This window comes from Thalassobaculum salexigens DSM 19539 (assembly GCF_000423805.1).
GTDB lineage: Bacteria > Pseudomonadota > Alphaproteobacteria > Thalassobaculales > Thalassobaculaceae > Thalassobaculum > Thalassobaculum litoreum.
In genome coordinates this window covers 225,243-455,928 of the sequence record NZ_AUIR01000012.1, presented here as the reverse complement: position 1 = coordinate 455,928, position 230,686 = coordinate 225,243, and the positions used below count along the sequence as shown (strand labels likewise).

General features: G+C 66.9%; 203 protein-coding genes, 1 tRNA gene and 1 pseudogene (2 of these 205 only partly in view). 124 read left to right on the top strand and 81 right to left on the bottom strand.

The window, feature by feature from the left end:
* The 4 genes from glmS to G578_RS0102085 all read left to right on the top strand — a co-directional run.
* A protein-coding gene (gene glmS, locus G578_RS0102100) for a glutamine--fructose-6-phosphate transaminase (isomerizing) (RefSeq protein ID WP_028792842.1) crosses the window boundary here: on the top strand, positions 1-780 show its final stretch. It extends 1,044 nt beyond the left edge of the window; 780 of the gene's 1,824 nt are visible here — the last part of the coding sequence; its start codon lies off the left edge, out of view; it ends in the stop codon at positions 778-780.
* Entirely contained in the window at positions 777-1,634 is an 858-nt protein-coding gene (locus G578_RS0102095; protein ID WP_028792841.1) for an alpha/beta hydrolase, read from the top strand. Before glmS ends, G578_RS0102095 begins: the two co-directional genes overlap by 4 nt.
* 60 nt (positions 1,635-1,694) lie before the next feature.
* Positions 1,695-2,027, top strand: a complete 333-nt coding sequence (locus G578_RS0102090; protein WP_028792840.1) for a hypothetical protein — start codon at positions 1,695-1,697, stop codon at positions 2,025-2,027.
* Positions 2,028-2,192: 165 nt separating this feature from the next.
* On the top strand, positions 2,193-3,671 hold the full coding sequence (locus tag G578_RS0102085) for an NAD-dependent succinate-semialdehyde dehydrogenase (RefSeq protein WP_028792839.1): 1,479 nt from the start codon (positions 2,193-2,195) through the stop codon (positions 3,669-3,671).
* 41 nt (positions 3,672-3,712) lie between these two features.
* Here the strand turns inward: G578_RS0102085 and G578_RS0102080 are convergent, their stop codons facing one another.
* Complete coding sequence (locus G578_RS0102080) at positions 3,713-4,771, bottom strand: hypothetical protein (RefSeq protein ID WP_038013062.1); 1,059 nt, start codon at positions 4,769-4,771, stop codon at positions 3,713-3,715.
* A gap of 229 nt (positions 4,772-5,000) precedes the next feature.
* Between G578_RS0102080 and gor the strand changes: the two genes are divergently transcribed.
* Positions 5,001-6,380, top strand: a complete 1,380-nt coding sequence (gor, locus tag G578_RS0102075; protein ID WP_028792837.1) for a glutathione-disulfide reductase — start codon at positions 5,001-5,003, stop codon at positions 6,378-6,380.
* A gap of 14 nt (positions 6,381-6,394) precedes the next feature.
* On the opposite strand, the gene G578_RS30275 is transcribed toward gor, so the two are convergent.
* From G578_RS30275 to G578_RS0102060, 3 genes are read right to left on the bottom strand one after another with little or no spacing between them, the layout of a single operon-like run.
* Positions 6,395-9,706 carry a chemotaxis protein CheA gene (locus G578_RS30275; RefSeq protein WP_038013059.1) on the bottom strand — a complete coding sequence of 1,104 codons (3,312 nt, stop codon included), beginning with the start codon at positions 9,704-9,706 and terminating at the stop codon, positions 6,395-6,397.
* Entirely contained in the window at positions 9,703-10,644 is a 942-nt protein-coding gene (locus G578_RS0102065) for a chemotaxis protein CheW (protein WP_028792836.1), read from the bottom strand. Before G578_RS0102065 ends, G578_RS30275 begins: the two co-directional genes overlap by 4 nt.
* On the bottom strand, positions 10,641-11,060 hold the full coding sequence (locus tag G578_RS0102060) for a response regulator (protein ID WP_028792835.1): 420 nt from the start codon (positions 11,058-11,060) through the stop codon (positions 10,641-10,643). Before G578_RS0102060 ends, G578_RS0102065 begins: the two co-directional genes overlap by 4 nt.
* Positions 11,061-11,253: 193 nt before the next feature.
* On the opposite strand from G578_RS0102060, the gene G578_RS0102055 reads away from it, so the two are divergent.
* On the top strand, positions 11,254-11,916 hold the full coding sequence (locus G578_RS0102055; RefSeq protein ID WP_028792834.1) for a DUF7666 domain-containing protein: 663 nt from the start codon (positions 11,254-11,256) through the stop codon (positions 11,914-11,916).
* 102 nt (positions 11,917-12,018) lie between these two features.
* On the opposite strand, the gene G578_RS0102050 is transcribed toward G578_RS0102055, so the two are convergent.
* Positions 12,019-13,761, bottom strand: coding sequence for a hypothetical protein (locus G578_RS0102050; RefSeq protein ID WP_028792833.1), 1,743 nt, complete (start codon positions 13,759-13,761; stop codon positions 12,019-12,021).
* 200 nt (positions 13,762-13,961) lie between these two features.
* On the opposite strand from G578_RS0102050, the gene G578_RS0102045 reads away from it, so the two are divergent.
* Together G578_RS0102045 and G578_RS0102040 are read left to right on the top strand one after the other, a co-directional pair.
* Positions 13,962-14,732 (top strand): SDR family oxidoreductase, encoded by a 771-nt coding sequence (locus G578_RS0102045; protein WP_028792832.1) that lies wholly within the window; start codon positions 13,962-13,964, stop codon positions 14,730-14,732.
* 70 nt (positions 14,733-14,802) lie between these two features.
* Positions 14,803-15,765 carry an NAD(P)-dependent oxidoreductase gene (locus G578_RS0102040; protein WP_281169150.1) on the top strand — a complete coding sequence of 321 codons (963 nt, stop codon included), beginning with the start codon at positions 14,803-14,805 and terminating at the stop codon, positions 15,763-15,765.
* Between the two features lie 107 nt (positions 15,766-15,872).
* On the opposite strand, the gene G578_RS0102035 is transcribed toward G578_RS0102040, so the two are convergent.
* Both G578_RS0102035 and G578_RS0102030 read right to left on the bottom strand, forming a co-directional pair.
* On the bottom strand, positions 15,873-16,064 hold the full coding sequence (locus G578_RS0102035) for a hypothetical protein (protein WP_028792830.1): 192 nt from the start codon (positions 16,062-16,064) through the stop codon (positions 15,873-15,875).
* A gap of 45 nt (positions 16,065-16,109) precedes the next feature.
* The gene (locus tag G578_RS0102030) at positions 16,110-17,057 is read right to left on the bottom strand and encodes a DMT family transporter (protein ID WP_038013055.1); all 948 of its coding nucleotides are present in this window, start codon (positions 17,055-17,057) and stop codon (positions 16,110-16,112) included.
* Between the two features lie 185 nt (positions 17,058-17,242).
* On the opposite strand from G578_RS0102030, the gene ald reads away from it, so the two are divergent.
* Positions 17,243-18,361, top strand: coding sequence for an alanine dehydrogenase (gene ald, locus G578_RS0102025; protein WP_028792828.1), 1,119 nt, complete (start codon positions 17,243-17,245; stop codon positions 18,359-18,361).
* A gap of 46 nt (positions 18,362-18,407) precedes the next feature.
* Here ald and G578_RS0102020 read toward each other — a convergent pair whose 3' ends face one another.
* Positions 18,408-19,667, bottom strand: coding sequence for an NAD(P)/FAD-dependent oxidoreductase (locus G578_RS0102020; RefSeq protein ID WP_038013053.1), 1,260 nt, complete (start codon positions 19,665-19,667; stop codon positions 18,408-18,410).
* Positions 19,668-19,683: 16 nt separating this feature from the next.
* Positions 19,684-21,051 carry a glutamine synthetase family protein gene (locus G578_RS0102015; RefSeq protein ID WP_028792826.1) on the bottom strand — a complete coding sequence of 456 codons (1,368 nt, stop codon included), beginning with the start codon at positions 21,049-21,051 and terminating at the stop codon, positions 19,684-19,686.
* Positions 21,052-21,200: 149 nt separating this feature from the next.
* Here G578_RS0102015 and G578_RS0102010 point away from each other — a divergent pair, with 149 nt between their 5' ends.
* The 3 genes from G578_RS0102010 (at position 21,201) to G578_RS0102000 (ending at position 24,818) form a co-directional block, all read left to right on the top strand.
* Positions 21,201-22,076 carry an MBL fold metallo-hydrolase gene (locus tag G578_RS0102010; protein ID WP_028792825.1) on the top strand — a complete coding sequence of 292 codons (876 nt, stop codon included), beginning with the start codon at positions 21,201-21,203 and terminating at the stop codon, positions 22,074-22,076.
* Positions 22,077-22,248: 172 nt separating this feature from the next.
* The gene (locus G578_RS28070; protein ID WP_028792824.1) at positions 22,249-23,406 is read left to right on the top strand and encodes a hypothetical protein; all 1,158 of its coding nucleotides are present in this window, start codon (positions 22,249-22,251) and stop codon (positions 23,404-23,406) included.
* Positions 23,407-23,474: 68 nt separating this feature from the next.
* Positions 23,475-24,818 (top strand): glutamine synthetase family protein, encoded by a 1,344-nt coding sequence (locus tag G578_RS0102000; RefSeq protein ID WP_028792823.1) that lies wholly within the window; start codon positions 23,475-23,477, stop codon positions 24,816-24,818.
* Between the two features lie 66 nt (positions 24,819-24,884).
* Here G578_RS0102000 and G578_RS0101995 read toward each other — a convergent pair whose 3' ends face one another.
* Positions 24,885-25,079: a hypothetical protein gene (locus G578_RS0101995; protein ID WP_028792822.1), complete on the bottom strand. Its 195-nt coding sequence runs from the start codon at positions 25,077-25,079 to the stop codon at positions 24,885-24,887.
* 156 nt (positions 25,080-25,235) lie between these two features.
* On the opposite strand from G578_RS0101995, the gene G578_RS0101990 reads away from it, so the two are divergent.
* Positions 25,236-26,606 (top strand): aspartate aminotransferase family protein, encoded by a 1,371-nt coding sequence (locus G578_RS0101990; RefSeq protein WP_051243620.1) that lies wholly within the window; start codon positions 25,236-25,238, stop codon positions 26,604-26,606.
* A 119-nt stretch (positions 26,607-26,725) separates the two neighbouring features.
* Positions 26,726-27,127, top strand: coding sequence for a hypothetical protein (locus G578_RS0101985; RefSeq protein WP_156907168.1), 402 nt, complete (start codon positions 26,726-26,728; stop codon positions 27,125-27,127).
* A gap of 33 nt (positions 27,128-27,160) precedes the next feature.
* Here G578_RS0101985 and G578_RS0101980 read toward each other — a convergent pair whose 3' ends face one another.
* Positions 27,161-27,646, bottom strand: a complete 486-nt coding sequence (locus tag G578_RS0101980; RefSeq protein WP_028792819.1) for a response regulator — start codon at positions 27,644-27,646, stop codon at positions 27,161-27,163.
* Between the two features lie 5 nt (positions 27,647-27,651).
* Positions 27,652-29,796 (bottom strand): response regulator, encoded by a 2,145-nt coding sequence (locus G578_RS0101975; RefSeq protein WP_028792818.1) that lies wholly within the window; start codon positions 29,794-29,796, stop codon positions 27,652-27,654.
* A 201-nt stretch (positions 29,797-29,997) separates the two neighbouring features.
* On the opposite strand from G578_RS0101975, the gene G578_RS0101970 reads away from it, so the two are divergent.
* The 5 genes from G578_RS0101970 (at position 29,998) to G578_RS24285 (ending at position 34,940) form a co-directional block, all read left to right on the top strand.
* Positions 29,998-31,086, top strand: a complete 1,089-nt coding sequence (locus tag G578_RS0101970; RefSeq protein ID WP_038013044.1) for an ABC transporter substrate-binding protein — start codon at positions 29,998-30,000, stop codon at positions 31,084-31,086.
* A gap of 29 nt (positions 31,087-31,115) precedes the next feature.
* A complete protein-coding gene (locus G578_RS0101965) occupies positions 31,116-32,027 on the top strand; it encodes an ABC transporter permease (protein WP_028792816.1) in 912 nt (303 codons plus the stop codon).
* Positions 32,028-32,029: 2 nt separating this feature from the next.
* On the top strand, positions 32,030-32,860 hold the full coding sequence (locus G578_RS0101960) for an ABC transporter permease (RefSeq protein ID WP_038013042.1): 831 nt from the start codon (positions 32,030-32,032) through the stop codon (positions 32,858-32,860).
* Complete coding sequence (locus G578_RS0101955) at positions 32,857-33,987, top strand: ABC transporter ATP-binding protein (protein WP_051243617.1); 1,131 nt, start codon at positions 32,857-32,859, stop codon at positions 33,985-33,987. Before G578_RS0101960 ends, G578_RS0101955 begins: the two co-directional genes overlap by 4 nt.
* A gap of 62 nt (positions 33,988-34,049) precedes the next feature.
* Complete coding sequence (locus G578_RS24285) at positions 34,050-34,940, top strand: alpha/beta fold hydrolase (protein ID WP_051243614.1); 891 nt, start codon at positions 34,050-34,052, stop codon at positions 34,938-34,940.
* A gap of 8 nt (positions 34,941-34,948) precedes the next feature.
* Here G578_RS24285 and G578_RS24280 read toward each other — a convergent pair whose 3' ends face one another.
* On the bottom strand, positions 34,949-35,314 hold the full coding sequence (locus G578_RS24280; RefSeq protein WP_051243611.1) for a GNAT family N-acetyltransferase: 366 nt from the start codon (positions 35,312-35,314) through the stop codon (positions 34,949-34,951).
* A gap of 215 nt (positions 35,315-35,529) precedes the next feature.
* Here G578_RS24280 and G578_RS0101940 point away from each other — a divergent pair, with 215 nt between their 5' ends.
* From G578_RS0101940 to G578_RS0101930, 3 genes are all read left to right on the top strand, one after another.
* The gene (locus tag G578_RS0101940) at positions 35,530-35,709 is read left to right on the top strand and encodes a hypothetical protein (protein WP_028792813.1); all 180 of its coding nucleotides are present in this window, start codon (positions 35,530-35,532) and stop codon (positions 35,707-35,709) included.
* Between the two features lies 1 nt (position 35,710).
* Entirely contained in the window at positions 35,711-36,586 is an 876-nt protein-coding gene (aguB, locus tag G578_RS0101935; protein WP_028792812.1) for an N-carbamoylputrescine amidase, read from the top strand.
* 69 nt (positions 36,587-36,655) lie between these two features.
* On the top strand, positions 36,656-37,615 hold the full coding sequence (locus tag G578_RS0101930; protein WP_028792811.1) for a phosphoribosylaminoimidazolesuccinocarboxamide synthase: 960 nt from the start codon (positions 36,656-36,658) through the stop codon (positions 37,613-37,615).
* Here the strand turns inward: G578_RS0101930 and phnX are convergent.
* The 6 genes from phnX to G578_RS0101900 all read right to left on the bottom strand — a co-directional run bounded on the left by phnX (position 37,600) and on the right by G578_RS0101900 (position 43,014).
* The gene (phnX, locus tag G578_RS0101925) at positions 37,600-38,391 is read right to left on the bottom strand and encodes a phosphonoacetaldehyde hydrolase (RefSeq protein WP_028792810.1); all 792 of its coding nucleotides are present in this window, start codon (positions 38,389-38,391) and stop codon (positions 37,600-37,602) included. The two genes, G578_RS0101930 and phnX, sit on opposite strands and share 16 nt — an antisense overlap.
* On the bottom strand, positions 38,388-39,518 hold the full coding sequence (locus tag G578_RS0101920; protein ID WP_028792809.1) for a TIGR03364 family FAD-dependent oxidoreductase: 1,131 nt from the start codon (positions 39,516-39,518) through the stop codon (positions 38,388-38,390). The genes phnX and G578_RS0101920 overlap by 4 nt, the downstream gene beginning before the upstream one ends.
* Before the next feature lie 89 nt (positions 39,519-39,607).
* Positions 39,608-40,777, bottom strand: coding sequence for an NAD(P)/FAD-dependent oxidoreductase (locus G578_RS24275; RefSeq protein ID WP_051243608.1), 1,170 nt, complete (start codon positions 40,775-40,777; stop codon positions 39,608-39,610).
* An 11-nt stretch (positions 40,778-40,788) separates the two neighbouring features.
* Positions 40,789-41,625, bottom strand: a complete 837-nt coding sequence (locus G578_RS24270; RefSeq protein WP_051243605.1) for a GNAT family N-acetyltransferase — start codon at positions 41,623-41,625, stop codon at positions 40,789-40,791.
* Entirely contained in the window at positions 41,622-42,341 is a 720-nt protein-coding gene (locus G578_RS0101905; protein ID WP_028792808.1) for a GntR family transcriptional regulator, read from the bottom strand. The genes G578_RS24270 and G578_RS0101905 overlap by 4 nt, the downstream gene beginning before the upstream one ends.
* Positions 42,342-42,345: 4 nt before the next feature.
* Complete coding sequence (locus G578_RS0101900) at positions 42,346-43,014, bottom strand: haloacid dehalogenase type II (RefSeq protein WP_028792807.1); 669 nt, start codon at positions 43,012-43,014, stop codon at positions 42,346-42,348.
* A gap of 181 nt (positions 43,015-43,195) precedes the next feature.
* Here G578_RS0101900 and G578_RS0101895 point away from each other — a divergent pair, with 181 nt between their 5' ends.
* The 9 genes from G578_RS0101895 (at position 43,196) to G578_RS24255 (ending at position 50,996) form a co-directional block, all read left to right on the top strand.
* Positions 43,196-44,593: an L-serine ammonia-lyase gene (locus G578_RS0101895; RefSeq protein ID WP_028792806.1), complete on the top strand. Its 1,398-nt coding sequence runs from the start codon at positions 43,196-43,198 to the stop codon at positions 44,591-44,593.
* A 217-nt stretch (positions 44,594-44,810) separates the two neighbouring features.
* Positions 44,811-45,092, top strand: coding sequence for a DUF3185 family protein (locus tag G578_RS24265; protein WP_038013037.1), 282 nt, complete (start codon positions 44,811-44,813; stop codon positions 45,090-45,092).
* A 60-nt stretch (positions 45,093-45,152) separates the two neighbouring features.
* The gene (locus G578_RS0101885; protein WP_038013034.1) at positions 45,153-46,097 is read left to right on the top strand and encodes an OmpA family protein; all 945 of its coding nucleotides are present in this window, start codon (positions 45,153-45,155) and stop codon (positions 46,095-46,097) included.
* 180 nt (positions 46,098-46,277) lie between these two features.
* On the top strand, positions 46,278-46,526 hold the full coding sequence (locus tag G578_RS0101880; RefSeq protein ID WP_038013032.1) for a hypothetical protein: 249 nt from the start codon (positions 46,278-46,280) through the stop codon (positions 46,524-46,526).
* A 129-nt stretch (positions 46,527-46,655) separates the two neighbouring features.
* The gene (locus G578_RS0101875) at positions 46,656-47,195 is read left to right on the top strand and encodes a hypothetical protein (protein ID WP_028792802.1); all 540 of its coding nucleotides are present in this window, start codon (positions 46,656-46,658) and stop codon (positions 47,193-47,195) included.
* Positions 47,156-47,950 carry a response regulator transcription factor gene (locus G578_RS0101870; protein ID WP_245565537.1) on the top strand — a complete coding sequence of 265 codons (795 nt, stop codon included), beginning with the start codon at positions 47,156-47,158 and terminating at the stop codon, positions 47,948-47,950. Before G578_RS0101875 ends, G578_RS0101870 begins: the two co-directional genes overlap by 40 nt.
* Before the next feature lie 7 nt (positions 47,951-47,957).
* Positions 47,958-49,472, top strand: a complete 1,515-nt coding sequence (locus tag G578_RS28065) for a sensor histidine kinase (RefSeq protein ID WP_051243595.1) — start codon at positions 47,958-47,960, stop codon at positions 49,470-49,472.
* A 427-nt stretch (positions 49,473-49,899) separates the two neighbouring features.
* A complete protein-coding gene (locus G578_RS0101860; protein WP_028792800.1) occupies positions 49,900-50,412 on the top strand; it encodes an RNA polymerase sigma factor in 513 nt (170 codons plus the stop codon).
* A 206-nt stretch (positions 50,413-50,618) separates the two neighbouring features.
* Complete coding sequence (locus tag G578_RS24255; protein ID WP_038013027.1) at positions 50,619-50,996, top strand: PRC-barrel domain-containing protein; 378 nt, start codon at positions 50,619-50,621, stop codon at positions 50,994-50,996.
* Between the two features lie 116 nt (positions 50,997-51,112).
* Here G578_RS24255 and G578_RS0101850 read toward each other — a convergent pair whose 3' ends face one another.
* The gene (locus G578_RS0101850; protein ID WP_028792799.1) at positions 51,113-54,688 is read right to left on the bottom strand and encodes an ABC transporter ATP-binding protein; all 3,576 of its coding nucleotides are present in this window, start codon (positions 54,686-54,688) and stop codon (positions 51,113-51,115) included.
* Positions 54,689-54,865: 177 nt separating this feature from the next.
* On the opposite strand from G578_RS0101850, the gene G578_RS24250 reads away from it, so the two are divergent.
* Positions 54,866-55,798, top strand: coding sequence for a LysR family transcriptional regulator (locus G578_RS24250; protein WP_051243592.1), 933 nt, complete (start codon positions 54,866-54,868; stop codon positions 55,796-55,798).
* On the opposite strand, the gene G578_RS0101840 is transcribed toward G578_RS24250, so the two are convergent.
* Positions 55,795-56,550: an aspartate/glutamate racemase family protein gene (locus G578_RS0101840; protein ID WP_051243589.1), complete on the bottom strand. Its 756-nt coding sequence runs from the start codon at positions 56,548-56,550 to the stop codon at positions 55,795-55,797. The two genes, G578_RS24250 and G578_RS0101840, sit on opposite strands and share 4 nt — an antisense overlap.
* A 74-nt stretch (positions 56,551-56,624) precedes the next feature.
* On the opposite strand from G578_RS0101840, the gene G578_RS0101835 reads away from it, so the two are divergent.
* Entirely contained in the window at positions 56,625-57,194 is a 570-nt protein-coding gene (locus G578_RS0101835) for a helix-turn-helix domain-containing protein (protein WP_051243586.1), read from the top strand.
* Positions 57,195-57,209: 15 nt separating this feature from the next.
* Here G578_RS0101835 and G578_RS0101830 read toward each other — a convergent pair whose 3' ends face one another.
* Positions 57,210-57,638 carry a PAS domain-containing protein gene (locus G578_RS0101830; protein WP_028792796.1) on the bottom strand — a complete coding sequence of 143 codons (429 nt, stop codon included), beginning with the start codon at positions 57,636-57,638 and terminating at the stop codon, positions 57,210-57,212.
* Positions 57,639-57,821: 183 nt separating this feature from the next.
* On the opposite strand from G578_RS0101830, the gene G578_RS0101825 reads away from it, so the two are divergent.
* Positions 57,822-58,055, top strand: a complete 234-nt coding sequence (locus G578_RS0101825; RefSeq protein WP_028792795.1) for a hypothetical protein — start codon at positions 57,822-57,824, stop codon at positions 58,053-58,055.
* Here G578_RS0101825 and G578_RS24245 read toward each other — a convergent pair.
* On the bottom strand, positions 58,052-60,694 hold the full coding sequence (locus tag G578_RS24245; RefSeq protein WP_051243583.1) for a cation-translocating P-type ATPase: 2,643 nt from the start codon (positions 60,692-60,694) through the stop codon (positions 58,052-58,054). The two genes, G578_RS0101825 and G578_RS24245, sit on opposite strands and share 4 nt — an antisense overlap.
* A gap of 210 nt (positions 60,695-60,904) precedes the next feature.
* Between G578_RS24245 and G578_RS0101815 the strand changes: the two genes are divergently transcribed.
* On the top strand, positions 60,905-61,399 hold the full coding sequence (locus tag G578_RS0101815) for a hemerythrin domain-containing protein (RefSeq protein ID WP_028792794.1): 495 nt from the start codon (positions 60,905-60,907) through the stop codon (positions 61,397-61,399).
* A 97-nt stretch (positions 61,400-61,496) separates the two neighbouring features.
* Here the strand turns inward: G578_RS0101815 and G578_RS0101810 are convergent, their stop codons facing one another.
* Both G578_RS0101810 and G578_RS0101805 read right to left on the bottom strand, forming a co-directional pair.
* The gene (locus G578_RS0101810; protein ID WP_028792793.1) at positions 61,497-62,915 is read right to left on the bottom strand and encodes an amidase; all 1,419 of its coding nucleotides are present in this window, start codon (positions 62,913-62,915) and stop codon (positions 61,497-61,499) included.
* Positions 62,912-63,130, bottom strand: a complete 219-nt coding sequence (locus tag G578_RS0101805; protein WP_028792792.1) for a hypothetical protein — start codon at positions 63,128-63,130, stop codon at positions 62,912-62,914. Before G578_RS0101805 ends, G578_RS0101810 begins: the two co-directional genes overlap by 4 nt.
* Positions 63,131-63,734: 604 nt before the next feature.
* Here G578_RS0101805 and G578_RS0101800 point away from each other — a divergent pair.
* The 8 genes from G578_RS0101800 (at position 63,735) to G578_RS24235 (ending at position 72,156) form a co-directional block, all read left to right on the top strand.
* The gene (locus G578_RS0101800) at positions 63,735-65,321 is read left to right on the top strand and encodes an ABC transporter substrate-binding protein (protein ID WP_028792791.1); all 1,587 of its coding nucleotides are present in this window, start codon (positions 63,735-63,737) and stop codon (positions 65,319-65,321) included.
* Between the two features lie 92 nt (positions 65,322-65,413).
* The gene (locus G578_RS0101795) at positions 65,414-66,370 is read left to right on the top strand and encodes an ABC transporter permease (protein ID WP_028792790.1); all 957 of its coding nucleotides are present in this window, start codon (positions 65,414-65,416) and stop codon (positions 66,368-66,370) included.
* Between the two features lie 20 nt (positions 66,371-66,390).
* Positions 66,391-67,293: an ABC transporter permease gene (locus tag G578_RS0101790; RefSeq protein ID WP_028792789.1), complete on the top strand. Its 903-nt coding sequence runs from the start codon at positions 66,391-66,393 to the stop codon at positions 67,291-67,293.
* An 11-nt stretch (positions 67,294-67,304) separates the two neighbouring features.
* Positions 67,305-68,441: an ABC transporter ATP-binding protein gene (locus tag G578_RS24240; RefSeq protein ID WP_051243580.1), complete on the top strand. Its 1,137-nt coding sequence runs from the start codon at positions 67,305-67,307 to the stop codon at positions 68,439-68,441.
* Between the two features lie 16 nt (positions 68,442-68,457).
* Positions 68,458-69,474, top strand: coding sequence for an ABC transporter ATP-binding protein (locus tag G578_RS0101780; RefSeq protein WP_028792788.1), 1,017 nt, complete (start codon positions 68,458-68,460; stop codon positions 69,472-69,474).
* A gap of 36 nt (positions 69,475-69,510) precedes the next feature.
* A complete protein-coding gene (locus G578_RS0101775; RefSeq protein ID WP_051243578.1) occupies positions 69,511-70,224 on the top strand; it encodes an isochorismatase family protein in 714 nt (237 codons plus the stop codon).
* Positions 70,221-71,219, top strand: coding sequence for an asparaginase (locus G578_RS0101770; RefSeq protein ID WP_028792786.1), 999 nt, complete (start codon positions 70,221-70,223; stop codon positions 71,217-71,219). The genes G578_RS0101775 and G578_RS0101770 overlap by 4 nt, the downstream gene beginning before the upstream one ends.
* Before the next feature lie 13 nt (positions 71,220-71,232).
* Positions 71,233-72,156, top strand: a complete 924-nt coding sequence (locus tag G578_RS24235; RefSeq protein ID WP_051243575.1) for a DMT family transporter — start codon at positions 71,233-71,235, stop codon at positions 72,154-72,156.
* Positions 72,157-72,160: 4 nt separating this feature from the next.
* Here the strand turns inward: G578_RS24235 and G578_RS0101760 are convergent, their stop codons facing one another.
* The 3 genes from G578_RS0101760 to G578_RS24230 all read right to left on the bottom strand — a co-directional run bounded on the left by G578_RS0101760 (position 72,161) and on the right by G578_RS24230 (position 74,957).
* Complete coding sequence (locus G578_RS0101760; protein ID WP_028792785.1) at positions 72,161-73,582, bottom strand: Asp-tRNA(Asn)/Glu-tRNA(Gln) amidotransferase GatCAB subunit A; 1,422 nt, start codon at positions 73,580-73,582, stop codon at positions 72,161-72,163.
* Entirely contained in the window at positions 73,579-73,803 is a 225-nt protein-coding gene (locus G578_RS0101755; RefSeq protein ID WP_028792784.1) for a hypothetical protein, read from the bottom strand. Before G578_RS0101755 ends, G578_RS0101760 begins: the two co-directional genes overlap by 4 nt.
* A gap of 143 nt (positions 73,804-73,946) precedes the next feature.
* Positions 73,947-74,957, bottom strand: coding sequence for a DMT family transporter (locus tag G578_RS24230; protein ID WP_169400804.1), 1,011 nt, complete (start codon positions 74,955-74,957; stop codon positions 73,947-73,949).
* Positions 74,958-75,220: 263 nt separating this feature from the next.
* On the opposite strand from G578_RS24230, the gene G578_RS24225 reads away from it, so the two are divergent.
* Positions 75,221-75,931 carry a GntR family transcriptional regulator gene (locus tag G578_RS24225; protein ID WP_051243570.1) on the top strand — a complete coding sequence of 237 codons (711 nt, stop codon included), beginning with the start codon at positions 75,221-75,223 and terminating at the stop codon, positions 75,929-75,931.
* A 15-nt stretch (positions 75,932-75,946) separates the two neighbouring features.
* Here the strand turns inward: G578_RS24225 and G578_RS0101740 are convergent, their stop codons facing one another.
* Complete coding sequence (locus G578_RS0101740) at positions 75,947-76,912, bottom strand: N-carbamoyl-D-amino-acid hydrolase (RefSeq protein ID WP_028792783.1); 966 nt, start codon at positions 76,910-76,912, stop codon at positions 75,947-75,949.
* 82 nt (positions 76,913-76,994) lie between these two features.
* Positions 76,995-77,843 carry an amidohydrolase family protein gene (locus tag G578_RS24220; RefSeq protein WP_051243567.1) on the bottom strand — a complete coding sequence of 283 codons (849 nt, stop codon included), beginning with the start codon at positions 77,841-77,843 and terminating at the stop codon, positions 76,995-76,997.
* Between the two features lie 238 nt (positions 77,844-78,081).
* Here G578_RS24220 and G578_RS0101730 point away from each other — a divergent pair, with 238 nt between their 5' ends.
* Positions 78,082-78,999, top strand: a complete 918-nt coding sequence (locus tag G578_RS0101730) for a polysaccharide deacetylase family protein (RefSeq protein ID WP_028792782.1) — start codon at positions 78,082-78,084, stop codon at positions 78,997-78,999.
* Positions 79,000-79,017: 18 nt separating this feature from the next.
* Here G578_RS0101730 and G578_RS24215 read toward each other — a convergent pair whose 3' ends face one another.
* The 7 genes from G578_RS24215 to G578_RS0101695 form a co-directional block, all read right to left on the bottom strand.
* Complete coding sequence (locus G578_RS24215) at positions 79,018-79,782, bottom strand: SDR family NAD(P)-dependent oxidoreductase (protein ID WP_038013023.1); 765 nt, start codon at positions 79,780-79,782, stop codon at positions 79,018-79,020.
* Positions 79,779-80,789: an ABC transporter ATP-binding protein gene (locus G578_RS24210; RefSeq protein WP_051243565.1), complete on the bottom strand. Its 1,011-nt coding sequence runs from the start codon at positions 80,787-80,789 to the stop codon at positions 79,779-79,781. The genes G578_RS24215 and G578_RS24210 overlap by 4 nt, the downstream gene beginning before the upstream one ends.
* Positions 80,786-81,832, bottom strand: a complete 1,047-nt coding sequence (locus G578_RS24205; protein ID WP_038013020.1) for an ABC transporter ATP-binding protein — start codon at positions 81,830-81,832, stop codon at positions 80,786-80,788. The genes G578_RS24210 and G578_RS24205 overlap by 4 nt, the downstream gene beginning before the upstream one ends.
* Positions 81,822-82,685: an ABC transporter permease gene (locus G578_RS0101710; protein ID WP_028792781.1), complete on the bottom strand. Its 864-nt coding sequence runs from the start codon at positions 82,683-82,685 to the stop codon at positions 81,822-81,824. Before G578_RS0101710 ends, G578_RS24205 begins: the two co-directional genes overlap by 11 nt.
* Positions 82,686-82,692: 7 nt before the next feature.
* Complete coding sequence (locus G578_RS0101705; protein WP_028792780.1) at positions 82,693-83,697, bottom strand: ABC transporter permease; 1,005 nt, start codon at positions 83,695-83,697, stop codon at positions 82,693-82,695.
* Between the two features lie 87 nt (positions 83,698-83,784).
* Positions 83,785-85,383, bottom strand: coding sequence for an ABC transporter substrate-binding protein (locus G578_RS0101700; protein WP_028792779.1), 1,599 nt, complete (start codon positions 85,381-85,383; stop codon positions 83,785-83,787).
* Positions 85,384-85,588: 205 nt separating this feature from the next.
* Complete coding sequence (locus G578_RS0101695; protein ID WP_245565536.1) at positions 85,589-86,344, bottom strand: SDR family NAD(P)-dependent oxidoreductase; 756 nt, start codon at positions 86,342-86,344, stop codon at positions 85,589-85,591.
* Positions 86,345-86,483: 139 nt separating this feature from the next.
* Here G578_RS0101695 and G578_RS0101690 point away from each other — a divergent pair, with 139 nt between their 5' ends.
* From G578_RS0101690 to G578_RS28055, 8 genes are all read left to right on the top strand, one after another.
* A complete protein-coding gene (locus tag G578_RS0101690; protein ID WP_028792777.1) occupies positions 86,484-87,254 on the top strand; it encodes an IclR family transcriptional regulator in 771 nt (256 codons plus the stop codon).
* Between the two features lie 20 nt (positions 87,255-87,274).
* Positions 87,275-89,317 (top strand): hydantoinase/oxoprolinase family protein, encoded by a 2,043-nt coding sequence (locus G578_RS0101685; RefSeq protein WP_028792776.1) that lies wholly within the window; start codon positions 87,275-87,277, stop codon positions 89,315-89,317.
* Between the two features lie 3 nt (positions 89,318-89,320).
* Positions 89,321-91,324 carry a hydantoinase B/oxoprolinase family protein gene (locus tag G578_RS0101680; RefSeq protein WP_028792775.1) on the top strand — a complete coding sequence of 668 codons (2,004 nt, stop codon included), beginning with the start codon at positions 89,321-89,323 and terminating at the stop codon, positions 91,322-91,324.
* Positions 91,325-91,327: 3 nt separating this feature from the next.
* Positions 91,328-92,104, top strand: a complete 777-nt coding sequence (locus tag G578_RS0101675) for an SDR family NAD(P)-dependent oxidoreductase (protein ID WP_028792774.1) — start codon at positions 91,328-91,330, stop codon at positions 92,102-92,104.
* Positions 92,105-92,178: 74 nt separating this feature from the next.
* Positions 92,179-92,772 (top strand): LysE family translocator, encoded by a 594-nt coding sequence (locus tag G578_RS0101670; RefSeq protein WP_028792773.1) that lies wholly within the window; start codon positions 92,179-92,181, stop codon positions 92,770-92,772.
* Positions 92,773-92,920: 148 nt separating this feature from the next.
* Entirely contained in the window at positions 92,921-94,624 is a 1,704-nt protein-coding gene (locus G578_RS28060; RefSeq protein ID WP_051243561.1) for a methyl-accepting chemotaxis protein, read from the top strand.
* Positions 94,625-94,634: 10 nt separating this feature from the next.
* Complete coding sequence (locus G578_RS0101660) at positions 94,635-95,450, top strand: CheR family methyltransferase (RefSeq protein WP_028792772.1); 816 nt, start codon at positions 94,635-94,637, stop codon at positions 95,448-95,450.
* Positions 95,447-96,502 carry a CheB methylesterase domain-containing protein gene (locus G578_RS28055; protein WP_156907167.1) on the top strand — a complete coding sequence of 352 codons (1,056 nt, stop codon included), beginning with the start codon at positions 95,447-95,449 and terminating at the stop codon, positions 96,500-96,502. Before G578_RS0101660 ends, G578_RS28055 begins: the two co-directional genes overlap by 4 nt.
* A gap of 35 nt (positions 96,503-96,537) precedes the next feature.
* On the opposite strand, the gene G578_RS0101650 is transcribed toward G578_RS28055, so the two are convergent.
* From G578_RS0101650 to G578_RS0101640, 3 genes are read right to left on the bottom strand one after another with little or no spacing between them, the layout of a single operon-like run.
* Positions 96,538-98,622, bottom strand: a complete 2,085-nt coding sequence (locus tag G578_RS0101650; RefSeq protein ID WP_028792771.1) for a tetratricopeptide repeat protein — start codon at positions 98,620-98,622, stop codon at positions 96,538-96,540.
* The gene (locus G578_RS0101645; RefSeq protein WP_028792770.1) at positions 98,591-99,925 is read right to left on the bottom strand and encodes a glycosyltransferase family protein; all 1,335 of its coding nucleotides are present in this window, start codon (positions 99,923-99,925) and stop codon (positions 98,591-98,593) included. The genes G578_RS0101650 and G578_RS0101645 overlap by 32 nt, the downstream gene beginning before the upstream one ends.
* Positions 99,926-99,941: 16 nt before the next feature.
* Positions 99,942-100,247, bottom strand: coding sequence for a cupin domain-containing protein (locus G578_RS0101640; protein WP_028792769.1), 306 nt, complete (start codon positions 100,245-100,247; stop codon positions 99,942-99,944).
* 182 nt (positions 100,248-100,429) lie between these two features.
* Between G578_RS0101640 and G578_RS0101635 the strand changes: the two genes are divergently transcribed.
* The 5 genes from G578_RS0101635 to G578_RS0101615 all read left to right on the top strand — a co-directional run bounded on the left by G578_RS0101635 (position 100,430) and on the right by G578_RS0101615 (position 105,255).
* Complete coding sequence (locus tag G578_RS0101635; protein ID WP_028792768.1) at positions 100,430-101,821, top strand: class II 3-deoxy-7-phosphoheptulonate synthase; 1,392 nt, start codon at positions 100,430-100,432, stop codon at positions 101,819-101,821.
* Between the two features lie 100 nt (positions 101,822-101,921).
* Positions 101,922-103,118 carry a beta/alpha barrel domain-containing protein gene (locus tag G578_RS24190; RefSeq protein WP_038013016.1) on the top strand — a complete coding sequence of 399 codons (1,197 nt, stop codon included), beginning with the start codon at positions 101,922-101,924 and terminating at the stop codon, positions 103,116-103,118.
* A complete protein-coding gene (locus G578_RS0101625; protein WP_028792767.1) occupies positions 103,115-103,849 on the top strand; it encodes a glutamine amidotransferase-related protein in 735 nt (244 codons plus the stop codon). Before G578_RS24190 ends, G578_RS0101625 begins: the two co-directional genes overlap by 4 nt.
* Before the next feature lie 50 nt (positions 103,850-103,899).
* Positions 103,900-104,856 carry a glycosyltransferase family 9 protein gene (locus G578_RS0101620; RefSeq protein WP_028792766.1) on the top strand — a complete coding sequence of 319 codons (957 nt, stop codon included), beginning with the start codon at positions 103,900-103,902 and terminating at the stop codon, positions 104,854-104,856.
* Positions 104,857-104,865: 9 nt separating this feature from the next.
* Complete coding sequence (locus G578_RS0101615; protein ID WP_028792765.1) at positions 104,866-105,255, top strand: RidA family protein; 390 nt, start codon at positions 104,866-104,868, stop codon at positions 105,253-105,255.
* Between the two features lie 260 nt (positions 105,256-105,515).
* Here G578_RS0101615 and G578_RS24185 read toward each other — a convergent pair whose 3' ends face one another.
* Positions 105,516-106,469, bottom strand: coding sequence for a glycosyltransferase family 9 protein (locus G578_RS24185; RefSeq protein WP_139189194.1), 954 nt, complete (start codon positions 106,467-106,469; stop codon positions 105,516-105,518).
* A 95-nt stretch (positions 106,470-106,564) separates the two neighbouring features.
* Here G578_RS24185 and G578_RS0101605 point away from each other — a divergent pair, with 95 nt between their 5' ends.
* From G578_RS0101605 to G578_RS0101500, 22 genes are all read left to right on the top strand, one after another.
* Positions 106,565-107,086 (top strand): dihydrofolate reductase family protein, encoded by a 522-nt coding sequence (locus G578_RS0101605; protein WP_028792764.1) that lies wholly within the window; start codon positions 106,565-106,567, stop codon positions 107,084-107,086.
* 49 nt (positions 107,087-107,135) lie between these two features.
* Entirely contained in the window at positions 107,136-108,467 is a 1,332-nt protein-coding gene (gene aptA / locus G578_RS0101600) for an omega-aminotransferase AptA (protein ID WP_028792763.1), read from the top strand.
* 118 nt (positions 108,468-108,585) lie between these two features.
* A complete protein-coding gene (locus tag G578_RS0101595) occupies positions 108,586-108,885 on the top strand; it encodes a hypothetical protein (protein WP_156907166.1) in 300 nt (99 codons plus the stop codon).
* A gap of 40 nt (positions 108,886-108,925) precedes the next feature.
* Positions 108,926-109,684, top strand: a complete 759-nt coding sequence (locus tag G578_RS24180) for a tetratricopeptide repeat protein (protein WP_051243551.1) — start codon at positions 108,926-108,928, stop codon at positions 109,682-109,684.
* A gap of 137 nt (positions 109,685-109,821) precedes the next feature.
* On the top strand, positions 109,822-111,246 hold the full coding sequence (locus G578_RS24175) for a UbiA family prenyltransferase (RefSeq protein ID WP_038013012.1): 1,425 nt from the start codon (positions 109,822-109,824) through the stop codon (positions 111,244-111,246).
* Positions 111,243-112,571, top strand: a complete 1,329-nt coding sequence (locus G578_RS0101580; protein ID WP_028792761.1) for an FAD-binding oxidoreductase — start codon at positions 111,243-111,245, stop codon at positions 112,569-112,571. Before G578_RS24175 ends, G578_RS0101580 begins: the two co-directional genes overlap by 4 nt.
* Before the next feature lie 6 nt (positions 112,572-112,577).
* The gene (locus G578_RS0101575) at positions 112,578-113,330 is read left to right on the top strand and encodes an SDR family oxidoreductase (RefSeq protein ID WP_028792760.1); all 753 of its coding nucleotides are present in this window, start codon (positions 112,578-112,580) and stop codon (positions 113,328-113,330) included.
* A gap of 4 nt (positions 113,331-113,334) precedes the next feature.
* On the top strand, positions 113,335-114,264 hold the full coding sequence (locus tag G578_RS0101570) for an NAD-dependent epimerase/dehydratase family protein (protein WP_028792759.1): 930 nt from the start codon (positions 113,335-113,337) through the stop codon (positions 114,262-114,264).
* Positions 114,265-114,274: 10 nt separating this feature from the next.
* Complete coding sequence (locus tag G578_RS0101565; RefSeq protein WP_028792758.1) at positions 114,275-115,570, top strand: NAD(P)/FAD-dependent oxidoreductase; 1,296 nt, start codon at positions 114,275-114,277, stop codon at positions 115,568-115,570.
* A gap of 10 nt (positions 115,571-115,580) precedes the next feature.
* Positions 115,581-116,030: a GtrA family protein gene (locus G578_RS24170; RefSeq protein ID WP_051243547.1), complete on the top strand. Its 450-nt coding sequence runs from the start codon at positions 115,581-115,583 to the stop codon at positions 116,028-116,030.
* Entirely contained in the window at positions 116,027-118,150 is a 2,124-nt protein-coding gene (locus tag G578_RS0101555; RefSeq protein WP_028792757.1) for a hypothetical protein, read from the top strand. Before G578_RS24170 ends, G578_RS0101555 begins: the two co-directional genes overlap by 4 nt.
* Positions 118,147-119,064, top strand: coding sequence for a heme-dependent oxidative N-demethylase family protein (locus G578_RS0101550; RefSeq protein WP_028792756.1), 918 nt, complete (start codon positions 118,147-118,149; stop codon positions 119,062-119,064). Before G578_RS0101555 ends, G578_RS0101550 begins: the two co-directional genes overlap by 4 nt.
* 353 nt (positions 119,065-119,417) lie before the next feature.
* The gene (locus G578_RS0101545) at positions 119,418-121,028 is read left to right on the top strand and encodes an ABC transporter substrate-binding protein (protein WP_028792755.1); all 1,611 of its coding nucleotides are present in this window, start codon (positions 119,418-119,420) and stop codon (positions 121,026-121,028) included.
* 217 nt (positions 121,029-121,245) lie between these two features.
* On the top strand, positions 121,246-122,205 hold the full coding sequence (locus G578_RS0101540) for an ABC transporter permease (protein WP_028792754.1): 960 nt from the start codon (positions 121,246-121,248) through the stop codon (positions 122,203-122,205).
* A gap of 10 nt (positions 122,206-122,215) precedes the next feature.
* Positions 122,216-123,277, top strand: a complete 1,062-nt coding sequence (locus tag G578_RS24165; protein WP_038013009.1) for an ABC transporter permease — start codon at positions 122,216-122,218, stop codon at positions 123,275-123,277.
* A 4-nt stretch (positions 123,278-123,281) separates the two neighbouring features.
* Positions 123,282-124,934 (top strand): ABC transporter ATP-binding protein, encoded by a 1,653-nt coding sequence (locus G578_RS0101530; RefSeq protein WP_028792752.1) that lies wholly within the window; start codon positions 123,282-123,284, stop codon positions 124,932-124,934.
* A gap of 76 nt (positions 124,935-125,010) precedes the next feature.
* On the top strand, positions 125,011-126,021 hold the full coding sequence (gene eutB, locus G578_RS0101525) for a hydroxyectoine utilization dehydratase EutB (protein WP_028792751.1): 1,011 nt from the start codon (positions 125,011-125,013) through the stop codon (positions 126,019-126,021).
* Positions 126,014-127,003, top strand: a complete 990-nt coding sequence (locus tag G578_RS0101520; protein WP_211228831.1) for a cyclodeaminase — start codon at positions 126,014-126,016, stop codon at positions 127,001-127,003. Before eutB ends, G578_RS0101520 begins: the two co-directional genes overlap by 8 nt.
* Before the next feature lie 95 nt (positions 127,004-127,098).
* Positions 127,099-128,475, top strand: a complete 1,377-nt coding sequence (locus G578_RS0101515) for an aspartate aminotransferase family protein (protein ID WP_028792749.1) — start codon at positions 127,099-127,101, stop codon at positions 128,473-128,475.
* A gap of 116 nt (positions 128,476-128,591) precedes the next feature.
* Positions 128,592-131,717, top strand: coding sequence for a hybrid sensor histidine kinase/response regulator (locus tag G578_RS28050; RefSeq protein WP_156907165.1), 3,126 nt, complete (start codon positions 128,592-128,594; stop codon positions 131,715-131,717).
* 70 nt (positions 131,718-131,787) lie between these two features.
* A complete protein-coding gene (locus G578_RS24155) occupies positions 131,788-132,204 on the top strand; it encodes a response regulator (protein WP_051243541.1) in 417 nt (138 codons plus the stop codon).
* Between the two features lie 84 nt (positions 132,205-132,288).
* Positions 132,289-132,699 (top strand): cupin domain-containing protein, encoded by a 411-nt coding sequence (locus G578_RS0101500; protein WP_028792748.1) that lies wholly within the window; start codon positions 132,289-132,291, stop codon positions 132,697-132,699.
* Between the two features lie 55 nt (positions 132,700-132,754).
* On the opposite strand, the gene G578_RS0101495 is transcribed toward G578_RS0101500, so the two are convergent.
* The 4 genes from G578_RS0101495 to G578_RS0101480 form a co-directional block, all read right to left on the bottom strand.
* Positions 132,755-133,789: a TRAP transporter substrate-binding protein gene (locus G578_RS0101495; RefSeq protein ID WP_028792747.1), complete on the bottom strand. Its 1,035-nt coding sequence runs from the start codon at positions 133,787-133,789 to the stop codon at positions 132,755-132,757.
* A gap of 63 nt (positions 133,790-133,852) precedes the next feature.
* Positions 133,853-135,178, bottom strand: coding sequence for a TRAP transporter large permease (locus G578_RS0101490; RefSeq protein ID WP_028792746.1), 1,326 nt, complete (start codon positions 135,176-135,178; stop codon positions 133,853-133,855).
* A complete protein-coding gene (locus G578_RS0101485) occupies positions 135,178-135,792 on the bottom strand; it encodes a TRAP transporter small permease subunit (protein WP_028792745.1) in 615 nt (204 codons plus the stop codon). Before G578_RS0101485 ends, G578_RS0101490 begins: the two co-directional genes overlap by 1 nt.
* 150 nt (positions 135,793-135,942) lie before the next feature.
* Complete coding sequence (locus tag G578_RS0101480) at positions 135,943-136,443, bottom strand: GNAT family N-acetyltransferase (RefSeq protein ID WP_028792744.1); 501 nt, start codon at positions 136,441-136,443, stop codon at positions 135,943-135,945.
* A 67-nt stretch (positions 136,444-136,510) separates the two neighbouring features.
* Between G578_RS0101480 and G578_RS0101475 the strand changes: the two genes are divergently transcribed.
* On the top strand, positions 136,511-136,951 hold the full coding sequence (locus tag G578_RS0101475; RefSeq protein ID WP_028792743.1) for a cupin domain-containing protein: 441 nt from the start codon (positions 136,511-136,513) through the stop codon (positions 136,949-136,951).
* A gap of 23 nt (positions 136,952-136,974) precedes the next feature.
* On the opposite strand, the gene G578_RS0101470 is transcribed toward G578_RS0101475, so the two are convergent.
* Complete coding sequence (locus G578_RS0101470; RefSeq protein WP_028792742.1) at positions 136,975-137,445, bottom strand: PAS domain-containing protein; 471 nt, start codon at positions 137,443-137,445, stop codon at positions 136,975-136,977.
* A gap of 319 nt (positions 137,446-137,764) precedes the next feature.
* Here G578_RS0101470 and G578_RS0101465 point away from each other — a divergent pair, with 319 nt between their 5' ends.
* Positions 137,765-138,280: a PAS domain-containing protein gene (locus G578_RS0101465; RefSeq protein WP_093149889.1), complete on the top strand. Its 516-nt coding sequence runs from the start codon at positions 137,765-137,767 to the stop codon at positions 138,278-138,280.
* A 14-nt stretch (positions 138,281-138,294) separates the two neighbouring features.
* On the opposite strand, the gene G578_RS0101460 is transcribed toward G578_RS0101465, so the two are convergent.
* Positions 138,295-139,551: a flavin-dependent oxidoreductase gene (locus tag G578_RS0101460; protein ID WP_028792740.1), complete on the bottom strand. Its 1,257-nt coding sequence runs from the start codon at positions 139,549-139,551 to the stop codon at positions 138,295-138,297.
* Between the two features lie 322 nt (positions 139,552-139,873).
* On the opposite strand from G578_RS0101460, the gene G578_RS24150 reads away from it, so the two are divergent.
* The 3 genes from G578_RS24150 to G578_RS0101445 all read left to right on the top strand — a co-directional run bounded on the left by G578_RS24150 (position 139,874) and on the right by G578_RS0101445 (position 142,095).
* Positions 139,874-140,485 carry an RNA polymerase sigma factor gene (locus G578_RS24150; RefSeq protein ID WP_051243538.1) on the top strand — a complete coding sequence of 204 codons (612 nt, stop codon included), beginning with the start codon at positions 139,874-139,876 and terminating at the stop codon, positions 140,483-140,485.
* Positions 140,482-140,808 (top strand): anti-sigma factor family protein, encoded by a 327-nt coding sequence (locus G578_RS0101450; RefSeq protein WP_028792739.1) that lies wholly within the window; start codon positions 140,482-140,484, stop codon positions 140,806-140,808. The genes G578_RS24150 and G578_RS0101450 overlap by 4 nt, the downstream gene beginning before the upstream one ends.
* A 117-nt stretch (positions 140,809-140,925) precedes the next feature.
* Positions 140,926-142,095, top strand: coding sequence for an MFS transporter (locus G578_RS0101445; protein ID WP_028792738.1), 1,170 nt, complete (start codon positions 140,926-140,928; stop codon positions 142,093-142,095).
* A 28-nt stretch (positions 142,096-142,123) separates the two neighbouring features.
* Here the strand turns inward: G578_RS0101445 and G578_RS0101440 are convergent, their stop codons facing one another.
* Positions 142,124-142,432, bottom strand: a complete 309-nt coding sequence (locus G578_RS0101440; protein WP_028792737.1) for a hypothetical protein — start codon at positions 142,430-142,432, stop codon at positions 142,124-142,126.
* Between the two features lie 333 nt (positions 142,433-142,765).
* Between G578_RS0101440 and G578_RS0101435 the strand changes: the two genes are divergently transcribed.
* The gene (locus G578_RS0101435; RefSeq protein WP_139189202.1) at positions 142,766-143,104 is read left to right on the top strand and encodes a hypothetical protein; all 339 of its coding nucleotides are present in this window, start codon (positions 142,766-142,768) and stop codon (positions 143,102-143,104) included.
* A 1-nt stretch (position 143,105) separates the two neighbouring features.
* Here the strand turns inward: G578_RS0101435 and gcvA are convergent, their stop codons facing one another.
* Positions 143,106-144,008, bottom strand: coding sequence for a transcriptional regulator GcvA (gcvA, locus tag G578_RS0101430; protein ID WP_028792735.1), 903 nt, complete (start codon positions 144,006-144,008; stop codon positions 143,106-143,108).
* A gap of 133 nt (positions 144,009-144,141) precedes the next feature.
* Between gcvA and G578_RS0101425 the strand changes: the two genes are divergently transcribed.
* The 5 genes from G578_RS0101425 (at position 144,142) to G578_RS28045 (ending at position 146,718) form a co-directional block, all read left to right on the top strand.
* A complete protein-coding gene (locus tag G578_RS0101425) occupies positions 144,142-144,984 on the top strand; it encodes a phytanoyl-CoA dioxygenase family protein (protein ID WP_028792734.1) in 843 nt (280 codons plus the stop codon).
* 136 nt (positions 144,985-145,120) lie between these two features.
* Positions 145,121-145,663 carry a cupin domain-containing protein gene (locus G578_RS0101420; RefSeq protein WP_028792733.1) on the top strand — a complete coding sequence of 181 codons (543 nt, stop codon included), beginning with the start codon at positions 145,121-145,123 and terminating at the stop codon, positions 145,661-145,663.
* A gap of 46 nt (positions 145,664-145,709) precedes the next feature.
* Positions 145,710-146,132, top strand: coding sequence for a Fur family transcriptional regulator (locus G578_RS0101415; protein WP_028792732.1), 423 nt, complete (start codon positions 145,710-145,712; stop codon positions 146,130-146,132).
* Between the two features lie 13 nt (positions 146,133-146,145).
* Positions 146,146-146,346 carry a hypothetical protein gene (locus tag G578_RS29320; RefSeq protein ID WP_139189204.1) on the top strand — a complete coding sequence of 67 codons (201 nt, stop codon included), beginning with the start codon at positions 146,146-146,148 and terminating at the stop codon, positions 146,344-146,346.
* 183 nt (positions 146,347-146,529) lie between these two features.
* On the top strand, positions 146,530-146,718 hold the full coding sequence (locus G578_RS28045; protein WP_051243535.1) for a hypothetical protein: 189 nt from the start codon (positions 146,530-146,532) through the stop codon (positions 146,716-146,718).
* A gap of 87 nt (positions 146,719-146,805) precedes the next feature.
* Here the strand turns inward: G578_RS28045 and G578_RS0101400 are convergent, their stop codons facing one another.
* The 3 genes from G578_RS0101400 to G578_RS24145 all read right to left on the bottom strand — a co-directional run bounded on the left by G578_RS0101400 (position 146,806) and on the right by G578_RS24145 (position 149,964).
* Positions 146,806-147,594, bottom strand: coding sequence for an SDR family NAD(P)-dependent oxidoreductase (locus G578_RS0101400; RefSeq protein ID WP_051243532.1), 789 nt, complete (start codon positions 147,592-147,594; stop codon positions 146,806-146,808).
* The gene (gene hisD / locus G578_RS0101395; protein ID WP_028792729.1) at positions 147,587-148,873 is read right to left on the bottom strand and encodes a histidinol dehydrogenase; all 1,287 of its coding nucleotides are present in this window, start codon (positions 148,871-148,873) and stop codon (positions 147,587-147,589) included. Before hisD ends, G578_RS0101400 begins: the two co-directional genes overlap by 8 nt.
* A gap of 173 nt (positions 148,874-149,046) precedes the next feature.
* Positions 149,047-149,964 carry a LysR family transcriptional regulator gene (locus tag G578_RS24145; RefSeq protein WP_245565535.1) on the bottom strand — a complete coding sequence of 306 codons (918 nt, stop codon included), beginning with the start codon at positions 149,962-149,964 and terminating at the stop codon, positions 149,047-149,049.
* Between the two features lie 172 nt (positions 149,965-150,136).
* On the opposite strand from G578_RS24145, the gene G578_RS0101385 reads away from it, so the two are divergent.
* Positions 150,137-150,409 (top strand): hypothetical protein, encoded by a 273-nt coding sequence (locus G578_RS0101385; protein WP_028792728.1) that lies wholly within the window; start codon positions 150,137-150,139, stop codon positions 150,407-150,409.
* A gap of 125 nt (positions 150,410-150,534) precedes the next feature.
* Here the strand turns inward: G578_RS0101385 and G578_RS0101380 are convergent, their stop codons facing one another.
* Entirely contained in the window at positions 150,535-151,113 is a 579-nt protein-coding gene (locus tag G578_RS0101380; protein ID WP_038012999.1) for a helix-turn-helix domain-containing protein, read from the bottom strand.
* A gap of 52 nt (positions 151,114-151,165) precedes the next feature.
* Here G578_RS0101380 and G578_RS28040 point away from each other — a divergent pair, with 52 nt between their 5' ends.
* The 4 genes from G578_RS28040 to dsr1 all read left to right on the top strand — a co-directional run bounded on the left by G578_RS28040 (position 151,166) and on the right by dsr1 (position 157,627).
* Positions 151,166-151,858 carry a hypothetical protein gene (locus G578_RS28040; RefSeq protein ID WP_051243529.1) on the top strand — a complete coding sequence of 231 codons (693 nt, stop codon included), beginning with the start codon at positions 151,166-151,168 and terminating at the stop codon, positions 151,856-151,858.
* Positions 151,859-151,868: 10 nt separating this feature from the next.
* Positions 151,869-153,014, top strand: a complete 1,146-nt coding sequence (locus G578_RS0101370; protein WP_028792726.1) for a trans-sulfuration enzyme family protein — start codon at positions 151,869-151,871, stop codon at positions 153,012-153,014.
* A 151-nt stretch (positions 153,015-153,165) separates the two neighbouring features.
* Positions 153,166-153,257: transfer RNA gene (locus G578_RS0101365), tRNA-Ser, on the top strand.
* A gap of 545 nt (positions 153,258-153,802) precedes the next feature.
* Positions 153,803-157,627, top strand: a complete 3,825-nt coding sequence (gene dsr1, locus G578_RS28895; RefSeq protein WP_084618644.1) for an anti-phage defense-associated sirtuin Dsr1 — start codon at positions 153,803-153,805, stop codon at positions 157,625-157,627.
* A 196-nt stretch (positions 157,628-157,823) separates the two neighbouring features.
* Here the strand turns inward: dsr1 and G578_RS24135 are convergent, their stop codons facing one another.
* The 5 genes from G578_RS24135 to G578_RS0101330 all read right to left on the bottom strand — a co-directional run bounded on the left by G578_RS24135 (position 157,824) and on the right by G578_RS0101330 (position 162,280).
* Positions 157,824-159,323 (bottom strand): YfjI family protein, encoded by a 1,500-nt coding sequence (locus G578_RS24135; protein ID WP_084618604.1) that lies wholly within the window; start codon positions 159,321-159,323, stop codon positions 157,824-157,826.
* On the bottom strand, positions 159,320-160,102 hold the full coding sequence (locus G578_RS0101340; RefSeq protein WP_211228830.1) for a DUF7146 domain-containing protein: 783 nt from the start codon (positions 160,100-160,102) through the stop codon (positions 159,320-159,322). The genes G578_RS24135 and G578_RS0101340 overlap by 4 nt, the downstream gene beginning before the upstream one ends.
* 95 nt (positions 160,103-160,197) lie before the next feature.
* Positions 160,198-160,497, bottom strand: a complete 300-nt coding sequence (locus G578_RS29315; protein ID WP_156907163.1) for a hypothetical protein — start codon at positions 160,495-160,497, stop codon at positions 160,198-160,200.
* A gap of 3 nt (positions 160,498-160,500) precedes the next feature.
* Positions 160,501-160,686, bottom strand: coding sequence for a helix-turn-helix transcriptional regulator (locus G578_RS0101335; protein ID WP_051243526.1), 186 nt, complete (start codon positions 160,684-160,686; stop codon positions 160,501-160,503).
* A gap of 340 nt (positions 160,687-161,026) precedes the next feature.
* Positions 161,027-162,280, bottom strand: a complete 1,254-nt coding sequence (locus G578_RS0101330) for a tyrosine-type recombinase/integrase (protein ID WP_156907162.1) — start codon at positions 162,278-162,280, stop codon at positions 161,027-161,029.
* Between the two features lie 299 nt (positions 162,281-162,579).
* Between G578_RS0101330 and G578_RS30090 the strand changes: the two are divergent.
* Positions 162,580-163,277: pseudogene (locus tag G578_RS30090) on the top strand (IS3 family transposase); the annotation flags it as partial.
* A gap of 187 nt (positions 163,278-163,464) precedes the next feature.
* Here G578_RS30090 and G578_RS0101315 read toward each other — a convergent pair.
* Positions 163,465-164,280, bottom strand: coding sequence for a class I SAM-dependent methyltransferase (locus G578_RS0101315; RefSeq protein ID WP_156907161.1), 816 nt, complete (start codon positions 164,278-164,280; stop codon positions 163,465-163,467).
* A 342-nt stretch (positions 164,281-164,622) separates the two neighbouring features.
* Between G578_RS0101315 and G578_RS0101310 the strand changes: the two genes are divergently transcribed.
* Both G578_RS0101310 and G578_RS0101305 read left to right on the top strand, forming a co-directional pair.
* Positions 164,623-165,606, top strand: coding sequence for a calcium/sodium antiporter (locus G578_RS0101310; RefSeq protein WP_028792719.1), 984 nt, complete (start codon positions 164,623-164,625; stop codon positions 165,604-165,606).
* 302 nt (positions 165,607-165,908) lie between these two features.
* Positions 165,909-167,231, top strand: a complete 1,323-nt coding sequence (locus G578_RS0101305) for an NAD(P)/FAD-dependent oxidoreductase (protein WP_028792718.1) — start codon at positions 165,909-165,911, stop codon at positions 167,229-167,231.
* Positions 167,232-167,252: 21 nt separating this feature from the next.
* On the opposite strand, the gene G578_RS0101300 is transcribed toward G578_RS0101305, so the two are convergent.
* Positions 167,253-167,903, bottom strand: a complete 651-nt coding sequence (locus G578_RS0101300; protein ID WP_028792717.1) for a polysaccharide deacetylase family protein — start codon at positions 167,901-167,903, stop codon at positions 167,253-167,255.
* Between the two features lie 268 nt (positions 167,904-168,171).
* Between G578_RS0101300 and G578_RS0101295 the strand changes: the two genes are divergently transcribed.
* On the top strand, positions 168,172-170,040 hold the full coding sequence (locus G578_RS0101295) for a dihydroxy-acid dehydratase domain-containing protein (protein WP_028792716.1): 1,869 nt from the start codon (positions 168,172-168,174) through the stop codon (positions 170,038-170,040).
* Positions 170,041-170,117: 77 nt separating this feature from the next.
* Here G578_RS0101295 and G578_RS24125 read toward each other — a convergent pair whose 3' ends face one another.
* The 3 genes from G578_RS24125 to G578_RS0101280 form a co-directional block, all read right to left on the bottom strand.
* On the bottom strand, positions 170,118-170,987 hold the full coding sequence (locus G578_RS24125) for a dioxygenase family protein (RefSeq protein WP_051243519.1): 870 nt from the start codon (positions 170,985-170,987) through the stop codon (positions 170,118-170,120).
* A gap of 124 nt (positions 170,988-171,111) precedes the next feature.
* On the bottom strand, positions 171,112-174,453 hold the full coding sequence (locus G578_RS28035) for an ATP-binding protein (RefSeq protein WP_156907160.1): 3,342 nt from the start codon (positions 174,451-174,453) through the stop codon (positions 171,112-171,114).
* Positions 174,454-174,609: 156 nt separating this feature from the next.
* A complete protein-coding gene (locus tag G578_RS0101280; RefSeq protein WP_051243513.1) occupies positions 174,610-175,542 on the bottom strand; it encodes an aminotransferase class IV in 933 nt (310 codons plus the stop codon).
* Positions 175,543-175,628: 86 nt separating this feature from the next.
* Between G578_RS0101280 and G578_RS24115 the strand changes: the two genes are divergently transcribed.
* Complete coding sequence (locus G578_RS24115; RefSeq protein WP_051243510.1) at positions 175,629-176,153, top strand: nuclear transport factor 2 family protein; 525 nt, start codon at positions 175,629-175,631, stop codon at positions 176,151-176,153.
* A gap of 15 nt (positions 176,154-176,168) precedes the next feature.
* On the opposite strand, the gene G578_RS28030 is transcribed toward G578_RS24115, so the two are convergent.
* The 6 genes from G578_RS28030 to G578_RS0101245 all read right to left on the bottom strand — a co-directional run bounded on the left by G578_RS28030 (position 176,169) and on the right by G578_RS0101245 (position 184,680).
* Complete coding sequence (locus G578_RS28030) at positions 176,169-177,782, bottom strand: sensor histidine kinase (protein ID WP_156907159.1); 1,614 nt, start codon at positions 177,780-177,782, stop codon at positions 176,169-176,171.
* 2 nt (positions 177,783-177,784) lie between these two features.
* The gene (locus tag G578_RS0101265) at positions 177,785-178,183 is read right to left on the bottom strand and encodes a hypothetical protein (RefSeq protein WP_028792714.1); all 399 of its coding nucleotides are present in this window, start codon (positions 178,181-178,183) and stop codon (positions 177,785-177,787) included.
* Between the two features lie 104 nt (positions 178,184-178,287).
* Positions 178,288-179,640, bottom strand: a complete 1,353-nt coding sequence (gene hisS / locus G578_RS24105; RefSeq protein ID WP_038012995.1) for a histidine--tRNA ligase — start codon at positions 179,638-179,640, stop codon at positions 178,288-178,290.
* Between the two features lie 395 nt (positions 179,641-180,035).
* Entirely contained in the window at positions 180,036-181,802 is a 1,767-nt protein-coding gene (locus G578_RS24100) for a hydantoinase B/oxoprolinase family protein (RefSeq protein WP_038012993.1), read from the bottom strand.
* Positions 181,802-183,877 (bottom strand): hydantoinase/oxoprolinase family protein, encoded by a 2,076-nt coding sequence (locus tag G578_RS0101250; protein ID WP_028792713.1) that lies wholly within the window; start codon positions 183,875-183,877, stop codon positions 181,802-181,804. The genes G578_RS24100 and G578_RS0101250 overlap by 1 nt, the downstream gene beginning before the upstream one ends.
* A gap of 47 nt (positions 183,878-183,924) precedes the next feature.
* Positions 183,925-184,680, bottom strand: coding sequence for an aspartate/glutamate racemase family protein (locus tag G578_RS0101245; protein WP_028792712.1), 756 nt, complete (start codon positions 184,678-184,680; stop codon positions 183,925-183,927).
* 459 nt (positions 184,681-185,139) lie between these two features.
* Here G578_RS0101245 and G578_RS0101240 point away from each other — a divergent pair, with 459 nt between their 5' ends.
* The 5 genes from G578_RS0101240 to G578_RS0101220 all read left to right on the top strand — a co-directional run bounded on the left by G578_RS0101240 (position 185,140) and on the right by G578_RS0101220 (position 190,103).
* A complete protein-coding gene (locus G578_RS0101240) occupies positions 185,140-185,961 on the top strand; it encodes an NAD-dependent epimerase/dehydratase family protein (RefSeq protein WP_028792711.1) in 822 nt (273 codons plus the stop codon).
* Positions 185,962-186,012: 51 nt separating this feature from the next.
* On the top strand, positions 186,013-186,942 hold the full coding sequence (gene kdgD, locus G578_RS0101235) for a 5-dehydro-4-deoxyglucarate dehydratase (protein WP_342664888.1): 930 nt from the start codon (positions 186,013-186,015) through the stop codon (positions 186,940-186,942).
* A gap of 182 nt (positions 186,943-187,124) precedes the next feature.
* Positions 187,125-188,111, top strand: coding sequence for a TRAP transporter substrate-binding protein (locus G578_RS0101230; RefSeq protein ID WP_028792709.1), 987 nt, complete (start codon positions 187,125-187,127; stop codon positions 188,109-188,111).
* Between the two features lie 108 nt (positions 188,112-188,219).
* Positions 188,220-188,807, top strand: a complete 588-nt coding sequence (locus G578_RS24095) for a TRAP transporter small permease (protein WP_084618600.1) — start codon at positions 188,220-188,222, stop codon at positions 188,805-188,807.
* A 12-nt stretch (positions 188,808-188,819) separates the two neighbouring features.
* Positions 188,820-190,103 (top strand): TRAP transporter large permease, encoded by a 1,284-nt coding sequence (locus tag G578_RS0101220; RefSeq protein WP_028792708.1) that lies wholly within the window; start codon positions 188,820-188,822, stop codon positions 190,101-190,103.
* Between the two features lies 1 nt (position 190,104).
* Here G578_RS0101220 and G578_RS0101215 read toward each other — a convergent pair whose 3' ends face one another.
* Together G578_RS0101215 and G578_RS0101210 are read right to left on the bottom strand one after the other, a co-directional pair.
* Entirely contained in the window at positions 190,105-191,010 is a 906-nt protein-coding gene (locus G578_RS0101215) for an SMP-30/gluconolactonase/LRE family protein (protein ID WP_028792707.1), read from the bottom strand.
* A 15-nt stretch (positions 191,011-191,025) separates the two neighbouring features.
* Positions 191,026-191,721 (bottom strand): FadR/GntR family transcriptional regulator, encoded by a 696-nt coding sequence (locus G578_RS0101210; RefSeq protein ID WP_028792706.1) that lies wholly within the window; start codon positions 191,719-191,721, stop codon positions 191,026-191,028.
* 264 nt (positions 191,722-191,985) lie between these two features.
* On the opposite strand from G578_RS0101210, the gene G578_RS28025 reads away from it, so the two are divergent.
* The 7 genes from G578_RS28025 (at position 191,986) to G578_RS0101175 (ending at position 202,862) form a co-directional block, all read left to right on the top strand.
* Positions 191,986-195,894 (top strand): response regulator, encoded by a 3,909-nt coding sequence (locus G578_RS28025; protein ID WP_051243504.1) that lies wholly within the window; start codon positions 191,986-191,988, stop codon positions 195,892-195,894.
* A 13-nt stretch (positions 195,895-195,907) separates the two neighbouring features.
* Entirely contained in the window at positions 195,908-196,837 is a 930-nt protein-coding gene (locus G578_RS30270) for a GGDEF domain-containing response regulator (RefSeq protein WP_028792705.1), read from the top strand.
* A 168-nt stretch (positions 196,838-197,005) separates the two neighbouring features.
* A complete protein-coding gene (locus G578_RS0101195; protein WP_156907158.1) occupies positions 197,006-198,037 on the top strand; it encodes a BMP family protein in 1,032 nt (343 codons plus the stop codon).
* Positions 198,037-199,584, top strand: a complete 1,548-nt coding sequence (locus G578_RS0101190) for an ABC transporter ATP-binding protein (RefSeq protein WP_028792703.1) — start codon at positions 198,037-198,039, stop codon at positions 199,582-199,584. Before G578_RS0101195 ends, G578_RS0101190 begins: the two co-directional genes overlap by 1 nt.
* The gene (locus G578_RS0101185; protein ID WP_028792702.1) at positions 199,574-200,623 is read left to right on the top strand and encodes an ABC transporter permease; all 1,050 of its coding nucleotides are present in this window, start codon (positions 199,574-199,576) and stop codon (positions 200,621-200,623) included. The genes G578_RS0101190 and G578_RS0101185 overlap by 11 nt, the downstream gene beginning before the upstream one ends.
* A gap of 3 nt (positions 200,624-200,626) precedes the next feature.
* Positions 200,627-201,571, top strand: coding sequence for an ABC transporter permease (locus tag G578_RS0101180; RefSeq protein WP_028792701.1), 945 nt, complete (start codon positions 200,627-200,629; stop codon positions 201,569-201,571).
* A gap of 1 nt (position 201,572) precedes the next feature.
* On the top strand, positions 201,573-202,862 hold the full coding sequence (locus G578_RS0101175; RefSeq protein ID WP_028792700.1) for an amidohydrolase family protein: 1,290 nt from the start codon (positions 201,573-201,575) through the stop codon (positions 202,860-202,862).
* Positions 202,863-202,987: 125 nt separating this feature from the next.
* Here the strand turns inward: G578_RS0101175 and G578_RS24085 are convergent, their stop codons facing one another.
* The 4 genes from G578_RS24085 to G578_RS0101155 are packed head-to-tail and all read right to left on the bottom strand — an operon-like array spanning position 202,988 to position 210,271.
* Positions 202,988-203,605, bottom strand: a complete 618-nt coding sequence (locus G578_RS24085; RefSeq protein WP_051243502.1) for a glutathione S-transferase family protein — start codon at positions 203,603-203,605, stop codon at positions 202,988-202,990.
* A gap of 20 nt (positions 203,606-203,625) precedes the next feature.
* The gene (locus G578_RS0101165; protein ID WP_028792699.1) at positions 203,626-204,507 is read right to left on the bottom strand and encodes a transglutaminase family protein; all 882 of its coding nucleotides are present in this window, start codon (positions 204,505-204,507) and stop codon (positions 203,626-203,628) included.
* Between the two features lie 8 nt (positions 204,508-204,515).
* A complete protein-coding gene (locus G578_RS0101160) occupies positions 204,516-206,918 on the bottom strand; it encodes a circularly permuted type 2 ATP-grasp protein (RefSeq protein ID WP_051243499.1) in 2,403 nt (800 codons plus the stop codon).
* Between the two features lie 2 nt (positions 206,919-206,920).
* Positions 206,921-210,271, bottom strand: a complete 3,351-nt coding sequence (locus G578_RS0101155) for a transglutaminase family protein (protein WP_028792697.1) — start codon at positions 210,269-210,271, stop codon at positions 206,921-206,923.
* A gap of 188 nt (positions 210,272-210,459) precedes the next feature.
* On the opposite strand from G578_RS0101155, the gene G578_RS0101150 reads away from it, so the two are divergent.
* From G578_RS0101150 to G578_RS0101130, 5 genes are all read left to right on the top strand, one after another.
* Entirely contained in the window at positions 210,460-211,644 is a 1,185-nt protein-coding gene (locus G578_RS0101150) for an ABC transporter substrate-binding protein (protein ID WP_028792696.1), read from the top strand.
* A gap of 74 nt (positions 211,645-211,718) precedes the next feature.
* A complete protein-coding gene (locus G578_RS0101145) occupies positions 211,719-212,501 on the top strand; it encodes an ABC transporter ATP-binding protein (RefSeq protein WP_028792695.1) in 783 nt (260 codons plus the stop codon).
* The gene (locus G578_RS0101140) at positions 212,498-213,202 is read left to right on the top strand and encodes an ABC transporter ATP-binding protein (protein WP_028792694.1); all 705 of its coding nucleotides are present in this window, start codon (positions 212,498-212,500) and stop codon (positions 213,200-213,202) included. Before G578_RS0101145 ends, G578_RS0101140 begins: the two co-directional genes overlap by 4 nt.
* Positions 213,203-213,205: 3 nt before the next feature.
* The gene (locus tag G578_RS0101135; protein WP_028792693.1) at positions 213,206-214,216 is read left to right on the top strand and encodes a branched-chain amino acid ABC transporter permease; all 1,011 of its coding nucleotides are present in this window, start codon (positions 213,206-213,208) and stop codon (positions 214,214-214,216) included.
* Positions 214,213-215,511, top strand: a complete 1,299-nt coding sequence (locus G578_RS0101130; RefSeq protein WP_028792692.1) for a branched-chain amino acid ABC transporter permease — start codon at positions 214,213-214,215, stop codon at positions 215,509-215,511. The genes G578_RS0101135 and G578_RS0101130 overlap by 4 nt, the downstream gene beginning before the upstream one ends.
* Here the strand turns inward: G578_RS0101130 and G578_RS24080 are convergent.
* Positions 215,495-216,151, bottom strand: coding sequence for a TetR/AcrR family transcriptional regulator (locus G578_RS24080; RefSeq protein ID WP_051243496.1), 657 nt, complete (start codon positions 216,149-216,151; stop codon positions 215,495-215,497). The genes G578_RS0101130 and G578_RS24080 overlap by 17 nt on opposite strands.
* A 154-nt stretch (positions 216,152-216,305) precedes the next feature.
* Here G578_RS24080 and G578_RS24075 point away from each other — a divergent pair, with 154 nt between their 5' ends.
* The 4 genes from G578_RS24075 to G578_RS24060 all read left to right on the top strand — a co-directional run bounded on the left by G578_RS24075 (position 216,306) and on the right by G578_RS24060 (position 223,273).
* Positions 216,306-217,487 (top strand): efflux RND transporter periplasmic adaptor subunit, encoded by a 1,182-nt coding sequence (locus G578_RS24075; RefSeq protein WP_245565534.1) that lies wholly within the window; start codon positions 216,306-216,308, stop codon positions 217,485-217,487.
* 22 nt (positions 217,488-217,509) lie between these two features.
* Positions 217,510-220,677 carry an efflux RND transporter permease subunit gene (locus G578_RS24070; RefSeq protein WP_084618597.1) on the top strand — a complete coding sequence of 1,056 codons (3,168 nt, stop codon included), beginning with the start codon at positions 217,510-217,512 and terminating at the stop codon, positions 220,675-220,677.
* Between the two features lie 139 nt (positions 220,678-220,816).
* Positions 220,817-221,860, top strand: a complete 1,044-nt coding sequence (locus tag G578_RS24065; RefSeq protein WP_051243493.1) for a siderophore-interacting protein — start codon at positions 220,817-220,819, stop codon at positions 221,858-221,860.
* Positions 221,861-221,944: 84 nt separating this feature from the next.
* Positions 221,945-223,273, top strand: coding sequence for a methyl-accepting chemotaxis protein (locus tag G578_RS24060; RefSeq protein ID WP_051243489.1), 1,329 nt, complete (start codon positions 221,945-221,947; stop codon positions 223,271-223,273).
* Positions 223,274-223,304: 31 nt separating this feature from the next.
* On the opposite strand, the gene G578_RS24055 is transcribed toward G578_RS24060, so the two are convergent.
* From G578_RS24055 to G578_RS0101080, 5 genes are all read right to left on the bottom strand, one after another.
* The gene (locus tag G578_RS24055) at positions 223,305-223,715 is read right to left on the bottom strand and encodes a PAS domain-containing protein (protein ID WP_051243486.1); all 411 of its coding nucleotides are present in this window, start codon (positions 223,713-223,715) and stop codon (positions 223,305-223,307) included.
* A gap of 297 nt (positions 223,716-224,012) precedes the next feature.
* Positions 224,013-226,274 (bottom strand): xanthine dehydrogenase family protein molybdopterin-binding subunit, encoded by a 2,262-nt coding sequence (locus tag G578_RS0101095; RefSeq protein WP_028792691.1) that lies wholly within the window; start codon positions 226,272-226,274, stop codon positions 224,013-224,015.
* Positions 226,271-226,753, bottom strand: a complete 483-nt coding sequence (locus G578_RS0101090) for a (2Fe-2S)-binding protein (protein WP_028792690.1) — start codon at positions 226,751-226,753, stop codon at positions 226,271-226,273. Before G578_RS0101090 ends, G578_RS0101095 begins: the two co-directional genes overlap by 4 nt.
* 5 nt (positions 226,754-226,758) lie before the next feature.
* Positions 226,759-227,628, bottom strand: coding sequence for an FAD binding domain-containing protein (locus tag G578_RS0101085; RefSeq protein WP_093149982.1), 870 nt, complete (start codon positions 227,626-227,628; stop codon positions 226,759-226,761).
* Positions 227,629-227,777: 149 nt separating this feature from the next.
* Positions 227,778-229,406, bottom strand: coding sequence for an amidohydrolase (locus G578_RS0101080; RefSeq protein ID WP_028792688.1), 1,629 nt, complete (start codon positions 229,404-229,406; stop codon positions 227,778-227,780).
* Between the two features lie 131 nt (positions 229,407-229,537).
* On the opposite strand from G578_RS0101080, the gene G578_RS0101075 reads away from it, so the two are divergent.
* Positions 229,538-230,338 carry an MBL fold metallo-hydrolase gene (locus G578_RS0101075; protein ID WP_051243483.1) on the top strand — a complete coding sequence of 267 codons (801 nt, stop codon included), beginning with the start codon at positions 229,538-229,540 and terminating at the stop codon, positions 230,336-230,338.
* Between the two features lie 84 nt (positions 230,339-230,422).
* Positions 230,423-230,686 carry the beginning of an ABC transporter ATP-binding protein gene (locus G578_RS0101070; RefSeq protein WP_038012989.1) on the top strand. Its footprint extends 843 nt past the window's final position, so only the first 264 of its 1,107 coding nucleotides appear in the window; it begins with the start codon at positions 230,423-230,425; its stop codon lies off the right edge, out of view.

Sequence of the window (230,686 nt, the reverse complement as noted above, 5' to 3'; positions counted from 1 at the left end):
GAGAGCCTGGACACGCTGATGGCGCTGCGCCACGGCAAGAGCCTGGGGCAGAAGGTGCTGGCCCTGGTCAACGTGCCGGAGAGCACCATCGCCCGGGAGTCCGACGGCGTGCTGCTGACCCGCGCCGGGCCGGAATTCGGCGTCGCCTCGACCAAGGCCTTTACCGCCCAGCTCACCGCCTTCCTCGGCCTCGCCATCGCGCTCGGCCAGGCGCGCGGCCATATCGACAAGGATGAGGTGCTGCGCCTTGTCACCGCCCTGGAGGGCGTGCCGGGCCGTGTCGCCGAGGCGCTGAAGGACACCAGCGCCTATCACGCCATCGCCCATGAGCTGTCGCGGGCGAAGGACGTGCTCTATCTCGGGCGCGGTCTGTCCTATCCGATCGCCCTGGAAGGCGCGTTGAAGCTCAAGGAGATCACCTACGTGCACGCCGAGGGCTATGCCGCCGGCGAGATGAAGCACGGCCCGATCGCCCTGATCGACGAGCATGTCCCGGTGGTCATCGTCGCCCCCAGCGACGGCTGGTTCGACAAGACCGCCTCCAACATGGCCGAGGTGCGGGCGCGCGGCGGCCGGGTGATTCTGCTGACCGATGCCCATGGCGCGAAGGAACTCGGCGGGTCGGCGGACCATCTGGTCGTGCTGCCCGACGTGGCGCCGGAGGTGGCGCCGATCCTGTACTCGATCCCGGTGCAGCTCCTGGCCTATCTGGCGGCGGTGGAGAAGGGAACCGACGCCGACCAGCCCCGCAACCTGGCGAAGAGCGTGACGGTCGAGTGACCCAGGCGGACGCAGAGGCGCTGTTCGAGCGCTGGTGCACCCCGGGAGTGCCGGACACCCGGCCGGGGGATACGGCACTCGGCGATAAGGCCACCCGCGGCTCGCTGGTCATCTCCGGCGTGCAGGACGGAATGGTCGACGATATCCGCACCTATCTCTGGGAGCCGGCCGAACCTGCGGCCGGCAACCCCTGCGTGGTGCTTGTCCATGGCTGGGGCTCGCGCTCGACCCATTTCGCAGCAATCATCCGCGCCCTGACCCAGGCCGGTGTCCGCTGTGCCGCCTTCGACGCGCCCGGCCATGGGGAGAGCGGCGGAACGACGGCAAGCCTGCCACGCATCGCCACCGGGCTCCGTCTGCTCTGCGCCGACTTGGCCGAGGCGGGGACACCCGTGACGGCGGTGGTCGGCTATTCCTTCGGTGGTCTGGCGGCTGGGCTTGCCTGCGTGCGCGATGTGATCGCAGGTATGGCGCTGGCGGTGCCCTCGCTCGCTCTGATCTCCACGCCCGTGCATCTCGCCTCGGCGACGCGGCGCTGGCTGGAGATGGCGGGCGAGCCGCAGTCGCGCAGCGTCGATCTGATGGCCGAGCTGACCCGTCGTGGCTTCGACGGAGCGCGGTTCGACCTGCTGAAAGTGGCAAACGACCTGCCGGAGCGGCTTCTGCTGCTGCACGACCGGAGCGACGACGAGGTGCCGGCGAGCGACGCGGAGGCTCTGGCGGCCCTGCGACCGGACGCGAAACTGCTGCTGACCGAGCGGTTCGGCCATGCCCGAATGCTGCTGGCCCGCCCGGTGGTCCAGGAGATCACGGATTTCGTGCGCGCCCGGCACGACGATCTCCCGCCTTCGTGACTTAATCCGACCGCACCGGCCGCCCATCTCTTGCCGAGCGTGTCAGCGACGGAGATGGAAATGCTCAAGTGTCTGGTTGGTTCTTCGGCGGCGGTTCTGATGCTGACCGCGGTCTTTACCGGTCCGGCGGAGGCCCGGCGGATCGACGAGGTGCGGGCCAAGGTTCAGGCGGTGATCGACGAACTCGGCATCGACCGGTCCCGGATCCGCGAGGTCTTCGTGGCGCCGGACGATCAGGGCGGCGAGGCGCCGGGCTCCCTGTCCTACAGCGCCTGGATCGCGTTCTCGGACTGTACCGGCAACCTGGCGATGCATCTGTCCGGCACGACCGCCGTGCGGACGATCTACACCACTGGCGACTGCGCCGTTCCGGGGGTGTCCAAGAGCGGCTGATCGGCCGGGGGATTTCGGTCGCCGCGTGTTTCGGTCCCTTCAAATCGCGGCGGCGCTGCCTATAGTACCGACAACGCGATAAACGTCATCCGCCATGACGGCATGGGCCTCTGGGCCCGTGCCAGCGGACCGACGCCACCAAGGCACATGAGGGAGCACACCAAAATGGATCTCGCCAGCCGTCTGAAGGATCCGGAGCTTTTCAAGCAGCAGGGCTATATCAACGGCCAGTGGGTCGGCGCCGATGGCGGTGGTACCGTGGATGTCGATGACCCGGCGACCGGGAAGAAGATCGGCACGATCCCCGACATGGGCGAGGCCGAGACCCGCCGCGCGATCGAGGCCGCCAACGCCGCCTGGAAAGGCTGGCGCGAGAAGACCGGCAAGGAGCGCGCCCAGATCCTGCGCAAGTGGTTCGAGCTGATGATGGCCGCCCAGGACGACCTGGGCGCGATCATGACCGCCGAGCAGGGCAAGCCGCTGGCCGAGGCCAAGGGCGAGATCGCCTACGGGGCGTCCTTCGTGGAGTGGTTCTCCGAGGAGGCCAAACGCAACTACGGCGACGTGATCCCGAACCACGCGCCGGGCAAGCGCATCGTGGTCATCAAGCAGCCGGTCGGTGTCGTCGGCGCCATCACGCCGTGGAATTTCCCCAACTCGATGATCACCCGCAAATGCGCGCCGGCCCTGGCGGTCGGCTGTCCGGTGGTGATCAAGCCGGCGAAGATGACGCCGTACTCGGCCCTCGCCCTGGCCGTGCTGGCCGAACGGGCGGGCATGCCGGCGGGCGTCTTCAACATCGTCGTCGGCAAGAGCGCGTCGGCCATCGGCAACGAGCTCGCCACCAACCCGATCGTACGCAAGATCGGCTTCACCGGCTCCACGCCGATCGGCAAGCAGATCATGGCCATGGCCGCCGGCACGGTGAAGAAGGTCAGCCTGGAGCTCGGCGGCAACGCGCCGATGATCATCTTCGACGACGCCGATATCGATGCGGCGGTGGAAGGCACGATCCTGTCCAAGTTCCGCAACACCGGCCAGACCTGCGTCTGCGCCAACCGGATCTTCGTGCAGGACGGCATCTACGACAAATTCTCCGAAGCGCTGGCCGCAGCGGTGAACAAGATGAAGCAGGGCAACGGCTTCGACGACGGCGTCGTGCTCGGCCCGCTGATCGAGGGCTCGGCCGTCGACAAGGTCGAAGAGCATGTGATGGACGCGGTCGGCAAGGGGGCCAAGGTCGCCACCGGCGGATCGCGGATGAAGGACATGGGCGCCAACTTCTTCGCGCCCACGGTGCTGACCGGGGCGACCCCGGACATGCAGATCTTCCGCGAGGAGACCTTCGGCCCGGTGGCACCGCTGTTCCGCTTCAAGACCGAGGAAGAGGTCATCCGGCAGGCCAACGACACCGAGTACGGCCTGGCGAGCTACTTCTACGCCCGCGACCTGGGTCGCGTGTGGCGGGTCGCCGAGGCGCTTGAATACGGCATGGTCGGTGTCAACGAGGGCGGTATCTCCACCGAGGTGGCACCGTTCGGCGGCATGAAGGAGAGCGGTCTCGGCCGCGAGGGCTCCAAGTACGGCACCGACGAGTTCACCGAGATCAAGTACATCCTGATGGGCGGCCTCGGCGCGCCGTAAGCCGCACCGTCAGATGGGGACGACCGCGGGCCGGGCAGGGATCACTGTCCGGCCCGTGCCTTGTTGTATTCGTCCATGCTGATCTCGCCGGAGAGGAATCGGCGCTGGAGTTCTGACTTGGGCAAGGCGCTCAGGCGGTTCCTGTCGAGCCCCGGTTCGGCGGCCACGGGTTCGGCGGCCACGGGTTCGGCGGCCACGGGTTCGGCGGTCCCCGGTTCAGCTGCCATGGGGAAGGGAGGGGGTACCTGGCCGCTCGGCTGCGGATTCATGGAGGGCGCGCGGGCCAGCTTCCGCCGGTTCTGATCCGCCGACGAGAAATCCTTCACCAGGAACCGGGCGTCATCGAAGGCCGCCAGGCGTTGACCGACGACCTGACCTGCTCCGAGCCCGCGGCGGCCCGCGTACCAAGCGATCCCCTCGGGATGAAACTGATAATCGAGGATCACGCGCATATCGGACACGGTGCGGGTCTCGTTGAGCTCGGGGTCATTGAAACTGCGCGACGTGGTCACCTGGGTGACCTGCTCTTCGCCCTGGAACGAGAAGTCGCCGATGTAGGTCGCCTGACCTCCCGTCACAGTGAATCGGGGCGCGTCAGGAGTGAGGTAGCCCTCGTTCGAAAAGGCGATCTGCTCGTGCGTGATTTCTGCGGCTGCGGCACTGGCGGCGGCGACGACCAGGGTGGCCGCCAGACCGATAATCGGATTGCCGCCGATGAACTGGACACTGTTGTAGGTCTTCGTGATCTCCACGCTTTCGATGGCGTAGTGCCCGGGCGGCACGACATAGGTCCAGTATCGATCGTTCCGGCCGAGCTGTGCCTGCGTCGCGTATTTGATCTCGATGACATTCGGGTCGTCCCCGTCGTCATCGCCCCCTGGCGACGCTTCCAGGAAAGCATTCGTCGCGGGGTCGTAGCGTCGGATCGTCATCGTCAGAGGCGTCTGCAACAGGAGCGGGTCCCGTTGCAGGACGAACAGGACCGCACCCTGGTTCCGGCCCAGGGTCAACGGCCCGTTCTCGACCATGGGAGCCGATTTGTTCGCGCATCCTGCCAGCGCGACGGCAGCGACGAGACCGGCAAATATGGTGGTGTGCATCGGGCGGTTCCCCTCGGTCTTTGCCTGGAATGTGCAGCCACGCCAGCCAGCCGACATGTTGTCGGCTGCTATGGATGATAGAAATTTTGGATATACGATTCTGGTAATCCTGCCAACCTGCCCATTCCAAGCTGGAAAATCTCCGTGCCGGAACGGCGGGGGTAACCTTCCGCGCTGCGGCGCACTATGTTGCGGTGAAGCGATTTCGGACTGAGGCGGGAGAACGGCGATGGCCGGCTACGATTACGACCTGATCACCATCGGCGGCGGCTCCGGCGGGGTGCGCGCCTCGCGCATGGCCGGGCGCTACGGCGCCAAGGTCGCCGTCGTCGAGGAACTGCGCGTCGGCGGTACCTGCGTGCTGCGCGGCTGCGTGCCCAAGAAGCTGCTGGTCTACGGCTCGCACCTGCCGCATGAGATCGAGGACATGCGCGGCTACGGCTGGTCCGTGGAGGGCGTGAGCCATGACTGGTCGGCGCTGATCGCCACCAAGGAGAAGGAGCTCGACCGGCTCCACGGCATCTACCTGAAGCTGCTCAGCGGTGCGGGCAACGACGTGCTCGACGGCAAGGGCAAGATCGTCGATCCCCACACGGTGGAGGTCGCCGGCAAGCGCTACACCGCCGAACGCATTCTCATCGCCACCGGCGGCTGGCCGAGCCTGCCGGACGTGCCGGGCATCGAGCACGCCATCACCTCCAACGAGGCGCTGGAGCTGCCGCAGCGGCCGGAGCGGATCGCCATCGTGGGCAGCGGTTTCATCGCCGTCGAGTTCGCCGGCATCTTCCACGGCTACGGCAGCGACACCCATCTGATCTACCGCGCGCCCAAGGTGCTGCGCGGCTTCGACGAGGATGTCCGCACCGCCCTGGACGAGGAGATGGCGAAGAAGGGCATCCACCTGCATTGCGAGACCCTGCCGTCGCGGATCGAGAAGGCCGGGGACAGCTATCTCGTTCATCTGACCGATGGCGAGACCCTGGAGGTCGACGCGGTGATGTACGCCACCGGCCGCCATCCGAACACCAAGGGCATCGGCCTGGAGGAGGTCGGTGTCGAGATGGACAGGAACGGCGCGGTGAAGGTGGACGAATACTCCCGCACCAACATCCCCTCCATCTGGGCGATCGGCGACGTGACCGACCGGATCAACCTGACCCCGGTGGCGCTGGCCGAGGGGACCTGTTTCGCGGAGACCGAGTTCAACGACAACCCGATGTCGCCGGACCACGAGAACGTGGCCAGCGCGGTGTTCAGCCAGCCGCCGATCGGCACCGTCGGCCTGACCGAGGAGGCGGCGCGCGAGAAGTACGGCGCGCTGGACATCTACGTGTCCGGTTTCCGGCCGATGAAATACACGCTGACCGAGAACACCGAACGCGGCCTGATGAAGCTGGTGGTCGACCGGGCCAGCCAGAAGGTGGTCGGCGCCCACATGGTCGGGCTCGACAGTCCGGAGATCATCCAGGGCGTGGCGATCGCGGTGAAGATGGGCGCGACCAAGAAGGACTTCGACCGCACCATCGGCATCCACCCGACCGCGGCCGAGGAATTCGTCACCATGCGCGAAAAGCGCCCGGACCCCGAGGAGCGTCAGGCGGCGGAGTAAAACGCCGCCTCTCTCTACCCCCCTGCGATGGCGATCAGCGTCTCCGGGTCGAGCACCAGCAGTGGCTGGCCTTCGCCCATCACCGTCGCCCCGGCCAGCACGTCGACCGAGTTCAGGGCCGGGTGCAGTTCCTTCATGAACACTTCCTGGCGCCGCTTCACCCGGTGCACCGCCACGCCGATGCGGCGCTGGGGCGTGCCGATGATGACGACCGGGAAGGCCTGCTGGTCGACCGCCACCTCCGGCGTTTCCCAGCCCAGCATGGTCTCGATCGCCCGCACGGTGAGGAAGCCGTCGCGGTGCTGGATGCCGGCGCGCTCGCCCACGGTCTGGATCTGCTTCCGGTCGACCTCGATGACCTCGATGATGGCGCGTTCCGGCAGGCCGAGGTCGCGGGTGCCGTCGCTGACCACGACGATGCGCTGCAGGGCGGCGGAGACCGGGAAGCTGAGGTAGAAGCGGGTGCCTTCGCCGTCCTCGCTGTCGATGTCGATGGCGCCGCCGAGCCGCCGCAGGGTGGTCAGCACCACGTCCATGCCCACACCCCGGCCCGAGGTCTCGGTCACCGCCGCGGCCGTGGAGAAGCCTGGAGCAAAAATCTGCCGGTGGATCTCCCGCTCGGTCATGCGGGCGGCGTCCTGCTCGGTGATCAGGCCTTTTTCCAGCGCCTTGTTGCGGATGCGGTTGGTGTTCAGCCCGCGCCCGTCCTCGGCGATCATGATCTGCGCCACATTGCCGTGCTGAGTGGCCCGAAGGGTCAGCGTCGCCTTCTCCGGCTTGCCGGCGTCCAGCCGCTCCTGCGGGCCCTCGATCCCATGATCCATGGCGTTGCGGATCATGTGGACCATGGGCTCCATCAGGGCGTCGACCATGGATTTGTCGATCTGGATGTCGCCGTCGTCGATCTCCAGCGTCACCTGCTTGCCGAGCGAACGGGCGAGGTCGCGCACCAGGCGCGGCATGCGGCCGAACACGATACTTATCGGCACCACCCGCAGGTCGAGGGTGACCGAATGCAGCATGCGCAGGGTGACTTCGGCCCGGGCGATCTGGTTGGCGAAGACCTTGCCGGCATCGTCGATCCGGGCGGCGGCGGCGTAGAGCCGCTCGGCCTTGCGGTCGTCGATCTGGCCCGCCAGCGAACGCAGCTCGGCCGCCGTGGCGCCGAACCCGGCCTCCGAGGCGCCCTGGTCCAGCCGGGACAGGCTGAGCCGCAACTCGGCCACCGTGTCGAGGTAGCTGTCGATCAGCGCGGAGGAGACCCGCAGGGAGCTGCCCCCGGCACTGCCGGGAACGCCGGCGCTCGTGCTGCGGGACGGCGAGGCCTCGCCGCGTTCGGCCGGCACGCTGCCATCGGCGGCAGTGGCCGGCGGTTCGGCAGGTCTTTCGGCGGGTCTCGCCGGTGGCGCTGCGGGGGCGGCGTCGGGGGTCCGAGACGAAGCGGATGGCGGCGGATCGGATTGTGGCGGGGTCGCGGCGCGGGGCTGCGCCGGGGCGGGCTTCGGGGCAGGCTGTGGCGGTGGGGCCGGGCTGTCGCCGAACGGCGCTGCGAAACCCTCCTGCTGCTCCGGCGACCAGCCGGACTGCAGGGCCGAGTCCCAGGAGCTGTCGTCGACGAACAGCACATGGCCGTCGGTCTCGGCGGCCGGCGGTGTCGGCGCTTCGGCGGCGGGCGGCGGTGCCGCAGGGGCCGTCGGCGCGGAGGCGGTGGCCGCCTTGTCGCCGATCACCAGCACCGTCCAGGCGCGCAGCACATCGCCGCTGGTGTCGAGGGTGCGCACCGAGGCTTCCACCGGCGCGTCGTCGCCGGTCACGCCGATCAGGAATTGGTAGAGGTCCGGGTCGATATCGACCAGCACGCGGTTGGAGATCACCTGCTGGCGATAGAGCAGACCGAGAATCTCGCCGCTGGCCGGGGCGCCGTCCGGGACCATGACCTGGACCTGCACGAGACGGGCGCCCGGCTGCTCCAGGAACTCCACCGCCTCGTTGCGGGCGGCGGGGGACATGCTGTCGAACAGGTCGTCGCCCAACACCTTGCGCAGCTCGGCGACGGCGGCACCCGCGCCGGTGAGCAGCAGGGCCAGCTCGTCGCGCAGCCGGTCATAGGTCTCGCGCGGCATGTCGAGGGAGGAGACGGTCAGTCCCTCGATGCCGATCACCTCGCTCTCTCGGCGGATCTCGTCGGCCACCTCCAGGGCGCCGGAACGCTCGGTCCAGGCCTCCATCAGCGTCAGTTCGCTGGCCAGGCGGGCCAGGGCGGAGATCCGGAACACGCCGAGCGCGCGGGCGAGGATGCCGACCAGTTCCCAGTCGGCAGACGCGCCTCCGCGGATCGACAGCCTGTCGACCACCGCGCGGGCCTCGCGCGAGATGTGCGGCGCCATGGAATCGTCCACGTCGTCCATGGCGATGCCGGCATCCGCCAGTTCCGACAGCACCCGCAGGCGGTGGATGAAGATGCACAGGGCGCGGATCAGGGCGGTGCGGTCGCCCGACTGGTCGCCCTCCAGAACGCCGAGGATGTCGCCCAGCACGCCGGCGATGCCGAGATACCCGACATCGTTCGCCGCCTCGCGGATCGCCAGCATGGAAGACACGATGGCCTGGCTGTCCAGGGAGTCCATCGCCGGGTTCTCCAGCGCCTCGGCCAACTGGCCGAGCTCGGCGGTGACCACCGCGTTGAACGGCTGCACGGTGCCGGGCTGGAACTCCGCCTCGTCGTCGTTCGCCGGCTTCTGCGAGACCTGGATCGCCATGCGGCTCTGCGTAGCGGCGGCGGTCTCTTCCTCCGGTTCCGGTTCGGGCTCCGGCGGGTCGTAGGCGGGCGGCGCTTCGGCGATGGGAGCCTGCGTCGGGACGGCGGGCGGCGGCGGTGCGGCGGCGACGGCCGGACCCGGCTGGGCCGCGGCGGTCACCTCGCCCCCGCTCTTCAGTTGCGCCTTGGCCTGTTTCAGGGCGGCGATCAGGCCGGCATTCCCGGCGACGTCGCTGCGGCTCTCCAGGCAGGCCTCGCGCAGATCGACCAGGGCGTCGGCCGACTGCAGCAGCAGCTCGCGCGACGCCTCGTTCGGCCGGGCCTCGCCGTTGCGGAACATGTCGAGCAGGTCTTCGGCCGCGTGGGCGACCGTCTCCATCCCGGTCAGGCCGAGCGACGCCGACACCCCCTTCAGCGAATGGATGGCGCGGAACAGCGCACCCATGATGTCCGGATTCTCCAGATCGGCGGTCGAGCCGGACAGGTTGGCCTCGAGCTGTGCGAGGTAATCCTCGCTCTCCTGCTCGAACAGCTCCCACATCTCCGAATTGTCGTCGAACCCGCTCATGTGAGGGCCACGCTGCGGTCGCCGCCCCGGTGGAACTCCGGCACATGGGAGGCGATCAGTCCGGTCAGGTCGACCACCTCGTGGAAGGTGCCCTTATGGGTGATCACCCGGGCCTGTCCTTCCTCGTCGGCGGGACCCGGCGGGCTCTCGTCGTCGACAATGCCGAGCACGCCCTCGGTGGCGATCGCCCATTTCTGGTCGAAATGGCTGACGATGATGTGGATCGACTGGTTCTCGAACCCGTCCTCGGTCAGGCGCAGCACCGGCAGGATGTTGCCGCTGACCTCGATGACGGAGTCGATCTTCACGCCCGGCCGCCGGGGCAGAGGGGCGGTGTCGATATCGTCGATGGCCCGCTCCACGATGCTGCTGTCGATGGCGAAGAGCTGGCCGCCGACCGTGATCGCCATGTATTTCGGCCGCTGGCGGACCCGGATCTCGTCCGGATCGGCGCGCTCGGCGACGGCACGCTGGTCGGCGAGCAGGGGCAGGGCGCTCTGGGCGTTGAACCAGCGATCCGCATCGACCGCCTGCACCAGCTCGCCCTTCTCGTCGAGGAAGGCGTGCTGCACCTCGTTGCCGGCGACCAGCCCGTGCATCGGCTTGGCCGGGCCGAAATCGCGGATGCCCAGGATGCGCTCGACCGCCAGCCCGATCACCGCGCTGCCGCGCTGCAGGACGATGCACATGGCGAGGTCGAGTTCCTCCTCGCGCGGATGCAGCCGCATCACCACCAGGGGAATCGGCTCGTCGCGCAGAACCATGACGCCGATGTAATCCTCGGAGTCGCCTTCGATCGGCTCCATCCGCTCGATCTCGACGACCTCGCGCACCCGGGCCAGCGGGATGCCGAAGCGACGGCCGTCGGACATGAAGAGCAGGACCGGGATGCGTTCCTGGCTGCCGCCCGGCTTGCCGCCGCCCACCACCGCGTTCATGGCGCCGCTCCCGCAGGGACGGGGGTCAGCAGCCGGTTGATGGTGTCGACCAGTAGGCCGCCGCCGGACGCGTCCACGTCCTTGCTGACCGAGCCGGACGGCTTGCCGATCACCGCGTCGGCGCCGACCAGCCGGGCCTCCACCGCTTTCGGCGAGGCCGGATGGGTGAGGGAGGACAGCACGATGACCTTGGCCGGCGACAGGATCTTCAGCCGCCGCAGGCACTCGATCCCGTCCATGACGGGCATCTCGATATCCAGGGTGACCACGTCCGGCGACAGCTCGCGGGCCATGTCCACGCCCTCGCGGCCGTTCTCCGCCTCGCCGACGACCTCGAACCCCTCGGCACGCGCCAGGATGTTCTTGATCGTGAGCCGAACAAGCTTCGAGTCATCGACGATCAGTACTTTGGGCATCCGCCGGCCGTCTTCCCGAGTTCAACCAAGGCCTTGAAATCTAAGTGCTCAATCGTTCCATATCGGCGATGGTTTGCCTACCCGTTTGTGGGCCCGTTTCGGACTCGCCCTGCGGAATCGGCTTCTGCGGAGGGCGCGGGCCATTGTACCATCGCGGGAACAGTCACTGGAGACCACGACGGGGGCCCGCGTGTTGGCTTGGCATTTTGTCGACGAGACCCTGAAGGACGGCCGTCCGGTGCCGGCCGACGGCGAGCGGCTGACCCATGACGGGCCGGTCAGCCTGTGCGAGGGCGGGCTGCATGCGTCGGAACGGGTGCTCGACGCGCTGAAATTCGCGCCGGGCAACACCATCTGCCGGGTCGAGTGCGACGACGTCGGCGAGCGGCAGTCGGACAAGTTCGTCTGCGGCGCGCGGACCATCGTGTGGCGCCTCGACGGCGATGAGGTGCTGCGCGCCTTCGCCCGCAAGGTGGCGCTCGACGTGGCCGGGTTCTGGGACATGCCCGACGAGGTCCGCCGTTTCCTGGAGACCGGCAACGACAACCTGCGGGTGGCCGCCCGCGGTGCCGCGCGGCAGGCATCGCGCGAGGCGGTTCTCTCGGACGAGCCGCAGGCGGCGGCCGCCGGCGAGGCGGCGCGCGCGGCGGCGGCCCGGACCCATGCGGCCCGATCCACCGGCCTCGCCGCCGCCTGGGCCGCGTCCAAGGCGACCCGCCGGGCGGAGGCCTGGGACGAGTTCGACCGGCTGCTGGAGGCGATGATCGAGGAAGCGCGTGCGACGGCCCCGACCCAGGTGGCCGACGAGGACGAATGGGGCGACTTCGCCGACGAGATCGAGGCGGAGTTCACGTAAGCCACGCGCACCGGGGTATCACGCACCGTCCCCGTCTTCCTGAAAGCGCGCCAGCGCTATTCAGGATGACGGGAGTTTGGCGACGACCGCCTCAGCCGACCCTCACCCGAAGAACCCGCAGCGGTGCAGCTGCTCGTGGAACTTCCGCAGGGTCTTGGCCTTCTCGCTCGGATCGGGGATGCCGGCGACCAGTTCGTCCTCAAAATTCGGCCGGCGCAGGTGCCCCACGATGATGTTGCGCGCCAGGTTCGACGCCTTGCCCTTCGGCAGCATCTCCGGCTGCACCATGCTGACCAGCATGAAGGCGCGCACGTGCAGCGGCTTTTCCGGATTGTCGAGCTTGTCGAGGATCTTGCCCTCGGTGATGTAGGACACCAGCAGCTCGTCCAGCCGATCGGTCAGCGCCGCCTTGCGCTGCTCCGGCAGGTTGGATTTCTGGATGTGGTGATAGATCGAGGTGACCTTCGCCATCTTCTTGTTCGGCGGCAGCTTGTCGCGGATCAGATGGTTGATGGTCTGGGAATGGACCAGCAGCTTGTCGAGCAGGGTCTCCAGGTCGTTGCGCAGCACGGTCTGGCCGATCTCGCTGTCCATCATCGCCAGCAGATAGCCGGTCGCCCGTCCCGGGTCGCCCAGCGCCGGCAGCATGGTCTCCGCCGCCTCGCGCATGCCCTTGTTGCCGCCCTTGTTGATGATGGTCGACTGGCGCGCGGTCATGGCCTGGGCCATGGAGGGGCCGCCGATGATGTCGATATCGGGGATCAGCTTGTCCAGCAGGCCGACGAACACCTCGCGCTCCTCCTCGCGGTCGCCGCGGGTCAGCGGGCTGAGACCCTCGAGCTGGCGGCGCACCCGGTCGACGAGCACCTGCTTGCTCTCCGGCAGCTTGCCGGCGGCGATCAGGCGGATGAAGGTGCTGTTCGAGAAGTCCTGATGCTCCGGCGTCAGCTCGACCGGCTCCTCGTCCTCCTCCTCCTCGACCAGCGGACGCCCTTCGGCGACGCAGAGCAGGGTGACCAGCGCGGTGCCGAGCTCGCGCGGATTGCCGATCATGTCGCGCAGCACGTCCGTATTATAGAGCGTGTCTGACACGAAGATGTCGATGGCCTCCATCGCCTGGGGCGTCTGCGCCTTCCAGCCCCATTCCATGAGCTGGCCGAACTTGCCGAGGAAGCTGCGGTTCTCGATCAGTTCCACCGACATGACGTAGCGGATCAGGTAGGAGACATGCTCCTTCGGGGCGTTGGCGATGATGCCGTCCAGCACCTCGTTGAACCCGTCCACCCGGATGCGCGGCAGGCGCTGCTCGGCGGCGTTGTTTGCCCGGGCCTGGATCTTGCTGATGAAATCGAACAGCACGTCCCGCCGCTGGTTGACGGTCGCGTCCTCCATCTTGCGGACCTGGAAGGTGGAGACCTTGCCGACCGCCGAGAACAGCAGCGTGCCCTCGTCGAGCAGACGCTTCAACTCGCGGGGTGCGTGCATCACCTCGGTGGCGGTGAGGTTGTTCTTGTCGAGGTAATTGCGGAACAGCCGGTTGATGGTCGCCCGGGCCTCGCCGACGAACAGGTCGCTCGGCGCGTGGCAGAGCGGGGCGTCGTCCACGTCCTGAATGAAGACCTTTTCCTCGGTCTTCGGCTTCATCTTTTCAAACAGGATGTCTTCCGGCTTAAGCCGGTCGATCGAGCCCTTGGCTTCCTTGATGACCCGGACACCCAGGATTCCGGCGCGGCTCAGTATCTTAGCCGCCTCCGCCTGAGCCACCTCCTGGTGCTTGGCCGTGGCCTCAATTATCCAACGGCCCTCGCGTAGTGCGAGGATCTCGAAGGTTGTTCCGCCGAACATTTCTATGCTCGCATCTGATGTTTCGGCGGAGCGATTCTTGCTCCCCCAACTCCCGAAGACGGATAGTAAACAAATCTTAGCCTTAAATCATGTCATGAATTGCATATGCCTGCATGAGATGACAGGAATTGCCCGCACCCGGAGAAAATTTTGCATTCAATAGTACCCTCGATCCGTTCGGGGGCGAGGGAGGACGGAGCATGGATCTCAAGCTGGCGGGCAAGGTTGCCCTCGTCACCGGAGCGAGTGCCGGCATCGGTGCCGGTATCGCGCGGGTGTTGGCGGCGGAAGGGGCGACCCTGGCCCTGACCGCCCGGCGGCGGGACCGGCTGGAGGACCTCGCGGCCGAACTCGCCGCTGTCGGCGCCGCATCTGGTGCGCCGGCGCCGACCGTGATCGAGGCCGACCTCATGGCGGATGACGGGCCGGCGGCGGTGCGCGCGGCGGTGCTGAAGGCGCATGGGCGCCTGGACATTCTGATCAACAACGCCGGCTCCTCGCGCACCGTGCCGGTGGACGCGCCGGACAGCGCCTGGGACGAGGCGATGATGCTCAAGTTCACCATGGGCCGGCGCCTGACCACCGCGTTCCTGCCCGAGCTGCGGGCCCATGGCTGGGGACGGATCATCCACGTCACCGGCATTCTGGAGCCGACCACCACCAATGCCGGGCTCGCCGGTTGTGCCGCGACCCATGCCTGGGCCAAGGGCATGTCGCGCGACCTCGCACCGGAGGGCATCACCGTGAACTGCCTGCCGCCGGGGCGGATCGTGAGCGAGCAGATCATGAACCGGCTGCACCCGACCGAGGAAAGCCGCAAGGCCTTCATCGACGCCAACATTCCGGCCGGCCGGTTCGGCGAGCCGGAGGAGTTCGGCAATCTGGTCGCCTTCCTGTGCTCGCCGCTGGCCGACTACATCACCGGCTGCGTCATTCCCGTCGATGGCGGCATGCACCGTTTCATCCAGTGAGGCAATGAGCGCACTCCGCGGCTCCCGCCCGGCTCCGCGCTGCTCTACGCTCCCCGTCGGCCAATAAAAAATCGAATCCCGAGGGAGCGAGGAAACAGAGATGAAAGTCGGATTTATCGGTCTCGGCCTGATGGGCGGACATTTCGCCACCAACCTGATCAAGGCGCAGTTCAAGGTGGTGGTCTGCGACATGCGGCGCGAGGCGGCGGAGAGCCAACTGGCGGCCGGCGCCGAATGGGCCGACACGCCCAAGGCGGTGGCCGAGGCGGCGGATGTGATCCTGACCTCGCTGCCGGGCCCGCCCGAGGTGGAGGCGGTGGCGCTCGATCCGGAGACGGGGATCGCGGCGGGCATGAAGCCAGGCGGCGTGGTCTTCGACCTGTCGACCAATGCGCCGACATCGGTGCGCAAGGTGCACGCCGCTCTGGCGGAGAAGGGGATCAGCTTCCTCGACGCCCCGGTCAGCGGCGGGCCCAAGGGGGCGGCCTCCGGCAAGCTGGCGATCTGGGTCGGCGGCGAGAAGGCGACGTTCGACGCCCACCGCCGGGTGCTCGACGCGCTGGGCGACCAGGTGGCCTATATCGGCGAGGTCGGTGCGGGGTCGACGGCGAAGCTGGTGCATAACAGCGTCGGCTATGCGGTCCAGGTGGCCCTGGTGGAGGCCTTCACCGCCGGGGTGAAGGCCGGCGTCGAGCCGCTGGCCCTGTGGAGCGCGATCCGCCAGGGCGCGCGGGGCCGTCAGCGGACTTTCGACAGTCTGGGCGAGCAGTTCCTGCTGAACACCTACGACCCGCCGTCCTTCGCCTTGAAGCTGGCGCATAAGGACGTGTCCCTGGCCTGTCAGATGGGCCGGGACAACGCGGTGCCGATGCGGCTGATCAATCTGGTGCTGGAGGAGATGACCGAGGCCCGCAACCGCGGCTGGGACGCGTTGGATTCCCGCGCCGTGCTGCAGCTTCAGACCGAGCGGGCCGGCGTGCATATCGAGGAGAGCCGCGAGGGCGTGCAGGCGGTTCTCGACGGCAAACGCTGACTCGGCAAACGCTGACTCGGCAAACGCTGACGCAGCCGCGGCTAAGTCAACCGAAGAACCCGGGAGCCCCGGTCAGGCTCCCGGGCAGAGGGACAGTCTGGCGGCCGTCAGACCCGCTCAGGCTGGGCGACCGCGCCCTGGCGAACCGTATCTTCGCCGTTCAACTGGGCGAGACGCCGTTTGAGATTCTCCGACCCCTTCACGACGGATATGAGCGCGCCGGTCCGGGTGTCGCTGATGCGCCACGTGTCCGCATCTCCAAACGGTGCGGCCTTGTAGCGGTCATGTAACTGGGCCATTGCGTCCTCCTTCTTTTGGTTGGTGGTCGCTGTTGCCAGTCCCTTTCACCTGGGCATGATCGGCCGGTCATCAACCCCGGACCGCCTGCCTGTCCGGCAGAATGCGAGCAGCCGTCCGTCGATGACCGCAAGGCCGAGGGCGATCATCGCCATGCCGCCGATCTGCCGCGCCTCGACGGTCTCGCCCAGCACCACCGCCCCCAGGGCGATGGCGCTGACCGGGATGAGCAGGGTGACCAGGGCGACATTGGTCGCCCCGGCGCTGGCGAGCACCCGGAAGAATAGGATATAGGCCAGGGCCGTGCTGATCAGGGCGATGCCCAGCATCGCGCCCAGCGCCGCCGGGCTCGGGGTCGGCAGCAGCCACGGCGTGTCGACGATCAGGGCCAGGGGCAGGACCAGCAGCGTGCTTGCCGAAAGCTGGCCGGTGGCCGTCACCAGCGGCGCCTGGCCGGCGAAGCGCCGACCGAAGACGCTGGCCGCGCCGTAGGAGATCGTCGCCCCGACCACGGCGATCTGGGCGATCAGCGGCGCGTCCAACCCGTCCAGCGCGGCAGGACCGACGGTGACGGCCAGTCCGGCGAAACCCAGGATCACGCCGACAGCCTTGCGCAGGGCCAGCCGCTCCACGCCCGACGCTCGAGCGATCAACGCCGACCAGAACGGGGTCATGCCGTTGATCACGGCGGCGAGACCGGCGCCGATCTCGAGCTGGCCGAAGAAGATCAGACCGAACGGCACCAGATTGTTCAGCAGACCCATCACCGCGTAGTCGCGCCAGCGCCCGGCCTCTGGCGCGAAGCGGATGCCGATGACGCGCAAAACAAGATGCAGCGCGATGGCGGCGACCCCGACACGGGCGAGGACCAGGGTGAGCGGCGGCACCTCCGCCACGGCGACCCGGCCGAACAGGAACGAGCAGCCCCAGAGCAGGGACAGGGCGATCAGCAGCAGCCAGTCGAGGCTGGTCATGCGGGTATCGGCGGGGGGCATACGGGGTCTCCGAAGGTCAGGCGGAGCGCACCCTAGGTCGGCACCGGCCGCAAGGCTTCCCGGTTCTTGCCGTCAGGATCGGGCGCCGGCGCGGCCAGCGGCCGCACGCACACACAGGGACGCCGACATTGAAGCGCCGGCGGTAGAGGCATACCGTCGCTGTCTCGCCAGTTCAGGAGGCACCCATGCGCATCGGCGTTCCGAAAGAAATCAAGAATCACGAATACCGGGTGGGCCTCGTGCCTTCCAGCGTCCGCGAACTCGTCGCCCATGGTCACGAGGTGGTCGTCGAGACCCATGCCGGTTACGGCATCGGCCTGGACGACGACCGTTACGAGGCGGCCGGCGCCACCATCCTGTCGACGCCGGAGGAGGTGTTCGCCACCGCCGACATGATCGTGAAGGTCAAGGAACCCCAGCCGGTGGAGATCGCCCGGCTGCGCCCCGGTCAGATTCTGTTCACCTATCTCCACCTTGCCCCGGATCTGGAGCAGACCAAGGGGCTGATCGACAGCGGTTGCATCGCCATCGCCTACGAGACGGTGACCGATGCCCATGGCCGCCTGCCGCTGCTGGCGCCGATGAGCGAGGTGGCGGGCCGGATGTCGATCCAGGCCGGCGCCCATTGCCTGGAGAAGGCGCAGGGCGGCAACGGCATGCTACTCGGCGGGGTGCCGGGCGTGGCGGCCGCCAACGTGGTCATCCTCGGCGGCGGCGTGGTCGGCACCAACGCGGCGCGCATGGCCATGGGGCTTGAGGCCAAGGTCACGATCTTCGACATGTCGCTGCACCGGCTCTACGAACTCGACATGCAGTTCGGCGCCACCCTGAACACCATCTTTTCGACCCGCGACGCGGTGGAAGAGTATGTGATGCAGGCCGATCTGGTGATCGGCGCGGTGCTGGTGCCGGGTGCGGCCGCGCCGAAGCTGATCTCCCGCGACATGGTCTCGCGGATGAAGCGCGGCTCGGTCCTCGTCGATGTGGCGATCGACCAGGGCGGCTGTTTCGAGACCTCGAAGCCGACCACCCATGCGGAGCCGACCTATATCGTCGACGAGGTGGTGCATTACTGCGTCGCCAACATGCCCGGCGGCGTGGCGCGCACCTCCACCTTCGCGCTGAACAACGCGACCCTGCCGTTCACCCTGTCGCTTGCCGACAAGGGCTGGCGCCAGGCGCTGTACGACAACGCGTATCTGAAGGAGGGGCTGAACGTCCACGAGGGCCGCGTGACCTACAAGGCGGTCGCCGACGCCCACGGCCTGCCGTTCACCCCGGCCGAAGAGGCACTGCGGCTGTAGCAACTCCCGGGCTTGATCCGGCGGCGTGTCGAAGGGCCGCGATCTGTTAGACCCCGATCCAATCCCGCAGCTTCGCCCATGTCATCCCGGCCACCAGGGCCGGCGTCTTCAGCGGGCCGCCGGGGAAGGGCAGGTGGCGGATCTTCTCGAACAGCTTAAGACGGCTGTCGTCGCCGGTGATCGCCTCGGCGATGATCTTGCCGGCGAGGCCGGTGAGCACCACGCCTTGTCCGGAAAAGCCCTGGGCATGGAATACGTCTGGAGCCGTCCGCCCGATATCGGGGACCCGGTTGAGGGTGATGCCGATCAACCCGCCCCACAGATGGTCGATCCGCACATCGGACAGGTCGGGAAACACGCGGCCGATCTTGCCTCGCATCCAGCGCTCCAACCCCGGTGGGGTGATCGCGGAATAGCTGGCCCCGGCGCCGAACAGCAGACGGCGATCGTCGGTCAGGCGGAAGTAGTCGAGCGCCACGTTGCAGTCGGCCACCGCCACGTCCTGCGGGAAGAGCTTAGTCGCCAGACCCTCGCTCAGCGGCTCGGTCACGGCGATGAAGGAGGCGACCGGCATGATCTTGGAGCGCAGCTTGGGCTGCAGCGGCCCGAGATAGGCATTCCCGCAATAGACGACATGCTTGGCGGTGACGGCACCGCCGGCCGTGCGGACCACCGTTCCTTCGACATCGCGCACGAGGCTGTGCTCGAACAGCGTGGCCCCGGCCGTCTCCGCCGCGCGGGCGAGGCCGTACAGGTAGCGCAGCGGATGGATCTGCCCGCTCTCCGGGTCGACCATCGCACCCGTGTAGCGGTCGCTACCGATCCATTCCCGAACGTCGGAGCCCTGGATGATCTTCGGACCGGTATAACCCCAGGCGTGCCACGCCTCGCAGACCCCGCGCATCTCCTCCAACTGCCGCTCGTTAAGGGTGGCGTGCAGGTAGCCGAAGCGCAGATCCGCGTCGGGCGCGTGGCGAGCGACCCGGTCCTTCATGTCGTCGACCGCTTCGCGCGCCATGTTGAAGAAGGTGCGGGCCCCGTCCTTGCCGACCTGGCGCTCGACCACCGAGACATCGGCGCTGAGGCTCTGGAGCACCTGTCCGCCGTTGCGGCCCGACGCGCCATAGCCGATGGTTTCGGCCTCCAGCAGTACCGTGTCGAGGCCCCGTTCCGCGCAGTGCAGGGCGGTGGACACGCCGGACAGCCCGCCGCCAATCACGCACACATCACACGACCGGTCGCCGATCAGGCGTGGCCGCTCAGGGGCGGCGGCGGTCGCGTGATACCAGGTGAGGGCCTCGGTCATCGCCACATAGCCAGCATCACACGGTCTTCAGGTACCAGGCCCATTCCAGCGGCGTGACCTCGGATTCGAAATCCCGGCGCTCACTCTCCTTCACCGCGTGGAAGACCCGCTGGAAGCCCTCGCCCAGCCACTCGGCGATGAAGTCGCTCTTCTCGAACAGTTCGAGCGATTCCGCCCAGGTTTTGGGCACCGACGGCTCCTGGGATTCGTAGGCGTTGCCATCGACCGGCGGCGGCGCTTCGGCCTCGGTCTCGATGCCGTGCAGGATGGCGGCCAGGATGGCGGCGCCGGCGAGGTAGGGGTTGGCGTCGGCCCCGGCCACCCGATGCTCGATCCGCACCCCGTCGGGCGAGGAGGCGGGCACCCGGAAGGCGCAGGTCCGGTTGTTGTAGCCCCAGCAGGCCGAGAGCGGCACATAGGCGTTCGGCCGGATGCGGCGGTAGGCGTTGGCGGTCGGCGCGAACAGGGCCATGCAGTCGTTCATCGTCTGGCACAGCCCACCGACCGCGTGGCGCAGCAGGGGAGAGCCGTGTTCCGGATCCTCCTCGCTGGCGAAGATGTTGTTGCCGTCCTTGTCCAGCACGCTGACATGCATGTGCAGGCCGTTGCCCGTCTCGTCGCCGAACGGCTTGGCCATGAAGGTCGCGTTCATGCCGTGGGCGCGGGCCACACCCTTGACCACCCGCTTCAGCATCACGGCGTGGTCGGCCGCCTGCACCGGGTCGTCCACATGGGTCAGGTTGATCTCGAACTGGCCCGGCGCGTATTCGGCCGAGGCCGCCATCGCCGGAATGCCCTGGAGCTGGCAGGCATTGGCCACGTCGTCCAGCACCGCCTCGAAATCGTCGAGTTCGTCCAGCCCGTAGACCTGGGTGGTGGACTGGCGCGAGCCGGTCACCGGGCTGATCGCCGGGCTCGGCGGCAGGTGCGCCTCGCGGGTCTTGTCGATCAGGTAGAATTCCAGCTCCAGAGCCACGACCGGCCGCCAGCCCTTGTCGGCATAACGCTGGGCGACCCGCTGCAGCACGACGCGCGGATCGGCGTAGAACGGCGTGCCGTCCGGCTCCGCCATGGTGAGCATGACCTGGGCCGAGGGGCGCGCGGTCCAGGGGACCTGAACCAGCGACCCCGCCACCGGCCAGCACGGATAGTCGGCGTCGCCGAGCTCCCAGACCAGGCCGCTGGAATCCACGCTGTCGCCGGTAACGTCGGTGCCGAAAACCGAAGCAGGGAAGGCCGCGCCCTCTTTGAACGTGCCCTCGAGCTGATCGCGGCCGATGCGCTTGCCGCGCACGACCCCGGACAGGTCGGGCAGCAGGACGTCGATTGTGGCCACTTCGGGATGGGCCTCGAGGAATTCGGTCGCGATCTTGGGCGAAGGCACGGAGGTCGGTCGGGAAGAGGACATGATTATGAGACACTCAAAAGGTTTACCGCTCATACCATGGCGCGAAGGTCCTGTGGAATGCGATCTTGCGCCATCCGCTCCGCCCGGCCGACACTGCCGCTGACCAACCGATGCGGGAGGACCCCATGACGCTCAGCTTCGCCGTCGGCGACCTTCGGGTCGACCGGATCCTCGAACAGGAACTGCCGGGCTTCGATCCCTTCACCTTCCTGCCGACCCTGACGCCAGAGATCCTGGAGGCCAACCGGTCGTGGCTTGAGCCGCTGAGCCTGGATCCGGCCACCGGTCTGTTCATCTTCCCGATGCAGTCCTACGTGATTCGCACCGGCAAGCACACTATTCTGGTCGATACCTGCGTCGGCAATCACAAGGACCGGCCGACCCGGCCGAACTGGCACCAGAAGACCGACACGACGTATGTCGACGCGTTGGCCAAAGCCGGGCTGAGCGTGGAGGATATCGACTACGTCATGTGCACCCACCTGCACCCCGATCACGTAGGCTGGAACACCCGGCTTCTCGACGGCCGCTGGGTTCCGACCTTCCCGAACGCGAAGTACGTGTTCTCGGCCAAAGAACTGGCGCACTGGACCGCGCGCAACGCCGAGACCCCGCTGCCGCATATCGTCGACAGCGTCCTGCCGGTGGTGGAAGCCGGGCGCGTGGTCGAGGTGACCAGCGACCATGCCTTCGACGACTTTCTGCACCTGGAGCCGACGCCCGGGCATTCGCCGGACCATTTCGCGGTCCATCTGACCTCCAACGGGGCCGACGCGCTGCTGATCGGCGACATGATCCATTCGCCGCTGCAATGCCGGCATCCCGATCTCGTGGCGGCTCCGGACTTCGACCGCGAGCAGGCCAAGGCAACGCGGGTGGCCACCATGGACAAGTATTGCGAGACCGACACGCTGATCTGTTCCGCGCATTTCCGCTCGCCCTCGATCGGCCATTTCGTGCGCCACGGCGACGCCTTCGACTTCTCATTTCGGGGCGCCTGAAAACCCGCTCTCCCGACGGCCGTTTGTGAGGAAACTCGCATTTCCCCGGTGGGGAGGGCGCTACCATCATGGCGCTAGCGGAGTGCGGGGGAGGGCGCGCCATGAGGGTTTTCAGAAGTCTTGGCCGGTCTGACGGTCCCATGGGTCTGCCCCGTTGCGGAGGGAGCCGGATATGACCTCCGCAGCCGTTGACGGCACCGTTCCGGCCGGACGCCCGCGCCATCTGGTCGGCGCCAGCCTGATTTCCGCCGCGGGGTCGCTGCCCACCCACCTGCTGCCGGTGACCATCACCGCGGTGGTCGCCGGTACCTCGGCCTCGCCGGAGACGGCGGGTCTGATCGCCTCGGCCATGCTGATCGGCCAGTTGGCGTCCTCCATCGGCCTTCCGCTGCTGAAGGTAACCGCCATATCGCGTCTGTGGGCCGGCGCGATCTCCCTGGCCCTGCTGGCGGGGCTCGTCCTGTCGGGCTCGGACGGGTTCTTCGCGCTTCTCGGCGGCTGGTTCGCCGTCGGCCTGTGCTGCGGCATGCTGCTGTTTCTGGGAACCGTTTCCGCCGCCCATTTCGCCACACCGTCGCTCGCCTTTACCCTGCGGCTCGGCGTGGTCCTGGTCCTCGCCGGCGCCAGTACCGGGCTGATCCAGATCAGCGGCGCGGCCGGATCCTACGACACCTATCTCGTCTGGTTCGGCATCTCCATCGCCGCCGTCCTGGCCGTCGGCAACCTCCTCTACGCCCCGATTCCGCCGGTCGAGCACACAACCGACGCCGCCGCCGCCGGCGGCTTCACCGCGAAGATGGCGGCCGGGCTGGTCGCCGCCTATGTGCTGTTCGTCGGCCAGACCGGGCTGGTCGCCTATGTCCTGTTCTCGGCGGTCGAGCGGGGGATGGATCTGTCCTCGGCCGCCTGGGCCTTCGCGGCCTGCAAGGTCGGCTCCGGTCTCTGGCTGGTCACTGCCTCCCGACTCTCCAAACCGGGCTCCTCGGTGTTCCGGATGACGGTGCTCGGCGTGCTGGTCGCGGTCGGCGGCTACGGCATGTCGAAGGCGGCGGAGATCCAGTACCTGTTCGGCTTCCTGATCCTGTTCCAGATCGCGTTCAACTCCCTGTCGGCGCAGATGCAGGGCAGCATCGCCGCGACCGGGGCGAAGGTCACCGGCCGCTGGATCGCCGGCACGCTGCTGCTCGGTGCCGCCTCCGGCCCGCCGCTGCATGGCTGGGCGATCGGGGTGGGGCTGGAGGCCGAATTCGTGATCTTCGCGGTGGCGACGGCGCTGCTGCCGGTGGTCTGGCGCGTGCTCTGCCGCATCGACCGGCCCGGCAAAGGGTAGACGGGCCGGCGTTGCCGCCGGTCGGACAGTGTTGTATTCACTGGGAAGTCCAATCCGCGAGGCTCCCCATGACAGTCGATCTCGAAGCCTGGATCCGCGAGCGTCGGATCACGGAGGTGGAGTGTCTCGTCTCCGACCTCTCCGGCATCGCCCGCGGCAAGATCCTGCCGGCCCAGAAGTTCCTGCGCGCCACCCGGGATCAGGGTCTGCGCCTGCCGGAATCGATCTTCGGCCAGACGGTGACCGGCGAGTATATCGACGAGATCGACCTCGACCCGCGGGCCAGCGACGTGTTCCTGCGCCCGGTCGCCGAGACCATCCGCATGGTGCCCTGGTACGCGGAGCCGACCGCCCAGGTGATCCATGACGCGTTCTACTTCGACGGCACCCCGGTGGACATCGCCGCCCGCCACGTCCTGCGCCGGGTACTGGACCTGTATGCCGAGAAGGGCTGGACGCCGATCGTCGCGCCGGAACTGGAATTCTTCCTGGTCAAGGTGAACGAGGATCCCGACTACCCGCTGGAGCCGCCAGTCGGCCGCTCCGGGCGGCCGGAGACCGCGCGCCAAGCCTACGGCATCGACGCGGTGAACGAGTTCGACCCGCTGTTCGAGGATATCTACGACTATTGCGAGGCGCAGGAGATCGACGTCGATACGCTGATCCATGAGAGCGGCGCGGCGCAGATGGAGATCAACTTCAACCACGGCGAGGCGATGTCGCTCGCCGACCAGACCTTCCTGTTCAAGCGCACGGTGCGCCAGGCGGCCCTGGACCATAAGATCTACGCGACCTTCATGGCCAAACCGATGCAGTACGAGCCCGGCAGCTCCATGCACATGCACATCTCGGTGGTGGACAGCGAGACGGGCGAGAACCTGTTCGCCGGCAAGGACGGGAAGAACTCGGACTTCTTCCTGAACTTCATCGGCGGCCTGCAGAAATACGTGCCGCCCTCGATGGCGCTGTTCGCGCCGTATGTGAACTCGTATCGCCGTCTGGTGCCGGATTCCGACGCGCCGGTGAACGTGCATTGGGGGGTCGACAACCGCACCACCGGGTTCCGGGTGCCCGTATCGCGGCCGGAAAGCCGGCGGGTGGAGAACCGGGTGCCGGGGGCCGACGCCAATCCGTATCTGGCCTTCGCCGCGTCGCTCGCCTGCGGCTATCTGGGCCTGGTGGAGCAGTTGGACCCGTCTAAGCCTGTGGAGGGCAGCGCCTATAATCTGGCGGCCAACCTGCCGCGGCATCTCGAGGACGCGCTGTTGCGCCTGAACCGCTCGAAGCCCCTGCGCGACATCCTCGGCCAGCGCTTCATCAACGTGCTGACCCAGGTCAAGGAGCAGGAATCGAAGGCTTATCTCCAGGTCATCAGCGCCTGGGAGCGGCAATACCTGCTGCTGAACGTGTAGGCAGAAAAAGAAAAGGGCACGACCGGTTCATTCTAAACCGATCGTGCCCCAGGAATATCTTCCGGATCAGGCGGCGTCGCGGATCTGCTCGGCTTCGATCTCGGCGACCATGCGGGCGGTTTCCGCCGCAACCTCGCGGACCATGGCGAGCGCCTCGCCGTACATCTGAGTCCGGCCGGAATCCAGAGCCGCGGCCCGCAGGGCCTCGATCGCCCGCGCGTTGGTCGTGTCCATCTGCTCCTGCCCGTCCTCATACGTCATCGCTGATCCCCTGCGCCCCACGTCATGCCCGAGACGCACCATGACGGGGGAACGTGAACAAACCGTTAAGCGCTTCATTTTCTTTTCAGAATGCTGCCGTTTTCCGCTGCGCGCCGGTATAGTCGTGGGATCGTTCTCCATGCCGGACCGCACAAGATGAGCACCGCCGCCCCTGCTATTGACACCGATCGCATCCGTAGCCTCGACGCCGCCCACCACTGGCACCCGTTCACCGACACCAAGGCGCTGAACGCCGAGGGGACCCGGGTGATCGTGAAGGCCGAAGGCAGCCTGCTCTGGGACTCCAAGGGCAACGAGATCCTAGACGGGATGGCCGGCCTGTGGTGCGTGAATGTCGGCTACGGCCGCAAGGAGTTGGCCGAGGCGGCGTCGCGGCAAATGATGGCGCTGCCGTATTACAACACCTTCTTCAAGACCACGAACGTGCCGGCGACCGAGCTGGCGGCCAAGCTGGCGGAGCTGACGCCCGACGGGCTGAACTATGCCTTCTTCGCCAATTCCGGCTCCGAGGCGAACGACACGATCGTGCGCATGGTCCGGCATTTCTGGCAGCTCCGCGGCAAGCCGAACAAGAAGACCCTCATCAGCCGGGAATTCGCCTATCACGGCTCGACCATGATCGCGACCAGCCTGGGCGGCATGACCGCGATGCATGCCCAGGTGGACATGCCGCTTCCCGGGTTCTCCCACATCCGCCCGCCCTATTTCGTGCGCGACGGCGGCAACATGACCGAGGAGGAGTTCGGCATCGCCGCCGCCCAGGCGCTGGAGGACCGCATCCAGGAACTGGGGGCCGACACCATCGCCGCGTTCATCGCCGAGCCGATCCAGGGGGCGGGCGGCGTGATCATCCCGCCGGCGAGCTATTTCCCGGAAATCCAGCGGATCTGCCGCAACCACGACATCCTGTTCATCGTCGACGAGGTCATCACCGGCTTCGGGCGCACCGGCAACTGGTTCGCCAGCCAGACCTTCGACCTGCAGCCCGATATGATGACCCTGGCCAAGGGCCTGTCCTCCGGCTACGCGCCGATCTCGGCCGTCATGGTCGGCGAGCGGGTGGCCAAGACCCTGATCGAGGAGGGCGGCGAGTTCTATCACGGCTTCACCTATTCGGGGCACCCGGTGGCCTGTGCGGTAGCGCTGGAGAACCTGCGGATCATCGAGGCGGAGGGCCTTGTCGAGCGCGCCCGCAGCGACACCGGACCGTATCTTCAGGACGGTTTGCGGTCGCTGGCCGATCATCCGCTGGTCGGCGAGGTGCGCGGCGTCGGTATGATCGGCGCCCTGGAACTGGTGAAGGACAAGGACGGGCCGGTCTTCTTCGACCCGATCGGCCGGGTCGGCACCATCTGCCGCGATCACTGTTTCGCCAACAATCTGGTGATGCGGGCGGTGCGCGACGCCATGGTCTGTTCGCCGCCGCTGGTGATCACCCGACCCGAGATCGACCGGCTGGTGTCGACGCTGAAGCTCTGTCTGGACAGAACGTACGCCGATATCTGATTTCCGGCGCCAGTATCTGAATTCTAGCGACGAAAAGTTGAATAGAATGCAGTTAAAACTGGCTTGATTAACGTTTCCTTAACCATCATCCTAAGGGTGGGAGAGGGAGTACGTTAATCATGATCCAATCTACATTTGCGTCGTTGACCCCGGTCGGGGCGGCGACACCGCAAAGGGCCGAGGGGCTTCCCTTCGGCGCGCGCGGATCGATTGCGCTCGGCAGCGGGTTGCGCTCCGGCGTTGCGCTGGTCGATGTCGCCGGTCGGGCGACGGAGGAACTTCACGAGGTCCGCAAGGCCCTGTCCGAAGCCCGGCGGGAAGAGATTCGCACCGAGGCGAGACGCCAGTTCGCCGACGAGGTCCGTGCCCGCTCCGAGCCGGAGCCCGAGCAAGCGGCGGGCGGCACGTCCGATGGCGGGGCGGTCGAGGACGAGGCGTCGCAGGCAATCGTTGCGGCACAGATCGCGGCGGTCACCGGCGATACCACCGGGCGCGGATCCTTCGTCAACCTGGCGGTGTGAGGTCGGGCGCGGTCGGCCGGTGACTCTCGCGGGTCATTCCGGCAGGTCGAGCTTGTTCTTCTGGGCATTCTCCAGGAACTTGAGGATTCGCGCGCGCTTTGCGTCGAGCTGGTGCTCCTGGATCGGCAGTTCGCTGATCCAGATCCGGATCCGATCTATCACCTTGTTGAGGCCTTCGTCCTTGAGGACGTAATCGTCCGCACCGGCGCGGAAGCTGGCGATCAGGCTCTCCGGCTTGCGGCCGCTGGTGGCGACGATGATCGGTGTGGTCCTGCTCACGTCTCTTCGCACCTGGGTTATGAACCGGTTGCCGCCTTCCTCATGAAACACGCCCGGATGGGTGAAGATCCCGAGATCGACCACGCAGAGGTCGATCCGGGATCGCTGCATGATCGTGAAGGCATCCGACACATCGGTGAAGTTCATCACGGCTCCCAGAACGCCGTCGACCGCCGCGCGGAACAGCATCGTCTGGATCAAGTCGTCTTCCAGAAGCAGGATCTGTCGTTCGATAGGCATGCGGATCAGACTGACTCCGGACCCTTTGACTGGAGTTCGGCGAGCTTCGCCAAGGACGGTTCGATGACCGTCGCGACCTCCCTGGCATTCTCCTCTACGAAGGGCGTCCCCGCGCGGATGGTTTCCTGGTACCGCCGGCTCAAACCGCTGAGGCGGAGCAGGCCGATATTGCCGGCGATCGAGACCAGCTTGTGCAGCGCCTGGCGTTTTTCCTCCTGGTCGGCGGACGGCTCGCCCACCTTCGCACCCAGAACGGTGATTTCTGACGCCGCCTGCTGCAGCACCATCGCCAGGGTTTCCCCGGGGATCAACTTCGTCAGGGAGTCAAAGCGTTCCTGGCTGAAGATCGGCTCGCCGCTCGGGCGGTTGTCCGCCGCCGGCGTTGCATCCTGTGCCGCCTGGACCTGCAGGACACCCACTCGGGCGAGGGCATCGTAGAGCGCCTCCTTATCGACCGGCTTGGCCAGATAGCCGTTCATGCCGGCATCCAGGCAGGCGCTCATATCGTCCCGCGACACATAGGCGGTCAGCGCGATGATCGGAATCGAGCGTGCGGGCTCGGGGGTGTCCGGAGCACGCAGGCGCCGCGTCGCCTCGATGCCGTCCATCACCGGCATCTCGATATCCATGAGCACGGCGTCGAAGCCGCCGGCGCGGACGGCCGCCATTGCGTCGGCCCCGTTGGCCGCCGTGGCCGTCTCGCAGCCGATCGTCTCCAGAAGCGCGCAGGCGACGTCGCTGTTGATCTCGATATCGTCGACAACAAGGATCCGCGGCGCTGTCTTTCTGAGCGTGTAGTCCTTCGGCGTCCCGACCGGGAGGGCGGGGCTCTCCGCGGGGCCGTGGGTCGTGGTCGGGATCTCCAGCGTCACGGTGGTGCCGGCACCCGGCGCGGATGTGATGTGCACCGTCCCGCCCATGACCTCCACGCCCGCATGGACGATCGCCATGCCCAAGCCATTGCCCGATATGGACGTGGTGCCGATCCGCTCGAAAGGCTCGAAGATCACGGCGAGGCGATCCTCGTCCATGCCGGTGCCGGTATCGGTCACCGTCAGCCGCAGCACCTCGCCCTGGGCGGCGGCGTCGATCACGGCCGCCACCGTCACATGTCCCTGCTCGGTGAACTTCACCGAGTTCGACAGGATATTGACCAGACATCGCTGCAGGCGCGGTCCGTCGACCGTGACGATCAAATTGGCAATGCCGTCGCCGGCAACCTTCAGATCGATACCCTTCAGCGCGGCCTCGGTCCGGAACTCGCCCATGGCGTCGTCGATGAGCTTGGGCAGAGAGCATGGCGCGACGACCGCTTCCTCCTTTACGCCCTGGATCTGGGAAGCGTGGAGAATGTCGTCGATCATGCGCAGCAGGGTCTTGGCGGCCACACTGAGCCGGTCCACCTGTTCGGCCCGGCTCTGGACGGATGCGTCGCTGCGCAGGAGCTGGGCGAAGCCGAGAATGGCGTTCAGCGGGGTGCGCACTTCATGGCTCATCATCGCGATGAAGCGGTTGCGCACTTGCAGGGCTTCCTGCGCGGCGGTCTCGCTCTCCTTCAGCGACGCGACGATCTCGCGACGGCGGTTTTCGACGGAGATCAGCAGGCCGAAGATGGCGACGCCCGCGGCATTCGCGAAGAGCAGGACCGGACCGAACGTGGTCATGATCGTCAGCGCCAGATCCAGGCTGGGGAGCAGCAGCATGGTCGGCAGACAGACCAGCGTGCTCACCACCGCGTAGGCCAGCAGCGCCAGCATTGGACGGTCGAACCGCCGGCGCTGCATCACATACCAGGCGATCGTGCTGCACAGGGCATAGACCACCATGGCGATGACCCCCGTGGGGGCGCCGACACCGCCGATCCAGGCGCGCAGCGCCATGGGCGGGATCGCCGCGACCAAAGCGGTCACGGGGCCGCCCAGAATGCCGGAAAGAAGGATGGGGCTGGCGCGCGCGTCGAAGATCATGCCCGGCGCGAATTCGATCGGGAACAGCATCACAAGGGCCGAGGCGGCGCCAAGGGCGATCCCGAGGATCAGCGAGCGGGTGAGGGGATTGATGCCGTCGCTCAGTCCCCGTGTGGCGGAGTAGACCAGGGCCGCAAGGGCCAGCAGCCCGATATTGGTAATCAGCGGCTGAAGAAGTTCCATGTAGACGACCCTGGCTCATCCCCAATTCGGCGCTCACTATTCAGACGATTGGTAAAAAGGAAACCGAAAATCGAGATTTTCCGCTGGTACGCAATCTCCAGCTTAGGCGTTCAGCGCCATTGACACTCCCCGGCAGGCGCCGTTGAATCCGATCTAATGTTGTGCACCGCACAAGGTGCCATATCAAAACAGGGGGCTTTGATGACCAAGCGCAACCTAACCCGGCAGATCCCGTCCGGCGTCTCCCGCCGCTCGTTTCTCGCGGGAACCGGCGCGGTGGCGGCCGGTCTGACATTCTCCGGCAAGGGCTTCGCCGCCGAGGAGAAGGTCCTCAACTTCTACAACTGGGACACCTATATCGGCGAGACGACGCTCGACGATTTCAGCGACGCGACGGGCGTGTCGGTGAACATGGATCTGTTCGCCGACAATGACGAGCTGTTCGCCAAGCTGAAGGCCGGCAATCCGGGCTACGACGTCATCGTGCCGACCAACGACTATGTCGAGCGCATGATCTCTGCCGACATGCTGGTCAAGCTGGACCATTCCAAGATCCCGAACATCAAGAACGTCGATCCGGCCTTCCTGAACCCGGCCTTCGATCCGGGCCGGACCTATTCGCTGCCCTACATGTGGGGCTCGATCGGCATCGGCTACCGCAAGAGCCGCGTGGACGCGGTGCCGGATAGCTGGAAGGTGCTGTACGACAGCGACAAATACGCCGGCAAGATCGCTCTGCTGGCGGCGCCGAGCACGGTGCTTCAGGTCGGCTGCAAGTATCTCGGCTACCCACTGAACGAGAGCGATCCGGCGGTGCTCGAGAAGGTCGCCGACATGCTCATCAAGCAGAAGCCGAACATCAAGGTCTTCGCCGAGGATAACGGGCAGGACCTGCTGCTGTCGGGCGAGGTCGACCTGACCATGGAGTGGAATGGCGACATCCTGCAGGTGATGGCCGAGGACGACGACATCTCCTACGTCGTGCCGAAGGAAGGCGGGCTGCTGTGGGAGGACACGCTGTGCATCCCCACCGGCGCGCCGCATCCGGAGAACGCTCACGCCTTCATCAACTTCCTGCTCGACGCCAAGGCGGGGGCGGCGATCGCCGACTTCATCCAGTACGCCACGCCGAACGCGGCGGCCAAGGCGCTGATGTCGGACGAATACAGGAACAATCCGGCGATCTTCCCGACCGACGAGGTCATCCGCAATTCGGAGACCGCGATCTACCAGGGGACGGACTACACCCAGCTCGTCGACCGTCTCTGGACCAAGATCGGCGCGGCCTGAGTCGACAGTAGGCAGGCGCGGGGGACGCGGTGGAGAACTGGCGGCGGGGTCGATCCGCATTCTGGCTGATCGGCCTCGGGCCGACCGTCTGGCTCGTCGTCTTCTTCCTGGTGCCTCTGGCGATCGTCTGGCTGTACAGCTTCGCCGAGCTGCGCGGCCTGGTCGACATGGAGGTCACGGGCACTCTCGACAACTATGCCCGCGCCCTCGACCCGCTCTATCTAGGGGTCTTCGGCAAGTCGGTGGTGTTCGCCGGATTGACGATGGTGGTGTCGCTCATCGTCGGCTTTCCAGTGGCGCTGGCGATCGTCTTCGCCCCGCCGCGCTGGCGGCCGGTTCTGCTGCTGCTGGTGATCCTGCCGTTCTGGACCAACCTGCTGATCCGCACCTACGCCCTGATCGCCGTGCTGCGGGTGCGGGGCTTCGCCAACTTCACCCTGGAATGGTTCTGGGACCAGTCGAACACCCTGCTGTCGCTGCTCGGGCTCGGGTCGTACCAGCTCCTGGGCGAGCGGTTCGAGCCGCTGGAGCTGCTGTACAACAACACCGCCGTGATCATCGGGCTGGTCTATGTCCACCTGCCCTTCATGGTGCTGCCGCTCTACGCCGCCCTTGAGAAACTCGACCGGTCGCTGATCGAGGCGGCGCTCGACCTGGGCGCCTCCCAGTGGCGGGCGTTCCTGACGGTGGTCGTGCCGCTGTCGATGCCGGGCATCGTCTCCGGCGCGATCCTGGTGTTCATTCCGGCGCTGGGCTCGTTCCTGACCCCGGACCTGCTGGGCGGCACCGACAGCCAGATGATCGCCAACGTGATCGAGCGCCAGTTCAAGAGTGCCAATGACTGGCCGTTCGGCGCGGCGCTGTCGTTCCTGCTGATGTACCTGACCTTCGCCGCCCTGGCCCTGAGGGCGGTGGTGTCGCGCGGCCGGGGAGGGATCTGACCATGGCGCGCACACCGGTCGGCCCGCTGGAATACACGCGACGCACCTGGATGCGTCTGACCCTGCTGGCGACCTTCATCTTCCTCTACGCGCCGATCGTCACCCTGGTGGCGTTCAGCTTCAACGACAGCCGCCGCAACATCGTGTGGCGCGGCTTCACCCTGAAATACTACGAGAAGGCCCTGGGCAATTCGGAGCTGATCGAGGCCTTCGTCAACTCGCTGGCGATCGCCCTGCTGTCGACGTTGATCGCGACGGTCCTGGGCGCGCTGACCGCGCTGCTGCTCTGGCGGTTCCGCTTCCCGTTCAAGGCGGGGTACGAGGGGGCGATGGCCCTGCCGATCGTCATCCCGGAGATCTGCATGGGCGTGGCGATGCTGGCGTTCTTCGCCAAGGTCGGCTGGCCGAGCGGGCTGCCCTGGCCGTTCTCCCTGTCGGCCATCATCATCGCCCATGTGTCGTTCAGCTTCCCCTTCGTCGCCGTGGTGGTGCGCGCCCGACTGGCCGGCTTCAACCAGGAGTTGGCCGAGGCGGCCCAGGATCTGGGGGCCAGTGAGTGGCGGGTGTTCTGGGACGTGATGGTGCCGTTCATGCGCCCGGGCCTGGTGGCCGGCGCGCTGCTGGCCTTCACCCTGTCGCTGGACGATTTCGTCATCACCTTCTTCACCTCCGGCCCGGACACGGTAACCTTCCCGGTCAAGGTCTACTCGATGGTGCGGTTCTCGGTGACGCCGGAGGTGAATGCCGCCTCGACCGTTCTGATCTTACTGACCGTGGTGTTGACGGGCATCGCCCTGTGGATGCAGTTCCGACAGGAGAAGGACAAGTCATGAGCACCAGCGGAGCCGCCCCTATCGCGGGGAACGATGCGCCGATCATCGAGATCTCCGGCCTGTGCAAGCGGTTCGGATCCTTCTCCGCCGTCGAGGATGTCGACCTGAAGATCGGCCGGGGCGAGTTCTTCGCGCTGCTGGGACCGTCCGGCTGCGGCAAGACCACGCTGCTGCGCATGCTGGCCGGGCTGGAGCTGCCGAGCGAAGGCACGATCCGGATCGACGGCCAGGACATGTCCCTGGTCCCGGCCAACAAGCGCCCGGTCAACATGGTGTTCCAGTCCTATGCCGTGTTCCCGCACATGTCGGTGCTGGACAATGTGGGCTACGGGCTGCGGATCGACGGGGTGCCCCGCGACGAGATCCGGCGGCGGGCCGAGGAGGCCCTGGCGCTGGTCAAGCTCGACGGATTCGCCGCGCGCCGGCCGGACCAGCTTTCCGGCGGCCAGCGCCAGCGCGTGGCCCTGGCCCGGGCGCTGGTGAAGCGGCCGAAGGTGCTGCTGCTGGACGAGCCGCTCTCCGCACTGGACGCCAAGCTGCGCGAGGCGATGCGTCTGGAGCTGGTCAACCTGCAGGAGACCGTCGGCATCACCTTTGTCATCGTTACCCACGACCAGTCCGAGGCGCTGTCCATGGCCGGCCGGATCGCGGTGATGAATCAGGGCCAGGTGCAGCAGATCGCCCCGCCGGCGGAGCTCTACGAATTCCCGTCCAGCCGCTTCGTCGCCGATTTCATCGGCTCGGTGAACATGATCGAGGGCCGGATCGAGAGCGCGTCGAACGGCCGGGTGCGGCTGGCCTGCCCCGGCATCGCCACGCCGATCGAGATGGAGCACGAAGTCGCACCGCCGGTCGGCAGCACCGCCTGGGTGGCGCTGCGGCCGGAAAAGATCGACATCACCAAGGAACCGACCGGCGAGGCAGACGCTAATACCGTGTCTGGAATGGTCGAAGAAGTTACCTATCTAGGCGAGACCTCGGTCTATCATGTCCGGATTTCCCCGGACCTGCCGCTGATGAAGGTTTCCAGCGCGAACCTGGACCGGGTCACGCGACGCGCCTTTACCTGGGAGGATCCTGTATATCTCTCCTGGACGGCAACATGTGGAGTGGTTCTGGAAAGGTGAGCATACCGGATACGATCGAAGAGGCAGGCGGCGAGACCAGATGGCTGGATAGACCCGACGGAATGCACCTCAGATACGCCGTGTTCGGCCCGGCCGGGCCGGCCGGCTGGTGCGTGTTCCTGCCCGGCTATACCGAATTCATCGAGAAGCACCTGGAAACGGCGGCCGACCTGCGGGCGCGCGGCTTCGGCGTGCTGTGCCTGGACTGGCGCGGCCAGGGCCTGTCGGCACGCTACCTGCCCGACCGCTCCAAGGGACATGTGGACAGTTTCGACACCCATCTGGCCGATCTCGACGCGGTGATCGCTGATGCGGGCCTCGACGATGTCGGTCCGCTGACGGTCGTCGGGCATTCCATGGGTGGCCATCTGGCCATCTGGTACTGCCGGCGTCATCCCGAGCGGGTGAAGCGGGGCGTGGCGATCGCACCGATGATCGGGGTGGCTGCGCTGAAGCCGTCCATCGGCAGCCTCCTGGCGGTGTTCTGCACGGTGGGCATGTCCGGACGCTACGTTTTCGGCGGCAGTCCCTACGGTCCCCGCCGCCGCCAGTTCGAAGGCAACAAGCTGACCACCGACCCGGTTCGCTTCGACCGGGCCCACCGGCTGATCGCGGAGAATCCGGATCTGGCGGTGGCCGATCCGACCTTCGGCTGGGCCCGGGCGGCATGGCGATCGATTCAGCTCACCCACCGGCCCGGCTGGTTCGAGTCGATCCGCGCGCCGATCCTCGTCGTCCTGGCCGGCCGCGACCGGATCGTCGACAACGTGGCGACCAAGCGGGCGATCCAACGCCTGCCGCATGGAGTCGGACTCCGAATCCCCGAGGCCGAGCATGAGATCCTGGGCGAGATCGACCCGATCCGCGACCAGCTCTGGGAGGCGTTCGACCGGTTCTGCGGGCTGAAGGAGACGCGCGCGAAAGTGAAGGAGCCGGAGACGGCCGAGCTCTGAGCGAAGTGTTACGGCGTCCAGAAATACTGGATGTCGATCGGGTCGCGTTCGGTCTCCACGAAGCCGAGGCGTTGATAGAACCGGTTGGCCGGGCTGCCGTTCAGCACGGTGAGCCGGATCGGCTTGCCCAATGCGCGGGCCTCGTCCATCAGCACGCCCATGATCCGGCTGCCGAGCCCGCTGCCGTGGCACGCCGGCATCAGGTACAGGTGCTCGATCTCCACATGCGCGCCGTGGTCGGTGACGGTCACGCATCCGGCGAAGCGACCGTCCAGGTCGATCAGCCGCGTGCGTTCGGGGCTGAACCGCGCGACGAACTTCTCGCGCGCCCGCTCCGGCGTGTAGCGGCCCAGACGCTCCAGCTGGCCGCGCATCACCGCCACCTTGAGGTCGACCAGACGGTCGATATCCTCGTCCCTAGCGGGAATGAAAACGATCGGGGGAAGGTCTGTGGATGGTAGGCCTGCGGGTTTGGACCGAACGGTTTCGAGCGTCATGGGACCAGAAATGTACAGGGGTTCAGCTTGGCGTTGTGCGGCGCACAGCTTACCATGCTGGCCGTTGCTGTCACTGGCCCAGGGAGGGTCGCGTGCTCCTTATCGAGAAGATCATGGCGGCCTTCGCCAGCCTCATCGCCATCGACCTGATGAAGCTCGACAGCGAGGATGTGGCCCGCGCGCGCCGCGCGCATCTCGGCCAGAAACCGGTTGTGAACGGCCCGGTCCCGCGTGGCGGCGACCGCCAGGTTGTCGTGCGCTACGGACGCTGAGATGACCCGGTCCGTTACCGTCGCGGCGACGCAGATGTCCTGTGGCGCCGATGCCGCGAGCAACCTCGACCGGGCCGAGGCGCTGGTGCGCCGCGCCGCCGGCGAGGGGGCGCAGGTCATTCTGCTGCAGGAACTGTTCGAGACCCCGTATTTCTGCAAGGACCAGGACGCGGCCTTCTTCGGCCTCGCCCGTCCGGTGGAGGGCAATCCGGTGATCGCCCGCTTCGCCGATCTGGCCCGCGAGCTGTCGGTGGTGCTGCCCTTCAGTTTCTTCGAGGCGGCGCACAACGCCCACTTCAACAGCCTGGTGATGATCGATGCCGACGGCGCGGTGCTGGACCTGTACCGCAAGGCGCATATCCCCGACGGGCCGGGCTATCAGGAGAAGTTCTACTTCACGCCCGGCGATACCGGCTTCCGGGTCTGGGACACCGCCTATGGCAGGCTCGGCTGCGCGATCTGCTGGGACCAGTGGTTCCCGGAATCCGCCCGGGCCATGGCGCTGCAGGGCGCCGAGCTCCTGTTCTATCCGACCGCCATCGGCAGCGAGCCGCCGCCGGCCCCGCCGCTCGACAGCTCGGCCCATTGGCGCCGGGTGATGCAGGGCCATGCCGGGGCCAACCTGACGCCGCTGATCGCCAGCAACCGGGTCGGCCGCGAGATCGGTCAGACCTCGGAGATCACCTTCTACGGCACCTCCTTCATCGCCGACGAGACCGGGGCGGTGGTTGCCGATGCGCAAGGGGCCGACGATGCGGTGATCACCGCCAGTTTCGACCTGGACGCGGTACGCGCCCGCCGGCTCGGCTGGGGCGTGTTCCGCGACCGAAGGCCGGAGCTCTACGGGGCGATCGCCACGGCGGACGGCAAGCGGTAGCGCGACATCCGGCTCCGACTGTGTTAGCCGGTCTGGCAAACACGTGCGTTCACCCTGGGACCTCCGTCGATGACCCTTCCTGATCGCGTGCTTGACCACGCCCGCATTCCCGAGCTCAGCAATCCGTATTTCGGCAAGGTCCGGGACTGCTACGACCTGCCCGACGGCCGGCGTATCCTGATCGCCTCGGACCGGATCTCTGCCTTCGACAGGATCCTCGCCGCGATTCCGTTCAAGGGGCAGGTGCTGACCCAGATGGCGCGCTACTGGTTCGAGCACACGGCGGATATCTGCCGCAACCATGTGCTTGAATACCCCGACCCCAATGTGGTGATCGCCCAGAAGGTTCGGATCCTGCCGGTGGAGATCGTCGTGCGCGGCTATCTGGCGGGCACGACCAGCACGTCCATCCTGACCCGCTACAAGAAGGGCGAGCGGGTGATCTACGGGCACAGCTTCCCCGACGGCCTGCGCGACAACGCCAGGCTGCCGACCCCGATCATCACCCCGACGACCAAGGCGTTCGACGGTGGCCATGACGCGCCGCTGACCGCCGACGAGATCCTGTCCCAGGGTCTTCTCACGGAAGCGCAGTGGGAGAGCGTGTCGTCCATCGCCCTGGCCCTGTTCGCGCGAGGACAGGAAATGGCCGCAGCCCGCGGGCTGATCCTGGCGGATACGAAGTACGAGTTCGGCACCGACGCGGACGGGGCGATCGTGCTGGCGGACGAGATCCACACGCCGGACAGCTCCCGCTTCTGGCTGGCCGAGGGATACGAGACGGCGTTCGCGGAAGGGAGCCGGCCGCCGTCTTTCGACAAGGATGTCATCCGCGCCTGGGTCGACGCCCGCTGCGATCCCTACAACGATGACATTCCGGAGATCCCGAAGGAGTTGGTCGACCGCACGGCCAACGTCTATGTGGAGGCCTTCGAGGCGATCACCGGGCAGAGCTTCGTGCCGGACGTCTCCGGCGTCACGCCGCTGGACCGCATCCGCGCCAACCTCGCGGGCTATTTCTCCGCCTGAGCCTCCAGCCGCTCGATCAGGGCGGGGAGGTCGGCGATGGTGTCGATGACATGGTCGGCGCCGGCCGCGGTGAGCAGCTCGGTCGCCTTGGCGCGTAGCGGGGCGATCTCCGCCTCAGACATCGCGGCCAGGTCCTCCGGCGTCTTGCCCACCGCGTTTCCGGACAGGGTCACGCCGACGGTCACGCAGCCGGCGGCGACGCCCTCGGCGATGCCCGGTTCGGTGTCGTCCACCTTGATGACCGCGCTGGGCGGGTAGACCACCAGGTCGACGAAGCATTTGTACATCATGAGAGGCCCCGGCCGGCCCTCCGGCAGGTCGTCGGCGCAGACCAGGCTGTCCGGCGCATAGCCCTGCTCGGCGGCGAGCGGCAGGACCCGTTCCATGATCGAGCGGGTATAGCCGGTGGTCGAACCGATCTTCATGCCCCGGCCGCGCAGCCAGTCCACGACATCTTTGGTGCCCGGCACCAGCGTGGCGTAGTCGGCCACCACCTCCTCGTTCATCGGCACGAAGACAGCGTAGACCTCGTCCACGTCGGTCTTCTGCGGGGCGCGACCGTATTTGGCGGTCCATTGGTCGGCCACGGAGGGCAGCTTCATCATGGCGTCGATATGGTGCCATTTCGGCGCGCCCATCGGGCCGCGGGCGTCCTCGATGCTGGTCTCGATGCCGAAGCGCTTAAAGGCCTCGACGAAGACGCCCATCGGCGCGAAGGAGCCGAAATCGATCGTCGTTCCGGCCCAGTCGAAGACCACCGCCTTGAACTTGCTCATTCCGTCACGCTCCCGAACAGGGTGTGGATGGTTTCCTCGCCGATGCCGAAGGCGGTGGACGCGCCGCAGCCGGCCGTGACCATCACCACCCGGGTGGCGTCGTCCGGCGCGTCGGTGAAGCGCCAGCGATCGCCGGCGCTGGCATAGGTGCCGATCCAGGTCTCGCTCACCCGCCGCGCGCCGAGGTCGAGCACGCTGTCCAACTCGTCCAGGACAAGGGCGTTGAGCTCGTCGGAGATGAAGGGGTCGAGCGTCTCGCCGTATTCGTGGGTGTCGCCGACGACCAGCGAGCCGTCCTCAGACTGCACGACAATTAGATGGATGCCGTGTTGCCGCTTGGCTGGCTGCTCGCGGTCCAGCCGCTCCTTCAGGGCGGCTGCTTCGGGCAGGTCGGCGTAGCCATGGTAGCGGGCGAGGCCGTGGTCCGACATCACCGCCGATCCCAGCGCCACCGGTCGTTCCGGCACCACCCGCATCATCTGCAGCTTGCACCGGGTCGGGGCATAGGCGGCGATGCGGTCGGCGAACAGGCCCTGGAAGTTGTCGCCCGGGCAGACGACCACGGTCTCCGCCTCGACCCGGCCCCGGCTGGTCTCGAGCATGGGCGTCTCGACCGAATGGACCAGCGTCGACCACAGGAAATCCACCCCATGTGCCTCGGCCAGCCAGCGGGCCAGGGCGGCGATGGCGGTGCGGGATTCGACCCGCAGCTCGTGCGGTGAGTACAGCGCGGCGGTGACCCCGTCGGGGCGCAGGGCGGGGCAGCGGGCGCGGGCCTCCTCTCGGGACAGGCGCCGGCACTCGGCCCCCATATCCGTTTCCAGAAAGGCGTCGATCACCGCCTCGGCCTCGGGATGGCGGGCGGTGACGATCAGGCCCTCGTGCAGCACCGGGATCCTGGCCGCCGCCGCGACCTCGGCCCAGACGTCGCGGGAGCGGCGGGCCAATGTCCAGCAGTCGCCGGCTTCCTGGCCGGTCACGGTGACGAAGCCGAAATTTCGGATGGAGGCGCCGGTGGCGAAGGCATCGCGCTCGATCACCACCACGCGCTTGCCGCGGCGGGCGGCGGCCAGCGCATGGGCGAGGCCGAGGATGCCGGCACCGACAATGGCGATATCATAACTCATTCCGCGGCCCCGCAGTCGCATAAGCCGCGCATGTAATCGCCTCGCGGGCGACGCGGCAAGGCCGGTTTCGTGAAGCTTCTGTGTCGCTCTCAGCCTTTGGCGGGCAGGCGGAGTTTGTCGCGGGAGACCGGGTGATCCCAATCCTCGCCGGCGACCAGGCGGGCGGCGAGCCAGCCCCAGTCGTCGGCGGATTTCGCGCCCTTGCCGTTGCCGCCCACGGCGACCGCGACGCGGCCGTCCTCGACCCAGTCGATATGCGGATAGCCGGTGGCGGTCCAGGCGACGGCGCAGGTATCCGTGTGCCAGTGGCTGGCGTGGGCGAGACCGGGGATCAGGGTGGTGAGAACGTCTTGGAAGTCCCGACGGTTGTCGGCCGACCCGCTGCTCTTGAACCAGCGGGCGAAGTCGTCGCGGTTGCGCAGGTCGGCGTCGTCGGTGCTGCCGATGCCGATCTTCAGGTACAGGTGCCCGTCGGGATAGCGGATCGGCGGCAGGATATAGGCGCCGCTCTCCGCGTGTCCCATGGTCGGCATGGCTGCCAGTTCCTCGATCAGATCGCCCTCGATCCGGGCCAGGGTGACGGTGCGGCCGAAGACCCGGAGCTTCAGGTCGACCGGGCTCAGGCCCCAGGCACCGGTGAAGGCGCCGGCGGCAACCAGCACCCGCTCGGCCCTGTGGACCGCGCCGGCAGCCGTCTCGACCTCGACCCCGCCGGGTACCGGGCGGATGGCGGCGGCCTCGTCTGCGATGATCGTGGCGCCGCGCTTCTGGGCGGCGGTGCATTGAGCGGCGACCATGGCACGCGGGCTCAGATGACCGGCCTTGCCGCCCTCATGCAGGCCGCGCGTGTCATCGGCGACGCTGAGGAACGGGAAGCGCCGGCGGATCGCGTCGGCGTCGAGCCATCCGGTCTGCGCGCCCAACGGCCGGCCGGCGGCCTCCGAGCGGTCGAGATAGTCGGAACCGGGACCGCTGATCCCGAGATAGCCCGACGGGGTGAAGAAGCGGATGCCGCTTTCCGCCTCGATCTCCTCGTAACGGTCGATGGAACGTTTGGCGGTCACCGCCCAGACCGGGTCCGGATCGACGGTCCGGGTCATCCGCCCCTCGTCGTAGTGGCTGGCGAAGACGCCGGTATGGGTGGCGCGGTCCTTGGGCTCGTCCGGGCCGAGCAGGGCGACGCCGTCGGTCAGACCGGCCAGATGCCGCCCCGCGGCGCTGCCGATCAATCCGCGGCCGACAACGATGACCTTATGCATGGGCGGGCTCCTCAACCGAGCGCGTGACTGGACAGGGCGAAGAGCCGGGCCTGGCCCGCCGGCTCGGGCCAGGAGCCGCGGACCATGACCGGCGAGTCGGCGCCGACGGCCGCGAGGCCCTGGTCTTCGATGAACCGGGCGAACCCGTCGCATCCGACGGGCGCATCGACCCGCACGAAGCCGGGCAGGGCGAGGGCGCGGAACAGCCGGATCGCGTCCGTCTCCGATCCGGCGACGATCGGGCCGACCACGGTGCCGCGCCCGAAGTTGCGTTCGATCGCATAACCGGCGATGCCCGAGCCTGGGTCGATCACCGCGACGCGCCCGATCTCGCTCAGCGCCTGCAGGGCGTCGGCGCGTCCGGCACCGAAGGCGGTCCGGTCGAGGGACAGGATGGCCGGCATGTCGTCCGGCGTCGCCGGGCGGATCTGCGGATCGGGGGCAGGACGTCCTTCGCAGGTCCCCTGATACTGACGACAGGCGCCGACCGTCTCGAAGCCCAGCTTGTCGTAGAGCGGCTTCCCCGCCTCGGTGGCGAGCAGCATCATCGAGCGGTCGGCCGCATCGTCCAGCACCTGCTGTACCAGCCGGCGGCCGATACCGCGACCCTGGCTGTCGGGATTGACCATCACCAGTCCCAATCGGGCGGCGGCGGGCTCGAACGCCCACCACAGGGCCACGCCCTGCAGGCTGCCGGCCTCGTCCTTGGCGGCATGCCCGGCGCCCAGGCGCATGAACAGGTCTATATCCTCGCGTCGATGCGGCCACCGCAGCAGCTTCACAAGCTCGGTGACGGCATCGAGGTCGTCCGGTTGAACGGTGCCGTAGTGAAGCGGGGAGGCGGTCATCGATCCTGTCTCTGCTCGGCGTCGGGGGCTGCGTCGGGGGCGTCCTGGCGCAGGCGACGCAGGATCGCGGCGGGGTCGCCGAAATGGCGATGAAGTTCCGGCAGGATGACCTCCACCGGCGCGGAGCCGATCAGCTCCGCCAGGCGGAAATGCTCCACGGCGAGATCGTCGCGGCTGCGATAGCCCCCCATCAGCCGGTGCAGGCACAGCCGGGTCTCGGCCTGCACCGTGGCGTAGGTGCGCGACAGCCGCAGGCTGCCGGCGGCATCAACCAGGGTGCGGTGATATTCCAGGTCGAGATCGCCGCCGCGGGCGTGGTCGCCGCCGCGCATCGCCCGGTCCATGCGCTCGGAAATGACGGTCAGCCGCCGGGCGGTGGCGGCCCGGTCGCCGCCGCCCCCGTCGCCGCCGCCGACCAGGCGCCGGATCGCGGCCTCCTCCAGGCTGGCGCGCACGAAGAAGACGTCGAGCATGTCGTCCTCGCTCAGGTCGACCACGAAGACGCCGCGATGGGGAATGCTCTTCAGCAGCCCCTCCTGCACCAGCCGCTGCATCGCCTCGCGCAGGGGGCCGCGGCTGATCCCGAGGCTCAGGGCCAGTTCCACCTCGTGGAGTTGCTCGCCCGGGCCATGGGTGCCGGCAAGGATGTCGCCGCGCAGACGTTCCGCCACCTGGACGGAGAGGGTGAGCTTCTCGATCGGTCTGGGTGCGCCCATGGACTCAGAGCCCCAGGAGGCCGGGCAGGCCGCCGATATCGCGGATCGCCTGGTAGCCATAGGCCGGATTGCCCGGTCCATGGCCGCGCTCCACGAACACCCGCCGGGCGATGTGCAGGTCATGGGCGGTCATCAGGTCGTAGCGCAGGCTGGAGGAGACATGCATCACATGCTCCGGCCCGCAGCCGAGCGTGTCGAACATATACTCAAAGGCCCGGAAGCGCGGCTTGTAGGCCTGCGCCTGTTCGGCGGTCAGGACTGCGTGGAACGGGGCGCCGAGCTTGTCCACGTTCGACTGGATCTGACTGTCGGAGGCGTTCGACAGCGCCACCAGCGGCAGCTTCTCCGCCGCGCGGGCGAGGCCGGCCGGAACATCCGCATGCGGTCCCCAGCTCGGGATCGCCTCGACGATGGCCTGGGCGTCCTCGGCCCGGAAGGCTACGCTCCAGCGTTTGCAGGTGCGCTCCAGCGAGCGGTGCAGCACCTCCGGATACGGCTTCCACGCCCCCAGCACCTCGTCGAACCGGTAGGCGCTGAAATCGGCCAGGAAGGCCTCTATGGTGACGGCATCGATCCGGTCGGCGAGCCGTTCCCGGGTAACGTCGCCGACCCGGAAGTTTGTCAGCGTGCCGTAGCAGTCGAAGGTGATGTAGCGGATCTGGGACAGGGACACGGCGCCGCCTCGATGTTGATCGGGGCCACCTTCCATTCAGATTGTAAGATTGTCAACAATCAGTCTCACGGCGAAAGCCGCGATGACGGAAACAGGCGGCGATCCGACGCAAACGCCCCAACGCGTCGGGCAAGTCGGCCTATGCTTGAGTGGCGCAACAGATGGTGCGGGCGGAGGGGTGATGTTCCTGTCGGTTTTCGACATCTTCAAGATCGGCGTCGGCCCGTCCTCCTCCCACACCATGGGGCCGATGCTGGCCGCCGCCCGGTTTCTCTCCGTCCTGAGGCAGGCCTGCGGATGCGCGCCGACTGGCCTGCGGGTGACCCTGCACGGCTCGCTGGCCTTCACCGGCAAGGGGCACGCGACCGACCGGGCGGTGATCCTGGGGCTGATCGGCATGCGGCCCGAGACCCTGAATCCCGACCTGGCCGACGCCCTGGTCGCCGAGGTGCACGCGCGTGGACGGATCGAGGTCGAGGGGATCGGACCGCTCGCCTTCGCGCCCGAGACCGATCTCGTCTTCGACTACGGCGACCCGTTGCCCGGTCACGCCAACGGACTGGTGATCGATGCCCTGAACGCGGCCGGCGAGCGCGTTCTGTCGGAGACGTACTATTCCGTCGGCGGCGGCTTCGTGGTGACCGCCGCGGAGTTGTCCGAACAGCAGGCCGGCGACCCGGAGGGTCTCGGGGCGGAGAAGGAGAACCTGGGTTATCCCTATCCCTTCGGCTCGGCGGCGGAGATGCTGGCCATGGGTGCGCTCGCGGGGCTCAGCATCGCCGAGATGAAGCGCGCCAACGAGGCCGTCGCGTACGGGGCCGGGCTGGACGCGGCGCTCGACCGGGTGCTGGACGCCATGGACGACTGCATCGATCGCGGCCTGTCCGGGACCGGCATCCTGCCCGGCGGGCTGAAGGTCCGGCGCCGGGCCAAGGCAATCCACGACGCGCTGCTGGCCGAGCGAGGCCTGAACCGGGTTCAGCCGCATGCGGTGAACGACTGGATGAGCGTCTACGCCATGGCGGTGAACGAGGAGAACGCCGCCGGCGGGCGGGTCGTCACCTCGCCCACCAACGGGGCGGCCGGCGTGGTTCCTGCCGTGCTGCGCTACTACCGCGACCATTGCATCGGAGCGAGCCGGGACGGGCAGCGCGACATTCTGCTGGTGGCGGCGGCCATCGGCGGGCTGATCAAGCACAACGCCTCCATTTCAGGGGCCGAGGTCGGCTGCCAGGGGGAGGTGGGGTCGGCCTCCGCCATGGCGGCGGGCGGCCTGTGCGCGGCGCTCGGCGGCACCAACGCCCAGGTGGAGAACGCCGCCGAGATCGCCCTCGAACATCATCTCGGCATGACCTGCGATCCGGCGGGCGGCCTGGTCCAGGTCCCCTGCATCGAGCGCAATGCCCTGGGCGCGATCAAGGCGGTGTCGTCCGCCAGCCTGGCGCTGCGCGGGGACGGTCAGCACTTCATGCCGCTCGACAACTGCGTCCGGGTGATGCTGGAGACCGGCCGCGACATGAGCCTGAAGTACAAGGAAACCTCCACCGGCGGCATCGCGGTGAACCTGCCGGAGTGCTGACCGACCCGCCGACGCGGACGTCGCCGGTCGGACAGTCGGCGGGGAAATCGCCGCGACCCCTGGATATCCGCCGATTTCGATCGGCGTCGAAGGTTTCCGCCGCGTACTACGCAAAAAATTGGAACCGTTCGCCTTGTCTTGCGTTTCATTGACGCGGCGGGGATCTGAATAACGCGATCCGACAGAACTAGAAAAACGTTCACGGAATAATCGGATCATGTTTTCCGTCCTGCCTATGTCGAAACCAAGTGGCGAGGGGTTGTCCGGTCGCCAGATCGATTGGGAGAAGTGGATGTTTTCGACACGTGTTGGTGGACTTGCCGTTGCCGTGGTCGGTGGCGTGTTTCTGGCTCTCGGCGTGAGCGCGGCTGATGCCCCGCTTGCCGAGCTGAGGCACGGGCTCACGGGGCAGTATTCGGACCGGACGATGCTGCAGATCGTCGGTGGCTCCGCCGCACTGGTCATTGGGTCCGTGGTGGCGCTTCGGGCGCGCTCGTGACCTGAGTACCCGCAATCGAAACTTCTACCCGTGATTCAGAAAGAACGAAGGAGAACCATAATGCGTAAATCCGTGATGTATGCCGTGCCGATCGCTCTGGTGACGCTGATGTCCGTCGGCTCCACTGCTGCCCAGGCCAATGACGGTGTTCTGTTCCCGAACGTCCATGCCATGCGCATGGCGCAGCCGACCGGCGGCAACTTCAACCAGGAGCTGGTCAAGGAGTACAAGGAGATCGCCCTCTTCGAGGCCGACGAGATGTACGACTGGTTCGATGCCGAGAACCACGCGACCAAGGGCGTGATGGCCCAGGGCGGCAAGACTCCGATGCCGTACGACCCGGAGAACTGGGGTATCGAGAACGGCGCGAAGATGGCCGAACTGAAGTCGGCCCGCACCGAGCTGGTCGGCCTGCTGGATGCCGGCGGCCGCGAGATGGCTCCGTCCGAGGCCGCCATCGCTCAGGCGAAGTACGACTGCTGGGTCGAGCAGCAGGAAGAGGGTCACCAGCCGACCCACATCGCGGCGTGCCGTGACACCTTCCTCGCCGCTCTGCAGAACCTGAAGTCCGCGATGGAGCCGAAGGTCGCGACCACCGATGTGACCCAGACCTACGCCGAGGTTGCCCGCGAGATCGTCTACTTCGATTTCGACAAGGACAACATCAACCCGGACGCGCAGGCCAAGATCGACGCCTTCGTGATGGAGATGCGGAAGCTGAAGGGCATCACGCTGTTCATCACCGGTCACACCGACACCTCCGGCTCGAATGCCTACAACAAGGACCTGTCCGCCCGCCGCGCCGCGAACGTGCGTGCCGAGCTGGACCGCCAGGGCATGGCCACCGGTGATATCGACGACCTTGAGATCGCCGCCGACGGTGAGGAGAACCTGGCCGTGCAGACCGGCGACGGTGTCCGCGAGCAGCTGAACCGCCGCGTCGAGATCATCGCCCAGGGCGCGGTGACCGAGACCTCCAGGGTCACGACCGTCACCACCAACTAAGACAGTCTTTCCAGACTGTCGACTTGGGACCCCAGCCTCGCGGCTGGGGTCCTTTTTTGCGTTCCAACAATCGTTCTTCGTGTCCTTTCTGTGGCAACCTGTGACAACGCTGTGCATCGCTTGAAAGCGCCTGTTTTCTGAAATAGATCAGCTACATCGTCGAAATTCGGAGTAGCTGAAATGTCCCCGAAGAACGTTGTCAAATCTATATCCGCAATCCTCGTCGCCGGTGTTCTTCTTGGCGGCTGTTCCAATCTCAATAATCGCGAACAGAGAACTCTTTCCGGCGGCGCGCTCGGCGCCGGCGTCGGTGTCGCCGCGGGCGCTCTGACCGGCGGCAGCTGGTTCGCCGGCGGCCTGATCGGCGGGGCCGCCGGTGCGGCGATCGGCGCCTTCACCAGCGAGGACGAGGTCAAGGTCAATCCGTGATCCTCACCCACCCCGGTCCGGGACCGTCGGTCCCCGACACCGGCCGGGCCCTCCCGCGAATCTCCGGATGATTGAGAGTGACATGCTGAGAGGATTGACAGAAACGGGCGGTGAGGCGATGTCTCATCGATGCGCCTGTTCATCGCTACCGCTTGTGTCCTATCGCTGGCTGCCTGCGCCGGAACGTCCGGCCGTCAGGAAGCGGCGATCGGCGTTCAGCCGAATGCCAAGCCGGCCGAGGGAACCGGCGTGCGGGCGCCCGTGCCCGAACCGCGCCCCCCTGTGCCCCGGCGATCGCCCGACTCCGGCAAAAGCCCCGGCTCCGGCAAGAACAGCGCCGCCGCGCCGAGCGGCCAGGACCAGTCCGGTTCCGGCATCCCGGCCGCATCGGTCACAACTCGTCCGCCCGTCGATATGGACACGCTCGCCGGCGCGGACCGGCCGCGGCTCCAGTCCCTTCTCGGGCCGGCCGATGAGGTCCGCGACCAGCCTCCGGGCGAGGTCTGGATCTACCGCGAAGGCGGATGCTCGGTTGAGCTCTATCTCTTCCCGCAGATCTCCGCGTCGCAATACGCCGTCCTCGGGCATAAGTTCCTGCCCTCTTCCCTCGGCGAAGAGGAGCGCACGGCATGCTTAACGAAGTTAGCTTCGAGGACACGTGCTTCGTAATGCCACCCGGTCCCCCCGCACGCGTCCTCATCGTCGATGACGACGCTCTTATTCTCGAGACCCTGGCGATCAATCTCGAGGATAACGGCATCGAGACCGAGACGGCGGAGTCCGGCGAGGCGGCCATGCGCCGGCTGTCGGAGGACGCGAATTTCGACCTGGTGATCCTGGACTGGAAGATGCCGGGCATGTCCGGGCTGGATACGCTGAAGGCGATGAACGCGGCCGGCCTCGACCTGCCGGCGATCATCCTGACCAGTTTGACCGACCAGATCTTCGAGGAGTCGGCACTGGCGACCGGGGCGGTGGACTTCGTGGACAAGTCCCGCAGCTTCTCCATCGTGCTGCGCCGGGTGCAGATCATCCTGTCCGGCGTGCGCGGCCGGAACAATTCGGGCGAGGACGAGGGATCCGCGGGCGTCGGCGAGGCGGGCCGCATCGTCGTCGGCGCGCTCACCCTGGACCGCAAGGCCGGACGGGCGTTCTGGAACGACGCGCAGGTACCGCTCACCCTGACCGAGTACCAGCTTGTCGACGAACTGGCCTCCAAGCCGGGACGCGATATCAAGTATCGCGACCTGTACAACCTGGTGCATGGCGAGAACTTTTTCGTCGGCACCGGCGGCGACGGCTACCGCGCGAATGTCCGCAGCTTCGTGAAGCGAATACGACAGAAGTTCAAGGACATGGACGAGAGCTTCGAGCAGATAGAGAACTATCCGGGTTTCGGCTATCGCTGGCGCGAGCCGGAATAGGCGATCGGTGAACCAGGGGCCCCCCGCATCGGTATTCTCACGATATAGCCGCTCGATCGCCGCCAAGCTGCTGATCGTCCTGATCCTGTTCCTTGTGGTGCCGGCGGTGCTCTACGGCCGGTTCCAGATGGCCGATCAGGAGCGTCGGGCCTTCATGCTGGAGAGCGTGCGCAGCCATGGTGCCGCCATCGCCCAGGCCTTGGCCGACGACGTGGGACGGCCCGAGGCCGACGTCTTCGCCGACGTGCCCGAGCGGCTGCACCTGTTCGAGACGCCGGGCATGCGCCTGCGCCTGCTGTTCAGCCCCGCCGGTGACGATAACGTCGCCGACTTCTTCTACGTCGCCACCACCCCGCCCTCCAGCGCCGAGCAGCTCGAGGTGGAGCGCCGGCTGTTCCGCGAGACCGGGCTGCTGAGCGATGTCTGGTCGTCCTGCTCCGGCATGCTGGAACTCAGTCGCGTCACCCCGGTACCCGATGGCGGACGCGAACTGTTGGTGTCCATCACCCCGATCCGCACCGCCCAGGGGTGCTGGGCGCTGATCGCCTCGCTGGCCCTGGAGGACGAGGTCGCCGCCTCGCTGATCGAACCGTACTGGCAGCGCCCGGAGGTGATCGCCGCCGTGGTGATCTATATGGCGATGGCCTCCATTCTCATCGTCGTCCTGCTGGACGTGCGCGGGGCCCTGCGGCGGTTCGAGCGGCACGCGCAGCGCATCGCCAGCGCGGGCGGTGCCGGGCGGTCGTTCCGCCGGCTGAACCGGGTGCCGGAGCTCGACGGTGTGGCCGGCGAGTTCGACGCCATGGTCCAGCGCCTGCACGACGTGGCGGTCGATATCCGCGCCTCGGCGGAGGAGCAGGTGCATGCCCTGAAGACCCCGATCGGCACCATCGCCCAGTCCATCGAGGCCCTGCGCCGCGCCGTGCCATCGGACAATGCGCGTGCCCATCGCATGCTCGGCATCATCGACCAGTCGCGCCAGCGGCTCAGCAGCCTGATCGTCGCCGGTCAGCGTACCACCGAGGCGGCGGCTCTGCTGGCCTCGCCGCCGCGCGACCCGGTTCGCATCGACGTTCTCCTGCGCGGCCTCTGCGCCGATTTCGAGGGACCGTGCGAGGCGCGGGGCATTCATCTCCATGCCGAGATCGCCGCCGAGGCGGTCGTCCTCGGCAGCGACGAGATGCTGGAGGCGGTCTTCGAGAACGTCATCGAGAACGCGGTCGGCTTCTCGCCGAAGGGGGCGACCGTTTCCGTCCGGCTCGGTCGGGTCGCGGGGGACGTGCGCATCGTGGTGCGCGATGTCGGACCCGGCGCCTCGAACGAGGTTCTCGGCCAGCTCTTCGACAAGGGCTTCACCAAGCGCCCGGCCGCGGCCGTGGACGAGGGGGGCGGCGGGCATTTCGGTCTCGGGATGTGGATCGTCAGCCGCAACGTCGAAGCCCTGAACGGATCGGTCTCCGCCCGCAACGCCGAGCCCGGCCTGGAAGTGACCATCTCCCTGCCCATCGCGGAAAAACCCTGACCCGCGGAATAACATCGCTCCGGCTAGGGTCATGATGTCAGCGGCCAACAAAATTGCCGCGTCATTGCCCCACTCCCCTGCAGGGCTCGCTTCGGCGGGCCCTGCACCTGGGGGCCCGATCCTCCGCTGCGCGGCGGGTCGCCAAGCCGGCGCCGTCACGACGTAACACCGAGAAGTCCCGGTTTTCCTAGGGTCTCGGCACCCGCCATGACGAGGGGCGGAAGATTGCTTCCCGTGGGATGGCAATAAAACGTAAGCGTGCCGCGTTCTTGCCGGAACCTCCCCGATCCCGCGACGTTCACAGCTTGGGGCCGGCATGGCACACACTTGTCACAGCTCTGGCCCAGCAACATCACAGCGGCCCCGCTAAGTCTTATTCAGACGACGGCGAACAGCCGAACACTTTGAAGGTTGTGGGAGCAGAGCAATGACCATCACCGAAATGCAGGCCAAAGAGCATTACAGCAGCGTGCAGCGCACGGCCCGGCGGCTTGTCGGCAACCGTGCCGACGCCGACGACATAGCTCAGGAGGCGCTGCTGCGGGCCATCGTCTATGTGCGCGACGGTCGCAAGGTGGAGAACTGGCGCGGCTATCTGAACCGCATCGTGCGCAACGTCATCGCCGACGACTATGCACGCAAAAAGCGTCAGGGTCCGGTCGTCGATCTCGACGACGTACAGGGCAGCCTCGGTGTGCTGCCGAACCAGTATCAGCGTCATCGGATTCACGAAATGCAGGACGCCATCAATGCGCTGCCGGAGCAGCAGCACGACGTCGTCCAGATGATCGCGGTGGACGGCATGTCCTACCGCGCCGCCGCCGAGCGCCTGGGGGTGCCGGTGGGGACCGTGATGTCCCGCCTGTTTCGCGGTCGCGAGACCCTGAAGGTTCGGATGGACGAGGGGCAGGCGCCCGAGGCCGCGGCCGTCGCCGCCTGATCAAGGGTCACGCGGAATTCGGATCGGCCGGGGGCTCTCCCCATCGTCCCCGCCGATCCGCCTTGGGCCCGCCGGCGCCGTTTCCCCCACCCCCACCCGCGGCGCCGGCGGGATCCCATGCAGACGGACCGGGTCCGTTTCAGTCGCGACCGAGGGAGGTAGCATTGAGAGCGAAGCTGACTACTACCGTCTTGAGTGCCGCATTCATGGCGGGAGCCGCCCAGATCGTCGCCGTTGCGGAGCCCGCGAATTCGCAGGTCACGGTGCCCGAGACCTCGAGGGTGCCCGCCGTGGAGGTGAACCCGGTGGGCCGGCCGCAGGTCGACGAGGCGACCTCCATCCGTGAAAAGCGGCTGGTCGGAGCCACGGTGATCTCGATCGACGAGAAGGAGGCCGGCGAGGTCCGGAAGATCGTTGACGACGGCGGGTCGCCCAAGGCGGTCGTCGAATACGAAGGGATCCTCGGCGTCGGCGACAAACGGGTCGCCATCCCGATCGCCGATTTCACCCTGATCTCCGAGGGTCGTGCCCGGGTCAGCCTCCGCGCGGCCGAGATCAAGGACCTGCCGAACTACGAGGGCTGATCGCCCGAACGTAACGCGTCGGGGCCTGGCGTTATTCCCCCGAGCTCCCCCCGAAGCGCCACAGCGCTCCGACGTCGGACCCCGCGGCTCAGGCCGCGGGGTCTTCTCGTACAGGCCTATTGAGCCGCCCAGGCCGAGGCAAGCTGGCGCGAGACAAGCTGGGCATACAGCCCGCCCTTGGCCAGCAGCACCTCGTGGCTGCCTTCCTCGACCAGCCGTCCTTCCTCCAGCACCACGATCTTGTCGGCGTCGCGGATCGTGGACAGGCGATGGGCGATCACGATGGTGGTGCGGTCGGCCTTCAGCTTGTCGAGCGCCCCGCGCACCGCCTGTTCGTTGACCGCGTCCAGGTGGGAGGTCGCCTCGTCCAGGATCAGGATCGGCGCGTCCTTCAGGAACGCGCGGGCGATCGCCACCCGCTGCCGCTGGCCGCCGGACAGCGACGTGCCGCGCTCGCCGACCGGCGTGTCGATGCCTTCGGGGAGGGTGTCCACCAGTTCCTGCAACGAGGCGTGGCGCACCGCCGCCTGAAGATCCTCCTCGGAGGCGTCGGGCCGGGCGACCAGGATGTTGGCCCGCAGGGTGTCGTTGAACAGGTAGGTGTCCTGGGCCACCAGGGCGATCCGGCCGCGCAGGTCGTCCAGCCCGTACTCCTTCAGGTCCACCCCGTTCATGGTGACCCGTCCGGCATCGGGGTCCCAGAACCGCATGAGCAGCTGCGCGGTCGTGGTCTTGCCGGCGCCCGAGGTGCCGACCATGGCGACCGTGGACCCCGCCGGGATCTCCAGGCTGACCGCGTTCAGGGCGTAGCGGTGCTGGCCGGGATAGGTGAAGGAGACGCCGTCCAACGCCATGGAGGCCGGACCCTCGGCGGCCGGTACACCGGGGCCGTCGGTCACCGGCACCGGCTCGTTCTCCAGCCCGTAGTAGCGCCGGGTCGCCCCCAGGGTGTCGGCGAGCTGCCGGCCGATCTGGGCGATCTCGGACACCGGCAGGAACGCCGCCATCGCCAGCAACGTGAGCAGCGGCAGGAGGCCCGGATCGATCACGCCGTTGGACGCCATCACCGCCCCGGTCACCACCACCGCCAGGCCGCCGAGACCGGTGAAGATCTCCAGCAGGCTCTGCTGCAGGGTCAGTTCCTCGAAGAACGGCAGGCGCAGGTCGATGTGACGCTGGGTCAGCTTCTCGATGAGCTGACCGCGCCGGTCCTCCTGCTGGAAGGCGACGATCTCGCCGAGGCCCTGGACCGAGTCCACGGCGACGGCGCCGAGCTCGCCTGCCGCCTCCCGCGCTTCGGAGCCGAGCTGGTCGACCTTGCCGCGCATCAGGAACGGCGCCAGCGCCACCGCCGCCAGGAACGGCACCAGGGCCACCGCCACCCAGACGCTCTGGCTCGCCAGCACCGCCACCACGGCGGCCGGTACCAGGACGGCGACGAAGGCCGGGGCGACCGTATGGGCGAAGAAATACTCGATCAGCTCGATGTCATGGGTGGCGAGCGACATCAGGTCGCCGGTGCGCCGGCGCACCAGATAGGCCGGCGACAGGGCGTCGAGCTTGCGAAAGGCGGCGATGCGCATTTCGGCCAGCAGGCGGAACGCCATGTCGTGGGCGAGCCAGGATTCCAGCCAGTGCAGCAGGCCCGACAGCGGCGCGATCACGGCCAGCGCGATCAGCCACTGGTCGTATGAGGTTCCGTTCTTCAGCGCCAGGATCGTCAGCGCGCTGAACACGCCGACACCGATGAAGGCGAGCACCCGCAGGACGCCGAAGGCGAAGGTCAGGGTCAGCCGGCCCCACCAGGGCAGGGCGGTGGCCATCAGCGCTTTCACCACCTGGAACCAGCCCAGGCCCTCGGCCTTGATGATGCCCTCGGTCGGTGCCTGCTTGGCCCCGCCCGGCACCGACGACAGGGTCTCCGCCGCCGGCTTGGGATCGATCACGGCATCGCCCTCGGCACGCTGGGATTCCCGCGCCTGCTCGGCCATCAGCCGGGCGTAGACGTCGCCCTTGGCCATCAGCGCGTCGTGGGCGCCTTCCTCAACCACCTGGCCCTTGTCGAGCACCAGGATACGGTCGCAGTCGATGACGCTGGACAGACGGTGGGCGAGCACAAGGGTGGTGCGGCCCTTCATCAGCCGGTTCAGGGCGTCCTGGATCACCGCCTCGTTCTCGGCATCGACCGCGCTCAACGCCTCGTCCAGCACCAGGATCGGGGTGTCGCGCAGCAAAGCGCGGGCGATCGCCACGCGCTGGCGCTGGCCGCCGGACAGCTTGATGCCCTTCTCGCCCACCACCGTCTGATAGCCTTCGGGCAAACCGGCGATGAAGCCGTGGATATTGGCGGCCTGGGCGGCGGCGATGACATCCTCGTCCGATGCCTCGGGCCAGCCCATGCGGATGTTGTCGCCGATGGTGCCGTGGAACAGGAACGTGTCCTGATTGACGACGGAGATGCGCGAGCGGATCTGCTCGAAGGACATCTCGCGCAGGTCGACACCGCCGATGCTCACGCGGCCCTGCTCGGGATCGAAGAAGCGCAGCAGCAGGCGCACCACCGAGGACTTGCCGCAGCCGCTGGGTCCGACCAGGCCGACCCGCTCGCCGGCGGCGACATGGAAGCCGAGCCCGTCATGCACCATGCGGCGGGCACCCGGATAGCGGAAACCGACGCCCTCGAACGAGACCGACGGGGTCAGGCTCTCTGCCGCCGGGTTGTGCGCACCGTCGACCACCGCCGGAACGCCGTCCAGCAGGTGATAGACGCCCTTGGCCGCCGACATGCCGACCATGCCCTGGTGCAGCACGTTGCGCAGTTCGCGCATGGGCCGGAAGATCTCCACGCCGAGCATCATGATGATCAGCAGCTCGGTCAGCTCCATCGCGCCGGAATCCACCCGCCAGGCGCCGACGGCCAGCGCCGCCGCCGCCCCGCAGGCGATGGCGGTGTCGGTGATGCCGCGGGCCAGCGAGTTGGTCGCCAGCACCCACATGGTGCGCTTGAACAGGTCCCGCGCCTTGGCGGCCAGCGTGTCGGCCCGCTGGGTGCCCTGGCCGAAGGCCTTCAGGGTCGGCAGGCCCTGGATGCTGTCCAGGAACTCGGCGGCGAAGGCGGAATAGGCCTTCTGCCGGCGCAGGGAATTGCGCTGGTCGAGGCTGTGCCAGATCGCCGGCGCGAACAGCGAGATCAGCGCGAAGACCAGCAGCACGCCCGCCACCGGCAGGTCGAGGAAGGCGGCGAAGGCGAAGATCAGGACCGGCGTCAGGAGCGAGACCAGCCCCTGGGGCAGATACTGGCCGAAATAGGTTTCCAACTGCTCCACCCCGTCGACCAGGGTGAGGGTGATCCCGCCGGAGCGCTCGCGCCCGACATAGGCCGGGCCGAGTTCGGCCAGCTTGTCGAACAGCTTGCGCCGCAGCTTCTTCTGCACGATGGCGGCGGTGCGGTGCGCGACCGTGTTGCGCCAGTGCTCGAAGGCGCCGCGCAGAACCATGACGGCGGCGATCGCCGCGATCGGCCACATGAGCTGCTCCACCGTGTCGCCGGCGAAGATGCGGCCGATCAGCCAGCCGAGCAGGGCGAGCCGGGCCACGCCCAGCGCCACCGCCGCCAATCCGACCACGACCGCCAGCGCGATACGCCAGCGAACGCCCTGCGTGAATGCCCAAAGCCGCGTCTCGAAATGCATGGGGGTCATCCCTCAGAATCGATGTCACGTTCATCCTAGTTGAGAATGACTCCGAACTAGATGGACGATTGCGAAGACCGCGTGTACGAATTTGAACATTGATGCGGCGCGGTATGAACGCTCAGTATCGAATGAAGAGATCAGGCTGGGCGGCTTCTGCCGTGATCGGAGGATGCGATGATCAGCGACTGGGACAATCTCCGGGTGTTTCTCGCCCTGGCCGAGGAAGGCAGCCTGACGGCCGCCGCCCGCAAGCTGAAGGTCAGCCATCCGACCGTCGCGCGCCGGGTTAAGGCGCTGGAGGACGAACTCGGCTCGCGGCTGTTCGAACGGCTGCCCGACCGCTTCGTGCCGACCCTGGCGGCGACCCATCTGCTGGACGAGGTCCGGGCGATGGAGCAGGCGGCCCAGGCGCTGGCCCGGCGCAGCGCCGGCCTGACCGATACCCATCTCGGCACCGTGCGGATCTCGGTCGACGAGACCATGGCGGAGTTCATCTCCCGCCACCTGATGCGCCTGCGCGAGAACCACCGCTGCATCGAGTTCGAGATCGCCGTCGCCCATACCTCGGCCAACCTGTCGCGGCGCGAGGCCGACCTGCTGATCCGCAACACCTTCCCCGACAGCGCCCATCTGGTGGGCCGCAAGCTCGGCCGCTTCGCCTATGCGGTCTATGGCGTCCGCGAGTTTGCGGCCGGGTCCGACGGCAGTCCGGCCGCCCTGCGCGCGCTGCCGTGGATCGGCTTCGACGACGACCATGTCTACATGCCGGGCCAGCAATGGCAGGTGGATCTGCTCCAGGGAACCGCGCCGGAGGTGCGCACCAATAACGGGGTGGTGCTGTACCACGCGATCCATAACGGCCACGGGGTGGGCGTGCTGCCCTGTTTCCTCGGCGACACGGATCCGGCCCTTGTCCGGCTGACCCCGATCCTCAGCGAGGTGGTGGTCGACGAATGGATGCTGGTGCACCGCGATATGCGGTCGCTGCCGCGCATCCGCGTGGTCATGGACGCTCTGGTTCGGCTGTTCCAAGACACCCGGGCGGAAATGGAAGGGCGGGTCGCCGTCCCCACTCCGGTCAACGATCTCGCGGCGGTGGGCAGCTAAGACTTCGTTGCCCCGCCGATCGCGTGCCGAAGGGCCGCATCGGCGAGCAGGCGGGTGGAATCCAGGGTCGGCAGGGCCGAGTTCCCGTCCGACAGGACCAGCGGCAGTTCGGTGCAGCCCAGGATGACGGCGTCGCAGCCGCGGTCCCGCATCCGCGCGATCAGCCCCTGCAGATAGGCGGTCGAGCTCTCGACCTGAATGTCGTTCACCAACTCGTCCATGATGATGCGGGCGACGGCGTCCTTCTCGTCCTCCTCCGGCCTCAGGAATCCGATGCCCTGGTCGGCCAGCGCGTCGGGATAGACCGAGCTGTCGACCAGCCAGCGGGTGCCGAGCAGGGCCGCCCGCCGCACGCCGCGGCGTCGGGCCTCGTCGGTCACGGCCTCGGCGATATGCAGCCATGGCAGGGGCGAGTGCGGCCGCACATGGTCCATGGCGGCGTGGATCGTGTTGTCCGGACAGATCAGGAACTCCGCTCCCGCTGCCGCCAGCTTCTGCGCCGATCTCAGCATGATCGCCCCAACTTCCGCCAGGTCGCCGGCATCGAGGGCCGCGACATACGCGGCCAGCGAGGTGCCGTGTAGCGCGATCTCCGGGTGGGCGTGCGGCCCCAGCAGGGCGGGTGCCCGGGCGCACAGCGTCCGGTAACACAGGGCGGCACCCTCCGACGAGCAGGCGACGATGCCGATGGTCTTCGGCGTCCGCGCGGCGGGTTTCTGGGTGACGGTGGGGTCGGGATCGGGATAAGTCATGGCGGTCTCTCATTCGATCGTTCGTTCAATATATGGAACGAACGTCGCTACCGTCAAACTCGGAGTGCCGCGCCATGACCAATGAGGACCGGGACGATGCCGCCCGCCGCCGCGCCTTCGCCCAGGTGCTGCAGGCCAGACGCAAACAGACAGGCATGTCCCTCAGCGAGGTGGCAAGGGCGGCGGGGATCGCCAAGTCGAACCTGTCGCGGCTGGAGTCCGGTGAGGGGAACCCGAGCCTGGAGACCCTCTGGGCCCTGAGCGGCGCCCTGAACGTCAGCGTGAGCGACCTGATCGACCAGCCGGGCGGCCAGGCCCGGCTGGTCCGGCGGGGCGAGGCGAGCGACCTGCGCGCGGATGCGGCCGATTACGGGGTGACGCTTCTGTCGCGCTGCCCCGCGGGTGCGACTCGCGATCTCTACCGGGTGGCCTTCCAGCCGGGCGCGCGCAAGGTGTCGGCCCCGCATGCCACGGCGCGAGTCGAGCATATCGTGCTGCTGTCGGGGCGGGCGCGGGTCGGGCCTGTCGGCGCCGAGGAGGATCTGCTGCCCGGCGACTACCTCACCTTCCCGGCGGCCCGGGAGCATGTCTACGAGGCGCTGGAACCGGATACCGAAGCGCTGGTCGTGATCGAGAGCGGCTGAACCGGCCCGCAACTTTCAGCGGCGCGAGTCCACCAGGTCGATGGTCACCAGCAGGTGCGAGACCTCGCCGTTCTCGCCGGTCAGCGGCATGATCAGGTGATCGCGCAGGGTGACTTCCTTGAAGGGCCCCGCATAGGGCACCGGCGCATGCACCGGCGCGCGGGTCGCCACCGCCTTGCGCAGGGCGGTCATCAGTGGCCCGTCGTCGGTGATATGGGGCAGTGAGCCCACCAACTGGCCGGTATAGTTGCCGCGGGAGGCCGAGCGCACGGCGTCACCGATCACCCGGAATCGGAAGTCGCCGCCGCGGTCCAGGACGTCGAGAAACACCACATTGGGCAGCAATCCCGGGATGTCCGCGGGATCGAAGTCGATCCGCTGCGGAGTCGGCCGATCGCCTCGGATCGACTGCCAGTAGTCCAGACTTTGCTCAATCTTCGACATTCTTGACCTGTCACGTCTTCGAGTTCGAGGGGCGCCTGACCGGAGACTGCGGAAACGAGATGACCTACCTCAAGCGGCCATGCCGCGAGAGTTTGTACGGGTATCCGGCGAACCCTCGAGCGGATGTCCAACTTCTGTCGCGTGTCATGATAGGCAGGAGGCCTTAAGCATTCGTATAATCAGATGCTTAATAAAACCTCCAGAGAGTGCCTCTCACAGATTGGTGAAAGCCGGCACCGTGGCGATCAGCCCGCGCTTGCGCAGCACGTCCTGGCCGACGGCGACGGGCTACGCCGGGTCTACCGCGAGCGGGCCGACGGCACCGAGGCGGCGCTGCCTGGCAAGACCAACCTGCGCATCGCCAGGGGCGACCGGATGATCGCCGACTCCTCCGGCGGCGGATACGGGGTGGCTTAGACCGTCCGCCGGTGCCAGGCCTTGTGCGCTTCCTCCAGGGCCAGCAGCACCAGGGCCACCGCCAGCATCGAGGCCCATTCGTGCCAGCCGATCGGCTGGATCGCCAGCACGTCGCTGAGCCCCGGCACGTACATCGAGCCGATATGGACGAGCTGGGCGATCGGGACCGCCAGCATCAGGAACGGGTTGGCCAGCAGCGGGATGCGGAAGATCGAGCGGGTCTCCGACCGGCTGCACAGGGCGTGGATATTGCCGAACAGCACCATCAGCATCAGCGTCAGGTTGCGCGCCATGTCGAGGTCGTAGCCCATCGCCAGCAGGGCCTCGAACGTGGCGTAGGCCAGCACGCCCATCGCGCCGCCGATGATCAGCACATGCTCGACGATGCGCCGCTCGAAGATCGGCTCGCCCGGCCGGCGCGGTCGCTTCGACAGCTCGCCGCCCTCCTTCGGCTCGAAAGCCAGGGCGACATCCTGCAGCCCGTTGGCGACCAGGTTCAGCCAGAGCAGTTGGACTGCGGTCAGCGGCATCGGCAGGCCGGTCAGCACGCACAGGAAGAACAGCAGGATGGCGGAGAAGCCGGTGGCGATCAGCAGGCCGACCACCTTGCGGATGTTGTTGTAGACCACCCGGCCCTGCTCGACCCCATCGACGATGGAGGAGAATTTGTCGTCGGTGATGATCAGGTCGGCCGCCTCCTTGGCGACATCGGTGCCGCGCTTGCCCATGGCGATGCCGACATTGGCCCGGTGCATGGCCGGGGCGTCGTTCACCCCATCGCCGGTGACCGCCACGAAATGCCCGGCCCGCATCAGGGATTCCACGATCTGCTGTTTCTGCAGCGGCTCGATCCGGGCGAAGACCCGGGCATCGCGGACCAGGGCGTCGATATGCTCCAGGCCCTTCGCCTCGGCCGCCTTCAGGTCGCTGCCGGTGACCACCGGATCGTCAGGTCCGGCGATGTCCAGATCCCGGGCGATGGCATGGGCGGTGGCCGGGTGGTCGCCGGTGATCATCGCGACCTCGATCCCGCCGGCGCGACAGCGGTCGACGGCCTCGCGCGCCTCCGGGCGGATCGGGTCGATCATCGCGACCATGCCCAGCAGGGTCATCTCCTCCATCGCCCGCAGCGCCGGCCCGCGCTCCGGCAGCTCGCGGCGGGCCAATGCGATCACCCGATAACCGTCGCTGGCCAGACCTTCGAACTGAGCGGTGACGGCGGCATGGTCGATCGGCACCCGACCGGCGGCGGTCTGCATATGCGTGGACATCGCCAGCAGCTTTTCCGGGCTGCCCTTCACATGCAGGAAATGCCGCTCCGACCAGCGGGTGAGACTGCCCGACAGCGCCCGTTCGGACTCGTAGGGCACCAGTTCCACCCGGTCCTGCTCGGCATGCAGACCGCTGATCGACAGGCCTAGCTTCTTGGCCAGCACCAGGAACGCCACGTCGACGATGTCGCCGTCGAAGTCCCAGGTCTCGCGGCCGGCATAGTCCAGGTGGCTCTCGTTCGCCAGGGTGCCGGTGGTGCACAGCGCCCGCAGGCGGTCCAGATGCGGGCCGACCGGCACGGAGGCGCCATTGCCGGTGTCGTGCTCCTCGACCGTGCCGGGACCGATGCCGGCGCCGGTGACCGCGAAGCTGATTCCGTCGGGCAGGACGATCCGGCTGGCCGTCATCTCGTTGACCGTCAGGGTGCCGGTCTTGTCGGAGCAGATGAAGGTGCAGGAACCCAGCGCCTCCACGGCGATCAGCTTGCGGATGATGACGTTGTGCCTGGCCATGCGGTCCATGCCGATGGCGAGCGCCACGGTCAGGGCGGCGGGAAGGCCCTCGGGGATGGTCGACACCGCGAGACCGATCGCCATCAGCGCCATTTCCGAGGTGCTGTAGCCGCCGACCGCCAGCATCAGGGCGACCAGGGCGGCGATGGCGACCGCGATGCCGGCGGCGACCTGATAGGTGAAGCGGCGCACCCGGATCATCAGCGGCGGCTCGGACACCCGACGGGCGGAGACCTCCCCGGCGATGGAGCCCAGCTCGGTGGCGAGGCCGGTGGCGATGACCTCGCCCTCCGCCCGACCATGGGTGACGACAGTGCCGGCGAAGCAGGTGTCCCGGCGCTCGGCGAGGGGGGCGTCGGCCGGAATGGCCACCGCCACGCTCTTGCTGACGGCAACGGACTCCCCGGTCAGCATGGACTCGTCGACCGCCAGATTCTGGGCGTCGCGCAGTTTCACATCTGACGGAACCTTGTCGCCCGAGGCGAGCAGCAGCAGGTCGCCGGGCACCACCGCCTCGCTGTCGATCGTGTGGGGCCGGCCGTCGCGGATCACCCGGGCGGAGCCGCGTACCATCTTGCGTAGGGCCGAGGCCGATTTCTGGGCGGCATGCTCCTGCACCGTGCCGATCAGCGCGTTGATCAGCAGCACGGCGACGATGAAGGCGCCGCTCGGCACCTGGCCGATGGCGAAGGAGACCGCCGCCGCGATCATCAGGATGTAGATGAACGGGCTGAGGAACTGGCGGATAAAAAGGACGGCGAGCCCGGGCGCCTTCGGTTCCGGCAGCCGGTTGGGGCCGTATTGCCGCAGGCGGTTCTCCGCTTCTTCCTGTGTCAGGCCGGTCGGGAAAGCCATGGGGTCGCATCCGCAGCGTATCTATGTCGCCCCGGTATGAAGCATTCGATGTTGCGGTGCAATGCGACCAGTCGCCGATGCCGCGGGACCGCAGGTCGACGGTTTGGAACCGTTCGACTTGTAGGTCGTTCCCTTCATCACATCAGCATCATGACGAGCGGACACGCCGACCGGCGGAACGTACGCTCACCACCATGTCAGGAGAGTGAAATGGCGACGAACACCATGGAGCGCCAATCCGCCAGCGGGAAGAAGTCGGACACCATCGTCGACGTGATCGCTGCCGAGCATAACCGGCTGCGCGCGCTGTTCGATCGCCTCCACGCCGAGAAGGACGCCGACAAGAAGGCCCGAAACGACCTGTGGGCCAAGGCCAAGCAGGAACTCCTGGCCCATCACGAGGCGGAGGAAGAGAGCCTGTTCAACGCTCTGGTCCAGACCTCCAAGGACGCCCGCCACGAGAGCCTGCATGCCATCTCCGAGCATGGCGAGCACAAGAAGGTGATAGAGCAGATGGAGGCCATGTCCCCGGACGACGAGGACTGGGACGAGAAATTCGAGGAACTCCGCCACGACGTCTTCCATCACCTGGAGGAGGAAGAGGAGGACGTGCTGCCGCTGGTCTCCGACGTGCTGTCCGACGACAAGGCGCGCGAGCTCGGTGCCAAGTACCGCGAGATCCATAAGGACGAGATGGGCGACTGATCGCTCATCTTTAGTGTAGAAGTCCGGCTCTATTGTAGAAGACCGGCCGGCCGCGCTTCCGAAAGGCGGCGCGGCCGGTTGCCGTTCGGTCTGGCGGTCAGGCGGCTTCCACCAGGGCCGGCTCCGGCCATTTCAGGTGCCATTGGGTCGCCGCCTCGTAGGCTTGGCCGACCCGGAACACCGTCGCCTCGTCGAAATAGCCGCCGACGATCTGCATCGACAGCGGCAGGCCGCTGTCGCTGAAGCCGATCGGGATCGACATCGCCGGGTTGCCGGTGACATTAAACGGCATGGTCTGCATCGGCCAGGCGAGGGGGAATCCCTTCTGCGGCGCATCGATCCGCGGGGCCGGGGTCATCGAAGACGGGGCCAGCAGGACGTCGTACTGCTTCAGGAAGATGCTGTTCACCTCCTGGCTCAGCTCGCGGCGCAGGCGCTGGGCCTGGACCAGATCGGCGGCCGAGATATAGGCGCCCAGCATGATCCGCTCCATGGTGAGCTGGCCGAAGTCGAGCGGCCGGGTCTTCAGATCCTCCTCATGAATCGCATAGGCCTCGGCCAGCAGGATCACCCGGCCGCAGGAATTGTACTGGGTGAAGGGCGAGGCGCCCTGGACGTCCTCGACCTCGGCGCCGAGGCTCCGAAGGGTCTCCGCCGCTGCGTCGATGGCCGAACTGCTCTCCGGCGCCATGCCCTCGGCGTCGGCGTAGAACGAGCGCAGCAGGCCGATCTTCATGCCCTTCACGCCGGCATTCAGCGACGCGCGGAAATCCGGCACCGGCATGTCGGCGCAGGCCGGGTCGATGGCGTCGTAGCCCGCCACCGCCTGCAAGGTGATCGCCGCGTCCTCCACCGTCTTCGACAGCGGGCCGCAATGGTCCATGGTGTAGGACAGCGGGAACACGCCGCGCCGGCTGACCAGGCCGTAGGTCGGCTTGATGCCGATGACGCCGCAATAGGCTGCCGGACCGCGGATCGAGCCGCCGGTGTCGGAGCCCATGGCCGTGCGCATCATGCCCATGGCGACCGCCGCCCCCGAGCCGCTGGACGAGCCGCCCGGGCCGTGGTCGCGATTCCAAGGATTGCGCGCCGGCGGGAAGGGCAGGTCGAAGGACGGGCCGCCGAAGGCGAACTCATGGGTCGACAGCTTGCCGAGCAGCACGCCGCCGGCCTGCGCCAGCTTCTCGGCGCAGACACTGTCGGTCGCCGGGATCACGTCCTCGCGCAGTTTGGAATGGCACGTCGTGCGGATGCCGGCGGTGTCGTAGATGTCCTTCAGGCCATAGGGGATGCCATGCATCGGGCCGCGGTCGGTGCCGTCGGCCAGTTCCCTGTCGGCCTTGGCGGCGTCCTGCATGGCGCGGTCGCCGGTCACCGTGATGAAGGCGTTCAGCGCCGGATCCAGCTCGGCGATGCGGCTGAGGCAGTGTTCGGTGATCTTGGCCGACGTGAGGGACCCGTTGCGCAGCCCGGTGCCGAGGTCGGCGATGGAGAGGGTTTCCAAAGGTTCGGTCATGGTGCGGCACTCCGGATGATGGTGTCGGGAACGAAGATGCCGGCCGGCTCGGCGGCCGCCGTGCGCGGACGGCGCAGATCGGCGGTCATCGCCTGCAGGCCGACGAAACCCTCGTAGATCGTCTCCACCCGCTCGGGCGGGAGGGTGAGACCGTTGAGGGCGGTCATGGCCTCGAAGGCATGGCGCATGGACGCGGTTCGATCGTCGGTGGACATCGCGGAACTCCTCGGGAAATGGCCGGTCGACACGCGGATGGCATCACGCGCGCAGATAAATTGTATCCAAAATTAGCCCCGTTTCGTCGAGTCTTTTTGCGTTGCACAATTAAGCGGCGGGATCAGATTCGCATATATCAGTGATTTCAGGTATTTATGTCGGATATACAGATTCTGTATTTCCGAAAATTACAACTGTGGTCATCAAACGCGCATAAACTGGATTCTAACTGTGCACAATATTGCGATGCAGCATGATGTTGAGGTGGGGTTTGTGAACCCGGAAAGCCGGAATTCGATCCTTCCTGCAGCCGCTTAAATTCAATGAGGCTCTGCTATAGCTTTGAATGCGTTCGATTATACGACGCAGGGTCCGGTCCAAAATCGATGCGTCAAAGTGTATTGGATACAATTTGGCCTATTTCGGCACGCCGATTGCAAAACCTTGAAGCCATGTCGCGGAACGTGCGCCCGGCCCCGCTCTCTTCGGAGTGCTGGGACGGGCAGCGCCGAAGGAAGTCCGGCGGATCTCCCAAACGGGGCGGTCCAAGCGGGTTCGGGGCGTTGCGAACAGTGCGGCGGGTACACGCAAGGAGGCTTCACAATGCGTAACTTCAAGACACTGGCATCGGCGATCGCCGTGTCTGCCGGACTGGCGATGGCGGCGCTTCCGGCGTCGGCCGAGTCCGTGCTTCGCGTTGCCATGACGGCAGGCGACATTCCGGTCACGATCGGTCAGCCCGACCAGGGGTTCGAGGGCTACCGGTTCGTCGGCTACAATCTGTACGACACCCTGACGCTCTGGGACCTGTCCCAGGGCGAAACCGCCGCCGACATCAAGCCGGGTCTGGCGACCTCTTGGGACATCGATCCCAACGACCACACCCGTTGGATCGTCAAGCTGCGCGAGGGCGTGAAGTGGCATGACGGCTGCGATTTCGTCGCCGAGGACGTGGCCTGGAACTTCGCCCGCGTCTCGGACGACAAGGCCCCGCAGTTCAACGCCAAGCAGTTCGCCGACATCCGGAACCGGACCGGCATCATCGACAAGGTCGAGGTGATCGACGACCACACGGTCGCCTTCATCACCAAGCAGCCGGACGCGCTGTTCCCCTACCAGCTCTCGTACTGGTTCATGATCAGCCGCTGCAAGCTCACCGAGCTCGGCAACGACTATGAGAAGTACGCCGTCGATCCGTCCGGCACCGGTCCGTACAAGTTCGCCAGCATGGTGGCGCAGGAGCGCCTGGAGCTGGTCAAGAACGCCGACTACTGGGACGAGAAGCGGATCCCGAAGCACGACCGGCTGGTGCTGATCCCGATGCCGGAGGCGACGACCCGGGCCGCCGCCCTGCTGTCGGGCCAGGTCGACTTCATCGAGGCGCCGTCGCCGGATACCATTCCACGGCTCGAATCCTCGGGCATGACCATCGTGACGGCCCCGTACCCGCACAACTGGTCCTACCAGCTCAACTTCGTCGACGGCGCCTTCAAGGACGTGAAGGTCCGCCGCGCCGCGAACTACGCGCTCAACCGGTCTGAGTTCAAGGCCCTGCTCGGCGGCTACATGATCGAGGGCTACGGCATCGTGCCGCCGTCGACGCCGTATTACGGCAAGCCGGAATACGTCTACGAGTACGACCCGGAGAAGGCGACCGCGCTGCTGAAGGAGGCCGGCTGCCACCCGTGCAAGATCACCCTGGCGATCTCCACCTCGGGGTCCGGTCAGATGCAGCCGCTGCCGATGAACGAACTGGTGAAGAGCCAGCTCGATGCGGTCGGTTTCGACACCACCCTGGACGTCATGGACTGGAACGCGCTGCTCGATGTCGGCCGCCCGGGCCGTGAGAAGAACCCGCAGATCGACGGCATCAACATCAGCCGCGCCCTGCAGGATCCGTTCAGCGCCCTGATCCGCCACGTTTATACCCTGCAACATGCGCCGAAGGGGTCGAACTGGGGGCACTACACCAACCCCGAGGTCGATACCGTGATCGACGAGATCTACGCCGCCTTCGACCCGCAGGTGCGCATGGAGAAGCTGACCAAGCTGCACGAGATGATGGTCGATGACGCGACGATGCTCATGGTCGCCCACGACGTAAACCCACGGGCCATCGCGCCGAACGTGAAGGGTTTCGTTCAGGCCCAGAGCTGGTTCCAGGACCTGACCCCCATCGTGGTCGAGTAAGCCCCGACCCACGACGGTCCGGCCGGCCCGCCCACCCGGGGTCGGCCGGACCTCCCTCGCCAGAGCCCTCTCCGAGCCGAAGGGACCTTTCGATGATCGCCTATATTCTGCGCCGCTTGCTGTTCGTGATTCCCATTGCCCTGGGCGTGAGCATCGTCTGCTTCGCTCTGGTGTATATCGCGCCGGGCGATCCGCTGAACACGCTGCTTCCCGAGGATGCAAGCGCCGAGACCATCGCCATGGTCAAGAAGGCCTACGGCTTCGACAAGCCGATCCCGGTTCAGTACTTCATCTGGCTCGGCAAGGTTCTGACCGGCGACTTCGGAAATTCCATCGCCTCCGGCCGCGCCGTCACCGACGATCTCTTCAAGGCGCTCGGCAACACGATCCTGCTCGCCGGGGGCGCCGTCGTCGTCGCCTTCTCTCTGGCCTTCGTCATGGGCCTCGTCGCCGGCTACCACTCCGGTGGTCCGGTGGACCGCGCGGTGACCGGTATCGCGGTGATCGGCGTCAGTATCCCGAACTACTGGCTCGGGATCGTTCTGGTCATCATTTTCGCCGTCGAGCTGAACGTGCTGCCGGCCACCGGTATGGGACCGCGCGGATCCGACACCTTCAATTTCTGGGAGTGGGATCACTTCCGCCATCTGCTGATGCCGATGCTCACCCTGTCGATGATCCCGATCGGCATCATCACCCGCACCACCCGCGCCGCGGTGGCCGAGGTTCTGAACCAGGACTTCGTCGAGACGCTGCGGGCAAAGGGGCTGGGCGAGCGGGAGATCCTGGTTCACGTCATCAAGAATGCCCTGCCGCAGGTGCTGGCCGTGATGGGGCTGCAGTTCGGCTATCTGATGGGCGGGTCGATCCTGGTGGAGACGATCTTCACCTGGCCCGGCACCGGCTTTCTGCTGAACAAGGCGATCCTGACCCGCGACCTTCCGGTCCTGCAGGGCACGATCCTCGTGCTGGCGATGATCTTCGTCGCCACCAACCTGGTCATCGATCTGCTGCAGACGATGGTCGATCCGCGGCTGAAGCGCAGCTGAGGCAGAGGAGGGTATCCCCCATGGCGAACATCACCATGTCCCCGGCCGATGCGGTGGCCGTCCAAGGCGCCCCGGCCGTCCGGGTTCGCAGCTACTGGCAGAATGTCGGTTATCGGCTGCGCTACGACTACCTGACGCTGTTCTTCGGCGCGATGGTGATGCTGATCCTGCTGTCGGCGGTCTTCGCGCCGCTTCTGGCGCCGATGGATCCTTACGAGAGCAGCCTGATCAACCGGCTGAAGCCGATCGGCTATAAGGACTTCATTCTCGGCACCGACGAGCTCGGCCGCGATATCCTGTCGCGCATGCTCTATGGCGGACGGATCTCGCTCACCATGGGCATCATGCCGGTGCTGGTGGCGACCCTGGTCGGCGGCACGCTCGGCATCGTCGCCGGCTTCGTCGGCGGCCGGACCAATATGCTGATCATGCGCGTGGTCGACGTGTTCTACGCCTTCCCCTCGATCCTGCTGGCGGTCGCCATCTCCGGCGCCATGGGGGGCGGCGTCGTCAACGGTATGCTGTCCCTCACCCTGGTGTTCATTCCGCCGCTCTGTCGGGTGGCGGAGACCGCGACATCCCAGGTCCGCAATCTCGACTTCGTCGAGGCGGCCCGGGCCACGGGTGCGAAGACGTTCAGCATCATCCGGGTCCATATCCTCGGCAATGTGCTGGGCCCGATCCTCGTCTACTCCTCGAGCATGGTGAGCGTCAGCATCCTGCTGGCCTCCGGTCTGTCCTTTCTCGGTCTCGGCGTGACCCCGCCGGAGCCGGATTGGGGGCTGATGCTGAACACCCTGCGCCAGGCCATCTACATCAACCCGGTGGTCTGCGCGATCCCGGGGGTGGCCATCCTGATCACCTCGATCTGCTTCAACCTGGTCAGCGACGGACTGCGCTCGGCCATGGATGTCCGATTGTAAGGAGCGAGCCGATGACCGTGACCGAGGATACCCGTAAGGCGCCGGCGTTGAGTGCCGTCGATCGCAAGGACCTCCGCGACCGAGGCGGCGAGCGCCAGCCGATGCTCATCGCCCGCGAGCTGAAGAAGCATTTCCCGATCACCGGCGGGGTGTTCAACCGGGCGGTCGGCCATGTCCGCGCGGTGGACGGCGTGAGCTTCACGGTGATGAAGGGCGAGACCCTGGGCGTGGTCGGCGAGTCCGGCTGCGGCAAGTCCACGCTCGCCCGGCTGCTGATGCATCTGATCGAGCCGGACAGCGGCGAGCTGATCTTCGACGGCGACGCGGTCGGCGAGAAGGACGGGCTGCTGGTGCGCGACATGCGCCGGCTGATGCAGATGGTGTTCCAGGACAGCTACTCGTCCCTGAACCCGCGCATGCCGGTCGAGGACTCGATCGCCTACGGCAAGAAGGTGCACGGGGCGAGCGAGGCGGAGGCCAAGGCGGCGGCGCGCGAGCTGCTGACCAAGGTCGGGCTCGATCCGAACCTGTTCGGCCCGCGCTATCCGCACGAGCTGTCCGGCGGCCAGAAGCAGCGGGTGAACATCGCCCGTGCTCTGGTGTTGGAGCCGCGCGTGGTGATCCTGGACGAGGCGGTCTCCGCCCTGGACAAGTCGGTCGAGGCCCAGGTGCTGAACCTGCTGCGCTACCTCAAGCAACATTTCAACCTGACCTATGTCTTCATCTCCCACGACCTGAACGTGGTCCAATACGTCAGCGACCGCGTGCTGGTGATGTATCTGGGCGAGGTGGTCGAGATCGGTCCGGTGGACGAGATCTACGAGAACCCCAAGCACCCCTATACCCAGGCCCTGCTGGCCTCGCGCCTGTCCATGGACCCGGACGACCGGATCGAGGAGCCGCCGCTGGTCGGCGATCCGCCGAACCCGATCAATCCGCCCTCTGGCTGCCGCTTCCGCACCCGCTGCAAGCACGCGGAGAAGATCTGCGAGATCGATCGGCCGATCCTCGGCGAGTGGCTGTCGGCGGAGGCCCATGTCACCGCCTGCCATATGTTCGTGCCGAATTCCGGCCACTCGGTCGCCGCCGGTGCGCCGGTACCGCCGACCCCGAAACGTACCGAGGCCGCCATGGCCGGCGGCGATTGAGAAGGAGGGCAGCGCGATGACTGATACCGGCACCCCCCCGCTGGTCCGCCTCCAGGACCTCAACGTCAAGTTCGTCACCCGCGAGAGCACGGTCAGCGCGGTGAACGACGTGAACCTCACCCTCAAGGCCGGCGAGGTGCTCTGCATCATCGGCGAGTCCGGCTCCGGCAAGAGCGTGAGCATGCGCGCCCTGATGCGCCTGCTGCCGGAGCGCCGGGCCCGGATCACCGGCACCGTCGAGGTCGATGGCAAGGACGTGCTGTCGCTCAAGGGGAAGGAGCTGTCCGACCTGCGCGGCGGCCTGGTCTCCATGATTTTCCAGGAGCCGATGACGGCCCTGGACCCGGTCTACACCGTCGGTCACCAGATCGCCGAAACCGTGCGCCGGCACGAGGGCTGCACCTACGATCAGGGCATGGAGCGGGCGCTGGAGCTGCTGGAACTGGTCAAGGTCCCGTCGGCCGAACGGCGGCTGAGGGCGTTCCCGCACGAACTGTCCGGCGGCCTGCGCCAGCGCGCGATGATCGCCATGGCGCTGTCCTGCCGACCGAAGCTGCTGCTGGCCGACGAGCCGACCACGGCGCTGGACGCCACGGTGCAGATCCAGGTGCTGATCCTGCTGCGCAAGATCCAGGCGGAGATGGGCATGGGGGTGATCTTCGTCACCCACGATCTGGGCGTGGCGGCGGAGATCGCCGACCGGGTTGCGGTCATGTATGCCGGGCGGATCGTCGAAACCGGGACTGTGCAGGAGGTGCTCGGCAACCCCAAGCACCCCTACACCCAGGGCATGCTGTCCTCCACCGTGCACGGCAACATGCGCGGCAAGGATATCGAGGCGATCCCCGGCAGCCCGCCCGACCTGCGCGCCATGCCGCCGGGCTGTGCCTTCGCCCCGCGCTGCAAGTATGCCGAGGCCGCCTGCACCACGGCCCTGCCGCCGGAGGTGATCTTCGATGCCGGGCGCATGGCCCGCTGCATCAAGGTGGCGCCGGATTCCGTGCGTCAGAAGGAACTCGTTCCCGCCGAATGATCCCCAACAGGAAACGCTGTCGCCAGGGAGGCTGACATGATGAACAAGACCGACATTTCCCAGCGCGTGATCGACTTCGTGACCGCCCGGCTGGGCACACCCCATCCCCATGCCGGCCTCGATCCCTCGAAGACCGCGCTGATCGTCATCGACCTGCAGAACGGCTTCATGATGGACGACGTGGCCCACGCGCTCTGCGTCCAGGCCCGAGACATCGTTCCCAATGTGAACCGGCTGGCGGAGGCGGTGCGCGCCACCGGCGGGCAGGTCTACTGGATCCAGAACACCCACGACGAGAACTGTCTGGAGAGCTGGTCGAACCTGCACGCCATGACCCCGCCCGCCAAGGTCGCCAAGCGCATCGAGTCCATGTCGCCGGGCGGCCTCGGCCACCAGCTCTGGGCCGAGCTCGACGTGAAGGACGGCGACCGCAAGGTTCTGAAGAACCGCTATTCCGCTTTCGTGGAGGGCTCCTCCGACCTGCACGAGATCCTGAAGGCCGAGGGCATCGACACGCTGCTGATCACCGGTACGCTGACCAATGTGTGCTGCGAGTCCTCGGCGCGCGACGCGATGATGCTGAACTACAAGGTCGTGATGGTGACCGACGGCAACGCCGCGATCACCGATATCGAGCACAACTCGGCCCTGACCAACTTCTACCTGACCTTCGGTGACATCTACAGCACCGACGAACTGGTCGAGATCCTGCACAAGAAAGCCGATAGCGCTCAGGTGGCCGCCGAATGAGCAAGCCCAAGGTCGCAGTGATCGGCACCGGCGGCACCATCGCGTCGATCGGCAAGGGTCCCCTCGATATCCTCGATTACGGGGCCAACAATTCCATGCTCGAGGTCGACAAGATCGTCGAGCTGTTCCCCGAAGTGCATGAGGTGGCCGACGTCCTCGTCGTGCCGTTCCGCGCCATCCCCAGCCCGTCCATGGGCTTCGCCGAATGGAAGGAGCTGGTGCTCAAGATCGACGAGGTGGCGGCGGCCAATCCGGACCTCGCCGGCTTCGTGGTCACCCACGGCACGGCCTCGCTGGAGGAGACCGCCTATGTGCTCCACCTGACGGTCAAGACCGAGCTCCCGGTGGTGGTCATCGGCTCCCAGCGGCCGTCCAGCGCGCTGTCGACCGATGCCGGGTTCAACCTGGTCAACGGCATCCGCACGGCGGCCAGCCCGCAGGCCTGGGGAATGGGGGTGATGACCCTGCTCAACGACGAGATCCAGTCGGCGCGCGAGGTGACCAAAACCTCCACCTATCGGATGCAGACCTTCCGCAGCCCGGATTTCGGCTGCCTCGGCCATGCCGACGGCGACGCGGTGGCGTTCTACCGCAAGCCGCTGCGCCGCCACGCCCCGGATACCGAGTTCGACATCCGCACCATGGACAGCCTGCCCCGGGTCGACATCGTCTATGCCTATTGCGGTTCCGACGGCACGGCCGCCCGCGCCTTCATCGAGGCCGGGGCCAAGGGCATCGTGTCGGCCGGCTTCGCGCCGGGCTTCTGCGGCCCGGGGGACGAGGGGCCGCTGAAGGAGGCGGTGGAGGCGGGGATCACCGTCGTCCAGTCCAGCCGGGCCGGCAGCGGGCGGACCTTCAAGAGCACCAAGCTCAAGGAGAACGGCTTCCTCATCGCCGACAACCTCAACCCGCAGAAGGCCCGCATCCTGCTGGCCTTCGCCCTGTCGGTGACCAGCGACCCGGCGGAGATCGAGCGGATCTTCGCCACCTACTGACGGAGATCACTCCATGGCGACCGCCGATCCCGCCAATGCGGCGGATCCGGTCCTGCCGGCTCCCACGCAGCCGGACGGCCGGCGCGGCATTCTCCTGATGCTGGTCGGCCTTCTGCTGTTCTCGATCCTGAACGGCGTGGTCAAGGCGCAGACCGAGCTGTTCCCGGTCGTACAGATCATGTTCTTCCGCAACGCCTTCGCCATGATCCCGCTGGCGATGGTGATCATGTGGTTCGGCGGCTGGCGGCGGCTGCGGACGCGTATGCCGGCGTGGCATCTGCTGCATGCCGCGCTCATGTCCGCCGCGATCGGGCTGATCTTCGCCGGCTACGAGCGCCTCCCGCTGGCCGATGCGACGGCGATCAATTTCGCGGCACCGCTGATCGTGACCGCCCTGTCGGCGCCGCTGCTGCGGGAGGCCGTGGGGTGGGTGAAATGGGTGGCTGTCGGCGTCGGCTTCGCCGGGGTGATGTTCATGGTCCAGCCGGGCGGGGACGTGATCCGTCCGGGGGCGCTCTACAGCCTCGCCGGCACGGTGCTGTCGGCCGGTGCGGTGCTGATCACCCGCCATCTCAGCAAGCACGATTCCACCATGACCATCGTGTTCGCGTTCATGGGGCTGTCCTCTGCCATGGTCATCCCGCTGCTGCCGGCGGTGTGGGTGACCCCGACGCCGTGGCAGCTCGCCGGGCTGATCGCCATGGGGCTGGCCTCGGGCGGGGCGCAGTACATGACCACGCGGGCGCTGTTCCACGCGCCGGCGGCGACCATCGCGCCGATGAACTACACCAAGATGATCTGGGCGCTGCTGATCGGCTTTTTCGCCTTCGGCGACTGGCCGGGGCCGGTGGTGCTGGCGGGCTCCGCGCTGGTGCTCGCCAGCACCTGGGTCGTCTACCGCAGCGAGGGGCGCGCGCGGCGGGCCCCCAGGCTGTGACCGGTCACTCCGCGGCGGCGGCCCGGGCGGCGAGCTTCGAGGGGCGGTGCTTGCGCCATTCCGTGGCGGCCTCGTAGGCGGCCCCGACCTGGAACACCGCCGCCTCGTCGAACGCCTTGCCGACGATCTGCATCGACAGCGGCAGGCCGTTGCTGTGATAGCCGGCGCAGACCGACATGGCCGGGTTGCCGGTGACGTTGAACGGCTGGGTCATCATGCCGGACAGCTTCATCGGGTCGTCGCCCAGGGCGTCGAACCGGCCGGCGGTCACCACCGAGCACGGCGCGATCAGGGCGTCGTATTGGCCCAGGATCACGTTGTTCACCTCGATCGCCAGCTCGCGCCGAACCCGCAGGGCCTCGACATAGTCGGAGCCGCGCACGAAGGCGCCGGCCATCAGCCGCTCCCGGGTCGGCCGGCCGTAGAGTTCCGGCCGCTCGATCAGGTCGTGCTCGTGGATCGCGTAGCATTCCGGCAGCACCAGCAGGCGGGCGCAGGCCTGATAGAGGTCGTAGGGCGAGAGCTGCACGGTCTCCACCGTCGCCCCTTCGGAGCGCAGCACGTCGAGGGCGGTGTGGATCGCCTTGACCGCTTCCGGGTCGGCGGTGCCTTCCTCCTCGATCCAGTGCTCGACAAAGGCGATCTTCATGCCGGCCACGCCCCTGCCGAGGGCGGCGGTGTAGTCCGGCACCGGGACATCGGCGCAGGCCGGGTCGAGCGGATCGAAGCCGGCCATCACCGACAGCGAGATCGCCGCGTCCTCAACGCTCCAGCTCAGCGGGCCGCAATGGTCCATGGTGTAGGACAGCGGAAACACGCCGCGCCGGCTCACCCGTCCGTAGGTCGGCTTCATGCCCACCGTGCCGCACAGGGCGGCCGGGCCGCGGATCGAGCCGCCGGTGTCGGAGCCGAGCGCCATGCGCGTGATGCCCACGGCGACCGCCGCTCCGGAGCCGGAGGAGGAGCCGCCCGGGATGTGGTCGAGGTTCCACGGATTGCGCGCCGGCGGGAAGAAGGTCTCGTCGTTCGGCGCGCCGGTGGCGAACTCGATGGTCGCGCACTTGCCGAGCATCACCGCGCCGCCGTCGAGCAGGAGCTGCACCGAATGGGCATTGGCGTCGGGCACGAACTCGGAGCGCAGGTGCGACTGGCAGGAGGTGAGCACGCCTTCGGTGTTGTAGATGTCCTTCACCCCGAACGGCACGCCATGCATCGGGCCGAGATCGGTGCCGCTCGCCAGTTCCTTTTCGGCCGCCGCCGCGCGGGCCAGCGCCAGATCGGCCGTCACGGTGTTGAAGCTGTGCAGCGTGTCGTTGGTGGCCTCGATCCGCTCCAGCGCGGCTTCGGTGACGGCGACCGGGGAGACCGAGCCGTCGCGGTAGCCGCGGCCGAGCTCGGCGATGGAGAGATCCAGCAGCTCGCTCATGGCGCACCTCCCTTGCCGCCCTCGGCGAGCCGGCTGACGGTCTCGTAGGCGAACACGTTGGCGGGCTCCAGCGCGGCCGATTTGCGGCTGCGCACCACGTCGGTCCAGGCCTGGACCTGCTTGAAGGCGTTGAACATGGTCTGCTCGCGGTCCTGCGGGATGCGCAGGCCCGCACGCTCGATCAGGCCGTCGTACTGACGGCGGAGGGCGTCGTCGTCCATGGTATGTCTCCCTGAAGGCCGACGCGGGCGTGTCCCGGGCCGGCGGTCCCTGTCAGAGGAAACCGTAGACTCGGCTCCGATTGGATACAATTCGGAAAATTAGCGGAAGTTTGTGTCCTGCATCCCGCTTTTTGTGGGAGAGGCTACTCCTTGTCGGCCGCCGCCCGCCGGATCCGCGCGGCCCGCTGTTCGGCCCGCACGGTGTAGAACGAGGTGGCGCAGATCAGGGCCGCGCCCACCAGCGTCGTAACATCGGGAAGTTCCAGGAAGATGACAAAGCCGATGATCGTGGCGAAGACCAGCCGGGAATAGTCCATCGGCGCCACGGCGGAGGCTTCGCCCTCCTTGAAGCCCTGGATGTTGCAGAGCTGGCCGACCACCGACAGCAGGCCGATGGCGAACATGATCCCCCATTCCTTCAGGGTCGGCGTTACCCAGTAATACGCCGTCGGCACGATCATGATGATGCCGACCATGATCGCCTGGTAGCTCAGGATCGTGACCGGCCTGTCGTACTGCGAAACCTTGCGGATGATGACCATGACCGTGGCGGCGGCCGCCGCACCGGCCACGGCGAGCAGGGAATACATGTTGAAGCCGTTGGCGTCGGGCTTGACCATCACCAGCACGCCGACGAAGCCGAGCAGCACCGCGAACCAGCGTCGCGGGCCGGCGACCTCATGCAGGAAGACCAGGGCGAGCAGGGTGACGAACAGGCTCTTGGCGAAGCTGAGCGCCGTCGCCTCCGCCAGCGGCAGGTGGACGAAGGCGGTGAAGCCGCAGGTCATGGCGATCACCGCCATGCACACCCGCGCGAGATGCAGCGTCACATGGTTGGTCTTCAGAATGCCCGGATATCCGGAGATCAACACCGGCAGGACGGTGCAGGTCATGGTGATCTGACGGAACATCAGGATCTGCACCACGGGGATTGTATCACCGATCTCCTTGATCAGCGCCGTCATGAGGGTGAAGAAGAACCCGGCGACGACCACCCAGACCGCGCCGCGCGCATTGGGGGTCAGGGCAGCGAATGCGGTTCTTCCGGGGGTGGAAATACGCTCGATACTGGTTCTGAAGACATTGAAAGAATGAAAGAAACGGGAGGACGAACTGGGGTCCAGCGGCGTGTTCGCCTGGGGGTCGCTTGACACGTAATCGGGCTTTCTGGCGAGTGGGCCGGACCTGCGGCCAAGTTCCCTATCCATGCACCCGATGGATATTGGATGCAATACGCCTTGACGGAATGAGTGTGAACGCTACCTAACGCGGATCGGGAGTGATATAAAGTTGGGTACCGGCACAAGAACCGGTGCGTGGGGCATGGACGGGTTTCCACCGGAACCGCCGCCACGGGTAAGTAGGAAAAATGGGGCCGCCGGTAGCGGACGGCCCATGGTTGGGGATGAGACAGTCAATGGCAACACGCGGACAATCCGTCGCCCGCACCCTGCGGGACGGCGTGCTCGACGGGACCTACAAGCCCGGCGCGCGGATGAACGAGGTCGACATCTCCAATGCGCTCGGCGTGTCGCGGACGCCGGTGCGCGGCGCCCTGGGCGTGCTGGCGGCCGAGGGCCTGCTGGATTACGTACCCAACAGCGGCTACGTGGTGCGGCGGTATACAGTTCAGGATGTGGAGGACGTCTACGCCGCCCGTTCGGTTCTGGAGGGGCTTGCGGCCCGGACCGTGGCCGAGCGCGGGCTGTCCGACCATCATCGCGGCATGTTGCACAAGGTACTGTCGGAGACCCAGGCGTTGTGCGACGCCCAGGAATGGAGCGAGGAGGTCCGCGACGCCTGGTCCCGGCTGAACGAGGCGTTTCACGAGGCGATCTTCGAGGCTGCGGAGAACCGTCACCTGCGCGAGCTGATCGGCAAGTCGCGTTCGATCCCGCAGCTTCAGGCGGTGAAGTTCCGCTGGCACGACCTGGACACCCTGGCGGAGTCGTATTCGGACCATCTTGAGATCTTCGAGGCGATCGCCGACCGGCAGGGTGCGCGGGCCGAATATCTGGCGCGCGAGCATGTCTATCGCTCGGGTCGGCGCCTGATCGCCAACTGGCGCCGCTTCGAGACGCCGGCCCCGGTGAGGCGTCCCACCCGTCGGGTGCCGCGCGCGGCCTGATCCGCAGGAGGCCGCTCAGTCGTCGGGGCGGGCGAGGGCCGGGTCGATCCGCCCGGCTTCGTCCGGGGCGACCGGTCCCTTGGTTCCGGTGATCAGGGCATAGGCCCCGGGCTCCCGGTGTCGTTCGAAGGCGAAGACGCTGTCCCGGTAGGATCTGCACAGGTCGAGGTCGCAGGTGGCGACGACCAGCTCATCCTCCTCGGTCACCGCCTGGGCGACGGTCTCGCCGGTGGGGGCGACGATCAGGCTGCCGCCCATCTGGTGCACGCCTTCCTCCACCCCGGCCTTGGCGACGCCGACCACGAAGGTGGCGTTCTGATACGCGCCGGCCTGCATCACCAACGCGTTGTGGTGCCAGGACAGCCGGTCGTGCTCGGGGGCGGGCGGGTTGTGGATCGGCGTGTTGTAGCCGATCAGCACCATCTCCGCGCCCTGCAGGCCGAGCACCCGATAGGTCTCCGACCAGCGGCGGTCGTTGCAGATCGCCATGCCGATGCGGCCGCCGAAGGCGTCGAACACACGGAACCCCAGATTGCCCGGCGTGAAATAGCGCTTCTCCAGGTGCTGGAACGCCCGCCAGGGCTCGTGCTCGCCATGGCCGGGCAGGTGGATCTTGCGGTACTTGCCGACGATGGACCCGGACCGGTCCACCAGGATGGCGGTGTTGAACCGGGTGCCGTCGGCCGTCAGTTCCGCATAGCCGAGATGGAAGCCGATCCCGAGATCGCGGGCGGCATCGAACAGGGGCCTGGTCTCCGGCCCGGGCATCTCGCGCTCGTAGAACCGGTCGAGCTCGGCCTCGTCCTCGAAATACCAGCGCGGGAAGAAGGTGGTCAGCGCCAGTTCGGGATAGACGATCAGGTCCGCCCCCCGGGCCTTGGCCGCCTCCATCAGGCCGACGAGCCTGCTCACGGTCGCGCTGCGCGACGTCTCCAGGGCGATGGGACCGAGCTGGGCGGCGGCGACGGTGAGGGGGCGCATGGGCGGTCATCCCGGGTCAGGAGCGGCGATCCGGAATGATGGAATGTTGCAGGTGCGAAGGGAAGATGCGAACCGCGTCCCATCAAGTCGACCAGCCGTAGAGCCGGGCGGGGTTGTCCTGCAGGATCTGCTGGCGGACGTCCGCGTCGGGGAACCAATCGGCCACCGCGTGATAGAGCCCGGCAGTGTCGAGCGGCTGGTATTGCAGCACCGTGTCGCGGTTCGTCGTGGCGCCGGAATGCTTGGGCGTGTGCGGCCAGTCGCTCGCCCAGACCATACGGTCCGGTGCCATGTCGCGGATCGTGCGGGCGAGGTCGGCCACGCCCGCGCCGTCGGGGCCGGTGGAGATCCGGTAGGAGCCCGACAGTTTCGCCCAGGCCCCGCCCTCCACCAGCCGGCGCATGTCGGCCACGTGCCGGTCGGGGCCGAGCGGGTCGATCGAGCCGAAATGGTCGAGCACCAGCGGCACGCGGAGTTTCGGCTGGATCGCGACGAGATCGGCCAGAACGCCGGGATCGCAGAACACCTGAATGTGCCAGTCGCTGCCGCAGAGCAGCCGGTCAAGCTTGGGCAGGACGGCGTCGACCGGGGCCGCCGCCGCCCGCACCGAGCGCAGGTTCACCCGAACCCCGCGCACCCGACGGGCATGCAGGGCGGCGAGTTCCGTATCGCCGATGCTGTCCGGATCGAGCACCGCCACGCCGCGCGCCGCGTCCCCGAAAGCGTCGAGCGCATCCAGCGTACAGCGGTTATCGGTGGCGTAGGCGCTGGGCTGAACCACCACCACCCGAGCTATGTCGGTACCGGCCACCGCCTTCCAGTAGGCGTCGACGCCGGCGGGCGGCACCGTGTAGCTGCGCGGCTCCGCGAAGGGATACGCCGTCCGATCGCCGAAAATATGCATGTGGCAGTCGATCGCCCGGAGCGTCATCGCATCGCCTCCCTCGTGGTTCTTGTTGGCGCCTGTTGGCGGCGTCAACCGTAGGACGACGCAGGTCGGAAGTGAAATGCAGGCGCCAGTCGGGTTTAAGGCGCTGATCGCAGGAGTAAAATTCCGCACCGCACCGGCCCGCGCGCTGGACAAGTCGTCACGATCCTCCCGATACTGCTGGGATAGCCGGGCGGGTGGTTTTCGCCCGCGTGATTCCGCTTCAATAGGGGAGACAGCGATGTCGCCGACGGCTAAGCCCGACACCAAGGAACTCGAGCCCTGGCAGTGGCCGGACGAACGCTGGCAGGCGATCGTCGACAAGGTCCGCGCCGGGCGCAGCCTGAAGCCGGAGAGCTGGAAGGGCGGGGCGAAATGCGCCGTCGCCATCTCCTTCGACAGCGACCACGAGACCAGCACCCTGCGCTGGGGTCATACCTCGCCGGGCAAGCTTTCCCAGGGTCAATATGGCGGCCGGGTGGCGATCCCGCGCATCCGCAAGCTGTTGGCCAAGTACGACGTGAAGGCCTCGTTCTTCGTGCCCGCCGTGGTCGCCAAGATCCACCCGGACGAACAGCGTGGTCTGGTGGATGAAGGTCACGAGATCGGCATCCACGGCTGGATCCACGAACTGAACAGCCAGCTGCCGCCGGCCGACGAGCGCGACCTGATGATGCGCGCCGCCGACGTGCTGGAGAAGATCAGCGGCAAGCGGCCGGTCGGCGTGCGCACCGCCTCCTGGGATTTCTCCGACCACACCCTGGCGATCGCCCGCGAGATGGGCCTGCTCTATGACAGTTCCCTGATGGCCGATGACGAGCCCTACGAGCTGCTGGAGGAGGGCAAGCCGACCGGCATGGTCGAGTTGCCGGTGGAGTGGATCCGCGACGACGCTGTCTACTTCAACATGGACCGGTTCTCCGCCCTGCGGCCCTACACCCCGCCATCCGGCGTGCTGGAGGTCTTCAAGGCCGAGTTCGACGGCGCCTATGTCGAGGGCGGGCTGTTCCTGCTGACCATGCACCCGCACATGATCGGCCACCGCTCGCGCATCGCCCTGCTCGAAAAGCTGATCGAATATATCCAGGGCCATGACGGGGTGTGGATCGCCACCCATGCCGAGGTGGCGCAGTACTGCAAGGACAGCGCCGGGCTTTAGCTTGTTCCGACGGCGGTCTCAGTAGCTGGGAATGCCCAGGGTGAGGCCGCCGTCGACGAACAGAATGCTGCCGGTCACGTAGCTCGCCCGCTCGGACAGCAGATAGGCGACGAGGTCGACCAGCTCCTCCGGCCGGCCCTCGCGGCCGAGCGGAATGCGCGCGACCTTGGCCGCGTGTTCGACCCGCCCGACGCCCTGGGCATGCTCCATCACCCGGTCGGTGCCGATCAGGCCGGGAGCGACCGCGTTGACCCGGATGCCATGCGGCGCCAGTTCGATCGCCAGATTGCGGGTGAGCTGGGAGAAGCCGGCCTTGGACGACCCGTAATGGGCGATACCGGGGCGCGCAAGGGTCGAGGCGCTGGAGCCGATATTGACCACCGCTCCGCCGATCCCGGCCGCCGTCATGCGTCGGCCCAGGGCCTGCACCATCAGGAACGGGGCCCGCAGGTTCAGGTTCAGCACCGCGTCCCATTCCGCCACGGCCATGTCGAACAGCGGGGTGACGGGGTAGATCCCGGCGGCGTTCACCAGCCCCGCGACCGGGCCGACCGCGTCCCAGGAAGCCCCAACCAGCCGCTCGGGAATCTCCGGATCGCACAGATCGCCGGCGAAGGGGTGAAAGCGCTCGCCCAATGCTTCCCGCGTTTCGGAGAGTCCGTCGGCATCGATGTCGATGCCGGCGACGGTCACGCCCTGGGCGAGCAGGTGACGGGCGATGGCGTGGCCGATGCCGGAGGCCGCACCGGTAACGATCACCGTGTCCGGCAGATCGCTGCTCATTGCGCGAAGTGGCAGGCGGCTTCCTGGCCGGGCCAGTCGGCGCGCAGTTCCGGCTCGACCTCCGCGCAGGTCTGCTGGGCCATGGGGCAGCGGTTGCGGAACCGGCAGCCGGACGGCAGGTTGCCCGGGTTCGGCGGCTCGCCCTCCAGCGAGAAGGTGTCGATCACCCGCGCGCCGCCGATGGTCGGGATCGCCGACAGCAGCGAGCGGGTATAGGGGTGGCGCGGCGTCTCGAACACCGCTTCGGTCTCGCCGAACTCGACCACCTTGCCGAGATACATCACCGCGATCCGATTGCAGATCATCCGCACCACCGACAGGTCGTGGGAGATGAACAGGTAGGTCAGGTCGAACTGTTTGCGCAGATCCATCAGCAGGTTGAGGATCGTCGCCTGCACCGACACGTCGAGGCCGGAGGTCGGCTCGTCCAGCACCACCAGGCTCGGCTGCAGGGTCAGGATGCGGGCCAGGCCGACGCGCCGCTGCTGGCCGCCGCTGATCTCGTGCGGATACAAATCCAGATGGCCGACAGGCAGACCGACCGCCTGGAGGATGGCACGCACCCGCTCCTCGCGTTCGTCGTAGTTCAGGCCGCTGTGATGGATCACCAGGGGCTCGTGCAGGGAGCGGCGGATCTTCCAGCGCGGATCGAGCGAGGCGCCCGGGTCCTGATAGGAATACTGCAGGTGCCGGCGCCGCTCGCGCGCGGCACTCGGTGCTGCGCCGGCGATGTCGTTGCCCTCGAAGATCAGGCTGCCGTCGGTGGGTTGGTGGATGCCCATGATGGTCTTGCCGAGTGTGGACTTGCCGCAGCCGCTCTCGCCGACGATGCCGAGGATCTCGCCCTTGTCGACGGTGAAGGACACGTCGTCCAGCGCACGCAGCACACCGGTCTGCCAACCGAAGGCGTTGCGGATCGGGAAATGCTTCGTCAGGCCGCGGGCGTCGAGGATCGTGCGCTCGTTGACCTGGGTGCGCCGGGTCGGGGCGGGTGCGTCCACGTTCATGCCAGTGCGTGCCTCTTTTCCTCGGCGACCGGATGGTAGCAGCGCACGTCGTGTCCGGGTCCGACCGACGTGACCTCGGGCCGGGTCTGCCGGCAGATATCGGTGGCGAACTCGCAGCGCGGGTTGAAGCGGCAACCGGTCGGCGGATCGACCAGCGCCGGGATGCTGCCGGGGATGCCGCTGAGACTCCCCCCTCGGCTCGGCAGGCTCTTCAGCAGGCGGTTGGTGTAGGGATGGCTCGGTCGCTTGAAGAAGCCCTCGCTGGAGGCGGCCTCCATCTCCTGGCCGGCATACATCACGGTGATGCTGTCGCAGATCTCCCACGCCGTGCCCAGGTCGTGGGTGGTGAACAGCACCGAGATGCCGTGGTCGGTCGCCAGATCGCGCAGCAGCTTCAGGATCTGCGCCTGGATGGTCACGTCGAGCGCGGTGGTCGGCTCGTCGGCGATGATCAGCTTCGGTTCCGGCAAAAGGGCCATGGCGATCATCAGCCGCTGGCGCTGGCCGCCGCTGACCTCGTGCGGGTACTTCTTCAGAACCCCCTCGGGGTCGGGAAGCTGGACCTGGCGCAGCAGGTCGAGCACCCGCTCCCGGTCCGCCTTGTAGCGCCGCGATCCGTGCAGGCGCGGCAGCCAACCGGAACGGCCGGCATCGGCGTCGTCCAGCTCCGGGGACTTCCATTTCATCAGGTCCATGATCTGGGCGCCGATGGTGAAGACCGGATTGAACGAGCTGAACGGATCCTGCGGGATGAACGAGATCCGCCGGCCGCGCACGGTGGCGGCCAGCCGGTTCGGGTCGACCCTCAGCAGGTCGACACCGTCGAACTCGATGGTGCCGGCCTCCAGCCGGGCCGAGTTCTTCGGCAGCACGCCGAGGATCGAGCGGGCGAGCGTGGTCTTTCCACACCCGCTTTCGCCGACCAGCCCGACGATCTGGCCGCGGCCGATGGTCAGGTTCACATGGTCGAGCACCTGGGCCGTCCCGCCGTCGGTGGCGAAGCTGACCTTCAGGTCGCGCACCCGCAGCAGGTCACTTGTCATGGCGGCTGCTCCGTCGGATACGGGGGTCGAGGATGTCGCGCAGCCCGTCGCCGAGCAGGTTGAACCCCATCACCACGAGGAAGATCGCGATGCCCGGCGCGGTGGCGTACCACCAGGCATCCGGCAGGAACTCGCGGGATTCCGAGATCATCCGGCCCCATTCCGGCGACGGGGCCGGGGCGCCGAGGCCGAGGAAGCCCAGGGCGGCGGCGGTCAGGATCGTACCGCCCATGCCGATGGTCGTGCGCACGATGATCGAGGACATGATGTTCGGCAGGATGTGCAGCACCATCACCCGGAACGGCGACGCGCCCAGCGCGATGCTGGCCTCGATGAACACTTCCTTCTGTACCGAGCGGGTCTCGGCATAGACCAGCCGCGCCCAGAACGGCCAATAGGTCACCGACAGCGCCAGGATCACGTTCTCGATCGACGGTCCCAGGGTCTGGGCGATGGCGATTGCCAGCACGATCTGCGGCACCGCGAGGAAGATGTCGGAGACCCGCATCAGCGCGTCGCTGACCCAGGAGTGGTAATAGCCGGCCAGCAGGCCGATCGGCACGCCGATCAGCACCGAGGCACCGATGGCGATGACCGCGATGGAGATGGTGATCCGGGCGCCGAACAGGATGCGGCTGTAGATGTCGCTCCCCATCCGGTCGGTGCCGAAGAAGTGGTCGGCGCCCGGTCCCTGCAGGCGCTCCGAGGGGTGGAACTCGAAGACGTCCTCGGGATGGGTGGCGAGGATCGGCGCGAAGACCGCCGTCAGGATCAGCAGCAGGATGATCACCGCGCCGATCAGGGCGACGCGGTCCTCCACCAGCTTGCGGAACACGAAGGAGAGGGTTTCCATCGGGCGCCTACCGGCTTTCGCGGGGATCGATGAAGCCGTGGACGACGTCCACGGTCAGGTTCACGACGATGAAGATCACGCCGGAGACGACGGTGAAGCCCATGATCGCGTTGTAGTCGGACTGCAGGATCGACTGCACCGCATAGGAGCCTAGGCCGGGCCAGTCGAACACCGCCTCCACCACCACCGCGCCGGCGATCAGGATGCCGAAGATCAGACCGATCTGGGTCACCGTGCCGATCAGCGCGTTGCGCAGCACGTATTTCCACACGATGACGCGGCGCGGCATGCCCATGGCCTCCTCGTACATCACGTAGTTCGAGTTGATCGCCTCCAGCACGCCGGCGCGGGTGAAGCGCACGATGGTGGCCAGTGCCGGGAAGGCCAGGGTCATGACCGGCAGGATCATGTGGCTGACCACGTCCCAGAAGGTCTCCAGGTCCCCCATGATGAGCGAGTCGATCAGGAAGAAACCGGTGATCACGTCCGGCCCCCAGCCGGCGACGCGGCCCTGCAACGGCGTCCAGCCGAGCTCCATGGCGAACAGGAGCTGAAACAGGATGGCGAGCCAGAAGCTGGCGATGGCGAGGCCGGAGACCGTGATGATCCGCAGCACGTGATCGAGCAGGGAGTTCCGCTTCAGGGCGGAGACCACACCGAGCGGAATGCCGATCAGGGCGGAGACGAAGACCGACACGAAGGTCAGCTCAAGGGTGGCGGGCAGGCGGGAGGCCAGGTCTTCGGAGATCGGGCGCAGGGTGTAGAGGCTGACGCCGAAATCGCCCTCCAGAACGGCGACGATGTACCGCCAGAGCTGGATGTGCATCGGCTGGTCGAGGCCGAGTTGCCGGCGAAGTTCCTCGATCTGTTCGGCGGTCGCGTTGTCGCCGGCGACGAAGGCGACCGGGTCGGCGGGGATGATATGGCTGATGGTGAAGGTGATCACGATCAGCCCGAGCACCGTCGGCACGAACCAGAACAGTCGGTTCAGGATGAGGACGAGAAGTTTCACCGGCGTATCCGTGGACCCAGAAGGCGTGACGGGCGGACGCCGGCCGTCCGCAGCGCTGTGCGGCCGGCGCCCGTCGACTGTCGGGGGTTACTTGAAGTGCACCCAGCGCATCTCCTGACCGTTGCCGATCGGGCAGAAGCGGAAGCCGGTGGCCTTCTTGTTGATCGGGCCGAACCACTTGGTGTTGTAGATGAACACGCCGGCGGCATCGTTCGCCACGATGGTGGCCGCCTTGGCGTAGTTCGCCTCGCGCACCGCCTGATCGGTGGTCGTCTGCGCCTCGTGCAGGAGCTTGTCGACCTCCGGGTTCTGGTACCAGCTGTTGTTGCGGGTACCGATCTTGGCGCCGTCATACATCTCGCCCACCCAGTTGTTCGGATCGGCGTAGTAGGTGCTCTTCCACAGGAACAGCATGTCGTACATCTGCTGCTCGTCGCGCATCTTGCCCGACACCACCGGCCACGGCTCGGAGACGATCTCGCTCTCGATGCCGGCCTTGGCCAGGCCGTTCTGCATCAGGGCGGCCGCCTGCTCGGTCTGGCCGTAACCGGCGAGCGCGCCGATGGTGATCTTGCGCAGCGGCTCCTTCACCTTGGCCAGGTATTCCTTCGCCTTGTCGATGTCGTAGGTGTAGCCCTCGAGATCCTGCGGCGCGCCCCAGATGTTGTTCGGCAGCGGCGCCGGATTGCGGGCGACGGAACCGCTGAGGATGTCGTTGATGAAGCCGTCATAGTCGAAGGAATGGGCCAGCGCCTTGCGGAAGTTGATGTCGTTCATCGGCGGCCGGCCGTTGTGGATGGCACCGTAGAAGATGCGCATCGACTCCGCTTCCATCACCTCGATGTTCTCGGCTTCCTTGAGGCGGATGATCTGGTCCTGCGGCATGTAGCCGTCGGAACCGTGGAAATCGCCCTTCATCAGGCCGAGCACGCGGCTGTTGATCTCGACCACCGTGCGGAACTCGATGGCGTCGAGATACTTCTCGCCCCAGCCCATGAAATGGTCGGGGAACCGGTCCGCCTGGAAGCCCTTGGCCGGATCGAAGCGCTTCAGCACGAAGGAACCGGACCCGGCGTCGTTGCTCGACAGCCAGGCCGAACCCCAGTCGCCGTCCTTCTCGTTCGCCTTCACAAGGTCGGCGTTCACGACATGGATCTCCGGCACGGTGGCCATGAAGATCGCCGAGGGGGCGTTCAGGTTGAACTCCACCGTGTGCTTGTCGACCGCCTTGGTGGACCCGGGAGCGATGCTGTCCTGAAACAGCGCCGACGCCCCCTTCTTCAGGGCCAGGATCCGCTCGATCGAGTAGACGACGTCGGACGCCTCGATCTCGCTGCCGTCGTGGAACTTCGCGCCCTCGCGCAGCTTGAAGGAGTACTTCAGGCCATCGTCGGAGATGTCGTAGCTCTCGGCGAGCCAGAGCTTCAGTTCCGGCGGATTGTCCTCCCAGCGCATCAGCCCGTCATACAGGTTGATGCGGTAGGCCACGCGGCCGACATCGAAGACCGCATGGGGGTCCATGGTGTCGTAGGCGCTGGAATTGGCGAAGATGAACGTGTTCTTCGCTTCGGCGACGCTCGGCAGGGCCGAGGACGCGGTGGCGAGGGCCAGACCGGTCAGGCCGATGACCGCCGCCCGGCGCAGGCTGCGCAGAGCGGCCCACGGGCCGTATCTCATGGTGGACATTTCAATCACCTCCTCTGTTCAAGGGTACGCCCCCTTGCCCGGAAGGCCGGGTTGGCGGCGCTGTCGTCCGGCGCACTTGTGGCGGGCACCGTGGCGGGATGCGGTGACAGAAGCTTCCAGGGAGTCTGGCGCCGGATTTCGCGCCCGCGCAATACCGCAACCGGCGTTCGCCGGGCTGCCGCACGCGGCGGGGGAAATCGGTCGCTCAGAGCTTCCATTGGAAACCGTCGATGATGAAATCCTGGCCGGTGATGAACATCGGCTCCGAGGTCGCCAGGAACTTCACCACCTGGGCGATGTCCTGCGGGGTGCCGCAGCGGTTCAGCACGATGCCGGTGACCAGCTCCTCCTCGCGGGCGCGGATCACCGCGTTCGGCGTCTCGGTCTTGATCAGGCCGGGGCAGAGCGCGTTGACGGTGATCTGCGGCCCCAGCTCCTTGGCCAGCGAGCGGGTGAGGCCGAGGATGCCGGCCTTGGCCGCGGCATAGGAGAATTTGCTGACCGCGCTGGTGACGCCGCCGGAATGGGCGTTGATCGACGACATGTTGATGATGCGGCCGGCCCCCTGGGCCTGCATGCTCGGGACCACGGCGCGGCACCAGTTGAAGCAGCTCTTCAGGTTGATGTCGATCGTCCGGTCGAACTCCTCCTCGGAGATGTCCAGCAGTCCCTTCGGGTTCGCCTTGCCGGCGTTGTTGAACAGGACGTCGATGCGGCCCCATTGGTTGGCGATGTCGGCGCCGATTTTTTGTGCGGCTGCGAAATCGGCCACATCGGCGTGGAAAGTCAGGCAGCGGCGGCCGAGCGCCTCGATCTCACTTTTGGTGCGGGCCAGCTCGTCGTCGAGCAGATCGACCAGGGCGATGTCCATGCCGCAGGCGGCCAGCTCGAGGGCACAGCCCCGGCCAATGCCTTTCGCGCCTCCGGTGACGATCGCCACCCGTGGTTGTGAGTCGTTCACGACTTTCATGTCCCCCGGTTTCCCTGGCTTACCGCCTTTTGATGAATGTTGACGGCGCTCGCATGGCGGGTCAACAATTCATTCACACATCTGAAGCGTGTTCACATATATGAATACAGTCGTAAAATCTGCGGAGAGGGTGCTCGACATCCTCGAAGTCTTCGCCATGTTCCGCGCCCCTCTCGCGTTGCGCGATATCGCGGGCCAGCTCGGCATTCCGAAAAGCAGCGCGCTCATGCTGCTGCGCACACTGGAGGGTCGCGGCTATCTGGTGCGCGACGGCGACCGCTATGTGCTGGACCCGGTCTGGCAGAGCGACGAGGAGGGCGGTGGCTGCTTCATCGGCGGCCATACCATGCGCCTGATCCGCATTGCCGAGCCGGTGATGCGCGACCTGGTCGACCGGCTGGAGGAGACCGTCGTGCTCGGCGTGCCGACGCTGGAGGGCGATGTCCGGGTGGTGGCCAACCGGCTGTCGCCGCTGACCGTGCGCTACGACCAGAGCCGTATCTCCGTCATTCCCGCCTATTGCACCGCGCTCGGGCAGGCCATGCTGGCGTTTCAGAGCCAGGAGGCGATCGACGCCTATATCGCGCGCTGCCCGTTCGAGCCGCTGACCGACCGCACCATCACCGACCCGCAGGCGTTCCGCGCCAGGCTGGCGGAGAACCGGCAGCGCGGCTGGGCGCTGAACCAGGAGGAGCGGTTCCTCGGCGCCGTCGGCCTCGCGGCCCCGATCCTGGGGCAGGGCGGCACCGTTCTGGGGGCGCTCAACATCGGCACCGTTCCGGTGCGCTACCGCCGCCGGCGCACCACGCTGGTGGCGGCCCTGCAGCGCGCGGTCGCCACCGTGGCCGAGCAACTCGACACGCGTATCCCGCAGCGTTCCGGCGCTGCGGTCCACCAGTAGGTCTGAAGGGGAAGACGGGCATGGGTTATCGCGTCGGCGTCGATATCGGCGGAACGTTCACTGATTTCTGCGCCTTCGACGAGGACAGCGGTGCGCTGCACACGCTCAAGGTCTTCTCCACGCCGCAGACCCCCGGTCAGGAAGTGATCGCCGGCATCACCGGCCTCGCCGAGCGCTACGGTGTGACGCCGCAGCAGGTCACCTACTTCACCCATGGCACCACCGTCGGCGTGAACACGGTGATCCAGCGCCGGGGCATCACCCTGTGCCTGTTCACCACCCGTGGCTTCGAGGACGTGCTGGAGGTCGCGCGCCTCAAGATGCCGGACCCCTACGACCTGTTCTCCGGCCGGCCGGAGCCGCTGGTGACCCGCGACCGGGTGTTCTCCATCGACGAACGCATGCTGTTCGACGGGTCGGTCGACACACCGCTGGACGAGGCCAGCGTCGACGCCGCCATCGAAGGGGTGAGGGCCGTCGGCGGCGAGGGCGTGGTGGTCGCCCTGCTGCACGCCTACCGCAACCCGACGCATGAACAGCGGGTTGCCGAGATCATCAAGGCTAAGGCGCCGGAGCTGACCGTGACCTGCGCCAGCGAGGTCTGGCCGGTGATCCGCGAATACGAGCGCACGGTGACCGCCGTGGTCGCCGGCTATGTCCAGGGCCGGGTCGCCCATTACCTGGACTCGCTCCAGAAGGCGCTGGCCTCGGCCGGCGTGCCGGCGGAACCGATGATCACCAAGTCCAACGGCGGGGTGATGACGGCGGAGATCGGTAAGCAGGAATGCGCCCAGATGCTGCTGTCCGGCACCGCGTCCGGCGTGATCGGCGCGGCCAGCGTCGCCATGGAGACCGGGGCCAGGGCGGCGATGAGCCTGGATATCGGCGGCACCAGCGCCGACGTGGCGATCATCCGCGACGGCACCCCGCAATACGGCATCGGCGAGGTGATCGGCGAGTTCCCGATCTACATCCCGACCGTCTCGGTCACGTCCATCGGCGAGGGCGGCGGGTCCATCGCCTGGGTCGATCCGCATGGGGTGCTGAAGGTCGGCCCGGAGAGTGCCGGCTCCACCCCGGGCCCGGCCTGCTACGACCGGGGCGGCGAGCGGCCGGCGATCACCGACGCCTTCGTGGTCTGCGGTTTCCTCGGCCAGGCGGCGCTCGGCTACAGCGCGGTGTCGATGCGCACCGACCTGTCGGAAACGGCCATGGCCACGGTCGCCGAGAAGATCGGTAAGAGCGTTCAGGACACGGCGGAAGCGGTGATCCGGGTCGCCACCTCCGGCATGTATCTGGAGGTGTCGAAGCTGGTGTCGCGCCACGGCATCGATCCGCGCGAGCTGTCGCTGATCGCCTTCGGCGGGGCCGGCCCGATGATGGCCTGCTTCCTCGCCCGCGAACTGGGGATGCGCGAGGTCGTCATCCCCCGGGTGCCGGGCGTGCTGAGCGCCTTCGGCGGCCTGATCGCCGACATCAAGAACGACTTCATCCGCACCGTGTATCTCGACCTGGAGACCGGCTCGCTGGAGGAGATGCGCGCCGTCTATGCCGACCTGCGCGAGGCCGCCATTGCCTGGATCCGCGACGAGCACGGCTATGAGGGCGCGGTGACGCTGTTGCACTCGGCCGACATGCGCTACCGCGGCCAGTCCTACGAGATCGAGACGCCGCTGGACGCGGAGTGGATCGACAGCGGCGACCTGGATGCCATGGCGGGCGCCTTCCATGCGGCCCACGAGCGGATCTACGAGCATGCCGACGCCGACGCGCCGGTGCAGATCATCAACCTGCGCCTGGTCGTCGTGGGTACCCCGCCGAAGCCGAAATTCGCCCCGGTCGAGACCTCCGACGCGGCGCCGGTGGCGACCGCCTCGGTGCCGGTCTTCTACGACGGTGCCACCCACACGGCGGCTGTCTACGCGCGCGGCGATCTCTACGCCGGCCAGAGTTTCCCGGGGCCCGCCATCGTGACCCAGGACGACTGCACCACCTGTGTGCTCGGCGGCTTCACCGCGACGGTGGACCCGAGCGGTAACCTGATTCTGAGCCGGGAGGGCTGAGCCATGGCGATCGACAAGGTCACGCTGGAGATCCTGAAGAATCACTGCCGGGCCGCCGCCGAGAGCATGGCCTTCACCCTCTACCGCACGGCGCACTCGACCTTCGTGAAGGAGACCGAGGACTTCACCACCGGCCTTACCACGCCGGAGGGTGAGACCTTCGCCACGCCGGTCGAGTTGGGCGCCACATGGTTCGTCGGCCTGAACTACGGCACCGTCATCCGGATGATCGACCATTACGACGAGGGCGACATCTGCATGACGAACGACCCCTATAGCGGTCACGTCTGCACCCACTCGCCGGACATGCATATCTGGAAGCCGGTGTTCCACGAGGGCGAGATCGTCTGCTTCGTGGTCGGCCATATCCACAACACCGATGTCGGCGGCGCCGTCCCGGCCAGCATCTCGCGCACCCTGTCCGAAGTGCATCAGGAAGGCATCCGCATCCCGCCGGCCAAGGTGGTGAAGAAGGGGGCGTTCAACCACGAGCTCATCGACGTGATGCTCGCCAATGTCCGCATGCCGGAGCAGAACTGGGGCGACCTGAAGGCCCAGATCGCCGCCATGAACACCGGCGAGCGCCGGGTCCACGAGATGATCGCCAAGTTCGGCGTTGAGACCTTCAAAGCCGGCGTCGCCGGGCTGCTGGACTATGCCGAACAGCAGGCCCGCTCGATCATGGCGACCCTGCCGGACGGGGATTATTTCTTCGACGACTACCTGGACGAAGATGCCGCGGGCGGCTTCCCCTGCCGCATCGCGCTCACCCTGAAGATCCGCGGCGAGACCTGCGTGCTCGACTTCACCGGCAGCGACCCGCAGATCGAGTCCTCGGTGAACATGCCGACGGGCGGCCAGCCCCGTCATGCGCTGCTGATGGTGGGCTTCGTCTATATCCTCTACTCGCTCGACCCGACCCTGTTCCTGAATTCCGGCGTGTGCCGGGTGGCGGAGTCGATCCTGCCCGAGGGCACCATCGTGAACCCGGTCTTCCCGGCCGCGGTCGGCCTGCGCACCCTGTCGGTGCAGCGTCTGCAAGGCGTGATCTTCGGCGCCTTCGCCCAGGCGGCGCCGGATCGTCTGCCGTCGAGCCCGGCCTCGGGCGGACCGATCATGAACGTGAACACCATCGACAACCGCACCGGCCGGCGCGTGATGGCGGCGATCGGCGCGATCTCCGGTGGGGCCGGCGGCAGTCCGCGCGGCGACGGTACGGAAGGCTCGGGCGCCAACGCCTCGTTCCTGAAGAACACGCCGGTGGAGATCAACGAGGCCGAGGTGCCGTTCAAGATCCTGCGCTACGGCCTGTGTCAGGATTCCGGCGGCGCTGGCAAGTATCGCGGCGGCAACGCGCTGGAGATGATCTTCCAGGCGCACGCGCCGAACACCCGCGTCACCGCCCGCAACCGCGACCGCACCCGGTTCTCCTCCTGGGGAATCCTCGGCGGCAAGGCGGGCAGCCATTCCAAGTTCGTGCTGAACCCGGGGAGCAACCGCGAGGAGAACCTGGGCAATGTGGACATCCTGACCATCGGCCCGGGGGACGTGGTGCATATCGCGTCCGGCGGCTCCGGCGGCTGGGGCGATCCGCTGGAGCGCGATCCGGCGGCCGTGCTGTGGGACGTGCGGCGCGGCTTCGTGTCGACCAAGGCGGCGAAGCAAAGCTACGGCGTGGTGCTGACGCCGGGCGGGGTGGACGAGGCGGCAACGGCCAGGCTGCGCGCCGACCTGGCCCGCGAACGGCCGAAGCAGGAGGGGTTCTTCGATTACGGGGCCAACCGGCTCGCCTACGAGAAGATCTGGACCCGGGCGAATTACGACGCCCTGACCGAGCTGCTGGCGGCCACGCCGGTGCATTGGCGGTTTTTCGTGAAGCATCGGGTCTTCGAGGCGATCGACGCGTTGGATCCGGCAACGCTGGCCGGCGACGGCTCCGACTTGCGCGCAGCCTTCGACGGGGTGGTGGAGCGCTTCCCGCAGCTCCGCGCCGCGCTGGCGGCCTGAGCCATGGAGATCGGCTTCGAGGGCAGGACCGTCGTCGTCACCGGCGCCGTGCGCGGCATCGGCCAGGGCATCGCCCATGCCTTCGCCGCGCTCGGAGCGACGGTGCATGCCTGGGACATTCTCGCCGACGGTCTGCAGGAGACCCGCAGGACGGCGTCGCCCGAGCGCGGGGGGACCATCCACCCCCACGTGGTCGACGTCACCGATTTCGACGCGGTGAAGGCGGCGGTCGAGGCGGCAGAGGCTGAGAGTGCGTCGGGCGCAGTGGACGTGGCGGTGCATGTGGCCGGCGGCGTGAAGGGCCAGTCGAAGCGCCCGATCGAGGAGGTGACTCTGGAGGATTGGCGGGCGATCCAGGCGGTCAATCTGGACGGCGCCTTCCACCTGGCCAAGGCGGTGGCGCCCGGCATGAAGCAGGCCGGCACCGGCCGCATCGTGGTGATCTCCAGCGGGGCGGCGTTCAATGTCAGCCTGACCGGCATCCACAGCTACGGCACGGCGAAGAGCGCCCAGGTCGGCTTCGTACGGCAGCTCTCCGCCGAACTCGGCCCGTTCGGCATCACCGTGAACTCGGTCGCCCCGGGCTTCATGCCGACCAGCCCCGATTATGTCCGGCAGTGGGAGTCCTACGGGGAGGAGGGGCAGACCGCCATGGTCAAGCGCATCCCCATGGGCCGGATCGGCACGCCGAAGGACATCGCCAACGCCGTGCTGTTCTTCGCCTCCGACCATGCCGAGTGGGTGACCGGCCAGACCCTGCGGGTGAGCGGGGGGATGTGATCCGCCCGTCTGGGGTGCTGTCGGCCGCGGCTGCCGTGCTAGGCTGATCGTCCTGCCCGCCCGCGGACCCGCCCATGCTCACCTTCGCCGTCGCCCTGTTCTTCCTGATCATCACGCCTGGGATCGGGGTGCTGACGACCGCCGGCATCGGCGCCGGCTTCGGCGCGGGATCGGGCATCCGGTTTCTGGTCGGCCTGTTCATCGGCACCAATCTGGCGGCGCTCCTGGTGGTGACCGGGATCGCGGCCGTGGTCCTGGCCCATCCGATCATCGGCCCGACCCTGCTCTACGCCTCGCTCGCCTATCTGCTGTATCTCGCGTTCCGCATCGGTTGGGCCGGATCGCGGGTCGCCTTCGTCGAGCGCAAGAGCGCGCCGGGCATCCCCGGCGGCATCGGGCTTCAGCTCATCAATCCGAAATCCTACGCGGTGAACACGACCCTGTTCTCCGGCTTTCACTTCATGGCCGAGAACCCGACGCTGGAGATCGCGATCAAGTTCGCGATCATCAACGTGATCTGGATCCCGGTGCACCTGACCTGGCTGTGGGCCGGGGTGTCGCTCAAGCGGCTCGACCTGTCGCCGCGCACCCAGTCGGTCATCAACAAGCTGATGGCGCTGTCGATGGTGATCGTCGTCGTGCTGGCCGCCCTGCCCGCCGCGCGGTGATTCGCCTGTCCGTCAGGCGACCGCGCCGCGGCGAGACGCGGGTGGCCCTCGCCAAGCCTCGGATTCAAACCACTAATTGCGCTTTTCCAGCCAACGGTCAGAATAGGGCCATGGAATCGGGCCTGGCCGGTCGATCGGGGGATGACAGATGCTGAGCAATATTTCCACAAAGCTCATCGCGCTTGTGGTGTTCATGACGGCGGCGCTGTTCGCGTTCGCCGGTTACACGGTCCTGTCATTGTCCCAGGTGGCAAAGCAGGTCGACCATATCGCGACGACCGAAACCCCGATCTCCCAGAGCGCCTTCAAGGTGGTTGAAGCCCAGCTCCAGCAGGAGTTGGCGCTGCATGTGGCGATCTCCGTTTCCGGCCAGGGGCGCAGCGATCTCGGCGAAGGCTACATCGCCAAATACGAGGAATACTCGGCACAGGTCGCGGCCGAGCTGAACACGATCGAAGCGGTGATCGACGCCGCCATGGAGATCCCGGATGAGCGCGAGGCGCTCTATCAGGATCTTAAGGGCAACCTGCGGGAAATCCGCCAGCTGCGCGATCAGGTCACGACGATCGCCGGCCGCGTGATCACCCAGTACCGGGCTCTGGTCAAGGCCGCCGGCGCCCGCATTCCGCGCCTGTCGACCCTGGGCTCGAAGATGGAGGAAATCGAGAAGCTTCAGATCCAGCTGATGGTCTCGATCGACGACTTCGTCCACAAGGTCAACAAACTGACCGAAGACTCGGTCGCCGAGATCCAGGCCGCCGAATACACGGTGATCCAGCATCTGATCATCGCCGCCGTGATCATCGGCGCCATCTCGCTGCTCGTCGGCATCACCCTGGCCATGCGCATTCGCAGCCGCCTGGCCAACGCGGTCGCCACCGTCGACCGCTTCGCCATGGGTGACATGACCGTGCCGATCAGCAAGGTCAACGCCAAGGACGAGATCGGCAGGGTGCTGACCGCGCTGGCGCACATGCAGGAGAACCTGATCGGCATCCTCGGCACGATCAGCTCCGTGGGGAACGGCATCACCACCGGCAGCAACGAGTTGCGCCAGACCGCGCGCCAGGTCTCCGACGGAGTGAACGACCAGGCCTCCAGTATCCAGGAGACCTCCGCGGCGATGGAGGAAATGACCGCCGGTATCCGTCAGAACGCGAAGAACTCCGAGGAGACCGAGAAGGTTTCCGAGCGGATGGCGCAGGAGGCCGGGCGCTGCGCCGACGCCATGACCCAGACCGCGGCGGCAATGAAGGACATCTCCGCCAAGATCCTGGTTGTGGAGGAGATCACCCGGAAGATCGAGCTGCTGGCCCTGAACGCCTCGGTCGAGGCGGCGCGCGCCGGCGAGCATGGCCGCGGTTTCGCCGTGGTCGCCTCGGAAGTGTCGCGCCTGGCGGAAATCTCCAAGCAGGCGGCCAGCGAGATCCAGGACGCCTCGGCCGACGGCCGCGAGGCGGCGGAGAACACCAACCGTCTGCTGAGCGACCTGCTGCCGGAGATCACCCGGGTGAAGGACCTGGTTCAGGGCATCAGCGCCGCCAGCGACGAGCAGTCGGTCGGGGCTGACGAGATCAATGTCGCCATTCACCGCCTGAACTCGGTGGTCCAGCAGAACGCCGCCGCCGCCCAGCAGATGGCCGCCACCTCGGCGTCCATCGCCGGTCAGGGCACCGATCTGCAGAAGTCGATGGCCCAGTTCAAGCTCGACACCGCCGGCGGCGGCAACGCCGATGACGCCCCTCCGCCCCGCAAGAAGTCGAAGGCGCCGGCCAAGGTGGCGGAGGACGAGGCGGAGGACGACCGGGACACCGACGACGCCATCACGTCCGGCAATTTCGGGAAGTATTGAGGCTTCGACAGTGGAGCTTCAGAGTTTCCGCCGGCTCGCCCATTCGCGGTTCGGGATCGTTCTGCCCGACAATGCGGAGAGCTTTCTGCAGTCGCGCCTGCGCACCCTGATGGACCGGACCGGCCATCGGGACCTGGAGGCGCTGCTGCAGGCCGCCGAGGCGGAGAGCAACGGCGACCTGTTCATCGACATCGTCGAACAGCTCTCCACCAACCACAGCTATTTCTACCGCGAGCCGGCGCATTTCGAGTTCCTGTCCTCGGTCGCCCTGCCGGAGATCACCGAGCGGCTGCGCCGCCAGCGGTCGCGCGACCTGCGGATCTGGAGCGCGGCAGCCGCGGCCGGCGAGGAGGCCTATTCCATCGCCATGGCGATGCGCACCTTCTACGGCGCGCACTACCAGGATATGGATGCCGGAGTGCTGGCCACCGACATTGCCAAGCGCTCGCTGCAAAGGGGTGCTGAGGGCGTGTACCGGTCGGAGACCTTCCGTCACATCCCCCAGGCCTGGCGCGATTCCTTCCTGGAGCCGGCGGGCGAGGACAGCTTACGGGTGATCAGGGCGGTGCGCGACGACGTCATGTTCCGGTGGCTCAATCTGGTCGGGTCGATGAGCGCTCTGCGCGGCGGCTTCCACGTTATCTTCTGCCGCAACGTGATGATCTATTTCGACGCTCCGACCCGTGAGCGGCTGGTCCAGTCGCTGACCCATCTGCTGGCGCCGGGCGGCTATCTGTTCATCGGCCACACGGACGACGCCGAGTTCGCGCGGAAATATCTCGACCAGCAGCGTCCGGCGATCTTTCGCAAGAGGGCCGGGTCGTGAGCAGTCTGCGGGTTGTGGTGGTAGCGGCCGACCCGCTGCTGCGCAAGGCGGTATCGGAATCCCTGAACGATCTGAAGACACTGGGCGAGGTGACCGCGGTTACCCCGACCCGGGCGACACCGGACCGGATGACCGCGACCGACGCGGTGCTGATCGTCGGGACCGACGCCGACGCCCGCACCCTCAAGCCGGCGGTGGCCGCCGCCATCGGTGCCGGCCGCCCGATTGTGTTCGTCACCGTGGGCGAGGGCGGAGCTCCGGCCCTGCTGGCCCTCGGCACGCCGGGCACCTTCTCGGTGAAGGTGGCGGACCTCGACATCCGCGCCCAGCTCGCCTCGGCGGCGCCGAAGATCGCCGACCTTCTACGCCGGGCCGAAGCGGCGCAGGTTCCCGCGGCCGACCCCGCCTCCGCCACCGCCACGGCCCCCACCCGCGCTCCGGCGGTGCCGCGACCGGTGGCGCCGGGCGCGCCCTATCTCGGCGTCGTCATCTGCATCGGCGCGTCGACCGGCGGCACGGACGCGCTGCTGGCGATCCTGTCCAAGACCCCGCGCACCAGCCCGCCCATCGTCATCGTCCAGCACATGCCGGAGGCCTATGTCGGCGATTTCGCCGCCCGGCTCGACCGCTCCTCGCCGCTGGACGTGTCCCTGGCCCAGGACGACCTGCCGCTGCGCATGGGGCTCGCGGTGGTGGCGCCGGGCGGCCGCCAGCTCCGGCTGCGCAAGGATGCGAAAGGGATCTGGACCCGCTCGGGCGAGACCGGCCGTTTCGGTGGCCACTGTCCGGCGGTGGACGTGCTGATGAATTCGGCCGCAGAGCAACTCGGCAAGCGGGCGATCGGCGTGGTGCTGACCGGCATGGGCCGGGACGGGGCCGACGGGCTGCTGGCCATGCGTGAGGCCGGCGCCCGCACCGTGGCCCAGGACGAGGCGACCTCCATCGTCTACGGCATGCCCAAGGCGGCGTTCGAGAATGGCGGCGCCGACACGGTGCTGCCCCTGGGCAAGGTGGCGGATTTCGTCTCCGGCCTGGTGATGTCTTTCCGATAGGCGGCCGTCGCATTCGCAATGGCCGTCTTCCCGGATCAGGTCTGGGAAGACGAGGGGGCGCGTGCGGATTGTCCCTCCACCCACTCGCCGAGCGCCGCCGCCACCCGCACCATCACCGGCTCCCAGTCGCCGTCGCGCTGCTGTCGGAACACCCTGGTCTGCGGATACCAGAGCGAGTCGTCGCGGGTCAGCCCCCAGCGCCAGTCCGGCCGCGTCGGCAGCAGGGTCCAGCACGGCTTGGCCAGCGCACCGGCGAAATGCACCGTGTTGTTGGCCGGCGCGACGACCAGATCGACCGCCGCCACCAGGGCGGCCAGTCCGTCCAGGTCGACCAGCGGCTCGATCCCGTGGGCATGGTCGATCGGCTGGCCGGTCTGCGCGGCGAAGGCGGCGTAATCCTCCGGTGCCGCGCCGTATTGCAGGGAGACCAGCGCCACCTCCGGCATCGCCGCGACTGCGCGCCAGAGGTCGATCGGGATGCTGCGCCGCGCCCCGGTCTTCGGCGCGATCGAGCGCCAGGTGATGCCTACCAGCCGCTTGCCCCGGTGACGCGCCTGCAGCCCGGCGCGCAGGACCTTCGCCCGCTCCGGGTCGGGCACGATCCACGGCTCCGGCCGCACCTCTCCGCCGCAGAACAGCGCCAGCTGGTGCTGAAGGTCGCAGCCGTGATGGTCTTCCCATCCGCCGGTGGGGCAGGCGACCTCGGGCACGGCGATGCCGGGGAAGCTGCGGCGCAGGATCGGGCGCAGGCGCGGCTCGGTGAGGACAGTCAGCGCCGCCCCGCGGCGGAGCAGCGCGGGCGCGAGGGTGAGGAACTGGATCTCGTCGCCGATCCCCTGTTCGCCCCAGACCAGCAGCCGCGCCCCGGCGAGATCCTGTCCGGTCCACTCCGGAATGGCGAAGCGCCGAAGGAAGGGGGCGGCTTCGGGCGAGTCGAGCCGGCGGCGATGCTCCTCCCAGCCCTCGGCGAACCGCTCCTGCACTAGCAGGGCCAGGGCGGTGTTCAGATGGGCGAGCGCATGGCCGTCATCTATCTGGGTGGCCCGGCGGCAATAGCGTACGGCGGCGGCCGCGTCGCCGCTGCGGCCACGCTCGACCCCGATATTGTACCAGACATCCGCGGTCTCGGGCCGTATGCAGGCGCCCTGGCGCAGCCGCCACAGCACGTCGGTGCGTGCTGGGTCCCGCGTGGCGAGCAGGGCCAGCCGGCTATAAGGCTCCGCCGCGAACGGATTGATTGTCAGCGCCCGACGCGCCCAGCTTTCCGCCTCCATCAGCCCTGCGATCTCGCAACAGGCCGGGACACTCGCCGGGTCGCTCAGCAGGCCGCGCCGATAGGCCTGCACGGCGGCATCCGGCTGCTCGCGCTTCTGCAGGGTGCGGGCGAGATTGCCGTTGGCGGCGGCATGGTCCGGCGCGTGGGCGAGAGCCTGGCGGAAACAGGCTTCCGCCGCCGGCCAACTCCCGCCGCTGAAGAACAGCAGTCCGCGGTTGTTCAGGATGTCCGCGGATCCGGGGGCGATCGACAGGGCGCGCCGATAGCACAGATCGGCGCCGTCGATTTCGCCGGTATCGCGCAGCGCATTGCCGTGGTTGTAGGCGCCGGCCGGGGAGGCGGGAGCCAGCAGCTGGACCCGACGGAACGCCAGGGCGGCCCGGTCGTTCGCCCCGTCGGCCGCCAGCTCGTTGCCGAACTCGATGTGGGCGTCCACGTCCAGCGGCCAGAGCGCCAGCCGCCGGCGCAGCGTGGTCCTGCGGTGCCGTCCGCCCGAGAGACCGGTCAGGCCGGCGAGCCCGTCCGCTCTGTTCGGCGCCAGCAGCACGGCGCGGCGGTAGCAGGCGAGCGCCGCGTCCGGTCGGGTGATATGGCGGGCCACGCCGCCCAGATTGGCCCAGGCGGCGGCGTTGCCGGGGCTGTTTCGGACCGCCTGGCCGATGAGCCGGGCGGCGTCCTGCATCCGCCCCTCCTCGAACAGCACGGTGCCAAGCAGGTTCAGCGCATCGGCGTGATACGGGTCGTCTTGGGGCACCTGGGTGTAGAGGCTGGCGGCATGGGCGCGGAACCCGGCCTTCTGCCGGCGGATACCTTCATTCAGGAGATCGAGGGACTTTCGGCTCACGGGAATGGCGCAGATCCTGAACGACGCTGTCGACGACCGGCGCCCAATCGCCGATGCGTCTTTGGCGATGACAATACAATCTATCGTACCATCTAAGGTAGTTGTCGTCTTCTCCCCATCGCCAGTCCGGGTCGACCGGCAGCATGACGTGACAGGGAACGCCCAGGGCGCCGGCGAAATGCACCGTGTTGTTCGGCGGCGAGACTACCACGTCCATCGCCGCGACCAGCGCGGCAAGCCCGTCGAGATCGTCGGCCGGCTCGATCCCGTGATCGATGTCCAGCAGGTCGCCGAATGCCGCCAGGTCGGCCCGGCGCGCGCTGTACTGCAGCGAGACGAGGGCCACGTCCCCCAGCGTCGCGATCGGCCGCCAGAGGGCCGGCGCCACGGTCCGTCGCCAGCCGTCCTCCGCCCGGCTGGTCCAGGTGATGCCGACCAGCCGCTTGCCGGGATGCCGCCGTTGAAGCTCCGCCCGCAGGCGCTGCCGACGGCGGGGATCGGGCTTGAGATATCTGGACGGGCGGACGGCGCCGGACGGGGCGAGGCCGAGAGCGGCGGGCAGATCGCCGGCGCAGATCCAGGCCTCGGCCGGCGGCAGCGGCCCCACCGGGCGGTCGATGTCGGGGGCGACGACGTGGAGATCGGGGAAGCTGCGCTGCACCAGTGCCCGCAGCCGCGCGGTCACCAGCAGGGTGAGCGATCCGACCCGGTCCCGCAGGGCGTCCACCAGGGTCAGGAACATGATCGCGTCGCCGATACCCTGCTCGGTGACCAGCCGCAGTCGGCCGCCCATCGGCGTCCCGTCCCATTCCGGCAGCGCCGGCCAGATCGTCGCCGGGTCGGCACCGAGCGTCCTGTGGCGGGCGCGGTAGAGCTGCCAGCCCCGAGCGAAATCGCCGCGGCGCAGGAGCAGCACCGCCGCATTCATGTCGGCCATATGGGCCGGCGCGCCGGCGGCCCGCGCCCAGCCGCAGAGCTTGAGCGCCAGCGGATCCTCGCCCAGGCGCTTCTTCACATTGCTGAAATTGATCCAGGCAGGGCCGTCGCCGGGGCCGAGCAGCAGGCCGCGCCTTGCGGCGGCATCGGCGTCGCGCGGTCGGCCCAGACTCCACAGCGCCAGGGCCTCGCGATGCCGGGGCGGCGGCGCGAACGGATCGGCGATCCGCGCGCGCCGCGACCAGGTCAGCCCCTCCAGAGGCGCCTCCGCCATCCGCTGCCCGGCCCAGGCAAACAGAACCCTGGGATCACTGGCGCGGGTGACGGCGAGGCGCCGGATGTGCTCTGGCGGGAGCGTGTCGGTCATCGGGCCATCGCGGGCGTTAGGCCGAAGCGGGTTCCTTCAGCTCGATCTCCATGAACACGACCTTCGCCGGGCCGTCGTTGATCACGTTGTGCTCGACTCCGGCGGGGCGGATGTAGGGCTTGCCGACTACCATCTCCGCCGCGACGTCGCCGTCCGGGGTGGCGATGCGCAGGGGGCCGCCGCTGGTCGGGACGATGACATAGGCCATCTCGTGCTTGTGCCAGCCGGTCGCCGAGCCGGCCTCCAGGGTCCATTCGGTCACCCGGACCTTCTCGTCGTCGATATGCATGGCGGAAGTCGCGGGCGGGTAGGTGTCGGTCATGAATGCCTCACAAGGTTTGATTGGGAGCACGATGCCCCCTCCCAAGGCACCGCGCAACGCGACGAGATGCGCATGAGGCCGGATTTCCGCGCGAATCGGCTTCCAGTGCAGGCATCGCGCTGTTAGAAACCGGCAAAACAAACGTACGCTTTCGAGATCCCAATCCCCCGAGGGAGGGCGCTATGACGACCGAGTGGACCCCGACGACCTGGCGCGACCGGCCGATCCGGCAGGTGCCCGAGTATCCCGACCGGGAGAAGCTGGACGGTGTGCTGTCGACCCTGCGCACCTTCCCGCCGCTGGTCTTCGCCGGCGAAACCCAGCGCCTGCGCGCGTCCCTGGCCGATGTGGCGGCCGGCAAGGCGTTCCTGCTGCAGGGCGGCGACTGCGCGGAGAGCTTCGCGGAGTTCTCCGCCGACAACATCCGCGACACCGTGAAGGTGCTGCTGCAGATGGCGGTGGTGCTGACCTTCGGCGCCGCCCTGCCGGTGGTGAAGATCGGCCGTCTCGCGGGCCAGTTCGCCAAGCCGCGCTCCGCGCCGACCGAGGTGATCGACGGTGTCGAGCTGCCGAGCTACCGCGGCGACATCATCAACGGCATGGATTTCGACCCGGCGTCGCGTATCCCCGATCCGGAGCGGCTGCTGCGGGTCTACAATCAGTCGGCGGCGACGCTGAACCTGGTCCGCGCCTTCGCCACCGGCGGTCTGGCCAATCTGGAAGATGTGCATCGCTGGACGCTCAGCTTCGTGGAGAAGAGCCCCGAGGGCGAGAAGTTCGAGCAGATCGCCGGCCGTATCGAAGAATGTCTGGCCTTCATGCGCGCCTGCGGCGTGACGCCGGAGAGCGTCGCCCAGCTGCGCGAGACCGACGTCTACACCAGCCACGAGGCGCTGCTGCTCGACTACGAGGAGACGCTGACCCGGCGCGACACGATCACCGACGACCGGGGCTGGTACAACACCGCCGCCCATATGGTCTGGATCGGCGACCGCACCCGGAACCTCGACGGCGCCCATGTGGAATACTTCAAGGGCATCCACAACCCGATCGGCCTGAAGTGCGGCCCGAGCCTGGATCCGGACGAGCTGCTCAAGCTGATCGACGCGCTGAACCCGGAGAACGACCCGGGCCGCCTGACCCTGATCGCGCGCTTCGGCTCCGACAAGGTCCGCGACGGCCTCCCGCCGCTGGTGCGCGCCGTCGAGCGCGAGGGCCGTCACGTTGTGTGGTCCTGCGACCCGATGCACGGCAACACGGTGAAGTCCTCCACCGGCTACAAGACCCGGCCGTTCGACCGGATCCTGGCCGAGGTGCGCTCGTTCTTCGAGGTGCACGAGGAGGAGGGGACCTATGCCGGCGGCGTGCATTTCGAGATGACCGGCCGCGACGTCACCGAGTGCATCGGCGGCGCCACCGGGGTGACCGAGGCCGCGCTGTCGGACCGTTACCACACCCATTGCGATCCGCGCCTCAACGCCGCCCAGTCGCTCGAGCTTGCGTTCCTGGTGGGCGAGATGCTGGTCCGTCGTCGCGGCGGCGTCGGCGCCCAGCCCCTGAAGGCGGCGAGCTGAGCTCGTAGCGGGTGAGGAGGGGTGCCGTTCCGCATCGCCTCTTTTCCCGGCCGCATCTCAAGCGCTACTCTCTAAGGCCTTGAGATTAGCGGAACGTCCCATGAGCGCGATCGAACGGGATGACGATCACCGGTTGGATCCGGCCGGCAACGGCTGGCCGACCACCCTTCGTCACCCCACCCCGGATACCCTGTCGGGGTATGTCGACAAGTATTTCACCCGCACCAAGGACTGCGTCGCCGCCTTCGGCGACAAGCGGGTGACCTATGCCGTCTTCATGCGCCGCCCCGTCACCTGCGCCACGAAGCTCTCCGTCGAGTGGCTGAAATGGATGATGGCCGAGCGCGGCGCGGAGGTCGATATCCAGGTCCTCCACAAGGAAGGCGCCTGGGTCGGCGCGGGCGAGCCGATGCTCTACATCACCGGCTCGTTCTATCACCTGGTCGATCTGGAGACCCAGTATCTGCAGAAGCTGGGGGCCGCCTGCGTCGCCGCGTACAACGCCTACACCATGTGCGTGGAACTGCCGAAGACGGCGTTCCTGGCCATGGACGCCCGGCATTGCGCCGGCACCGAGATGGCGGAGATCATGGCCTACGGCGCTAGCGTCGGCTCGGCCAAGGCGAAGAAGAAGGTCGGCGCCATCGGCTTCGTCGGCAATGCCACCGACGCGACGGCCAGCTACTTCGACCAGAACCGTGGTTTCGGCACCATGCCGCACGCCCTGATCGGCTATGCCGGCTCCACCGTGCGCGCCGCCGAGATGTTCCACGAGACCCACCCGGCCGAGAACCTGACCGTGCTGGTCGACTATTTCGGCCAGGAGATCACCGACGCGCTCGCCGTCGCCCGCCGCTTCCCGGAACTGGCGGCCGAGGGCAGGCTGGCGGTGCGGCTCGACACCCATGGCGGGCGCTATATCGAGGGGCTGGACACCGCCGAGGCCTATGCGGTGCTGGACCGCAAGGCGCCGGAGGCGATCCGCGGGTACCGTACGGAGGCCGAGCTGCGCTCGCTGATCGGCACCGGCGTGTCGGCGGCGGCGATCTGGTCGATGCGCGAGCGGCTGGACGCGGCCGGCTTCCCCAAGGTGCGCATCGTCGCCTCTTCCGGCTTCGGGCCGGAGAAGTGCCGGGTGATGGCTTTGGCCAAGGCGCCGGTGGACGTTGTGGGTACCGGATCCTATCTCCCCGACAAGTGGAGCGAGACCTACGCAACCGCCGACATCATCGATTACGATGGCGAGCCGCGTGTTAAGGTCGGCCGCGAGTTCCTGCTGCGCAAAGGAGAGTCATGAGTTCCGACCGGTTTCTCATCGTCGTTCACCAGAAGACCTCCACCCCCGGCCGCGTCGGCCAACTGTTGGAGGAGCGGGGTTACCGGCTCGACAGGCGCTGCCCCTGTATCGGCGACGACCTGCCGGAGAACCTGAAGGACTATGCGGGGATTGCGGTGTTTGGCGGCCCGATGAGCGCCAATGACTGCCAGCGCCTGGACGGCATCCGATACGAGATCGACTTCACCAAGCGCGCCCTGGACGCGGACGTGCCGTATCTCGGCCTGTGCCTCGGCGCCCAGATCCTGTCCCGCGCGCTCGGCAGTACCGTCTCGCCGCATCCCGAAAAGCATGCCGAAATCGGCTATACCGAGGTCGTCCCCACCGAGCTCGCCGAGCGCGAGGGGCTGTTCGAGCACTCGACCCATTTCTACCAGTGGCACCGCGAAGGCTTCGAGGTCCCGGCGGGCGCCGAGCTGCTGGCGACGGGCACGAACTCCTTCCCGAACCAGGCCTTCCGCTACGGCGACAAGGCCTATGGGCTGCAGTTCCACCCCGAGATCACCATCGACATGATCCACCGCTGGAACATGGGCGGCGGCCATCGTCTGGGGGTGCCGGGCGGCCAGCCGAAGCGCGCCCAGGTCAAGGGCTGGGAGCTGTTCCACGACGGGGTGCGCAAGTGGACCCTGTCCCTGTTCGACCGGCTCGGTCTGCATCCCGTGCGCGCGATGCAGTCGGCGGCGGAATAGCGAACACCGAATAGGCTCGCGCGGCGGCGCCGGGCGCGCTATCCGGGGGCATGCGCACGCTCTTCATCACATCGAACCGTCTCGGCGACGCCGTGCTGTCCACGGCGGTTTTGGCGCGCCTGCTCGACGGGCATCCGGAGGCAAGGGTGACGGTGGCCTGCGGTCCGGTGGCGGCATCCCTGTTCGAGGGTGTGCCCCAGGTGGAGCGCGTCATCGCCTGGCGCAAGCAGAAGGGCGGCCGTCACTGGTGGATGCTCTGGCGACAGGTGGCCGGCACATGGTGGGACCGGGTGATCGATATGCGCGGCTCGGCCCTGGCCTGGACGCTGCTGGCGGGCCGGCGGTCGATCTATCGCACCCAGCGCGGCGATGCCCACCGTCTGGCGCAGATGGCGGCGGCGCTGGGTCTGTCGACGCCGCTGATGCCGAGGCTTTGGCTGACCGAGGCGGACCGGACGGCGGCGGCGAAGATCCTGGGCGCGGACGACCGCCCACTGCTGGCGGTGGCGCCGACGGCGAACTGGCCGCCGAAGGCCTGGCCGGCAGAGCGCTTCGCCGAGCTGATCGGGCGGCTGACGGGCGTGGGCGCGCCGCTGGAAGGCGCGCGGGTACTGGTCGCCGGCGGACCGGGGGAACGGGAGCTGGCGGCACCCGTGCTGGCGGCGGTGCCGGCAGAGCGGCTGGTGGATCTGGTCGACCGGGTGCCGCTGATGACGCTGGCGGCCGCCTTCGCGCGCTGCCAGCTGGTGGTGGCGAACGACAGCGGGTTGATGCACCTGGCAGCGGCATCCGGGGCACCGACCCTGGGCCTGTTCGGACCGAGCAAGGACACCCACTACGCCCCGGCGGGGCCGGTGACCGCCTGGGTGCGCGCGCCGGAGAGTGCGGAGGCGCTGCTCGCACGGTCGCAGGAGGTGGGCCGGGCGCCGGGGGCGCTGATGGCGGGGCTCTGCGTTGACACAGTCGAGGCGGCGGCGCGAGATCTGTTAGGCAGCAAAAAGTTTTAAGGGAATGTCATGGGGCGGACGGCAGTGGTTCCGGCGGAACTTAAGGGCTACTACGACGATTGGAAGATGTCGCCCGGCCTGATCTCAGGTGACCACGTTTTCCTGACCGGCTTTACCGGAACGGGTCCGAACGGCACATGCTCTGCCGATCCTGAAACTCAGTTCAGAACCGCCTTCGCCCAAGTTGAGATGGTGCTCCGGGAAGCGGGACTCGATTTCAGCGCAGTGGTGGAGATGACCACTTTCCATATCGGGCTGCGCGACCATCTGGAGCTATTCCGAGCGGTGCGGGCCGAGTTCGTGCGCGAGCCGTATCCGGCCTGGACCGCAATCGAGGTCTCCGGTTTCGCCAGCGCCGACACGATCATCGAAATTCGGGTCATCGCCTCTACGGGGTGACGCACAACCCTTTCTGCACTCCCCACGTCGTGCCGGAACCAACTCGGTCGATTGAATGATAGGGTGGACGCGTGGATCCCGGCACAGGACCGGGAAGTGTAAATGGGGGGTGGTTCCTTCTTCCCTCACTTCGTCTTCCCGGGCCTGACCCGGGATCCAGAGCGGGGTCGCTGGAGCGATAGAAGCGTGTTTTCCGGCGCTCCGGCTGCGCGGATCCCAGATCCCGGCGCGGGGCCGGGAAGACGGCGGGGAGGCGCGGGCTACCCCAGCGCCCGGCTGAGCGCGTTCATCGTCGCTTCCACCTCGATCTCGGCCATGCGGTCGATCCGATATTCGGCCCCGCCCTCCGGCTGAAGCGCGTCGAGATTCGGATACAGGGTGAGCGGCGGGGACCCGCCGAACAGGCCGATGGTCGGCGCCCCCGTCGCCGCGGCCAGGTTCAGCATCCCGCTGTCATTGCCGAGAAACGCGTCCGCCGTCGCCGCCAGGGCCGCCGCCTGGCCGATCGGCCGGTTGATCGCCAGCACCACCTCGCCCCGGGCGTTCTGCAGGATGCGCTCCGCACTCTCCTTCTCCGCCTCGCCGCCGACCAGGATCACGCTGCCGCCGGTGCGGTCGGTGAAGGCGCGGGCCAGCGCCGAGAAATTCGCCTCCGGCCAGCGCTTGAACGGCTCCGACGCGCCGATCCCCAGCAGCAGCCAGGGCCGGGGCAGCTCCCCATAGAGCCGCTGGATCTCCGCCTTGGCGGATGCCGACGGGGCGAGACGCGGGGTCGGGTCGACCGTCAGACCGCGAGCGCGTAGCAGGGCGGTCGCCTTGTCCGCCTGGTGCAGGTCCCGGCCGTCGTTCGGCAGCTCGCGGTAGCTGATCCGGTTCGGGATGCCGGCCATCCGGGTCGCGGTCAGGTAGCGCCAGGAGCGGTGCAGGATCCACACCGTCTCGGCCTCGAACGCCTTCAGGTCGGAACCCAGACGCATGGCCCCGAGCGGGCCGTCATGGCGCCCGGCCTTCTCCTTGCCCTGGGCGCGGTCGAGCCAGCCGATCTGCGAGATCCACGGCGCGCCCTCCAGCATCTGGTCGGCGGCCGACCGACGCTTGGTCACCAGCGCGATCTTGCCGTCCGGCGCGTTCTCGGCGATCGCCTTCAGGTGCGGCAGGTGCCACACCATGTCGCCGATACCCGGCAGGGGCTGGATGACCAGCGTCTTCCCCACGATCTGCTCCCCTCGCATCCTTGCGTTCCGCCCGGACAAATGCCTACACCACCCGGCCCGCGCCGTCAGTGCGCCAAAGACCGAAGGATTGTCAAATGGCCGAGGCCACGTTCCGTCTCTACATGGCCGCCAGCCTCGACGGCTATGTCGCCGACGCGGAGGGCGGGATCGACTGGCTGAACGACTACGAGACCGGCGTCGACTACGGCACCGAGGCGTTCATGGCCGAGATCGACACCCTGATCATGGGGCGAGCGACCTACGATCAGGTGATCGGGTTCGGCGCGTGGCCCTATGCCGGCAAGCGGGTCTTCGTGCTGACGTCGCGGCCGATCGACGACGCGCCGCAAGGCGTGGAGGGTACGTCCGACCTCGCCGGGCTGATCGTCGAACTGCGCGAGGACGGCGCCCAGGTCTGGATCGTCGGCGGTCCGGCCGCGGTGGAGGGGTGCCGGGCGATGGGCGCGCTGGACACGGTGGAGCTGTTCGTCATGCCGGTGCTGCTCGGCGCCGGCATTCCGCTGTTCGCCGGCGAAGCGGAGGCGCTCGGCCTGCATCTGGTCTCGGTCGATGCCTACGAGACCGGCGCCGTTTCTCTCAAGTACGAGGTGGAGTGAGCGCCCAATCGCTCCTAGTATCGACCGACCATCTTCAATGGAGCTTGCCATGCCCCTCGCGGCCAATGAGTCGACCAAACCGAACGATCTTGAATCGTTCTGGATGCCGTTCACGTCCAATCGCGACTTCAAGCAGAACCCGCGGCTGTTCGTCGAGGCCGAGGGCATGCACTACATCACCGCCGACGGCCGCCGGGTGCTGGACGGCACCTCGGGCCTGTGGTGCTCCAACGCCGGGCACCGGCGCAAGCCGATCGTCGACGCCATCAAGAAGCAGGCCGAGGTGCTCGACTTCGCGCCGGCGTTCCAGATGGGCCATCCGCTCTCCTTCGAGTTCGCCTCGCGGCTGACCCAGATGATCGAGGGCTTCGACCACGTGTTCTTCACCAACTCGGGCTCCGAGTCGGTGGATACCGCCCTGAAGATCGCGCTCGCCTATCAGCGCGCCCGGGGCCAGGGGACGCGGACCCGGCTGATCGGCCGCGAGCGCGGCTATCACGGGGTCGGTTTCGGCGGCATCTCGGTCGGCGGCATCGTCGGCAACCGCAAGCAGTTCGGCACCCTGCTGAACGGCGTCGACCACATGCGCCACACCCACGACATGGAGCACAACGCCTATACCAAGGGCGAGCCGGACTGGGGCGCGCATCTGGCCGACGACCTGGAGCGGATCGTCGCCCTGCACGACGCCTCGACCATCGCCGCCGTCATCGTCGAGCCGGTGGCCGGCTCCACCGGCGTGCTGATCCCGCCGAAGGGCTATCTGCAGCGCCTGCGCGACATCTGCGACAAGCACGGTATCCTGCTGATCTTCGACGAGGTCATCACCGGCTTCGGTCGCCTCGGCACGCCGTTCGGCAGCGACTATTTCGGCGTGAAGCCCGACATCTTCACCACGGCCAAGGGCATCACCAACGCCACCGTGCCGATGGGGGCGGTGTTCTGCCGCGACGGCATCTACGACGCCTTCATGGACGCGCCGGAAGGCGCCATCGAGCTGTTCCACGGCTACACCTATTCCGGCCACCCGCTGGCCTGCGCCGCCGGTCTGGCGACCATCGACCTGTACCGCGACGAGGGCCTGTTCGAGCGCGCGGCCGAGTTGGCGCCGTACTGGGAGGACGCCATGCACTCCCTGAAGGGCAGCAACCACGTCATCGACATCCGCAACCTCGGCATGGTCGGCGCCATCGAGCTTGAGGGCATCGCCGGCAAGCCGACGGCCCGGGCGATGGACGCGTTCAAGCAGTGCTACGACAAGGGCCTGCTGGTCCGCACCACCGGCGACATCATCGCCCTGTCGCCGCCGCTGATCGTCGAGAAGGGGCAGATCGACTTCATCGCCGACACGATCGGTGACGTGCTGCGCACCCTCCATTAACCAACGAGGAGAGTGTAGCGACGGGGTTTCGCTACACTCTTCAATAACTTGGCCGATTACTCTACACTCCCCGACTGACAGCGGGGGGCCGCTGATGTTTGGACGGGGGTGAAGAGCGATGAGGACACTGGGACAAGGTCCGCTTCGGGCCGTTCTGGTGGTCGCTTGTGTCGGGCTGCTGGCCGGCTGCGCGGAAGTGGGGGCTTCCATGCGATCGGCCGTCGACGGCGTGACGACGGCCTTCGATCCACCGAAAGAACAACCGACGCCGGCGATCGAGCCGCGCTACTGCTACCGGACGCTCGGCAAGGTGAACTGCTATCCGCAGCCCCTGCCGGCGAGCGAGGCGAACCGGCTGGTCGGCTATCAGGGGCCGGCACCGCGGGCGCATAGCGGCACAGGACCTCTCAGCCCGTGACGTCAGACATACGCTCGGCGCCATCGGGTCGGATCCTCCGGTGACTACGCGCCTTCCCAGCCTGTTCGTTCTGGTCAGCCTCTGCGCCATCCCCCTCGCGGCGCAGACGGTCTTGGCTCCCGCCGCGACGGCGCAATCGGCCAATTCCGAATCCGCCGATGCCGAGGTGCCGGTCCCCCGGACCTATGGCGAGGCGATGAACTGGTATCGCGAAGCGGCCGATGCCGGCGATCCCAAGGCGATGTTCTATCTCGGGCTCACCCTTGAGCAGGGGCTGCGGGCCGGCGGCGATCCAAAGGACGCGATCGCCTGGTACCGCAAGTCGGCCGACAAGGGCTTCGCGCTCGCCCAGTTCAAGCTCGGCCAGCTCTACCAGTTCGGCCAGCTCGTGGCGCAGGATTCCGCGATGGCGCGCGACTGGTACGGCAAGGCGGCGGACCAGGGGCTCGCCGATGCCCAATACAATCTCGCCGTCATGCTGGAGACCGGCGAGGGCGGCGACGTCGATGCCGAGCGCGCCGTGACGCTGTACCGCGACGCTGCGGCCGGCGGCATTCCGGAGGCCTTCCTGAACCTCGCCGGGCTGATGGCCCAGGGAGAAGTGGTGGACCAGGATCTGGTCGCCGCGCTGCAGTGGCTGATTCTCGCCGACCGGGCGGGCCTCGATCAGGGGGACTCGATGTCCGCGGCGGTCCGCCAGTTGCTGGGCCCGACCGAGATCGCGGACGCCGAATCCCGGGCCGATCGGTGGCAGACGGCCCATGGGGACCGCAATCGGGATACCGGCCTGCCGCAGTGACAGCGCGCTTGCCGGGCATGCCCGTCGCGGCGGCCGATTGATCTATTTGTTTCAATTTGATCCGACGGTGCTCTAGAACGTCGCCGTAGCCAGCGCCGACACTTGGGGGCGGACCGGTTTGCCGGGCCGCGAAGGGGATGAAGCCGCCGATCTGCGTCGATCTCGATGGCACCTTGTTGCGCACCGACCTGCTGTACGAGTCGCTTCTCGTCGCCCTGCGCCGGCGGCCTTGGATCCTCTTTCTCCTGCCGTTCTGGGTGCTCGCGGGCCGCTCCGTCCTGAAACGCCGCCTGGCGCTGATCGCCACCGAGCCGCTGGAGGTCGAGACCTTGCCGGCGACCGAGGATCTGGTGGCCTATCTGCGCGCGGAAAAGGCGGCCGGGCGGCGGATCGAACTGGTCTCCGCCTCCGATCAGCTTCTGGTCGCCAAGGTGGCGGCACGGTTCGGCGATCTGTTCGACCATGTCGAGGGCAGCAACGGCACCGTCAACCTGAAGGGCGCGGCCAAGGCGTCGGCGCTCGCTGGCCGGCATCCCGAAGGCTTCGTCTATGCCGGCGACAGCACCGTGGATTCCGACGTCTGGAAGGTGGCGAGCGCTGCGGTGCCGGTGAATGCGGCCCTGGCCCGTCGTGCCTCGATCGAGCGCGTGACGCCGGTGGAGGCGGCCTTCGGCAAGCCCCTGAACACCTTCAGGGCCCTGCGCTCGGGCATGCGCCTGCACCAATGGGCCAAGAACGTCCTGATCTTCCTGCCGCTGCTGCTGACCAGCACCTATACGCAGCCCGCGATCGTGCTGGCGGCCCTGGCGGCGTTCTTCGGCTTCTCCCTGGCTGCGAGCGGGACGTACCTGCTGAACGACCTGCTGGATCTGGCCGCCGACCGCAGTCATCCTCGCAAGAGCCGTCGGGCGTTGGCCTCGGGGCGGCTGCCGCTGGTGGTCGGCATGGCCGCGGCACCCGCGCTGATCCTCATCGGCCTGGTTCTGGCGGGCCTGGCCGGGTGGGGCGTACTCGCCATCCTCGTGGCCTATCTGGTGCTGACCCTGTCCTATTCCTTCGGCGTGAAGTCCATGGCCGTGGTGGATGTGGTGGTGCTCGGCGCCCTGTTCACCCTGCGCCTCTATGCGGGACACACGCTGGTGGATGACGGCACGCCGGTCTGGCTGCTCGGCTTCTCCATGTTCCTGTTCACCAGTCTCGCTCTGGTAAAGCGGCTGGTGGAGGTGCGCGGTCTCGAGGCGCGCGGCCTGGCGGAGATTCCGGGGCGGGGATACCGCGCGGGGGACAGCGGGTTCATCGAGATGTTCGGCATTACCTCGAGCGTCGCCTCGGTGCTGATCTTCATGATCTATCTGGCGATCGAGCCGGCCCATGCGGTGCGGCTGGAAAATCCGGGATGGCTTTGGGTGGTGCCGGCGGCGATCGGCTTCTGGCTGCCGCGGGTCTGGCTACTGGCCCGCCGCGGCGAGGTGCACGACGATCCGGTTGTCTTCGCCCTGAAGGATCCGCCGAGCCTGCTGCTCGGGGTGATCGCGCTGCTCGCCATTCTGGGGGCGGCATGAGCGTGCGCGACGACTCTGGGGTTCTGGCGTGGGGGCGGGTGCATCGCGGCCGCCACCAGGTGGCCGAGCCGGCGACACGGGGCGAGGTCGGGGCAGCCGTGCGCGAGACGGCGGCGGCCGGGGGGACCACCCTGGGTCATGGCCTGGGCCGGTCCTATGGCGACAGCGGTCTGAACCTCGGCGGCGGGCTGGTGCGCACGACCGGGATCGACCGGCTGATCGCCTTCGACCGGGAGACCGGCCTGCTGCGCGCCGACGCCGGCGTGTCGCTGGACGCGGTGCTGCGGGTGGCGGTGCCGACCGGCTGGTTCGTGCCGGTGACGCCCGGGACCAAGTTCGTCACCCTCGGCGGCGCCGTCGCCAACGACGTCCACGGCAAGAACCATCACCTGGCCGGCAGCTTCGGCTGCCATGTCTCCCGTTTCGGTCTGTGGCGCAGCGACCGGGGCGAGATCGAATGCTCGGTTGAGGACAATGCCGACCTGTTCGCGCTGACCATTGGCGGTCTCGGCCTGACCGGCGTGATCACCTGGGTCGAACTGCGGCTGGAGCGGATCGCCTCGGCGATGCTGGATGTCGAGAACCTGCCCTTCGACGATCTCGATGGCTTCTTCTCCCTGGCAGAGCGTTCGGAGAGCTGGCCGTTCACCGTCGCCTGGGTTGATACCCTGGCGCGCGGCGCGGGGCTGGGGCGTGGCATCTTCTCGCGCGGGCGCTGGGCGCAGACCGGCGGACTGGAGCCGCACCGTCCGGGCGGGCCCCGCCTGCCGGTGACGCCCCCGGGCGGGTTGCTGAACAGCGTGACGGTCGGCGCCTTCAACCGGCTTTACCGGGCACGGCCCGGCGCGCGATTCCATGGCCGCCAGCATTACGATCCGTTCTTCTATCCGCTGGATCGGCTGCGCGACTGGAACCGGATGTACGGCCCGCGCGGCTTCTACCAGTGGCAATGCGCGGTGCCGGTGGCGACCATGCGCGAGGCGACGCGCACGTTGCTGGACACGGTGGCGGCCAGCGGCGACGCCTCGTTTCTGGCGGTTCTGAAGACCTTCGGCGACGTGCCGTCGCCGGGCGTGCTGTCCTTCCCGATGCCCGGCGCGACCCTGGCGCTCGACTTCGCCAACCGGGGCCAGGACACGCTGTCGCTGCTGGCCCGGCTCGACCGGGTTGTGGCCGAGGCGGGCGGGCGTCTATACCCGGCCAAGGACGGACGCCTGCCGCAGGCGATGTTCCGGGCGGGCTTCCCGCGCTGGACGGAGCTCGAGGCCGCGCGCGATCCGCTCCTGATGTCGAGTTTCTGGCGCCGCATGACCGAGGAGGCCTGATCCGCAATGGCCGCGAAACGCCGTATCCTGGTCCTGGGGGCCACCTCCGCCATCGCCGAGCGCTGGTGCCGCCTGCGCGCCGCCGCCGGCGACACGCTGCTGCTGGTGGCGCGCGACGGCGAGAAGCTCACCGCCATCGCCGACGACCTGAAGGCGCGGGGCGCCGGCGAGGTTCACACCGCGAGCGAGGATCTGGCGGACACCGACGGTGCCGACGGTCGCTTCTCCGGCTGGGTCCAGACCCTGGGCGGTGTCGATATCGTGTTCCTGGCCTATGGCATCCTCGGTGACCAGGCGGAGGCGCAGCGCGATACCGACGCGCTGCTCCGCGGCGTGCAGGCCAACTTCACCAGTGCGATTGTCTGGTGCGAACTCGCCGCGCGGGCCTTCGATCTGGCAGGGGCGGGCACGCTGGTCGGCATCTCCTCGGTGGCGGGCGACCGGGGCCGGCGCACCAACTATGCCTATGGCGCCGCCAAGGCCGGGCTGTCGACCTATCTGGAGGGCATGGCCCATCGCTTCGCCGGGACGGAGATCACCGTGGTCTGCGTGAAGCCGGGCTTCGTCGCCACGCCGATGACGGCCCATATCGACGGCCGCGACGGCCCACTCTGGGCCACACCGGAACAGGTCGCCGAGGACATCCAGAAGGCGGTGGAGAAGAAGAAGCCGGAAATCTACACCCGCTGGTTCTGGCGCTTCGTGATGCTGATCATCCGCCATCTGCCGCGCCCCATCTTCAACAAGATGAAGATCTGATCCCATGGCGCGTATCGTCATCACCGGCGCCGCCGGCCTGGTCGGTCAGAATCTGATCGCCGGGATCGCTGATCGCGGCGACCTGCAGATCGTCGCCATCGACAAGCATCCGTCCAACACGGCGGTGCTGGCGCGGCTGCATCCCGGCATCGAGGTGATCGCGGCGGATCTCGCCCAGCCCGGCGTCTGGACCGGCGCGTTCAAGGGCGCCGATGCGGTCATCCAGCTTCACGCCCAAATCGGCGGGCTCGACGCCGAGGAGTTCGAGGCCAACAACGTGCGCGCCACCCGACTGGTGCTCGACGCGATGAAGGCCGAGAGCGTGCCGTATCTCGTGCACGTCTCCTCCTCGGTGGTGAATTCCAAGGCGGTGGATTTCTACACCGAGAGCAAGAAGGCCCAGGAAAAGCTGGTGGTGGAGAGCGGCATCGCCCATGCCACCCTGCGCCCGACGCTGATGTACGGCTGGTTCGACCGCAAGCATCTGGGCTGGCTCGCCCGCTTCATGAAGAAGGCGCCGGTCTTCCCGATCCCGGGCAGCGGCCGCTATATGCGCCAGCCGCTCTATGGCGGCGATTTCTCCGGCATCGTCCTGGCCTGCCTGGACGGGCGGCGCCAGGGCGCCTGGAACATCTCCGGCCAGGAGAAGATCGACTATGTCGACTTGATCAAGGCGGTGCGCAAGGCGAGCGGGGCGAAGACGCCGATCGTCCATATCCCCTACAGCCTGTTCTGGATGCTGTTGCGCGTCTATGCGGTGTTCGACCGGGATCCGCCCTTCACCACCAAGCAATTGGAAGCGCTGGTGACGCCGGACAGCTTCGAGGTGATCGACTGGCCGTCGATCTTCGGCGTGCGCGCCACCCCGCTGGACGAGGCGCTCGCCATCACCTTCAACGACCCGAAATACTCGGGCGTCGTTCTGGATTTCTGAGGAGGCCGCGATGGCCAAGGTCGCGATCATCGGCGCCGGCGCGATGGGCCTCGCCGCCGCCTATCACGCGCTGGAGGCGGGGCACGAGGTGACCGTCTACGAGGCGGATTCCGTGGCCGGCGGCATGGCGGCGCATCTCGACCTGGACGGGCTGTCGATTGAGCGGTTCTACCACTTCGTCTGCAAGGCGGATAAGCCTACCTTCAAGCTGTTGGAGCGGCTGGGCATCGGCGACAAGATGCGCTGGACCGGCACCTCCATGGGCTATTTCGTCGACGGCAAGATGTATCGCTGGGGCGATCCGATCGCGCTGCTGACCTTCCCGAAGATCGATTGGATCTCCAAGTTCCGCTACGGCCTGCAGATGTTCCTGTCGACCAAGCGCAGCGACTGGTCCGATCTTGAGACCGTTTCGGCCAAGGACTGGATCGAGAAGGGATCGGGCAAGCGGGCCTATGACGTGCTTTGGCGCCGGCTGTTCGACCTGAAGTTCTTCGAATATGCCGACAACGTCTCGGCCGCCTGGATCTGGACCCGGATCAAGCGGGTCGGCACCTCGCGGCGGTCGCTGATGCAAGAGGAGCTCGGCTATATCGAGGGCGGGTCGGAGACCCTGGTCACCGCGCTGGTGCAGGCCATCGAGACGAGCGGCGGGGTGATCAAGCTCGCCACCCCGGCCCGCGAGGTGGTGGTCGAGGACGGCAAGGTGACGGGTGTGCGCACCGATGCGGGCGTGGAGCCGGCCGAGGCGGCGATCTCCACCATGCCGACGCCCTTTGTCTCCTCCCTGGTGCCGTCCCTGCCGGCCGACTGGAAGGCGAAGTACGACGCCATCGTGAACATCGGCGTGGTCTGCGTGTTGCTGCGGCTGAAGAAGTCGGTGACCGAACATTTCTGGGTCAACATCAACGACAAGGACGTGGAGATCCCCGGTATCATCCAGTTCTCCAACCTCCGGCCGGTCGAGGACACGGTGGTCTATGTGCCGTTCTACATGCCGACGACCCACCCGAAATTCGGCCGCGACGACCAGGCCTTCATCGACGAGAGCATGGCCTGCCTGAAGCACCTGAACCCGGACATCGCCGACGGCGACCTGAAGGCCTGGACCGTCGGCCGCCTGCGCTACGCCCAGCCGGTCTGCGAGCCCGGCTTCCTCGCCAAGATCCCGCCGATCCAGACGCCGATCCGCGGTCTGCAGATCGCCGACACCTCGTTCTACTACCCCGAGGACCGGGGCATCAGTGAGAGCGCCCGGGTCGCTGAGGAGATGGCGGCGGCGATCCCCGCGTCGATCGCCGGCTAGGGGAGGGGACGTGGCGCGTGCCCTGGTCATCGGCGAGTTCGGACGGTTCCTGATCACCGGCGGCATCGCGGCCGGCGCCAATGTGCTGTCGCGCTGGCTGTTCAATTTCGTCATGCCGTTCGAGGCGGCCGTGGTGGTCGCCTATCTCGTCGGCATGACGACGGCATATGTGCTCGCCAAACTGTTCGTGTTCGAGGCGTCGGGGCGCACGGCGCGTGACGAGTTCTTCCGCTTCGCCATCGTCAACGTGGTGGCGCTGGCCCAGGTCTGGCTGGTGAGCGTGGGCCTGGCCCGCTACCTGTTCCCGGCGCTCGGCTTCACCTGGTATGCGGACGACGTGGCCCATCTGATCGGCGTGGTGATCCCGGCGGTGACCAGCTATCTCGGCCATCGCCACTTCTCCTTCGCCGCCCGCCGCGCTTCCGTCGAGGACGTCGGATCGGAGCGCGACGGGATATGAGAACGGCGGTCGCGTTCTCCCTGGCCCTGGCCCTGGTGACCGCAGCCTCCGGCATCGCCTATCAGATCTTTCTATCCACGCCGGTCCCTTCCGGCGACATCGTCGATTTCTACGACCGGTTCTTCGCGGCGGGCGGCTTCGCCGGCTACGGGCTCGCCGATCTTTACCAGTGGCACAACGAGCACCGTCTGTTCCTGCCGAAGCTCTGGTTCCTGGCGGATATCGCCGTGGCCGACGCGCGGCAGACCCTGCTGCTGACGGTGATCGCCGTCTCCGCGGTCCTGCATGCCGGGGTGCTGGCGGTCCTGTTCGGCGGGTTGGGGCATTCCCGGACGGCCGCCGCCGTCGCCTTCGCCATCGCCGCCGCCGCCCTGCTGTCGCCGGTGCAGTACGAGAACCTGCTGAACGGCTTCCAGGTGCAGTTCGTCCAGGTCTGGCTCTTCGCCAGCCTGGCCTTCGCCCTGATCGCCTGGGCGCCGGTGGGGCAGGGGCGGCCGGTCGGCCTCGCCCTGTGTGTGATCGGTGCGACGGTCGCAGGCCTGTGCTCCAGCTACAGCATGTTCAACGGGCTGGCGGTCTGGCCGATTCTCGTGGTCCTGGCGCTGTGGCGGCGGCTGCCTCCGGCCTGGTCGGCGTGCCTCGTCGCCGTGGGGGCCGCGGTCCTGGCGGCGGAGTGCCTCGGCTTCCTGAACCGGCCGGAAGGCGGCGGTGCCCTTGGTTTCGGGTCTGGGGCGTGGACCATCCTGCGGTTCACCCTCCGCTACCTGACGTCGGGCATCGGCGATATCGGCACGCTCGGCCAGGAGATCGTCGGCATCCTCCTCGTGGTCGCCGTGACGGCTGCGGGCCTGCGGGGGCTGGCCCGTGTCGAGCGGCCCGCACCGGCCCGCATGGCGCTGTACGCCGTCTGCGCCTTCGTCATGGCCGGCGCCGTCGCGACCGCGCTCGGCCGTCTGCATATCGGCCTCGGCATCGCCAACACCTCGCGCTACACCACGCCCTCCATGGTGTTCCTGGTGGCCGCCGGGTTGCTGGGTTTCGACCACCTGCTGAGGCATCGCCCCCGGACGCTCGGCTGGGCGCTTCCCCTCGGTGTCGTGCTTCTGTTGGTTCCGGGCGACGTGCATGCGGTGCGGGACCTGAAGGACCGGCTTGCGGCCCTGGATCTCGCCGATCTGGCGATTGTCAGCCATCTGGCGGGCGGATACCGTCCGGAGATGCTCGAGCCGATCTATCCTCCCCTGCCGTCGCGTGCCGCCCGGGTGCTGGAGGCGATGCAGGCGGCCGGCCTCGGCCCGTTCTCGGTGGTCGGGCGCTACCGACCGCCCGACGGCGCGCTTGCCGATGGACCGGTGGCCGACGACCCGCACTGCACCGGCAGCGTCGGCCGCCTGCGTGTCGATCCGGTGACCGGCGTCACCCTGTCCGCCACGCTCGCCAGCGATCGGAGCGGCCGGCGACCGCCCTGGATGGTCGTGCGGTCGCCGCAGGGTCGGGTTCTCGCCTGGGGCGCGGCGCTGGAGCCGCGGAGCGATCGGGCGCCGATCCCTGAGTCGGGGGTCCTGGCCCGCGGCCTGCGGGCCTTCGGGGAAGCATCGGACGGCACCGCCGAGTTTGTGACGGTCGAAGGCGTGTTCGATGACGGCAGCCGCTGCCGCCTGCCGGGCACGGTCGCGGCGTCGGAGCCAACCTATCTCGCCGAGCTGCCGCCCGGCGCACGGCCGGCGGGTACGGGCGGCTGGACCTTCGTTGCCAATGCGCCCACAGGCGGCATCGGCAACGCGGCGGTTCCGCCCGAGGCGCTGCCGGTTCACGGCAATTTCGGCCTGGCCAGGCGCCGCTTCACCGCCGTGCTCACCCTGGGACAGCCGGGAGAGGCGCGCGGTGTTCTGGTGCCGCTCCACACAGGTCGCCATCCCGCCGGTGCCGATGTCACGCTCCTGGATTCAGGTGGCACGGTACTGGACACGGTGGCATTGGACCGGGCGGTCGCGCCCGGCTGGTTCTGGCTGGCCCTGCGGCCGGCCCGGCTCGAGCCCGGCATGCGGGTGGAGATCCGTACCGGGGTGACCCGCCCGTCCGACGAGGTGGCGTTCGGCGCGCCGCGGTGGCTGCCATGACTGCGACCCCGGCGCCGCACCTGCGCTTCGCTCCGTACGAGAAGGGGCGGTTCCAGCTCACCCTCGGCATCAAGGAGATCGCGGCCACCGACTGGATCGACGTGGACGCCCAGTACGCCGAGCATATGGCCGAGAAGAGGCGGCTGCTCGACGCACGTCATGGCGAGGTCTTCGCCGGTCTGCCCGACAGCCTGCCGGCTCAGCGGGACTGCCTGGAGGCGGTGCTGGCGCATATGACGGCGTTCCATCCGGACCTGATCGCAGCCGATGGGAGCGGGGTCCATACCGCCTGGGACGGCGCGACGCTGAACCCGTCGGATTTCGAATCGGCGCCGCTGGATCTCGCCGGCCGGCTGGTACAGGAGGATCTGTGCCTGATGCAGCCGTCGGACGAAGGACACAAGCTGATCGCCGCCTCGCTCTGCTTTCCGGCACGGTGGCGTCTGGCCGACAAGATCGGCCGGCCGATGAGCGCGATCCACGACCCGGTTCCGGGCTTCAACGACAGGCTGAACCGGCCGGTGGAGCGGTTCTTCACCGGCATCGCCGCGGGCCAGACCTACATGCGGCTGAACTGGTCGGTGCTGGAAGACCCGGCGCTGTTTCAGCCGACCGGGCACGGGCGCAGGGACCTGGACCCGACCATCACGCCGCGCAACATCACCGAGCGGCTACACATCCGTATCGAGCGCCAGACCTTCCGCCGTCTGCCGCGCACAGGGGTATTGGTGTTCGGAATCAAGACCCTGATCGACCCGATCGCCGCCATCGCCGGACGCCCGGACCTGGCCGCGGCGATGCTGGGCTCGTTGCGGACCATGCCGGCCGACATGCGCGGCTACAAGAGCATGGCGCCCTTCGCCGATGCGCTGGAAGGCTGGCTGCAGGAGCGGTCCGAGGCCTCTGCCGGCTGACGCCGCGGACGATTCGGCCGGCCGACGACCTGCCCCAACGCCGTGTTTGGAACCGGACCGACGGTCGCGCGTTCACGGTTTCTACTCCTGGGAACGCAGCGGGGCGATGTCGGTTTTGGAACATTATTTCCCTGGGGGACAACCCGCGGGCGACTGCATTTCCAACACGGTCGCAGGACCGGGACAATTTGCGAAAATCCAAGAAAATCGGCCGCCGGGGACGACAGTCTGTTTCTGCAGTGTTACGGTACCCATCTCGGATGGGAACGATAGGGTCCTATAAACATCCAACAGCCAAACACGCAGCGACCCGCGAAAATCGCTCGCATAGGACTAATCGGAAGGGAGCTACCATGTCTGACAAATACCGCGACGACTTGATCGATCGCATGGCCGTCGAGGCGAAGCGAGGCCGACTCTCTCGGCGCGACTTCATGCACTATGCCATGGCCGCCGGCGTTACTGCATCGGCCGCTGGAGGTCTTTGGACGTCCAAGGCGGCACTTGCCGCCCCCAAGCGCGGCGGAACGTTCCGTCTTGGCACCCATGACGGGAACACCTCGGATACGCACGATCCGGGCACCTATCTCAGTTTCTCCATTATCCAGCTCGCGCATACCTATCGCAGCTACCTGACCCAGATCACGCCGACCAACGAACTCGGTCCGGATGCGGCCGCTTCCTGGAGCGCGACGGACGACGCCACGGAGTGGACGTTCAAGCTGCAGAAGGGCGCGTCGTTCCACAGCGGCAAGCCGTTCACGGCCGATGACGCGATCGCCTCGCTGAACCATCACCGCGGCGAGAAGAGCACGTCGGCAGCCAAGGCGCTGCTCAAGGACGTCACCGACATCGTCAAGGACGACGAGCACACGATCACCGTCAAGCTCGCGACCGGCAACGCCGACCTGCCGTGGCTGATGACCGACTATCACCTGGCCATGTGCCCGGCGAACAGCGACGGCACGATCGACTGGCAGTCCGGCGACGGCACCGGCCCGTACAAGATCGTCCATAACGAGTTCGGCGTCGGCACGAAGCTGGAGCGTCACGACGGCTGGCACGGCGAGGGCGCGTATTTCGACGCCGTCGAGATGACCGTGCTCAACGACCCGAACGCCCGGCAGACCGCGCTGGTCACCGGCGAGGTCGACGGCATCACCCAGCTCGAACTGAAGACGCTGTCGCTGCTCCAGCGCAACCCGAACATCCTGGTGGACAACGTGCCGTCCGGTGCGGCGATCACCATGCCGATGTTCTGCGACGTGGCGCCGTTCGACAACGTGGACGTCCGCATGGCCCTCAAGCTGGCGATCGACCGCGAGGACATCATCAAGAAGATCACCTTCGACACGGCGATCCCGGGCAACGACTTCCACATTTCTCCGAACATGCCGTACTGGCCGGATCTGCCGCAGCGCACCTACGATCCGGACAAGGCCAAGTTCCACCTGAAGAAGGCCGGCCAGGAGAACCTGACGGTCGATCTCTCCACCGCCGACAGCGTGTATTCCGGCGCGGTCGACATGTGCGTGCTCTATGCCGAGCATGCCAAGGCCGCCGGCATCAACATCAACGTGAACCGCGAGCCGAACGACGGCTACTACTCCGAGGTCTGGCTGAAGAAGCCGTTCTGTATGGTGCAGTGGGGCGCGCGTCCGACGCCGGACGTCATGCTCAGCCTGGCCTACAAGGACGACGCCGCCTGGAACGAGAGCCACTGGCAGAACGAGCGGTTCAACGAGCTGCTGCTGCAGGCCAAGGCCGAACTCGACCAGGAGAAGCGGGCCGAGATGTACCGCGAGATGGCTCAGCTCGCCCGTGACGACGGTGGGACCATCATTCCGATGTTCACCAACTTCGTCTACGCGCGCGCCAAGAACGTCGCCCATGGTGAGAACCTGGCGGCCAGCTGGCAGATGGACGGCGCGCGGGCCTGCAGCCGCTGGTGGTTCGACTCTTAAATCGACACTGATCGGTGACGGGTTCGGGCCAGAACCCGTCACCGATCGTTCGATACTGGTGGACCTTCCGGCCCGTGCCGGGAGGTCTGCTGGTTCAGCTTATCGATAATAACAGTAGCCGGGGGGCTGTCGCTGGACTGCACTGTACGCCGGGGGACATCGGCGCAGGCGCACTTGGCAGCAAGCCAACTAGAAGCGATTGCAGAGGAGGCGGATGATGAGCGACGTATTGAGCATCGTGCTCAAACGGCTCGGCCTTGGATTGATCACGTTGCTGGTGATCTCCATCCTGATTTTCTTCGCAGTGGAACTCCTGCCGGGCGACATTGCCCAAGCCGTTCTTGGGCAGGGCGCCACCGAAGAAAACCTGAAAGCGTTGCGCGAGCAGCTCGGACTGAACCAGCCCGCGATCTTCCGTTACCTGGAGTGGCTCGGGGGAGCGGTGCAGGGTGACTTCGGCGTGTCGCTGATTTCCGGTCGCTCGGTGGCCGAGACCATCGGCCCACGTTTCGCGGCGACGCTGTTCCTGGCGAGCTACGCGGCGGTGATCGCCGTGCCGATCGCCATTCTTCTCGGCATCATCGTGGCGCTGCTGCGCGACAGCATCTTCGACCGTGTCGCCAACGTGCTGACCCTGACCTCGATCTCTTCGCCGGAGTTCTTTCTCGGCTACGTCCTGATCCTGTATCTGGCGGTGAAGAACCCCTGGTTCCCCGCCCTGGCGAACGTCAACTTCCAGGATATCGGCACCGTCGAACTGTACTACCGGACCTTCCTGCCGGCGCTGACGATGGTGCTCGTCGTGGTCGCGCACATGATGCGGATGACCCGGGCCTCGATCATCAACCTGCTGGCCTCGCCCTATATCGAGATGGCGCGCCTGAAGGGCACCCCCGCCTGGAAGGTGATCGTCAAGCACGCGCTGCCCAACGCCTGGGCGCCGATCATCAACGTCGTGGCGCTCAACCTCGCCTACCTGATCACCGGCGTGGTGCTGGTTGAGGTGGTGTTCGTCTATCCGGGTATCGGCCAGCTTCTGGTCGACAGCGTGACCAAGCGCGACTTCCCAGTGGTTCAGGCCTGCTGCCTGATCTTCGCGGCGACGTTCATCCTGTTGAACCTCGCGGCAGATGTGGGGGCGATTCTGACGAACCCCCGCCTGCGTCATCCGAAGTGAGGGAAGCGTCATGAATTACTTTGTCATCGGATACTACGCTCTCCTCATCGGAGCCTCCTGCCTGGCGGCCTACTACTCGGTGCGCTCGGCCTTCTTGCTGCTGTTCTCGCTGACGCTGGTCTCCTTCATCGTCGGCATCGTCGGCGGCGAGTCCGCCCTGTGGACCATCACCATCTGCGCCGGCATCCTCGCCCTGTGCATCGGGACCGCCTACGCGTTCCGGGAGTTCCTGGTGATCGTCCTGTGGGGCGAGGGCTCGAAGGCGATCAAGACCGCGCCTCTGACGGCGACCTTCGGTCTGTTCGTCATCATGACCTATGCGATCGCCGGCTTCTTCGCGCCGGTCATCGCGCCGTACGGCGAGGCCGAGATCATCGCCGGCGCGTTCGCCCCGGCCGACGAGAATATGCTGCTGGGGGCCGACCAGCTCGGCCGCGACCTGTTCAGCCGCCTGGTCTTCGGTGCGCGGAACACGGTCGGCATCGCCCTGCTGGCGACCACCTTCGCGTTCCTCCTGGGCGCGGTGGCCGGGCTGATCGCGGCGACCCTGGGCGGGTTCTTCGACAACCTCATGAGCCGGGTCGTGGACGTCATCATGTCGGTGCCGTCGCTGATCTTCGCTCTGCTGCTGCTGTCGATCATGGGCACCAACGCCTTCGTCCTGATCTTCATCATCGCGATCATCTACGCGCCGCGCGTCTTCCGCCTCACCCGGGCGGTCGCCGGCAATGTGGTGGTGATGGACTATATCGAGGCGGCCCGGCTGCGCGGCGAGGGGCTCTGGTACCTGATCCGCCGGGAGATCCTGCCGAACTCCACCGCACCGCTCATCGCGGAATTCGGCCTGGAGTTCTGCTTCGTCTTCCTGCTGGTGGCGGGCCTGTCGTTCCTGGGCCTGGGCATCCAGCCGCCGACCGCGGATTGGGGGTCGATGGTGCGCGAGAACGCGACCCTGATCTCGTTCGGCGAGATCACGCCGCTGTTCCCGGCCGGCGCCATCGCGCTGCTGACCGTGGCGGTGAACTTCGTCGTCGACTGGATGCTGTTCCGGTCCTCCGGACTGAAGGGGTAAGGATATGGCTGATACGAAAAAGGACCTTCTGCTCAAGATTCGCGACCTGCGGATCGAGGGCTATTCCGACGAGAAGTGGCTCGAGATCGTCCATGGCATCGACCTCACCCTGCACAAGGGCGAGGTCATGGGCCTGATCGGCGAGTCCGGGGCCGGCAAGTCGACCATCGGCCTCGCGGCCATGGGCTTCGCCCGCGACGGATGCCGAATCTCCGGCGGCTCGATCGAGTTCGACGGCATGGAGCTGACGACCACCTCGGAGAGCGACCGCCGGGCCCTGCGTGGCTCGCGCATCGCCTATGTGGCGCAGTCGGCGGCGGCGTCGTTCAATCCGGCGCACAAGATCATCGACCAGCACACCGAGGCGCCGATCCACTACCGCATCCGCAAGCGGTTGGAGGCGCAGGAGGACGCGATGGAGCTCTACGAGCGCCTGCGTCTTCCCAACCCGCAGGAGATCGGCTTCCGCTATCCGCACCAGGTGTCCGGCGGCCAGCTCCAGCGCGCGATGACCGCCATGGCGATGGCCTGCCGTCCCGACCTGATCATCTTCGACGAGCCGACCACCGCACTCGACGTGACCACGCAGATCGAGGTGCTGGCCGCGATCCGAGACATCGTCGAGCAGTTCAACACCGCGGCGATCTACATCACCCACGACCTCGCGGTGGTGGCGCAGATGGCCGACACCATCAAGGTGCTGCTCAAGGGCAACGAGGTCGAGGAAGCCGATACCGAGACCATGCTGAGCAACCCGAAGGAGGACTATACCAAGTCGCTCTGGGCGGTGCGCAGCTTCAAGCGCGAGCAGAAGGAGCGACCCGGCGGTGGTGCGGTGCCAGTCGTCTCGGTGCAGAACGTGGATGCCTCCTACGGCGACACGCCGGTCCTGCACGACGTGTCGTTCGACATCTATGCCGGCATGACCGTGGCGGTGGTGGGCGAGTCCGGATCGGGCAAATCGACCACCGCGCGCTGCATCACCGGTCTGCTGCCGCCGAGCAGCGGCAAGATCGTGATGAACGGCGTCGAGATGCCGCCGGGCTACAAGCAGCGCTCCAAGGAGCAACTTCGTCAGGCCCAGATGATCTATCAGATGGCCGATACCGCGCTGAACCCGAAGGTGCGGATCTGCGACATCATCGGCCGGCCGGCGCAATTCTACATGGGTCTGAAGGGCGGTGCCCTGAAGAGCCGGGTGGACGAACTGCTCGACCTGATCGAGTTGGAGCCGTCGAAATACTATAGCCGCTACCCAACCGAGCTGTCGGGCGGCCAGAAGCAGCGGATCGGCATCGCCCGGGCGCTGGCGGCGGAGCCCAATTTCATCATCTGCGACGAGGTCACCAGCGCGCTGGACCAGCTCGTGGCCGAGGGCATCCTGAAGCTGCTCGACCGGCTGCAGAAGGAACTGAACCTCGCCTATATGTTCATCACCCACGATCTCGCCACCGTGCGCTCGATCGCCGACGAGGTGGTGGTCATGAAGCAGGGCGAGGTGGTCGATTCCGGCCCGAAGAACGAGATGTTCACCCCGCCGCACCATCCCTATACCGACCTGCTGCTGTCCTCGGTGCCGGAGATGGATCCGAACTGGCTGACCACGGTGCTCGAGGAGCGCGGGGTCGACAATATCGGCGAGGCGGCCACCGTCTGATCGCCGGTCATGCCCGGCGGGAAGGCGGGCGGCGCCTGCCTTCCCGTTGCCGTGTCAGCGTCGGCGCGAGGAGGCGATGGCATCCGTAGCCCTCAGCGAGATCGAGGCCGCCCGGCGGATCATCGCCGAGACCGCCGTGGCGACGCCTTTGGTGCCGTCGCCACACCTCTCGTCCCTGGCCGGACGGGAGTTCCTTCTCAAGCTCGAGATCGTCCAGCCGATGGGGGCTTTCAAGCTGCGCGGGGCCGCCAACGCGGTCATGCGCCTGCCGGAAGGCACGGCGGGCGTGACCTGCTGCTCCACCGGCAATCACGGCCGCGGCGTCGCTTACGCCGCCCGGCGGCGCGGCCTGCGCGCGGTGATCTGCATGTCGTCGCTGGTGCCGCAGACCAAGATCGACGGCATCAGGGCGCTGGGGGCCGAGGTGCAGATCGTCGGACGCTCCCAGGACGAGGCGATGGCCCATAGCCGGCGTCTGGTCGTCGACGAGGGGCTGGTTGAGATCTCTCCGTTCGACGACCCGGCCGTCATCGCCGGCCAGGGCACGATCGGCCTGGAACTGCTGGAGCAGTGCCCGGACCTGGCGACCGTGCTGGTGCCGCTGTCCGGCGGCGGGCTGGCCGGCGGGATCGCCGCGGCGATCAAGGCGGTGAAGCCGTCGGTCCGCATCATCGGCATCTCCATGGACCGGGGGGGTGCGATGCACGCCTCCATCGCCGCCGGCCGGCCGGTCGAGGTGGAGGAGGTGGCCAGCCTCGCGGATTCCCTGGGCGGCGGCATCGGCCTCGACAACCGCTTCTCCTTCGAGCTCTGCCGCACCCTGCTGGACGAGGTGGTGCTGGTCGGCGAGGCGGAGATCTACCGGGCGCTGCAGACCGTCTATTACGAGGACCGGCTGGTCTGCGAGGGCGCCTGCGTCGTCGGCATCGCTGCGCTGCAGGCCGGCAAGCTGGCCCCATCCCCGGGCCCGATCGCGACGATCATCACCGGGCGCAATCTCGACATGAAGATCCATGCCGACATCATGCAGGGCCGCGACGTGGTGCTCGGCGATCTCACCATCAACGGACAGCCGTATCATGCATGACATCTCCATCCTGACCGAAGCCGACCTGCGCGAGCTGGTGCCGCTGGACGCGGCGGCGGTCGACGTGGTCGAACGTGCCTTCACCGCCCTGGCCGGCGAGGGGGTGGTGATGCCGCCGATCCTGTCGATGGAGCTTCCCGTCGCCAATGCCGAGGTCGACGTGAAGACCGCCTATCTGCCCGGCTTCGACGGTTTCGCCATCAAGGTCAGCCCCGGCTTCTTCGACAACCCGAAGATCGGCCTGCCGAGCCTGAACGGCCTGATGGTGCTGTTCTCCGCCAGGACCGGCCTGGTGGAGGCGCTGCTGCTGGACAACGGGTATCTGACCGATGTGCGCACCGCCGCCGCCGGTGCCGTCGCCGCCCGCCATCTGGCGCCGGAGGTGCGCACCGCCGGCGTGCTCGGCACAGGGGTGCAGGCGCGGCTGCAGATCGAGGCGGCGCGGCTGGTGCGGCCGTTCGAACGGGTGCTGGTCTGGGGGCGCGACCCGGTGAAGGCGGAGATCTGCGCCTATGACCTGGCCGAGCGGCTCGGCATCGAGGTCGTGGTCGAGGCCGATCCCGCCCGGGTGGTGGGCGAAAGCCAGCTCGTCGTCACCACCACCCCGGCGCGCGATCCGGTGCTGCGGGCCGAGTGGCTGCATCCGGGCCTGCACATCACCGCCATGGGCTCCGACCAGCCCGGCAAGAACGAGATCGATCCGGCCGTCTTCGACCGTCTGTCGGTCTATGTCCCGGATCGGGAGAGCCAGTGCCGGACCCAGGGGGAGCTGCGCAGCGCGCTGGCCGCCGGCGCGGTGCCGGAGGAGCGGACCTATGCCGAGCTCGGCATGGTGGTCTCCGAGCCGGCGTTGGGCCGCAAGTCCCTGGACGACATCACCCTGGTCGACCTCACCGGCACTGGCGCCCAGGACACCGCCATCGCCAGTTTCGCCATGACCCGCGCGAAGGACCGCGCGGCCGGTACGGTGATCCGCGCCTGAGCGGAACCAATCCGGCCACTAGGGTTGCAGCGGCGGGCGATTTGCGCGATGTCCGGGGCATAATCGGCATTTCTGACAGCGCGAGGACGGCGGCCATGCTGACCAACGACCAGCTCGACAAGTGGGACCGGGAGTCCTTCTTCCATCCCTCCACCCATCTGGCGCAGCACGCCCGCGGCGAAAGCCCGAACCGGATCGTCACCGGCGGGTCCGGTGTCTATATCGAGGACCGCGACGGTAACCGGCTGCTCGACGGCTTCGCCGGCCTGTACTGCGTGAATGTCGGCTACGGCCGCCCCGAGATCGCCGAGGCGATCGCCGCCCAGGCGAAGGAGCTGGCCTATTACCACGCCTATGTCGGCCACGGCACCGAGGCCTCCATCACGCTCGCGCAGATGGTCATGGACCGCGCGCCGGCTGGCATGTCGAAGGTGTATTTCGGCCTCGGCGGCTCCGACGCCAACGAGACCAACATCAAGCTGGTCTGGTACTACAACAACATCCTGGGCCGGCCGGAGAAGAAGAAGATCATCTCGCGCTGGCGGGGCTATCACGGCTCGGGCCTGGTCACCGGCTCGCTCACCGGTCTGGAGCTGTTCCACAAGAAGTTCGACCTGCCGCTCGACCGCATCCTGCACACCACGGCGCCGGTCTATTACCGCCGCGAGAACCTGGCCAGCAGCGAGGCCGAGTTCGTCGCCGAGTGCGTCGCCGACCTGGAGGCGCTGATCGAGCGCGAGGGGGCCGACACCATCGCCGCCTTCATCGGCGAGCCCGCACTCGGCACCGGCGGCTTGGTGCCGCCGCCGGAAGGCTACTGGCCGGCGATCCAGGCGGTGCTGGACAAGCACGACATCCTGATGATCGCCGACGAGGTGGTCACCGGCTTCGGCCGTCTGGGCTCGATGTTCGGCTCCGACCATTACGGCATCCGCCCGGACTTCATCACCATCGCCAAGGGGCTGACCTCGGCCTATGCGCCGCTCTCCGGCTCCATCGTGTCCGACCGGGTCTGGAAAGTGCTGGAGCAGGGCACCGACGAGTTCGGGGCGATCGGCCATGGCTGGACCTACTCCGCCCATCCGATCGGGGCGGCGGCCGGTGTCGCCAACCTGAAGCTGATCGACAGCCTGGGGCTGGTGGAGAATGCCGGCAGCGTCGGCGCCTATCTGAAGCAGGTGCTCACCGACGCCGTCGGCGACCACCCGAATGTGGGCGAGGTCCGCGGCGAGGGGCTGCTCTGCGCCGTCGAATTCGTCGCCGACAAGACGGACCGGACCTATTTCGATCCGGCCCAGAAGGTCGGCGGGCGGATCGTCGGCAAGCTGTTGGAAGAGGGTGTCATCGGCCGGGCCATGCCCCAGGGCGACATTCTCGGCCTCGCCCCGCCGCTCTGCCTGACCCGCGCGGAGGCCGACAAGATCGTCGCCGCGACGCAGACGGCGCTGAAGACGGTCGCGGCCGAGCTCTAGGCGGCCGGCCTGAGCCGGAGCCGGACGAACGCGGTTTGCGGAACGCGGACCGGGGGATACAGTTCTCCCGGTCCTGATCCGCGGAGGGTCGTCACGAGTTGCGGGGGAAGCGGAACGTGCTCACGCGCCGCTGGGTTATGTTCTGCGTCCTGGCCCTGGCCGTGCTGTGCGGCAGTGGGGGGATCTCCTACTGGGTCTATCATGCCCAGCGCGACGAGCTGGTCTCCGACGCGGGCCATGAACTGACCGACGCCACGGTCGCCTTCACCCAGGCCCTGAACAGCGTGTTCGAGCCGGCGCTGACCCTGGGCGGCACGGTCGCGGATTCCGGCATCCGCCATGCGCCGCCCAACCAGTGGCCGACGCTGTTCTTCGCCATCGCCACCGGCCCGGTGCGCCAGTTCGAGCAGATGAACGGCGCCTTTCTGGGCTTTCCCGACGGCCGTTTCCTGCATGTCCAGGACCTGGAGGTTGCCGGCCCGAAACGCGCGACCGGCGGGGACCGGACCAGCCGCGGGATCTACCGGCGGATCATAGACACCCCTGCGATCAATCCGCGCGGACGATGGCAGGTCTACGATCCGCAGACCGGACGCGCGAAGATGTCGCCGCGCGTGACCCAGGCCTACGACCCGCGCACCCGGAACTGGTACCGGCAGGTGGCGGCGGACGGTCGGGCTCATTGGACCGACGTGTATCAGTTCGCCTCCAGTCGACGGCTCGGCGTCACCTATGCCCAGCCGATCTTTAATCCGGATGGGTCGCTGTGGGCGGTGCTCGGGGTCGACCTGTCGCTCGGCTCGCTGTCGCAGACCCTGCTGACCACCTCGTCGGCTCTGGCCCAGGCGGCGGATATCGTGTTTGCCACCGATCTGGCGGATTCCGTGCTCGGCCATCCGGAGCTGGCGAGCGACACGACGGAGATCCGGTCGAGCACCTCGGAGTTCCTGGAGCGCTACCGCGACCCGACGTCGTTCGAGAGCCTGGCTCCGCGGCAGCTCAAGGAGGGCCCGCCGCTGCAGATGGTCGAGGCTGAGGGCCGCAGCTATCTGACCACCAAGGCGGATCTGGATCCCGCGCGGGCCATGCCGATGCAGATCTACCTGGCGCGCGATCTGGAGCAGGTGCTCGCCGCGGCCCGGGCCGTGGTCTATCGCAACGTGCTGTTCGCGTTCGTGGCGGTCGTGGTGTTCGGGGTCGTCGCGTCCTACGCGGTGAAGCTGCAGGTCGAGATGGCCCTGCGCCGCCAGGCCGAGGCGGAACTGATCGAGGCGCGCGACATCGCCGAGGCGGCAACCCAGGCGAAATCCACCTTCCTCGCCACCATGAGCCACGAGATCCGCACGCCGATGAACGGAGTGATGTCGATGGCGGAGCTGCTCGGTCTCACCCGGCTCGACGGCGAGCAGCGGCGCATGGCGCGGATCATCATCGACTCGGCCACGGCCCTTCTGACCATCATCAACGACATCCTCGACTTCTCGAAGATCGAAGCCGGCAAGCTGGAGATCGAGGCGGTCGAGTTCTCGCTGATGTCCGTGGTCGGCGGATCGGCGGAGCTGCTCGCCCCCCGGGCCGAGGCCAAGGGCCTGGACCTGGTTGTCCATAACGACCCGTCCCTGATCGACCTGCGCCTGGGCGACCCGACCCGGCTGCGGCAGATCCTGCTGAACCTGGGCGGCAATGCGGTGAAGTTCACCGACGAGGGCCGGATCGACATCCGTGTACGCCGGATCGGGGGCGGATCCGAGGCGACCGATAGCGCCGAGCGGCTGCGGTTCGAGGTGACCGATACCGGCATCGGCCTCAACGAGGAACAGCGCGCGCGCCTGTTCCGGGCGTTCGTGCAGGCCGACAGTTCGACCTCGCGTAAATACGGCGGCACCGGGCTCGGCCTGTCGATCTGCCAGCGGCTGACCGAGCTGATGGGCGGATCCATCGGAGTGGACAGCGAGCCGGGCGCGGGCTCGACCTTCTGGTTCGAACTGCCGCTGGCCGCCGTCGGAGATGCGCCGCCGCGCTACCCGGACGACCTGTCCGCCGCCTCGGTCGCCCTGGTGGGGCTGTCCGACCGGGTGGCGGAGGTCGCCGAACTCTACCTGCGGGCCACCGGGATCGAGCGGATCGACCGCTTCGCCGCGGCTGGGGAGGCGGCGGGGGAACGCACCCTGTGGATCCTGCGCTGCGGTGCCGGGAGGCTGGCGCCGGAGGATCTGGGCGGGATCGAGGGGCGCATCGCGTTTCTGGGCTATCGCGGCGAGCTGGCCGACCTGTCGCCGGACCTGAAGTCCAGGGCCAGCGCGCTGCTGACCGTGCCGGTGTCGCGCAACGGATTGTGGCGGGCGGTGGCGATCGGGCTCGGTCTACGACCGGCCGAGGAGATCGAGGTCCAGCAGCGCGACGACATGGCCTTCGCGCCGCCGCCGGTGGAAGAGGCGCGGGCCGCCGGCGCCCTTGTCCTGGTGGCCGAGGACAACGAGACCAACCAGGTGGTCGTACGACAGATGCTCGGCCGCATGGGGTTCGCCTGCGAGATCGCGGAGAACGGCGCGGTCGCGCTCGAGCGGCTGTCCGAAGCGTCCGGCTACGGATTGCTGCTGACCGACGTGAACATGCCGGTGATGGACGGCTTCGAACTGGCCCGGGCGGTGCGCGCCCGCGAGGGCGAAGACGGCGATCGGCTGCCCATCGTGGCGCTGACCGCCGACGCGCTCGCCGGTACCGAGGAGCGCTGTGCGGAAGCCGGCATGGACGGCTATCTGACCAAGCCGATCGACAGCCGCAAGCTGGGCGCGCTGCTGGCAGATCATCTGCCCCAGGGTCTTGCCCTACGCCGGCAGGTCGAGCAGGCGGCGGTGGACGAGGCGGCGGTGGACGAGGCGGCTCCGGCCATCGACTGGGACCCGGAGATCTTCGATCCGGCCACGCTGACCGAGACGTTCGGTGCGCTGGACGAAGAGGCGAAGGAACTGATCCGCGGAGCCTCGGCCGCCTGGCCCGGACGCATTTCCGAGATCGAGGCCGGGCTGGCCGCCGGCGACGTCAAGCGGGCGCGGGATGCCGCCCATTCCCTGAAAGGGGCGGCCCTGTCCGTGGGCGCCAAGAGGCTCGGCCGGATCGCGGCCGACCTGCAGGACTATCTCGACGATGGCGATCTGGACATGGCGGGGATCATGGCCGAGCTGCTGCCGTCGACCCTGGAGGAATTCGAAGAGCTTTTACCTAAAATTATGGCGTTGTGATCGCCGCGCGATCTGGGGGAGTATTTTCCTTCGGTTCCAGCATGACGGGCAGTGACGAGGGGGCAGAACGGTGGTCGATTTCAATCAGGCGAACCCCTACGAGAACATCCGTATCCTGGTGCTCGAGGACGAGAGCCATATCCGCCAGATCATCGTGCGGCTGCTGCGGCAGATCGGCTTCCGGCTGATCCACGAAGCCGCCAATGGCGCCGACGGGTTCAAGGAACTGCTGCGGGTCAATCCCCAGGTGATCCTGTGCGACATCCATATGGAGCCGATCGACGGTCTCAACTTCCTGCGCAAGCTGCGCTCCCTGGGCAAGCCGGAATTCACCCGGGTGCCGGTGATCTTCCTGACTGCCGATGCCGAGCGTGGCACGGTCGTGGAAGCCAAGGATCTGCGGGTCGATGGCTACCTGGTGAAGCCGGTCTCGCCCAAGCAGCTCAAGCAGCGGCTTGATGCCGTGCTGTTCCCGGCGCCGAACTGACGCCATCCGACCCGTTGGCGCGCCGCGCCGCCCGCGTTATCGTTTCCCCAACAACAAGAACAGCCGACGAGGAGAGAGGACGCGATGGGTAAGGAAACCTGGAAGTTCAGCCATAACGAAGCGGCGAACGCCGTCTTCACCGAGGGCATGCGCAAGATCTTCGAATACCGGGATCTGGGCGTGAAGGACGCGACCAACGGCGACTACGTGGCCCATATCGTCAAGGCGAACGGCCGCAAGGACACCGACGAGGTGCAGCACTGGCACGTGCACGACTGCGACTTCCAGATGGTCTACGTGCTCAAGGGCTGGGCCAAGTTCGAGTATGCGGGCGAGGGCGTGCACACCATCCGCGCCGGTGACTGCATCAACCAGCGGCCGCTGATCCCGCATCGCGAGATCGAGTGCTCGCCGGACATGGAGCTGCTGGAGATCGTCTCGCCGGCGAACTTCGAGACCCGGATCGTCGACGCCCCGGCCGAAGCGGCCGAGTAAGGTGTTGTCCGACGGAGCGGCGGGTCCACCGCCGCTCCGGGACTGATCGACGGGGTCAGGTGTAGCGGTAGGGCCGCCCGGCCTTCTCCATGTCCTCGTTGTACTGCTTGAAGATGCCGACGACCTTCGCCTTGAGCGGGGATTCCTTGGCGATCTCGTCCCAGAACACCCGGGCGGCCGCCTCGACCGTCGCCCATTCGGCGTCGGGAATGGTGGTGAGCTCCATCTTGGTGCCGTTCACCCGCAGGCTGGCCTCGCCGCCCCAGTACCAGTACTGCCGATAATAGTGCGACTGGTCGCAGCACACCCGGAACAGGGTCTGCAGATCCTCCGGCAGCTCCTCCCAGCGGCCCATATTGGCGAAGAACGATCCGCACCAGGCGCCGGAGATGTTGTTGGTCAGGAAGTAGTTGGTCACGTCGGCCCAGCCGACCGTGTAGTCCTCGGTGATGCCCGACCAGGCGATGCCGTCCAGCTCGCCGGTCTGCACCGCGACCTCGATGTCTTCCCAGGGCAGGGTGACCGGCACGACGCCGAACTGGGTCAGGAAACGGCCGGCGGTCGGGAAGGTGAAGACCCGTTTGCCCTCCAGATCCTTCAGCGAGTTGATCGGATCCTTGGTGGCGAAATGGCAGGGGTCCCAGGCGCCGGCGGAGATGTGCTTCACCCCGACCTTGGCGTATTCCTCCTCCCAGATCTGGGCGAGGCCGTACTGGTTGAACAGCACCGGCACGTCCAACGAGTAACGCGAGGCGAAGGGGAAGTAGCCGCCGAACACGGTCACTTCGGTCGGCGAGGCCATGCTGTCGTCGTCCGACTGCACCGCGTCGATAGTGCCGCGCTGCAGGGCGCGGAACAGCTCGCCCGTGGGCACGAGCTGGTCGGCGAAGAACAGCTCGATCTGCATGCGGTCGCCGGCGATCTTGTTGAACATGTCGATGGCCGGTTTGACCACGTGCTCGGCCAGCGCCGGGCCGGCATAGGTCTGCATACGCCATTTGATGGTGGACTGCGCGATCGCCGGTGTCGCCAGCGCCGCGGCGGGGGCGGCCGCGGCGGCACCCTTAAGGAATGTGCGTCTCGTGGTCATGAAGCCCTCCTAAACTTTTTGTTGAGGGCGATATGATGACCGTATTTTGCGGTGCGGCGAAAATTATTTTCCGTACACCAGTTCCGGCAGCCACAGGGCGATCTGCGGGAACGCCATGACCAGGGCGAGCGCCATCACCATGACCACCGCGAAGGGCAGGATCGAACGGTAGATGTCGCGCAGGCTGATCTCCGGCGGCGCCATGGCCCGCATCAGGAACAGGTTGTAGCCGAAGGGCGGGGTCATGTAGGCGATCTGGGTGGTGATCGTGTAGAGCACGCCGTACCAGATCAGGTCGAACCCCATCGCGCCGACCAGCGGCACGTAGAGCGGGGCGACGATCACCAGCATGGCGGTGTCGTCCAGGAACGTGCCCATGATGATGAAGCTGAGCTGCATCAGGATCAGGATCGTCCAGGGGCTGAGGCCCAGCTTTTCGGTGAACAGGTCCTCGATCGCCTTGACCGCGCCCAGCCCGTCGAAGATCGCGCCGAAGCCGAGCGCCGCCAGGATGATCCACATGAACATGCAGGAGATCGCCAGCGTGTTGCGGGTCGTGTTCTCGAACACCTGCCGCGTCATCCGGCCCTTCAGCACGGCGGCGAGGAAGGCGGCGAGGGCACCGATGGCGGAACTCTCCACCAGCGAGGTCCAGCCGTTGACGAAGGGCACCATCATCGACGCGAAGATCGCCAGCGGCAGCAGTCCGGCGCGCAGCAGCCGAAGTTTCTCCGCCATATCGATCCGCTCGCGCTCCGCCTTGTCGAGCGGCGGGCCGAGATGGGGCTGCAACTGGCAGCGCACATAGATGTAGACGATGAACAGGGCGGCCATCATCAGTCCCGGCATCACCCCGGCGAGCCAGAGCTGGCCGACCGGCTGGCGGGCGATCATGGCGTAGAGCACCAGCACGACCGAGGGCGGCACCAGGATGCCCAGCGACGAGCCGGCCTGGATTACCCCGGTGACCATGATCTTGTCGTAGCCCCGGCGCAGCAGCTCGGGCAGGGCGATGGTGGCGCCGATCGCCATGCCCGCGACCGACAGCCCGTTCATTGCGGAGATCAGCACCATCAGCCCGATCGTGCCGATGGCAAGCCCGCCGCGCACGGGGCCCATCCACACGTGGAACATCCGGTAGAGATCGTCGGCGATCCGGCTCTCCGACAGCACGTAGCCCATGAAGATGAACATCGGCAGGGTGAGCAGCGGATACCACTTCATGAGCTTCATGGCGGCGGCGAACGGGATCTCCACCCCGCCCACACCCCAGAGCAGCACGCCGGCGGCGGCACCGACGAAGCCGATGGCGCCGAACACCCGCTGGCCGGTCATCAGCATCAGCATCATCGACGAGAACATCAGCAGGGCGATCAGCTCGTAGGACATCACGCCTCTCCGCGCTGCGTCGTTTCGCCGGCGGCGAGGCGGTCGATGTCCTTGAACAGCTCCGCCAGCGCCTGCAGCAGCATCAGCAGCACGCCGAGGCACAGGGTCACCTTCACCGGCCAGATCAGCGGCCGCCAGGCGGTCGAGCTGCGCTCCAGGTAGCCCATCGTCTCCGCCGCCGCGTCGGGGCCGCCGGTGACGAAGGCCCAGAGCAGCTCACCGAAGAAGGCGAAGGGCTCCATGCCGAAATAGCCCAGCGAATAGGCGGTGGAGCTGACCGCGCCGTAGAACAGGACGCCCAGATAGAACATCAGGAACAGCACCGAGAAGCTGTCGACCCAGGCCTTGGTGCGCAGCGACCAGTCGCCGTAGAACAGGTCCATGCGCACGTTGGAACCGAGCTGGATCGAGTAGGGGCCGCCGAGAATATAGTAGGCGACCATCACGAACTGCGCGGTCTCGAGGGTCCACAGCGACGGATCGAAGAAGGTCTTCGACGCCGAGGACCAGAGCAGCACGCCCATCAGCACGAACACCAAGTACATCGCGCAGCGCCCGATGGCCCGGTTCATGGCTTCCACGGCGCGCACATAGCCGCGCATGATCCCCAGCATCGGCCCCCTTTGTCGCCGTTCCCGGCGATCAGCCCGTGCGCCGCGTCCCGGAGCGGTACCGCGACGCAGCGATGTCGTCCCGCGACTATTCCAGCGGACCGGGGCGGGGTCCAGTCCGTTTGGGTCAGCAGGGGTGACCGTTCGGTGCGATCAGCCGGTGGCCCGCTGCATGACGACCACGTCGATCCACTGGCCGAACTTGAAGCCGATCTTCTCCATGTGCCCCACCTTGCGGAAGCCGAAGGCGGCGTGCATCGGCTCCGAACCGGAGGCCGGATCGCTGATCACCGCCATCATCTGCTTCCAGGGTCCGGCCTCGGCGATCCGCACGAGTTCGGCCATCAAGGCCCGGCCGATGCCTTGCCGGATCGCATCGTGGGCGATGTAGATCGAGTTCTCCACGGTGAAGCGGTAGGCCGAGCGGGGACGATACTTGCTGAGATAGGCGTAGCCGACCACCGCCCCGTCGCGCTCGGCGACGATGTAGGGGAAGCCCGCCTCCAGGATCCCGGCGCGGCGTTCCGCCATCTCCGGCTCGCCCGGCGCCTCCTCCTCGAAGGACGCGGTGCCGTGCCGGACGTGATGGGCGTAGATTTCGGTGATGGCGGTGATGTCGGAGGGCTCCGACGGGCGGATGGTCACAGCGGTCATCGCGGGCTTCCGGAAGCGGGACTTCGATGGTTCAATCCTGCCACCGAACGAAACGGGAGGACAGATCATGACGGTGATGGAAGCGGGGATCACGCCCGCCGGTGAAGGGGTGGACGGCGTCGTCTGGTCGATCCTCGGGCAGACCTACAAGCCGAAGCAGGAAAGCGAGAGCTGCTTCACCTTCGAGACGCTGTTCCCGCACGGCACCTTCGTGCCGCCGCACATTCATGCCGCCCAGGACGAATTCATCTACATGCTGGAGGGTACCTTCGATCTGGTTCTGGATGGCCGGAAGGCACAGGCGGTGACAGGCGACCTGATCCACATGCCGATGGGCATCCCGCATGGCATCTTCAACAATTCCGGCAAGGACGTGAAGGCGCTGTTCTGGGTGTCGCCGGCGCGCTCCCTGCGTCAGCTTTTCGAGAAGATCCACAACGTCGCCGATCCGGCCGAGGTGGTGCGTCTGGCGGCCCAGTACGAGGTGGAGTTCCTGCCGCCGCCGTGACCAGTCGGGACGGCGTCCAGGCCTCAGGTGCCGATGCGCCGGCCGAAGGTCTCGGGGTCGTAGATCAGGCAGTAGCGGTCGCGCTTCACGCCGTCGCTGCTCAGCGGCAGGATCAACCGCACGAACGACCAGACACGATCCCTGGTGTCGTAGAACTCATGCTGGCCGAGATCCGGCTTGCCCCGCTGCATAATCTCATTGAGCCGGGCATGCACCTTGGCCAGATCCTCCGGCACGAAAGCCTCCGAAAAGGTCGTGCCCCGCATCGATCGCCCGTGGGACTCGTCGATCAGCGTTGAGGAGAGCCGCAGGACCCAGTCGCCGTGCTCATCGCTCCACTCGACCAGACTGATGGCCTTGATGGCAGCCGGCGGCATGTCGAGCGGATCGATGGACTGCGGAAATCCATTCGCCGCTGTCGGGCGCCACGCCTCAAGACACGCAGCCAGGACCGGATAGTCGTCGATTTTCCCGATGGGCATCGGGATATGCACACTAGGCAGCCTAAAGAAGTTACTGTCTTCGTTTTCTGGCTTCGGCCACATTTCCAATAAGTACTTTCGCAAGTATAGGGCGTGCGTGCATTTAAGAGTATGGCTGAATACCCGTTAATAATCCATTAACCGGTCTATCGTTTTGGGCGAACGCCGCATACCCCCTGGTCTTTTTCTGGCTATATCGGGCTAATCCGAGCGTCGCTGGCCGCCGTATTGAAATCCGAAAGCGGTACAGGGCAATCCGCTTGCGATAGCGGATGTACAGATGCAACTCTACTTTCAGAACGGTGCGTCTCAACGGTACGGGACCTCGCTTATGCCATTGCACAACCTGAACGAACGCCTGCTGACGATGCCGAGGCTCCATGTGCCCGTGGCTCTGGAGGACATCGACGGCTACCCGACCCTCGCCCGTTGCCTTGCGGTGTGGCGCAAGCACTCGGCCGACCGGCTTCCGGCCACCATCGATCCGGTGGAGATGCCGGTGGAGGCGATCAAGGGGATCAGCCTGGTCGATTGGGACCCCAAGATAGAGGACTGGGTGATCCGGCTGTCCGCCACCCTCATGGACCAGGGGCATGGCCGTTCGATGACCGGTACCCGGATGCTGGATATCTACCGTGACGAGGAATATGCGGGCGTGAGGGAGCGGCTGCAGACGACCCTGGAGGCGGGAGAGCCGAGCCTTGCCCGTCACGAGTTCGTCGGCTCGCGCAACCGGCGCTGGGCCTACATGCGCCTGATCCTGCCGCTCAGCAGCGACGGGACAAAACGCGACAGGTACTGCCTGATCTACGATCCGGCCAGTTTCGGCCAACGCGTCGGGACCTGACGCGGGCCGCCGACCTATCCCCGGGCGCGGTTAACGTCCGATTGGCTGAACTTGGCGAGCGTGGCATAGCCGCGCACGATCGCTTCCAGTTCCTCCCGGCTGGCGACCTGGTCCAGCGCGGTGAACCCGTCCGGTGCCCGTTCCTCGACCAGGTCGATCACCCCCTCCGGACCGCCGCCTCGGTTGGTGCGCACGATCTCCGCCGTCGTTGGCAGGCGTTCGGCCTCGTAGGTCTTCAGCGCGCCCTCCACGTCGCCGCCGCACGTCGCCAGCAGCGGCGCGAGACAGCGGGCATCCAGGATCGCCTGGCTGGCCCCGTTGGAGCCGACCGGGTACATCGGATGGGCCGCGTCGCCGAGCAGGGTGACCCGGCCGAACGACCAGCGGTCGACCGGGTCGCGGTCGCACATCGGGAACTCGTAGAAATCGACGGTCTTGGTGATCAGGTCCACCGGATCGATCAGATCCAACTCGAACACGCCGTCCACATACTGCATCACGTCGGCCCGATCGCCGAGCCGGCTCCAGTTCTCGCGTCTCGGCGGCGGACGGGTGCCGTCGCCCAGCCGTGCGACCACGGCCCAGTTGATCAGGGTTTTGTCCGGCGTGTCCGGGTCGTTGTAGATCGGATAGCAGACGAACTTGGCGTTCATGCCGCCGGCGATGATCATCGACTTTCCGGTCAGGAACGGCTCGCCCTCCACGGCCCCGCGCCACAGCATCAGCCCGTTCCAGCTCGGCGGTCCCTCGTCGGGATAGAACGTCTCGCGCACCTTGGAATGGATGCCGTCGCAGCCGATCAGCACGTCGCCGGTCACCGTCACCTTCGTGGCGGTGTCGCGCCGCTCGAAACGCGCGGTCACGGTGCCGCCGTCATCCTCGAAGCCGGTAAGCTGGTGTCCGGTATGCACATGGTCGTCGCCCAGCCGCTCGCGCGCCGCCTCCAGCAGGACGGCCTGCAGCTTGCCGCGATGGATCGAGAACTGCGGGAAGTCGTAGCCGGCATCGGTGCCGCGCAGGTCGCGCCAGATCTCCTGGCCGAAGCGGTTCTGGTAGATCAGCTCGTAGGTGCGGATGCCGATGGCGTCGAGCCTGTCGAGCAGGCCCAATGCGGCGAGCTCCTTGATCGCGTGGGGCAGGGTGTTGATGCCCACGCCGAGCTCGCGGATCGTCATCGACTGCTCGTAGACATGGGCGTCGATGCCCTGTTCGTGGAGGCTGAGCGCGGTGGCGAGGCCGCCGATGCCGCCGCCGATGATGATTGCCTTCATGCGCGCACTCCCTTGCTTTGCCTCCCGCCCGGCGGCGGAACCGACAGTCTTGCCGAGCCCATGGCCCCCTGTCACGGTCTCGATGTTGCCGACTCCGCGCCCCTCGGCCTCCGCGACGGAGGCGGGGAGCCTGGCCTCCTGTATCCTGTCCACCCTTGCGCGAAACTCTAGGAACGCCGTGGCGGATCGGCCTTGATGTGGATCAAATCCAGATGATCGGCCGCCATGGATGATCGATGGGCTGGCGCGCGCCATGCTAGAAGGCGATCGGAACGGGGATGGCCCGGCTAAGGGCGGCGACCGGCGCCGGGAGATCAGGGGCATGGAGAGCACGGGCGGCGACCCGACAGACGAGAGGGCGTTCGTCGCCGCGCTGCAGGCCGGAGAACGCGTCGCCTTCGAACGGCTGGTGCGCGAGCATGGTGCGCGGATGCTCGCCGTCGCCCGGCGCATGGTGCGCGACGAGGCCACCGCCCAGGACTGTCTGCAGGACGCTTTTCTGTCGGTGCACCGGGCGATCGGTCGGTTCGAGCCGACCGGGTCGCTCGGCGGCTGGCTGCATCGGATCACGGTCAATGCCTGCCTGATGCGGCTGCGCGCCAACAAACGGCTGGCGGAAACCTCGATCGACGAGCTTCTGCCGGCCTTCGATCCCGACGGGATCCGGATCGGCGAGCCGCGCACCGAGATCCGCAATCCGGAGGATGCCCTGGAGGCGGCCCGGATCCGGGTCTACATGCGGCAGAAAATCGACGAACTGCCCGACGGCTACCGTATCGTTCTGCTCCTTCGCGACATTGAGGGATACAGCACCCGGGAAGCGGCCGAGATGGTGGGGGTCGCGGAGGGAGCGTTGAAGGTTCGGCTGCACCGTGCCCGCGCGGCGCTGAAGACGCTGGTCGAACCCCTGTGGGACGAGTTGGGGACGGCATGATCACGCGTCGCAAGCTCAGATGGCGCATCCAGCACTGGTTGGAGGCCCGGCTGCCGGGGCTGCTGACCTGTGCCCAGTTCGAGGCGCTGGTGGACGCCTATATCGACGGTGAGCTGGGACCGGTGGCGCGGGCGACGGTCGATCTCCACATGCGCACCTGTCCGGTCTGCCTGCGGTATGTCGCCGCCTACCGCAAGGTGCGGGACATGGCGGCCGACACGCTGACCCGGCCCGAGGCCGAGGCGCTGGTCGCGATTCCGGAGGATCTGGTCGCCGCCATCCTGGCCGCCCGGGACGCCGAGGCAGGTCGCAAGACACCCTAGCATTTTCATGCGGTTTCGGCGGTCTAAGGGGATGCGCGCGGCGTCGTTGCGTTTGATACTGGAACCTTCACCGGACCGGTTCACCGCAGGGCATAGGTTTTGGAAATCCGCTTCCCCATGTGGCTTCGGGTTGTCGACCGACCCGGTGCGACGGTCTTCGCCACATTGTCCGCGACCGAGGCCTTCTCGCGGGCCCTGGTCGCCGGCGTGATTCCGCTGGAGGCCTACCGGCTTCTGGAATCCGCCAGGGACGTCAGCATCGCCTACACGGTGATCGGGGTGGTGGCCCTGCTGGCGAGCTTCGCGGTGCCGGTGGTGATCCGGGTGATCCGCCGCAAGTGGATCTTCAGCGCCGGCTGCGTCTTCATGTTCATGGCGCCGCTGCTGATGCTGGCGGAGACCGTCGTTCCCTTCGTCGGCGCGCTGCAGTTCCGTGCGCTGGCCGTGGTCTGCGTCAACATCTCCCTCAACCTCTATATCCTCGACTACATCGCCCGGAAGGATTTCGTCACCGCCGAACCGCGGCGTCTCGCCTTCATGGGCGTGGCCTGGTTCACCGGGCCGGGGCTCGGGATCTATCTGTACAAGACCTTCGGGCTGGAGGCGGTCTGCCTGCCCAGCGCCGTCTTCGCGGTGATCGCGCTGGCCTATTTCTGGGTGCTGCGGATGCGTGAGGACCCGCGGGTGGCGCCGGCCAAGCGGCGGCCGCCCACCCCCTGGGCCAATATCCGCCGCTACCTGGCGCAGCCGCGCCTGCGGCTGGCCTGGGCGATTCCCTTCGCGCGCAGTTCCTACTGGGCGGCGTTCTTCGTCTATCCGCCGCTCTATATCGCCAAATACGGCGGCGACGAGATGCTGTCGGCGATGATGCTGTCGGCTGGGCAGGGGATGCTGTTCGCCGCCCCGCTGGCGGGCAGGCTGGCGCGGGAACTGGGAATGCGGCGGGTGATCATCCTCGCCTTCATCTTCACCGGGGCGATCTGCCTGATCGCCGGGGCGATCCGGCCCTCGCCGGCGATTGTGGCGCTGCTGTTCTTCGTCGGATCCGCCGGGGCGATGACCCTGGACGCGCTGGGCAACATCCCGTTCCTGCGCTCGGTCCATGCCTATGAGCGCTCCGAGATGACCTCGGTCTTCCGCACCTATATCGAGGTGTCGCAGCTTCTGCCGGCGGCGGTCTATGCGCTGCTGCTGCTGTATTTTCCGCTGTCGTCGGTGTTCATCGCCCTGGGCGTGCTGCTGCTGGCGACGGCCTGGCTGTCGACCTACCTGCCGCGCCGGTTCTGAACCGGCGCCGGCTTCGGTCGGCGCCGGATCAGCGCGTGCCGCCGGCCGCCTTGAGGTGCGGCTGGTCGTTGGCGACGTCGGCGAACATCTCCGGAGCGACCGGCTCCAGTTCGACCACGTCGACGGCGACGACGACATTCTCGGCCACCGGGTTGCTGACCTGCTGGTCGGCGAGGGCGGCGCGCTTGGCCTCCCGGTCGTCGCGCATGCTCGACAGGATGGCGGCGGCGATCGGCACCACGGCGCCGATGACGAAAATCACGCATACGATCGCCAGCAGAAACGGATCGACGTTTCCGGCCCCGGCGACGTGCAGGCTCTCGGCTCCCTGCGGCATGATCTGCGTCCTTATCTTCAGGGGCCCAATCCCGGCCCGAAAAACACGAAAGCCGGCCCCCGTTTCCAAGGACCGACATCATCATATAAGCGCTTCGTTACCAAACGGTTAGCTCATCCGCGACGCCGATGCTCCAAGCGCGACATGGGACGTCGGATTTATAGTTTTTTCTGTCGTGATTTTCCGCTACATGACCCTCGTCGCCAAGGCCGGGTCGGCACGGGTCGGTCTTTGCGGCTTACGTACATTTTCGGGATGCGTCGCCTCTGGCTCTCTGCCGGTCGAGCGGCGCTTTTTCGTCCGACGCGCCTGTTGTGGGGGAGGCACGGGGTCATGGCTATTCGTTTGGCGACATTGCCGGTCGACGAGGTGAAGGCGCTGGCCGGGATCGCGGGTTTCCCGCGCTGGGCCGGGGATGTGACGGTCGATGACGCGCTGATCGACCATCATCTGGCCAATGACGATCTGATCGAGCCGGATGACGGCCGCGATCCGAACGCGCCGGTGCCGGCGGCCGAACATGCCGGACGGGTCGCATGGCTGGTCCGCAACGTCGCCCGCGACGGCTGCTCGCTGACCCTGCGCGACGGCCGCATCCAGGACGGCAACCACCGCTTCGCCGCCGCCCTGTATCGTGGCGATTCGCTGATCCGCGTCTGTTTCATGGATTAAATCAGGGCCGGGGTGGGGCTTCAGCCTCCGCCTCCAGCCACGCGACCAGCGCCCGGACCTTCGGCATCGCCATGCGGTCCGGCGGCGCCACCAGGTGATAGGCCACCCCTTCGTCCACCGGTGCCAGGTCGGCGAAGGGTTCCACCAGCGCGCCCGACGTCAGCGCGTCCTGGGCCATGATCCGGTTCTCCAGCACCACCCCCAGCCCCTGGACCGCGGCTCGCAGCGAGTGTGCAGACTGCGAGAAGCGCAGGTTGCGGGACCCGCGCAGGCCGACGAGCTTGTGCCGGCGCAGCCAGGCCGTCCATCCGGTCAGCCGCTGGTCGGAATGGATCAGGGTCTGGCGCGCGAGGTCGGCCGGGGTGCGGATCCGATCGCGTCCGTGCACCAGCGCCGGGGCGCAGAGCGCCACCAGCCGTTCCGAGACCAGCCGTCGGCTCTCGAGGCCCGGCCAGGGGCCCATGCCGTAGCGGATGCTGGCATCGACCGCCTCGCGCCCGTAGTCGATCGGCCGCGACGTCGCCTCGATCCGCAGATCCACCTCCGGGTGCTCCGCCAGGAAGCGCGGCAGGCGGGGCAGCAGCCAGATCTCGGCGAAGCTGGCCGGGGCGGTGACCACCAGCGTATCGGCTTGGCCGCGCTCGGCGATCTCGGCGGTGGCCGCGCGCAGGGTCTCGAAGGCCGGGGCGATCTTGGAGAAATACACCTGCCCCGCGTCGGTCAGCAGCAGCCGCCGGTTCAGCCGATGGAACAGCTTCAGGCCGAGCGCCTCCTCCAGGACGCGGAGCTGGTGCGACAGCGCCGAGGGGGTGATCGACAACGCCTCGGCCGCCGCCTTCACGCTCAGCCGCGTGGCGACCGCTTCGAAGGCGCGCAACGCGGTCAGGGGAGGGAGGGTATCCATGTCAGGTGAAAATTCCTCAGTCGACTGCTGCAATAGTATCATTTGTCGCTGCGAAATCCGATCCGCATACTGGGCCAAAAGATGAACGCTGCTCAGGCGAGGCGGCGAGAGACATGCGACAAGGGAGAAGGCCATGGGCAAGATGCTCGATCAGGCGGCGATCGACCGCTATCACAGCGACGGCTACGCCTACCCGATCCGGGTGATGGACGCGGCGGACGCGGCGTCCTTCCGCCGGCGCTTCGAGGCCTACGAGACCGCCAATGGCGGCTGGTACGAGCTGTCCAAGGGCCAGAAGCTCTATCTTTTGCAGACCTGGGTCTCCGACCTGGTCCAGCACCCGAAGGTGCTCGACGCGGTGGAGGACGTGCTCGGACCCGACATCCTGTGCTGGGGCACCTCGCTGTTCGTGAAGGACGCGCAGAACCCGAGCTTCGTGTCCTGGCACCAGGACGCCACCTATTGGGGGCTGGACCGGCCGGACGTGGTCACCGCCTGGATCGCCCTGTCGCCGGCGACGTTGGAAAGCGGCTGCATGAAGGTGATCCCCGGCAGCCAGAAGTGGCAGCAGATCGAGCACCGGGACACCCTCGCCAAGGAGAACCTGCTGACCCGCGGCCAGGAGATGGCGGTCGAGGTGAACGAGGAGGAGTCGGTGGCCATGCCGTTGGCGCCGGGCGAGATGTCCCTGCACCACGTGCTGGTCGCCCATGCCAGCAAGCCGAACGAGAGCGACGACCGGCGCATCGGCGTCGCCATCCGCTATGTCGCCCCGCATGTGCGCCAGATCAACGGCGACAAGGATGCCGCCCTGCTGTGCCGGGGCAGCGACACCCATGGCAACTTCATCCACGAGACCCCGCCGGCCGCCGACATGGACGCCGCCGCCCGGGCCGAGCATGCCCGGATCATGGCCTTCCGCCAGGGCGTTCTCTACAAGGGCGTGGCCGGAAAACCGGCGCATACCGCGGTCTAGGAGCGCCGGGGAACCGGCCGTCTCGGCGACCCATAGGGATCCGCTATCGCACCCATTGCCTCAACTCTGTTGAGGCATGGCGCCGGTTGGCGTAGGGTTTGGGAAGCGATGCGGTTTTCCCTTCCAGGACGCTGAGATGGCCTATTCCTTTGAACAGTTCTGCCAGGACGCTCACGATGCGCTGTCGGCCGATTCCGGCCCGGCCGGCAGGGAGCGGATCCGCGCGCAGCTCGAGAAGCTGCTGCAGAACAAAGAATTCGTCGAGCAGACCTGCGGCCCCCAGGCCGAAATCGGAGTGCACCAGATCTATCGCGATCCGGACTTCGATTTCGTCGTGCTGGCCCATATCAACGACGCGCCGCGCCAGTCGCCGCCGCATGATCACGGCTCTTCCTGGGCGATCTACGGTCAGGCGACCAAGTATACCGACATGAGCGAGTACCGCCGTGTCGATGGCGGCGCGGGTGCCGGCGAGGCCTCGATCGAAAAAGTGAAGACCTACCGCCTGACGCCGGGCCATGCCGGCCTATATGACGTGGGCGCGATCCATGCGATCGACTATCCGGAGGGCGCGCGCTTCGTGCGCGTCACCGGCACCGACCTCGGCACCGTCGACCGGTTGAAGTTCGACATGAAGGCCGGCAAGGCCGAGGTTATCCAGAGTGTTGGGGCAGGCTGAGGACGGGCCAGTGGCGGTTCAGATTCCGGTAAAGGACACAGACGCCGTGGAAACGCGGATCGAGGATCTGTGTGCCAAGCGCGGGCTGCGCATGACCGAGCCACGCCGGGTGATCGCCCGCGTGCTGTCGGCGGCGGAGGATCATCCCGATGCCGAAGCGCTGTACGATCGGGTCAAGGAGGTCGATCCGACGATCTCCATGGCGACGATTTACCGCACGATGAAGCTGTTCGAGGAGATGGATATCGTCTCCAAGCGGGATTTCGGCGACGGCCGGGCCCGCTACGAGCCGCAATCCGGCCCGGAAGACCACCATCATCATATGATTGATGTTGAGACCGGCGAGGTTCTGGAGTTTTATAATCAGGAACTCGAAGACCTGAAGAAGCGGATCGCCCGCGACCTCGGCTTCGATCTTGTGGATCATCATCTGGAGCTGTTCGGCACCCGCCGGAAAAAGCAGCACTGAGTCGGAAGCCATCATGACGGACGTACGAGAGATCGTCGCCTGTAGCCCCAGTGCCGCCTGTCACCAGGCGGTTACACGTACCTACGCGCAGATGCGCGAGAACGGCGCCGATGAGCGCGTGGCCTTCGAGGCGGCGCAGAAGGTCTATACCTGGCATCATCCCGAGGTGCCGCGCGACCGGGTTCCCTACGTCATCGCCGACTGGCTGCCCTGAGCGGGGTTCCGTCCCGTCATCTTTGAATTATTAACCAAGCCGGCCGAAAGCCGGCTTTTCGGCGTTCAATGATGCGGGCACAGCAATGCTGCATTGCGGTATCTGCGCTGGAAGCGCGCCCGGACCCGACGCATCTTCCTGGGTAACACCTTCAAAGGTAACACCCCAGCGATGGAGATACCGGTGGCCACCTATCAGAGCTACTACAAGGTCAAGTATCACGACGAGTTCCAGGTCCGCTGGTCCGTCGAGCAGCAGCAGGCCGCCAGCGAGATGGCCGGCCGTCCGACCCACGCCGTGTCGGGCACCGTGGGTGCCGTCTATGGCGGGGTCATCGCCGGCACCGACGCGGACGCCGACCGCCGGGGCTGAGGCGGCAGTTAAGCCCGGGCGGCCCAATCGATGATACCCGTCATCCCGGCGTACGCCGGGGCGACGATATGCTGCTGGAGAATTGGGTCACCGCGCCGTCCAGCCGCCGTCGACCATCACCGACGACCCGGTCACGGACCCCGAGGCCGGCGAGATCAGGTAGAGCGTCGCCGCCGCAACGTCCTCCAGCTGCCCCAATTCTCCCAGCGCGAGCCGCGACAGGGTGTCGGCCTTGAACGCCGGATCCTCGAAGAACGGCCGTGTCAGCGGCGTCTCCACGAAGGTCGGGCAGACCGTGTTCACCCGGATTCCATGGCCGCCCAGGTCCCAGGCCATCGCCTTGGTCAAGCCCTCCACCGCGTGCTTGCCGGCGCAGTAGACCGTGCGGTTCGGCGCGCCCACATGGCCCATCTGGGACGACATGTTGACGATCGTCCCCTTGATGCCGGCGTCGATCATCGCCGTCACAACCGCCTGGGCGACGAAGAAGCAGGCCCGTACGTTCACGCCGAACAGCCGGTCATAGGTCTCCACCGAGACCTGGGTGAACGGCTCCGGCTGGTTCGAGCCGGCGTTGTTCACCAGCCCGTCCACCGGCCCGATCTCCTCGAGGGCCGCCCGCGTGCCCTCGATATCCGTGACGTCCTGCACCACCGTGTCGGCCGAGCCGCCCTGCGCCTCGATCTTCGCCTTCACCCGGTCCAGCGGTTCGGAGGAGCGGCTCAGCAGGATCACATGCGCCCCGGCCTCGGCGATCGCCTCGGCGCAGGCCGCCCCCAGCCCCTTGCCGGCGCCGGTGACCAGCACCCGCTTGCCGTCCAGGCGGAAGCGGTGGGCGACCCGGATCGGCCTGTCGTCGCCCGTCTGCTCAGGCATTCCTGCCTCCATAGCGGCGCACGCGGATATCGGCCTGCTCCTTGTGCCCGGCGAAGCCCTCCAGGGCGCAGAGCCGCGAGCAGACCTCGCCGACCTTGACGCTGGCCTCGTCCGTCAGCACCCGCTGGTAGGTGCAGGTCTTCATGAACTTGCCGACCCAAAGGCCGCCGGTGTAGCGCGCCGCCTTCATGGTCGGCAGCGTGTGGTTGGTGCCGATCACCTTGTCGCCATAGGAGACGTTGGTGCGCGGGCCGAGGAACAGGGCGCCGTAATTGGTCATGGTGTTCAGGAAATAGTCGTCGTCGGCGGTCATGATCTGCACGTGCTCGCTGGCGATCTCGTCGGCCACCTTGGCCATCTCGGCCAGATCCTCGCAGACGATCACCTGGCCGTAGTCGCGCCAGGCCTGTGCGGCGATCTCCGCCGTGGCGAGCGTCTTAAGCTGGCGCTCCACCTCGGCCATGGTATCGCGGGCCAGCTTCTCAGAATTGGTCACCAGGATCGCCGGAGAGGTCGGGCCGTGCTCGGCCTGTCCCAGCAGGTCGACGGCGCAGATCTCGCCGTCCACGGTCTCGTCGGCGACGATCAGGGTCTCGGTCGGCCCGGCGAACAGGTCGATGCCGACCCGGCCGAAGAGCTGGCGCTTGGCCTCGGCGACGAAGGCGTTGCCCGGCCCGACCAGCATGTCGACGCCGCCGATGGTCTCGGTGCCGAGCGCCATCGCGCCCACCGCCTGGATGCCGCCGATGCAGTAGATCTCGTCGGCCCCGCCGAGGTGCTGGGCGGCGACGATCGCCGGGTTCGGGCGGCCCTGATAGGGCGGGGCGCAGGTGATGATGCGCTTCACGCCGGCGACCTTGGCGGTCACCACGCTCATATGGGCCGACGCGACCAGCGGGTACTTGCCGCCGGGCACGTAGCAGCCGACCGCATTCACCGGGATGTTCTTATGGCCGAGCATGACGCCCGGCATGGTCTCCACCTCGATGTCCTGCAGGGCGGCCTTCTGGTGTTCGGCGAAGGTGCGGATCTGGGTCTGGGCGAAGCGGATGTCGTCGAGATCGGACGGATCGAGCTCGGCCAGGGCCTGCTCGATCTGCGCCTCGCTCAGCTTGAAGCTGTCGGGCGACCACTTGTCGAACTTCTCCGACAGCGCGCGTACGGCGGCGTCGCCGCGCTTGGCGATATCCGCCAGCGTCGCCTCGACGACGGCGCGCACCTTGGCGTCGTCCTCCTGGCGTTCCTCATCAGAGCGGGCGGTCTTCAGCCAGCGGGCCATCGTCGTCGTCCTCCACGGGTCTCGTTATGTCGTGGAGGACGGTGCCCCTGCAGCGCGGGGATTTCAACCGGCCATCTTGGCGGACGGAGCCGGCGTCTCTTTCCCCTTTTTCCCTTCCGTCACGTCCCGGCCTTGTGCCGGGCTGTGCGTTTGGAGAGGGTGTTCCCGAAACCTTACTCGGCGGCGTCCCGGCCGCGGGTGGCGGTGCGGTCGAGCCAGTAGGGGCGGGGGCCGTACATCTCCACCAGATAGTCGACGAAGGCGCGGACCTTGGGCGACAGGTGCCGGTTCGACGGGTAGACGGCGTAGATCGGCACGTCCTCGCTGACCAGGTCGTCGAGTACCGAGACCAGCCGGCCGTCCTGCACGTATTCGCCCGCCACATGGGCGGCAAGCATGGTCAGGCCGGCGCCGGACAGGGCCAGGGCCAGAATCGAATCCCCGTGATTGGTGGCGATGGTGCCGCGGGCGCGCACGATCTTCTCCTCGCCGTCGACGCGGAAGTGCCAGTCGTTGATCGGGCTGCCCGGCTGCAGGGTGATGAGCGCGTGGTCCGACAGGTCCTCCGGCTTGGCCGGCACGCCCCACTTCTCCAGATAGGTCGGCGAGGCGACCAGCTTGCGGTGGTTCGGGGCGAGCTTGCGCGCGATCAGCGAGCTGTCCTTGAGCTGGGCGATGCGGATGGCGAGATCGACGCCTTCCTCCACCAGATCGACCAGGCGGTCGGCCACCAGCAGCTGCACCTGCACCTCGGGGAAGCGGTCGAGGAAACCGGGCAGGTGCGGGGCGACATGGCGGTGCGCAAAGGTCGAGGGGGCCGTGATCTTCAGCAGCCCGCGCGGCGAGCTATGTGCCGTGGTCACCGCCGCCTCGGCCTCGTCCACATCGGCGAGGATCCGCTTGCATCGGTCGTAATAGGCGGAGCCGACCTCGGTCAGGCTCACCCGCCGCGTCGTGCGGTTCAGCAGCCGCACGCCGAGCCGGTCCTCCAGAGCGGAAAGCTGCTTGGAGACGACCGACGGCGACAGGTTCATGTGCCGTGCCGCCCCCGCCAGGCTGTTGTTCTCCACAACGGCCGCGAAAATCGACATTCCGGTCAGTACGTCCATAGCGGAACCATCCCCTTAACCGCCCAGAATTAATTCATCCGGAGCATGAATTCGGTGCCATCTTACTTGATTAAATACCCCCTGAAAAGTTTTACATCTCGGTCTCACAACGGCGCCGAGAGCATTTCCAGGCACCGGATTCACGGAGGTAGAGATGACCAGCATCGACTTGACGCATGTCCAGAGCGGCGCGGCAGCGGCCGGTGTGACCGAGGCTGCCGGGACCGACCGCTGGAGCACCGCCGCTATCCCGCCGAAGGTTATCGACCGGGCCGTCAGCCATGGCCGCCTGCTGCGGTCCCAGGCGATCGCAGCGATGACCCTGGGAATGGGCCGCTGGCTCTATGCCACGGCCCGGTCGGCGCTCGGCCGCCGCGCCACCACCAAGCTCGGCTGCGGCGACTGCGGCGACATGATGCGGGCCTGAGCGGCCCCGACGGGGCACCGGGCCCCAACGAACGATCGCGCGGCGTCATCCCTCGATGGCGCCGCTGCCGTTTCTGCCGTCGCCGGTTTCTGCCGTCGCCGGTTTCGCCATCACCGGTTTCGCTATCACCGCGGCCGCCGGACCATCATCGCCAGGACATACCGGCAGGGCGCCTCGCCATCGTTGCGGTAACCGTGGCGGCAGGCGCCGTCGTAATAGATCGAGTCGCCGGCCCCCAGCCGGTGGGTTTCCGCGTCCAGGGTCAGGGTCAGCGTCCCGGCCTCCACCATCAGATACTCGTGCGAGCCGGCCGGATGCGGGCCGTAGGTACCGGTATCGACCCCGGGCGGAATCGTGGTCTGCATCATCTCGAACTCGACGCCGGGAATGACCGGTGAGAGGATCCGCCGGGTCCAGTCGCCGGGTCCGGGGACCACGACCTGATCGCTCCGGCGCAGCACCACGGCGCGGGCCGGGCTTTCGTCCTCCACCAGCCGGGCGATGGAGGTGCCGAGGCCCGTGGCGATGCGGTGCAGCACCAGGACGGTCGCCGCCTTCTCGCCGCGTTCGACCGAAGACAGCATGCTGAGGCTGATCTCGGCCCGTCCGGCGAGCTCCGCCAGGGTCAGGGACTGGCCCTTGCGCATGGCCCGGATCCGCAGACCCAGGGCCGCCAGGTCGAGCGCCGGATCGTCTCTTGTCATTGATTCCTCATTAGTGGAATATATCATCACTATCGTGGAAATCGAGAGACGAATGCGCGGGCGCAAACCGAAATTCAGGCATGTGCGAGGGCGCGACACGGCGTTCCAGTCGCTGCTCGGCCACAATGGCGGCCCGCCGCTGCCGTCGCCGGCGAGCTGGAACGCGTTCTGCTGGCGCAAGGCGACCGCGAAGTCCCGCAGGGCGCCGTCGCGCGAGGTGCTGGCGATCCGCCTGCGCCGTGCCGCCGAGCTGGGCCTCGACTATCCCACCTATGCCGCCGTGCTGGCCCATGCCGGGGCCACGCCCCGGACGTTGATCGTGGTCCTGTCGCGCGCCGTGATCGCCTATGGCGCCTTCGGCCCGAGGATCGCCGCCGAGGGGAGCCTGGCGCTGCGGGAAGAGGTGGCGGAGAAGCTCGCCGGGCTGTCCCGCCCGGAGATCGTCCTGGTCGCCCCGGCCCCGACGGGCGGCCCGGCCCGCGGGGCGGTGGCCGACGCGCTGGCGGCCACTGTCCGGTCGGCCGGCTGGCGCACGGCGGCGTGCGGGATCCTTCCGGCCGGTGGGGGGCGGGAGACGGCGGAGGCGCTGGCCGCCCTGCTGGCCGATGCCGGCCTGCCGCCCGGCACCGCCCTGCTGATCGCCGATCCCGACGCGCATCAGGAAACCGTGACCCGCGCCCGTCTGGCGGGCCTTCTGTCGCCGCAGCGCTATTTCGCGCTGCCGCCCACGCCATCCACGCCTTGAGGATTGTTACATGAAGACCAACCGGCCGCTCGCCCCCGAGACCCTCGCCGCCCAGGCGCTCGGGTTCATCGACCCGGAGAACGGCGCCCTGGTGCCGCCGATCCACAGCGCCACCACCTTCGAGCGCCCGCCCGGCGGCATCGTCGGCCCCGGCTACAACTACACCCGCACCGACAACCCGACCTACGCCCAGGTCGAGGCGCTGCTGGCCCGGCTGGAGGGCGGGGAGGAGGCGCTGGTCCTGGCCTCCGGCATGTCGGCGGTGACGGCCCCCTTCCTGGCGCTGGGACCGGGCGACCATGTGGTGGTGCAGGACGTGCTGTACTGGGGCGTGCGCGCCTGGCTGAACGACTTCGCCACCCATTGGGGGTTGAAGGTCCAGTACGTGTCGGCCGGCGATCTGGACGCCCTGCGCGCCGCCATGCGGCCGGGCGAGACCAAGCTGGTCTGGGTAGAGACCCCGGCCAACCCGCTGTGGAACGTGGTCGACATCGCCGCGGCGGCGGAGATCGCCCATGCGGCCGGCGCCCGGCTGGCGGTGGATTCCACCGTCGCCACCCCGGTGCTGACCCGGCCGCTGGAGCATGGCGCCGACCTGGTCATGCATTCGGCGACCAAGTTCCTGAACGGCCATAGCGACGTGCTGGCCGGCGCGCTGATCACCGCCCGCGACGACGACTTCTGGCAGCGCATCCGCATGGTGCGCAAGGACCTGGGCATGGTGATCGGTCCGCAGGAGGCCTGGCTGCTGCTGCGCGGCATGCGCACCCTGCACATCCGCGTGCGCAAGGCCTGCGAGAACGCCCTGGCGATCGCCCAGGCGATGCAGGCCCATCCCAAGGTCACCCATGTGCTCTATCCGGGCCTGCCGGACCATCCGGGCCACGCGGTGGCGGCCCGGCAGATGCAGGGCGGGTTCAGCGGCATGCTGTCGATCCAGGTGGCCGGCGGCAAGGAGGCGGCTTTGGAGACCATGCGCCGGATGGCGGTGTTCACCAGCGCCACCTCGCTGGGCGGCACCGAGAGCTTGGCCGAGCACCGGCGCTCCACCGAGGGTCCGGACTCGCCGGTGCCGGACGACCTGATCCGTCTGGCGGTGGGCATCGAGGCGACGGAGGATCTGATCGAGGACCTGACCCAGGCGCTCGACTTCTGAGCGGCTCGCGAGGCGGCGGGAGGCGGGCTTCCGGCGCCCGTCCCTGTCCGGCCGATGCAGGACGCTTGACGGCGGCGGCCGGCGGCCCGTAGAAGGGGCGCGCATACGCCGTGCGGGGGCCGGGAAACCGTCCCCCGAACGCCCTCCCGGCGGAGGGGTGGCCGAGTGGCTGAAGGCGGCGGTTTGCTAAACCGTTATAGGGGGAAACCCCTATCGTGGGTTCGAATCCCATCCCCTCCGCCAACTTATTTTGTAACTAATTAAAAATATTGAGAATTTGGACTGGGACAGGCTTGTATCCCCCTGCTTGTCCCCTTGGCCTCACGGCCGTGCGCCTCGCCCCTTGCCGTAGCTAGCTCGCAAAAGTATGCGAGGAATTTCGAGATCGATCGCCTTGGGCTTCAATTCGCATCGTGCCAAATGTGTGCGGCGTCACTTGTCTCAAGCGTTCTGTCGATGGGTTACGCTGGGATGCAGCCAAGCGCTAGCGTTGGCAGGCTGGGTCATGAAGGTCACTAACGAGCTGGAGAACGGACGTCCGCATTTTTTCGCGATCGCAACCCGATCCACAGAACGCGTCCGGTATGCCCGATCTAGCTGAGCAGAACATCGCCCTGCGTCGGCTTGCTGACGATCTCCTCTGGTTTTGGACAAGCGGATAGCAGGTCATGTGAGATGTCGCAGGGATCGAAGCCGCGTAGCCAGGAACGGCCATCTTTTTCAATTCATCATAGAATATGATGGTTCGGTTCTTTATTCTGTAAAACAGTCTCGGAGGTACGCACACCTTGCAGTTTACGACTAATGGCCCGGATATTCCTGATGCGCTTCTGCAAGCGCACGAAGAGGGTCGCGTCGTTTTTTTCTGTGGCGCCGGTATTTCTTATCCAGCAGGCCTGCCCGGCTTTGAGGGGCTGGTGACGGAGATATACTCGTTGAACGGCACAACTCCTACGGCCATTGAGCAGGAGGCTTTGGACCGTAAGCAGTTTGACGCAGCGCTTGATCTCCTAGAGCGGCGCCTTCCAGGCCAACGTATGGCGGTTAGAAGTAAGCTGGCTGAGGTATTAGAGCCGAAGCTTCGCAGGAAAGGAGCAGTCGACACACATGTAGCCCTTCTTCGGCTTGCGCGGAGCCGAGAAGGATCAATGCGGTTGGTCACCACAAATTTCGATCGCGTCTTCCATGCGGCAGCAAGACGGACTCGCCAAACTCTCCAGACATACGCTGCGCCTATGCTCCCGATACCAAAAAGCAGCCGTTGGGATGGGGTGGTCTATCTCCATGGCCTACTGCCTCAGAAACCCGACGAAACGGCTCTCAATCGGCTAGTCATAACAAGTGGTGACTTCGGTCTTGCCTACCTTACAGAACGGTGGGCTGCACGGTTTGTCAGCGAACTGTTTCGAAACTATACGGTTTGTTTTGTAGGCTACAGTATCAACGACCCTGTGCTCCGATACATGATGGACGCGCTGGCCGCCGATCGGATGCTCGGCGAAGTCACGCCTGAAGCTTGGGCGTTAGGCGACTGTGCGCCGGCAAATCAGAAGCAAAAGACGATCGAGTGGGAAGCCAAAGGTGTCACGCCCATTCTCTATGATGTGCCCGCTGGAACTAATAACCATTCCATCCTGCATCAGACTCTCCAGGCTTGGGCGAATACCTATCGCGATGGCGTCCAAGGAAAAGAATCAATTGTCGTAAAACATGCGTTAGCACGACCGCAGAACAGCACACAGCAAGACGACTATGTTGGTCGAATGCTGTGGGCATTGTCGGACAAGTCCGGAATACCGGCGAAGCGGTTCGCAGATTTTAATCCCGTCCCCTCCTTGGATTGGTTGCTTGAAGCCTTCTCAGAGGACCGGTTTGGACATTTAGACTTGGTTCGTTTTGACGTGCCGCCTCGTGATGTTGTGGACGACACGTTAAGTTTCAGCCTGGTTAATCGACCAGTGCCATATGACCGCGCGCCCCCCATGGTGCTGGCCTTTGGCGGAATCGCCAGTAGCCATTGGGACGATGTGATGTCTCATCTAGCCCGATGGCTGACTCGTCACTTGGGCGATCCAAGGTTGATCCTTTGGATTGCGCAACGTGGAGGTCAACTCCACGACCGATGGGCATGGTTCATCGAAGATGCACTGAAGCAACTGACATCCCTAGAGCGTGACAACAAGCTGTCTGAACTGGATGAGATCCGTTCACAGGCACCAAATGCTATCCCTAGCCCTTTCATGAGGACTTTGTGGAACTTGCTGCTCAGCGGACGGCTAAAATCGCCGTGGCATGACCCAGATCTATTCCGCTGGAATGAGAGACTCAAGTTAGCGGGGTTATCTGCAACTCTTCGCTTAGAGTTACGAGAACTGATTTCTCCCAAGGTAGCGTTAAAGAAACCATTTCGATGGCTCGATGATAACGTAGAGGAGGATGTTGGAGATCAAAAGGACCAGCTTGTCGACTGGGAACTTGTGTTATCGGCTGATCATGTTCGCTCGGTCATCCCAGATACTGACGATGAGCATTGGAAGTCGGTCTTTCCCCACCTACTGGATGACTTTCAGCAACTACTACGTGATGCTTTGGATCTGGCGCGGGAGTTAGGTGGGGCTACTGATTTTCGTGATCGGTCATTTTGGGATCTGCCCTCCATTTCGCCGCATTGGCAGAATCGAGGATTTCATGACTGGGTGACTCTGATTGAACTATTGCGTGATGCTTGGCTGAGCGTGCTCACTAAGGATAACGAACGGGCAATTGGGATTGCCCTCGCATGGTTTGACTTTCCGTACCCTACTTTCAAGCGTTTAGCGTTATTTGCTGCCAGTCAGGAAAGCCGGATAGAGCCCGATCGCTGGGTGCGTTGGCTGTTAGCCGACGGCAGTTGGTGGTTGTGGGCCGTCGAAACGCAGCGTGAAGTCTATAGGTTAATCGTGTTGCGAGGGGGCGAACTTTCAGAAGATCAGCAGAAGCGTCTCGAGTCAGCGATCTTGGCTGGTCCGCCTCGCGAAATGTATTTGCCTGATCTGGCGGAAGATGAATGGCAAGATTTGGTGGATCGATCGGTTTGGCTGCATCTGTCCAAACTCAATGTGTCGGGGCTCGGACTGGGAGCGCTTGCAGAAGATCGGCTGAGGGAGCTTTCCGATGCCAATCCAAAATGGCAATTGGCAGCCGATGAGCGTGATGAATTTTCACATTGGATGAGCGGAACGGGCGACCCAGATTATGAAGACAGCCGTGATGTAGACATTGCTCCGCGAACACGTCGTGATCTCGTGGGTTGGCTGGCGAAACCCGTTCCTGAAGGACGAGTGTTCTACGAGGACACTTGGCGGGAGGTCTGCCGTACCCGTTTCTTCCACAGTTTTTTCGCTTTGTGTGATTTGGGTCAAGAAGGCGTGTGGCCGGTCGCAAGATGGCGTCAGGCTTTGCAGGCTTGGTCCGAAGAAGGGGGTGTTTTACGGTCCTGGCGCCACGCTGCTCCCTTGGTGCAGACAATGCCCGATCGAGAACTTCACGAGGTAGCTCACGCCGTTACCTGGTGGATGGAATCTGCGTCCAAGGTAACCGACCGTCACGATGACGTAATGCTCAACCTCAGTGGTCGTGTGTTGGCGATGCCACTTGATACAGCCACTGGTATCACACGGAACGGTCAGCCAATTGACCAACCTGTAACAGAAGCAATCAACCACCCGATTGGTCGGACTTTATTGTCCTTGATCAATATGTGGTTTAGGCAAGAGCCAAATGATAACGACCTCCTGCCAGATACAATCAAACCTGTCTTCACTAGCGTATGCGACCCAGGGGTGCATCGATACCGCCATGGGCGCGTTGTTCTTGCTTCGCGTTTAATCGCGCTCTTTCGAGTAGATCGCACGTGGACTGAGGAGAATATTCTACCTTTCTTTAAATGGAATAATCCTGAAGAGGCAAGATCTGTTTGGCAAGGATTTCTATGGTCCCCTCGATTATACGAACCGTTGCTTGGAGCTTTGAAGCTAGAATTTTTGGAATGCGCAAATCATTTTGACGATCTTGGGGAGTACGGTCAGCAGTATTCGGCTTTTTTGACTTATGCTGCATTAGGGCCAGTAGGCGACTACACAATTGAAGAATTTCGTTCTGCATTTGGTTCGCTGCCGCGAGAAGGACTCGAACATGCCGCAAGAGCGTTGTCACAGGCGATTGAAGGAGCAGCGGATCAACGCGAAGACTACTGGAGAAACCGCGCAAAACCATTCTGGCAACAGATCTGGCCTAAATCTCGCGATTTAGCGACATCAAGCATTTCTGAATCTTTGGTAAGGCTAGTTCTCTATACTGGTGATGAATTTCCTTCAGCCGTATTTGAAGTGAAAGACTGGCTTCAGGAAATAAGCCACCTTGCTTTTATTTTAAAGCTTTTGCGTGATTCTGGGAAGGGCTGTAGCTTTCCGCAAGAGACACTATTGTTGCTCGATTTAATCATAGGCGAGCAAGGGTGGATTGGGCGCGAATTGGGTGATTGCTTAGATCAGATGCTGCGAGCAGAACCTGTTCTCGAAGACGACCATCGTTACCATCGCCTTCGAGAACTCGCCCGGAGACGGCGAATGTAGTCTAGAGTGACTTTCGTTGCGTCATCTTCTGTCGCCTTCAGTGCTTTTGTGGTGATTTGACAGGGCCTATGGGTGACAGATCCGACTTAACCGACACAACTGCCTGACGGTCGCCCCGCCAGACCGTCACGTTCTGTCGGAAAAGTCGGTTTTGTCGAGGCTCCTGAAGATGAAGCTATATTTCGTCGCCGGATCGTCATTTTTGGTCTCGATGGAGAACGGGATTGACTTTGTAGACCCGACTGGGCCGTCCCCCTTGGGAGCCACTGCGCTCTTCAACCGCGCGGATGATCCAATTGGCCTCCAGGGTGCTGAGCACGGGGTTTAGTTCCCTCGCAGTGCCCAAACCCGCCCGGTCCAACCGCAGAACGTCCCTGGAGGTAAACCGGCTCCACCTCTTCTCCCGAAGCGTCTCCACCAACCTCAGAGCGGCTCTGTCATCCTGTGGAAGGGATGCGTCGCCGTATGCCCGGCGTGCCATCGGCAGGGCGTAGGCTTCCACAAGGCATGAAGCGCGCCTGAAATGGTGCGCGCTAATCTCGTGCGGCTCATCCGATTCTCCAGAAAGCCAGTCGAGATGCACCAGGATCAGCGCCAAGCGTGCCGCGAGCCCCGGCAGTTTGCCGATAAACGACAACACCAGCCCGTCGGCTCCATCTTCCCAACTGCGCACAGCGATGCGGAATGCATCGAGCAACTGACAAGCCTCTTCTGTGAATGGGAGGAGCCAAGGTCGCTGTTGGCCTTGATCGTCTGTTGCCAAACGCAGGCCATGCAGAAGCCGTAGGGCGTGCTCGATGAAGGGCTCATCTGGTCCGACCGCTGGTCGCTTGAGCGACGCTGCGTCGGGCCATATCGGCAGGAAGCGAGCGAGCAATCCGTCATCGTCAGATTTGATCAGGAGGCTTCGAAGCCGGTCAGGCTGGATTGATCCGGTAACTCCAACCGACAGCCGTTCGACATAGGCTGGATCGCGTCCGATGCGCTCCACACGGTAGCTGCGGCCACCATAGGCTTCGAGCCAGAATGGACGGTCGGAGCCACCGCCGGCATAGCGGGTCATGCCCAGAAGCCAGCCGGAGAGCTCATCCCGTGCCATCAAGGTACCGCGTGTCTGGTTCGCAAGAATGACACCCAATCGCTCGACCGTGCTGTCTGTGACGACTAGGCATGGTAAGTGCGGCTCCGGACCAAGGTGGGCCTCAGTCGGTTTGGGTGGTGCCTTTTTGCCCTGCTTCAGGGCCGCCTTCGCCCGCTCTTTCCAGGCGGCCTCAGCCAGCTTTGCGACTTCGTCGGCGTCGGCCCACGCTCGCAGGTCACGTTCCTTGTCTTGGCGTGCCTCTCGTTCCACCGCTTTCAATGGTGTCAGAACGGCGTCAAGCGCAGGCGACTTGTTGCTCGACGGAGCACCAATGAGCATTGTCCAGATGATCGGCGGTTCGCTCCATCCTGCCCAAGGCGAGACCCAGCGGCTGTTACCGATCGCAGCCCCAACGGTGGCTAGTAGGCCTCCCATGACGTAGTCTGGAGGTGCTGACTTCGCTTCGGCCGCGGCGCCGATCCAATGCGCCCACTTTGCGGTGAACACCTCCTCCAGTGGCAGCATAGGCGGCGGCGGAAGCGTCTCTCGCAGGAATCTCGGTGCCGGTTCCGGCCACTCTTCCTCAAGTTCGGTTGGTTGAGGCTGATAGTTCATGCTGCCACCGCCTTTCCCCTGAGAACGTCGTTCCAGTCCGTGCCGTTCGGTGCGGGTAGGAGGGACACGGACCAGCCGATTGCATACGCGCGGCGCGCAAGCTCACGCCCGGCATTCCAGCCTGTTGGGTCTCCGTCGATGGCGACGATCAGCTCACCGGGAGTTTGCGGCAGACGGAGATTGCGAAGGCCGCTGGCTCCAAGGGCCGCCCAGATGGAAGCGGGAAGATCCAGCAGGCCGCACCTCAGCGAGAGCGCGGTCTCGATGCCCTCTGCCACGACTAGGCGCGTGAACCCTGAGCAAAGCCGTACCGCCCCGCCCCGCATGCAGCCTAGCGAAAGCTTCGCCTCTACGTGGTCAGCCTTGGCGGTTCCATCTGGGGTCAGATAGGTGCGTTGGATTGCGAACCCATCGCCACCGTCCACACGCGCGACAATGGCGGGGAGGCTCTGCGAGTCCCTATGCCAGCAGGAATCCATGTAGCGGAGCGTGTCGGGCAGTGTGCAATCGATGCCCCGTCCATTCAGGTATGTTTCGCCGAGCGTCCCTGCTATTGGGCTAGCGGCGTTCCAAAGCTTCCACGCCATGCGTGAACGCTTCTTCATCGCGTCCGTCTCGACGGCACGGTGCCGACGAGCTTCGGCGGAACTGACCCGTGTATTCGAGCGCCGGTGCTCGATCAGCCCCTTCCGTCGCAAAGCGTCGACAACCTCCGTGAAACTGCACCCTGCATGGCAGTACATTAGCAGCCGCCCGTCGTCGGCATCGGTGAGGCTCAAGCTCGGTGTTCGGTCTTCATGAGCGGGACAGCAGGCGATGCCTCTTCGTCCATCCCAACGGCCATTGAGGGCGCGGGTGATTGATTGCGCCGCGCTCATTGCCGACCATCCCGCTTGAAATGCTCGGGAAGCTGCCGCAGCGAATGGTGCACAGACGCTCCGTACTCCCGGTGGAGCCGGATTAGGCCGGTTCGGCTCGCGCAATAGCCGAGCGTGTCCCATGCGGCTCCACCAACCGCAGAACGGCGACGCTGGCGCTGAAAAAGCCATTGGATGCCATAGCTGCAAACGGCTACCCGATAGCGGCCCAATCGGAAGAGCTCGCCCCGATAATCGTCGGCGGTTTCTCGGAAGTCGGTTTGGCGGCTTTTAATGTGATCGATAGCGACGGTCATCGTTTAAGCCTCCCGCACGTTACGGCTGGAGACCCAGGCTTCGATGTCGCTTGCACGCCAGCCAACGGCTCGCCGACCGAGCTTGATCGGCTTTGGGAAGGTGCCATCGGCCATCATGGCGTACAGGGTGGAGCAGGAGAGCCCGACCAGGGCTTCAACGTCCGGTCTGCGAAGAATGCGTTCGCTCATTGAACACCGCCTTATGTCTGTCCCGATCGATCTTTGACAGGGACCGTTGGCGGCAGTTTTGAGGGGATCGGGGATCGCTCTGTTGATCCTGATTACCCCGTCGGCTCCGGTGTAGCTGCACCAGGACCGACACGTGGTTAGGACTGCCGGTAACCACCGCGCAGATCCCTTTTCTGCTGAAGAGATCCGGCAAGTCGATGGCAGCAGCAGGCGGGATATTTATATTATATATAGAGTGGTTATGGCTGTTTCAGGGGGATTATATACATAACAAAACGCGTGGTTCTGAATTATTCCGGTTGTGCGGTTCTCGCTTACGGCCTCATCAATCTGAAACACCTTATTGAGTTGAAGAAGCCGCTCCGCGATTTTCGAGGAAGTCGCTCCAATCCTCCAACATTTGCCTACGCTTGATCAGCAAGTCCGTCCTTCGATATGCGCGCTCGACGTTGGTGCCAACCGTGTGCGCCAGGGCAAGTTCGGCTTGAATATGATCGTAGCCTCGCTCCGCCGCCCAATCCCGGAAAGTCGAACGCAGGCCGTGAGGTACGGCCGGGCGTCCTGACTGCTCATCCCGATATCCAGGTCGTCCTTCCGCTTCCTCGTTGTCCTGCATGCGGCGCATGACCGCTGATAGGGTCATGTCGGAAAGCTTACCTCCCCGTGGAGCCGGAAAGACGAAATCCGATCCTTCGATGCGCGGCACTTCACGGAGAATCTGGACCGCTGCGTCAGGTAGCGGCACTCGGTGCTCACGCTGTCCCTTCATTCGCTCTGCCGGAATGATCCAAAGTGCCTCATCCAGATCGACTTCATCCCATGTCATGCCGCGCACTTCACCGGAGCGCGCAGCTGTAAGACAGGCGAAGCGCAATGCCATGGCGGCAATGCCTGTGCGTGACCGCAATGCGCCCCACCATGTCGGTGCGCCCTTGATCGAGAGCGCTGGGTGGTGCTTCGTCTTGGTGATCCTCGCGGGTTTCGGCAATACCTCGGACAAGTTGCCCTTGTACCGTGCCGGGTTTTCGCCCTCCCGTTGCTCGGTCACGGTCGCCCAATCCAAGATCTTCTCGATGCGTCCTCGAAGACGCTGCGCTGTCTCCGTCTTCTCAAGCCATATCGGCTCTAGAACTTTCTGAACGTGCTGCATCGTTATTTCGTCTAGCGGCACATTGCGCAATTTCGGAATGGCGTAAGCGTCCAGCGATGAGCGCCACTGTTTGCGGTGCTTCTCGTTACGGAACTCTTTCAGCTTGACCTCAAGATAGCGTTCCATCGCATCGGAGAAGGTCATGGCCTTCTGCGACTTCCGCTTCTCCGCAAGTGGGTCCAAACCCTGGCGAACGCGCCGTTTATTCTCCAGCGCTTCGTCGCGGGCCATCGCCAGTGTGACAGTTGGGCAGGAACCCAATCCAATTTCACGTCGCTTGGAGCCGAAAGTGATCCGCTGAACCCACTGTTTGCGGCCCTTTGGATCGATACGGAGAAATAGGCCGTTCCCACGACCGTCGTGGTACTTCCCCGGTTCCTTTATGTTGGCGACGAAGAGCGCCGTGAGCCCTGTCGGACGAGCTATGACTGGTTTTTGTGACAATTCTTATCCTCCTTTTTATCCCCCTCATAGTGGCGAAAGTCACTGGAACTCACAAGAGGATAGGGGAACAATATTCTCAGAAAATATATAAATAATAAATAGTTATAGGAATATGAAGGATTGGATCGGAACTCATAATGGCGGCCATCCCCTCCGCCAATTCCCTTTGAAATCATACGATCTTATATCGCGGGTGGCACACGCTCCCATTATCGCTCCCCGACATCGAAAACAGAGGTGGCCCCCGAAATCCGGACAGCCGGTTCAGCTGTTCCCGTCGATGAGAAGGACGGGATTGGATGGGCAAGGTCACTCGCAGGCGATACACGCCTGATTTCAAGGCGAAGGTGGCCCTGGAGGCGATCCGGGGCGAGTTGACGCTGGCCGGGTTGTCGGCGAAGCACGGGATCCACCAGACGATGATCGTGGCCTGGAAGAAGCAGGCGATCGAGGGCATGGCCGGGACGTTCTCTGGCATGGCCGAGGCCGTGCAGGCGACGAGCGATGCGGAGCTGACGAAGCTGCACGCCAAGATCGGCCAACTGGTGATCGAGAAGGATTTTTTATCGAAAGCCTTCGGTCGATGAGCGTCGACCGGAGACGCCTGATGATCGATCCAGCGCATCCGCATTTGTCGATCGTGCGGCAATGCGGGTTGGTGTCGATCGGCCGCTCGACGTTCTACTACGCGCCGACCGGTGAGACGCCGCTGAATCTGGCATTGATGCGGCTGATCGACGAGCAGTTCCTGGAGACGCCGTTCTATGGTGCCCGCCAGATGGCGCGGCACCTGCCGCGCCGGGGCTATGTCGTCGGCCGCAAGCGCGTTCGACGCCTGATGGCGAAGATGGTGCTCGCGGCGATCTACCAGAAGCCCAGGACAAGCGAGCCGCATCCGGCACATCGGACCTACAAGTATCTGCTCCGGCACCTGACGATCGACCGGCCGAACCACGTATGGTGCGCCGACATCACCTACATCGCGATGCGCCCCGGCAACGGGAAGCAGCAGACTGGCGGCATGAACAACACCCGGGAATAGCTTAATCAAACCGCCAAACTGTCCGAACGACAGGGACCATCTCTAGACCGCCGCCCCCCCTTTTCTTCTGCTAAAGGGCGCCAAAAAAAGTTTCAGACTAGCCGAGTGTTTCGGAGGATCAGAGGTGGTCGAAGTGGCACCCCTAAAGCAGGAGCAGACCTTGTCCGGTCGGCAACTCAATCACCCGGTGCTCTGTATCTGCCAGCGCTTGGTCTATGGCCTTCTTCTGGTTTGAAAGCCCTTGCCAGCCGTAGTCATCGAAGACGATTGCCGAACCGAAGGTCATACGGGGCAGAAGCCATTCGAGGGCTCCGACCTCGGCCCCCGCATTGTTCAGATCGATATGCGCGAAACAGACTACGCTGGGGCCATCTATCAGCGATTCAGGGACTAAACCGGCGACAATGCGAACATCTTCTCGCGCCTCAAATCTTCCCCTGACCACTGCCTCCAGACCGTCGATGTGGTACGCTAGCTTGAGATGCGCATCGCCGGGGTTATGACCGAACAGATCGTAGAGCCAGTAACGCTTCCCGGTCATGTCAACCGCACCTAACACCCGTGCTGCCGTGTCTCCTCGATAGCAGCCGATTTCCATCAGGTCGCCATCCAAGCGCGCACAGCGCCGTGCAAGATTCTCGATAATATACGTTCGCCATGCGATCCGAACGTCGGCCCTGCTAGGGGATTCAGGCATCTCATCCAGGAACCCCATATTTCGGCCCCAGGCAATCATGTCGTCGCCGTGGTAAAACGACATCGCTGGAGAGAGACTTTGGCGGATTAGATCAATCCCCCTTTGGAACAGGGCCTCATCTTTTACCAGCGCATGAAGGCCTTTAAATGCCCGCCCTGGAAGACGTCCCTTTGAAGATACAATCCGCCGCTTTCCCTGCATCGTCTCATTATATCGCCGGCGTTCGAGATGGAGCAAGCACGCGTGGCTTCCGGTGGTCATCCGCCCCGCAAGCTGTCCACACGCATCCACGGCTATCCGGGCCGCGTTGATGGGTTGTATGATGGGTACTTGTCCTGAATCGATCTGTAGTGCGCAGAAATGCTAAACATTGGTCGGACATCCTCTCCGCCAATTCTCACACCACCCCCAACAGCCCGCTCTCTCTTTTGCCCGCCGTGCTCCCGATCGCGGAGGGTTCCGCCGCCGTGCACCGCCGGGGCTCTGTGCATTAAAGCGGATCGTCGGACGCGCCGTCCCATTCTCTGCCGGCGGGCGGCTCCCCATATGGGGGCATCGACGCTCGGCGGAGGCCGGGTGCGGGTGCCGGGGGATTGATTCATCGTGCTTGAAATCTGGATGCCGCTGTTCGGCGGCCTGGTGCTGCTGATCGTTGGCGGCGAGCTGCTGGTGCGCGGAGCCGTTCAGGTCGCCACCCGCCTGGGCGTCTCGCCGCTCGTCATCGGCCTGACGCTGGTCGGGTTCGGAACCTCCATGCCGGAGCTGGTCACCTCGCTGCAGGCCGGGCTCGCCGGAGCGCCCGGGATCGCCTACGGCAATATCGTCGGCTCCAACATCTCCAACATCCTGCTGATCGTCGGCATCGCCGCCCTGGTCTGCCCGATCGCGGTGCAGTCGGGCGCCCTGAAGCGCGACGGCGGCGTGATGGTGGCCGTGGTCGCGGTCTTCGCCGGGCTGTCCGCGCTGATGCCGATGGGGACGGGGATCGGAGCGGCCTTCCTGGCGGCCCTGGCCGGCTATATCTACCTCGCCTTCCGCCAGGAGCGGGTCGCCGTGCCGGATGGACATGGCGCCGTCTACGACAAGAGCGCGGCCCTGCAGGACGCCGATCCCGGCGCGTCGCCCGGGGCCGGGCCGGGCGGATCGCTGGTGCTGTCGCTGGCGACCGCCGGCCTCGGCCTGGGGCTGGTGGTGCTGGGCGGCCATTTCCTGGTCGACGGCGCGGTGTCCCTCGCGCGCGACCTTGAGATCTCGGAGACGGTGATCGGGCTGACCATCGTGGCGATCGGGACGTCGATGCCGGAACTCGTCACCTCCGTCATGGCCGGCATCCGGCGGCAGAGCGACGTGGCGTTCGGCAATATCGTCGGCTCGAACATCTACAACATTCTCGGGATCGGCGGCATGACCGCCCTGGTCGCGCCCGGCACGGTGCCGGCCGAGATCGTCGGCTTCGACAACCTGGTGATGGTCGGCGTGTCCGTGCTGATGATGGTCTTCGCCTATACCGGACTGCGGATCGGTCGCCGGGAGGGCGCGTTGCTGCTGGCGGGATACGGGGGCTATCTCTACGCGATCTGGCCGTAGAAGGGACCGGCCTGAGCGGGGTGCCCCGGCGGGGCGATGCTCCGGCGTTGTGCGGTGCGAAAACCAGGTGAGAAGTCGCGGCCGTCCCGCTAGAGCAGATCGTGCGGTGACGGGATCACTCCGTGATCGCGTCAACGTGCGTGAATCTGCTCTATCTGATTGTTTCAGAGACAAATTCACCGACCATATTGAATCATGAAATGATTCAATATGGTCGGATTTGGCTCTAGCCTGACGTGCTGCGGACCGGTTCCGCAGTCCCGCCTCCCGCGCTCCGCCGCCCGCCACCCACGGAGATCCGCATGCCCGCGCCGATCGTTCGCATCGAGACGTCCGATATCCTGCCGCAGGAGGCTGATGTCGTCGTCATCGGCGGCGGCATCATCGGTGCCTGCACCGCCTATTATTTGGCCCGGCGCGGCGTGAAGGTGGTGCTGCTGGAGAAGGGGCAGATCGGCGCCGAGCAGTCGAGCCGGAACTGGGGCTGGTGCCGGCAGCAGAACCGCGACGCCCGCGAGCTGCCGCTGGCCACCCGCAGTCTGGCGCTGTGGGACGCGCTGCCCGGGGAGATCGGCGAGGATGTGGGTTTCCGCCGCTGCGGGCTGACCTATCTGACCGATGATGAGGAGCAACTCGCCACCTGGAGCGCTTGGTGCGATTTCGCCAGGGGGCAGGGGGTTGAGACACACGTGTTGTCCGGTGCCGCACTGGCGCAGCGCGGCGGCGTCACCGGCAAGACCTGGCTGGGTGGGGTGTGGTCGCCCGGCGACGGCACCGCCGACCCGTCGCGGGCGGCCCCGATGTTCGCCAAAGGGGTTGAGAAGTTCGGCGGCACGGTGGTGCAGACCTGTGCCGCGCGCGGGCTGGAGGCTCATGCCGGTCGGGTCGGCGCCGTGATCACCGAGAAGGGGGTGATCCGCACACCGCAGGTCGTCATGGCCGGTGGCGCCTGGGCCTCGTCCTTCTGCCGCCAGCACGGCATCCGCTTCCCGCAGGCGACCGTCCGTTCGACCGTGGTGTCGGTCGCCGGGGCGACGGACATTCCCGATGCGGTCTTCACCCCGGACAGCGCGATCACCCGCCGCGCCGACGGCACCGTTACCCTGGCGATCGGCGGTCGGGGCGAGCTCGATCCGACCCTGCAGACCCTGCGCTTCGCCGGTCCCTTCATGCCGATGTGGCTGAAGCGCCGGAAGTCGGTTTCGCCGGGCAGTCTCCAAGGTATGTGCTGGGGCCACGAGACCATGGTGCGCTGGGTGATGGACCAGCCGACGCCGATGGAGAAGGCGCGGATCCTCGACCCGAAGCCTTCGAGTCGGGTGACGAACGAGACCCTGGCGCGGGCCCGCAGGGTGATGCCGGGGCTGCGCGACGCCACCATCGCCCAGAGCTGGGCCGGCTATATCGACAGCACGCCCGACGGGGTGCCGGTGATCGGCGAGGTGCCGGGCCTGCCGGGCTGCCTCCTGGCGGCCGGGTTCAGCGGCCATGGCTTCGGCATCGGCCCGGGCACCGGCTACATGATCGCCGACATGGTCACTGGGACGCCGAGCTACGTGGACACCGACCAGTACCGGCTGTCGCGCTTCGACACCGGGGCGTGGGGCAAGGTGGCGGAGTTCTGATCGGCTCGTAACTCGGGCCGATCAGGCCGCGTCCGACATGTAGGGCTCCACCGGGGCGGCGATCCGGCCGTCGCGGATCGGTACGCAGGCATCCGGGAAGTCCTGGCGGAACCGGGCGCCGAGCGCCGTGGCCTTGTCCAGGAACTCCTCCAGCCGGTCCATCGCCCCGGTGGGCAGGTCGTGCAGCACGATCAGGGTCCAGGGCTGCGCCTTGCACTGGGCCAGCGCGGTCTCCACCCAGCCCTCCGGATCGGCCCAGTCGCGCGGGATCGCGTTCCACAGCACGCAGGAATAGCCCTCGCCGGTCAGGTGGTCGACGACCGAGCGCCGCAGCAGACGCCCGTCCAGATTGCCGCCGCCGCCGAACGGCCGGAACAGCCGGGTCTCTGCCCCGGTGTCGCGCAGCGCGCGGTCGGTTCTGGCGATCTCCGCCTCGACCACGTCGGGATCCAGGTTCTCGCCGAGCGGAATGGTGTGGGTATAGGTGTGGTTGCCGATCCGGTGTCCGTCGGCGAGCGCGGCGCGGACCAGGCCGGGCCCGTCCGGATGCTCCAGCTTTCGGCCGACCACGAAGAAGGTCGCCTTCAGGCCGCGCGCCCGCAGGATGTCGAGGACGCGGGGCGTGACCTCCGGATCCGGGCCGTTGTCGAAGGTGAGGGTGAGATCGAACATGGGGCATCCGTTTGTGGCGGCTGTCCCCTTACTTTCCCGCCGACCGCCGCACGGCACAACACCCCGATCGGCAAAACGGCCGCGCGCCGATGGACGCCGGCGCAAAGGCGTCCCGCGCCGACCTCATATTGACAACGCTTTCCAGGGGTTCCACTCCTTGGCCGGATACCGCGCCATGCACTACCATCCGGGCCGGATCGGGGGCGGCGCCGCCAAGGGGCCGCAAACCGGAAAACCGACCGTCTCGTGCCGACCAGAGGGAACGCCTGTGAAAAACTCAAGAACCGTCCTGATCGACCGCCACCCGGGCCGCTCGGCCCAGACCATCGGGCTCGCCCGCGAGCTCGGCACCGACCCGGAGCTGATCCACGAGCCGTCCGTCGGCGTGGTCGGGACCAAGGGCGACAGCCAGTGCTATCTCGGCGTCCAGGCGAAGGTCGAGGCGATCCACCAGACCCTGAAGAGCCATGTCGGCTCCGAGGCCGACAAGCTGCGCCTGCGCCTCGTGCAGCCGGAATACACCATCGCCACCTCCGACGGCATCCGCAACGGCACCCGCGAGATGCGCTACTCGCTGATCGGCCGCGAAGTCACCCATGACGCGCTGTGCGAGCATCTGGAGGCCACGGGCCTGGCCGGCACCATCGCCGTCGTCGCCTGCGACAAGCCGCCGGTCGGCACGCTCGCGGCGATCCTGGAGCACAACCAGCCGGCCATCATCATGTCCGACGGGCCGATCCGTCCGGGCCACGATCCGAACACCGGCGAGGCGCTGGACATCGTCAGCGCCTACCAGGTCGCCGGCAATCCGGACGCCGAGTTCCGCCACCACATCTCCTGCCACGCCTGCCCGGGCTTCGGCAGCTGCGGCGGCATGTTCACCTACAACACGATGCAGACCTTCATCGGCGTGGTCGGCCTGCAGCCGCTGGAGATGGTCGCCCCGCCGTCGGACGATGCGCGCCGCCTGACCGAGTTCCCCGAGGTGCTGGTCAAGCACCTGGCGAACATGATCGAGAAGGATCTGAAGCCGCGCGACATCGTGGTGCGCGACAGCCTGCGCAACGCCATGATCGTGTCCATGGCGATCGGCGGCTCGACCAACGTCACCCTGCACGCGCCGGAGATCGCGCGGGCGGCCGGCTATGGCGATTTCTGGAAGGAGATCATCACGCCGGAGGAGTTCAACCACCTGTCCCAGCACGTGGTGCCGGTGCTGACCGACGCGCGGCCCTACGGCCAGTATTCGATGGTCGATATCGACGCGGTCGGCGGCGTGCAGGTGATCGTGCGCGAGCTGCTGGAGGCCGGGCTGCTGAACGGCGACGTGCTGACCTGCACCGGCGAGACCCTGGCCGAGCAGGTCGAGCGCCTGGAAACCAAGAAGGTGGACGGCAAGGTCATCTACCCGGTCGAAAATCCGTACAAGCCGACCGGTGGGCTGCGGGTGCTGGGCGGCAACCTGTCCCCGGACTTCTCCGCCATCCTGAAGCTCGCCGGCGTCGAGGTCGGGCTGGAGAACAACAAGTTCGTCGGCAAGGCGCGGGTGTTCGAGGGCGAGGCCGGCCTGCTCAAGGCGCTGGACGAGACCCCGGACAGCTTCGAGAACAACGACATGATCATCGTGCGCTACGAGGGTCCGAGCGGCGCGCCGGGCATGCCGGAGATGCTGGACCCGACCTCGCGCATCACCACCCTGTGCCGCGAGCGGGGCATCGCGGTCGGCCTGATGACCGACGCCCGCTTCTCCGGCGGCTCGGTGGGGCTGGTGATCGGCCATGTCGGTCCGGAAGCCGCGCTCGGCGGTCCGATCGCGCTGATCGAGGACGGGGACGAGATCGTCGCCGACCTCAACACCAACGAGCTGTCCTGCACCGCCCTGAACGACAAGGCGACGCGGGAGGCCCGTCAGGCGAAGTGGGACAAGGAGGTCGCCGACAATGGCGGCATCCACCCGAACTGCGGCATCGCCGATACCCGCCTGCTGCACCGCGCCCGCCACACGGCGGTGCCGGCGACCCGCGGCGGCGGCCTGCACCCGAACCGAGAGGTCTGGGTGCGCGACCCGCGCAATGCCGACCGCTCCGGCTTCTCGCCGAAGAACAGGTACCGGCCGCAAACCGACAAGACGTTCTGACCGACAGGACGTTCGGACCGACAGGGCACTCCCGCCCACAGGACGTTCTGGCCGGTCCGAGGCCCGACGACCGCCCCTCAACGCTTCAACAGCGTGGGGGGCGGCAGCGCGCCGCTCGCATCCCCCGGCCGCGGGCCGGCCGCAGAGTGGCGGTCGGCGTTGAGATCGACCGGTATGGTCAGCGTTCCGGTGTACCCGTCCTCGGGGTCTCCCGACATCGACAGGGTCTGCTGCGCCAGTTGCTGCGGGGTGTTGTCGCGAAAGACGGTGTCCCTGGGTATGCCGACGCGGCGCAGGTTGCGCAGGGCGTCGCCATACGGGCCGCCGGTCCTGTAGACCTCGGCGGTTGCCATCTCCGGCAGGGCGATCTGCGACGTCAGCAGCGAGCGGGCACCGGCGACCGCCGCGTCGGCGCTTTCGAAGATCTCGAAATGGATATGCGGCCACCGTCCGGCATAGCAGCCGGGGACGATTGTGGTGACGCCGACCTCGCCGTCGGAATCGGTCACGCCGACCCCGCGCAGATAATTCGCGTCGGGCAGATCGTAGAGCGAATATCGGCCGGCCGCGTCGCAGTGCCAGAGGTAGATCGCGTGGTCCTCCAGCGGCGTGCAGCCATCGGCATTGACCAGCGTCAGCTCCAGTTCCAGGGCGACCCCGTCGGCGACCGGCATCATCGGGCCGAAGGAGGAACGCAGGTCGTCGCGGACCACGCCGGCCTGGGGCAGCAGGTTGAGGGCCCGTCCGCCGCGTCCGTTCGAGCCGTCGGCGGGGAACGGGCCTTCGGTTTCCCAGGGAAGGGCGAAGCAGCGGGCCGCCTGGGCCGGCAGGCCGCCGGCTGCCGCGAGGCCGACACCTCCCAGGAGGGAGAGGGCCCGGCGCCGACCGATCAGCCTCGGCAGATCGTGTTGGAAACCGAGGTCGTGGTCCTCGATCGGTTGGCTCATGTGATGGTCCTTGATGTCCCGAGATGGGTGCCTACAGATATAGGACGCTCCGGCGCCGGAAATCCGTCCGTGCGGCAAATCGGCATCGGATACGTGGCAGGCGCGCCCAGCGCCGTAACGCCGGTCAGGCGGCGCTGACGGCCTTCGGCGGCAGGGTGTCCAGGTAGCGCGTGAGGCTGGCCACCGTCTCGGCACCGGCCGCCCTGAACTCCGCCGCGGCCTGTTCCAGAGCCGCCCGGTCGCCGGCGCGGGCCTGTTCCTCCAGCGTTCCGGCGAGGCCGCCGAGGTCCGACGCGCCGATATTCAGGCACAGGCCGCGGAGCGTGTGCAGGTTCTGGACAAGGACCGACAGATCCTGCTCGGCGGCGGCCTTGAGGAATTCCTCGGTGCGTTGATCGATCTCGGCGCAGGCCTCGCGGACCAGGTCGATGAAGGTGTCGCGCGGGGTCAGGGTGCGCAGGGTGGACAGGCGGGCGCGGTCGATCTGCGGGCTGACGCTCGCCTGATCGCGCACCGGGTCCGTTCCGCTCCGCTCCGCCTGAACCGGTTCCGGGACCTGATCGCCGGCCGATAGCGCAGCCGTCACGGTGCTCCGAAACGCGTCGAAGTCCATCGGCTTGGTCAGATAACTGAAGAAGCCCTTGGCCATCCCCTTGGTGACCTCCTGCGGCATCGCCGCGGCGGTCAGGGCGATGACCGGGATGTCCCGGGTATCCGGATTGGCCAGGAGACGGGAGTGCACCTCGTGGCCGTGCAGATCCGGCAGATTCAGGTCGAGCACGATCACGTCGGGCAGCAGACTGGTGGCGCGCTCGATACCTTCCAGGCCGGTTTCCGCCTGCACGAACGTGACGTCGGGCAGGGTGCTGACCGCGTGCTCGACGATGCGCATGTTGATCGGGTTGTCCTCGATGCACAGCAGGGTGAACCCGCCGACATCGGCAACGTCGGGATCGGCGAGGGCCGGGGCGGGTGCAGCGGCGGCAACGGAGGCGGGAGCAGCGGCGGTGGCGGGATCAGGCTCGGCGTCGATCTCGATCTCGTGGCAGCGCGGCAGACTCAGCCAGAACGTGCTGCCCGCCGGCTCGGCCGGCAGGTAGCCGATCTGGCCGGACATGGCGGTCACCAGTTTCTTGCTGAGCGCGAGGCCGATGCCGGTACCCTCGATATTGCCGAACTCGGCCCCCAGCCGTTCGAAGGGCGCGAACAGGCGGGCCGCCTTGTGGGCGGAGATGCCGGGGCCGGAATCGGTGACCAGGATGGTGGTCTGGTCGTCGTCCTGCTCCACATGAACCTGCACGAACCCGTTCGGTTTGTTGTACTTGATGGCGTTGGACAGCAGGTTCAGCAGGACCTGGACGGAGCGCTGGCTGTCGGCCCGCACGTTGCCGACATGCGGGGGGATCTCCACCTGCAGCTCGATCGAGCGATGGTCGGCCAGGGGCCGGACGCTCTCCACGGCGCGCTCGATCATCTGGCGCACGTCGAGGCTCTCCAGGCTCACCTTCATGCGGCCGGCCTCGACGCTGGAGAGGTCGAGCACGTCGTTGACCAGACCCAACAGGAGTTGGCCGCTGGAGACGATGTAGCCGCTGTATTCGGTCACCTGTTCGCTGGAGAGCGCGCGGGCCTTGGCGCGCTGCAGGATCTCGCCGAAGCCGATGATCGCGTTCAGCGGCGTCCGCAACTCGTGGCTCATGCTCGCCAGGAAGTCCGACTTGGCCTTGTTGGCGGCGTCGGCGGCGTCGCGGGCCTGGCGGATCTCCTCATAGGCCATCTCGCGGTCGGTCACGTCGAAGCGCAGAAGCACCCGGCCGCCGTCCGACGTCATGCGCTCGACCATTTCGATGGCACGGCCGTTGATATGGACCTGGGTCGTGGAGTTCGCCGCCATGTGGCGATTCATCCGCCAACGGATCCAGCCCTCCGGATCCTCGCGCGCCTCCTCGATGAACCCCCGCTCCACGACGCGGCGCACGATGGTCTCGAAAGTGTCGCCCAGACGTTCAACGAAGCCGTGGCCGGTGGGCTGCTGCGACGGGGCGTTCTGGTAGATCAGTTCATCGGCTTCGTTGAACAGCATGAAGCCGCCGGGGATCGCGTCCGTGGCATCCCTCAGACGTTCCTTGGCGTCGACGAAGTCGGTGATGTCGCGGGCACTGCCGCGATAGCCGGTAAAGGTGCCGTCGGCGTCGAAGATCGGCACGCCGCTGGTCCGGATCCAGCGGATGCCGCTGGGCGAGCGCCGGGGATACTCGAAATCGGAGAACGGCAGATGCTGCTCCAGGGTTTTCTGATGCTCCTGGACGCTGTTCGGGTCCGACATGAGCTCCCGTGCGCACATGTCGATACGCCGCTTGCCCATATGCCATTGGGCCGAGGCGTGGGAGGTATGTTCGACCGCCCGCGACATCCACACCATCCGGTGCTCGGCGTCGGTTTCCCAGAACCAGTCGCTCGAGGCTTCGGCGTAATCGCGGAAACGCGCTTCGCTATATCTCAGCCGATTGGCCACCGCTTCTCGACGGTCGATCTGGATGTAAAGCGCGATGGCGACCGCCACGAGCAGAATGATCACCAGCAGCAGCCGCCAGAGACCGCCGGCCGCCACGTCGTAGAAGTCGGCCAGGGCGTCCGGTCGTTGGACAGAGGTGGTCAGAACGAAGCGCCGATCCGCCGTCGTCGCATAGCCGACGATCGGGGAGGCATCGCCCTGCAAGTGCTCGGAAGCGAGAATGCCTGAGCCGGTCGCCTCGATGGCTCCGGCTTTGAAGACGGGCTGTGACGACTCGTCATCCGGGCCCGCCGGATGCCGGGCAAGCACCGAGCCGTCGAGCCGCGACAGAGTCACCACGGCATCGAGACCCAGATCGGCTGCCGAGAATACCTGAGTGAAGTAGAGGGGATCGACCGTTCCGTAGACCAGGCCCGCGAAGGCGCCATTCTGATCGGCCATGCTGCGGCCGGCGAAGAAAATGTCGGCATCGAGGACGGCCGAATAGAACTGTTCGGATATAAAGGGGGGCGCGTCGGGATTGTTGACGCTGCGCAGGATACGGAAGCCGGTCGTGTTGGCGATATTCAGCGGACTCGGGCTCGCCGAATCCGACGTGGCGAGCCGGGTGCCATCGCCGTCGACCCAGCCCACCGACCGCAGTACCGGCGTGCCGCCATGGACCGCCAGGAGCATCCGGTGGATGGACTGCGCGCTCAACTGGCCGGCCTCAGCCTCCTGGCGGATTCTGGTGATTTCCCGCAGGGCCGCGTCGATGCCGTCGAACACGCGCTCGGTGTGCTTGACCAGCAGCTCCGAGGTGCGGCGCGCGCTGTCCTGCGTCCGGGCCATCTCATCATGATAGAGATTCCACTTGTCCCAGGCGAAGGAGGTGACGAGCGCGATCAAGCCGATCGCCGCGCCGATCAGCACCTGATGCTTCGGTCTCACGCTCTGCCAGGAAACGCTCAATATTAAGCTCCATCGAACAGTATTCGACAGAGTTTTGATGCATTTCGATTAGCAATCCCTTAACGGCGGGACGATTTCAGGCAGGTCCAGGCCAGGGCACAGAGCCGTTTGTCGGCGCGCTCCCGGTTCTCACCAGTCCTTGTGGGACGCAGGCGGTCAGCCGTAATCGACCGGGGTTGCGTCGCGGCCCTCGCGGTGCCACTGCCAGTAGGTATCCTTCAGCCGGGCAGAGATAGGGCCGGGTCGGTCGTTGGACAGGATCGTGCCGTCGATGCGGGAGGCCGGCATCACCCCGCCGGCGGTGGTCGAGGTGAAGATCTCGTCGGCTTCGCGCAGCTCGTCGGCGGTGATCGCCCGGATCTCCCAGGGAATGCCGAGGTCGTCGCACAGGTCGAACACCGTCTGCCGGGTGATCCCCTCCAGCGCGCCGCGGTCCGGAGAGACGACGGCGCCAGCCTTGACCATGAACACGTTGAAGCCCGGGCCCTCGGTCACCAGGCCGTCGGAATCGAGCAGAACGGCGTTGTCGGCGCCGGCATCCTCGGCCTCGAACATGGCGCGGACCAGATCGCCCCAATGGAAGTTCTTGATGGTGGGGTCGACGCTTTCCGGCGCGATGCGCGGGGTTTTGGCGACAATGAGGTGGGCGCCGCGCTCCTGCACGTCGGCCGGGATCACGTCGATCCACGGGATGGCATAGGCGTAGAAGCGGTTCTGCATCGCGCTGGGCCGGCGCGGCATGCCGGGCAGGGGAACACCCCGCGTCGCGATCATCGCCACATAGGCCTCGCGCAGGCCTGACAGGCGCACGCATTGGGTCAGGATTTCGGCGATCTCGCCGCGGTCATGGGGCAGCGACATGCGCAGCCCGGCCATGGATCTCTCGAACCGTGCCAGGTGGTGGTCCAGGCGGAAGAACGCCCCGCCCCACACATGTACAACGTCATAGGTGACGTCGGACTTGCCGAAGCCCCAGTCCATGATCGAAATCGACGCCTCGCCGGCGGGCACATAGCGGCCGTTGCAGAAGGCGGCGCCCTTCGAGAAGTCGGCGTCGGTCTGCTGAGCGGGTGCGGTCAGATCGTTCATGGCGGATCCCCTTCATGCGTTCCCACATAGAGTGCGCCTGCGCTAGGACTCAGGAAAATAGCGAAAATGCCGAAGGGAGAGCCCGCATGCCCCAGGACCACATCACCGCAGAGACCCTGGTCGACCGCGAGAAGATCAAGACGCTGAAAGCCCAGTACTGCCGGTTCCTCGACACCAAGCAGTGGGCGCGGCTGCGCGGCCTGTTCCTCGATGAGGCGACGTTCGAGGGATTCGGCTCGGCGCCCACCGGCTCCACCGCCGCCCAGTTCGTCGCCGGCGCCAGCGGGCGGCTGCAGGAGGCCCTGACCGTGCATCACTGCCATATGGCGGAGATCGCCTTCGACGGCCCGGACCGGGCGCGGGCGGTCTGGGCCATGGTCGATGTCGTGCAGTTCCTCGACGGGCGCGAGCCGATCGAGGCGCCGGGCCATACCGGCTTCACCGGCTACGGACACTACGAGGATTCCTACCGAAGGATAGACGGGGTCTGGTACTTCGCCACCAAGCGGCTGTCGCGCATCCGCATCGATCCGATACCGCGCGACAATCCGGCGGCACTGACCAACCGGCTGAAGGCATATGCCGACTGGGTCGGGTTCGCGGAAGGCTGACGGGGGCGTGGCCGGTCAGGCGTCGGTACCGGTCCGACCGACGGGCAGGTCGGCCATGTCCCGGTCGGTGATGTGCCGGTCGGTAATGTGCCGGTCGGTGATATGCCGGTTGGCGGGCAGGTAGACGGTGACCCGGGTGCCGACCCCCACCTCGCTGTGCAGAACAAGCTCGCCGCCATGCAACTCGGCCATCTTACGGGCCAGCGGCAGGCCGAGCCCCGTCCCCTTCTGCAGATGGGGCGAGACGCCCTCCGCCCGGCCGAACGGCTCCATCACCTGGTCCAGGAACTCGGCGGGGATGCCGGGGCCGGTATCTTCGACGACGAAGGCGACGCGCCCGTCGGGGTCGATGCGGGCCTCGATCGACACCGTGCCGTCGGCCGGCGTGTGTTTCACCGCGTTGCCCAGCAGGTTGATCAGGATCTGCCGCATCTTCACCGGATCGATCCGCAGCGTCATGCTGTTGCGGTCCATCCGGCTCTCGAGCCGCACGCCGCCGTCATGGGCGAGGGGGGCGATGACCCGCAGGGTTTCGGCCAGCAGCGCCGCGATGTCGGTGGGCTCGTCCACCAGCGTCTCGCGGCCGACCTCGATCCGGGCGATGTCCAGCAGGTCGTTGATCACCTTGAGCAGGTGCTGGCCGCTGTAGTGGATATCGTCGGCGAAACTCTTGTAACGGACGGGCGTGATCCGGCCGAAGAGTTCCCGGGACATGATCTCGGAGAAGCCGAGGATGGCGTTGAGCGGGGTTCTGAGTTCGTGGCTCATGGACCACAGGAACTGGGTTTTGGAGTCGTTGGCGCGGTCCGCCTCGCGCTTGGCGATCTCCAGTTCCAGGGTCCGCTCCTGCACCCTCTGTTCCAGTTCCTGGTTCAGGGTGGCCAGCGCGCTTTCCGACGCCTGGATCCGCTCGACGGAGTCCTGCAGTTGCCGCTCGCGTTCGGTTTCCGACAGCACGAGGTTGTTATAGGCGCCGACCACCAGACCCATCTCGTCGCGGCTGTTCCACGGGATGACGCTGCGCGACCCGGATCTGGCCGAGTGCAGGATGCCGTCTGTCAGGCGGTTGAGCGGACGCCAGATGAGGAAGCGGTAGGACACCCCGCCGGCGACCAGCACGGCGAAGAAGGCGACGGAAATCGCCGCCAGGCCGAGCAGCATCTCCAGGTTCCGGAGCTTGACCAGCTCCGCGTCGGTGAAGCCGGCGCGCAGGATCCAGGTGCCCTTGTCGTCGACCGGGATTTCGAAATAGTGCCCTTCCTGTCCCGCGACGCAGCCCTGGCTGGCGGGCAGGGCGGCGACGACGGAGGTCCCGTTTCTCAGCTCGGCGCACAGAAAGGCCCGATCGGCGGCGAGGGGCGCCATCAGGTCGCCGGCCAGAGCCGGATCGACATAGGCGCCGTGCCGTTCGATCGCGCCGGCGGCCCGGGCGGACAGGTTGCCGACACGGGCGGTCAGCATGGCGTCGTCCGCCTGGTGCATCAGGCTGAAGATCAGCCAGGCGCACGGCACGATGATCAGCAGAAAGGCGAAACTGACGATGGCAAGGAACCGGATATGCAGCCGCTGCGGCCATGGCGGCCGCGACGGGATATTCCGGTCCTGCATTGCCTGGCCAGCTCGGGTCACGGCTACCTCGTAACCTTCCCGGCGGCCATCAGGTCCTGGAGCAGGGCGCGATCGGCCACGGCGGTGTGGAACACCGTGTAGCTGCCGCCCTGGCGGGCCATGTAGTAGTCGATCGGAACGTTGTTGCCGGCGTCGTCGCGGAAGTCGAAGCACAGCACGAAGTGCTCGCCGTAGATCAGGATCATCGGATGGGCTGTAACCGGGTGCAGCCGCTGCACCTCGCCGCTGGCACGGTCGAGATGGAGGATCGCGCCGTCGACCAGGGTACGGTCGATATGACGCTGCATCGCCGCCTGGAGTGCCGCCTTCTCCGTCAGGGACGGCGAGGTCTCGGCGGAGGCAGGACCGGCTCCCAGCCCAAGCAGGGCCGCGACCAGAAGGATCGTGCGTATCGCATTCATCGGGAGTCACTCATCACCGTTGCACTGCAACGCAAAATGCATGCGGTGACTTAAGAAACGATGAAGTCGACTGGCGAGGGCCCGACGCGGAGCCGCGGCTGGCTCTAAGGGGCGAGCATGCCTTTGAGGGTCTCCACCAGCCTGGTCTCCTCGACGACGACCTGTTCGCCTGTAGCCAGGGTCTTCACCTGCCAGGTGCCGGCGGCGAATTCGTCCTCACCTGCTACGAGAGCCAGTTTGAAGCCCTTGCGGTCGGCGTATTTGAACTGCTGGCCGACCTTGCGCTGCTCGGTCGCCACCTCCGCGCCGATGCCCGCCTTGCGCAGGAGGCCGGCCACGGTGAGGTAGCGGTCGAGCTTGCCCTGATCGAGCACGGTGACCAGTACCGGCGCGGTGGTCGCCTGCTCCACCGGCAGCAGTCCGGCTTCCATCAGGCGGGTGACCAGACGGGTCAGGCCGATGGAGATCCCCACGCCCGGCAGCTTGCGGCTGGTGTAGAGCCCGGCCAGGTTCTCGTAGCGCCCGCCGGAGCAGATGCTGCCGATGGACGGGTGGTCGACCAGGGTCGTCTCATAAACCGTGCCGGTGTAGTAGCTGAGGCCGCGGGCGACGGAGAGATCGAGAATGAAGGTCTCCGGGGTCAGGCCAAGGCTGGCGGCGGCGCGGGCGACGGTGGTGAGTTCCTCGACCCCGCCCTTGTAGGTCTCGTTCAGGCTGTCGGCCGGCGCCAGGGCGAGCAGCTTCTCGATCACCTCCTCGGCCGGGCCGCGCAGGGAGACGTAGGCCATGATCTGGTCGAGCTGCCTGTCCTCGAGCGTGTAGGTCTCGGCCAGTTCCTTGCGGATCTCGTCGGGGCCGACCTTGTCGATCTTGTCGATCACCCGCATGGCGTCGGAGATCGACTCCGACGGGATGCCGGTGCCCGACAGGAAACCCTCCAGCAGCTTGCGGTTGCTCATGCGGATCTGGAACGGCCCGATATTCATTTCCTTGAAGATGCCGTCGATGATCGCCGGGATCTCCGCATCGGTGATCAGGCTGAGCGTCTGGTCGCCGACCACGTCGATGTCGCACTGGATGAATTCGCGGTAGCGCCCGGCCTGCGCCCGCTCGCCGCGCCACACGGGTTGGATCTGGTAGCGGCGGAACGGGAAGACGAGCTCGCCCGCATGCTGGGCGACGAAGCGGGCCATCGGCACGGTCAGATCGAAGCGCAGGGCGAAGTCGGTGTCCTCGCCGCCATCGGCCAGCCGGTGCACGCCATAGACCTGTCGGTCGACGCTGTCGCCGCCTTCCTTGGCCAGCAGCACCTCGCGCAGCTCGAAGGCGGGCGTGCTCAGCGGCACCGCACCGGCCAGCTCGAAATGCTTGCGCACGATCTCGACGCAGCGGTTGAAGGTGATCTGCTCGGCGGGCAGGAACTCCCGCAGGCCGCTGATGGAACGGGGGCGAATCATGATCTGCCGCTTCCCTTGTCGATGTGCGTTTCGGCGCTCGGTGTCGCGAGGACCCTTGAACTAGAAGTTTGGACGGGCGGGGGCAATAGGAGAGTGGGGGGCAGCCTTTGTCCTGGGTTATCCTGAACTCGCTTCAGGACCTCCATGGTCAGCCCGATCGAGGCCTAGCATCGGGGCAGTGCCGGCGGCGGGAGATCCTGAACCGAGTTCAGGATGACGGGAAAGGGAAGAGTTTCACCCCCAACTAGCTCACCCCAAGCTACGTCATCCCGGACAGGCCCGGACATGATCCGGAGCTGGGCCGGGACCCAGAGCAGCCGCGTGCGCCAGGTTCCGGCCGACCCCCGGATCACGTCCGGCGGCCGCCGGGATGACGGTAAGGGAGAGAGAGGCGGCTACCCCCGCTTCGCCGCCGTCGCCGCCGCGTCCACGTTGCCATCCGCGGCGATAACCACGCCGAAAGCCTCTTCCGCCGTTTTCACCGAGATCAACCCGTCGAGCACGTCCTCGGCCACCGCCTGTGGGTCGCGGGTCATCGGGTCGCCGTAGCCGCCGCCGGCCGGGCCGAGGCAGCGGAAGCGGTCGCCCTTGGCGATGCGCATATGCGGGACCTTCGACGGTAGCTCGCGCACGTTCCCGGAGGGCGTGTGCAGCCGCAGCTCCGCCTGCTTGCCGCTCGATCCGCCGTCGAAACCCCAGGGGGCGAAGCCGTGGCCCTCGCCCTCGACTGACGCGCCGCCATCGGCCAGATACTCGAACTCCCGCACCGAGCCGAGGCCGCCGCGCCATTTGCCGGCGCCGACCGCATCCTCGCGCAGCTCGTAGCGCGAGACCCGCAGCGGCAGATGGGTCTCGATATCCTCGATCGGGTTGTTGCGGGTGTTGGCGTAGAGCGTGTCGACCGCGTCCATGCCGTCGCTGCCGTGGCGGCCGCCATAGCTGCCCTCGAAGATCTCCATATGGACCCAGTGTTTGCCGACGTTGAGCCCGGAGAAGGCGATGACCTTCAGGTTGCCGATCCCGGCCGACACGTTGTGCGGCATCGCCTGGGCCAGCGCCTTCATCACCGTGTCGGCGAGCTGGTTGCCCGGGCAGAAGCGGGCAATGGTCGGGGCCGGGAAGATCGGGTTGGCGAGGCACCCATACGGCGCCTTGATCTTGATCGGCCGGGTCAGCCCGTCGTTGACCGGAATATGCCCGTGAACGGCGGTGTCCAGCAGCACCGAGCGGATGGTCAGCCAGATGGCGATGTCGGCGGTGCCGACCAGCGGCATGTTGATCGGCGCGTCGTCCACCTGGTCCGCGGTGCCCTCCAGATCCACCTCGATCTCGTCGCCGCGCACCCGCAGGGTGACGCAGATCGGCAGCTCCTTCTTCTTCGGGTCGTCGGAATCCAGGAACCCGTCGATATAGGTGGTGGCCGAATAGTCGCCGTCCGGCAGCTTGGCGATGGCGCCGCGCATCAGCCGCTCGGCGTGGTCCATGGCGCCCTCGCAGGCGGCCTCCAGGGTCTCCACCCCGTAGCGCGCCATCAGCTCCTCGAAGCGCTTGGCGCCGATGCGGGCGGCGGCGATCTGCGCCTCCATGTCCCCGACCACCATGTCGGAGACGCGGATGTTGTCGCGCAGGATGTGCCAGACCGGCTCGACCTTCACCCCCTGGTCGTAGACCTTGATCGCCTTGAACTGCAGGCCTTCGGCATAGGCGTCGATGGCGTCGACGATGCCGCAGCTTCCCGGGGTCAGCGCGCCGATATCCAGGTGGTGGGCGGTGGTGCCGGCCCAGGCGATCAGCCGCTCGCCGTGGAAGATCGGCACCATGAAGGCGACGTCGGGGCCGTGGCTGGCGCCGGAATACGCGTCGTTATGCATGATCACGTCGCCCGGCCGCACGGTCTCGCCGCGCTCGGACAGGATCTTGTTGATGCCGTGGATGTAGCCGGGGATCGGCCCGGACTGCAGCGGCGTGGACTGGGCGCTTTCGGCGAGGCCGCGGCCCGACGCGTCGACCAGCCCGGCGCCGAAATCCTCCGACTCCCGGATGATCGAGGAGTAGGACATCCGCATCAGCCGATAGCCCATTTCCACCGCGATGTTCTCCAGCGCGCCCTGAACGACGGCGACGGTGACCGGATCGACGCCCGGTTTGCTCTGGATGGACATCACGCGTCTCCCTTGGTCAGCAGCAGGTTGCCGGCGGCATCGGCGCGGGCGGTCCAGCCGGGCGGGACCACGGTCGTCGTGTCGGTCTGCAGGATCACCGCCGGGCCGGGCACGTCGGTGTCCAGCGGCAGCTTGAAGCGGTCGAGGAAGGCGGTGGGGAGGGGCTTCACCCCGTCCGGTGTCGCAAAGACGGCTTCGCCCCGGTGGACGGTGGCGGCCTCGATGCTGTCGCCGCCGGTGAAGCTCGGCGGGGCGATCTTGGCGGCCTCGCCATTGGCGGTGACGCGGATATTCACGATCTCGACAGGGCTGCCGGGGAAGGCGTGGCCGTATTCGGCCTCGTGGGCGCGGGCGAAGGCGTCGAGCACCTGCTTGACGACCGCGTCGGTGACCGCACCCTCAGGGAAGGCGACCCGCAGCTCATAACCCTGGCCGACATAGCGCAGGTCGCCGGCGCGCCTGTAGGTGACACCGGCCGGATCGACCTTGTCGGCGGCGAGCTGGGCGCCGAGATCGGCCTCCATCGCCGTGAAATCCTCGTTCAGGCGGGCGAGGTCGATATCGGTTGAGACCTGGAACTCGGTCTTCACCGCGTCGTATTTCAGGTCCGTGGTCAGCAGGCCCACCGCCGAGGTGATGCCCGGCCAGGCCGGGACCAGCACCGTCGGAATGCCGAGCAGGTCGGCCACGTCCGCGGCATGCAGCGGCCCGGCGCCGCCGAAGGCCACCAGGGCGAAATCGCGGGGATCGAGCCCCTTCTGCACCGTGCGGGAGCGGATGGCGTTGGCCATGTTGGCGTTGACGATGGTCAGGATGCCGGCCGCCGTCTCATGCACGCCGAGCCCGACCTTGTCGGCGAAACCGGAGGTGACCTTCCGGGAGGCGTCCACGTCGAGGGACATCTCGCCGCCCAGGAAGTTCTGCGGGTCGAGCCGGCCGAGCACCACATGGGCGTCGGTCACGGTGGGCTGGTCGCCGCCATGGCCGTAGGCGGCGGGACCGGGCCGGGCGCCGGCGCTGCGCGGACCGACCCGAAGGGCCCCACCGGCGTCCACGTGGGCGATCGAGCCGCCGCCGGCCCCGATCGTGTGGATGTCGATCATCGGCGCCAGCACCGGATAGCCGCCGATCCAGGTGTCGCGCGCCGTCGCCTCGGCGAATGCCCCGTCCACGGTAATGCCGATATCCGCCGAGGTGCCGCCGATATCCAGGGTGATCAGGGATTCGTGGCCGGAGAGAGTGCCGCTCCATGCGCCGCCGAGTACACCGGCCGCCGGACCGGAGAGCAGGGTTAGGATCGGCTTCTCCGCCACCATCTTCGCCGTCGCCGCCCCACCGTTCGAGCCCATCACATGCAGGTCGCAGCCGAGCCCGCTGTCGCGCATGGCGCTTTCCAGGTGGCTGACATAGTCGCGCACCTTGGGGCCGATGAAGGCGTTCATCGCCGCCGTGGTGAAGCGCTCGAACTCGCGGAACTGCGGGGCGACCGAAGCCGAGGTGGTCACGAAGGCGTCCGGATGCTCCTCGATGACGATCTCGCGTGCCCGCTCCTCGTGCGCCGGGTTGAGATAGGAGAACAGGAAGCCGATGGCGATGGCTTTCACCCCCGCTTCCCTCAACTCGCGGGCGGCCCGGCGCACCGCGTCCTCGTCCAGCGGCACCAGCACCTCGCCGCGCGGCGGCGCCAGGCGCTCGGTCACGGTCTTGCGGTGGCGGCGCTTGACCAGTGGGCGGTCCTGCCAGGGGATCTCCTGCATGATGGAGTAGTGCTGCGGGCGCTGATGGCGGCCGATATGCAGGATGTCGCGGTAGCCCTCGGTGGTGATCAGCCCGGCCTCCACCCCGTCATATTCCAGCACCGCGTTGGTCGCGATGGTGGTGCCGTGCATCAGGTGATCGATGCTGGCCGGATCGACACCGACCCGCCGGCAGAGCTCCACCGCGCCCTCGACCACGCCGCGCGACGGGTCGTCGGAAGTGGTCGGCGTCTTGTGGATCACCGTCTCGCCCCTGTCGGTGTCCGTATAGACCAGATCGGTGAACGTCCCGCCGACATCGACGCCAATCAGTTTCATGCCTGTCTCCGCGCCCGGACGGGCGGCTTTGGGTGGGAGCGTTCCGGTTACTCGGCCGCTTTGAGGGGGGGCTGCGGTGCATGGCGGGCGAGGGCGCCGGAATAGGATTTCATCCGGGGCGGGGCATAGGCGCCGCGCTTACAGGTCTTCAGACCGAGCCCGACCAGCGCCTCGGCGAACTTCACCGCCGCGGCCACCCCGTCGATCACCGGCACGCCCGTCTCCCGGGTCAGCGCGTCGGCCAGATCCGTCATGCCGGCGCAGCCCAGCAGCACCGCCTCGGCTCGGTCCTCCTCGATGGCGGCGAGCACCTGTTCGCGGACCTTCGCGGCCGCGGCCCCGCCTTCCTCCTCCAGCGCCAGGACCGGAATGGAGGCGGCGCGGACCCGGCGGCAGTGGCGCTCGAAGCCGTATTTCAGGGCCAGCGCCTCGATGATCGGGATCGCGCGGTCCAGGGTGCTGACCACCGAGAAACCGTGGCCGACCATGGAGGCGGCCGCCATCGCCGCCTCGCAGATGCCGACCACCGGCACGTCGACAATCTCGCGGCAGGCCTCCAGGCCCGGGTCGTCGAAACAGGCGATCACCACCGCATCGGCGCCGGCGGCCACACCCTTCCGCGTTTCCTCCAGCAGGCCCGGCAGGCAGAACGCCTCGTCGTAATGTCCCTCGATGCTGACCGGTCCGTCGGCCGGGTTCAGAGCGACGATCTCCGTGCCGGGTGCCGCGACCGCCACCGCGGTCTCCCGGATCTTGTCGGTCATGGAGGCGGTGGTGTTGGGGTTGATGACGAGGATGCGCATGATCAGACCAGTTCTCCTCGGTTCTCCCTCGGCCGTTCCCCGGGTCGTTCCCCGGGCCGTTCCCAGGGCGTCGACGGCGCGGATCGCGAAAAGGACGACATCGAACAGCAGTGTATTCAGCGATCCGCCCGCCTGGGAAGGGCGCGCGATCCCTCCCGGAATCGGCCGAAGCCCTCCGCTGTCGGATCGCGAAGCAGGTTCCGTGCCATGGGCTGAGGCCCGGTTTCCCGCCATTTCCAGTCTGCAAATCAACGGCTTCGCCCAATATTTGGGCAGGTGGTGGGCGGATTGCGGCCAATCGGCCGGTGCCGTGTCCAAACGCGCTCTATACGTGCGGACCGTTCGGTAGCCAGGCGGGTAAGGCCACCAATCGATCCCCTGAAATCGGAAAACGGCTGGACGCATTGGTCATATGTAGTTAGATCAATAAGGCATATTAATCATATGGATGTGTCCGCTATGAAACGAGTGCTTCTGACCGGCGCCGGTGGCGGGATCGGCAAGCGCATGCGCCGCGAGTTGAGCGGCGCCTATCCGATCCTGCGGGTGTCCGACCTGACCGACCTCGGTCCGGCCGCCGACGGCGAGGAGATCGTCGTCGGCGATATCTGCGATCCCGGCGACCGCGCCCGCATGGTCGACGGTGTCGACGGCATCATCCATCTGGGCGGTCTGTCGGTCGAAAACCCTTGGGAGGACATCCTGCGGGTCAATATCGACGGCACCTACCGGCTGTACGAGGCCGCCTTCGAGGCCGGGGTGAAGCGGATCGTCTTCGCCAGCTCGAACCATGCGGTCGGCTTCTACCCGCGCGGCCACATGCTCGACGGCACCGAGCGGCCGCGTCCGGACTGCCGCTACGGGCTGAGCAAGGTGTTCGGTGAGGGCCTGTCCCAGTATTTCGCCGACAATTACGGCATCGGCATCCTGTCGGTGCGTATCGGCTGGTGTTTCGCCAAGCCGGAGACCCAGCGCCAGCTCGGCTGCTGGGTGAGCATCGGCGACCTGACCCGCCTGTGCCGCCTCGGTCTCGAGATCCCCGAGTTGCACCACGAGATCGTCTACGGCGTCTCCGACAATTCGCGCACCTGGTGGGACAACAGCACCGCCAGGCGCCTGGGCTTTACGCCGCAGGACACGGCAGATGTCTGGATCCCGGAGGTCGACGCTTCCGATGTGCCCGAGCCCGGCAACGAGGTTGCCCTCGGGGTGCAGGGCGGTCCCTTCGCCAGCACCGAATACCAGGGCGATCCCGGCCGCGTCGTGCCCGCCAAACGCTGATCCACAACCGGTCCGATCCAACCGACTCATCCGACCCAGGGGGAATCCTTCATGCCCATGTCGCCACAGGAACTGAAAGCCAAGATGGGGTCGGGGCTGCTGTCCTTCCCGGTCACCCATTTCGACGCCAATCTGGAATTCGCCGAAGGGCCGTATCGCGAGCATGTCGCCTGGCTGTCCTCCTACGACGCCGCGACCTTGTTCGCCGCCGGCGGCACCGGGGAGTACTTCTCCCTCGGACAGGACGAGTTCCCCTGGATCATCGCCGCCGCCGTGGGCGCGGCCGAGGGGCGCTGCCCGGTGGTCGCCGGCTGTGGGGTGAACACGCGGCGCGCCATCGCCGACGCCAAGGCGGCTGAGGCGGCGGGGGCCGACGGCGTGCTGTTGCTGCCGACCTATCTGATGGGCGGCACCCAGGAGGGCCAGTACGCCCATGTGAAGGCGGTCTGCGACGCGGTGTCCATCGGCGTGGTGGTCTATAACCGGGCCAGCTCGGTGCTGAAGGCCGAGACCGTCGCCCGGCTGGCCGAGGCCTGTCCGAACCTGATCGGCTTCAAGGACGGGGTGGGGGAGATCGATCTGGTGACCCGCATCCGCGCCACCCTGGGCGACCGGCTGGTCTATGTCGGCGGTATGCCGACCCACGAGCTGTTCGCCTCGGCCTATGACGCGGCCGGCTTCTCCACCTATTCCTCGGCTGTGTTCAACTTCGTGCCGGAGCTGGCGCTGTCGTTCTACGCCGCGCTGCGGGCCGGCGACCACGCCACCATGGACCGGATCCTGCACAGCTTCTTCTATCCGTTCGCCGATATCCGCGACCGGGTGCCGGGCTATCCCGTCGCGCTGATCAAGGGCGGCCTGAAGGCGGTTGGGCGCGATCCCGGATCGGTGCGCCCGCCGCTGGTGAACCCGACCGAAAAGGACGTCGCCGATCTGGCGGCGGTGATCCGCGATGCGGCCCCACTCAGCTCCGCAGCCTAAAACATACGATCAATGGACAGATAGATTGACCAATTCCCGAAAGGGGGCATACTTCTCTCCAAAATAGAATTCCGCCCGAGGACCGAACCGGACAACCGGACAACCGGCGGCCGCCGGGCGGATGCTCGCCAAAGCGCGACTCAAAAAGCCCGGGCAAATCGGGCAACCATAGGGAGGACGAGATGAAACTGATCGACAGGATTGGTGCGACCGCCGCTGCGGTCGTCGTGGCGGCCGGACTTTCCGGCGCTGTCCAGGCGGCCGAGTGGAAGGGCTGGAACATCCACGTTCCGGACTATCCGAACACGGTCGCCATGGACAAGTTCGCCGAGCTGCTGGACAAGAACAGCGACGGGCGGATCACCCTGAAGATGTTCCATGGCGGTGTGCTGGGCAGCCAGCCGGACGCCATCGAGCAACTGCGGATCGGCGCGATCGAGATCGCCAACTTCAACCTCGGTCCGATCGGTCCGGTGGCGCCGGAGGCGAACGTCGTCTCGCTGCCGTTCATCTTCAAGGACCAGGACCACATGCACCGCGCCATGGACGGCGCGCCCGGAGAGCAGATCAGCGCCGGCATGGAGAAGATCGGGATCGTCGCACTCGCCTGGTACGATTCCGGCGCGCGGTCCTTCTACAACACCAAGAAGCCGATCAATAAGCCCGACGACGTCGCCGGCATGAAGGTGCGGGTCATGAACAACGACCTGTATTCCGGCATGATCTCGGCCATGGGCGGCAACCCCTCGCCGATGGCCTTCTCCGAGGTCTATCAGTCGCTGAAGACCGGCGTGGTCGACGGGGCGGAGAACAACTGGCCGTCCTACGAGTCCACCGGGCATTTCGAGGTCGCCGGCTTCTACTCCATGTCCGAGCACCTGATCATCCCGGAATGCGTCTGCATCAACGCCGATGTCTACAACGCCCTGTCGGACGCCGATAAGGAACTGGTGCGCAACGCGGCCCGCGAATCCTCCGTCCTGCAGCGCGAACTCTGGGCCAAGCGGGCCGAGGCGAGCCGCGAGAAGGTCATCAAGGCCGGTGTGAAGTTCAACGACATCGCCGACAAGAAGGCCTTCCAGGACGCGATGAAGCCGGTCTACGCCAAATTCCTGGAATCCAACCCCGACCTGAAGCCCCTGGTGGAAGCCATCCAGGCCACGCAGTAAGGGCTTCCTGCAAGGCCGCCGGAACGGTCGGTCCCACGACCTCCGGCGGCCCTTTTTCTTTCCCGCGGCCCGGGTGCCGCACCGGATCTTCAGGGGTGGTGCGCCGCGATGCATACGCCGAGTTCGCAGACCGACGCCGGCCGCAGGGGGCCGCTGCATGCAGCCCTCCAGCCGTTCTACCGGCTCCTCGACGCCGTCTGCCAGGTCAGCCTCGTCGTTTCGGGGGCCGCCATGGTGACCCTGACCGTGATCTTCGGCTGGCTGGTCTTCGGCCGCTACGTGCTGAACGCCACCCCGACATGGGTGGAGCAGGTGGCGCTGCTGCTGGTCGCGCTGATCGGCTTCCTCGGCGCCTCGACCGGCGTGCATGAGCGCTCGCATCTGGGCGTGTCGTATTTCCGCGATATCGCGCCGCGGCCGATGCGCCTGGCGATGGAACTGCTGACCTACCTGATCATGGCGGTGTTCGGCGCCGTGATGATGGTCAACAGCTACAAGCTGGTCCTGTTCAAGTGGAGTGCGGAGATCCCGCTGATCCATCTGCCCGAAGGACTGCGCGCCGTGCCCCTGACGCTCTGCGGCGCCTTCACCCTGGCCTATTCGATCGGCCACCTGATCCGCTTCTTCACCGGCGAACGCCTGGACGACCGGATACTCGAGACGCCGCCCGCCGGCCTCCCGCCTTCCGCCGAGTAGGGAGACCTCACCATGGGCCTGCTGATCCTTCTCGGGGTGTTCGCACTGTGCGTGGTGATCGGGGTGCCGGTCGCCTTCGCCCTGGGCGTTGCCGCCGTCGCCGCCTTCTTCTACGAGGGCCTGCCGATGGTGATCGCGTTCCAGCGCATCATTTCCGGCATCAACGTCTTTTCGCTGATGGCGATTCCGTTCTTCATCTTCGCCGGTGAGCTCATGTTCCACGGCGGCATCGCCATCCGGCTGGTGCGCTTCGCCTCGGCGGCGGTGGGTGCGGTGCGCGGCGGGCTCGGCGTGGTGAATGTGTTCTCCTCGATGCTGTTCGGTGGCATCTCCGGCTCGGCCGTGGCCGACATCTCGGCGCTGGGCTCAATCCTGATCCCGGTGATGAAGGAGAAGGGCTACGACGACGACTACGCGGTCAACGTCACCGTCACCTCGTCGATCGCCGGCATCCTGGTGCCGCCCAGCCACAACATGATTCTGTATGCGATCGCCGCCGGCGGCGGGATTTCCATCTCCTCGCTGTTCCTGGCCGGCGTCGTGCCGGGGATGCTGATGTGCATCTGCCTGGCCGTCGCCGCCTATCTGATCGCGGTGAAGCGCGGCTACAAGGCGGAGACGTTTCCGGGGATGAGTGCCCTGCTGCTGACCTTCGTGGCGGCGATTCCCGGGCTGTTCACCGCCGTGATCATCGTGGGCGGCGTGCTGTCCGGGGTGTTCACGGTGACCGAGTCCGGCGCCTTCGGCACGCTCTACGCCTTCGCGGTGACGCTGATCGTGTACCGCTCGATGACCTGGCGGGCGTTCAGCACGGCGGTGATCAACTCGGTGCGCACGACCTCGATGGTGCTGATCCTGGTCGCCTCGGCCACGGCCTTCGCCTACATGCTGACCTTCTATCAGGTGCCCAACAAGATGATCGAGTTCATGACCGGGGTCTCGGAGAACCCGATCATGATCCTGCTGATGATCAACCTCATGCTGCTGGTGCTGGGGATGATCATGGACATGGCGGCGCTGATCCTGATCTGCACGCCGATCTTCCTGCCGGTGGTGGTGGCCTTCGGCATGGACCCGGTGCAGTTCGGCATGATCCTGATGATGAACCTGGGCCTGGGCCTGTGCACGCCGCCGGTGGGGGCCTGCCTGTTCCTGGGCTGCGCCGTCGGCAAGGTGCCGATCGAGCGGGCGGTGCGCACGATCTGGCCGTTCTACGCGGCGATCCTGGTGGCGCTGGTGCTGACCACGTTCATCCCGGCGATCTCGCTGACCCTGCCGAACTGGCTGGCCGGGTAGGTCAGGCCGCGCAGGGCGGGGGTGCGTAGCCGGGGACGCCGGGGTTCAGGGCGAAGAGGCCGCCGGCCCTGGGCTGGCGCGCCTCGCTGCCGGGGGTGATCAGGCCGGGGCCCATGCAGGTCAGATAGAGGGTGTCGAGCCGCGGACCGCCGAAGGCGAGGCAGGTCGGCTTCTCCACCGGCACCTCGATGATGCGGTTGATGCCGCCGGCCGGGGTGATGCGGACCACCTGCCAGCCTTCGATTCCGGCCATCCAATAGCAGCCCTCGGCGTCCATGGCGGCGCCGTCCGGCCGTCCGGCGACCTGGCGGGTGTCGAAGAAGACCCGGCGGTTGGTCGGCGTGCCGCTCTCCAGATGGAAGTCGAAGGCCCAGATGGTGCGGACCGCCGGGTGGCTGTCGGACAGGTACATGACCGACCCGTCCGGCGAGAAGGCGAGTCCGTTCTGGGTGTACAGCCCGTCCAGGATCCGCGGAGAGGTGCCATCGGCATCGAGCCGGAACAGCAGCCCGTTTCCGGGCTCTCCCGCGGCTGCGTTCGCCGGGCCGGCCTTCGGCATGGTGCCTGCCCAGAACCGCCCGGCCGGATCGACGCAGCCGTCGTTGAACCGCATGCCCGATGCACCCGGCGCCTCGGCGTTGAGTATCTCGACCGCGCCGGTCGCCGGATCGAAGGCACACCAGCCGTCCTCAAGTCCGACCACGGCCTCGCCGTCCGCCCGCGGTGCGACGCAGCCGATCGCCGACGGCATCGCCCAGGTCTCGTTCTTGCCGGTTGCGGGGTCGAACCGGTGCAGGGCAGGGGCGGCGATATCCACCCACCAGAGTCGCTGGGCTGACGCGTCCCAGACGATACCCTCGCCCAGGGTGGCGCCGGCATCCAGCACGCAGTCGACGGTGGAGGTCATCGGCAACCGCTCCTCTCAGAGCGAGGCGCGGTAGCGGGCGATGCTGCCGCTCAGATGCGCCCGCATGGCATCGCGCGCCCGGTCGGCATCCCCGGCGCTGATGGCGTCGGCGATGGCCAGATGCTCCTGATGCACCCGCTGCAGATAGTCGTGGCTGATCAGCCGCGCCCGCTGCTCGGCCGACAGGGAGCTGCGGGGGATCGCGTTGCGGCCGAGGGATTCCAGAAAGCCGGGGAACAGGGCGTTGTTGGTCCCTTGGGCGATCGCGTCATGGAACGCGATGTCGAGTTCGACGGTCTTCGCGCCGGTCTCCAGCGCGCGGCCGAAATCGGCCATATGCTCGCGGATGCGCGCGTCCTGGGAGAGGGTGCGCCGGGTCGCGGCGAGGCCGGCGGCCTCGACCTCCACCGCCATGCGCAGCTCCAGCAGATCCAGCGCCTGGTACATCTGCCCCGGCAGAAAGGACGGCATGCCGCGCGGACGGGACAGCACCGGGTCGAGCACGAAGATGCCGGCCCCGCGCCGCGGTTCGACCAGGCCCTCGGCCTTCAGCACCGCCACGGCTTCGCGGATCACGGTGCGGCTGACCCCGAACTCGGCCTCCAGTTCCTTTTCCGTGGGCAGACGGTCCCCGGGTTTCATGGGACCTTCTGCGATCTTGGCGCGCAGCGCCTCGGTGGTCTGCTGGGTAAGACTGATGCTGCCCGTCATTGGCGCCGGCCGATCTCCCGGGTATTCTTGGTGTGTCGGACCAAGATGCCGTTCATGTACGACTTTTGGTTATCTTCGTCAGATATATTTAACCCGTAATCTGAAGTGATGGAATGCCCGTACGCAGGGGCAGGGCCGTTCGCCGGGGTTGGGTCATTAACGTTTCGCTTACCGCCCATGCGTTACCAAGGTTTTGGAGCGCCGCGTCACTGTGTGGAGCAGATTGTGTCGCAGTGACTGGTTTAGTCGAATGGAGGCGCCGGGGTGCGCTTTTCACTGCGGACATTAACGATCGGCCTGGTTGGCCTGCTTTTCCTGGCGGGAGCCTTCGGAATCGGCGCGACGGTCTGGGTCAACCATCGGGTGGCGGAGACCCAGGAGAGCTGGAACGCGTATCGCGACGCCAGCGCCGTGCGGGCCCGGTCCCTGGTCGAGATCACTGACTATCTGGGCTATGGCGGTGCGATCCATCACCTGCTGAACTTCGTCCTGCGCGGCGACTACGACTATATCGACTCGCTTCATGCCGACCTCGGTACGGTGCGCTCGGCGGTCGAACGCTACCGCACGGTCGACATCACGCCCAAGGAAAGGGCCGCGCTCCGCGAGATCGAGGACCTGGTCAACGTCCTCTACGACCGGTCAGAACTCGCGCAGGTCATGCGGGCCTATGGCAACACCCCGAAGGAAACGGCGCGCGCCATGGCGCTGTGGTCGCCGGGGGTGCTGTTCGCCCTGGATGACCTCCACCAGGCCGAGTCGGCACGGCGTGCCGTTCATTCAGACAAACCGACCAAACTTGAGCTGCTGCGTGAATTCCGGCGGGATATCGGCTTTGGCGGCATGATCGACTTCTTCAAGAAGCTCGTGCTGCTGGGCGACACCGCCTTCGCGCCAATGGCCCGACGGGGTGTCGAACTCGGGAGGGCCACGATCGAACGCTATCGCGCCCTCCCGCTGACCGAGCAGGAATCCAAGGCGCTGGAGGTCATCGACACCACCCTCTACTTCTACGATCTCAACATCGACATCGCGCTCAGCATGGTCCAGGGCGGCGCGCCCGCGTCGGCGGTCGATGCGGCGATCAGGGTCGATGATGGCTCGGCCCTAAAGGCGCTTGTCGTCCTCGAGAAGGCCATCGCCGAGGAGGCGAACCAGCTCACCCAGACGATCCATGGCAACCTCACCGCGGTCTCCCGTCTGACCAATATGCTGGTGGTGATCTTCTCCATCGGTGCGCTTGTGATCGGCACGGTGATCGCCAGCATCGTCCTCAACGCCGTCCAGCGCCCCCTGTCCCATATCACCGACGCCATGGTTCGGATCCCGACCGGAGACCTCTCCCCCGTGGAGAGCGTGGAGAGCCGGGTGCGTGAGGTGGCCGACTTGGCGGGATCGTTGGAGGTGTTCCGGCGCTACGCCTCCGAGCTCGACATGACGGCGGCGATCCTTCACCAGTTCCAGGAGCTGTCGACCGACGTCACGCTGACGACGGAAGAGCGTATCCGGCGCATTCTGCAGCTTGGCGTCGACCATTTCGGTACGGAACTTGGTACCGCCAGCCGCACGGCGGACGGCCGCTACATCGTCGAGCATTCCGTCGGAACCGGTCCGATCCGGGTGCCTGGAACCACCTTCGATCTGGAGACCACATACTGCCGGCACACCCTGGCCCATGAGCGCGCGCTTGCCTTCCATGACGTGGCAGAGAGTACGCTCGCGGATGCCGAGTGCTTCCGGATCTTCGGGCGGCGGACCTATATCGGCGCGCCGGTGATCGTCGAGGGTGCGGTCTATGGCACGATAAACTTCTCCTCCATCGAGCCGCGGGATCGGCCGTTCTCCAAGAGCGACCTGGTTCTCGTCGAGATGATGGGCCGCTGGCTCGGGATGGAGCTGGAGCAGGACCGGACGATGAAACGCCTGTCCGAGGCCCGCGACGCGGCCGAGGAGGGAACCCGGGCCAAGTCGTCCTTCCTGGCGAATATGAGCCACGAGATCCGCACGCCGCTGAACGGCATCATCGGCCTGAGCCGGCTGCTGGCCCAGACCAGCCTCAATCCCAAGCAGCTCGATTACGCCCAGAAGGTCCTGTTCTCGTCCGAGAACCTGCTCGGCATCATCAACGACATTCTGGACTTCTCGAAGATCGAGGCCGGCCAGATCTCGATTGAGAAGACCGAGTTCCGCCTGATGAAGGTTATTGAGAACGTCACCGCGATGGTGGCGCCGCGGGCGGCCGAAAAGGAGCTGGAGTTTCTGATCAGCGTCGATCCGGATACGCCACAGGAACTGGTCGGCGATCCGCTCAGGCTCGGTCAGATTCTCACCAATCTCTGCTCCAACGCCATCAAGTTCACCTCGGAGGGCGAGATCATCGTGTCCGTGCGGCCGACCGAGATGATCGACGGTCGAGTCGAGCTTCTCGTTTCGGTGCGCGACAGCGGGGTCGGGATGACGCCGGAGCAGCTCGGTCAGATCTTCCGGCCCTTCACCCAGGCGGACGTGTCGACCACGCGGAAATTCGGCGGCACCGGGCTCGGGCTCACGATCTCCAAGGAGCTGGCCGAGCGGATGGACGGGCGCATCTGGGTCGAGTCGGAGCCCGGCGTCGGGTCGACCTTCCACTTCACCGCCCGCCTCGAGCTGGGGACCACCAGGGCGAAGCCGCAGGCGGTGCTCCCGGCCGATCTGCGCAGCCTTCGGGTCCTGGTGGTCGACGACAACCAGATGGCCCGTCTGGTGATCGGCGACACCCTGCGGGCCATGGGCTTCGAGGTCGATGTGGCGGTGGACGGGCCGTCGGCCCTGCGGCGGATCGGCGTCGACCGGGGCGAACTCACCTACAACATCGTGCTGATGGACTGGATGATGCCGGAGATGGACGGCATCGAGACGGCGCGACGGATCCGCGAGAACTGCGGCGACGGCCCGCATCCCGCGACCATTCTGGTCTCGGCCTATATGCCGGACGAGGCCGTGCTGGCCGCGACCGAGTCGGGGCTGGCCGGCTATGTGGCCAAGCCGGTCAACCAGTCAACGCTCTTCGACGCGATCGCCACGGCGGTGGGCAGGCGCACGGGCCAGCGCTATGCGCGCAACGCGGCGTCCCGCCGCCCGCCGATTACGGTTCTGCCCGGTCTGCGTGTGCTGCTGGCCGAAGACAACGAGATCAATCAGGAGGTCGCCGTCGCCGTGCTGCAACAGCAGGGTGTCAGGGTCGACGTGGTCGACAATGGCCAGGACGCGGTCGAGCGCGTGTTCGAGGCCGGACCGGGGTATTACAACGCGGTCCTGATGGATGTGCAGATGCCGATCATGGATGGCTTTGAGGCGACCCGACGCATCCAGCACGACGACCGCTTCAGAACGCTCCCGATCATTGCCATGACGGCGCATGCCCTGGAGGAGGAGCGCCAGAAGTGCTTCGCCGCCGGCATGTGCGACCACGTGGCCAAACCCCTGGGCGAGGAAAGGCTGTTCGAGGCCCTGGCCCGTCACTGTGAGGCGGCCGAGAGCCGTCCGGCTGCGCAGCCGGAGCCCGCCATGACCACGCCATCCGACCCGGAGACGCCGATGATCATCAACGTGGACAGCCTGACGACGATCGATACGGACGAACTCCGCCGTGCCCTGCCTGACGATCTGATCTCGCGACTTCTGCTGAAGTTCCGTGAAGGTCAGGCCGACACCGGGCAGGCGCTTCGAGTGGCCATTGCGGAGGGGGATCGCGATCAGGCGCGCCGGATCGCCCATCAGATTCGGGGCGTGGCGGGCAACCTGCGGGCGCTGGCGGTTTTCGAGGCTTCCAAGGCGCTGGAATTAAAGATCGATGCCGACGGTCTGGTTGATGCGGCGGCGATAGGCGAACTGGCGCAGGACCTCGCCGATGCGCTGGCCGACGTGATCGCCGATATCGATGCGGCTACCGCTCAGGAGACGGCGGGAGCCAATCTGGTGCCGTTTCCGACCAAGGCGGGTCCGGCCGATATCCGCGCTCTGGTCGAGCAGCTGCGGTCCGGCGATATGGAAGCGGAGGACACCTGGCGGGCGCTGGAGCCGGCCCTGCGGGCGCGTGACGGCGCCGTCGCGGAGGAGGTCGCAACGGCGATCGACGACCTGAACTACGGCGCGGCCGCCAGCAAGCTCAGCGCCTTGCTGAACACGGGATGAGGACGGTCAGGCGATGAACACCGATCTCGATATCTCCGGTTCCCGCATTCTCATCGTCGACGATGCGCGCGAGAACGTGCGGATTCTGGCGACGATCCTGAAGGATGTGGCAGCCGTGTCGTTCTCGCTCGGCGGGATGGATGCTCTGACCAAGGCCAAGGCGACCCTGCCGGACCTGATCCTGCTCGATATCGAGATGCCGGACATGAACGGCCACGAGGTCATCATCCGGCTCAAGAGTGATCCGCGCACCGCGCTCATTCCGGTGATCTTCGTCACCAGCCATGCCGACGTGGAGGATGAGGAAGCGGGCCTGCGCCTCGGCGCGATCGACTACATCACCAAGCCGTTCAACCCTGCCATCGTCCGGGCGCGGGTCAGCAACCAGCTCATGCTGCGCGCCTATGCCAAGCAGCTCGAGGACCTGAACGTCGAACTGGAGCGGCTGGCGACCACCGATTCCCTGACCGGCCTCGCCAACCGCCGCGCCTTCCGCGAGCGGATGACCCAGGAACTCCGGCGGCTCGACCGGTATGGCGGCGAAGCCTGTGTGATGATGATGGACCTCGATCACTTCAAGTCGGTGAACGATTCCTACGGCCACGACGCGGGGGATGCGGTCCTGCGTGAGGTGGCCGAACGGGTCGCCGGTCAGTTGAGGGAGACCGACACGTTCGGCCGGCTGGGCGGGGAGGAGTTCGCCATCCTGGCCGCCGGCACGCCGGTCGATCAGGGTGCGCTCGTGGCCGATCGGGTGCTGCGCTCGGTCCGGGAGGAGCCGGTGGTCTGGAACGGGCTCGAGATTACCGTGACCACGAGCGTAGGCATGACGCCGTTGCGGGCCGGCGACGGCTCGATTGACGCCGCCCTGGCCCGGGCGGACCAGGCGCTGTACGCGAGCAAGAACGCCGGCCGGGACCGCCTGGAGGTCCAGGCCGCCTAAGTTTTTGCTGCGGTGCGGTGCCTGCGCCGGCCGCCGCGCCATCCCCAAGAATTTCAACGATATCCCGTCTTTATTGCGCCCGCTAAAGGACTGCGGCAGCATGGGCTTGTCACGGTGCACAAACCGTCGTGAGCCGATTTCCGCAATGACAGGGACAGGGGTGGTGTCATGAAAAAGAATTTCCCGATGAGTCGGGCCGGCTGGACCCGGCGCGGTGTGCTGGGCGCGTCCGGTGCCGCCATGGCCGCCGGCCTGCTGACCAAGCCGTCGACGCTGTTCGCGGCCGAGCCGATCAAGACCGCCGGCATCTACACCGTCCCGGTCGAGCAGCAGTGGGTGAGCCGCATCCACAAGGCCGCCGAGGCCGCCCAGGCGAATGGCGAGGTGACCTACACCTTCTCCGAGAACACCGCCAATACCGACTACCCCCGGGTCATGCGGGAATATGCCGAGCAGGGCGTGAAGCTGATCGTCGGCGAGATCTTCGGCGTCGAGCAGGAGGCCCGCGAGGTCACCCTGGAATACCCGGACGTGGCCTTCCTGATGGGCTCCAGCTTCCTGGAGGATCCGGCCTATCCGAACCTGGCCGTGTTCGATAACTATATCCAGGACGCCTCGTATCTCTCTGGCATCATTGCCGGATCGATGACGAAGTCGGGCAATATCGGCATGGTCGGCGGCTTCCCGATCCCCGAGGTGAACCGGCTGATGCACGCCTTCATGGCCGGGGCGAAGGAGATGAACCCGGACATCACCTTCCAGGTGAGCTTCATCGGTTCCTGGTTCGACCCGCCGAAGGCCAAGGAGACCGCCTTCGCCATGATCGAGAACGGTGCCGACGTGCTCTATGCCGAGCGGTTCGGCGTGTCGGACGCGGCGCAGGAGAAGGGCATCCTGGCCATCGGCAACGTGATCGAGACCCAGCCGGACTATCCGAACACGGTGGTCGCCTCGGCGCTCTGGCATTTCGAGCCGACCTTCAACGCCGCGCTGGCGAAGGTGCAGGACGGCACGTTCAAGGCCGACAACTACGGCAAGTATTCCTTCATGAAGGAGGGCGGCTGCTCGCTGGCGCCGCTCGGCACCTTCGAGGGCAAGGTTCCGGCCGAGGCCATGGCCCTGGTCGAGAAGCGCGAGGCGGCGATCAAGGCCGGCAAGTACACCGTCGAGATCAACGACGAAGAACCGAAGTCGAGCTGATGCCGACCGATCCGGGGGCGCGGGCTGTCCTGCGCCTCCGCAACATCACCAAGCGGTTCGGCCCGCTGACCGCCAACGATGCGATCACCTTCGACCTGCACGAGGGCGAGGTGATCGCGCTGCTCGGCGAGAATGGGGCCGGCAAGACCACCCTGATGAACATCCTGTTCGGCCATTACACGGCCGACGCGGGCGACATCGAGGTTTTCGGCCACGCCCTGCCGCCGGGCAACCCGCGTGCCGCCCTGGAGGCGGGTGTGGGCATGGTGCACCAGCACTTCACTCTCGCCGACAACCTCTCCGTCCTGGACAATATCATCCTGGGCACAGAGCCGCTGTGGCGTCTGGGGACCGGGCGGGCGGCGGCGCGGGCGCGGATCGAGCAACTCAGCCGCGACTTCGGTCTGGCGGTGCACCCAGAGGCCAAGGCGGGTGCGCTCAGTGTCGGCGAGCGCCAGCGGGTGGAGATCCTGAAGGCGCTGTACCGCGACGCCCGCATTCTCATTTTGGACGAGCCGACGGCCGTGCTGACGCCGCAGGAGACGGACGACCTGTTCGCCACCCTGCGCAAGGCGGTGGCGCGCGGGCTGTCGATCATCTTCATCTCCCACAAGATGCATGAGGTGCTGGCGATCTCCTCGCGGGTGCTCGTGCTGCGCCACGGCAAGCTGGTGGGCGAGGCGGCGACGGCCGACACCGACCGGCACCAGCTCGCGCACCTGATGGTGGGCTCGGAGATCGTAGCGCCCGAGGTCGGCGGGGCGGCACCCGGCGCGGTGCTGCTGCGGTTGCGCGAGGTCTCGACCACGCCGGTCGGCAACGCGGTCGGGCTGCGGTCCCTGTCCCTCGACCTGCGGGCCGGACAGATCACCGGGCTGGCGGGCGTGTCGGGCAACGGGCAGGCGGCCCTGGCAGACCTGATCGCTGGCGAGACCGTGCCGGACTCGGGCGTCTTCGAGGTGGCCGGCGAGGGCGTGGGGGCCTGGACCCCTCGCGCCGCCCTGGACGCCAGGATCGGCCGCATCCCCGAAGACCGGCACCGCACGGGCACGATCTCTGATTTTACGCTGTCCGAGAACGCAGTCCTGGAAGCCTATGAAAAAGAACCCTTTTCCAGGCGCGGATGGTTCGACTGGACGGCGGTCGACCGGCACACGCGGGCGATCATCGAGCGCTACGACGTCCGTTGCCCCGGACCCGATGCACGCATCCGACTGCTGTCCGGCGGCAACATGCAGAAGCTGATCCTGGGCCGCGCGCTTGAGGCCGAGCCGAAGATCATTCTCGCCGTCCAGCCGGTGCGGGGCCTCGATATCGGCGCTGTCACCTATGTGCAGAACCGGCTGATCGAGGCACGGGACGCCGGGGCCGCCGTGCTGCTGATCTCCGAGGACCTGGACGAGATCCTGACCCTGGCCGACGTCATCCACGTGATCTCCGAGGGCCGCCTGTCGCCGGCCTTCGCCCGCGGCACCAAGACCCCGGCGGAGCTTGGTGTGTGGATGGCGGGGCAGGGATTCGAGGAAGAAGATAGCCATGCGGCTTGAACCTGTCGCCGATCCCGGCTGGTCCCGGACCCTCGGCCTGCCGGCGCTGGCGTTGGGCGGGACGGTCGCCATTGCGATGGCACTCGCCCTGGTTGCGGGATCCAACCCGGTCGCCGTGCTCGGGCTGATCGTCAAGGGCGCCGTGGGCTCCAAATTCGCGCTGCTGGAGACCCTGAACCGGGCCACACCGCTGATCTTCACCGGCCTTGCCGTCGCCGTCGCCTTCCGCGCCAAGCTCTGGAACATCGGGGCGGAGGCGCAGCTCTACATGGGCGCGCTGCTGGCGGTGGTCCTGGGCACCGGGCTGCTGCCGCTGCCCGCGGTCCTGCTGCTGCCGATCCTGATGCTGGCCGCCATCGCCGGCGGGGCGCTGATGCTGCTCGGCCCGGCCTTCCTGAAGACCCGGCTCGGGGTGGACGAGGTGGTGACCACGCTGCTGCTGAACTTCGTGATGATCCTGTTCGTGTCCATGCTGCTGGAGGGACCGCTGAAGGACCCCATGGGCATGGGCTGGCCGAAATCGGAGCGGCTGGTCGCCGAGGCGCGGCTGCCGCGCATCGTCGACGGGCTGCGGCTGCACTGGGGCTTCGGCCTGGCACTGATCTGCGCGCTCTTGGTCTGGGTGATGCAGACCCGCACGACGCTCGGCTACGAGATCCGCGCGGTCGGCCTGAACCAGCGAGCCGCCGCCTTCGCCGGCATCCCGGTGACCAAGGTGGTGATCAAGACCGCGTTGATTTCCGGCGGCCTCGCCGGTCTCGCCGGCTTCTCCGAGGTGGCCGGGCTGAAGGGCAGCCTGACCTTGGACCTCAGCCCGGGCTTCGGCTACACCGGCATCATCGTCGCCATGCTGGCCCTGCTGAACCCGCTGGGCGTGGTCGTCTCTGCCCTGTTCGTGGCGGGTGTCTTCGTCGGCGCCGACAGCATGAGCCGGGCGGCGGCCGTGCCCACCTATATCGCCGACATCCTGCTCGCCACGGCCCTGCTGCTGATGGTGCTGGCGATCATGCTGACGCGCTTTCGCGTGGTGAGGGGGTAGGCGGTGGAGATCCTCGACATCCTGATCTCGGCCAGCTTCTGGGCGGCCGCCGTGCGCATCGCCAGCCCGCTGATCTTCGCCACCCTGGGCGAGCTGATCTGCGAGCGCGCCGGTGTGCTGAACCTCGGCATCGAGGGCATCATGGTGGTCGGCGCCTTCGCCGGCTGGATGGCGGTCTATTCCGGCGCCGATCTCTGGGTCGGGGTCGGGGTGGCCATGGCGGCGGGGATGCTGTTCGGGCTGCTGCACGCGATCCTGTCGGTGCCGTTCGGGCTCAGCCAGCACGTGGTCGGCCTCGGCATCACCCTTTTGGCGACGGCCTCAACCTATTTCGCCTACCGGGTGGCTCTGCCGCAGGTCACCAACCCTCCGCGCATCGAGGCATTCAAGGAACTGCCGATCCCGGTGCTGTCGGACATCCCGATCGTCGGGCAGGCCCTGTTCGCGCAGACACCGCTGACCTATCTCGCCTTCGTCACCGCCGCCGTCGTCGCCTTCGTGCTGTACCGCACGCCGCTGGGCCTGGCGGTGCGGGCGGTCGGCGAGAACCCGCATTCGGTGGAGGCCCAGGGCCTCTCGGTGACGGCCCTGCGCATGGGCGCGGTGGTGGTCGGCTCCGGATTGATGGGCGTCGGCGGGGCGTTCCTGACCATGTCCGCCTTCAACTCGTTCTTCTTCGAGATGGTCAACGGACGCGGCTGGATCTGCATCGCCCTGGTGGTGTTCGGCGCCTGGAAGCCGGGCAAGGCGCTGCTCGGCGCGCTGCTATTCGCCGCCTTCGACGCGCTGCAGATCCGGCTGCAGCAGACCTCGCTGGGGGCCGATATTCCCTACCAGATCTTCCTGATGATGCCGTATCTGCTGTCGATCCTGGCGCTCGTGGTGATGTCGCGCCGGGCGGAAGTACCGGCGGCGCTGATGGTGCCGTTCAACAGGGGAGAGCGCTGAGATGTTCGACATCGTCGTGAAGGGCGGCACCCTGCCGGACGGGCGGGTCGCCGATATCGGCATCCGCGACGGTCGTATTGTCGCCGTCGAGCGGCTGGACGACTCAGTGGAAGCGGGTGAGGTGATCGACGCCTCGGGCGATCTGGTCAGCCCGCCCTTCGTCGATCCGCATTTTCACATGGACGCCACGCTCAGCTACGGCCTGCCGCGGATCAACGCGTCCGGCACTCTGCTGGAGGGCATCGCGCTGTGGGGTGAGCTGAAGCAGGTGATGACCGTGGACGAGGTCAAGGAACGGGCGCTGGCCTATTGCGACTGGGCGGCGAGCCTCGGCCTGCTGGCGATCCGCAGCCATGTGGACACCTGCGACGACCGGCTGCTCGGGGTGCAGGCGCTGCTCGACGTGCGCGATGCGGTGAAGGGCTATATCGACCTGCAACTCGTCGCGTTCCCGCAGGATGGGCTGTACCGCGACCCCACCGCCTATGAGAACACGGTGCGCGCGCTGGACATGGGCGTCGACGTGGTCGGTGGCATCCCGCATTTCGAGCGAACCATGGCCGATGGGGTCGCCTCGGTGACGGCGCTCTGCGAGATCGCCGCCGAGCGTGGGCTGCTGGTCGACCTGCATTGCGACGAGACCGACGATCCGATGTCCCGCCACATCGAGACCCTGGCCTATGAGGCCCAGCGGCTCGGTCTCCAGGGGCGGGTGACCGGGTCGCACCTGACCTCCATGCATTCCATGGACAACTACTACGTCTCCAAGCTGCTGCCGCTGATGGCCGAGGCGCAGGTGGCCGCGATCCCGAACCCGCTGATCAACATCATGCTCCAGGGCCGCCACGACACCTTCCCCAAGCGTCGGGGCCTGACCCGGGTGAAGGAGATGCAGGCGCTCGGCATCACCGTCGGCTGGGGCCAGGACTGCGTGCGCGACCCGTGGTACTCGCTGGGCACCGGCGACATGCTCGATGTCGCCTTCATGGGGCTGCACGTGGCGCAGATGAGCGCGCCGGAAGAGATGGCCCGCTGCTTCGACATGGTCACCGCAGAGAGTGCGAAGATCATGCATCTGGACGGCTACGGGCTGGAGGTCGGCTGCACGGCGTCGCTGGTGGTGCTGGATGCCGGCGACAAGATCGAGGCGGTGCGGCTGCGGCCGGACCGGCTCTGCGTGATCGCCAAGGGCAAGGTGATCTCCCGGCAGGCGCGCAATGACGCCCGGCTGTCCATCCCCGGCCGCCCGGAAAGCGTGCGGCGCCGGCACCAGCCGATGGGGTCGGGGTAGGGGTAGCGTGTGCGGGGCTGATCGACCCCCCTCCCGTCGTCCCGAACTTGATTCAGGACCAAGCCGACTGCGCGGGATGCTTGATCCTGACGTGCGTCAGGATGACGGGGGGCGGGTAAGGGGGATCACTGCGGAAACGCCGTGGCCACCGCCGAGGGCCGAGCCCGCAGCCCCTGCCACCAGGCGTGGACGGCCGGATGGGCCTCGATCATCTCCCGTCCCACCGCGGTGCGGGCGAACAGGTCGAGCGCCGGCAGGAAATGCGTATCGGCCAGGGTCAGGGCATCGCCGGCCAGATACGGAGTCTCCGCCAGCCACCGCTCCAGCTCGCCCAGCACTTTGCGCGATACCTCCAGCGCCTTTTCGCGGGGCATCCAGCCTTCCTCCAGGTCCCGCGCCTCGCAGACGAAGATGCTCCAGACCATGGCCGGATAGGCGTAGTTGTCCATGATCCGCATTGCCTGGACTGCGCGGGCCAAAGTCGTGGGTTCGGTCGGCAGTAGCGGTGGCTCGGGATAGCGCGCCTCCAGATAGCGCTGGATCGCGTCGCTCTCGTAGAGCCGGACGTCGCCGTCCTCGAAGGCCGGGATCTTTCCGAACGGATGCAGCTCGGCATACCAGTCCGGCAGGTCGGCCTGATCGAACGGGTCGACGGGGATCAGCTCATACGCCAACCCCTTCTCCTCCAGGCAGAGCCGGACGGTACGGACATAGACGCTGAACGGGCGGCCGTAGAGTTTCATCCTGCCCTCCACCGAATGGCTCACGACCGGACGGCGACCATATCGACCGATTGCGAGGTATCCTGGGAGCCGGCGGTGCGAAACATGCCCTTCACCGGCGCCACGTCGAAATAGTCGCGGCCAATCGCCACCACCACATGATCCTCGCCGGCCATCATGTTGTTGGTCGGATCGAACTCCACCCAGCCCATCTCCAGCCCGCACCAGGCCCGCACCCAGGCATGCATGGCGTCGGCACCCTCGAGCCGGGCGGCGCCCTTGGGCGGGATGGTGCGCAGGAAGCCGCTCACATAGCCGGCCGGCACGCCGATGCTGCGCAGGGCCGAGATCGCGATATGGGTGAAGTCCTGGCACACGCCGTGGCGGGCACGGAAGGCCTCCTCCAGCGGCGTGTCGACGGCGGTCGCCTCCGGATCGAAGGCCATCTCGCGGTGCAGGGCAGTGCAGACCGCGGTCACCGCCTCCAGCGTGCTCTGACTGTCGGCGGTCAGCCGGCCAGCCCAGGTCGCGATCTCCGCGACCGGCGGCACCCTGGGCGAGCGACCACGGAAGTGATGCGGCGCCTCCGACGCGACCGAGTTGAGGGTGTCGAGTTCCTTGGCCAGCCGGCGCAGGTCGGGAGACACGTCGAACAGCGGTTCCAGCGCGGCGCGGTCGACCCGGGCCTGCATCAGGAAGGCGGTCTCCTCCACCGCCTCGTCATAGGAGATGCTGATGCAGCGGTTGTCGAAGAAGTCGAAGGCGAAGCCCTGCTCGGTCGGGGTCGGGCTCACGTCGAGATTGGAGACGATGACCCGCTGGCGGCCCGGCAGGGTGGCCGGGGTCAGCCGCAGGATGTGCCGGCCCGCATCGGCCAGGCTGTCATAGGCGTATTCGATCTTCAAAGTGATGTCGTACAGCATGGCCGGCGCTACCGCAGATAGGTGTCGGCCAGCAGGCCGGACAGGGTGGCGGTGTCGCCCGAGAGCTGCTCCAGTTTGTCCGGGCTGACTTCGCCCGGAGCGGCGGTGGTCAGGGCCGTCTTGATCTCCAGCACCTTGCGCTGGAACGGGGTCATCCGCACCTCCTCGACCGTCACCGGCAGGTAGGACGCGTGGTCGTCGATCGAGACGAGCTGGTTCAGGACCGAGCGCGGGTTCATGTCGTCGAGCAGAAGCAGGTCGATCACCGTGTCGCGGCTGGTTCCGGCGGCGTAGCGGCGGCGGTGGGTCATGATCGAATCACCGACCTCGATGGCGAGATCCAGCGCGCCCTCCGGCGCATCGGCATCGGTGAAGACCCGCAGGAAGTTCATCATAAGCCCGGCGCGCTCCAGCGCCCGGCCGATCCCGAGGAAGCGCCAGCCGGTGAATCGGTACATGTTCTCGTGCACCAGCCCGGCGAAGCCGGCGATCTTGCGCAGCAGCACGCTGAAGGCCCGCGCGGCGTCGTCGCCCGGCTGGATGCGGGTGGCGAACATCTCGGTGGTGCGCGACAGGTCGACCAGGGCGTTCCAGGCGTCGGTGGAGAACCGGTCGCGGATCTGCCCCGAACTGCGCAGGGCCGCCCGCATGTCGTCCAGCACGTTGTCCGGGATCGTCGCCGCGACATCGGCGCCGAGGAACTCCAGGTACTCGGACAGCATCACCGCCAGCGGGTAGTCGCCATCGCCGGTTTCCGCCAGACGGATGTGGTAGGCGCGCAGCAGACGCAGCTTGAAATCCGTGCGCTCGACGTAGCGGCCGAGCCAGAACAGATTGTCGGCCGCCGTGCTCGGCAGGGTCGCGTCCAGCGTCCGCTTGGCCGTGCCGCCGCCGGTCTCCAGCAGGGTATCCGCCGGGCCGGCGTCATCGGACACTACCCAGACGTCGGACACGGCACCGCCGCGCTGCATCGAGATGTCGGCGCTTTCCGCCGAATGGCCGATCCGCGCGAAGCCGCCGGGCATGACCACCCAGCCGCTGCCCGAGCGGGCGACGAAGACCCGCAGGCTCATCGGCCGGGCCTCCAGCTTGCCGTCGACCAGGGCCGGGGCGGTGGACAGGGAGACGATCTCCTGTCCGGCCAGAAGCGGGCCCTGCGCGTCGATCCAGGCCGGATCGACCGGCGTGCCGTCCGGCTTCTTGCCGGCGATCACCACGTTGGGGCCGTGGTCGAAGGGCAGGCGCGTCGACATAGCGCTGTCGATGGTCATGCGTTCCAGGTTCGCCTTGACGTAGTCGCACTCGCCCGCGCCGCCGCACCACCAGGTGGCGATGTTCGGCATGGCGAGCGGCTGGCCGGTCAGGTGCTCGCTCATGCGCGGCATGAAGGCCATGAGCGCGCGGGCCTCCAGCGCGCCGGAGCCGAGCGCGTTGACCATGGTGAAGGAGCCGGAGCGCAGGGCGCCGATCATGCCCGGCGTGCCGAGCCGCGATCTCTCGTTGAGTTCCAACGGGTCGGTCCATTCCGCGTCCAGGCGGCGCCAGAGCACGGAGATCGGCTGCAGTCCCCCGACGGTGCGGACCATCAGCCGGTTGTCCTTCACCGCCAGGTCGGCACCCTGCACCAGCATCAGGCCGAGATAGCGGGCGATATAGGAGTGCTCGAAATAGGTGTCGTTCAGGGGGCCCGGCGTCAGGATCGCCACCCGGCTGCCGTCGCCGTTGCGCATCCCCAGCAGGGTGTCGCGGAACCGGCGGAAGAAGCCGGCCAGCCGCATCACGTTGGTGCTGCTCATCAGCGAGGAGAAGCTGCGCGAGGTCGCCATGCGGGTTTCCAGCGCGAAGCCGGCGCCGGACGGCGCCTGGGTCCGGTCGCCCAGCACCCACCACTTGCCGTCGGGGCCGCGGCCGATATCGAAGGCGATGAAATGCAGGTAATGGCCGTGGCGGGGCTCGATGCCGACCATCGGCCGCAGCCATTCCGGATTGGACGCCAGCAGGCGGGCCGGCACGACGCCGTCGGCGACCAGCCGGTTCGGCCCGTAGAAATCGGCCATCGCCGCTTCCAGCACGTCGGCACGCTGCATCAGGGCGGTGGCGATGTTCTGCCATTCCCCGGCCTCGATCAGCATCGGCAGGTGGCTCAACGGCCAGTCGCGCTCGGTCGAATCGGTCGGGCCGTACTGGCGGAAGAACACGCCGGCATCGCGCAGATACTGGTCGCCCCGGGCCAGCGCATGGTCGAGGGCGTCTGCGTCCAGGGCGGCGAGGTCGCGCAGAAACGGCTGCCAGACCGGGCGCACCCGCCCGGCGCTGTCGAACAGCTCGTCGGCCACGCCCGGCAGAGTGCGGTAGGCATCCAGAAGGGTGCCCCAGTCGGATCGGTCGGCAGCCTGCAGCGGCTTGCTCATTATCAGGTTCCGGCGGCGCGTCTCAGGTCGAGGGTCAAGGGGAACTCGGGGTGAGTCATCTCAGGTGCCGGAACATAGCCCCCCGGCGTATGACCATGATACTCGAACCTTGCGAGCCTGCGCGCATCCGCTTCGTTGGCATTGACCGGGAAGGTCTCGTAGTTGCGCCCGCCCGGATGCGCCACGTGGTACACGCAGCCGCCCAGTGCCCGCCCCGACCAGGTGTCGTAGATGTCGAAGGTGAGGGGGGCGTGGACCGGGATCACCGGGTGCATGGCCATGGCCGGCTTCCAGGCCTTGAACCGGACGCCGCCGACCGCGACTCCGCTGCTCTCGGTGCCGTGCAGCGGCATGCGCCGCTGGTTGCAGGTCACCACATAGCGCCCGGGGTCCAGCGCCGTCAGCTTCACCTGCAGGCGCTCGGTCGAGCTGTCGGTGTAGCGGGCGGTGCCGCCGATCGCGCCGGTCTCGCCCAACACGTGCCAGGGCTCCAGCGCCTGCCGCAGTTCCAGGTGCACGCCCTCGTATTCGACCTCGCCGCAGAACGGGAATCGGAATTCGGCCTGCGCCTCGTACCACTCGGAGCGGAAGTCGAAGCCGTTCAGACGCAGGTCCTGCAGAACGTCCATGAAGTCCGACCACACGAAGTGGGGCAGCATGAACCGGTCGAGCAGGGTGGTGCCCCAGCGGGTGAAGGTGCCGCCGATCGGCGATTTCCAGAACCGGGCGATCAGGGCGCGCAGGAGAAGCTGCTGGGCCAGGCTCATGCGAGGATCCGGCGGCATCTCGAAGCCGCGGAATTCCACCAGCCCCAGCCGGCCGGTGGGGCCGTCCGGCGAGTACATCTTGTCGATGCAGATCTCCGAACGGTGGGTGTTGCCGGTGACGTCGGTCAGCATGTTGCGCAGCAGCCGGTCGACCAGCCACGGCGCCGGCGGCGTGCCGCTGTCCGGATGCGGGATCTGGCCGAGCGCGATCTCCAACTCGTAGAGCGTGTCGTGGCGGGCGTCGTCGATGCGCGGCGCCTGGCTGGTCGGGCCGATGAACAGGCCCGAGAACAGGTAGGACAGGCTCGGATGGCGCTGCCAGTGCAGGATCAGCGAGCGCAGCAGGTCCGGCCGCCGCAGGAACGGGCTGTCCTCCGGGTTGGCGCCGCCGACCACCACGTGGTTGCCGCCGCCGGTGCCGGTATGCTTGCCGTCGATCATGAACTTGTCGGCGCCGAGGCGGGATTGGCGCGCCTCCTCGTAGACGCCTTGGGTGATCGCCACGCACTCCTTCCAGCTCGCGGCCGGATGGACGTTGACCTCGATCACGCCGGGGTCCGGGGCGACGCGGATCACGTTCAGGCGCGGGTCGGTCGGCGGCGCGTAGCCCTCGATATGGACCTTCACGCCGACCTGGGCGGCGGCGCGCTCCACCGCGTCGATCAGGTCGAGATAGTCGTCGGCCCGTTCGACCGGCGGCATGAACACGCACAGCCGGCCGTCGCGCGGCTCCACCGCGATGGCGGTACGCACCGCCCCGCCGATCTCCCCGACCTTCTGCTCGATCACGTTCTGGACGTGGCTGCCGGGGGTGAAGGAGGCGCGGGCCTGATGCGGCGCCGCCTCCTCGGCGGCGGCTTCGCCCGGTCCGCGCTCCGCGTCGAAATCGGGCAGCGGACCCTTGGTCTCCCAGGGGTCGGCGATGTTGACGTAAGGGTACTGCGACGGCGGCACATAGGGCAGGGCGCCGAGCGGCAGGCGGAACCCGACCGGGCTGTCGCCGGGTACCAGGAACACATGCCCGCGGCGGGGCTTCCAGAGTTCCGACTGCCAGCGCCGCGTCTCGCGTGACCGGGACTGCCAGCTCTGCACCGGCAGGACGTAGCCGGCCGGCTCTGTCAGGCCGCGGCTGAACACCCGGGCGATGCGGTGGCGTTCCTCGGCGTCGCGCAGTTTGGAGTTCTCCGGTGTCACGTTCTCCGGAAGATTGGCCTCCTTCAGCACCCATTCCGCCGGGTCCTCGAAGGCGGGGACGACATAGTCGCGCTCGATGGTGAGGTTCTCGGCGATCGCCTTCAGCAGCGCCTCGGCTTCCTTCGGGCCGGCATCCAGCGTCTCGGTCTCGCCGGCGATCAGGTCGGGATCGCGCCAGATCGGCCGCTCGTCGCGCCGCCAGTACAGGGAGAAGGTCCAGCGCGGCAGGGTCTCGCCCGGATACCACTTGCCCTGGCCGTAATGCAGGAAACCCCCCGGCGCGAACCGCTGGCGCAGCCGGCGGATCAGCACGTCGGCCAGGCCGCGCTTCATCGGGCCGACGGCGGCGGTGTTCCATTCCTCGGACTCGAACTCGTCGATCGACACGAAGGTCGGCTCGCCGCCCATGGTCAGGCGCACGTCGCCCTCGCTCAGGTCGCGGTCGACCTTCTCGCCCAGGGTGTCGAGGGCCTCCCAGGCCTCTTCGGAGAACGGCTTGGTGATGCGGGGATGCTCGGCCACCCGCCGCACCGACATGTCGAAGGCGAAATCCACATTGGCGGCACTCGCCATGCCGGAGATCGGCGCCGCGTTGCGGTAGTGCGGGCAGGCGGCGAGCGGAATGTGGCTCTCGCCGGTCAGCAGGCCTGAGGTCGGGTCCAAGCCGATCCAGCCCGCGCCCGGCAGATACACCTCGGCCCAGGCGTGCAGGTCGGTGAAGTCGTGATCGGTCCCCGCCGGGCCGTCCAGGGCGACCAGATCCGGCTTGAGCTGGATCAGATACCCGGACACGAAGCGAGCGGCGAAGCCCAGGTGACGCAGTACCTGGACCAGCAGCCAGCTGGAATCCCGGCACGACCCGCTCGCCAGCTCCAGGGTCTCCTCCGGCGTCTGCACGCCCGGCTCCATGCGGATCAGGTATTTCACCGCCTCAGACACCTGCCGGTTCAGGTCGACGACGAAGTCCACGGTGCCCGTCTGCGACCGGTCGAGGCGTTTCAAGAACGCCTCGATCCGCGGGCCGATCGGCTCGGGGCGCAGATAGATCGACAGATCGTCGCTCAGCTCCTCGGGATAGGCGAAAGGCCATTCCGAGGCGCTCTCCTCCACGAAGAAGTCGAACGGGTTGTAGACCGTCATGTCGGCGACGAGATCGACCTCGATCTTCAGTTCGCGGACCGGCTCGGGAAACACGAAGCGGGACAGCCAGTTGCCGTAGGGATCCTGCTGGTGGTTCACGAAGTGCGTATCCGGCGTGACCTTGAGCGAATGCGAGATCACCCGGGTCCGGCTGTAGGGGGCCGGGCGCAGGCGGATGATCTGCGGGCCCAGGCTGACCGGGCGGTCGTAGCGGTAATGGGTGAGGTGGTGGATCGCGGCCTTGATCGACATGACTATCCAGATGGTTGCAGCGTCCGAAGGTACCTTAGGAGGTTATATCGCAATGGCGAAACGTATTACGAGGCCCCTCTCCCCGACGCCGCGGCGTCGGGTGTGTATGTCGCTTCGATTGCTGTCGCAGCCCACAAATGTATAGTGGGGCAGACCAGAAACTTGGCATCCAACAAGGGGAAACGACCATGAAACGTTTGCTACCGTTGCTGTGTGCGGCGGTGTTCTCCACCGCAGCGCACGCTCAGGAAGAAGTCAAAGTCGGTATGCTTCAGGGCTTCACCGGCCCGACGGAGTCGCTGGTCAAGCCGATGGCGCTTGGCGGAGAGGCGGCGATCCAGGAGATTTCCGACAGCGGCCTGTTCCTGGGCGGCAAGAAGGTCGTCTCGGTGCGCGGTGACAGCACCTGCATCGACGCGTCGGCCGCCACGGCCGCGGCCGACCGGCTGATCACGTCGGAAGGTGTCGTCGGCATCGTCGGCGCGACCTGCTCGGGCGCGACCACCGCGGTCCTGAACAACATCGTGCGTCCGAACGGCATCGTCATGATCTCGCCGTCCGCGACCTCGCCGGCGCTGAGCACGATCGAGGATGACGGCCTGTTCTTCCGCACCGCCCCGTCCGACGCCCGCCAGGGCGAGATCATCGGCAAGATCCTGTCGTCCAAGGGGGTCAAGTCGGCGGCGCTGACCTACACCAACAACGACTACGGCAAGGGTCTCGCCGACGCCATTCAGGCGGCTTTCGAGAAGACCGGCGGCCAGATCACCGCCGTCGCCGCTCACGAGGACGGCAAGGCCGACTACTCGGCCGAAGTCGCCACCCTGGCCTCGGCCGGCGGTGAACTCCTGATCGTGGCCGGCTACCTCGACCAGGGCGGCAAGGGCATGATCCAGGCCGCGCTGGACACCGGCGCGTTCGACACGTTCCTGCTGCCGGACGGCATGGTCGGCGAGTCGCTGACCGAGAATTTCGGGGACGCCATCGACGGCTCGATCGGCACCAACCCGGGCACCGACAGCCCGGGCGCGAAGATGCTGGCCGAACTCGGCGGCAAGAAGGGCTTCAAGGGCGACGACCCGTACGTCCCGGAGGCCTATGACGCCGCCGCCGTCCTGCTGCTCGCCATGCAGTCCGCCGGCAGCACCGACAGCGCGGTCTACAAGGACCATGTCGAGAAGGTCGCCAACGCCCCGGGCGAGAAGATCTATCCGGGCGAGCTGGCCAAGGCCCTGAAGATCCTCGCCGATGGCGGTGACATCGACTATGTCGGCGGCACCGCGCTGGAGCTGATCGGCCCGGGCGAGTCCGCCGGCAGCTTCCGCGAGACCATCATCGAGGGCGGCGCCTGGAAGACGGTGTCTTACCACTGACCGCCTGGCGGTCGGCAACGACAAGGGGACGGTCGGGCTTCGGTCCGACCGTTCTCCGATTTCGGATTTGCTGAATGATCAGAGTTGAGAACGTCACCAAGAACTTTGGTGGCATCCGCGCGGTCGACGGGGTCTCGCTGGAGATCGCGCAGGGGTCGATTACCGGCCTGATCGGCCCGAACGGGGCCGGCAAGACCACGCTGTTCAACATCATCGCAGGGCATTTCCCGCCCTCGTCGGGGACGATCTTCCTCGACGGCGAGGACGTGACCGCGCTGGAGCCGCACGAGCTGTTCCACAAGGGCCTGCTGCGCACCTTCCAGATCGCCCACGAATTCTCCAGCCTGACCGTGCTGGAGAACCTGATGGTGGTGCCGGGCGAACAGCCGGGCGAGGAGTTGCGCCATACCTGGTTCAACTTCGCCAAGGTGCGCGAGGTCGAGAACCGGGTGCGCGAGCGCGCCCGCGAGGTGATCGAGTTCCTGGAGATCCCGCATCTGGAAAACGAACTCGCCGGCAACCTGTCCGGCGGCCAGAAGAAGCTGCTCGAACTCGGCCGCACCATGATGGTCGACGCTAAGATCGTGTTCCTGGACGAGGTCGGCGCCGGCGTGAACCGCACGCTGCTGCAGACGATCGCGCGCTCGATCCAGCGCCTGAACCAGGAGCGCGGCTACACCTTCTGTCTGATCGAGCACGACATGGATTTCATCGCCCGGCTCTGCGATCCGGTCATCGTCATGGCCGAGGGCCGGCTGCTGACCCAGGGGACGACCGACGAGGTCATGAACAACGAGGACGTCATCGAGGCCTATCTGGGCACCGGGCGCAAGCACAAGCGGGTGTCGGAGGCATGAGTTTCCTGGCTGCAACCGGCATGACCGGCGGATATGGCGGCGCCGATATCATCACCGACTGCGAGCTGCGGGTGGAACGCGGCGAGATCGCCGTGGTCGTCGGCCCGAACGGTGCCGGCAAGTCGACCGCGATGAAGGCGGTGTTCGGCATGCTGAACCTGCGCGAGGGCAGCGTGGTGTTCGACGGCACCGACATCACCGGCCTCGCACCCCAGGAGCGGGTGCGGGTCGGCATGGGCTTCGTGCCGCAGAACCGTAACGTCTTCGTCTCGCTGAGCGTGGAAGAGAACCTGGAGATGGGCGCGTTCATCCGCGACGACGACATCTCCCAATCCAAGGAACAGGTGTTCGAGCTGTTCCCGATCCTCGCCGAGAAACGCAACCAGCCGGCCGGCGAGCTGTCCGGCGGCCAGCGTCAGCAGGTCGCCGTCGGCCGGGCGCTGATGACCCAGCCGCGGCTGCTGATGCTGGACGAGCCGACCGCCGGCGTGTCGCCGATCGTCATGGACGAGCTGTTCGACCGCATCGTCGAGATCGCCAAGACCGGCATCGCCATCCTGATGGTCGAGCAGAACGCCCGGCAGGCGCTGGAGATCGCCGATCACGGCTTCGTCCTGGTCCAGGGCACCAATCGCTTCACCGATACCGGCGAGGCGCTACTGGCGAACGAGGAAGTCCGCCGCTCGTTCCTGGGGGGCTGAGAGATGGAGATCGCCAACGCCTTCGCGCTGCTCGCGAACTTCGTCATCGTCCCGGCCACCGCCTATGGCGCGCAGCTCGCGCTCGGCGCGCTCGGGGTGACGATCATCTTCGGCATCCTGCGCTTCGCCAACTTTTCCCACGGCGAGCTGATGTCCTTCGGCGCCATGGTGACCATCCTGGTGACCTGGCTGCTGCAGATGAACGGGATCGGCCTCGGCCCGCTGCCGACGGCGCTGCTGGCGTTGCCGGCGGGTATCCTGGCGACCGTCGCCATGGCGGTGCTGACCGACCGGTTCGTCTTCCGCTTCTACCGAAAGAAACGGGCGAACCCGATCGTCTTCGCCATCGTCTCGGTGGGCGTGATGTTCATGATGGCCGGCATCATCCGCATCGTGATCGGCCCCGACGACCACAGTTTCGCCGATGGCGAACGGTTCCTGATCAGCTACGGCGACTTCAAGAAACTGACCGGCTGGGACCAGGGGATCGCCATCAAGCAGACCCAGGTGGTGACCGTCGTCGTCACCCTGATCGTCGTCGCCTTCCTGTTCTGGTTCCTGCAGAAGACCCGCTCGGGCAAGGCGATGCGCGCCTATTCCGACGACGAGGATCTGGCCCTGCTGTCCGGCATCAACCCGGAGCGGGTGGTGCTGATCGCCTGGATCATCGCCGGGTCGCTGGCCTGCATCGCCGGCACGCTCTACGGCCTCGACAAGACCTACAAGCCGTTCATCTTCCTACAGATCCTGCTGCCGATCTTCGCCGCCACCATCCTCGGCGGCATCGGCCAGCCGGTGGGCGCGGTGCTCGGCGGCTTCATCGTCGCGTTCTCGGAAGTCACGGTGACCTATGCCTTCAAGCGGTTCCTGGCCTATCTCGGCCCGGACGGCTGGGCGCCGGACGGTTTGGTCCAGCTGTTGTCGACCGATTACAAGTTCGCGGTCTCCTTCGTCATCCTGGTGGTCGTGCTGCTGGTGCGACCGACCGGCATCATCCGGGGGAAAGTCATATGACCCGGCGCGTGGTCTTCCTGTACGGCCTCATGCTGCTGGTGCTGATCGGCGTCGGCTTCTTCCAGAGCTGGAACGTCGCCTTCGGCATCTTCAATCTGTGCCTGATCTCCGCTGTGATGGCGCTCGGCGTGAACATGCAGTGGGGCTATGCCGGGCTGTTCAATGTCGGGATCATGGGCTTCACCGCGCTCGGCGCGCTGACCGCCGTGCTGGTGTCCATGCCGCCGGTGCAGGAGGCCTGGGCCGTGGCCGGCGGCGATCTGGCGCTGTCGTTCCTGTGTCTCGTCGCCACGGTTGTCGGCATCGTCCTGGCCCGACGGATGGTGCCGCCGGCCTTCCGGATGCTGGTTACCGCGATCCTGGTGGTCGCCGGCTATTTCCTGATCGGAGTGTTCTTCCTGCCGGCGACCGACCGGATCGAGTCGATCGACCCGGCCCTGTCCGGCTATCTCGGCGGTCTCGGCATGCCGGTGCTGCTGGCCTGGCCGCTGGGCGGCGTGGTCGCGGCCGGGGCAGGGTGGTTGATCGGCAAGATCGCGCTGGGGCTGCGGGCCGATTATCTGGCCATCGCGACCCTCGGCATCTCCGAGATCATCATCGCCATCATCAAGTACGAGGAGTGGCTGTCGCGCGGCGTGAAGAACGTCACCGGCATCCCGCGCCCGGTGCCCTACGAGGTCGACCTGGTCGATACCCAGTGGTTCGTCGATCTCGCGACGTCCCTGGGGGCGACGGACATCAACGAGGCCTCCAGCCTGTTCGTCAAGTTCTGCTACGGGCTGCTGTTCATCGTCGTGCTCGCCATCGTCATGTGGCTGGCGGAGCGGGCGCTGAAATCGCCCTGGGGCCGGATGATGCGGGCGATCCGCGACAACCGCGACGCCGCCGAGGCCATGGGCAAGGACGTGAAGGCCCGCCATCTCCAGGTGTTCGTCCTGGGCTGCGCCACCTGCGGCATCGCCGGTGCCATGCTGGCGACCCTGGACGGCCAGCTCACCCCGACCAGCTACATCCCGCTGCGTTTCACCTTCCTGATCTGGGTGATGGTGATCCTGGGCGGCTCCGGCAACAACTGGGGCGCCGTGCTCGGCGGCTTCGTGATCTGGTTCCTGTGGGTCGAGGCCGAGCCGCTCGGTAACTGGTTCATGGCGACGGTCACCGCCCCGCTGCCGGACGATTCCGCCATCGGGGCGCACCTGATGATGGGGGCGGCCTATACCCGCTACCTGCTGATGGGGGCGATCCTGCTGCTGGTGATGCGGTTCGCGCCGAAGGGGCTTATCCCGGAGCGGTGAGGGGAACGGCGTCGATCGGCAGGTTCAGGGTCCGGGCGACGACGTAGCGGATCCACCGCCTGGTCTCGGGCGTGTCCGGATTGCGGGGCGGTCGGCCGCCGAGGGAGCCGATCAGCCAGTCGCCGTGAAGGGTGTCGAGGAACAGCTTCGCCGCGGCTTCCGGATCCTCGACCGGCGCCGCACTGCGGGCGGGCGACTCGGCGAGGTACCGGGCGAGGCGACGGTGCAGACGGTCCGGTCCGTTCTGCAGGAAGGCATCGATCACCTGGGGAAACCGGTCGCCCTCGGTCAGGAAGCTGCCGAAGATCCGGGTCGCCTCTGGCGTCCAGATATGGCCGACCAGATTAGACGCCAGGCGGGTCAGACTGACGGCCGGCTCCTCGCAGTCGTCGAGCATCTCCATCATCTGTTCGGCGAAGGCCGAGCAGTTTTCCCCGACCGCAGCCTTGATCAGCCCGTTCTTGTCGCCGAACGCGGAATAAATGGTGGCCCGGGAACCGCCGGCGCGGGCGATGATCTCGTCGAGGGTGATCGCCTCGATCCCGCTCTCCTTGACCAGCGACCAGGCGGCATCCACGAGGGCGCGCCGACGGATTTCTCCGCGCGTGGGCTTCTTGCCGTCTTCCTTGGAGCAGGACATCGACGGGGGATCCTCCTTCGTGCGGTGTCGGCCGCACATCTTTCTTGTTGTGCGATGCAATATGTACTAGATAGTACACAAATGATCCATGGCGCAATCCCGCATGCCGGGACCGCCGCCTACGGATGCGATTTCACGCACAAGGATTTCGACTGTGCCGAAGGTTTTCCTGACACGTCTCTGTGCCGTCCTGCTGGCGGCCGTCGCTCTCGTCGCCTGCGAGGAGGAGCAGCAGTCTTCCTCCGCGCCCGCGGCCCGTCCGCCGGCCCAGGTCGGCTTCACCACGGTGAAGGCCGAAACGGTCGATCTAACGGCCCGGTTGCCCGGCCGCGTCGTCGCCTTCCGCATGGCCGAGGTGCGGCCCCAGGTCGACGGGATCGTGACCAAGCGCCTGTTCGCGGAGGGGTCGACCGTCGAGGCCGGCCAACCGTTGTATCAGATCGATGCCGCCGTCTATGAGGCCGAGGTCAAGATGGCCGAGGCCGAGCTGGCGCGGGCGTCGGCGACCCTGAACTCGACCCGCACGAAGCTGCGTCGTTACGAGAGCCTGGTGAAGACCAACGCGGTCAGCCGCCAGGCCTATGACGACGTGGTCGCCGAGGAGCAGGAGAACCGGGCCAGCGTCGCTGCCGCGCAGGCGGCGCTCGACGCCGCCAAGATCAGTCTCGGCTACACCGAGGTGCTGGCACCGATCGGCGGCCAGATCGGCCGGTCCTCGATCACCGAGGGCGCGCTGGTCACCGCCGGGCAGGCGGAGCCGCTCGCCACAATCACCCAGCTCGACCCGATCAACGTGGACTTCACCCAGTCGAGTGCGGCGCTGCTGCGCCTGCGCCAGATGTTCCGGACCGGCGAGCGGGTGCTGGGCAGCAAGGAAGAGCTGCCGGTGACCCTGATCCTCGATGCCGTGGACCTGGAGTACGAGCAGCAGGGGACCATGCAGTTCTCAGAAGTGACCGTGGACGAGACCACGGGATCGGTGCGGCTGCGGGCCGTGTTCCCCAACCCGGACCGCGAGCTGCTGCCCGGCATGTTCGTCCACGGCATGGTCAATCAGGGCGTGGTCGAGCGCGGTTTCCTGGTGCCCCAGGCAGCCGTCAGCTTCAACGAAATGGGCGATCCCTACGTCTATGTCATCGGTGAGGACAGCACGGTCACCCAGGCCAAGGTCCATATCGTCGACGCCGCCGGCAAGGACTGGCTGATCGACAAGGGGCTGAACGACGGCCAGCGGGTCGTGGTCGACGGGCTGCAGCGCATCCGCCCCGGCGCCCAGGTCACTCCGGTGGAGGTTCAGAAGCCCACGCCGGCCGCCCAGAGCAAGGCGCAGAGCTGAACGCCGAACCGAGAGTCTTCAAATGGCTAGCTTCTTCATCGACCGCCCGGTCTTCGCCTGGGTCATCGCCATCGTGATCATGCTCGCGGGCGGGCTCTCGATCCTGCAATTGCCGATCGAGCAGTACCCGTCCGTCGCCCCTCCGACGGTGACGATCACGGCGACCTATCCCGGCGCCTCGGCGAGCACGCTCGAGAACTCGGTGACGCAGATCATCGAGCAGCAGATGACCGGTCTCGATCACCTGCGCTACATCAAGTCGACCAGCGACAGCAGCGGTACGGCGACGATCACGCTGACCTTCAATCCGGAAGCCGATCCGGACATCGCCCAGGTGCAGACCCAGAACAAGCTGCAGCTCGCCACCTCTCTCCTCCCGGAGAGCGTTGTCGAGCAGGGCATCCGGGTGGCGAAGAGCAGCGGCAGCTTCCTGATGGTGCTCGGCTTCGTCTCCGACCTCGACATGCCGCAGAGCGACATCGCGAATTACATCGCCGACAACGTCCGCGATCCGATCAGCCGCGTCGAAGGCGTGGGCTCCGTGCGCCTGTTCGGCTCCGAGCACGCCATGCGGATTTGGCTCGACCCGGCCAAGCTGCAGAGCTACGGCATCACCATTTCCGAGGTGCGCAGCGCCATCACCGCCCAGAACGCCGAGATCTCCGCCGGTCAGATCGGCGGCGCGCCGGCCGTTCCGGGACAGCAGATCAACGCCACCCTGATCGCCCAGACGCGGCTGGAGACACCGGAGGAATTCGGCAACATCCTGGTTCGGGTCAACACCGACGGCGCCCAGGTGCGCCTGAAGGATCTCGCCCGGGTGGAGATCGGTGCCGCCTCCTACGACACGGTCGCGCGCTATAACGGCCGGGCGGCGGTCGGCATGGGCCTCAACCTGGCCTCGGGGGCGAACGCCCTGGATACCGCCGATGGGGTGCGCGCCAAGATCCGCGAGCTGCAGCCGTTCTTCCCGGCCGGGCTCGAGGTCGTCTACCCCTACGACACCACGCCGTTCGTCCAGATCTCGATCGAGGAGGTGGTCTACACCCTGTTCGAGGCGATCGGGCTGGTCTTCGTGGTGATGTTCCTGTTCCTGCAGAACATCCGCGCCACCCTGATCCCGACGATCGCCGTGCCGGTCATTCTGCTCGGCACCTTCGGCGTGCTGGCGGCCTTCGGCTTCACCATCAACACCCTGACCATGTTCGGCATGGTGCTGGCCATCGGCCTGCTGGTGGACGATGCCATCGTCGTGGTGGAGAACGTCGAGCGCGTGATGCACGAGGACGGGCTCGGCCCGCGCGAGGCGACGAAGAAATCGATGTCGCAGATCACCGGCGCGCTGGTCGGCATCGCCATGGTTCTGTCGGCGGTGTTCGTGCCGATGGCGTTCTTCGGGGGCTCGACCGGCGCGATCTATCGCCAGTTCTCCATCACCATCGTGTCGTCGATGGTGCTGTCGGTGATCGTCGCCATCGTGCTGACGCCGGCCCTCTGCGCCTCGATGCTGCGGGCCAAGGACGGTCACGGCAGCAAGACCGGCCCGTTCGGCTGGTTCAACCGCGGCTTCGACTGGACCAACCGGTTCTACCAGAACAGCGTCGGCCATGTGGTCGGCCGCAAGTGGCGCTACGGACTGGTCTATCTGCTGATCGTCGGCGGGCTCGCCTTGCTGTTCCTGCGCCTGCCGACCTCGTTCCTGCCGAACGAGGACCAGGGCATCATGTTCTCGATGATCTCGCTGCCGGACAACGCCAGCCAGGAGCGGACCATCGAGGTGCTGGAAAAGGTCGAGAAGCACTTCCTGGAGGACGAGAAGCGCAACGTGAACGGCCTGTTCACCGTCGCCGGCTTCAGTTTCAGCGGGCGCGGCCAGAATGCGGGTATCGCCTTCATCAATCTGAAGCACTGGGACGAGCGTCCGGACCCGGTCGCCGACATCGTCGGCCGGGCCTATGGCGCCCTGTCCCAGGTGCGCGAGGCGCAGATCTTCGCCTTCACGCCGCCGGCCATCATCGAGCTGGGCAATGCCACCGGTTTCGAGTTCCAACTCGTCGACCGCGGCGGTGTCGGCCATGACGTGATGATGCAGGCCCGCGGAAAGCTCCTGGGCATGGCGGCACAGGAAGACACCGTCACCCAGGTGCGGCCGAACGGCTTCTCCGACACACCGCAGTTCCGGGTGGATGTCGACCACGAGAAGGCCAGCGCGCTCGGGCTGTCCATCGCCGACATCAACACCACGCTCTCGACCGCCTGGGGTGCCTCCTATGTGAACGACTACATGGAGGACGGTCGGGTCAAGAAGGTCTACCTGCAGGCCGACGCGCCCTTCCGTATGATGCCGGACGACCTAGACCGCTGGTATGTCCGCAACAGCTTCGGCGAGATGGTGCCGTTCTCGGCCTTCGCGACCTCGGAATGGACCTACGGGTCGCCCCGGCTCGAGCGCTTCAACGGCGCGTCCTCGGTCGAGATCCAGGGCCAGGCAGCGCCGGGTGTCAGCTCCGGCGTGGCCATGCAGACGATGCAGGAGATCGCTCAGAACCTGCCCGACGGTGTCGGATACGAGTGGTCCGGCCTGTCCTACGAGGAGCGGATGTCGGGCGATCAGGCGCCGATGCTCTACGCGATTTCTCTGCTCGTGGTGTTCCTCTGCCTGGCCGCCCTGTACGAGAGCTGGAGCATTCCGGTCTCGGTGATGCTGGTGGTGCCGCTCGGGGTGTTCGGTGCGGTGGCGGCGGCCCATCTCCGGGTGCTGCCGAACGACGTGTATTTCCAGGTCGGCCTGCTGACCACGGTGGGTCTGTCGGCGAAGAATGCCATCCTGATCGTGGAGTTCGCCCGCGAGCTGTACGACGACGGCATGGACCTGCTGGATGCGACGGTGGAGGCCGCGCGCCAGCGCTTCCGGCCGATCATCATGACCTCCATGGCCTTCACCCTCGGCGTGCTGCCGCTGGCGATCAGCACGGGTGCGGGTGCCGCGAGCCGTCAGGCGATCGGCACCAGCGTCATGGGCGGGATGATCTCGGCCACCGTGCTGGCGATCTTCTTCGTACCGCTGTTCTTCGTGCTGGTCATGCGGCTGTTCTCCAGGCGCCGTTCCGAGCCGCCGCAGTCGGACAGGCCGGACGAGACGCCGGGCGGCAGACCGGACGAAACACCCCAGCCGACACCGGCCGGCTGAGGCGGGGACCAAGACGGAAGGGCGCTCACCAGCCGGTGGGCGCCCTTTTTGTTGGGGTTTCGGTTGACTCCGTATTTATTAATGCGAATGAGTTGCATTATAAATAGAGCCGATCCAACCGACCCTCGGGAGCCGCGCCGTGACCGACCGCCTGCAAGCCGAACTGACCCTGTCCCTCGACGGGGCCGGGGCCTGGCTGGACAGCCAGGTGGCGCACCTGGCCCAGCACGATCTCCTGCCGGTCCTGCGCACGGCCGAGGCGGTGGAGTTCCGCAGCCCCTACGGCTCGTTCCACATCCGCGCCCGCGGCAAGGATCTGCGCGTCCGGGTCGAAAGCGGGGATGTCGGCGGGCTGGAGGTGCTGCAGGAGACCGTCTCCCACTATCTGACCGCCCATGATCCGGAACTGGCCGAGCGCATGGTCTGGCGCGGCCACGACCGCGAGGAGACGCTGCCGGCCAATTTCCGGGAGATGCAGGTGGTCGAGCGCCGGCCGGTCAGCCCCTGGATGATCCGCCTGACCCTGCGGGGCCGGGACATGGCCGCCTTCGCGGAGCGCGGACTGCATATCCGGCTTCTGGTGCCGCCGCGCGGCCGGGCGCCGGTCTGGCCGCGGCGTGCGCGGTCCGGGTCGGTGGCCCTTCCCGAGGGCGAGGATGCGCTCACCGTCCGGGTCTACACCATCCGGGCGATCCGGCCCGAAAGCGGCGAGATCGATGTGGATGTGGTCCGCCACGCCGGCGGAGCCGTCGCCGACTGGGCGGAAGACGTCGAGCCTGGTGCGCGGGTCGGCGTGATCGGCCCGGGCGGCGGCTATTTCCCAGAGAGCGACTGGCTGCTGATCGGCGGCGACGAGACCGCCCTGCCGGCCATCGCCCGCATCCTGGAGAACCGGCCGCAAGGGGCCCGGGGGCGCGCCGTGATCGGGCTGCGCCATGCCGACGCCCGTATGGACATCGCTAGTCCCGACGGCGTGGCCGTCGAGTGGGTGGTGGGTGACGAGGCGGCGCTGAGCGCGGCGATGACGGCGGTCAAGCTGCCGGTGTCGGGTGCGGCATCCGTCTGGTTCGCCGGCGAGGCGGAGGCGGCGCGTCGGCTGCGGACCATGTTCCGGGAGGAGCGAGGGCTGGCGGCCGGCCGGGTTTCCTGCGCGGGCTATTGGCGGCGCGGCGGTCCCGATTGACCCCATCGTCCTTAATGAATTTTAAACCGCTCTGCGCCAAGGTCGAAGCAGTCGTCTGATCCCAGGAAATTCGGAGCCCGGATTATGAGCGTTGCGGAAGCCAACGAGTCCCTGTCGACCGAGGATCTGATCGACGCAATGCTCGCCGGCAACCGGGACCTGGTGGCGCAACGGGGCGGGGAGATCGGCCAGAAGATCCTACGGCTCGCCGGCTCCGACACCGAGGCCGAAGGCCGGCTGGAGCGCTGGGTCGACATGTCGATCGCCGCCAGCGACGGCGTGCGCAAGACGTCGGAAATGATGAGTTCGCTGCGCGAGGTCGACAACCGCTCCCAGTCGATCGCCTCGGCGGTGGAGGAGTTGACGGTCACCGTGCAGACCATCAGCCACACCACCCAGAGCGCGACGGACGAGGCGACCGAGGCGGCCACGGTGTCCGACAGCGGCCGGGTCGCGGCGGGCCAGGCGGTCGACGCCATGGAGAGCGTGTTCGAGGTGGTTCAGTCCGCCGTGCAGAAGGTCGATGCGCTGGCCGAGGCCTCGGTCGCCATCGGCGACATCGTCTCCACCATCGAAAGCATCGCCAAGCAGACCAACCTGCTGGCCCTGAACGCCACCATCGAGGCCGCGCGGGCCGGCGACGCGGGCAAGGGGTTCGCGGTGGTCGCCAGCGAGGTCAAGACGCTCGCCAACCAGACCGCCAGCGCCACCGTCGACATCCGCGAGCGGATCTCCGGAATCCGCGGCGACATGGAGGAGATCGTCGGCGTGATGCGCTCCGGCGCGGAGCGGGTCGAGGAGGGGCGCGGTACGATCCAGACCGTGGGCCGGGAGATGGAGAACCTGGCCGAGCGCATCGGCTCGGTCACCCGCAGCATGGGTGAGGTCTCCCAGATCCTCGGCGAACAGCAGACCGCGACGGAGGAGATCTCCGAGGGGGTCACCGTCATCGCCGACATGAGCGCCCGCAACGTCTATATGATCGACAACACGATCGGCCTGCTCGAGAAAACCGGACCGACCATCGCCCAGGCGATCGACGGCTTCGTGAAGGCCGGCGTGCCGAACGCGACCATCCATGCCGCAAAGTCCGACCACATGATCTGGATGCGCCGCCTGGCGCAGATGCTGGTCGGCCGCGAGGTGCTGCGGGCCGACGAGTTGGCCGATCATCACAGCTGCCGCCTCGGCAAGTGGTACGACGCCCAGAAGGATCCGCGTCTGACCGGCCAGCCCGCCTGGAAGGCACTGATGGCGCCGCATCAGCGGGTGCATCGCTGCGGCATCGAGGCGGCCCAGGCCTTCGCCACCGGGGATCTCGACCGGGCGACCCACCTGGTCGGCGAGGCGGCCGACGCCTCCCACGAGGTCATGCGGTTGTTGAACGAGCTGTCGGACCACATGAAGGGGTAGGACGCCGGTACGGCCCTCGTCCGGCCGGTGGTCAGGGGTCGGAGAAATAGATCGCCGCCCCCAGGATCTTGATCACCGTGCCGGCGTCATCGACGAGCGGCATCATGAGGCTCTCGAAGCGCTTGTAGTCCTTATCGACCCAGTTCAGCTGGCCGTGCGTGCGCACCGGCACGCGCCGCTGATAGATCAGCTTGTAGACGTCGAGCACCGGATGGCCGGCGGGAAAGGTTTCCTCGACCCTGCGGCCTGTCGTGTCGCGGTCCAGGATATCGGTGATCCGGGTGCCGATCAGGGAATAGGTGAAAGTCTGGCCCTCATGGTCGACGCGGACCATGAACAGGTCGCCGAGATGCGGGCGCAGGTTCAGCGGATCGATCCGGCTCGCCTTCGGCAGGTCGCCGCCGTCTTTCAGGGATTCCCAGTGCTGCAGCAGGTCACGCAAAGTCGGATGGCAGACCGCGGCCGATAGATCGGCGTAAAACCAAGGCGGGACATCAAAACCCGACGTGGGCAGGGGATTTGAAGACATGGATTCCGCCGGTCTTTTTCTTATAATTCCCGTTCTACCATGGACGGAGTCTTAGGGCCATTGGGTCGGATCGCCGCGCCCTGTCGATCATCCAGCAGTCTTTGGAGAGCTGAAAAGGAAACGGCCGCCGGCTCGATGATGAGCGCGGCGGCCGGTCCTTCGGAACCGTGGCGTGCCGGTCAATGCCGGCACGCCCGATAGCGGTGTGGGTTACTCCGCGGCCTGCAGGCTGCTGTTGGCGTCGATCGCCGCCAGGACGTTCGGCGGCGACAGCGGCAGATCGTCGATCCAGATGCCGAGCGCGTCGTGCACGGCGTTGCGGACGGCGGCCGGGCCCGGTACCAGCGGCACCTCGCCGACGCCGCGCACACCCTGCGGGTGCTTCGGGTTCGGGATCTCGATGATGCCGCAATCGAGCATCGGCAGGTCGGAACAGACCGGCATCCGGTAGTCGAGGAAGCCCGGATTATCGACCTGACCCTTCTTGTTGTAGATGTACTCCTCGTTCAGCGCCCAACCGATCCCCTGGGCGACGCCGCCCTGGAGCTGGCCTTCCACGTAGCTCGGATGGATCGCCCGGCCGACATCCTGGAAGCAGGTGTAGCGGAGCACGCGCACGATCCCGAGATCGACATCCACCTCGACGTCGCAGACATGGGTGGCGAAGCCACCCTCGGCACCGACGGTGTTGCTCTGGCTGCCGGCGCCGATCGGGCCGCCGGTGGCGTTCGCCTTGGCGGCCAGCTCCTCCAGGGACATGGAGGGGAAGTTGGCGCTGTGCTCGCCCATCGGACGCGCTTCGCCGCCCTCCCAGACCACCTGGGACGGATCGATGCCCCAGATCTTGGCGGCCCGGCCCTTGAGCTGCTCGATCACCTGCTCAGTCGACTCGGTGACCACCATGGCCGAGGCGAACAGCACGCGGCTGCCGCCGGTGAGGTTGCTGTAGCCGATGGACGCGGTATCGCCGATCTGCACCGACACCTGGTCGTAGTTGATGCCCAGAAGCTCGGCGGTGATGTTGGCGATGGACGCCCGCGAGCCGCCGATATCCGGGTGGCCCGTGGTCACCACGACGTTGCCGTCCTCGGTGATGTTCACCTGGGCGCTCGACTCGCCGCCGGCATTGAACCAGTAGCCCGAGGCCACGCCCCGGCCCTGGAACTTGCCGGTGAGCGGCGTGTTGTAGTGCTCGCTCTTCAGCGCCGCCTCGACGGTTTCGGCATAGCCGATGCGCGGATAGGTCGGGCCGTGGGCCGCCTTGGTGCCTTCCTTGGCGGCGTTCTTCAGCCGCAGCTTCAGCGGATCCATGCCGAGCTCGACGGCCAACTCGTCCAGCACGCTTTCCACCGCGAAGGCGCCGATCGGGGCACCCGGGGCGCGGTAGGCGGCGACCTTGGAGCGGTTGGACACCACGTCGTAGCCGAAGGAATGCACGTTCTTGATGTCGTACGGCGCGAAGGCGCAGCCCGCCGCCCCGCGGATCGGCGAGCCCGGAAGGCAGCCGGCCTGCAGGTAGAAGGTGCCCTGGCCGGCGACGATGGTGCCGTCCTTCTTGGCGCCGATCTTGACCGTGCTCTTGGAGCCCGAGGTCGGGCCTGTGGCGCGCATGACCTCTTCGCGGGTCATGACCATCTTCACCGGACGGCCGGACTTCTTCGACAGGATGGTGGCGACCGGCTCCAGATAGACGATGGTCTTGCCGCCGAATCCGCCGCCGATCTCGGCCGGGATGGCCTTGATGTTGGATTGCGGGATGCCGGTGAGATAGGCGGTCATCGCCCGGACCATGAACTGGCCCTGGCTGGAGCTCCAGATCGTGGTTCGGTTGTCGGGGGCGACGCTGACCACGCAGGCATGGGTCTCGATATAGCCCTGGTGCACCGGCCTGGTGGTGAAGCTGCGCTCGATGACCACGTCGGCCTCGGCGAAGCCGGCATCGACGTCGCCAAGGGTGTGCTCCAGGGTGCCGGCGATGTTGGACGGCTTGCCGTCGAACTTCATGAAGTCGTGCAGGATCGGCGCGTCCTTGGCGATGGCATCGTCGATCTCGATGGCGAAGGGCAGGACGTCGTACTCGACCTCGATCAGCGCGCAGGCCTCGGCGGCGATCTCCTCGTTGATCGCGGCGACGGCGGCGATGGGATGGCCGTGGAACAGGACCTTTTCCTTGGCCAGCATGTTGCGGCTCATCCAGCGCATGTCCTGGATGCCGAGCGGCACCGGCGTGTCGACCGGGAAGTCGACGAAGTCGGCGGCGGTGGCCACCGCCTTCACGCCCGGCAGCGCCTCGGCCTTGGAGGTGTCGATCGACTTGATGGTCGCATGGGGATGCGGGCTGCGCAGCACCTTGGCCCAGATCATCCCGGGCATGGTGGCGTCGGCCGCATAGGCGGCGCGGCCGGTGACCTTGTCGGCTCCGTCGGGACGGACGGTGCGCTTACCGATCCATTTGTTGCTCTGGTCGTTCATCGGGCAGCCTCCCGCATGTCGGCGGCGGTCTCCATGACCGCGCGGACGATCTTGTCGTAGCCGGTGCACCGGCACAGGTTGCCGGCGAGCCAGAAACGGACTTCGGTTTCGGTCGGATTCGGGTTGCGCTCCAGCAGCGACTTGGCCGCCACCAGCATGCCCGGGGTGCAGATGCCGCACTGCAGGGCGGCGGATTCCAGGAACTTCTGCTGCAGCGGGTGCAGCTTGTCGGGCGCGGCCATGCCCTCGATCGTCTCGATCTCGTGCCCGTCGGCCTCGGCCGCGAGCATCAGGCAGGAGCAGACCAGCCGGCCGTCCAGGGTGATGCTGCAGGCGCCGCAGTCGCCCGTGCCGCAGCCTTCCTTGGATCCGGTGAGGCCGAGCGTGTCGCGCAGCGCGTCCAGCATGCTGTCCGCCGCGTCGCACAGGAACTCGGTCGGCTCGCCGTTGATGGTGGTGGAAACGTGAATCTTCGCCATTGGTATCAGGTCCTCCCGGCGCGTTCGGCGGCGATTGCGGTCGTGCGTTTGAGCAGCACGCCGGCCACCTTTGTTCGGTAAGCGATGGTCCCGCGCTTGTCGTCGATCGGGTTGCAGGCCGCAGAGCAGGCGGCGGCGGCCTTCTCGATCGCGGCATCGTCGAGCGTGCTGCCGATCAGCGCCTTGGCGGCGTCCTCCACGAGCAGCACGGTCGGGGCGACGGCGCCCAGGCCGACGCGGGCGGCAGTGCAGGTGCCCCCCTCCAGGGTCAGGCTGACGCCGACGCCGACCACGGCGATGTCCATCTCCGTGCGCGGGATCATCCGCAGATAGGCGTCGCTCGACCCTTTGGGACGTGCGGGGAAGGTGAAGCTGACGAGGATCTCGCCCGGCTTCAGGTTGGTCTTGCCGGGCCCGGCGGGCACGTCCTCGACCTTGAGCTCACGGCTGCCGTTCGGTCCCTTGATCGTCGCCACGGCACCGGCCGCGACCAGGGCGGGGACCGCATCGCCGGCCGGCGATCCGTTGCACAGGTTGCCGCCCATGGAGGCGCGGCCCTGCACCTGGGTGGAGCCGATCAGGTTCAGCGCCTCCAACACGCCCGGCCAGGCCTTGCCGAAGTCCGGGTCCTCCTCGAGGGCTGCGCCCGAGATGGCGGCGCCGATCTTGAAGCCGCCATCGGCGGTCCTCTCGATCGCCGTCAGTTCCGGGATCTTTTTCACGTCGAGGATGGTGCTCGGCTTCAGGAGGCCGGAGCGCATCTGCACCAGAAGATCGGTTCCGCCGGCGAGAATGCGCGCGGCGCCCTCGGCCGCGGCGTATTGGGCGATCGCATCGTCGAGCGTCTGCGGCGCCAGATATCGAATGTCGGACATGGCCCTTCTCGTTTTCCTTTCCCGGACCCGCATCCCGATGACGCGGGGTCCCCTCTTCTGCGGGGGATTGCATACAAAATGCTCCGTCGCGTCAGGCTACGACGGCGAAAGCGACTCGGTCACCCCCCAAAGATTTCGGGGGATTTCACTCAACGCTGGTGGACGACTCTACCGCCTATGACCGTCATGTCGACCTGCACTTCGCGAATCTCTTCGGTCGGAATCGAGAAATAGTCTCGGTCGAGCACCGCGACGTCGGCCAGCTTGCCGATTTCCAGCGAGCCCTTCAGGTGTTCCTCGCGGCCGGAATGGGCGCCGAGCCAGGTATAGGCGTTGAGCGCCTCGGTCGGGGTGATCGCCTGGGAGGCGTCCAGGTCGCCGCCGGTATCCGACATGCGGTTGACCATCGACCACAGCGCCAGGAACGGGTTCGCCTGACAGACCATGGCGTCGGAGTGGCCGGGGGCGGGGATCCCGGCGTCGATCATCGCGCGGTGCGGCCACATGCGGGCCATGGCCTGCTGGCCGCGGTTGGCGATATAGGCGTCGCCCAGGTCGTACATGAAGCCGGTGGCCGAGCTGTCGATCACGCTGAGCTTCTTCAGGCGCTCCTGAAGGGGTGGGGTGACGTAGCAGCAATGCTCGACCCGCATCCGGTGGTCCTCTATCGGGTGCTGCTCCAGACAGTACTCGATGGCGTCCAGCGCGAAATCGATGCCGCGGTCGCCCACGCCCTCGATCATCACCTGCAGCCCGGCCTTGTGGGCGGCCAGCGCCCGGCGCTTCAGGTCCTCCAGCTCGTACAGCAGGACGCCGGTATTCGGCTCCGGCTCGCCTTTGATCTTCTTGCCGACATAGGGCTCGTAGTAGGCGGCGGTGCGGCCGGAGGTGGAACAGTCGGGGCACCACTCGACGCCGATGATCCGCACCCAGTCGTCGCCGAAACCGGAGCGGATGCCTGCCGCGGTCAGCGATTCCACGAGGCCCGCCTCGCGGCCCGAGGCGATGATGCCGACCCGCATGTTCAGGCGGCCCTGGTCCTTCATCATCTGGTAGGCGCGGATGCCCTTGGACGGGGTCAGCGAGTTGTAGACCGAGGTGATGCCGTAGGATGTCCACTCCGCGAACACCTTCTCCAGCCCGGCGGCGATGCTGTCCGGCGTGTCGCCGTCATGCACCCGGTCGAGGAACAGATGGGCCGCCGTCTCGCGCACGATGCCGGTCAGCTTGCCGGTGTCGGGATGCTTGTCGAAGGCGCCGAATTCCGGCGGTTGGGTGGTCTCGTCGATGCCGAGCTCGGCGAAGGCGCGGCTGTTCGCCAGGCCGATATGGCCGTCGGTGCGCAGGATGAAGAGCGGGCGGCCCTGGGCGGCCTGGTCCAGTTCCTCGATGGTCGGATAGCCGCCGGACTTGTTCTCGTTCAGACGGTATCCGGCGACCCATTCGTCGGGTCCCTTGCTCGCCGCCACGTCGGACAGGCGGGCCAGCAGCGCCTCGCGGCTCTGGATCCGGTCGGGGCTCAACAGCTCCCAGGAGGCGAGGCGGGCGGCGTAGGCGTCGGGGTGATTGTGGCTGTCGACGATGCCGGGGATGGCGGTGCGGCCCCCCAGGTCGACGACCTTGGTCTCCGGCCCGATCAGTGCCTTGACCTCGGCGTTGTTGCCGAGCGCCACGATCCGGCCGTCGCGCGCCGCCAGCGCCTGCACGAAGCTACCGGCCGCATCCATGGTGGCGATACGCCCGTTGGTCATCACCAGGTCGGCGGCGAGGCTCGTCATGTAAGTCTCCGGCTGTGCTTGCGCGGGAAGGGAGGGCATGCTGTGCGCCCGCCAATCCTCGCGAGGATCGCTGTGCCAGACAAGCGCCCTTCCTCGCGGCCTCCGTTTTTCGCCTGATCAGGGAGACAGCGATGCTGCCCGGTTCCATCCCCGGCCCGACTTTCGACCGCCTGCCGACCGCCGACAACTGGTTCGCCATCGAATGGCTGCCCCTCGGCGTGCTGCGGATCTGGGAGCCGCATGTCTCCCGCCTGCTGCGGGCCAACATGTTCCTGGTGCGCGGCCGCGACCGCGACCTGCTGGTGGATGCGGGAATGGGTGTGTGCAGCCTGCGCCGCTTTCTCGACCCGTTCATCGACAAGCCGGTGGTGCACGTTCTGAGCCATGCCCATGTGGATCACATCGGCTCGGCCCACGAGTTCGCCGAAGACCTGCGCATGCACGCGGCCGAGGCGGAGGTGATGCGCAACCCGCCGGCCGACCTGCAGCTCTCCTTCGACGGGTACAGCGAGAAACGGAAGGAAGACCTGCGGAAGTCCGGCTTCGATGTGTCGGGCGCGCTGATCGCCGCCTCGCCGTCGCCGTCGTTCCAGCCGGAAACGTGGCGCGTCCCCGGGGCGGAGCCGACCGCGCTGCTGGCCGAGGGCGACACGGTGGATCTCGGCGATCGCAGCTTCCAGGTGCTGCACACGCCGGGCCACAGTCCCGGCTCGATCTGCCTGTGGGAGGCGGAAACGGGGGTCCTCCTCGGCGGCGATACGATCTACGATGGCCTCCTGATCGACACCCTGCCGGACAGCGATCCCGCTGCCTATGCTGTTTCTATGCGCAGACTAAAACAACTAAATGTGTCTGCGGTGCATGGCGGACACAGGGAAAGCTTCGGTCCGGCGAAGTATCAATTTCTAATTGATCAATATTTGGGCAGTTAATGCTCGAAATTTGGGCTTGCGCGCCTGTTGCCTAAAAGCGCAGCATACCGGTCTCGCTATTCGGTGAGTAAGGGATACACACACATGCCGGACGGATCGACCGGGGCGCGGAGCGGCCACGCCCTGTCATTGCGGAACCTTTCGAAGGTCTATGGATCGCTTGCCGCGGTCGACGGTGTCGACCTGGATGTTCCGCGCGGATCGTTCCTCACGTTGCTGGGCCCGTCCGGCTCCGGCAAGACGACGATTCTGATGGCGATCGCCGGCTTCGTGGAGCCGAGCGGCGGCAGCATCCTGCTGGACGACAAGGACATCACCCGGTTCCCGCCGGACAAGCGGAACTTCGGC

Bases quoted from the DNA above. Each gene is read 5' to 3' on its own strand.
- G578_RS0102090 (WP_028792840.1), top strand. From the start codon at position 1,695: ATGCTCAAGTGTCTGGTTGGTTCTTCGGCGGCGGTTCTGATGCTGACC.
- G578_RS0102085 (WP_028792839.1), top strand. From the start codon at position 2,193: ATGGATCTCGCCAGCCGTCTGAAGGATCCGGAGCTTTTCAAGCAGCAG.
- G578_RS0102080 (WP_038013062.1), bottom strand. From the start codon at position 4,771: ATGCACACCACCATATTTGCCGGTCTCGTCGCTGCCGTCGCGCTGGCA.
- gor (WP_028792837.1), top strand. From the start codon at position 5,001: ATGGCCGGCTACGATTACGACCTGATCACCATCGGCGGCGGCTCCGGC.
- G578_RS30275 (WP_038013059.1), bottom strand. From the start codon at position 9,706: ATGAGCGGGTTCGACGACAATTCGGAGATGTGGGAGCTGTTCGAGCAG.
- G578_RS0102065 (WP_028792836.1), bottom strand. From the start codon at position 10,644: ATGAACGCGGTGGTGGGCGGCGGCAAGCCGGGCGGCAGCCAGGAACGC.
- G578_RS0102060 (WP_028792835.1), bottom strand. From the start codon at position 11,060: ATGCCCAAAGTACTGATCGTCGATGACTCGAAGCTTGTTCGGCTCACG.
- G578_RS0102050 (WP_028792833.1), bottom strand. From the start codon at position 13,761: ATGTTCGGCGGAACAACCTTCGAGATCCTCGCACTACGCGAGGGCCGT.
- G578_RS0102045 (WP_028792832.1), top strand. From the start codon at position 13,962: ATGGATCTCAAGCTGGCGGGCAAGGTTGCCCTCGTCACCGGAGCGAGT.
- G578_RS0102035 (WP_028792830.1), bottom strand. From the start codon at position 16,064: ATGGCCCAGTTACATGACCGCTACAAGGCCGCACCGTTTGGAGATGCG.
- G578_RS0102030 (WP_038013055.1), bottom strand. From the start codon at position 17,057: ATGCCCCCCGCCGATACCCGCATGACCAGCCTCGACTGGCTGCTGCTG.
- ald (WP_028792828.1), top strand. From the start codon at position 17,243: ATGCGCATCGGCGTTCCGAAAGAAATCAAGAATCACGAATACCGGGTG.
- G578_RS0102020 (WP_038013053.1), bottom strand. From the start codon at position 19,667: ATGACCGAGGCCCTCACCTGGTATCACGCGACCGCCGCCGCCCCTGAG.
- G578_RS0102010 (WP_028792825.1), top strand. From the start codon at position 21,201: ATGACGCTCAGCTTCGCCGTCGGCGACCTTCGGGTCGACCGGATCCTC.
- G578_RS28070 (WP_028792824.1), top strand. From the start codon at position 22,249: ATGACCTCCGCAGCCGTTGACGGCACCGTTCCGGCCGGACGCCCGCGC.
- G578_RS0102000 (WP_028792823.1), top strand. From the start codon at position 23,475: ATGACAGTCGATCTCGAAGCCTGGATCCGCGAGCGTCGGATCACGGAG.
- G578_RS0101995 (WP_028792822.1), bottom strand. From the start codon at position 25,079: ATGACGTATGAGGACGGGCAGGAGCAGATGGACACGACCAACGCGCGG.
- G578_RS0101990 (WP_051243620.1), top strand. From the start codon at position 25,236: ATGAGCACCGCCGCCCCTGCTATTGACACCGATCGCATCCGTAGCCTC.
- G578_RS0101985 (WP_156907168.1), top strand. From the start codon at position 26,726: ATGATCCAATCTACATTTGCGTCGTTGACCCCGGTCGGGGCGGCGACA.
- G578_RS0101980 (WP_028792819.1), bottom strand. From the start codon at position 27,646: ATGCCTATCGAACGACAGATCCTGCTTCTGGAAGACGACTTGATCCAG.
- G578_RS0101975 (WP_028792818.1), bottom strand. From the start codon at position 29,796: ATGGAACTTCTTCAGCCGCTGATTACCAATATCGGGCTGCTGGCCCTT.
- G578_RS0101970 (WP_038013044.1), top strand. From the start codon at position 29,998: ATGACCAAGCGCAACCTAACCCGGCAGATCCCGTCCGGCGTCTCCCGC.
- G578_RS0101960 (WP_038013042.1), top strand. From the start codon at position 32,030: ATGGCGCGCACACCGGTCGGCCCGCTGGAATACACGCGACGCACCTGG.
- G578_RS0101955 (WP_051243617.1), top strand. From the start codon at position 32,857: ATGAGCACCAGCGGAGCCGCCCCTATCGCGGGGAACGATGCGCCGATC.
- G578_RS24285 (WP_051243614.1), top strand. From the start codon at position 34,050: ATGCACCTCAGATACGCCGTGTTCGGCCCGGCCGGGCCGGCCGGCTGG.
- G578_RS24280 (WP_051243611.1), bottom strand. From the start codon at position 35,314: ATGCGCGGCCAGCTGGAGCGTCTGGGCCGCTACACGCCGGAGCGGGCG.
- aguB (WP_028792812.1), top strand. From the start codon at position 35,711: ATGACCCGGTCCGTTACCGTCGCGGCGACGCAGATGTCCTGTGGCGCC.
- G578_RS0101930 (WP_028792811.1), top strand. From the start codon at position 36,656: ATGACCCTTCCTGATCGCGTGCTTGACCACGCCCGCATTCCCGAGCTC.
- phnX (WP_028792810.1), bottom strand. From the start codon at position 38,391: ATGAGCAAGTTCAAGGCGGTGGTCTTCGACTGGGCCGGAACGACGATC.
- G578_RS0101920 (WP_028792809.1), bottom strand. From the start codon at position 39,518: ATGAGTTATGATATCGCCATTGTCGGTGCCGGCATCCTCGGCCTCGCC.
- G578_RS24275 (WP_051243608.1), bottom strand. From the start codon at position 40,777: ATGCATAAGGTCATCGTTGTCGGCCGCGGATTGATCGGCAGCGCCGCG.
- G578_RS24270 (WP_051243605.1), bottom strand. From the start codon at position 41,625: ATGACCGCCTCCCCGCTTCACTACGGCACCGTTCAACCGGACGACCTC.
- G578_RS0101905 (WP_028792808.1), bottom strand. From the start codon at position 42,341: ATGGGCGCACCCAGACCGATCGAGAAGCTCACCCTCTCCGTCCAGGTG.
- G578_RS0101895 (WP_028792806.1), top strand. From the start codon at position 43,196: ATGTTCCTGTCGGTTTTCGACATCTTCAAGATCGGCGTCGGCCCGTCC.
- G578_RS24265 (WP_038013037.1), top strand. From the start codon at position 44,811: ATGTTTTCCGTCCTGCCTATGTCGAAACCAAGTGGCGAGGGGTTGTCC.
- G578_RS0101885 (WP_038013034.1), top strand. From the start codon at position 45,153: ATGCGTAAATCCGTGATGTATGCCGTGCCGATCGCTCTGGTGACGCTG.
- G578_RS0101880 (WP_038013032.1), top strand. From the start codon at position 46,278: ATGTCCCCGAAGAACGTTGTCAAATCTATATCCGCAATCCTCGTCGCC.
- G578_RS0101875 (WP_028792802.1), top strand. From the start codon at position 46,656: ATGCGCCTGTTCATCGCTACCGCTTGTGTCCTATCGCTGGCTGCCTGC.
- G578_RS0101870 (WP_245565537.1), top strand. From the start codon at position 47,156: ATGCTTAACGAAGTTAGCTTCGAGGACACGTGCTTCGTAATGCCACCC.
- G578_RS0101860 (WP_028792800.1), top strand. From the start codon at position 49,900: ATGACCATCACCGAAATGCAGGCCAAAGAGCATTACAGCAGCGTGCAG.
- G578_RS24255 (WP_038013027.1), top strand. From the start codon at position 50,619: ATGGCGGGAGCCGCCCAGATCGTCGCCGTTGCGGAGCCCGCGAATTCG.
- G578_RS0101850 (WP_028792799.1), bottom strand. From the start codon at position 54,688: ATGCATTTCGAGACGCGGCTTTGGGCATTCACGCAGGGCGTTCGCTGG.
- G578_RS24250 (WP_051243592.1), top strand. From the start codon at position 54,866: ATGATCAGCGACTGGGACAATCTCCGGGTGTTTCTCGCCCTGGCCGAG.
- G578_RS0101840 (WP_051243589.1), bottom strand. From the start codon at position 56,550: ATGACTTATCCCGATCCCGACCCCACCGTCACCCAGAAACCCGCCGCG.
- G578_RS0101835 (WP_051243586.1), top strand. From the start codon at position 56,625: ATGACCAATGAGGACCGGGACGATGCCGCCCGCCGCCGCGCCTTCGCC.
- G578_RS0101830 (WP_028792796.1), bottom strand. From the start codon at position 57,638: ATGTCGAAGATTGAGCAAAGTCTGGACTACTGGCAGTCGATCCGAGGC.
- G578_RS0101825 (WP_028792795.1), top strand. From the start codon at position 57,822: ATGCTTAATAAAACCTCCAGAGAGTGCCTCTCACAGATTGGTGAAAGC.
- G578_RS24245 (WP_051243583.1), bottom strand. From the start codon at position 60,694: ATGGCTTTCCCGACCGGCCTGACACAGGAAGAAGCGGAGAACCGCCTG.
- G578_RS0101815 (WP_028792794.1), top strand. From the start codon at position 60,905: ATGGCGACGAACACCATGGAGCGCCAATCCGCCAGCGGGAAGAAGTCG.
- G578_RS0101810 (WP_028792793.1), bottom strand. From the start codon at position 62,915: ATGACCGAACCTTTGGAAACCCTCTCCATCGCCGACCTCGGCACCGGG.
- G578_RS0101805 (WP_028792792.1), bottom strand. From the start codon at position 63,130: ATGTCCACCGACGATCGAACCGCGTCCATGCGCCATGCCTTCGAGGCC.
- G578_RS0101800 (WP_028792791.1), top strand. From the start codon at position 63,735: ATGCGTAACTTCAAGACACTGGCATCGGCGATCGCCGTGTCTGCCGGA.
- G578_RS0101795 (WP_028792790.1), top strand. From the start codon at position 65,414: ATGATCGCCTATATTCTGCGCCGCTTGCTGTTCGTGATTCCCATTGCC.
- G578_RS0101790 (WP_028792789.1), top strand. From the start codon at position 66,391: ATGGCGAACATCACCATGTCCCCGGCCGATGCGGTGGCCGTCCAAGGC.
- G578_RS24240 (WP_051243580.1), top strand. From the start codon at position 67,305: ATGACCGTGACCGAGGATACCCGTAAGGCGCCGGCGTTGAGTGCCGTC.
- G578_RS0101780 (WP_028792788.1), top strand. From the start codon at position 68,458: ATGACTGATACCGGCACCCCCCCGCTGGTCCGCCTCCAGGACCTCAAC.
- G578_RS0101775 (WP_051243578.1), top strand. From the start codon at position 69,511: ATGATGAACAAGACCGACATTTCCCAGCGCGTGATCGACTTCGTGACC.
- G578_RS0101770 (WP_028792786.1), top strand. From the start codon at position 70,221: ATGAGCAAGCCCAAGGTCGCAGTGATCGGCACCGGCGGCACCATCGCG.
- G578_RS24235 (WP_051243575.1), top strand. From the start codon at position 71,233: ATGGCGACCGCCGATCCCGCCAATGCGGCGGATCCGGTCCTGCCGGCT.
- G578_RS0101760 (WP_028792785.1), bottom strand. From the start codon at position 73,582: ATGAGCGAGCTGCTGGATCTCTCCATCGCCGAGCTCGGCCGCGGCTAC.
- G578_RS0101755 (WP_028792784.1), bottom strand. From the start codon at position 73,803: ATGGACGACGACGCCCTCCGCCGTCAGTACGACGGCCTGATCGAGCGT.
- G578_RS24225 (WP_051243570.1), top strand. From the start codon at position 75,221: ATGGCAACACGCGGACAATCCGTCGCCCGCACCCTGCGGGACGGCGTG.
- G578_RS0101740 (WP_028792783.1), bottom strand. From the start codon at position 76,912: ATGCGCCCCCTCACCGTCGCCGCCGCCCAGCTCGGTCCCATCGCCCTG.
- G578_RS24220 (WP_051243567.1), bottom strand. From the start codon at position 77,843: ATGACGCTCCGGGCGATCGACTGCCACATGCATATTTTCGGCGATCGG.
- G578_RS0101730 (WP_028792782.1), top strand. From the start codon at position 78,082: ATGTCGCCGACGGCTAAGCCCGACACCAAGGAACTCGAGCCCTGGCAG.
- G578_RS24215 (WP_038013023.1), bottom strand. From the start codon at position 79,782: ATGAGCAGCGATCTGCCGGACACGGTGATCGTTACCGGTGCGGCCTCC.
- G578_RS24210 (WP_051243565.1), bottom strand. From the start codon at position 80,789: ATGAACGTGGACGCACCCGCCCCGACCCGGCGCACCCAGGTCAACGAG.
- G578_RS24205 (WP_038013020.1), bottom strand. From the start codon at position 81,832: ATGACAAGTGACCTGCTGCGGGTGCGCGACCTGAAGGTCAGCTTCGCC.
- G578_RS0101710 (WP_028792781.1), bottom strand. From the start codon at position 82,685: ATGGAAACCCTCTCCTTCGTGTTCCGCAAGCTGGTGGAGGACCGCGTC.
- G578_RS0101700 (WP_028792779.1), bottom strand. From the start codon at position 85,383: ATGTCCACCATGAGATACGGCCCGTGGGCCGCTCTGCGCAGCCTGCGC.
- G578_RS0101685 (WP_028792776.1), top strand. From the start codon at position 87,275: ATGGGTTATCGCGTCGGCGTCGATATCGGCGGAACGTTCACTGATTTC.
- G578_RS0101680 (WP_028792775.1), top strand. From the start codon at position 89,321: ATGGCGATCGACAAGGTCACGCTGGAGATCCTGAAGAATCACTGCCGG.
- G578_RS0101675 (WP_028792774.1), top strand. From the start codon at position 91,328: ATGGAGATCGGCTTCGAGGGCAGGACCGTCGTCGTCACCGGCGCCGTG.
- G578_RS0101670 (WP_028792773.1), top strand. From the start codon at position 92,179: ATGCTCACCTTCGCCGTCGCCCTGTTCTTCCTGATCATCACGCCTGGG.
- G578_RS28060 (WP_051243561.1), top strand. From the start codon at position 92,921: ATGCTGAGCAATATTTCCACAAAGCTCATCGCGCTTGTGGTGTTCATG.
- G578_RS0101645 (WP_028792770.1), bottom strand. From the start codon at position 99,925: ATGACCGACACGCTCCCGCCAGAGCACATCCGGCGCCTCGCCGTCACC.
- G578_RS0101640 (WP_028792769.1), bottom strand. From the start codon at position 100,247: ATGACCGACACCTACCCGCCCGCGACTTCCGCCATGCATATCGACGAC.
- G578_RS0101635 (WP_028792768.1), top strand. From the start codon at position 100,430: ATGACGACCGAGTGGACCCCGACGACCTGGCGCGACCGGCCGATCCGG.
- G578_RS24190 (WP_038013016.1), top strand. From the start codon at position 101,922: ATGAGCGCGATCGAACGGGATGACGATCACCGGTTGGATCCGGCCGGC.
- G578_RS0101625 (WP_028792767.1), top strand. From the start codon at position 103,115: ATGAGTTCCGACCGGTTTCTCATCGTCGTTCACCAGAAGACCTCCACC.
- G578_RS0101620 (WP_028792766.1), top strand. From the start codon at position 103,900: ATGCGCACGCTCTTCATCACATCGAACCGTCTCGGCGACGCCGTGCTG.
- G578_RS0101615 (WP_028792765.1), top strand. From the start codon at position 104,866: ATGGGGCGGACGGCAGTGGTTCCGGCGGAACTTAAGGGCTACTACGAC.
- G578_RS0101605 (WP_028792764.1), top strand. From the start codon at position 106,565: ATGGCCGAGGCCACGTTCCGTCTCTACATGGCCGCCAGCCTCGACGGC.
- aptA (WP_028792763.1), top strand. From the start codon at position 107,136: ATGCCCCTCGCGGCCAATGAGTCGACCAAACCGAACGATCTTGAATCG.
- G578_RS0101595 (WP_156907166.1), top strand. From the start codon at position 108,586: ATGAGGACACTGGGACAAGGTCCGCTTCGGGCCGTTCTGGTGGTCGCT.
- G578_RS24175 (WP_038013012.1), top strand. From the start codon at position 109,822: ATGAAGCCGCCGATCTGCGTCGATCTCGATGGCACCTTGTTGCGCACC.
- G578_RS0101580 (WP_028792761.1), top strand. From the start codon at position 111,243: ATGAGCGTGCGCGACGACTCTGGGGTTCTGGCGTGGGGGCGGGTGCAT.
- G578_RS0101575 (WP_028792760.1), top strand. From the start codon at position 112,578: ATGGCCGCGAAACGCCGTATCCTGGTCCTGGGGGCCACCTCCGCCATC.
- G578_RS0101570 (WP_028792759.1), top strand. From the start codon at position 113,335: ATGGCGCGTATCGTCATCACCGGCGCCGCCGGCCTGGTCGGTCAGAAT.
- G578_RS0101565 (WP_028792758.1), top strand. From the start codon at position 114,275: ATGGCCAAGGTCGCGATCATCGGCGCCGGCGCGATGGGCCTCGCCGCC.
- G578_RS0101555 (WP_028792757.1), top strand. From the start codon at position 116,027: ATGAGAACGGCGGTCGCGTTCTCCCTGGCCCTGGCCCTGGTGACCGCA.
- G578_RS0101550 (WP_028792756.1), top strand. From the start codon at position 118,147: ATGACTGCGACCCCGGCGCCGCACCTGCGCTTCGCTCCGTACGAGAAG.
- G578_RS0101545 (WP_028792755.1), top strand. From the start codon at position 119,418: ATGTCTGACAAATACCGCGACGACTTGATCGATCGCATGGCCGTCGAG.
- G578_RS0101540 (WP_028792754.1), top strand. From the start codon at position 121,246: ATGAGCGACGTATTGAGCATCGTGCTCAAACGGCTCGGCCTTGGATTG.
- G578_RS24165 (WP_038013009.1), top strand. From the start codon at position 122,216: ATGAATTACTTTGTCATCGGATACTACGCTCTCCTCATCGGAGCCTCC.
- G578_RS0101530 (WP_028792752.1), top strand. From the start codon at position 123,282: ATGGCTGATACGAAAAAGGACCTTCTGCTCAAGATTCGCGACCTGCGG.
- eutB (WP_028792751.1), top strand. From the start codon at position 125,011: ATGGCATCCGTAGCCCTCAGCGAGATCGAGGCCGCCCGGCGGATCATC.
- G578_RS0101520 (WP_211228831.1), top strand. From the start codon at position 126,014: ATGCATGACATCTCCATCCTGACCGAAGCCGACCTGCGCGAGCTGGTG.
- G578_RS0101515 (WP_028792749.1), top strand. From the start codon at position 127,099: ATGCTGACCAACGACCAGCTCGACAAGTGGGACCGGGAGTCCTTCTTC.
- G578_RS0101500 (WP_028792748.1), top strand. From the start codon at position 132,289: ATGGGTAAGGAAACCTGGAAGTTCAGCCATAACGAAGCGGCGAACGCC.
- G578_RS0101495 (WP_028792747.1), bottom strand. From the start codon at position 133,789: ATGACCACGAGACGCACATTCCTTAAGGGTGCCGCCGCGGCCGCCCCC.
- G578_RS0101490 (WP_028792746.1), bottom strand. From the start codon at position 135,178: ATGTCCTACGAGCTGATCGCCCTGCTGATGTTCTCGTCGATGATGCTG.
- G578_RS0101485 (WP_028792745.1), bottom strand. From the start codon at position 135,792: ATGCTGGGGATCATGCGCGGCTATGTGCGCGCCGTGGAAGCCATGAAC.
- G578_RS0101480 (WP_028792744.1), bottom strand. From the start codon at position 136,443: ATGACCGCTGTGACCATCCGCCCGTCGGAGCCCTCCGACATCACCGCC.
- G578_RS0101475 (WP_028792743.1), top strand. From the start codon at position 136,511: ATGACGGTGATGGAAGCGGGGATCACGCCCGCCGGTGAAGGGGTGGAC.
- G578_RS0101465 (WP_093149889.1), top strand. From the start codon at position 137,765: ATGCCATTGCACAACCTGAACGAACGCCTGCTGACGATGCCGAGGCTC.
- G578_RS0101460 (WP_028792740.1), bottom strand. From the start codon at position 139,551: ATGAAGGCAATCATCATCGGCGGCGGCATCGGCGGCCTCGCCACCGCG.
- G578_RS24150 (WP_051243538.1), top strand. From the start codon at position 139,874: ATGGAGAGCACGGGCGGCGACCCGACAGACGAGAGGGCGTTCGTCGCC.
- G578_RS0101450 (WP_028792739.1), top strand. From the start codon at position 140,482: ATGATCACGCGTCGCAAGCTCAGATGGCGCATCCAGCACTGGTTGGAG.
- G578_RS0101445 (WP_028792738.1), top strand. From the start codon at position 140,926: ATGTGGCTTCGGGTTGTCGACCGACCCGGTGCGACGGTCTTCGCCACA.
- G578_RS0101440 (WP_028792737.1), bottom strand. From the start codon at position 142,432: ATGCCGCAGGGAGCCGAGAGCCTGCACGTCGCCGGGGCCGGAAACGTC.
- G578_RS0101435 (WP_139189202.1), top strand. From the start codon at position 142,766: ATGGCTATTCGTTTGGCGACATTGCCGGTCGACGAGGTGAAGGCGCTG.
- gcvA (WP_028792735.1), bottom strand. From the start codon at position 144,008: ATGGATACCCTCCCTCCCCTGACCGCGTTGCGCGCCTTCGAAGCGGTC.
- G578_RS0101425 (WP_028792734.1), top strand. From the start codon at position 144,142: ATGGGCAAGATGCTCGATCAGGCGGCGATCGACCGCTATCACAGCGAC.
- G578_RS0101420 (WP_028792733.1), top strand. From the start codon at position 145,121: ATGGCCTATTCCTTTGAACAGTTCTGCCAGGACGCTCACGATGCGCTG.
- G578_RS29320 (WP_139189204.1), top strand. From the start codon at position 146,146: ATGACGGACGTACGAGAGATCGTCGCCTGTAGCCCCAGTGCCGCCTGT.
- G578_RS0101400 (WP_051243532.1), bottom strand. From the start codon at position 147,594: ATGCCTGAGCAGACGGGCGACGACAGGCCGATCCGGGTCGCCCACCGC.
- hisD (WP_028792729.1), bottom strand. From the start codon at position 148,873: ATGGCCCGCTGGCTGAAGACCGCCCGCTCTGATGAGGAACGCCAGGAG.
- G578_RS24145 (WP_245565535.1), bottom strand. From the start codon at position 149,964: ATGTCGATTTTCGCGGCCGTTGTGGAGAACAACAGCCTGGCGGGGGCG.
- G578_RS0101385 (WP_028792728.1), top strand. From the start codon at position 150,137: ATGACCAGCATCGACTTGACGCATGTCCAGAGCGGCGCGGCAGCGGCC.
- G578_RS0101380 (WP_038012999.1), bottom strand. From the start codon at position 151,113: ATGACAAGAGACGATCCGGCGCTCGACCTGGCGGCCCTGGGTCTGCGG.
- G578_RS28040 (WP_051243529.1), top strand. From the start codon at position 151,166: ATGCGCGGGCGCAAACCGAAATTCAGGCATGTGCGAGGGCGCGACACG.
- G578_RS0101370 (WP_028792726.1), top strand. From the start codon at position 151,869: ATGAAGACCAACCGGCCGCTCGCCCCCGAGACCCTCGCCGCCCAGGCG.
- G578_RS24135 (WP_084618604.1), bottom strand. From the start codon at position 159,323: ATGAACTATCAGCCTCAACCAACCGAACTTGAGGAAGAGTGGCCGGAA.
- G578_RS29315 (WP_156907163.1), bottom strand. From the start codon at position 160,497: ATGACCGTCGCTATCGATCACATTAAAAGCCGCCAAACCGACTTCCGA.
- G578_RS0101335 (WP_051243526.1), bottom strand. From the start codon at position 160,686: ATGAGCGAACGCATTCTTCGCAGACCGGACGTTGAAGCCCTGGTCGGG.
- G578_RS0101315 (WP_156907161.1), bottom strand. From the start codon at position 164,280: ATGACCACCGGAAGCCACGCGTGCTTGCTCCATCTCGAACGCCGGCGA.
- G578_RS0101305 (WP_028792718.1), top strand. From the start codon at position 165,909: ATGCCCGCGCCGATCGTTCGCATCGAGACGTCCGATATCCTGCCGCAG.
- G578_RS0101300 (WP_028792717.1), bottom strand. From the start codon at position 167,903: ATGTTCGATCTCACCCTCACCTTCGACAACGGCCCGGATCCGGAGGTC.
- G578_RS24125 (WP_051243519.1), bottom strand. From the start codon at position 170,987: ATGAGCCAACCGATCGAGGACCACGACCTCGGTTTCCAACACGATCTG.
- G578_RS0101280 (WP_051243513.1), bottom strand. From the start codon at position 175,542: ATGAACGATCTGACCGCACCCGCTCAGCAGACCGACGCCGACTTCTCG.
- G578_RS24115 (WP_051243510.1), top strand. From the start codon at position 175,629: ATGCCCCAGGACCACATCACCGCAGAGACCCTGGTCGACCGCGAGAAG.
- G578_RS0101265 (WP_028792714.1), bottom strand. From the start codon at position 178,183: ATGAATGCGATACGCACGATCCTTCTGGTCGCGGCCCTGCTTGGGCTG.
- hisS (WP_038012995.1), bottom strand. From the start codon at position 179,640: ATGATTCGCCCCCGTTCCATCAGCGGCCTGCGGGAGTTCCTGCCCGCC.
- G578_RS24100 (WP_038012993.1), bottom strand. From the start codon at position 181,802: ATGTCCATCCAGAGCAAACCGGGCGTCGATCCGGTCACCGTCGCCGTC.
- G578_RS0101250 (WP_028792713.1), bottom strand. From the start codon at position 183,877: ATGAAACTGATTGGCGTCGATGTCGGCGGGACGTTCACCGATCTGGTC.
- G578_RS0101245 (WP_028792712.1), bottom strand. From the start codon at position 184,680: ATGCGCATCCTCGTCATCAACCCCAACACCACCGCCTCCATGACCGAC.
- G578_RS0101240 (WP_028792711.1), top strand. From the start codon at position 185,140: ATGAAACGAGTGCTTCTGACCGGCGCCGGTGGCGGGATCGGCAAGCGC.
- kdgD (WP_342664888.1), top strand. From the start codon at position 186,013: ATGCCCATGTCGCCACAGGAACTGAAAGCCAAGATGGGGTCGGGGCTG.
- G578_RS0101230 (WP_028792709.1), top strand. From the start codon at position 187,125: ATGAAACTGATCGACAGGATTGGTGCGACCGCCGCTGCGGTCGTCGTG.
- G578_RS24095 (WP_084618600.1), top strand. From the start codon at position 188,220: ATGCATACGCCGAGTTCGCAGACCGACGCCGGCCGCAGGGGGCCGCTG.
- G578_RS0101220 (WP_028792708.1), top strand. From the start codon at position 188,820: ATGGGCCTGCTGATCCTTCTCGGGGTGTTCGCACTGTGCGTGGTGATC.
- G578_RS0101215 (WP_028792707.1), bottom strand. From the start codon at position 191,010: ATGACCTCCACCGTCGACTGCGTGCTGGATGCCGGCGCCACCCTGGGC.
- G578_RS0101210 (WP_028792706.1), bottom strand. From the start codon at position 191,721: ATGACGGGCAGCATCAGTCTTACCCAGCAGACCACCGAGGCGCTGCGC.
- G578_RS30270 (WP_028792705.1), top strand. From the start codon at position 195,908: ATGAACACCGATCTCGATATCTCCGGTTCCCGCATTCTCATCGTCGAC.
- G578_RS0101195 (WP_156907158.1), top strand. From the start codon at position 197,006: ATGAAAAAGAATTTCCCGATGAGTCGGGCCGGCTGGACCCGGCGCGGT.
- G578_RS0101190 (WP_028792703.1), top strand. From the start codon at position 198,037: ATGCCGACCGATCCGGGGGCGCGGGCTGTCCTGCGCCTCCGCAACATC.
- G578_RS0101185 (WP_028792702.1), top strand. From the start codon at position 199,574: ATGCGGCTTGAACCTGTCGCCGATCCCGGCTGGTCCCGGACCCTCGGC.
- G578_RS0101175 (WP_028792700.1), top strand. From the start codon at position 201,573: ATGTTCGACATCGTCGTGAAGGGCGGCACCCTGCCGGACGGGCGGGTC.
- G578_RS24085 (WP_051243502.1), bottom strand. From the start codon at position 203,605: ATGAAACTCTACGGCCGCCCGTTCAGCGTCTATGTCCGTACCGTCCGG.
- G578_RS0101165 (WP_028792699.1), bottom strand. From the start codon at position 204,507: ATGCTGTACGACATCACTTTGAAGATCGAATACGCCTATGACAGCCTG.
- G578_RS0101160 (WP_051243499.1), bottom strand. From the start codon at position 206,918: ATGAGCAAGCCGCTGCAGGCTGCCGACCGATCCGACTGGGGCACCCTT.
- G578_RS0101155 (WP_028792697.1), bottom strand. From the start codon at position 210,271: ATGTCGATCAAGGCCGCGATCCACCACCTCACCCATTACCGCTACGAC.
- G578_RS0101150 (WP_028792696.1), top strand. From the start codon at position 210,460: ATGAAACGTTTGCTACCGTTGCTGTGTGCGGCGGTGTTCTCCACCGCA.
- G578_RS0101145 (WP_028792695.1), top strand. From the start codon at position 211,719: ATGATCAGAGTTGAGAACGTCACCAAGAACTTTGGTGGCATCCGCGCG.
- G578_RS0101140 (WP_028792694.1), top strand. From the start codon at position 212,498: ATGAGTTTCCTGGCTGCAACCGGCATGACCGGCGGATATGGCGGCGCC.
- G578_RS0101135 (WP_028792693.1), top strand. From the start codon at position 213,206: ATGGAGATCGCCAACGCCTTCGCGCTGCTCGCGAACTTCGTCATCGTC.
- G578_RS0101130 (WP_028792692.1), top strand. From the start codon at position 214,213: ATGACCCGGCGCGTGGTCTTCCTGTACGGCCTCATGCTGCTGGTGCTG.
- G578_RS24080 (WP_051243496.1), bottom strand. From the start codon at position 216,151: ATGTCCTGCTCCAAGGAAGACGGCAAGAAGCCCACGCGCGGAGAAATC.
- G578_RS24070 (WP_084618597.1), top strand. From the start codon at position 217,510: ATGGCTAGCTTCTTCATCGACCGCCCGGTCTTCGCCTGGGTCATCGCC.
- G578_RS24060 (WP_051243489.1), top strand. From the start codon at position 221,945: ATGAGCGTTGCGGAAGCCAACGAGTCCCTGTCGACCGAGGATCTGATC.
- G578_RS0101095 (WP_028792691.1), bottom strand. From the start codon at position 226,274: ATGAACGACCAGAGCAACAAATGGATCGGTAAGCGCACCGTCCGTCCC.
- G578_RS0101090 (WP_028792690.1), bottom strand. From the start codon at position 226,753: ATGGCGAAGATTCACGTTTCCACCACCATCAACGGCGAGCCGACCGAG.
- G578_RS0101085 (WP_093149982.1), bottom strand. From the start codon at position 227,628: ATGTCCGACATTCGATATCTGGCGCCGCAGACGCTCGACGATGCGATC.
- G578_RS0101080 (WP_028792688.1), bottom strand. From the start codon at position 229,406: ATGACGAGCCTCGCCGCCGACCTGGTGATGACCAACGGGCGTATCGCC.
- G578_RS0101075 (WP_051243483.1), top strand. From the start codon at position 229,538: ATGCTGCCCGGTTCCATCCCCGGCCCGACTTTCGACCGCCTGCCGACC.